The organism is Rhizohabitans arisaemae (assembly GCF_025996515.1).
Taxonomy (GTDB): domain Bacteria; phylum Actinomycetota; class Actinomycetes; order Streptosporangiales; family Streptosporangiaceae; genus Rhizohabitans; species Rhizohabitans arisaemae.
Genome location: NZ_BLRH01000034.1, coordinates 337,353 through 560,920 on the forward strand (window position 1 = coordinate 337,353; position 223,568 = coordinate 560,920).

At 70.8% G+C, this 223,568-nt stretch carries 220 protein-coding genes, 1 tRNA gene and 8 pseudogenes (2 of these 229 cut by a window edge); 96 read left to right on the forward strand and 133 right to left on the reverse strand.

What is annotated here, in order from left to right:
• A protein-coding gene (locus RUR_RS16960) for an FAD-dependent oxidoreductase (RefSeq protein ID WP_283136037.1) crosses the window boundary here: on the reverse strand, window positions 1-1,049 show its 5' portion. 196 nt of this gene lie to the left of the window's left edge; the window shows 1,049 of its 1,245 coding nt (coding positions 1-1,049); the start codon lies at window positions 1,047-1,049; the stop codon falls past the left edge of the window.
• 101 nt (window positions 1,050-1,150) lie between these two features.
• On the opposite strand from RUR_RS16960, the gene RUR_RS16965 reads away from it, so the two are divergent.
• Together RUR_RS16965 and RUR_RS16970 are read left to right on the forward strand one after the other, a co-directional pair.
• Window positions 1,151-2,149, forward strand: a complete 999-nt coding sequence (locus RUR_RS16965) for a helix-turn-helix transcriptional regulator (protein WP_283136038.1) — start codon at window positions 1,151-1,153, stop codon at window positions 2,147-2,149.
• 300 nt (window positions 2,150-2,449) lie between these two features.
• Window positions 2,450-3,178 carry a GbsR/MarR family transcriptional regulator gene (locus RUR_RS16970; protein WP_283136039.1) on the forward strand — a complete coding sequence of 243 codons (729 nt, stop codon included), beginning with the start codon at window positions 2,450-2,452 and terminating at the stop codon, window positions 3,176-3,178.
• Between the two features lie 539 nt (window positions 3,179-3,717).
• Here RUR_RS16970 and RUR_RS16975 read toward each other — a convergent pair.
• Genes RUR_RS16975 through RUR_RS16985 form a run of 3 tightly spaced genes read right to left on the reverse strand, consistent with a single transcriptional unit; the run spans window position 3,718 to window position 4,835 of the window.
• On the reverse strand, window positions 3,718-4,041 hold the full coding sequence (locus RUR_RS16975; RefSeq protein ID WP_283136040.1) for a tyrosine-type recombinase/integrase: 324 nt from the start codon (window positions 4,039-4,041) through the stop codon (window positions 3,718-3,720).
• A gap of 60 nt (window positions 4,042-4,101) precedes the next feature.
• The gene (locus RUR_RS16980; RefSeq protein WP_283136041.1) at window positions 4,102-4,236 is read right to left on the reverse strand and encodes a hypothetical protein; all 135 of its coding nucleotides are present in this window, start codon (window positions 4,234-4,236) and stop codon (window positions 4,102-4,104) included.
• A gap of 20 nt (window positions 4,237-4,256) precedes the next feature.
• Window positions 4,257-4,835 carry a TetR/AcrR family transcriptional regulator gene (locus RUR_RS16985; protein WP_283136042.1) on the reverse strand — a complete coding sequence of 193 codons (579 nt, stop codon included), beginning with the start codon at window positions 4,833-4,835 and terminating at the stop codon, window positions 4,257-4,259.
• An 81-nt stretch (window positions 4,836-4,916) separates the two neighbouring features.
• Here RUR_RS16985 and RUR_RS16990 point away from each other — a divergent pair, with 81 nt between their 5' ends.
• Together RUR_RS16990 and RUR_RS16995 are read left to right on the forward strand one after the other, a co-directional pair.
• Window positions 4,917-5,906, forward strand: coding sequence for a hypothetical protein (locus tag RUR_RS16990; RefSeq protein WP_283136043.1), 990 nt, complete (start codon window positions 4,917-4,919; stop codon window positions 5,904-5,906).
• A gap of 112 nt (window positions 5,907-6,018) precedes the next feature.
• A complete protein-coding gene (locus RUR_RS16995; RefSeq protein ID WP_283136044.1) occupies window positions 6,019-6,183 on the forward strand; it encodes a hypothetical protein in 165 nt (54 codons plus the stop codon).
• Window positions 6,184-6,233: 50 nt separating this feature from the next.
• Here RUR_RS16995 and RUR_RS17000 read toward each other — a convergent pair whose 3' ends face one another.
• From RUR_RS17000 to RUR_RS17025, 6 genes and pseudogenes are all read right to left on the reverse strand, one after another.
• The gene (locus RUR_RS17000) at window positions 6,234-6,536 is read right to left on the reverse strand and encodes a Tn3 family transposase (RefSeq protein WP_283136045.1); all 303 of its coding nucleotides are present in this window, start codon (window positions 6,534-6,536) and stop codon (window positions 6,234-6,236) included.
• Window positions 6,537-6,717: 181 nt separating this feature from the next.
• Window positions 6,718-6,789 (reverse strand): annotated as a pseudogene (locus tag RUR_RS17005) (hypothetical protein); the annotation flags it as partial.
• A 118-nt stretch (window positions 6,790-6,907) separates the two neighbouring features.
• A pseudogene (locus RUR_RS17010) lies at window positions 6,908-7,066 on the reverse strand (hypothetical protein); the annotation flags it as partial.
• A gap of 21 nt (window positions 7,067-7,087) precedes the next feature.
• A pseudogene (locus tag RUR_RS17015) lies at window positions 7,088-7,320 on the reverse strand (transposase); the annotation flags it as partial.
• A 65-nt stretch (window positions 7,321-7,385) separates the two neighbouring features.
• Window positions 7,386-7,514, reverse strand: a complete 129-nt coding sequence (locus tag RUR_RS17020) for a hypothetical protein (protein ID WP_283136046.1) — start codon at window positions 7,512-7,514, stop codon at window positions 7,386-7,388.
• A gap of 243 nt (window positions 7,515-7,757) precedes the next feature.
• The gene (locus RUR_RS17025; protein ID WP_283136047.1) at window positions 7,758-8,765 is read right to left on the reverse strand and encodes a helix-turn-helix transcriptional regulator; all 1,008 of its coding nucleotides are present in this window, start codon (window positions 8,763-8,765) and stop codon (window positions 7,758-7,760) included.
• Between the two features lie 62 nt (window positions 8,766-8,827).
• On the opposite strand from RUR_RS17025, the gene RUR_RS17030 reads away from it, so the two are divergent.
• Complete coding sequence (locus RUR_RS17030; protein WP_283136048.1) at window positions 8,828-9,976, forward strand: epoxide hydrolase family protein; 1,149 nt, start codon at window positions 8,828-8,830, stop codon at window positions 9,974-9,976.
• Window positions 9,977-10,116: 140 nt separating this feature from the next.
• Window positions 10,117-11,529: a glutamate decarboxylase gene (gene gad / locus RUR_RS17035; RefSeq protein WP_283136049.1), complete on the forward strand. Its 1,413-nt coding sequence runs from the start codon at window positions 10,117-10,119 to the stop codon at window positions 11,527-11,529.
• Between the two features lie 9 nt (window positions 11,530-11,538).
• Here the strand turns inward: gad and RUR_RS17040 are convergent, their stop codons facing one another.
• Window positions 11,539-12,267 carry a TetR/AcrR family transcriptional regulator gene (locus tag RUR_RS17040; RefSeq protein WP_283136050.1) on the reverse strand — a complete coding sequence of 243 codons (729 nt, stop codon included), beginning with the start codon at window positions 12,265-12,267 and terminating at the stop codon, window positions 11,539-11,541.
• A 52-nt stretch (window positions 12,268-12,319) separates the two neighbouring features.
• Here RUR_RS17040 and RUR_RS17045 point away from each other — a divergent pair, with 52 nt between their 5' ends.
• Window positions 12,320-12,565, forward strand: coding sequence for a hypothetical protein (locus RUR_RS17045; protein ID WP_283136051.1), 246 nt, complete (start codon window positions 12,320-12,322; stop codon window positions 12,563-12,565).
• Window positions 12,566-12,773: 208 nt separating this feature from the next.
• Window positions 12,774-13,292, forward strand: coding sequence for a hypothetical protein (locus RUR_RS17050; RefSeq protein WP_283136052.1), 519 nt, complete (start codon window positions 12,774-12,776; stop codon window positions 13,290-13,292).
• Window positions 13,293-13,360: 68 nt separating this feature from the next.
• On the opposite strand, the gene RUR_RS17055 is transcribed toward RUR_RS17050, so the two are convergent.
• Window positions 13,361-14,563, reverse strand: a complete 1,203-nt coding sequence (locus RUR_RS17055) for a DUF6004 family protein (protein WP_283136053.1) — start codon at window positions 14,561-14,563, stop codon at window positions 13,361-13,363.
• A gap of 590 nt (window positions 14,564-15,153) precedes the next feature.
• On the opposite strand from RUR_RS17055, the gene RUR_RS17060 reads away from it, so the two are divergent.
• Window positions 15,154-15,342 (forward strand): hypothetical protein, encoded by a 189-nt coding sequence (locus RUR_RS17060; protein ID WP_283136054.1) that lies wholly within the window; start codon window positions 15,154-15,156, stop codon window positions 15,340-15,342.
• Between the two features lie 9 nt (window positions 15,343-15,351).
• On the forward strand, window positions 15,352-15,693 hold the full coding sequence (locus tag RUR_RS17065; RefSeq protein ID WP_283136055.1) for a VOC family protein: 342 nt from the start codon (window positions 15,352-15,354) through the stop codon (window positions 15,691-15,693).
• A gap of 251 nt (window positions 15,694-15,944) precedes the next feature.
• Here RUR_RS17065 and RUR_RS17070 read toward each other — a convergent pair whose 3' ends face one another.
• Window positions 15,945-16,898, reverse strand: a complete 954-nt coding sequence (locus tag RUR_RS17070) for an AraC family transcriptional regulator (RefSeq protein ID WP_283136056.1) — start codon at window positions 16,896-16,898, stop codon at window positions 15,945-15,947.
• 77 nt (window positions 16,899-16,975) lie between these two features.
• Here RUR_RS17070 and RUR_RS17075 point away from each other — a divergent pair, with 77 nt between their 5' ends.
• The gene (locus RUR_RS17075; protein ID WP_283136057.1) at window positions 16,976-17,860 is read left to right on the forward strand and encodes an NAD-dependent epimerase/dehydratase family protein; all 885 of its coding nucleotides are present in this window, start codon (window positions 16,976-16,978) and stop codon (window positions 17,858-17,860) included.
• A gap of 137 nt (window positions 17,861-17,997) precedes the next feature.
• Here RUR_RS17075 and RUR_RS17080 read toward each other — a convergent pair whose 3' ends face one another.
• The 4 genes from RUR_RS17080 to RUR_RS17095 all read right to left on the reverse strand — a co-directional run bounded on the left by RUR_RS17080 (window position 17,998) and on the right by RUR_RS17095 (window position 21,105).
• Window positions 17,998-18,525, reverse strand: a complete 528-nt coding sequence (locus RUR_RS17080; RefSeq protein WP_283136058.1) for a P-loop NTPase family protein — start codon at window positions 18,523-18,525, stop codon at window positions 17,998-18,000.
• A gap of 373 nt (window positions 18,526-18,898) precedes the next feature.
• On the reverse strand, window positions 18,899-19,540 hold the full coding sequence (locus RUR_RS17085; protein ID WP_283136059.1) for an FMN-dependent NADH-azoreductase: 642 nt from the start codon (window positions 19,538-19,540) through the stop codon (window positions 18,899-18,901).
• Between the two features lie 37 nt (window positions 19,541-19,577).
• Window positions 19,578-20,489, reverse strand: coding sequence for a helix-turn-helix domain-containing protein (locus tag RUR_RS17090; protein ID WP_283136060.1), 912 nt, complete (start codon window positions 20,487-20,489; stop codon window positions 19,578-19,580).
• A 265-nt stretch (window positions 20,490-20,754) separates the two neighbouring features.
• Window positions 20,755-21,105: a winged helix-turn-helix transcriptional regulator gene (locus tag RUR_RS17095; protein WP_283136061.1), complete on the reverse strand. Its 351-nt coding sequence runs from the start codon at window positions 21,103-21,105 to the stop codon at window positions 20,755-20,757.
• 100 nt (window positions 21,106-21,205) lie between these two features.
• Between RUR_RS17095 and RUR_RS17100 the strand changes: the two are divergent.
• Both RUR_RS17100 and RUR_RS17105 read left to right on the forward strand, forming a co-directional pair.
• Window positions 21,206-21,592 (forward strand): annotated as a pseudogene (locus RUR_RS17100) (NAD(P)-binding domain-containing protein); the annotation flags it as partial.
• Window positions 21,593-21,711: 119 nt separating this feature from the next.
• Complete coding sequence (locus tag RUR_RS17105; protein ID WP_283137076.1) at window positions 21,712-22,041, forward strand: imine reductase family protein; 330 nt, start codon at window positions 21,712-21,714, stop codon at window positions 22,039-22,041.
• A gap of 3 nt (window positions 22,042-22,044) precedes the next feature.
• On the opposite strand, the gene RUR_RS17110 is transcribed toward RUR_RS17105, so the two are convergent.
• Window positions 22,045-22,413, reverse strand: a complete 369-nt coding sequence (locus RUR_RS17110; RefSeq protein ID WP_283136062.1) for a winged helix-turn-helix transcriptional regulator — start codon at window positions 22,411-22,413, stop codon at window positions 22,045-22,047.
• 88 nt (window positions 22,414-22,501) lie between these two features.
• Here RUR_RS17110 and RUR_RS17115 point away from each other — a divergent pair, with 88 nt between their 5' ends.
• Window positions 22,502-23,137, forward strand: coding sequence for an NAD(P)-dependent oxidoreductase (locus tag RUR_RS17115; protein ID WP_283136063.1), 636 nt, complete (start codon window positions 22,502-22,504; stop codon window positions 23,135-23,137).
• Window positions 23,137-23,562 carry a nitroreductase family deazaflavin-dependent oxidoreductase gene (locus RUR_RS17120; RefSeq protein WP_283136064.1) on the forward strand — a complete coding sequence of 142 codons (426 nt, stop codon included), beginning with the start codon at window positions 23,137-23,139 and terminating at the stop codon, window positions 23,560-23,562. The genes RUR_RS17115 and RUR_RS17120 overlap by 1 nt, the downstream gene beginning before the upstream one ends.
• Window positions 23,563-23,599: 37 nt before the next feature.
• Here RUR_RS17120 and RUR_RS17125 read toward each other — a convergent pair whose 3' ends face one another.
• A complete protein-coding gene (locus tag RUR_RS17125) occupies window positions 23,600-24,532 on the reverse strand; it encodes an aminoglycoside phosphotransferase family protein (protein ID WP_428847012.1) in 933 nt (310 codons plus the stop codon).
• Between the two features lie 35 nt (window positions 24,533-24,567).
• Complete coding sequence (locus RUR_RS17130) at window positions 24,568-24,936, reverse strand: MmcQ/YjbR family DNA-binding protein (protein ID WP_283136066.1); 369 nt, start codon at window positions 24,934-24,936, stop codon at window positions 24,568-24,570.
• A gap of 289 nt (window positions 24,937-25,225) precedes the next feature.
• Here RUR_RS17130 and RUR_RS17135 point away from each other — a divergent pair, with 289 nt between their 5' ends.
• Window positions 25,226-25,915 carry a hypothetical protein gene (locus tag RUR_RS17135; protein ID WP_283136067.1) on the forward strand — a complete coding sequence of 230 codons (690 nt, stop codon included), beginning with the start codon at window positions 25,226-25,228 and terminating at the stop codon, window positions 25,913-25,915.
• A gap of 156 nt (window positions 25,916-26,071) precedes the next feature.
• Here the strand turns inward: RUR_RS17135 and RUR_RS17140 are convergent, their stop codons facing one another.
• The 11 genes from RUR_RS17140 to RUR_RS17190 form a co-directional block, all read right to left on the reverse strand.
• Window positions 26,072-26,926 (reverse strand): LLM class flavin-dependent oxidoreductase, encoded by an 855-nt coding sequence (locus tag RUR_RS17140; protein ID WP_283136068.1) that lies wholly within the window; start codon window positions 26,924-26,926, stop codon window positions 26,072-26,074.
• 187 nt (window positions 26,927-27,113) lie between these two features.
• Window positions 27,114-28,142 (reverse strand): tyrosine-type recombinase/integrase, encoded by a 1,029-nt coding sequence (locus RUR_RS17145; RefSeq protein ID WP_283136069.1) that lies wholly within the window; start codon window positions 28,140-28,142, stop codon window positions 27,114-27,116.
• Window positions 28,143-28,326: 184 nt separating this feature from the next.
• Window positions 28,327-28,701 carry a VOC family protein gene (locus tag RUR_RS17150; RefSeq protein ID WP_283136070.1) on the reverse strand — a complete coding sequence of 125 codons (375 nt, stop codon included), beginning with the start codon at window positions 28,699-28,701 and terminating at the stop codon, window positions 28,327-28,329.
• Window positions 28,702-28,845: 144 nt separating this feature from the next.
• Window positions 28,846-32,535 carry an RICIN domain-containing protein gene (locus RUR_RS17155; RefSeq protein WP_283136071.1) on the reverse strand — a complete coding sequence of 1,230 codons (3,690 nt, stop codon included), beginning with the start codon at window positions 32,533-32,535 and terminating at the stop codon, window positions 28,846-28,848.
• A gap of 353 nt (window positions 32,536-32,888) precedes the next feature.
• A complete protein-coding gene (locus tag RUR_RS17160; protein WP_283136072.1) occupies window positions 32,889-33,593 on the reverse strand; it encodes an alpha/beta hydrolase in 705 nt (234 codons plus the stop codon).
• 115 nt (window positions 33,594-33,708) lie between these two features.
• Complete coding sequence (locus RUR_RS17165) at window positions 33,709-36,516, reverse strand: helix-turn-helix transcriptional regulator (RefSeq protein ID WP_283136073.1); 2,808 nt, start codon at window positions 36,514-36,516, stop codon at window positions 33,709-33,711.
• Between the two features lie 195 nt (window positions 36,517-36,711).
• Window positions 36,712-37,509 carry a 2-keto-4-pentenoate hydratase gene (locus RUR_RS17170; protein WP_283136074.1) on the reverse strand — a complete coding sequence of 266 codons (798 nt, stop codon included), beginning with the start codon at window positions 37,507-37,509 and terminating at the stop codon, window positions 36,712-36,714.
• Window positions 37,510-37,512: 3 nt separating this feature from the next.
• Window positions 37,513-38,517 carry a 4-hydroxy-2-oxovalerate aldolase gene (gene dmpG / locus RUR_RS17175; RefSeq protein ID WP_283136075.1) on the reverse strand — a complete coding sequence of 335 codons (1,005 nt, stop codon included), beginning with the start codon at window positions 38,515-38,517 and terminating at the stop codon, window positions 37,513-37,515.
• On the reverse strand, window positions 38,514-39,389 hold the full coding sequence (locus RUR_RS17180; RefSeq protein ID WP_283136076.1) for an acetaldehyde dehydrogenase (acetylating): 876 nt from the start codon (window positions 39,387-39,389) through the stop codon (window positions 38,514-38,516). Before RUR_RS17180 ends, dmpG begins: the two co-directional genes overlap by 4 nt.
• Before the next feature lie 76 nt (window positions 39,390-39,465).
• Window positions 39,466-39,942: a RidA family protein gene (locus tag RUR_RS17185; RefSeq protein WP_283136077.1), complete on the reverse strand. Its 477-nt coding sequence runs from the start codon at window positions 39,940-39,942 to the stop codon at window positions 39,466-39,468.
• Window positions 39,943-39,971: 29 nt separating this feature from the next.
• The gene (locus RUR_RS17190) at window positions 39,972-40,694 is read right to left on the reverse strand and encodes an aspartate/glutamate racemase family protein (RefSeq protein ID WP_283136078.1); all 723 of its coding nucleotides are present in this window, start codon (window positions 40,692-40,694) and stop codon (window positions 39,972-39,974) included.
• A 110-nt stretch (window positions 40,695-40,804) separates the two neighbouring features.
• Between RUR_RS17190 and RUR_RS17195 the strand changes: the two genes are divergently transcribed.
• Window positions 40,805-41,737: a LysR family transcriptional regulator gene (locus RUR_RS17195; RefSeq protein WP_283136079.1), complete on the forward strand. Its 933-nt coding sequence runs from the start codon at window positions 40,805-40,807 to the stop codon at window positions 41,735-41,737.
• A 119-nt stretch (window positions 41,738-41,856) separates the two neighbouring features.
• On the opposite strand, the gene RUR_RS17200 is transcribed toward RUR_RS17195, so the two are convergent.
• From RUR_RS17200 to RUR_RS17210, 3 genes are read right to left on the reverse strand one after another with little or no spacing between them, the layout of a single operon-like run.
• The gene (locus RUR_RS17200) at window positions 41,857-43,635 is read right to left on the reverse strand and encodes an ABC transporter permease (protein ID WP_283136080.1); all 1,779 of its coding nucleotides are present in this window, start codon (window positions 43,633-43,635) and stop codon (window positions 41,857-41,859) included.
• Window positions 43,636-43,640: 5 nt separating this feature from the next.
• Window positions 43,641-44,381, reverse strand: a complete 741-nt coding sequence (locus RUR_RS17205; RefSeq protein WP_283136081.1) for an ABC transporter ATP-binding protein — start codon at window positions 44,379-44,381, stop codon at window positions 43,641-43,643.
• The gene (locus tag RUR_RS17210; protein WP_283136082.1) at window positions 44,378-44,911 is read right to left on the reverse strand and encodes a PadR family transcriptional regulator; all 534 of its coding nucleotides are present in this window, start codon (window positions 44,909-44,911) and stop codon (window positions 44,378-44,380) included. Before RUR_RS17210 ends, RUR_RS17205 begins: the two co-directional genes overlap by 4 nt.
• Window positions 44,912-45,175: 264 nt before the next feature.
• Here RUR_RS17210 and soxR point away from each other — a divergent pair, with 264 nt between their 5' ends.
• Window positions 45,176-45,688: a redox-sensitive transcriptional activator SoxR gene (gene soxR / locus RUR_RS17215; RefSeq protein WP_283136083.1), complete on the forward strand. Its 513-nt coding sequence runs from the start codon at window positions 45,176-45,178 to the stop codon at window positions 45,686-45,688.
• A gap of 404 nt (window positions 45,689-46,092) precedes the next feature.
• On the opposite strand, the gene RUR_RS17220 is transcribed toward soxR, so the two are convergent.
• Genes RUR_RS17220 through RUR_RS17230 form a run of 3 tightly spaced genes read right to left on the reverse strand, consistent with a single transcriptional unit; the run spans window position 46,093 to window position 47,100 of the window.
• Window positions 46,093-46,419, reverse strand: coding sequence for a DUF1048 domain-containing protein (locus tag RUR_RS17220; RefSeq protein ID WP_283136084.1), 327 nt, complete (start codon window positions 46,417-46,419; stop codon window positions 46,093-46,095).
• A 1-nt stretch (window position 46,420) separates the two neighbouring features.
• Complete coding sequence (locus RUR_RS17225) at window positions 46,421-46,777, reverse strand: DUF1048 domain-containing protein (protein WP_283136085.1); 357 nt, start codon at window positions 46,775-46,777, stop codon at window positions 46,421-46,423.
• Window positions 46,774-47,100, reverse strand: coding sequence for a PadR family transcriptional regulator (locus RUR_RS17230; protein ID WP_283136086.1), 327 nt, complete (start codon window positions 47,098-47,100; stop codon window positions 46,774-46,776). The genes RUR_RS17225 and RUR_RS17230 overlap by 4 nt, the downstream gene beginning before the upstream one ends.
• Before the next feature lie 344 nt (window positions 47,101-47,444).
• Between RUR_RS17230 and RUR_RS17235 the strand changes: the two genes are divergently transcribed.
• From RUR_RS17235 to RUR_RS17265, 7 genes are all read left to right on the forward strand, one after another.
• Window positions 47,445-48,065: a TetR/AcrR family transcriptional regulator gene (locus RUR_RS17235; RefSeq protein ID WP_283136087.1), complete on the forward strand. Its 621-nt coding sequence runs from the start codon at window positions 47,445-47,447 to the stop codon at window positions 48,063-48,065.
• Entirely contained in the window at window positions 48,062-48,766 is a 705-nt protein-coding gene (locus RUR_RS17240) for a GAP family protein (RefSeq protein ID WP_283136088.1), read from the forward strand. The genes RUR_RS17235 and RUR_RS17240 overlap by 4 nt, the downstream gene beginning before the upstream one ends.
• Window positions 48,767-49,045: 279 nt before the next feature.
• Window positions 49,046-49,567, forward strand: a complete 522-nt coding sequence (locus RUR_RS17245) for a PH domain-containing protein (protein ID WP_283136089.1) — start codon at window positions 49,046-49,048, stop codon at window positions 49,565-49,567.
• A complete protein-coding gene (locus RUR_RS17250; protein ID WP_283136090.1) occupies window positions 49,564-51,072 on the forward strand; it encodes a PH domain-containing protein in 1,509 nt (502 codons plus the stop codon). Before RUR_RS17245 ends, RUR_RS17250 begins: the two co-directional genes overlap by 4 nt.
• Before the next feature lie 315 nt (window positions 51,073-51,387).
• On the forward strand, window positions 51,388-52,617 hold the full coding sequence (locus RUR_RS17255) for an APC family permease (protein ID WP_283136091.1): 1,230 nt from the start codon (window positions 51,388-51,390) through the stop codon (window positions 52,615-52,617).
• A gap of 179 nt (window positions 52,618-52,796) precedes the next feature.
• Window positions 52,797-53,588, forward strand: coding sequence for an NmrA family NAD(P)-binding protein (locus tag RUR_RS17260; protein WP_283136092.1), 792 nt, complete (start codon window positions 52,797-52,799; stop codon window positions 53,586-53,588).
• A gap of 57 nt (window positions 53,589-53,645) precedes the next feature.
• Complete coding sequence (locus RUR_RS17265) at window positions 53,646-54,086, forward strand: ribosomal protein L7/L12 (RefSeq protein WP_283136093.1); 441 nt, start codon at window positions 53,646-53,648, stop codon at window positions 54,084-54,086.
• A gap of 370 nt (window positions 54,087-54,456) precedes the next feature.
• Here RUR_RS17265 and RUR_RS17270 read toward each other — a convergent pair whose 3' ends face one another.
• Window positions 54,457-55,029: an MMPL family transporter gene (locus tag RUR_RS17270; RefSeq protein WP_283136094.1), complete on the reverse strand. Its 573-nt coding sequence runs from the start codon at window positions 55,027-55,029 to the stop codon at window positions 54,457-54,459.
• A 39-nt stretch (window positions 55,030-55,068) separates the two neighbouring features.
• Here RUR_RS17270 and RUR_RS17275 point away from each other — a divergent pair, with 39 nt between their 5' ends.
• A complete protein-coding gene (locus RUR_RS17275; protein ID WP_283136095.1) occupies window positions 55,069-55,479 on the forward strand; it encodes a VOC family protein in 411 nt (136 codons plus the stop codon).
• 419 nt (window positions 55,480-55,898) lie between these two features.
• Window positions 55,899-57,104 carry a hypothetical protein gene (locus tag RUR_RS17280; protein ID WP_283136096.1) on the forward strand — a complete coding sequence of 402 codons (1,206 nt, stop codon included), beginning with the start codon at window positions 55,899-55,901 and terminating at the stop codon, window positions 57,102-57,104.
• 157 nt (window positions 57,105-57,261) lie between these two features.
• On the opposite strand, the gene RUR_RS17285 is transcribed toward RUR_RS17280, so the two are convergent.
• The 6 genes from RUR_RS17285 to RUR_RS17310 form a co-directional block, all read right to left on the reverse strand.
• A complete protein-coding gene (locus RUR_RS17285; protein WP_283136097.1) occupies window positions 57,262-58,926 on the reverse strand; it encodes an FAD-binding oxidoreductase in 1,665 nt (554 codons plus the stop codon).
• Window positions 58,927-59,238: 312 nt separating this feature from the next.
• On the reverse strand, window positions 59,239-59,445 hold the full coding sequence (locus RUR_RS17290) for a hypothetical protein (RefSeq protein WP_283136098.1): 207 nt from the start codon (window positions 59,443-59,445) through the stop codon (window positions 59,239-59,241).
• 245 nt (window positions 59,446-59,690) lie between these two features.
• Window positions 59,691-60,233: a hypothetical protein gene (locus RUR_RS17295; RefSeq protein ID WP_283136099.1), complete on the reverse strand. Its 543-nt coding sequence runs from the start codon at window positions 60,231-60,233 to the stop codon at window positions 59,691-59,693.
• A 339-nt stretch (window positions 60,234-60,572) separates the two neighbouring features.
• A complete protein-coding gene (locus tag RUR_RS17300) occupies window positions 60,573-62,330 on the reverse strand; it encodes a CARDB domain-containing protein (protein ID WP_283136100.1) in 1,758 nt (585 codons plus the stop codon).
• Between the two features lie 322 nt (window positions 62,331-62,652).
• Window positions 62,653-63,189, reverse strand: coding sequence for a hypothetical protein (locus RUR_RS17305; protein WP_283136101.1), 537 nt, complete (start codon window positions 63,187-63,189; stop codon window positions 62,653-62,655).
• A 56-nt stretch (window positions 63,190-63,245) separates the two neighbouring features.
• Window positions 63,246-63,794: a hypothetical protein gene (locus RUR_RS17310; protein WP_283136102.1), complete on the reverse strand. Its 549-nt coding sequence runs from the start codon at window positions 63,792-63,794 to the stop codon at window positions 63,246-63,248.
• 649 nt (window positions 63,795-64,443) lie between these two features.
• Here RUR_RS17310 and RUR_RS17315 point away from each other — a divergent pair.
• A complete protein-coding gene (locus RUR_RS17315; protein ID WP_283136103.1) occupies window positions 64,444-64,677 on the forward strand; it encodes a hypothetical protein in 234 nt (77 codons plus the stop codon).
• A gap of 135 nt (window positions 64,678-64,812) precedes the next feature.
• Here RUR_RS17315 and RUR_RS17320 read toward each other — a convergent pair whose 3' ends face one another.
• The 3 genes from RUR_RS17320 to RUR_RS17330 all read right to left on the reverse strand — a co-directional run bounded on the left by RUR_RS17320 (window position 64,813) and on the right by RUR_RS17330 (window position 67,642).
• Window positions 64,813-65,967, reverse strand: coding sequence for an acyltransferase family protein (locus RUR_RS17320; RefSeq protein WP_283136104.1), 1,155 nt, complete (start codon window positions 65,965-65,967; stop codon window positions 64,813-64,815).
• A complete protein-coding gene (locus RUR_RS17325; RefSeq protein WP_283136105.1) occupies window positions 65,960-66,958 on the reverse strand; it encodes an alpha/beta hydrolase in 999 nt (332 codons plus the stop codon). Before RUR_RS17325 ends, RUR_RS17320 begins: the two co-directional genes overlap by 8 nt.
• A 129-nt stretch (window positions 66,959-67,087) precedes the next feature.
• Window positions 67,088-67,642 carry a PadR family transcriptional regulator gene (locus RUR_RS17330; RefSeq protein WP_283136106.1) on the reverse strand — a complete coding sequence of 185 codons (555 nt, stop codon included), beginning with the start codon at window positions 67,640-67,642 and terminating at the stop codon, window positions 67,088-67,090.
• Window positions 67,643-67,730: 88 nt separating this feature from the next.
• Between RUR_RS17330 and RUR_RS17335 the strand changes: the two genes are divergently transcribed.
• From RUR_RS17335 to RUR_RS17350, 4 genes are all read left to right on the forward strand, one after another.
• Entirely contained in the window at window positions 67,731-69,101 is a 1,371-nt protein-coding gene (locus tag RUR_RS17335) for a carotenoid oxygenase family protein (RefSeq protein ID WP_283136107.1), read from the forward strand.
• 79 nt (window positions 69,102-69,180) lie between these two features.
• Window positions 69,181-70,650, forward strand: coding sequence for an AAA family ATPase (locus RUR_RS17340; protein ID WP_283136108.1), 1,470 nt, complete (start codon window positions 69,181-69,183; stop codon window positions 70,648-70,650).
• Between the two features lie 349 nt (window positions 70,651-70,999).
• Window positions 71,000-71,563, forward strand: coding sequence for a hypothetical protein (locus RUR_RS17345; RefSeq protein ID WP_283136109.1), 564 nt, complete (start codon window positions 71,000-71,002; stop codon window positions 71,561-71,563).
• The gene (locus RUR_RS17350; RefSeq protein ID WP_283136110.1) at window positions 71,560-72,018 is read left to right on the forward strand and encodes a hypothetical protein; all 459 of its coding nucleotides are present in this window, start codon (window positions 71,560-71,562) and stop codon (window positions 72,016-72,018) included. Before RUR_RS17345 ends, RUR_RS17350 begins: the two co-directional genes overlap by 4 nt.
• A 275-nt stretch (window positions 72,019-72,293) precedes the next feature.
• Here RUR_RS17350 and RUR_RS17355 read toward each other — a convergent pair whose 3' ends face one another.
• The 3 genes from RUR_RS17355 to RUR_RS17365 are packed head-to-tail and all read right to left on the reverse strand — an operon-like array spanning window position 72,294 to window position 74,256.
• Window positions 72,294-73,502: an RNA polymerase sigma factor gene (locus tag RUR_RS17355; protein WP_283136111.1), complete on the reverse strand. Its 1,209-nt coding sequence runs from the start codon at window positions 73,500-73,502 to the stop codon at window positions 72,294-72,296.
• Window positions 73,499-73,840: a YciI family protein gene (locus tag RUR_RS17360; RefSeq protein WP_283136112.1), complete on the reverse strand. Its 342-nt coding sequence runs from the start codon at window positions 73,838-73,840 to the stop codon at window positions 73,499-73,501. Before RUR_RS17360 ends, RUR_RS17355 begins: the two co-directional genes overlap by 4 nt.
• A 2-nt stretch (window positions 73,841-73,842) precedes the next feature.
• Complete coding sequence (locus RUR_RS17365; protein ID WP_283136113.1) at window positions 73,843-74,256, reverse strand: VOC family protein; 414 nt, start codon at window positions 74,254-74,256, stop codon at window positions 73,843-73,845.
• A gap of 199 nt (window positions 74,257-74,455) precedes the next feature.
• On the opposite strand from RUR_RS17365, the gene RUR_RS17370 reads away from it, so the two are divergent.
• From RUR_RS17370 to RUR_RS17385, 4 genes are all read left to right on the forward strand, one after another.
• Window positions 74,456-74,764 (forward strand): hypothetical protein, encoded by a 309-nt coding sequence (locus RUR_RS17370; protein WP_283136114.1) that lies wholly within the window; start codon window positions 74,456-74,458, stop codon window positions 74,762-74,764.
• 117 nt (window positions 74,765-74,881) lie between these two features.
• Window positions 74,882-75,247, forward strand: coding sequence for an antibiotic biosynthesis monooxygenase family protein (locus RUR_RS17375; RefSeq protein ID WP_283136115.1), 366 nt, complete (start codon window positions 74,882-74,884; stop codon window positions 75,245-75,247).
• Between the two features lie 17 nt (window positions 75,248-75,264).
• On the forward strand, window positions 75,265-75,903 hold the full coding sequence (locus tag RUR_RS17380) for a DsbA family oxidoreductase (protein ID WP_283136116.1): 639 nt from the start codon (window positions 75,265-75,267) through the stop codon (window positions 75,901-75,903).
• 162 nt (window positions 75,904-76,065) lie between these two features.
• Window positions 76,066-76,863 carry a methyltransferase domain-containing protein gene (locus RUR_RS17385; protein ID WP_283136117.1) on the forward strand — a complete coding sequence of 266 codons (798 nt, stop codon included), beginning with the start codon at window positions 76,066-76,068 and terminating at the stop codon, window positions 76,861-76,863.
• A 305-nt stretch (window positions 76,864-77,168) separates the two neighbouring features.
• Here the strand turns inward: RUR_RS17385 and RUR_RS17390 are convergent, their stop codons facing one another.
• Together RUR_RS17390 and RUR_RS17395 are read right to left on the reverse strand one after the other, a co-directional pair.
• The gene (locus RUR_RS17390) at window positions 77,169-77,330 is read right to left on the reverse strand and encodes a SelB domain-containing protein (RefSeq protein WP_283136118.1); all 162 of its coding nucleotides are present in this window, start codon (window positions 77,328-77,330) and stop codon (window positions 77,169-77,171) included.
• Window positions 77,318-77,842, reverse strand: a complete 525-nt coding sequence (locus RUR_RS17395) for a GTP-binding protein (RefSeq protein ID WP_283137042.1) — start codon at window positions 77,840-77,842, stop codon at window positions 77,318-77,320. The genes RUR_RS17390 and RUR_RS17395 overlap by 13 nt, the downstream gene beginning before the upstream one ends.
• 410 nt (window positions 77,843-78,252) lie before the next feature.
• Here RUR_RS17395 and RUR_RS17400 point away from each other — a divergent pair, with 410 nt between their 5' ends.
• Window positions 78,253-79,401, forward strand: coding sequence for a methyltransferase domain-containing protein (locus RUR_RS17400; RefSeq protein ID WP_283136119.1), 1,149 nt, complete (start codon window positions 78,253-78,255; stop codon window positions 79,399-79,401).
• Between the two features lie 118 nt (window positions 79,402-79,519).
• Here the strand turns inward: RUR_RS17400 and RUR_RS17405 are convergent, their stop codons facing one another.
• From RUR_RS17405 to RUR_RS17415, 3 genes are all read right to left on the reverse strand, one after another.
• Entirely contained in the window at window positions 79,520-80,224 is a 705-nt protein-coding gene (locus RUR_RS17405) for a hypothetical protein (protein WP_283136120.1), read from the reverse strand.
• Between the two features lie 287 nt (window positions 80,225-80,511).
• Complete coding sequence (locus tag RUR_RS17410; protein ID WP_283136121.1) at window positions 80,512-81,648, reverse strand: Fic family protein; 1,137 nt, start codon at window positions 81,646-81,648, stop codon at window positions 80,512-80,514.
• A 571-nt stretch (window positions 81,649-82,219) separates the two neighbouring features.
• Window positions 82,220-82,894: a hypothetical protein gene (locus RUR_RS17415; RefSeq protein WP_283136122.1), complete on the reverse strand. Its 675-nt coding sequence runs from the start codon at window positions 82,892-82,894 to the stop codon at window positions 82,220-82,222.
• A 43-nt stretch (window positions 82,895-82,937) separates the two neighbouring features.
• On the opposite strand from RUR_RS17415, the gene RUR_RS17420 reads away from it, so the two are divergent.
• Window positions 82,938-83,690, forward strand: coding sequence for a MerR family transcriptional regulator (locus RUR_RS17420; protein WP_283136123.1), 753 nt, complete (start codon window positions 82,938-82,940; stop codon window positions 83,688-83,690).
• 116 nt (window positions 83,691-83,806) lie between these two features.
• Here the strand turns inward: RUR_RS17420 and RUR_RS17425 are convergent, their stop codons facing one another.
• The gene (locus RUR_RS17425; RefSeq protein ID WP_283136124.1) at window positions 83,807-84,763 is read right to left on the reverse strand and encodes an aminoglycoside phosphotransferase family protein; all 957 of its coding nucleotides are present in this window, start codon (window positions 84,761-84,763) and stop codon (window positions 83,807-83,809) included.
• A 424-nt stretch (window positions 84,764-85,187) separates the two neighbouring features.
• On the opposite strand from RUR_RS17425, the gene RUR_RS17430 reads away from it, so the two are divergent.
• Window positions 85,188-85,844, forward strand: a complete 657-nt coding sequence (locus RUR_RS17430) for a class I SAM-dependent methyltransferase (protein WP_283136125.1) — start codon at window positions 85,188-85,190, stop codon at window positions 85,842-85,844.
• Here the strand turns inward: RUR_RS17430 and RUR_RS17435 are convergent.
• The 3 genes from RUR_RS17435 to RUR_RS17445 all read right to left on the reverse strand — a co-directional run bounded on the left by RUR_RS17435 (window position 85,823) and on the right by RUR_RS17445 (window position 88,093).
• Window positions 85,823-86,272 (reverse strand): GNAT family N-acetyltransferase, encoded by a 450-nt coding sequence (locus RUR_RS17435; RefSeq protein WP_283136126.1) that lies wholly within the window; start codon window positions 86,270-86,272, stop codon window positions 85,823-85,825. The genes RUR_RS17430 and RUR_RS17435 overlap by 22 nt on opposite strands.
• 319 nt (window positions 86,273-86,591) lie before the next feature.
• Window positions 86,592-87,548, reverse strand: coding sequence for a hypothetical protein (locus RUR_RS17440; protein ID WP_283136127.1), 957 nt, complete (start codon window positions 87,546-87,548; stop codon window positions 86,592-86,594).
• Window positions 87,545-88,093 (reverse strand): RNA polymerase sigma factor, encoded by a 549-nt coding sequence (locus RUR_RS17445; protein ID WP_283136128.1) that lies wholly within the window; start codon window positions 88,091-88,093, stop codon window positions 87,545-87,547. Before RUR_RS17445 ends, RUR_RS17440 begins: the two co-directional genes overlap by 4 nt.
• Before the next feature lie 363 nt (window positions 88,094-88,456).
• On the opposite strand from RUR_RS17445, the gene RUR_RS17450 reads away from it, so the two are divergent.
• Window positions 88,457-88,831, forward strand: coding sequence for a VOC family protein (locus RUR_RS17450; protein WP_283136129.1), 375 nt, complete (start codon window positions 88,457-88,459; stop codon window positions 88,829-88,831).
• Window positions 88,828-89,703 (forward strand): sigma-70 family RNA polymerase sigma factor, encoded by an 876-nt coding sequence (locus RUR_RS17455; protein WP_283136130.1) that lies wholly within the window; start codon window positions 88,828-88,830, stop codon window positions 89,701-89,703. Before RUR_RS17450 ends, RUR_RS17455 begins: the two co-directional genes overlap by 4 nt.
• 155 nt (window positions 89,704-89,858) lie before the next feature.
• Here RUR_RS17455 and RUR_RS17460 read toward each other — a convergent pair whose 3' ends face one another.
• Window positions 89,859-90,155, reverse strand: coding sequence for a DUF4287 domain-containing protein (locus RUR_RS17460; RefSeq protein ID WP_283136131.1), 297 nt, complete (start codon window positions 90,153-90,155; stop codon window positions 89,859-89,861).
• A gap of 357 nt (window positions 90,156-90,512) precedes the next feature.
• Here RUR_RS17460 and RUR_RS17465 point away from each other — a divergent pair, with 357 nt between their 5' ends.
• Window positions 90,513-91,187, forward strand: a complete 675-nt coding sequence (locus RUR_RS17465) for a hypothetical protein (protein WP_283136132.1) — start codon at window positions 90,513-90,515, stop codon at window positions 91,185-91,187.
• A gap of 30 nt (window positions 91,188-91,217) precedes the next feature.
• On the opposite strand, the gene RUR_RS17470 is transcribed toward RUR_RS17465, so the two are convergent.
• Genes RUR_RS17470 through RUR_RS17485 form a run of 4 tightly spaced genes read right to left on the reverse strand, consistent with a single transcriptional unit; the run spans window position 91,218 to window position 94,634 of the window.
• A complete protein-coding gene (locus RUR_RS17470) occupies window positions 91,218-91,745 on the reverse strand; it encodes a hypothetical protein (RefSeq protein WP_283136133.1) in 528 nt (175 codons plus the stop codon).
• Complete coding sequence (locus tag RUR_RS17475) at window positions 91,694-92,476, reverse strand: ABC transporter ATP-binding protein (RefSeq protein WP_283136134.1); 783 nt, start codon at window positions 92,474-92,476, stop codon at window positions 91,694-91,696. Before RUR_RS17475 ends, RUR_RS17470 begins: the two co-directional genes overlap by 52 nt.
• Window positions 92,477-92,502: 26 nt before the next feature.
• Window positions 92,503-93,585, reverse strand: a complete 1,083-nt coding sequence (locus RUR_RS17480) for a FecCD family ABC transporter permease (protein ID WP_283136135.1) — start codon at window positions 93,583-93,585, stop codon at window positions 92,503-92,505.
• A complete protein-coding gene (locus RUR_RS17485) occupies window positions 93,582-94,634 on the reverse strand; it encodes a FecCD family ABC transporter permease (protein WP_283136136.1) in 1,053 nt (350 codons plus the stop codon). The genes RUR_RS17480 and RUR_RS17485 overlap by 4 nt, the downstream gene beginning before the upstream one ends.
• A 150-nt stretch (window positions 94,635-94,784) precedes the next feature.
• Between RUR_RS17485 and RUR_RS17490 the strand changes: the two genes are divergently transcribed.
• From RUR_RS17490 to RUR_RS17500, 3 genes are all read left to right on the forward strand, one after another.
• Window positions 94,785-95,795: an ABC transporter substrate-binding protein gene (locus RUR_RS17490; RefSeq protein ID WP_283136137.1), complete on the forward strand. Its 1,011-nt coding sequence runs from the start codon at window positions 94,785-94,787 to the stop codon at window positions 95,793-95,795.
• A 312-nt stretch (window positions 95,796-96,107) separates the two neighbouring features.
• Window positions 96,108-96,590: a hypothetical protein gene (locus tag RUR_RS17495; RefSeq protein ID WP_283136138.1), complete on the forward strand. Its 483-nt coding sequence runs from the start codon at window positions 96,108-96,110 to the stop codon at window positions 96,588-96,590.
• Window positions 96,591-96,680: 90 nt separating this feature from the next.
• Window positions 96,681-97,355, forward strand: a complete 675-nt coding sequence (locus RUR_RS17500; RefSeq protein ID WP_283136139.1) for a response regulator transcription factor — start codon at window positions 96,681-96,683, stop codon at window positions 97,353-97,355.
• Window positions 97,356-97,577: 222 nt separating this feature from the next.
• Here the strand turns inward: RUR_RS17500 and RUR_RS17505 are convergent, their stop codons facing one another.
• The 7 genes from RUR_RS17505 to RUR_RS17535 form a co-directional block, all read right to left on the reverse strand.
• Entirely contained in the window at window positions 97,578-99,494 is a 1,917-nt protein-coding gene (locus RUR_RS17505) for a sensor histidine kinase (protein WP_283136140.1), read from the reverse strand.
• Between the two features lie 10 nt (window positions 99,495-99,504).
• A complete protein-coding gene (locus RUR_RS17510) occupies window positions 99,505-101,907 on the reverse strand; it encodes an FtsX-like permease family protein (protein WP_283136141.1) in 2,403 nt (800 codons plus the stop codon).
• A complete protein-coding gene (locus RUR_RS17515; protein WP_283136142.1) occupies window positions 101,904-102,650 on the reverse strand; it encodes an ABC transporter ATP-binding protein in 747 nt (248 codons plus the stop codon). The genes RUR_RS17510 and RUR_RS17515 overlap by 4 nt, the downstream gene beginning before the upstream one ends.
• Window positions 102,651-103,257: 607 nt before the next feature.
• Window positions 103,258-103,581: an STAS domain-containing protein gene (locus tag RUR_RS17520; RefSeq protein ID WP_283136143.1), complete on the reverse strand. Its 324-nt coding sequence runs from the start codon at window positions 103,579-103,581 to the stop codon at window positions 103,258-103,260.
• 118 nt (window positions 103,582-103,699) lie between these two features.
• Window positions 103,700-104,215, reverse strand: a complete 516-nt coding sequence (locus RUR_RS17525) for a DUF5994 family protein (protein WP_283136144.1) — start codon at window positions 104,213-104,215, stop codon at window positions 103,700-103,702.
• A 354-nt stretch (window positions 104,216-104,569) separates the two neighbouring features.
• Window positions 104,570-105,256, reverse strand: coding sequence for an ABC transporter ATP-binding protein (locus RUR_RS17530; RefSeq protein ID WP_283136145.1), 687 nt, complete (start codon window positions 105,254-105,256; stop codon window positions 104,570-104,572).
• A gap of 4 nt (window positions 105,257-105,260) precedes the next feature.
• Complete coding sequence (locus RUR_RS17535) at window positions 105,261-106,715, reverse strand: ABC transporter permease (protein ID WP_283136146.1); 1,455 nt, start codon at window positions 106,713-106,715, stop codon at window positions 105,261-105,263.
• 194 nt (window positions 106,716-106,909) lie between these two features.
• On the opposite strand from RUR_RS17535, the gene RUR_RS17540 reads away from it, so the two are divergent.
• Both RUR_RS17540 and RUR_RS17545 read left to right on the forward strand, forming a co-directional pair.
• Window positions 106,910-107,572 carry a response regulator transcription factor gene (locus RUR_RS17540; RefSeq protein ID WP_283136147.1) on the forward strand — a complete coding sequence of 221 codons (663 nt, stop codon included), beginning with the start codon at window positions 106,910-106,912 and terminating at the stop codon, window positions 107,570-107,572.
• Complete coding sequence (locus tag RUR_RS17545) at window positions 107,569-108,762, forward strand: sensor histidine kinase (RefSeq protein ID WP_283136148.1); 1,194 nt, start codon at window positions 107,569-107,571, stop codon at window positions 108,760-108,762. Before RUR_RS17540 ends, RUR_RS17545 begins: the two co-directional genes overlap by 4 nt.
• 265 nt (window positions 108,763-109,027) lie before the next feature.
• On the opposite strand, the gene RUR_RS17550 is transcribed toward RUR_RS17545, so the two are convergent.
• The 3 genes from RUR_RS17550 to RUR_RS17560 form a co-directional block, all read right to left on the reverse strand.
• Window positions 109,028-109,792 (reverse strand): DUF72 domain-containing protein, encoded by a 765-nt coding sequence (locus RUR_RS17550; RefSeq protein ID WP_283136149.1) that lies wholly within the window; start codon window positions 109,790-109,792, stop codon window positions 109,028-109,030.
• Window positions 109,793-110,309: 517 nt separating this feature from the next.
• Window positions 110,310-111,050, reverse strand: coding sequence for a metallophosphoesterase family protein (locus tag RUR_RS17555; protein WP_283136150.1), 741 nt, complete (start codon window positions 111,048-111,050; stop codon window positions 110,310-110,312).
• A 56-nt stretch (window positions 111,051-111,106) separates the two neighbouring features.
• A complete protein-coding gene (locus RUR_RS17560; protein ID WP_283136151.1) occupies window positions 111,107-111,331 on the reverse strand; it encodes a hypothetical protein in 225 nt (74 codons plus the stop codon).
• Window positions 111,332-111,687: 356 nt separating this feature from the next.
• Here RUR_RS17560 and RUR_RS17565 point away from each other — a divergent pair, with 356 nt between their 5' ends.
• Window positions 111,688-112,503: an NAD(P)H-binding protein gene (locus tag RUR_RS17565; protein WP_283136152.1), complete on the forward strand. Its 816-nt coding sequence runs from the start codon at window positions 111,688-111,690 to the stop codon at window positions 112,501-112,503.
• Window positions 112,504-112,978: 475 nt separating this feature from the next.
• Here RUR_RS17565 and RUR_RS17570 read toward each other — a convergent pair whose 3' ends face one another.
• Complete coding sequence (locus RUR_RS17570; RefSeq protein ID WP_283136153.1) at window positions 112,979-114,184, reverse strand: MFS transporter; 1,206 nt, start codon at window positions 114,182-114,184, stop codon at window positions 112,979-112,981.
• 72 nt (window positions 114,185-114,256) lie between these two features.
• Between RUR_RS17570 and RUR_RS17575 the strand changes: the two genes are divergently transcribed.
• Window positions 114,257-115,228, forward strand: a complete 972-nt coding sequence (locus tag RUR_RS17575; RefSeq protein WP_283136154.1) for a GlxA family transcriptional regulator — start codon at window positions 114,257-114,259, stop codon at window positions 115,226-115,228.
• Between the two features lie 301 nt (window positions 115,229-115,529).
• Here RUR_RS17575 and RUR_RS17580 read toward each other — a convergent pair whose 3' ends face one another.
• Complete coding sequence (locus RUR_RS17580; protein WP_283136155.1) at window positions 115,530-116,462, reverse strand: helix-turn-helix transcriptional regulator; 933 nt, start codon at window positions 116,460-116,462, stop codon at window positions 115,530-115,532.
• Between the two features lie 91 nt (window positions 116,463-116,553).
• Here RUR_RS17580 and RUR_RS17585 point away from each other — a divergent pair, with 91 nt between their 5' ends.
• Together RUR_RS17585 and RUR_RS17590 are read left to right on the forward strand one after the other, a co-directional pair.
• Window positions 116,554-116,967 (forward strand): VOC family protein, encoded by a 414-nt coding sequence (locus tag RUR_RS17585; RefSeq protein ID WP_283136156.1) that lies wholly within the window; start codon window positions 116,554-116,556, stop codon window positions 116,965-116,967.
• 5 nt (window positions 116,968-116,972) lie between these two features.
• Window positions 116,973-117,329, forward strand: a complete 357-nt coding sequence (locus tag RUR_RS17590; protein WP_283136157.1) for a YdeI/OmpD-associated family protein — start codon at window positions 116,973-116,975, stop codon at window positions 117,327-117,329.
• A gap of 277 nt (window positions 117,330-117,606) precedes the next feature.
• Here RUR_RS17590 and RUR_RS17595 read toward each other — a convergent pair whose 3' ends face one another.
• Window positions 117,607-118,686, reverse strand: coding sequence for a helix-turn-helix transcriptional regulator (locus RUR_RS17595; protein WP_283136158.1), 1,080 nt, complete (start codon window positions 118,684-118,686; stop codon window positions 117,607-117,609).
• Window positions 118,687-118,860: 174 nt separating this feature from the next.
• Here RUR_RS17595 and RUR_RS17600 point away from each other — a divergent pair, with 174 nt between their 5' ends.
• Window positions 118,861-120,303, forward strand: a complete 1,443-nt coding sequence (locus RUR_RS17600) for an FAD/NAD(P)-binding protein (RefSeq protein WP_283136159.1) — start codon at window positions 118,861-118,863, stop codon at window positions 120,301-120,303.
• Here RUR_RS17600 and RUR_RS17605 read toward each other — a convergent pair whose 3' ends face one another.
• The 9 genes and pseudogenes from RUR_RS17605 to RUR_RS17645 form a co-directional block, all read right to left on the reverse strand.
• Window positions 120,304-121,800 carry an FAD-dependent monooxygenase gene (locus RUR_RS17605; protein WP_283136160.1) on the reverse strand — a complete coding sequence of 499 codons (1,497 nt, stop codon included), beginning with the start codon at window positions 121,798-121,800 and terminating at the stop codon, window positions 120,304-120,306.
• A 534-nt stretch (window positions 121,801-122,334) separates the two neighbouring features.
• Window positions 122,335-122,883: an AAA family ATPase gene (locus RUR_RS17610; protein WP_283136161.1), complete on the reverse strand. Its 549-nt coding sequence runs from the start codon at window positions 122,881-122,883 to the stop codon at window positions 122,335-122,337.
• Between the two features lie 549 nt (window positions 122,884-123,432).
• On the reverse strand, window positions 123,433-124,578 hold the full coding sequence (locus RUR_RS17615) for a methyltransferase domain-containing protein (protein WP_283136162.1): 1,146 nt from the start codon (window positions 124,576-124,578) through the stop codon (window positions 123,433-123,435).
• An 823-nt stretch (window positions 124,579-125,401) separates the two neighbouring features.
• On the reverse strand, window positions 125,402-126,436 hold the full coding sequence (locus RUR_RS17620; protein WP_346349043.1) for an alpha/beta fold hydrolase: 1,035 nt from the start codon (window positions 126,434-126,436) through the stop codon (window positions 125,402-125,404).
• Window positions 126,417-127,031, reverse strand: coding sequence for a TetR/AcrR family transcriptional regulator (locus tag RUR_RS17625; protein WP_283136164.1), 615 nt, complete (start codon window positions 127,029-127,031; stop codon window positions 126,417-126,419). The genes RUR_RS17620 and RUR_RS17625 overlap by 20 nt, the downstream gene beginning before the upstream one ends.
• A 351-nt stretch (window positions 127,032-127,382) precedes the next feature.
• Window positions 127,383-127,687 (reverse strand): annotated as a pseudogene (locus tag RUR_RS17630) (response regulator transcription factor); the annotation flags it as partial.
• Between the two features lie 153 nt (window positions 127,688-127,840).
• Complete coding sequence (locus RUR_RS17635; RefSeq protein WP_283136165.1) at window positions 127,841-128,428, reverse strand: HD domain-containing protein; 588 nt, start codon at window positions 128,426-128,428, stop codon at window positions 127,841-127,843.
• A gap of 27 nt (window positions 128,429-128,455) precedes the next feature.
• The gene (locus tag RUR_RS17640) at window positions 128,456-129,544 is read right to left on the reverse strand and encodes a helix-turn-helix domain-containing protein (RefSeq protein ID WP_283136166.1); all 1,089 of its coding nucleotides are present in this window, start codon (window positions 129,542-129,544) and stop codon (window positions 128,456-128,458) included.
• 145 nt (window positions 129,545-129,689) lie between these two features.
• Window positions 129,690-130,259: an ArsR/SmtB family transcription factor gene (locus RUR_RS17645; protein ID WP_283136167.1), complete on the reverse strand. Its 570-nt coding sequence runs from the start codon at window positions 130,257-130,259 to the stop codon at window positions 129,690-129,692.
• 60 nt (window positions 130,260-130,319) lie between these two features.
• Between RUR_RS17645 and RUR_RS17650 the strand changes: the two genes are divergently transcribed.
• Entirely contained in the window at window positions 130,320-130,889 is a 570-nt protein-coding gene (locus tag RUR_RS17650; protein WP_283136168.1) for a dienelactone hydrolase family protein, read from the forward strand.
• A gap of 498 nt (window positions 130,890-131,387) precedes the next feature.
• Here RUR_RS17650 and RUR_RS17655 read toward each other — a convergent pair whose 3' ends face one another.
• Together RUR_RS17655 and RUR_RS17660 are read right to left on the reverse strand one after the other, a co-directional pair.
• Window positions 131,388-132,728, reverse strand: coding sequence for an FAD-binding oxidoreductase (locus RUR_RS17655; protein WP_283136169.1), 1,341 nt, complete (start codon window positions 132,726-132,728; stop codon window positions 131,388-131,390).
• Between the two features lie 29 nt (window positions 132,729-132,757).
• Entirely contained in the window at window positions 132,758-133,183 is a 426-nt protein-coding gene (locus tag RUR_RS17660) for a carboxymuconolactone decarboxylase family protein (RefSeq protein WP_283136170.1), read from the reverse strand.
• Between the two features lie 287 nt (window positions 133,184-133,470).
• Here RUR_RS17660 and RUR_RS17665 point away from each other — a divergent pair, with 287 nt between their 5' ends.
• Window positions 133,471-134,385, forward strand: a complete 915-nt coding sequence (locus tag RUR_RS17665) for an RNA polymerase sigma-70 factor (RefSeq protein WP_283136171.1) — start codon at window positions 133,471-133,473, stop codon at window positions 134,383-134,385.
• 187 nt (window positions 134,386-134,572) lie between these two features.
• Here RUR_RS17665 and speB read toward each other — a convergent pair whose 3' ends face one another.
• Window positions 134,573-135,589 (reverse strand): agmatinase, encoded by a 1,017-nt coding sequence (gene speB / locus RUR_RS17670; protein WP_283136172.1) that lies wholly within the window; start codon window positions 135,587-135,589, stop codon window positions 134,573-134,575.
• Window positions 135,590-135,695: 106 nt separating this feature from the next.
• Between speB and RUR_RS17675 the strand changes: the two genes are divergently transcribed.
• Together RUR_RS17675 and RUR_RS17680 are read left to right on the forward strand one after the other, a co-directional pair.
• The gene (locus RUR_RS17675) at window positions 135,696-136,469 is read left to right on the forward strand and encodes a TetR/AcrR family transcriptional regulator (RefSeq protein WP_283136173.1); all 774 of its coding nucleotides are present in this window, start codon (window positions 135,696-135,698) and stop codon (window positions 136,467-136,469) included.
• Window positions 136,470-136,641: 172 nt separating this feature from the next.
• Window positions 136,642-137,559 carry a 2-hydroxy-3-oxopropionate reductase gene (locus RUR_RS17680; RefSeq protein ID WP_428847005.1) on the forward strand — a complete coding sequence of 306 codons (918 nt, stop codon included), beginning with the start codon at window positions 136,642-136,644 and terminating at the stop codon, window positions 137,557-137,559.
• 49 nt (window positions 137,560-137,608) lie between these two features.
• Here the strand turns inward: RUR_RS17680 and RUR_RS17685 are convergent, their stop codons facing one another.
• Both RUR_RS17685 and RUR_RS17690 read right to left on the reverse strand, forming a co-directional pair.
• The gene (locus tag RUR_RS17685; protein ID WP_283136175.1) at window positions 137,609-138,019 is read right to left on the reverse strand and encodes a VOC family protein; all 411 of its coding nucleotides are present in this window, start codon (window positions 138,017-138,019) and stop codon (window positions 137,609-137,611) included.
• A gap of 10 nt (window positions 138,020-138,029) precedes the next feature.
• On the reverse strand, window positions 138,030-138,446 hold the full coding sequence (locus RUR_RS17690) for a helix-turn-helix transcriptional regulator (RefSeq protein WP_283136176.1): 417 nt from the start codon (window positions 138,444-138,446) through the stop codon (window positions 138,030-138,032).
• Between the two features lie 96 nt (window positions 138,447-138,542).
• Between RUR_RS17690 and RUR_RS36810 the strand changes: the two genes are divergently transcribed.
• A complete protein-coding gene (locus tag RUR_RS36810; RefSeq protein WP_428847013.1) occupies window positions 138,543-138,710 on the forward strand; it encodes an ATP-dependent Clp protease proteolytic subunit in 168 nt (55 codons plus the stop codon).
• On the opposite strand, the gene RUR_RS17695 is transcribed toward RUR_RS36810, so the two are convergent.
• The 6 genes and pseudogenes from RUR_RS17695 to RUR_RS17720 all read right to left on the reverse strand — a co-directional run.
• Entirely contained in the window at window positions 138,644-139,867 is a 1,224-nt protein-coding gene (locus RUR_RS17695) for an FAD-dependent monooxygenase (protein WP_283136177.1), read from the reverse strand. The two genes, RUR_RS36810 and RUR_RS17695, sit on opposite strands and share 67 nt — an antisense overlap.
• A gap of 283 nt (window positions 139,868-140,150) precedes the next feature.
• Window positions 140,151-140,294, reverse strand: coding sequence for a hypothetical protein (locus RUR_RS17700; RefSeq protein ID WP_283136178.1), 144 nt, complete (start codon window positions 140,292-140,294; stop codon window positions 140,151-140,153).
• Between the two features lie 119 nt (window positions 140,295-140,413).
• Window positions 140,414-141,853: an MFS transporter gene (locus tag RUR_RS17705; protein WP_346349044.1), complete on the reverse strand. Its 1,440-nt coding sequence runs from the start codon at window positions 141,851-141,853 to the stop codon at window positions 140,414-140,416.
• 244 nt (window positions 141,854-142,097) lie between these two features.
• The gene (locus tag RUR_RS17710) at window positions 142,098-142,676 is read right to left on the reverse strand and encodes a TetR/AcrR family transcriptional regulator (protein ID WP_283136180.1); all 579 of its coding nucleotides are present in this window, start codon (window positions 142,674-142,676) and stop codon (window positions 142,098-142,100) included.
• Between the two features lie 43 nt (window positions 142,677-142,719).
• Window positions 142,720-144,165 carry an amidase gene (locus RUR_RS17715; RefSeq protein ID WP_283136181.1) on the reverse strand — a complete coding sequence of 482 codons (1,446 nt, stop codon included), beginning with the start codon at window positions 144,163-144,165 and terminating at the stop codon, window positions 142,720-142,722.
• Between the two features lie 157 nt (window positions 144,166-144,322).
• A pseudogene (locus tag RUR_RS17720) lies at window positions 144,323-144,610 on the reverse strand (MmyB family transcriptional regulator); the annotation flags it as partial.
• A 319-nt stretch (window positions 144,611-144,929) separates the two neighbouring features.
• Here RUR_RS17720 and RUR_RS17725 point away from each other — a divergent pair.
• Complete coding sequence (locus RUR_RS17725; protein WP_283136182.1) at window positions 144,930-145,439, forward strand: hypothetical protein; 510 nt, start codon at window positions 144,930-144,932, stop codon at window positions 145,437-145,439.
• A 185-nt stretch (window positions 145,440-145,624) separates the two neighbouring features.
• Here RUR_RS17725 and RUR_RS17730 read toward each other — a convergent pair whose 3' ends face one another.
• Window positions 145,625-146,989 (reverse strand): serine hydrolase domain-containing protein, encoded by a 1,365-nt coding sequence (locus RUR_RS17730; protein WP_283136183.1) that lies wholly within the window; start codon window positions 146,987-146,989, stop codon window positions 145,625-145,627.
• A 586-nt stretch (window positions 146,990-147,575) separates the two neighbouring features.
• On the opposite strand from RUR_RS17730, the gene RUR_RS17735 reads away from it, so the two are divergent.
• On the forward strand, window positions 147,576-148,154 hold the full coding sequence (locus RUR_RS17735) for an RNA polymerase sigma factor (protein ID WP_283136184.1): 579 nt from the start codon (window positions 147,576-147,578) through the stop codon (window positions 148,152-148,154).
• Window positions 148,151-149,035, forward strand: coding sequence for a hypothetical protein (locus RUR_RS17740; RefSeq protein ID WP_283136185.1), 885 nt, complete (start codon window positions 148,151-148,153; stop codon window positions 149,033-149,035). Before RUR_RS17735 ends, RUR_RS17740 begins: the two co-directional genes overlap by 4 nt.
• Window positions 149,036-149,340: 305 nt before the next feature.
• On the opposite strand, the gene RUR_RS17745 is transcribed toward RUR_RS17740, so the two are convergent.
• The 10 genes from RUR_RS17745 to RUR_RS17790 all read right to left on the reverse strand — a co-directional run bounded on the left by RUR_RS17745 (window position 149,341) and on the right by RUR_RS17790 (window position 164,357).
• The gene (locus RUR_RS17745; protein WP_283136186.1) at window positions 149,341-149,865 is read right to left on the reverse strand and encodes a hypothetical protein; all 525 of its coding nucleotides are present in this window, start codon (window positions 149,863-149,865) and stop codon (window positions 149,341-149,343) included.
• A gap of 580 nt (window positions 149,866-150,445) precedes the next feature.
• On the reverse strand, window positions 150,446-154,375 hold the full coding sequence (locus RUR_RS17750; protein WP_283136187.1) for a non-ribosomal peptide synthetase: 3,930 nt from the start codon (window positions 154,373-154,375) through the stop codon (window positions 150,446-150,448).
• Window positions 154,372-157,371, reverse strand: coding sequence for a type 2 lanthipeptide synthetase LanM (gene lanM, locus RUR_RS17755; RefSeq protein WP_283136188.1), 3,000 nt, complete (start codon window positions 157,369-157,371; stop codon window positions 154,372-154,374). Before lanM ends, RUR_RS17750 begins: the two co-directional genes overlap by 4 nt.
• Window positions 157,368-157,937 (reverse strand): nuclear transport factor 2 family protein, encoded by a 570-nt coding sequence (locus RUR_RS17760; protein ID WP_283136189.1) that lies wholly within the window; start codon window positions 157,935-157,937, stop codon window positions 157,368-157,370. The genes lanM and RUR_RS17760 overlap by 4 nt, the downstream gene beginning before the upstream one ends.
• Window positions 157,924-158,145, reverse strand: coding sequence for a hypothetical protein (locus RUR_RS17765; RefSeq protein ID WP_283136190.1), 222 nt, complete (start codon window positions 158,143-158,145; stop codon window positions 157,924-157,926). Before RUR_RS17765 ends, RUR_RS17760 begins: the two co-directional genes overlap by 14 nt.
• A 54-nt stretch (window positions 158,146-158,199) precedes the next feature.
• The gene (locus RUR_RS17770; RefSeq protein ID WP_283136191.1) at window positions 158,200-159,873 is read right to left on the reverse strand and encodes a carbamoyltransferase C-terminal domain-containing protein; all 1,674 of its coding nucleotides are present in this window, start codon (window positions 159,871-159,873) and stop codon (window positions 158,200-158,202) included.
• A gap of 35 nt (window positions 159,874-159,908) precedes the next feature.
• Complete coding sequence (locus tag RUR_RS17775; RefSeq protein ID WP_283136192.1) at window positions 159,909-160,586, reverse strand: DUF169 domain-containing protein; 678 nt, start codon at window positions 160,584-160,586, stop codon at window positions 159,909-159,911.
• Between the two features lie 26 nt (window positions 160,587-160,612).
• A complete protein-coding gene (locus RUR_RS17780; RefSeq protein WP_283136193.1) occupies window positions 160,613-162,004 on the reverse strand; it encodes a CUAEP/CCAEP-tail radical SAM (seleno)protein in 1,392 nt (463 codons plus the stop codon).
• Between the two features lie 412 nt (window positions 162,005-162,416).
• Window positions 162,417-163,064, reverse strand: coding sequence for a dioxygenase family protein (locus tag RUR_RS17785; protein ID WP_283136194.1), 648 nt, complete (start codon window positions 163,062-163,064; stop codon window positions 162,417-162,419).
• Between the two features lie 270 nt (window positions 163,065-163,334).
• Complete coding sequence (locus RUR_RS17790; protein WP_283136195.1) at window positions 163,335-164,357, reverse strand: cation diffusion facilitator family transporter; 1,023 nt, start codon at window positions 164,355-164,357, stop codon at window positions 163,335-163,337.
• A gap of 48 nt (window positions 164,358-164,405) precedes the next feature.
• Between RUR_RS17790 and RUR_RS17795 the strand changes: the two genes are divergently transcribed.
• From RUR_RS17795 to RUR_RS17810, 4 genes are all read left to right on the forward strand, one after another.
• Window positions 164,406-164,762 (forward strand): ArsR/SmtB family transcription factor, encoded by a 357-nt coding sequence (locus RUR_RS17795; protein ID WP_283136196.1) that lies wholly within the window; start codon window positions 164,406-164,408, stop codon window positions 164,760-164,762.
• Between the two features lie 314 nt (window positions 164,763-165,076).
• Entirely contained in the window at window positions 165,077-165,946 is an 870-nt protein-coding gene (locus tag RUR_RS17800; RefSeq protein ID WP_283136197.1) for a hypothetical protein, read from the forward strand.
• On the forward strand, window positions 165,943-166,515 hold the full coding sequence (locus RUR_RS17805) for an AAA family ATPase (protein WP_283136198.1): 573 nt from the start codon (window positions 165,943-165,945) through the stop codon (window positions 166,513-166,515). Before RUR_RS17800 ends, RUR_RS17805 begins: the two co-directional genes overlap by 4 nt.
• A 17-nt stretch (window positions 166,516-166,532) precedes the next feature.
• Entirely contained in the window at window positions 166,533-167,987 is a 1,455-nt protein-coding gene (locus RUR_RS17810) for an ASCH domain-containing protein (RefSeq protein ID WP_283136199.1), read from the forward strand.
• 334 nt (window positions 167,988-168,321) lie between these two features.
• Here RUR_RS17810 and RUR_RS17815 read toward each other — a convergent pair whose 3' ends face one another.
• The 3 genes from RUR_RS17815 to RUR_RS17825 form a co-directional block, all read right to left on the reverse strand.
• On the reverse strand, window positions 168,322-168,621 hold the full coding sequence (locus RUR_RS17815) for a hypothetical protein (protein ID WP_283136200.1): 300 nt from the start codon (window positions 168,619-168,621) through the stop codon (window positions 168,322-168,324).
• Between the two features lie 262 nt (window positions 168,622-168,883).
• Window positions 168,884-170,005 (reverse strand): retropepsin-like aspartic protease, encoded by a 1,122-nt coding sequence (locus RUR_RS17820; RefSeq protein WP_283136201.1) that lies wholly within the window; start codon window positions 170,003-170,005, stop codon window positions 168,884-168,886.
• Between the two features lie 17 nt (window positions 170,006-170,022).
• Window positions 170,023-170,619: an ArsR/SmtB family transcription factor gene (locus tag RUR_RS17825; protein ID WP_283136202.1), complete on the reverse strand. Its 597-nt coding sequence runs from the start codon at window positions 170,617-170,619 to the stop codon at window positions 170,023-170,025.
• Window positions 170,620-170,721: 102 nt separating this feature from the next.
• Between RUR_RS17825 and RUR_RS17830 the strand changes: the two genes are divergently transcribed.
• A complete protein-coding gene (locus RUR_RS17830; protein ID WP_283136203.1) occupies window positions 170,722-171,399 on the forward strand; it encodes a DUF6461 domain-containing protein in 678 nt (225 codons plus the stop codon).
• Between the two features lie 337 nt (window positions 171,400-171,736).
• On the opposite strand, the gene RUR_RS17835 is transcribed toward RUR_RS17830, so the two are convergent.
• Together RUR_RS17835 and RUR_RS17840 are read right to left on the reverse strand one after the other, a co-directional pair.
• Entirely contained in the window at window positions 171,737-172,318 is a 582-nt protein-coding gene (locus RUR_RS17835) for a dihydrofolate reductase family protein (protein WP_283136204.1), read from the reverse strand.
• A 66-nt stretch (window positions 172,319-172,384) separates the two neighbouring features.
• The gene (locus RUR_RS17840; RefSeq protein ID WP_283136205.1) at window positions 172,385-173,224 is read right to left on the reverse strand and encodes a helix-turn-helix domain-containing protein; all 840 of its coding nucleotides are present in this window, start codon (window positions 173,222-173,224) and stop codon (window positions 172,385-172,387) included.
• Between the two features lie 197 nt (window positions 173,225-173,421).
• On the opposite strand from RUR_RS17840, the gene RUR_RS17845 reads away from it, so the two are divergent.
• Window positions 173,422-174,351 (forward strand): ASCH domain-containing protein, encoded by a 930-nt coding sequence (locus RUR_RS17845; RefSeq protein WP_283136206.1) that lies wholly within the window; start codon window positions 173,422-173,424, stop codon window positions 174,349-174,351.
• A 139-nt stretch (window positions 174,352-174,490) separates the two neighbouring features.
• On the opposite strand, the gene RUR_RS17850 is transcribed toward RUR_RS17845, so the two are convergent.
• Window positions 174,491-174,973 carry a hypothetical protein gene (locus RUR_RS17850; RefSeq protein WP_283136207.1) on the reverse strand — a complete coding sequence of 161 codons (483 nt, stop codon included), beginning with the start codon at window positions 174,971-174,973 and terminating at the stop codon, window positions 174,491-174,493.
• A 180-nt stretch (window positions 174,974-175,153) separates the two neighbouring features.
• Here RUR_RS17850 and RUR_RS17855 point away from each other — a divergent pair, with 180 nt between their 5' ends.
• From RUR_RS17855 to RUR_RS17865, 3 genes are all read left to right on the forward strand, one after another.
• Window positions 175,154-175,432 (forward strand): DUF6087 family protein, encoded by a 279-nt coding sequence (locus tag RUR_RS17855; RefSeq protein WP_283136208.1) that lies wholly within the window; start codon window positions 175,154-175,156, stop codon window positions 175,430-175,432.
• 153 nt (window positions 175,433-175,585) lie between these two features.
• Window positions 175,586-175,759 (forward strand): hypothetical protein, encoded by a 174-nt coding sequence (locus RUR_RS17860; RefSeq protein ID WP_283136209.1) that lies wholly within the window; start codon window positions 175,586-175,588, stop codon window positions 175,757-175,759.
• 211 nt (window positions 175,760-175,970) lie between these two features.
• Window positions 175,971-176,231, forward strand: a complete 261-nt coding sequence (locus RUR_RS17865) for an MFS transporter (RefSeq protein ID WP_283136210.1) — start codon at window positions 175,971-175,973, stop codon at window positions 176,229-176,231.
• A 111-nt stretch (window positions 176,232-176,342) separates the two neighbouring features.
• Here RUR_RS17865 and RUR_RS17870 read toward each other — a convergent pair whose 3' ends face one another.
• On the reverse strand, window positions 176,343-177,179 hold the full coding sequence (locus RUR_RS17870) for a TIGR02452 family protein (protein ID WP_283136211.1): 837 nt from the start codon (window positions 177,177-177,179) through the stop codon (window positions 176,343-176,345).
• A 147-nt stretch (window positions 177,180-177,326) separates the two neighbouring features.
• Between RUR_RS17870 and RUR_RS17875 the strand changes: the two genes are divergently transcribed.
• On the forward strand, window positions 177,327-178,433 hold the full coding sequence (locus RUR_RS17875; RefSeq protein WP_283136212.1) for an RNA-guided endonuclease InsQ/TnpB family protein: 1,107 nt from the start codon (window positions 177,327-177,329) through the stop codon (window positions 178,431-178,433).
• A gap of 737 nt (window positions 178,434-179,170) precedes the next feature.
• Window positions 179,171-180,946, forward strand: a complete 1,776-nt coding sequence (locus RUR_RS17880; protein WP_283136213.1) for a hypothetical protein — start codon at window positions 179,171-179,173, stop codon at window positions 180,944-180,946.
• 246 nt (window positions 180,947-181,192) lie between these two features.
• Here RUR_RS17880 and RUR_RS17885 read toward each other — a convergent pair whose 3' ends face one another.
• The gene (locus RUR_RS17885) at window positions 181,193-182,158 is read right to left on the reverse strand and encodes an AraC family transcriptional regulator (protein ID WP_283136214.1); all 966 of its coding nucleotides are present in this window, start codon (window positions 182,156-182,158) and stop codon (window positions 181,193-181,195) included.
• Between the two features lie 89 nt (window positions 182,159-182,247).
• On the opposite strand from RUR_RS17885, the gene RUR_RS17890 reads away from it, so the two are divergent.
• Window positions 182,248-183,867, forward strand: a complete 1,620-nt coding sequence (locus tag RUR_RS17890; RefSeq protein ID WP_283136215.1) for an alcohol dehydrogenase catalytic domain-containing protein — start codon at window positions 182,248-182,250, stop codon at window positions 183,865-183,867.
• Window positions 183,864-184,421 (forward strand): NADPH-dependent FMN reductase, encoded by a 558-nt coding sequence (locus RUR_RS17895; protein WP_283136216.1) that lies wholly within the window; start codon window positions 183,864-183,866, stop codon window positions 184,419-184,421. The genes RUR_RS17890 and RUR_RS17895 overlap by 4 nt, the downstream gene beginning before the upstream one ends.
• Before the next feature lie 73 nt (window positions 184,422-184,494).
• On the opposite strand, the gene RUR_RS17900 is transcribed toward RUR_RS17895, so the two are convergent.
• Entirely contained in the window at window positions 184,495-184,713 is a 219-nt protein-coding gene (locus tag RUR_RS17900; RefSeq protein WP_283136217.1) for a hypothetical protein, read from the reverse strand.
• A 90-nt stretch (window positions 184,714-184,803) separates the two neighbouring features.
• Here RUR_RS17900 and RUR_RS17905 point away from each other — a divergent pair, with 90 nt between their 5' ends.
• Window positions 184,804-184,953: a hypothetical protein gene (locus RUR_RS17905; protein WP_283136218.1), complete on the forward strand. Its 150-nt coding sequence runs from the start codon at window positions 184,804-184,806 to the stop codon at window positions 184,951-184,953.
• Window positions 184,954-185,117: 164 nt separating this feature from the next.
• Window positions 185,118-185,813 (forward strand): phytanoyl-CoA dioxygenase family protein, encoded by a 696-nt coding sequence (locus RUR_RS17910; protein WP_283136219.1) that lies wholly within the window; start codon window positions 185,118-185,120, stop codon window positions 185,811-185,813.
• Window positions 185,814-186,010: 197 nt separating this feature from the next.
• Here the strand turns inward: RUR_RS17910 and RUR_RS17915 are convergent, their stop codons facing one another.
• Entirely contained in the window at window positions 186,011-186,496 is a 486-nt protein-coding gene (locus RUR_RS17915; RefSeq protein ID WP_283136220.1) for a hypothetical protein, read from the reverse strand.
• A complete protein-coding gene (locus RUR_RS17920; protein WP_283136221.1) occupies window positions 186,493-187,011 on the reverse strand; it encodes an RNA polymerase sigma factor in 519 nt (172 codons plus the stop codon). Before RUR_RS17920 ends, RUR_RS17915 begins: the two co-directional genes overlap by 4 nt.
• Window positions 187,012-187,222: 211 nt before the next feature.
• Here RUR_RS17920 and RUR_RS17925 point away from each other — a divergent pair, with 211 nt between their 5' ends.
• The 6 genes from RUR_RS17925 to RUR_RS17950 are packed head-to-tail and all read left to right on the forward strand — an operon-like array spanning window position 187,223 to window position 193,320.
• Window positions 187,223-188,446, forward strand: a complete 1,224-nt coding sequence (locus RUR_RS17925; RefSeq protein WP_283136222.1) for an ROK family transcriptional regulator — start codon at window positions 187,223-187,225, stop codon at window positions 188,444-188,446.
• Window positions 188,443-189,210 (forward strand): ABC transporter ATP-binding protein, encoded by a 768-nt coding sequence (locus tag RUR_RS17930; RefSeq protein ID WP_283136223.1) that lies wholly within the window; start codon window positions 188,443-188,445, stop codon window positions 189,208-189,210. The genes RUR_RS17925 and RUR_RS17930 overlap by 4 nt, the downstream gene beginning before the upstream one ends.
• Window positions 189,207-190,025, forward strand: coding sequence for an ABC transporter permease (locus RUR_RS17935; RefSeq protein ID WP_283136224.1), 819 nt, complete (start codon window positions 189,207-189,209; stop codon window positions 190,023-190,025). Before RUR_RS17930 ends, RUR_RS17935 begins: the two co-directional genes overlap by 4 nt.
• Window positions 190,022-191,116, forward strand: a complete 1,095-nt coding sequence (locus RUR_RS17940) for an ABC transporter substrate-binding protein (RefSeq protein ID WP_283136225.1) — start codon at window positions 190,022-190,024, stop codon at window positions 191,114-191,116. Before RUR_RS17935 ends, RUR_RS17940 begins: the two co-directional genes overlap by 4 nt.
• Before the next feature lie 9 nt (window positions 191,117-191,125).
• Window positions 191,126-192,403 (forward strand): hypothetical protein, encoded by a 1,278-nt coding sequence (locus RUR_RS17945; protein WP_283136226.1) that lies wholly within the window; start codon window positions 191,126-191,128, stop codon window positions 192,401-192,403.
• Window positions 192,400-193,320 carry an ROK family protein gene (locus tag RUR_RS17950; RefSeq protein WP_283136227.1) on the forward strand — a complete coding sequence of 307 codons (921 nt, stop codon included), beginning with the start codon at window positions 192,400-192,402 and terminating at the stop codon, window positions 193,318-193,320. Before RUR_RS17945 ends, RUR_RS17950 begins: the two co-directional genes overlap by 4 nt.
• A gap of 221 nt (window positions 193,321-193,541) precedes the next feature.
• Here the strand turns inward: RUR_RS17950 and RUR_RS17955 are convergent, their stop codons facing one another.
• Window positions 193,542-194,492 (reverse strand): aminoglycoside phosphotransferase/kinase family protein, encoded by a 951-nt coding sequence (locus RUR_RS17955; RefSeq protein WP_283136228.1) that lies wholly within the window; start codon window positions 194,490-194,492, stop codon window positions 193,542-193,544.
• A gap of 537 nt (window positions 194,493-195,029) precedes the next feature.
• The gene (locus RUR_RS17960) at window positions 195,030-197,768 is read right to left on the reverse strand and encodes a VWD domain-containing protein (RefSeq protein WP_283136229.1); all 2,739 of its coding nucleotides are present in this window, start codon (window positions 197,766-197,768) and stop codon (window positions 195,030-195,032) included.
• 401 nt (window positions 197,769-198,169) lie between these two features.
• On the opposite strand from RUR_RS17960, the gene RUR_RS17965 reads away from it, so the two are divergent.
• On the forward strand, window positions 198,170-198,928 hold the full coding sequence (locus RUR_RS17965) for a hypothetical protein (protein ID WP_283136230.1): 759 nt from the start codon (window positions 198,170-198,172) through the stop codon (window positions 198,926-198,928).
• Between the two features lie 184 nt (window positions 198,929-199,112).
• Window positions 199,113-199,610: a methyltransferase family protein gene (locus RUR_RS17970; RefSeq protein ID WP_283136231.1), complete on the forward strand. Its 498-nt coding sequence runs from the start codon at window positions 199,113-199,115 to the stop codon at window positions 199,608-199,610.
• Between the two features lie 441 nt (window positions 199,611-200,051).
• On the opposite strand, the gene RUR_RS17975 is transcribed toward RUR_RS17970, so the two are convergent.
• Window positions 200,052-200,393, reverse strand: a complete 342-nt coding sequence (locus RUR_RS17975; RefSeq protein ID WP_283136232.1) for a hypothetical protein — start codon at window positions 200,391-200,393, stop codon at window positions 200,052-200,054.
• 452 nt (window positions 200,394-200,845) lie between these two features.
• Between RUR_RS17975 and RUR_RS17980 the strand changes: the two genes are divergently transcribed.
• The gene (locus tag RUR_RS17980) at window positions 200,846-202,609 is read left to right on the forward strand and encodes a hypothetical protein (RefSeq protein WP_283136233.1); all 1,764 of its coding nucleotides are present in this window, start codon (window positions 200,846-200,848) and stop codon (window positions 202,607-202,609) included.
• A 297-nt stretch (window positions 202,610-202,906) separates the two neighbouring features.
• Here the strand turns inward: RUR_RS17980 and RUR_RS17985 are convergent, their stop codons facing one another.
• Together RUR_RS17985 and RUR_RS17990 are read right to left on the reverse strand one after the other, a co-directional pair.
• Complete coding sequence (locus tag RUR_RS17985; RefSeq protein ID WP_283136234.1) at window positions 202,907-203,605, reverse strand: response regulator; 699 nt, start codon at window positions 203,603-203,605, stop codon at window positions 202,907-202,909.
• The gene (locus tag RUR_RS17990) at window positions 203,602-204,852 is read right to left on the reverse strand and encodes a sensor histidine kinase (RefSeq protein ID WP_283136235.1); all 1,251 of its coding nucleotides are present in this window, start codon (window positions 204,850-204,852) and stop codon (window positions 203,602-203,604) included. Before RUR_RS17990 ends, RUR_RS17985 begins: the two co-directional genes overlap by 4 nt.
• A 274-nt stretch (window positions 204,853-205,126) precedes the next feature.
• Between RUR_RS17990 and RUR_RS17995 the strand changes: the two genes are divergently transcribed.
• Together RUR_RS17995 and RUR_RS18000 are read left to right on the forward strand one after the other, a co-directional pair.
• Window positions 205,127-205,528 (forward strand): DUF6223 family protein, encoded by a 402-nt coding sequence (locus RUR_RS17995; protein ID WP_283136236.1) that lies wholly within the window; start codon window positions 205,127-205,129, stop codon window positions 205,526-205,528.
• A 94-nt stretch (window positions 205,529-205,622) separates the two neighbouring features.
• Window positions 205,623-206,039, forward strand: coding sequence for a DUF6223 family protein (locus tag RUR_RS18000; protein ID WP_283136237.1), 417 nt, complete (start codon window positions 205,623-205,625; stop codon window positions 206,037-206,039).
• Window positions 206,040-206,311: 272 nt separating this feature from the next.
• On the opposite strand, the gene RUR_RS18005 is transcribed toward RUR_RS18000, so the two are convergent.
• Window positions 206,312-206,443: a hypothetical protein gene (locus RUR_RS18005; protein WP_283136238.1), complete on the reverse strand. Its 132-nt coding sequence runs from the start codon at window positions 206,441-206,443 to the stop codon at window positions 206,312-206,314.
• A gap of 70 nt (window positions 206,444-206,513) precedes the next feature.
• Window positions 206,514-207,089, reverse strand: a complete 576-nt coding sequence (locus tag RUR_RS18010; protein WP_283136239.1) for a TetR/AcrR family transcriptional regulator — start codon at window positions 207,087-207,089, stop codon at window positions 206,514-206,516.
• 108 nt (window positions 207,090-207,197) lie between these two features.
• On the opposite strand from RUR_RS18010, the gene RUR_RS18015 reads away from it, so the two are divergent.
• From RUR_RS18015 to RUR_RS18025, 3 genes are all read left to right on the forward strand, one after another.
• Window positions 207,198-208,115, forward strand: coding sequence for a zinc-binding dehydrogenase (locus RUR_RS18015; RefSeq protein WP_283136240.1), 918 nt, complete (start codon window positions 207,198-207,200; stop codon window positions 208,113-208,115).
• 89 nt (window positions 208,116-208,204) lie between these two features.
• Window positions 208,205-208,855: a class I SAM-dependent methyltransferase gene (locus RUR_RS18020; RefSeq protein ID WP_283136241.1), complete on the forward strand. Its 651-nt coding sequence runs from the start codon at window positions 208,205-208,207 to the stop codon at window positions 208,853-208,855.
• 201 nt (window positions 208,856-209,056) lie between these two features.
• Window positions 209,057-209,659, forward strand: a complete 603-nt coding sequence (locus RUR_RS18025; protein ID WP_283136242.1) for a TetR/AcrR family transcriptional regulator — start codon at window positions 209,057-209,059, stop codon at window positions 209,657-209,659.
• Between the two features lie 177 nt (window positions 209,660-209,836).
• Here the strand turns inward: RUR_RS18025 and selD are convergent, their stop codons facing one another.
• Complete coding sequence (gene selD, locus RUR_RS18030) at window positions 209,837-210,817, reverse strand: selenide, water dikinase SelD (protein WP_283136243.1); 981 nt, start codon at window positions 210,815-210,817, stop codon at window positions 209,837-209,839.
• The gene (locus RUR_RS18035) at window positions 210,814-211,245 is read right to left on the reverse strand and encodes a rhodanese-like domain-containing protein (RefSeq protein ID WP_283136244.1); all 432 of its coding nucleotides are present in this window, start codon (window positions 211,243-211,245) and stop codon (window positions 210,814-210,816) included. The genes selD and RUR_RS18035 overlap by 4 nt, the downstream gene beginning before the upstream one ends.
• A 46-nt stretch (window positions 211,246-211,291) precedes the next feature.
• Between RUR_RS18035 and selA the strand changes: the two genes are divergently transcribed.
• The 6 genes and pseudogenes from selA to RUR_RS18065 form a co-directional block, all read left to right on the forward strand.
• Complete coding sequence (selA, locus tag RUR_RS18040) at window positions 211,292-212,578, forward strand: L-seryl-tRNA(Sec) selenium transferase (protein ID WP_283136245.1); 1,287 nt, start codon at window positions 211,292-211,294, stop codon at window positions 212,576-212,578.
• On the forward strand, window positions 212,569-214,257 hold the full coding sequence (locus tag RUR_RS18045) for a SelB domain-containing protein (RefSeq protein ID WP_283136246.1): 1,689 nt from the start codon (window positions 212,569-212,571) through the stop codon (window positions 214,255-214,257). The genes selA and RUR_RS18045 overlap by 10 nt, the downstream gene beginning before the upstream one ends.
• A 58-nt stretch (window positions 214,258-214,315) precedes the next feature.
• Window positions 214,316-214,408 (forward strand) — tRNA-Sec (locus tag RUR_RS18050).
• A gap of 394 nt (window positions 214,409-214,802) precedes the next feature.
• The gene (locus RUR_RS18055) at window positions 214,803-215,540 is read left to right on the forward strand and encodes a hypothetical protein (protein ID WP_283136247.1); all 738 of its coding nucleotides are present in this window, start codon (window positions 214,803-214,805) and stop codon (window positions 215,538-215,540) included.
• 7 nt (window positions 215,541-215,547) lie between these two features.
• The gene (locus RUR_RS18060) at window positions 215,548-215,928 is read left to right on the forward strand and encodes a hypothetical protein (RefSeq protein ID WP_283136248.1); all 381 of its coding nucleotides are present in this window, start codon (window positions 215,548-215,550) and stop codon (window positions 215,926-215,928) included.
• A gap of 473 nt (window positions 215,929-216,401) precedes the next feature.
• Window positions 216,402-216,500, forward strand: a pseudogene (locus RUR_RS18065) (transposase); the annotation flags it as partial.
• 413 nt (window positions 216,501-216,913) lie between these two features.
• On the opposite strand, the gene RUR_RS18070 reads toward RUR_RS18065, so the two are convergent.
• From RUR_RS18070 to RUR_RS36720, 4 genes are all read right to left on the reverse strand, one after another.
• Window positions 216,914-218,386: a serine hydrolase domain-containing protein gene (locus RUR_RS18070; protein ID WP_283136249.1), complete on the reverse strand. Its 1,473-nt coding sequence runs from the start codon at window positions 218,384-218,386 to the stop codon at window positions 216,914-216,916.
• A 79-nt stretch (window positions 218,387-218,465) separates the two neighbouring features.
• The gene (locus RUR_RS18075) at window positions 218,466-219,128 is read right to left on the reverse strand and encodes a response regulator (protein WP_283136250.1); all 663 of its coding nucleotides are present in this window, start codon (window positions 219,126-219,128) and stop codon (window positions 218,466-218,468) included.
• Window positions 219,129-219,192: 64 nt separating this feature from the next.
• The gene (locus RUR_RS18080) at window positions 219,193-220,368 is read right to left on the reverse strand and encodes a sensor histidine kinase (RefSeq protein ID WP_283136251.1); all 1,176 of its coding nucleotides are present in this window, start codon (window positions 220,366-220,368) and stop codon (window positions 219,193-219,195) included.
• A 457-nt stretch (window positions 220,369-220,825) separates the two neighbouring features.
• On the reverse strand, window positions 220,826-222,445 hold the full coding sequence (locus RUR_RS36720; RefSeq protein ID WP_346349045.1) for an FAD-dependent oxidoreductase: 1,620 nt from the start codon (window positions 222,443-222,445) through the stop codon (window positions 220,826-220,828).
• A gap of 79 nt (window positions 222,446-222,524) precedes the next feature.
• On the opposite strand from RUR_RS36720, the gene RUR_RS18095 reads away from it, so the two are divergent.
• Window positions 222,525-223,112: a helix-turn-helix domain-containing protein gene (locus tag RUR_RS18095; protein ID WP_283136252.1), complete on the forward strand. Its 588-nt coding sequence runs from the start codon at window positions 222,525-222,527 to the stop codon at window positions 223,110-223,112.
• Window positions 223,113-223,271: 159 nt separating this feature from the next.
• On the opposite strand, the pseudogene RUR_RS18100 reads toward RUR_RS18095, so the two are convergent.
• Window positions 223,272-223,568, reverse strand: a pseudogene (locus RUR_RS18100) (AraC family transcriptional regulator); its annotated part runs 15 nt beyond the window's last position; the annotation flags it as partial.

The following is a 223,568-nucleotide window of genomic DNA, read 5'->3' on the forward strand; positions in this document are numbered from 1 at the left end:
GCGACCTCGCGCAGGTGCTCAAGCAGGTCGGCGGCGTCGCAGATCGCGGCGCCGGCCCCCATCCCGGCGGTCGGCGGGGTGGCGTGGACGGCGTCTCCGAGGGCGGTGACGCGACCGGCGGGCCAGGGCGCGAGGTCCTGCGCCCGTGTCGAGGCGGCGTTGAACCGGTACGCGGCGACGCTGCCCGGATCGGCCTTGGCGATGACCTCGAGCGAGCGTTCGGCCCACCCCTGGCGGCGGAACCTGGCCAGCAGCGCGTCCCGCAGTCCGTCGCCGCGCAGCCCGCGCATCGAGTCGGTTTCGGCGGATTCGGGGAACATCGCGCCCCAGATGTAGGTGGGGCCGCCGGTGATCGCGGCACGCCGGTCGGGGAGATCGAGTACGGCGTTGCCGACGGGGTCGAGGAAGCCGATGTACAGGGATGCGCCCCGAGGGGCGATCGCCATTCCCGATCGTGGTCCGAGCCGCCGCCGTTCCGGCGGGCTCAGGTCCTCGGCCACCGTCCTGCCGGAGAAACCGATGATCCCCGCGGGTTTGCTGGTGGGGCCCCCGGCCAGGTGCCGGGCGACCAGCGAGTGTGTGCCGTCCGCGCCCACCAGCAGATCGCACTGCCGGGAGCTCCCGTCGGCCAGTACGACCTGCGGTGTGCCGTTCTCGGTGCGCCCGATGCCGGTAACGGTCCGGCCCAGACGCAGATCGTCGCCGACCGCGTCGGCCAGCAGCGTCCGCAACGTGATGCGGTCGATGTCCACGCTAGGGCTGCCGGCCAGGCTCGGCCCGTAGCCCAGGAGACGTCCGCGCCGGTCCCAGAGCGCGTCCGGGTCGCGGAACCGCAACGCCGAGGACGAGGCCAGCAGCCGTTCGACGGTCTCCGGCGGGACGAGCCGGCGCAGGGCCGCCTGGGCCCGCCCGTCGAGGGTGATGTGGTAACCCCCGGTTGCGGTGACGTCGGTGTCACGTTCGAAGACCGCCACGTCGAATCCGTGCCGGCGCAGCCCCGCGGCCAGCGCCAAGCCTCCGATCCCGCCCCCGGCGACGATGATGCGCATTCTGTGCACGCCGTCCTTTCGTTGGTTCGACAAGGTTTCGCCGGGGATGGTGCCACCAGTGCCGGACATCGAATGGCCACTATGTGCGCGATGATGGCCGTGTGGCCGACACCTCACGACGCGCGCTGCGGTTGCTGTCGCTGCTCATGACACCCCGATGCTGGTCGCTGGGCGAACTCGCCTCGCGGCTGGAGGTCGGCGAGCGCACCGTCCGCCGTGACATCGAGACCCTGCGCGCGCTGGACTACCCTGTCACCACCGTCCACGGCCCCGGCGGCGGGTACCGGCTGAGCTCCGGGCACACCCTGCCGCCGCTGTCGTTCGACGACGAGCAGGCGCTGGCGGTCGCGGTCGCCCTGCAGACCGCGCCCAGCACCGTCTTCGGGTTCGGCGAGGACGCCGGCCGCGCACTGGAAACCCTCACGCGCGTCATGCCCGCACGGCTCCGGGCGGCCATGGAGTCGCTGCGCCTGACCAGACTGCGGAACTACTGGGAGTTCCCCGCACCGCCCATCGCCGCCGAGACGCTCAAGGCCGCCGGGAGCGCGGTGCGCCACCGGCAGGTCCTCATCGCCGACACGCTCAGGGCCGACGGCACCCGCCCGGTCCCGGGCGACGACGACTTCTCGCCAGCCCGCCGGGTCGAACCCCACCATCTGGTGATCTGGGCCGGACGGTGGTACCTCGTCGGCTACGACCTCGGCGACGGCACCTGGCGGGTGCACCGGCTCGACCGCCTCCGCCTGCACCCGCCCACCGGCGTCCCCGTCCTTCCCCGGGACCTGCCCGGCGGGGACGTCGCGCTTTTCGTGATGACCAGCCACGACCGCGGGGACGTCCTCGACACGTGGGAGTGCACCGGAGGCGCGCGCCTGAACCTCTCGGCGGAGACGGTGGCACGCTGGGCGCCCGGCGGGTCGGTGGTCGAGCATCTCGGCCCCGATCACTGCCGCCTCACGATCGGAGCGTGGTCCTGGGCGGGCGTGGCGGGTATCCTCGCCACCTTCGACGCCGGCCTGGACCAGGTGGCGCCCCGCGAGCTGAGGGAGGCCTGCCTTCGTCTCTCGCGGAGGTGGCGCGCCGTGGCCACGGGCGACTGAAGTGCGTGTCGCGCGGTACCGGCGGCGGGGTCCCGGATCGTCCACTCACCTACCGCGGCAGGTGTTCATGCATCGCTGAACATCTATGTCAGCATATTGCATTCATAGCTTGGTCAACATGCAAGGAGGGATAAGTGTCCAACTGGATAGGCACGATTGATCCTGCATTGCAATTAATGTGACACTGAATACAATGGGCAGTTAAGATCACATTGCAATGGGCTTCGAGTGAATGCATACTGTGCGGCGAGGGTTCGGGCGCCGGGCCCGCGCATGCCGGCGGATGGGAGACGAGTACCGATGCCCGGAGACAGACTCACCGACGAGGACCGCCGGCGTATCGCCGCGGGGCTGACCGAGGGGCTCGGGTTCGCCGAGATCGGCCGGCGTCTCGGGCGGCCCGCCTCGACCGTCATGCGGGAGGTCACCCGCAACGGCGGCCCCGACGGCTACGGGGCGCAGCGGGCGCAGGAGGCCACCGAGCGGCGGGCGCGCCGGCGCAGGCAGGCCAAGTCTCCGGTGCCGCCGGTCGGCGACAGCAGCCACGGGCGCGACCCCCAGGCGGTCCAGGACCTCACGGAATCCTTCGCCACGCTCCTGGAGGAGCAGGGGATGACCCGGATGGCGGCCAGGGTGCTGGCCTGCCTGTACGTCACCGACTCCGGCACCCTGACCGCCGCCGACCTGGTCCAGCGGCTTCGCGTCAGCCCCGCGTCGATCTCGCAGAACGTCGCCTTCCTCGAACAGCAGGGATTGATCACGCGGGAACGGGTTCCCGGCGGGCGCCGCGAACGCTATGTCGTCGACGACGGGCTCTGGGTCCGGTCCACCCTTGCGGCCCTGCACATGAACGACACCCTGGCCGCCGCATCGCGGCGCGCGGCGGAGACCCTCGGGTCCGCGACCCCGGCCGGCGCCCGTTTCGGCGTCGCCGCCGAGTTCCTGCTCCTGGTGAGCGCGGCCCTCGGGCAGGTCATGGAGCAGTGGCAGCAGGGCCAGGCCGATCGGAACGCCGAGCACCAGTCATGATCTCGCGCTGCTCTCGGCAGGGGCTGGAGAACAGTGCGGTATGCCGGCGCTCCCAGGGTTTTAGGGTTTTTCGCGATATGAAGTGAAGCGAGGAAGGTTCGTCTGTCTGCGTACGTCCGAGAACCGAATCGCCCTACTCAAATTGGAGGTTCTCGACGAGAACTACGTCCAGGCGAACGTGAAGGTCTGGGCTGCCACCGACGACAGCGGGTGATCACACCGAACCGCTCGATCGACGTCGCCGGCGGGTGACCCGACCCCAAGATGTCAGTCCTGCTGAAAGCCGTACCCGGCGCATAGCGGCGGCGAAGGAAGCAGGCCAGCGTATGTGCTGAGAAGTCCGCACCACCTTCGAACGAGGGGCGCCGGTAAGCAGCGGGCACAGCACAGCGCTGGACGCGTGGAGACGCTTGCGGATCGGCCTTCGAGGAGGCTGCGTGCAGGAATTAGCGGTAGCGACCTGGGGCTTCTTCGCCTGTTAGTGATCCGTGACGTGATGTCCCGGACCTCCTACAGCTCCAACCAGCCGCCGGTCATGATCAGTGGGTACGGCGGCGGGGTGCGAGCACCTCAGTGACCTTGGCGATGGCTTCGGGGCCGGGTTTGACGTAGCGCATGGCGGTGCGGGGGTTCTTGTGTCGGGTCTTGCCCATGATGAGCTGCAGCGGGACTTCGGCGTCGCCGAGGTGGGTGGCGGCGCTGTGGCGCAGCTGGTGCAGATCGAGGCCGGCGTAGGTATCCAGCAGGACGCGGGCGCGGTCGTAGCCGAGCCGGGCGCGGCCGGTGTGCGGGCAGATGTCGCCATCGGCCGGGCGGCGGGCCGGAACAGGACGCCGTTCGGACAGGAACAACGGACCGTGCATGCGCGTGCTGCCATCCGGGAGCCGGAGCAGACGAGGCAGCAGGTGGGCGGTGCCTGCGTCCTAGTACACCCACTCCTTGGCTCCGCCTTTGGAGCGGATGGGGGCGCGGTGGCCGTCCAGGTCGAGGTCTTCGACATTGAGCGCGAGGATCTCGGTAGGGCCGGACGTGGGACCTGAGCGGTGCGGCTGCGTCATGCCCGATGTACGGCGTGCCGTCAGTGGCTGAGAGTGCTGAGGATGAGATTGGTCAGGGCGGCGACGGCGTCGTCGGTGGTGGCTCGGCCGCGGTTGATTTCGGCGGCGATGGCCTCTGCGGCGCCGAGGGTGCCGAAGCAGCGCAGCCGGAGGGCTTCGGCGGTGAGGCGGGAGTGGGGTCGCAGGGCGGTGGCCATCAGGTTCGTGTAGTGGTCGAGCAGGTCGTGCTGGGTTGCCTCCAGGGCTGGGCTTCCCTTGAGGGCGGCGGAGACGGCGGTGAGTTCCGGCATGTCGGTGGCGCACGTGAAGTATGCCTCGCTCATGACGCGGGCGATCTCGGGCGCGGTGGGATCGGCGTCCTGCAGGGCCTGGGCCAGCCTGGTCCGGTACTGGTCATCCAGGCGCAGGTAGAGGGCGAGCAGCAGGCCGTGGCGGGTGGCGAAGTGGTCGTAGACGATTGGTCGGCTGACCTGGGCGGCTTCGGCGAGGGTAGGCAGGGTGAGGTCGTCGGCGCCCCGGGTGCGCACGATCGAGGTGGCGGCGTCGAGCAGTTGCTCGCGTCTGGCCGCCTTGGACAGGCGGGTCGATGGGCTGGCCATGGTCCTCCCCTTGCGTGTGGGCTCCAGCTTAAGCTACAAAAGGTAGGCTACAAAATGTAGCTTAATGGGAAGGGGTCATACATGGGCAAGTCAGTGCTGATCATGGGTGGGTCGGGACAGGCGGGCAGGGGCACGGCCGTGCTCCTGCGGCGCTGGTATCCGGCGCTGCCGCTAACCATCGCCGCTCGCGATCTCGACCGTGCCCGGCGGGTCGCCGACGAACTGGGCAACGCCACGGCCCTCACCTTCGACCTGCGGCGTGGCGATCTCGGGCTCTCGGAGGGGCACGGCTATGCGGCGGTGGTCGCCGCCGTGCGTGATTCGCACCTCAACGGGTTGCGCTTCGCGCAGGATCGCGGCGTGCCGTACCTGAGCATCTCCAACGGTTTGGTGGACATCGCGCCGGAGGTCGTCGCGGGCGCCCAGCGGGCGGCGGCCGCACCGATCCTGGTGGCCAGCCACTACCTGGCCGGGCTCGTCGTGCTGGCCGCGATGGAGTCGGCCCGGGAGTTCAAGCGGGTCGACACGGCCCGGGTGACGGCGGTGCTGGACGAACACGATGGCGGCGGGCCTGCGGCCAACGCTGATCTAGAGCGGCTGATGGATGTCACCTCGGCGGGACTGGTGCGCCGTGACGGCGAGTTCATCTGGGTGGCCGGCGCCGATGCGCAGGTGGAGGTGCCCAGCGTGGACGGGGTCGTGCTGCCCGGCCAGACGATCGCCACCCTGGACGTGCCGAGTCTCGCGCTCGCGACGGGCGCGCCGAATGTCCGCTTCGATTTCGCGGTCGGGGAATCGGCCAGTAGGCGGCGCGGCGCGGCGCCTTCGACCGAGGTCCGCATCGAGTTGGAGGGAAGTGCGGCGGCGGGCGCGCCGCTCAGCAGGAGCCAATGGCTGGTGCATCCTGAAGGTCAGCGTCCGCTGACCGCGCTCGGTATCGCTCTGGGAGTTGAGCGACTGCTCGGCCTGCGCGGCCAACCGGTGGCGCCGGGCCTGTACACGCCCGAGGCGCTGGTCGACCCGGCCTACGCGGTCGAGCGCATGGCGGAGCTCGGCACGCTGCGGCTCTAGCCGGAGAACGGCAGAACGGGCTGTGGAGTTCGAGTGGTCAGGTTTCGCTCCGGCGAGCTTCCAGGAGGTCGGTGGCGGGAGGTTCACCCGGTAGGTCGGTTTGGGGTGTGCGGTGGAGGCCGTCGAGGGCCACGGCGATGATGCGGCGGCGCGCGCTCCGGGCGTCGGCCAGCAGTTCGTCCTGGTCGTCCTCATCGCCCCCGAAGCGTGCGGCAAGTGCATCGAAGGGTGGTCGACCGCCATGTCGCCATGGTCCGGGCGACTCAGCAGCTCGTGATCCTCACGAGCTGGCGTTGCGGGGGCCGGAGCGATCGAGGAGGGCGTTGATCATCTGTTGGAGCTAGGTGTGCCCGGTGTGACCGAGGGCCCGCCGAGGGCGTCGGAGAGCTTGTTGAAGGGGTCGTCCATCGGTAGGTCCTTCGGCTGATCGGCGAGTTCGTCGACGGTCCACAGACCGTCCTTGCGGACGTGCGCCCCTCGCGACCATCCGTGGTTGACCGCGACCGATCCGCCGCGGCTGACCTCCAGCATTGCTGCGTAGGTGGGATGGGAGGCGTTGCGGGTGAAGCGTCGCAAGATCGCCTCGGTGGACGCGGTACGGGTCCGGATCGCGGTGGCGTACCTGATCATCTGGTCGTCCCGCTGGGCGATGAGTTCTCAGCGGATCGGACGGGTCAGCGCCGGGGTCAGCTGCGGGTAGGCGTCCGGCTCGCCGGCCACCGGCCGGTACTGCTTCACCTTGTTCATCCGCTTGATACGCGGGCAGCAGGTCGAAGTTCAGCAGCCTCGTGATGCCGAACCCGATTTCCGACTGGTCATGCGAGTCCGTGTGGTTGGCCTCGACATCCATCGTGGTGCCGTGCCGCATCGCGCCCTCGATCATCGCGGTGACCTTGGAGGCGGTGCAGTTGATCAGCTGGGAATGGATGGCCGGCGACCCCAGGGGAACGCTCAGTGAACAGATTCTGGCCGTAGGCGCGCACGTGCGTGGAGTCGGAGGCGACCGCGGTCGAGCCCTGGCCCCACAGCTCGGCGCTGCGGCCGGCGAAGGTGGCGTTCGCGATCTGGACGGCGATGGCGCGGGCGGCCTCCGCCGACAGATACCGGCGCCGCACGTAGCGCGGTTTGTTCTCGGTGTGGCCGTGGGCGCCGACCGCCACGGCCTTGATCCCGGTGTTCGGGTTCCACTCGGCCAGGCGCCGCCAGCAGGTCATGCCCGAGCCGTAACCCAGCTCCTGCGGCAGGTGCTCCCAAGCGATGCCGGTATGCAGCACGAACAAGATGCCCTGCAAGGCCAGCCGGTCATCCAGCCGCTTGCGCCCTGGATGGCGGAAACGCCGCTGACGCTGGGGCAACAGCGGCTCATCACCGCCCACAGCTCGTCACTGACCTCCCACGGCTTCGGCTTGGCCACCCGTGCTCCTCTCTCGGCTACAGCGAGAGATCAAAGCACAATAAAGATCATTCTGTTGGGACCCATCAACCGCGGGCGGGGCGGCGGCGCAGGTGGTAGGAGTAGGCCAGGGCGAGCAATATCGGGCCCCACAGCGCCGTTGGGGTGATGGACACCATCGCCAGCGCCTGCCACCAGCCATTCTCGTACGCCATGTTGCGGAGACGCCGACCCAGGAGAGCAGCGCCTATTTGGCCAGGTTGCGGGGCCTACGTTCCTGGGCCATGCCCTTCGAATTTCTTTCTGAGGCCGATCACCGGCGGCCGACCTGGGACCTGGGGGCTTTGTCCGGTCCGGCCTCTCCGGCGGAACGAGGCACCCCGCTCCTGCCACCGACTCGCTCGACCTGATGCTCCATCGGTCGCAGCGGCATCGGACAGGCGACATCAGGGACACGGTCAGTCGGGTGGGGGGACGGCGTGGAGGTAGCGGGTGCCGAGGGTGCGGAGGTGGGTGATGAGGGCGGGGGGTGCGGTGACCCGGAAGTCGAGGCCGAGCATGCCGATGTAGACGGCGACGGTCTCGAGGCTGTCGCCGCCGGTGACCAGGACGCAGGTCCGGTCGTCGAGGGGTTCGACGACGCCCACGGCGGCGTTGATGCGGGCCAGGACCTCGGCGGCGGGGGCGAGGACCGTGATCCGGGCGTGGACCTTCCAGCCGGTCGCGGCGACGTCCCGCAGGACGCAGGCCGTGTAGTCCTCGTCGGGCAGGGGGGTGGACGTGAAAAGGCGACCGGTCGGGCCGAGCAGGGTCACCCAGTCGACGCGGTAGGCGGCCCACGAGGCGTCCTGCGGGTCGCGTCCGACGAGGTACCAGCGGCGCCGCCAGTTGACCAGCCGGTAGGGCTCGACGAGTTTGCGGCCGGTCGGCGCCGAAGGCGTACCGTCCTGCGCGGAGTGCGCGTCGGCGGGAACGAAGTAGTCGAACCGCAGGAGGTGGCGGTCGCGGATCGCCGAGGCGATCGCGGTGAGGCTCGTGGTGTCCACCTCGGGGTCGTCGACGTTGGTGTCGAGGTTCTCCGGCGCCTTGGAGGTGGAGCCGTACAGGGCGGTGACCTGGCGGCGCAGCCGGTGCGGCAGCACCTGCTCCAGCTTGGCCAGGGCCCGCGCGCTGCTGTCGGCGATGCCGCTGACGCCCGTACCCGCCCGCAGGCCGACCGCCACGGCGACGGCCTCCTCGTCGTCCAGCAGCAGCGGCGGCAGCTTCGCGCCGGGACCGAGCCGGTAGGCGCCGGTGGGGCCGCGTCCCGCCTCGACCGGATAGCCGAGTTCGCGCAGCCGCTCGATGTCGTTGCGGATCGTACGGGTGCTCACTCCGAGCCGTTCGGCCAGTTCCCGGCCCGGCCAGTCCGGCCGGGACTGCAGCAGGGACAGAAGCGCGAGCAGCCGGGAGGAAGTTTCCAACATGGTTGGAGTATGGCCCGAATAGCGGAATCAAGTCTTCCTATATGACTCCTACCTTGGGTTTCATGACGAAGACGCAGAACACCGCCGAGATTCGCCCCTTCCGCATTGAGATCTCCGAGGCCGAGATCGACGACCTCCGGCGGCGTCTCGCCCACACCCGGCTGCCCCGCCCGTCGGCGGCGGACGACTGGTCGCTCGGCACCCCGAACGGGTATCTGCGGGAAACCGTCGAGTACTGGCGCGAGTCGTTCGACTGGCGTGCGCAGGAGGCGCGCATGAACGGGTTCCCGCACCACCTCACCGAGATCGACGGCCAGACGATCCACTTCGTCCACGTGCCGTCGGCAGAGAAGGACGCGACGCCGCTTCTGCTGCTGCACACCTACCCGGGCTCGTTCGCCGACTACCTCGACATGATCGCCCCGCTCACCGACCCGGTCGCCCACGGGGGCCGCGCCGAGGAAGCCTTCTCCGTCGTCATCCCCTCGATCCCCGGGTTCGGCTTCAGCACCCCCCTGGAAGGGGCCGGGTGGACCTACGAGAAGGTCGCCCGCACCCTGGACGCCCTGATGCGGCGCCTCGGCTACGACTCCTACGGGGTGCACGGCAGCGACATGGGAGCCATGATCGCTCGGGAGTTCGGGCTGTGGAACCCGGACGGATTCCTCGGGCTGCACGTCCTGCAGCTGTTCTCGTTCCCCTCGGGCGACCCGTCGGAGTTCGAGGGGTTCGGGCCGAAGGAGTACGCGGCGCTGGAGCACATGCGGTGGTTCCAGTCGGTCGGCGGCTACAACACGATGAACGCCTCCCGGCCGCAGACCGTCGCCGCCGCGATCGCCGACTCGCCGGTGGGCCAGCTGGCCTACAGCGAGCTGTTCAACTCCTTCGGCAACGGCACCGGCCTGGTCACCCGCGACCAGATCCTGACCCAGGTCTCGCTCTACTGGTTCACCAACACCCAGGCGACGGCGAGCCGGTACTACTACGAGCAGGCCCGCGCCGAGGCCAAGCCCGCCGTGAACTCCGCCCCGACCGGCGTCGCGGTCTTCGCCTCGGACTTCCAGAGCCTGCGGGTGTTCGCCGAGCGCGACAACAGCAGCATCGTGCACTGGAGCGAGTTCCCCGAGGCCGGTCACTTCGCCGCGATGGAGGCCCCCGGGACCGTCGCGGGCGATCTCCGGGCCTTCTTCGGCGCTCTCCGCTTCTTCTAGGCCGGCGAACCCGACCCGGCACAGGCGGTCGTCCTGTGCCGGGTCCGGCGCTGCCGCCGGACCACCCCGGCAAACCCCGACATCCACCCTATGGTAACAATATGTAGCAACATAGATGCCTATTGTGACCGGAGGTTCCGGTGGGAGAAACGCCGCGTCCGCAGGGGCAGCAGCCCGACGACGTCTACGCCACCGCGGCCATGCGCGCCGCGGCGCCCAGCGCGGGCTTCCCCGAGGTCGGGATGGGGTCCGGCACGGCGTACGCGCTGGTCCGGGACGAGATGCTGCTGGACGGCGTGGCCCGGATGAACCTGGCCACCTTCTGCACGACCTGGGTCACCCCCGAGGCCCGCAGCATCATGGACGAGGCGCTGGTGAAGAACATCGTGGACAAGGACGAATACCCCCAGACCAGCGAGATGGAGGCCCGGTGCGTCCGGATGCTGGCGGAACTGTGGCACGCGCCGTCGCCGGAGACGACCGTCGGCACCTCGACCACCGGCTCCAGCGAGGCCGCGATGCTCTGCGGGCTCGCCGCCAAGTTCCGCTGGCGGGAACGGATGCGGCGGGCCGGCCGGCCGGCGGACCGGCCCAACTTCGTCTGCGGGCCCGTCCAGGTGTGCTGGGAGAAGTTCGCCCGCTACTTCGACGTGGAGATGCGGCGGATCCCGCTGGAGGACGACCGGTATGTGATGACCCCCGGGGAGATCGCCCCGCACTGCGACGAGAACACCATCATGGTGGTGGCGAACTTCGGCCAGACCTACACGGGCCTGTACGAGGACGTCGCGACGATGGGGGAGGTCTTGGACCTGCTGGAGCAGGAGCGCGGCCTGGACATCCCCCTGCACGTGGACGCGGCCAGCGGCGGGTTCCTCGCCCCGTTCACCGCGCCGGAGCTGGAGTGGGACTTCCGGGTCGGCCGGGTGAAGTCCGTCAACGCCTCCGGGCACAAGTCCGGGCTCGCCCCCATCGGCGTCGGCTGGGCGATCTGGCGTGAGGCGGCCGACCTGCCCGAGGAGCTGGTCTTCAACGTGAGCTACCTCGGCGGGACGATGCCGACGTTCAACCTGAACTTCTCCCGCCCCGGCGGGCAGGTCATCGCGCAGTACTACGACTTCATCCGCCTGGGCCGGGACGGCTACCGCGGCGTCCAGTCGGCGCTCTACGACGCCGCCGCCCACCTCGCCCAGGGCATCGCCTCCTTCGGCCTCTTCGACGTGATCCACGGCGGCCGACCCGACCAGGGGATCGCGGCCGTCTGCTGGCGGCTGCGCTCCGAGCAGAACTTCAACCTGTACGCGCTCGCCGACCGGCTCCGCACCCGCGGCTGGCTCGTCCCCGCCTACCCGCTCGCCGAGAACCGTCAGGACGTGGTCGTGCAGCGGGCGCTCGTCCGGCACGGGTTCAGCTTCGACACCGCCGAGATGCTCCTGGAGGACATCCAGCGCAGCCTCGAACACCTCACCCACCATCCGGCCGTCCTGACCTTCGAGGAAGCCGGTTCCTTCAGCCACAACGGACACCCGGCCGTCGCACCGCCGCACCGGTGAGAAGGAGGGTCAGCGGGCGAGCCTGGTCTGGAAGCCGTCGAGGAAGCGCTCGAGGCCGTAGGTGAAGTTCTCCTCGCGGACCTGCCCGGGGTCGCGGTCCCAGCGGGCCCGGTATCCCTCCCGCAGCCGGGGATGGTCCTGGACGGCCTGCTCGGCGGCGGGCCGCAGGCCGGCCAGCAGCTCCTGTTCGCTCTGGCCGCTGCGGGCGAGCACGGACAGGTAGGCCGCCTCGCTGACGCCCATCCCGACGACGTAGGCGATGAGGGTGTTCATGGCCTGGTCGGCTTCGTCCAGGGTGAAGCCCGCCGACTGGAACAGGGCGAGCATGCGCTCGGACTGGCGGGTCAGGTTCGGCCCGAGTGAGGCGAGCCCGGCCTGGCCGAGCACGGAGGCGACCCAGGGGTGGCGCAGGACCATCGCGCGCAGGCTGTGCGCGCAGTCCGCGGCCGCCTTGCGCCAGGCGGCCGGGTCTCCGGGGTCGGGCACCCGCATCTCGCCGTAGACCTCGTCCACGACCAGCTCGATCAGCTCGTCCTTGCCGGCGACGTGCCGGTACAGCGAGGTGGCCCCGGCGTTCAGCCGGGTGCCGAGGCTGCGCATGCTGAGGGCTTCCAGACCCTCCTCGTCCAGGAGCCGGACGGCCTCGGCGACGATGCGATCCCGGCTCAGGGCCGGCTGTTCCCGCCGCCGGGGTCGGCGGGCCCAGACCGAGGGGACGGGCTGGTTGTCGGCTGGCATGGCGCCTCCTTTCCCGCCCCAGCCTAGCGCACCTCGCGAACATTGTACGCAGTTGCGTACACTCAATCTTGATGCGAACACTGTATGCATCGAGAGGACGGCGTACGCATCCTCGCCGGTTTTGCCCATATTGGCACTCGAAGAGGCTGAGTGCAGAAATCGGCGCCAGAAACTTGATCTTCGTTTCGGTTTCCCGAAGCTGCGCAAGGCGGCGCGGACGATGGCCTCGGCGATGGAGGTGCTGATGGGCGTTCCGGAAACCACCGAGGAGCGGCTGGTGCCGCTGGTCGAGGTGTGAAAGGCGATCGAGGAGGTCGTGCCGCGGGAGAAGCTGACGGCTGCGGTGGAGGCGGTCGCGGCGGTGGTGCCGGTCAGCGATGAGGACGCGGCCGCCGAATGGCGGGCCGAGCTGGTCAAGCGCTACCGCACCGTGCAGGGTTTCATCGAGCCGCTGCCGGCCACGATCCCCTTCCGGGGCGGTCGAGGCCGGCACGGCGGTGCTGGCGATGGTGCACGCGGTGGCCGCGATGGCCAAGTCCCGCCGCCACTACGGTCCGGCCGACATCGCCGCCCACGACGGGTTGATCACCGGGTCGTGGCGGCCGTTGATCTTCCGCAACACCGATCTGCCCGATGGGCAGATCGATAAGGCCGCGTTCGTGCTGTGCGCGCTCATGCACCTGCATCATGCGCTGCGCCGTCGCGACGTGTTCGCCGAGGGGTCGGAGCGCTGGAGCGATCCGCAGGCCCGGTACATCGGCGCAGATGCAATCCATGACGGCCGCATCATCTACTTCGCCATAAAGTTCACCCGGGACGGCCCCATCAGCAATCACGCCGAGATGTGCATCCTCGCGGCTGTCGGCCAAAAGAACCTGAAGAATGCACTGAACTACATCAAATGCACCTCGCCAAACTGCAGGTACTGCAAGCAGGCCATGGTGACCTACGAGGTGAACAACAACGGCAACGCCGACGACGGCGACGGCGCAGGCGGTCTTCGTTCGGTGCCTGAGCTAGCCTGAGCGTGCCTGATGCCGACAGCCACCGTCGGTAAGGTCCGCCCCGGATGATCTTCCCCCTCGGTGGGATATCAGCCGTCGAGGTATGCGTGCTCGCCGACGACCGAGTCCCGCATGGTGAACCGCGCGCCGGTCAGACGCGCCTTGGCCGTCCCGTCGGCGGCCAAGATCGGCGTGTCCGCGCTGCCCAGGGCCAGTTCGCTGCCGGCGGGCTCAAGGTCCTTGAGCTTGCCGCCGAGGCGTACCGGTTTGGCCGCATACAGGGTGCCGGCCGGGGTGACGATGTCGAACTCGGCGTCGAGGTGCAGGTCGCTGGCGAACCGCACCCGGCTCAGGCTGTCCTCGTTTCCCTCGCCGAGGGAGCCAACGGACGGCCGCGGCCAACTGGCGCGCAGCATCACGCGGCCGCCAAGGGCGTCGCTGTGGCCGACCATGGCCAGGCGTGACATCTGGGCCAGCACGCCGGCCCCGTCATCGTGCTTGCCGGGCTCGAACAGCAAGATCTCCGCGCCCGCCGCCTTGAGGTGGTCTCCGGCCACGTCGATGCGCTCGGTCTTGCCGTTGATCTCGACGTCGACGCTGCCTTCCATCGACACCTGCATGATCATCGAGGGGTCGACGAGCATCGACATGAACGGGGCCGCGCTCGGAGCGAAGAACAGTGTGGGCGTGACGCCGGTCGGCTCGTTGTCGTCGTCGGCCGGGTACCACGCCTCGGGCAGGGTGGTGCCGCGCAGCACGTTCGGCGCGTGGGCGATGTCGAACGGGCCGTCGCCGCGTGGGATGCCGTGGTAGGGCCTGGTGAGCGGCTTCGTGTACGGGGGGACGTCGTCGATGACGGCGTAGGTGTCGATGGCGTTGCGGTGCGTCAATCGCAGGGTGCTGGTCTCCAGGATGCCGAAGCGGCGGATGTGCATCTGCGCAGGGAAGTTCTTGCCCGGCGCGATCTGCCGCACGCGCCCGGTGCTGGGCAGGAGCGGGTTGGTAAGCAGCTGGACACGGTCGTCGAGTTCGTAGCTGAAGCCCTTGATGCCGGTCTCGGGAGCGCTGTTCAGCATCTGCTCGAGCTCGGCGTAGCCTTCGTCGTCCACGCGGGCCTCGAAGCCGGGCATCGGCCAGGTGTTGATCTGGACTAACCCGGAGAGGTTGATCGTCTCGCGGCGGCCCGCGTAGTAGTCGTCGCCGAACACGACGGTGGTGCAGGCGAGGAGGTGGGCCCGGATCGGCTTGGGCTCGAGGTTGAGAGACTCATAAGTCTCGCGGAAAGCACTCATATCGTCACGGTAGCGCCGAGTTGCGAGTGAAGATCAACGCAGGCCGCGGGGTTCGGTCGTGGCCGACGATCATGTGGCGTAGATCCGCAGGACATCAACGCTGAGGCCTGCGACTAGAATGTCCCAAAGATCTTGGCGGTCTAGCCAGACAGGGTCTCGGGATTCAGACTCGGGTCATGGATGGGCCGTCGGAGGGTTCCGGCAGGGCCTGAGGTATGGGTCGTGTGCCGGGATATGATCCCGGCCGGGAGTGTGTTCCCGTTCCTGGCCGACCATCGGGCGGTGTTGACGTCGGGTCCCCTGGCCATATCAGCCCCCGGCCCAGACCACGACTGCGACGACTGAACACCGACCGCGGCCTACCCCCAGCGCTGCGGTCCCGTGACACCTGCGCTCTGATCTGCGCTGCCCCGAGCCGGGCAGCCAGTCATCGTGTACGTGATAATGATCTATTGTCGCGTACACGAGCGATCATGGCGACGTGGCGACCAGGAGAACCCTCAGCCGGGGCCGTGTGCGACTCCGGCATGTTATCCGGTACGACAACATAGCCCGGTTCTCCCCCGCCCCTGGAGATCGACCTCATCCCGGTGTCGGACACGGTGTTCGCCGGGACGGGAGCCGGCCCCTCCTTCAGCGAGGACTACATGCCGGTGGTGTTCTCCACCCTCGCCGACGGCACCGGCTGCTGCTACATCGGCATGCGCGCCGCACCCAAGGTCGCTTGGCGGGCCGGGCGGGTACGGCGGGCGGCCGCGGCTCCAGGCGGGAATCCCTAGGATCGCGGTATGGCTCTCAACTTGTTCGCCGGGATTCCGGTCACCGAGTACGCAGCGGCCCTGGCGTGGTACGAACGGCTGCTCGGCTCCCCGCCGACGTTCATCGCGAGCGACACCGAGGCCGTGTGGGAGCTCGCGGAACACCGGTTCGTGTACATCGAGGAGCGGCCTGAACACGCCGGCCACGCCATGCACACCCTTTTCGTCGACGACCTCGACGCGTATGTGGCGCAGATCGCCGAGCGGGGGCTGGACCCCGCGCGGCGGGAGACCTACGCCAACGGGGTGCGCAAGATCACCTACCGGGATTCGGACGGAAACGAGATCGGGTTCGGCGGCGCTCCCCGCTGACCCGATACGGGCCGTGCGGCCGATCGTGATCGTGCGCCGGACGAAGCCGAAGATCGCCACGTGGGTGGCCGGGCACATACCGCACCCGCCACCGCCCAGGAGGGCGCCTCCGGCGCCCGGACCGTCGCAGGCCGTACCCCGCACGCGGCGCCCGTACCGGTCGCAATCAGTTGGAAACCCGCCAAGGGCCGGGCCGGTTCCTGCGCGCCTCCCGGGATCCCCGAGCCCGTGAACCGCGCGGCGCCACCGCCCTAAAGTCCGGGCGTGTCCTCTCGCCGGTGCCCGGATGCCGTGGCACGGTACACCCCGGGTGGTGTGCCGACCACTCTGCGGAAGGCGGCGCCGAACGCGAACTCGCCGCCGTAACCGACCGCGGAGGCGATCTCGCCCAGCGTGAGCCCGGGGTCCTCGCGCAGCATCTCCTTGGCCAGCTCCATGCGCCACCGGGTCAGATGCGCGAACGGGCTCTCCCCGACGAGTTCGCGGAACCGGTGGGCGAAGGCCGAGCGGCTCATCCCGGCGGCGCGCGCGAGGGTGACCAGGCTCCACGGTCGTTCCGGCGCATCGTAGAGGGCGTCCAGGGCCCGGGCGACGCGGTCGTCGGCCAGCCCGGCCCGCCACGAACCGGCCGGGGAGGGCCGCTCGAGTTCGCCGCGGACGCCGTTCAGCAGCAGCAGTTCGGCCAGCCGGGCGGCGATGAGCGGCGCACCCCGCCGCCCCGCGCGGACCTCCTCGCGCAGGAGCGCCAGGAGGCGGCCGAGCCCGGGTACGGGCTCACCCGCGGCGGGGGCGTGGACCACCGGGGGAAGCGCCCGGAGCAGGAGTGCCCTGCCGGCGCCCGTCACCACCGACTCCGCGCAGAGCACCACGGTCACGGCGCCGTCGCCCCCGTAGCGGCGCCGTACCGACAGCCCGTCCGGCGCCGGGGGCGTCTCGTCCGCGACCGGCGCGCCCGGCCGGTGCCGCAGCGTGTGGGGTGTGCCGTGCGCGAGGATCACCAGGTCGCCGGGCCCGATGCGGCTCTCCCGCCCGTCGAGCCCCAGCCACATCTCGCCGTCGAGGACGTGGTGCAGCACGACGGTGTCGCGCGGGCCGATCCGGAAACCCCAGGGCGCGCCGAGTTCGATCCGCCCGAACGCGCTCGTGGTGATCCGCACCCGGCGCAGCAGCGCACTGAGCACATCAGGCCTCGGACGATCACGCATGGCACCTGGACTTTCCCGCATACCCCTCGGGCGCGCCGCTTTCTAGGGTGGGTCATCCCCTCACCAAGGAGACGACGTTGGACATTCTTATCACCGGTGCGAGCGGGTTCATCGGCTCGGCGCTGACCCGCGTCCTGGTCGCCCGCGGGCACCGCGTCCGCGGCCTGGCCAGGAGCGACACGGCCGAAGCCAAGGTCCGCAGCGCAGGCGCGGAGCCCGTCCGGGGGAGCCTGACCGACGTGGCGGTGCTCGCGCGCGAGGCAGCCGCCGGCGACGGCGTGGTGCACACCGCGGCCACCGAGGGCGAGGACCGCCCCGCAGTCGACGCGGCGGCCGTCACCTCGATGCTCGCCGCGATGACCTCGGGGGTCTTCGTGACCACCACCGGGGCGCCGCGGGCCCGGTCGTCCCGGACGCCGGTCGTCGAGGACGACACCGCGGAGACGACCGGGCCGCTTGCCTGGCTGGCCGAGGCGGAGTCCCGGGTGCTCGGCGCCACGGGCGTCCGGGGGGTCGTGGTGCGGCCTCCGATGGTGTACGGCGACGGGGCGGGCCCGGTCGCCGGACTGGTCCGGCGCGCCCGCCTGGACGGGGTGGCCCGCTACGTCGGCTCCGGGGAGAACCGCTGGTCCACGGTGCACGTCGGCGATCTCGCCCTCGCCTACGCGGTGCTGCTGGAATCCGAGGCGACCGGGGTGTTCCACGTGGCGGAGACGGCGCCGGTCCCGATGGCCCGGCTCTTCGCCGCCATCGGGGACGCCGCCGGCGTGCCCGCATGCTCCTGGAGCCTGGCCGAAGCCCTGGAAACGCACGGTCCCCTCGCCGGATTCCTGGCGATGGACGCCGCCTTGGACGCCGGCCGGCTGCGGCGGCTCGGCTGGGCCCCCAGGTTCGGGCAGACGCTGCACGGGATCTGCGGCGCACTCCGCAACCCCGCGCAACACTACGCCGCCGCCCCCTGACCTGACCTCCGCCCGGGTGCCGCCCGAGGCCGGAGTGCGGGTTGGGTGCTCATAGTCTCGGCCGAGATTCCGACGAGCCCGGTTAGGTGGCGTCCGGTGACGGCCGCCGGGTTCGCACCGGCGAAATTCGACGTGTGTCACTGATCGGTGATCGTCTTGAGCCAGTCCGCGGCCGAGCGCGGGGTGCTGAAGCGGAACACCCGCAAAGGGGCGAAACGTGGGCCGTAGGCGCGCTGCCGGATGTCCGCTCGGCGGGTCGCGTGCTGCGACCACGCCCACCACGCGGGGTGATCTCGACGGAACCAGTCCGCCAGTGTTTCGCGATTCCCGCCGAAGATCGACTCGCGCAGAACAGTCCGTCGCAAGGATCGGCGCAGAATCCGGGGCATGACGATCCGCCGGGGGTAGTCCAGCCAGACCACGGTGTCGGCACGCTCCCACAGCAGATCGCGGACCGACGGGTAGCCGAACGAGTCGAAGATCCACGCCGGCGAGGTGGTGATCTCGGCGACCTGAGCGGCGAAGTCATCGTTGACGGCCCAGCCCGGGCCGGTGAAGTACAAGGCGTCCATCTCGTGGTACGGCACGGCGAAACGAGCGCTCAGCGCCCGTGCCAGGGTGGACTTGCCGGCCCCGCTGATGCCGACCACGAGGATGCGTTGCACCCGTACAGGCTAGGCCCCTAAAACGACGCCAAGACAGACGACGGCCACACGGTGCCGAGGCTCCGAGTCCCCGGGGACGCAACCGTTTTCAGCCGGGACCACGAGCACCCCGGGGTGGTACGGGCGGCGCCGGGCCCGCCGCCGCAGGCCGTACCGGCGCCGGACATCCCGCACCACGCCGGCCTCCGCCCTTGTCCCGCTCGCCCCAGACGACGGCTCGGGGAGATCGGACACGGGGAATTGCGACGGGGCGGGGGAGCTGCGGGGCTGCGTCCCCGGGTCCGATCCCCCGCAGGCCGTACCCGTACGAGGCACCGGGTGCCCTCCTTTTCCGGTAGGAAGACCCCGTACGAGCCCGCAACGGGCTCCGCCGTCAGACGGCCAGGGCGAGTCCGCGGACGTCCTGGTCCACCTGCTTGCGCGAGGTCTCGGCCAGGTCCTTGAACGGGGCGAGCCCCGGGACCGCATAGGCGAGGGTCATCTCGGCGCGCACCACCTCAAGGCGCCGGTCCAGGCCGATCTGGCTGAACACCGCCCGCAGGTAGGGAAGCTGGTGGTCGAACTCCGCCCGGGGCGCGCCGGGGGAGTAGGAACCGCCGCACGCGGCCACCACGACGACCCGCTTGCCGACCAGCAGGCCGCTGCCGTCGACCGGATCGACCATGTGCTCCTTGACCACCACCCGGTCCACCCATGCCTTCAGCGCGGACGGAATCGTGAAGTTGTACATCGGCACCCCCAGGAGCAGGGTGTCGGCGGCCCGCAACTCCTCGATGAGCGGCTCGGAAACCGCCCAGCCCGCACGCTGCTCACTCGACCGCTCCGTCTCGGGCGTCAGGCTCGCCTCCACGGTGGCCTCGTCGAGGTGGGGGACGGGCAAGGCCCCCAGATCACGGTAGACGTAGTCCCCCAGGGGGTTGGCCCGGCGCCAGTACCGGACGAACGCCGCGGTGACCTCACGGGTCACCGACTCCGTCCGGCGCATGCTGGAATCGATGTGCAACAGTCCAGGCATGATCGTGTGCTCCTTGTCGTGATGGTGCATGGTGTGTTCAGCCGTGGGCATGGACGGCGTCGAGCGTCCACCGGAAGGAGGGAACGGCCGGGGGAGAAGGCGCATGGCCGTTCAGCACGGCCACCAGCTCCCAGTAGCGCTCCACGCGCGCGTCGGCGACGATCTCCATCCAGTCCAGGAGTTCGCCCCGGACCTCGGCCGGCATGCCGAGGAAGACGATCCGGTCGAGGACCGCCTTGCCCTCGGCCGAATCCGGGGCGATCCGCCCGGCCAGCGCCGCCCCGGCCTGTTCGACGATCAGAGATCGCAGGTCGTAGCCGTACCGCATCGGCACCGGCGAGCCCCCGGCCAGCGCGATCCCCCGGAGCCGCTGCCGGAAACCCTCGTCCGCCACCACCTCGGCCAGCTCGATCCAGGCGTCGACCTGGTCCGGCGACGGATCCTCCGGCAGCTCTCCGGGCAACTCCAGCATCCACGCGGCGATCACCCGTGCGTCCTCGTCCAGCTCGATCCCCGCGAACGTCGTCTCGACGAAGTCGTCGATGACCTTCTGCCGCTCCCGGGCGCACTGCTGGGCCACCTTGTGCATCACAACCGTCTCCTCGGTCGTGCCGCCGCGCTTGGCGATGCCGCGAAGGACGGCGCGGCGGAGCTTCAGCGCCCGGATCTCCGCGTCGAGCGCACGGGCGTGCGTCTCCGCCACCTCGGCCACGGTGACCTGCCGCTCCAGGATCTCCCGCACGGATTCCAGCCCGATACCCAGATCGCGCAGCGTCCGGATGAGATCGAACCGGGCCACCGCCGAGGCGTCGTAGAGCCGGTACCCGCCCTGCGAGCGTTCCGCGGGGGACACCAGCCCGTTGTCGGACCAGAAGCGGATGGTGTGCGCCGACAGGCCGGTACGCCGGGCGACCTCGCCGACGGTGTAAAGCTCTGCGTCCTCACTCACAAGCAGGAGCATGCACCTTCGAGTTACTCGAAGCTCAACCCGAAACCGAAACCGGTGTCCCGGCCAGGGGAACCAGGGTGTGCGGTACCGGTGTCCCCGGTGGGCCTGCGGACCGGACGCCGGTCTCGATTCCTGAAGCCCGGCCCCGTGAGTCCGGAGTACCCACTTTTTTGTGGGTACTTGGCAGCGGGCGGCGACGGGGCGAAGCTGATTGCGGCGGCCGGTCCGGGCCGCCGGATTCCGAAAAGACGGAGGTGGCGTTGCGTCAGGAAGCCGATTGGGCCTCGGCGAGCCTGTCCAGGCGGCGGTGGCCCCAGTCGGAGAGGGGCGCCAGCGCCTCGGAGAGATCACGGCCGAACGCGGTGAGGGAGTACTCGGTCTTCAACGGCAGGACGTCGTGCACCTCCCGGTGCACCAGACCGTCCGTCTCCATCTCTCGCAGTGCCTGAGTCAGCACCTTCTCGCTGAGGCCCGGCAGTAGCCGGAGTAGCTCGCCCGGGCGATGAGGACCGGACTCCAGCGCCCAGAGCAGGGCGGTCTTCCACTTACCGTCGATCACCGCGATCGCGGCGGTCACTCCGCAGACATTCGGATCCTGGGCACGGCCACGCGTCATCGTCATCCCATTCACTACCATTTATCAGCATTCATGGGGGCAATAGATTATGTCCACACACTCCAACCAGTCTGCCGTCACCGTACTCGGCCTGGGGCCGATGGGCCGCGCCCTGGCCGCCACCTTCCTGAACGCGGGGCTGCGAACCACCGTCTGGAACCGGACGCCGGGCCGGGACCGGGAGCTGGTCGAGCGGGGGGCGGTCGGCGCGGCCTCGGCCGAAGAGGCGGTCGCCGCGAGCGGCCTGATCGTGGTCTGCGTGGTGAACTACGACGCGGCGGAAGCCGTCCTTCGGCGCGATGCGGTCACCGAGGCCCTCAAGGGGCGCACGGTCGTGAACCTGACCGCCGACACCCCGGACCGGGCCCGGGACACCGCCGCATGGGCGGCCCGGCACGGCATCCGATACCTGGACGGCGCGATCATGACCCCGACCACGACCATCGGCACGCCGGCCGCGGTGTTCATCCACAGCGGCCCCGAGGAGCTCTACCGGGAGCATCGGCCGGTGCTGGACACATTGGGCGGCACCCACACCCACCTCGGCGAGGACATCGGCCGGGCGGCGGCCACGACGTCGCGCTGCTCGACATCTTCTGGACCGCGATGGCGGGCTACGCGCACGCCCTGGCGGTGGCGCGGGCGGAGGGCATCACCGCGCGGGAGCTGGCACCGTTCGCCAAGGGTATCGGCGCGATCCTCCCACCGATCTTCGAAGGGACCGCGGAGGAGGTGGACGAAGGCACCTTCTCCGGTGAGGGGAACCCGGTCACCTCGGCGCTGTCGTCCATCAGCCATGTCGTCGAGACCTCCGAGGCCCACGGCATCGACGCCGGCGTGATGCGCGAGGTCGAGCGCCTGGCCCGCCGGGTCGTCGACCTGGGCCATGGCACAGACGGGTTCAGCCGAATCACCGAAGTCCTGGGCCGCCGCTGAGGGTCAGCCGGTGGGGGAGGCGGCTTCCCGGGCGTCCAGGAGTTCCTCCCAGTGCTCCTCCATCCAGGCGCAGGCGAAGTTCATCGGTTCCAGGAGGCTGCGGCCAAGGGGGGTCAGCGCGTACTCGACGTGCCGGGCAGGTCCGGGGCAGACCGTGCGGACGACGAATCCGTCCCGCTCCAGGGTTCGCAGGGACGCAGTCAGCACCTTGGCGGTGATGCCCCGGAGCGGAATCCGGAGTTCGGAGAACCGCCGGGGGCCCTCCTCAAGGCAACGGATGATCATCGCGGCCCATTTGTCACCCACGCGGATCGGCGACAGGCCGGACGGACAGACCGGGTCGAACATCTCCGGGTCCAGTGGCTTGGTCACCCTCTCACCGTACGCGGTATCCGGGAGGTAACCAGGGTTCCGGCTACCGTACCGGGCAATCAGCCGCTCTTCTGGATGTGAGGGACACATGGGCAAGATTGCGATTTTCGGTGCGGGTGGCCGGGCCGGCCGGGCAGCCGTCGAGGAGGCCCGTCGCCGCGGGCACCAGGTCACCGCGATCGTGCGGGACCCGGACGGGCACCGGGACCTGCAGACCGCGGGGGCCGACCCGGTGGCGGGCGACGTCACCGACGCCGGTGTCGTGGCCCGCCTCGCGACCGGCCACGACGCCGCGGTCGCGGCGGTCTACGACCCGCAGGCCGACCCCGGCGCCTTCTACCCGGCCACCTCCCGCGCCCTCCTGGACGGACTCGCCCAGGCGGGGGTGCACCGTCTGCTCGTCGTCGGGCTGGCGTCGATCCTGAAAACCGAATCCGGGGAACCCCTGATGGACACCCCCGGCTACCCGCAGGAGTATCGGACCTTCTACCTGGGGCACGCCGCCGGCGCGGCGGTGCTGGAGAACGCGGACACCCCGGTCGACTGGCTGGTGATCAGTCCCGCCGGTGACTTCGACCACCAGGGGGTACGCACCGGCCGGTACGCCGTGGCCCTCGGCGACGCCGCCGCCCGGATCTCCTACGCGGATCTGGCGGTCGCCCTGCTCGACGAGATCGACTCCCCGCGGCACCACCGGATCCATCTCGGCGTCAAGGACTCCTGATGGCCGAAGAGGTCTCCGACAGCCCGAGCGCCTGGGTGGCCCGGCACATCCGCCGCTTCATCGAGACGAACGGCCACCCCAGGCCCGGTGTGAACGACCTGCTGCTGACAACCCGAGGCCGCAAGACCGGCCGGCTCCGGCGCACCGCCCTGGTCTACGTGCGCGACGGCGACTCCTACGTCCTGGCCGCCTCCGACGCGGGGTCGGACCGGCACCCTTCCTGGTACCTGAACCTGCTGGACGATCCCGAGGTCGTCCTGGAGGTCGGCGGCGAGCGGTTCCCCGCCGTCGCACGCACCGCCACCCCCGAGGAGAAACCCAGACTGTGGCGGTCGATCGCCGCCGCGATGCCCTCCTACCAGGACTACCAGGACGCCACCGCCAGAGAGATCCCCGTTGTGGTCGTCGATCGCAGGGCGCCCTGACCTCGGATCGTCTACGGAGCTTATCGGCGGTGCGCGGTCAGGACAGGACCGCCTGGGCGATGGCGACCTGGACGGGCTGGAGCCCGACCTCGCCGTCTTCGACGTCCCACAGCGAGTTCTGCAGGACCCGGCCGAGCGTCCAGCCGACCGCGCGGTCGCGGTCCAGGCCGAGGGTCTCGACGAGCAGGTCGAAGCGGCGGAGCACGGCACGCCGTACGTCGCCGGTCGCCACGACCTCCTCCCACCGGTTGTCCAGGGCGGGAATCAGGTCGAACCCGGGGTCGCCGGAGAGGGGCTGCGGGTCGATGGCGAGCCAGGGTTCCCGCCCGGAGCCGGGGAGCGAGGCGAGGATGTTGTCGTAGTGCAGGTCCCAGTGGAGCAGCCGGTCGCCGCTCTCCCCGACCAGTTCGGACACGGCGGCGGCACAGGTGCGCAGCAGCTCGCGGTCGGCCGGGTCGGCCAGGGTCCGTACGGCCTGCGGCACCTGGTCGATCATGGCGACGGCGACGTCGGCCAGGCGGCGCACCCCCGCGGGAGCGGGGAGCGCGGTCAGCCGGGCCAGCAGTCCGGCGAGGATCGTCATCGCCTCGCCGTCGTCGGGCACCGTGGACAGCGGCCGGGCCGCGTCGAGGCGTTCCAGCAGCAGCGCCCCCGCCTCGGGATCCTCCTCCAGCAGGAGCACCGAGCCGTCGCCGTCCCAGGTGCGCAGCCCGGTCGCCTCGTCGGCGCTGTCCTCGTTGACCGTCCGGAGTTTGAGCACCGCCGGGACGCCGTCGTCGCGGACCACCGGCAAAACCAGGGCGGCCATGCCGTGGGCGGCCGGCCCGTCGACCCGCAGCCGCCAGTGGTCCAGGAAGTCGGCGGCCAGGCCGGGCAGGGCGGCCAGCCACTTCCGGCCGATCTCGCCCTGGTGCTTGACCAGATAGTCGGCGAGCGCCTCCGGTACCTCGATTACCGTGCGCAGGGGTATCGAACCTCCCTCTTCGTCCCGAAGGAGGCTATCCGTCACGGTTTCGCGGGTCCATCGATTAACGCGGTCAAGCGCTTGGGCGCCACCGTCCGGTAGGCGTCGACGACCAACTCCCCGATCTCGTCCCAGTCGACGGGATGCACGTCCAGCCGCACCCCGAGCCATCCGCGATGGCCCACATACGGCGGCACGAAGAACCGCTCCGGGTCCGCCTCCACCAGGGTCCGCGCCTCCCCGGGCGGGGCGGCGCACCAGAACCCGAACCGGTCGTCGTGATGGTGGTCGGAGAAGGTCACGAACGTCTTCTTGTCGCGGATGAACCAGGTCGGTTCCCCGTGACTGAGCCGCTCATTGGTCTCGGGCAGCGCGAGACAGATCTCCCGCAACCTCGTCAGCGCATCCACCACCGTACCTCCGGTCTTCTTTGACGGGCGGTACGGGCTGCGCCGCCCGATGTGATCCGCGCCGCGCGGATTCCCGCCGGATCGCCCGGGCGATCAGCCGAAATCATTCGCCCCACCCTAGCGACAAATCGCCCGTCAAGCCTCACCATGGACGGCACAGGAGGGGTCGCCCGCCCGCACTTCCCCGGCCGTAGACGTGGTGTCGCCCACGCGCACACGACGTCCCTGCCACGGCTGCGCCTGATCAGTACGGACATGTACCTCGGCTCTTTCCCCAGGAGACAGCGAGATGCGCGGACTCTGGACACTGACCAAGCTGGCGGCACTGCTGATCATCATCATCGTGGTGGCGACGAATACTCAGGTGTCCTGCACCACGAGTGTCGGGAACATTCCGGCAGGCCCGGCCGCCTGGCCGGAGCCCACCGCCTCACAGACTCCGGCACCGCCGGGCTACCGTGTCATCGGCTCGGCCGAACACGGAATCTGGATCACCGTGCCCGAGCGTTGGACGACGGTGAGCATGACCGACGGCGACCCCAAGAAGGCCATGGACAGCGCCGGGGTTCCCCACTCATATCGCGCCACCGTCGAGTCCGTCCTCCAGGCTTCGCCAGTGGGGCAATCCTTGGCCTCATTCGACATCACCCCTGAATCGTCGTCCGACAGGTTCCTCAGCACGGTGGTCGGGTTCTGTGTGCCGGTCGACGGTCGTCCCGGCGCCGGGCAACTCACGGAGTTCATCAAGGAGGCAACCAAGAACGAATCGATACAGCTGGGCACCATCGCAGTGCAGTCCGGCGCGGCGGTCCAGGGAACGATCGGCGTGTCCTACACCTTCGCGATCGGGGACCATAGTGGCAGCGGGGTGGTGATCGCCGTTCCTGCGAGTGGGAGGATGTGTCTCGTGTCGGCGATCGGTGGAACCAAACATGGGCCGGAGCTCTCCGGCATCGCCCACTCCGCCTGGGCGGTTTGATCCGCCTCCCGGTGAATGCCGGGGGCATGCTCGTCCCCTGCCGGTTGCCTCGGCTTGACGGGACCCTCAGGTCACCGTGCATGGCTGCGATATGGCCGTGTACTCAGGGAGCCATCAAACTCGCGCTGTGGGGACCAGGCTCGATCGTTTCCTGTATCAGCGGCCGATCGCCTCGGCCAGCAGGTCGACCTGGGCGGGATCGGGGTCGTTCCCCATGAAGATCAGCTCATCGCAGCCGATCCGGGCGAACCCCTCGATCGACGCCCTGATCTGTTCCGCAGTGGTGTGCGCGATGGAGACGCCGTACTCGGCGTACTCCTCCCCGGCGAAGGAGTAGTACGGCCCGATGGCCCGCGACACCGCCGCCTCGGCACCGGGCCCGAGCGCGTACATCACCGACGCGACCAGCCGGGGGGAACCCGGCCGACCGGCCTCGGCCCACGCCTGCCGGACGCTTGGGGCGAAACCCTGGAAGTCCTCGACGGTCGCGTCCCCGGCGATCCACCCTCCGCCGTGGGCGACGATACGGCGCAGCGTCGCGGCGGAGAAACCGCCGAACAGCAGGGGAGGCCCGCCCGGGGTGGCCGGGGGCGGGCCGACCGGATCGCCGTGCGACACCGCGGCCAGCCGCTCCAGCAGCAGGTCGAACCGCTTGCCCCGGACGCCGTAGTCCACCTCACCGGCGGTGAAGTCGTCCTCCCTGACCCCCGGGGCGAGGCCGAGCTGAAGCCGGCCCGGCCCGGCGAGCTGGTCCAGCGTGGTGACGGATTTGGCGAACAGCGCGTGGTTGGCGCGCAGCGGCGCCACGAGCACGCTGGTGAGGAGCCGGATCCGGGAGGTGGCGCCCGCCGCGGCCGCCAGCGTGATCAGCGGTTCCGGCGACGTCCACACCAGGCGGTCGCTGACGCTCAGGGTGGAGAACCCCCGCGCCTCCGCGCGGCGCGCCCACTCCACCAGGATCCTGCCCTCGGTCCAGGGAGCGTGGCCGGGTAACCCGATACCGATGTCCATTGCCGGATGTTCCTCTCGTGCGAACCGTGCGATGAGGCCGACCGCGGCGCCCACGGTCTCGCCGCGATCGGCCCTGGTCAGACATCCTGCAACCTCCACCGCACTGGAGATCAAGCGCGGCCCGGACACCGCTGTCCCGGTCCCCAGTGCACGACCGGCCGATGCCGGTACGGGCCGCGCCCGCGCCTCAGCGGTCACGCAGCAGGGGGTGGGCGCGCATCGCCACCTCAAGCTCGCCCGGCAGCTCGTCGCGGTAGCGGCCCAGCGTCGACAGATCGCTGTGACCCAGCACCCGCCGTACCGCGTCCATGTCGACCGCGTCCGCCAGCAGATGCGTGGCGGTGGTGTGCCGCAGCCCGTGCGGGGTGACGCTCCGCCTGCGCTCCGGCTCGACCTCCCGCCGGACCCGGTCGATCACCGCCTGCACATCGCCCCGGGCCAGCCGCCGCCCACGCCAGGACAGCAGCAGCGCCTTCTCGGCCGGCCCGGCCGCGGGCGGGCGCCGCCCCTCGGCCAGATAGGCGTCCAGCACCGCGGCGACGTCCTGGGGGAGCGGCACGTCCCTGGTCCGGCCGCCCTTGCCGAAGATCCGCCAGTAGCGGACCCCGTCCCCGGTGTAGAAGTCCTCCACGTTGGCCCGCACCAGCTCCGAGACCCGCGGGCCCACCGTGGTCAGCAGCAGCACGATCAGCGCGTCCCGCAGCCCCGTCCGCTGATCCCGCCGCCGTGGGCCGCCCGACTCGGCGCCGACGGCGATCGAGGACGCCGCCCCGATCAGCCCGGTGGCCTGCTCCCGGGTGAGGGCACGCCGCTCGGCGCGGAGCCCGCCGCGCTCCCGGGCGGTCACCGTCACCACCGTCATCGGATCGACCTGCACCCACCCGGCGCGCAGCGCGTGCTTGAACATCGCCGACACCGAACGGCGGAATCGCGCCTGCGACGTCGGGCTCTGCGTTCTCGGCTCGCCGGCCCCGTCCCGTCGCCTGCCGTCCGGTTTCCGGCCGAACGCCAGCAGCGCCGCGTCCACGTCCGGGCCGTCGAGGTCGTCCAGGACCCGCTCGGGGCCGGCGATCAGCGCGAACGTCAGCACGTCCCGGCTGTAGACCTCGGCGGTGGCCGGGGAGAGCGCGCCCGTGGTCGTCTTGGCGCGGACGAGTTCGAGATAGCGGTCGGCGGCCTCCTGGACGGTGATCCGGTTGAGTTGCACGGGTCGCATCCACCGAACGGTAGCGGCCCCCACCGACGTTTCTCACCGCCCCTCGGCAACCTTGACCCGATCCCGCCCATCCCCCCGGTGCCGGCCGGGCGCAGACCACCGACGGTTGCCGCACCGCCCGGCCTTCACCGAGGACGCGATACGGCCTGCGGCGCGTGCACCGTGGCGCGCGGGGAGGCTCCCTTCACGCGCGGACCAGGCAGAAGGGGTGGCCCGCCGGGTCGGCGTAGACCCCCCAGCCTCGCCCGGTGTCGGGTTCGAGCGGGACGGCGCCGAGCTCCAGCACCTGCTCGTGGGCCCGCCCGAGGTCGGGGACGCCGAAGTCCAGGTGGAACTGCTGCGGGTGGCCGGGGTCGGGCCAGCGCGGCGGCCGGTGGTCGGCCACCCGCTGGAAGGCGAGGACGACCCCGGAGTCCAGGTGCAGGGTCGACCACTCCTCGTCCACCGACCACTGACCGTCGGGCTTGTCGACGACGCCGCCGAGGATCGCCTGGTAGAACCGGGCGAGCCCGCCGGGGTCGGGGCAGTCCAGGACGACACACTGAAGGTTGGCGATCACGCGTGCTCCTCTCGTCGCCCCCATCTTCCCCCGCCGCCGCCCCCGGCGACCCCGGTCCCGGTACGGGCTGCGCCGCGGCGGCCGTACCGGGACCGGGGTCGTCGTGCCCGGCAGGGCCCGGACCGCGCGGTCCGGACCTGAGGGTCACTGGGTGACGGGCAGCCAGCGCCAGATGTCCGTGGCGTGGCCCGCGGCGATGGTCAGCTGGTTGTCCACACCGTGCTCGGTGAGGAACATGCGCTCGTTGACCAGCCTGGACTGGAACGAGTGGTTGCTCACGGCTATCCCGTCGGGCACGGCGCGCTCGCACCACAGGTAGCCGTCGTTGTTGGGGCGGAACGAGTTCAGCGTGACCCTGTTGCCGTTCAGCGGCTCCAGGCTTGCCCCCGTCGAGTTGAGGTACCTGCCGCCGTAGATCAGGTAGTTGCAGCTGTCACCCCCGGTCTGCCCCGCGGGGATCCTGGTGAACAGCTCGTTGGGCGCGTCGTGGTCGGTGGACAGGATCAGCGGGGTGTTCTCCGCGGTGTGGCCGCCGCTGACCTCGGCCACGAAGCGCAGCGGCGTGGCCGCGACCAGGCCGAGCTCGCCGACGTCCTGCATCTCCTGGGGACTCTGGAAGAACCAGCGCTGCTCGGCGGAGCCGTCGGCGGCGCGGCCGCGCAGGACGCCGCCTTGGGTGACGGCCGTCAGCATCTGGTCGGTGACCATGTTCTCCAGGGTCCAGGTGCCGTCGCCCTGGTAGACCGGCTGCCAGAGCTGGTCGGTCGACTCGCGCCACCACTGCGTCACCTGTGCCCCCGGGGTGCCGCCGTCCTGGCCCATGTAGTCCCCGGTGAGCCGGTTTACCAGGCGGTAGTAGCCGGGGAACTCGGGGTCGGGGTGGAGGTTCCAGGACTGCGACAGGGACTGACTCGAGGAGTACGACACGTCGCTGACGGTGCTGCCGCTCTGCGATGAGCCGGCGACGTGGGTGGTGCCGGCGTTGCGCAGCACGACCGCGTTCGACGGGCCGGGCACGGCCACCGCCGGCGGCGCGGGCGGGTTGTTGTCCGGCAGCCCGCCGATCTCGTAGAGGACGGGCAGGTGGTCGGAGTACATCACACTGTTCACCACGTCCGAGGCGATGACGTGCGGCGCGTTGCCGGCCGGCAGGACGGCGTAGTCCAGGCGCCGCTGCGGATTCATGGTCGGATGGGTCGGCGCCGGCGGGCCCTGGACCGTGAACTGTCCGGGGGCGAGGTTGTTCAGGGCGGTCTGCAGGGCGCCGGGCTCGCGGTTGAAGTCTCCCATGACGACCCAGTCCAGCGCCGCCCCGAAGGGGCCGGCGGCCTGCATCTGGATCCGGATCTGGTTCACCAGCCCCGCCATGTCGTTCCCGTTGCCGGAGAAGCCGTGCACGGTGAAGTAGACGACGCCGCCGATGTTCACCCCGAGCGCGGGCCTGCCGCCCATGGGCGAGGCGACCACGAAGATGTCTGCGGGCGCGACCCGGGTGCGGGTCGCGATGGCCATGTTGACCCGGTTGGGTGGGTTCGTCGGGGAGGTGTCGGTGTGCAGCCAGTACAGGTACCCCTGCGGCCGGCTGGCCGTCCCGCCGTAGTGGTACTCCCGGACCGGGGGGTGCGAGCCGTCCGCCCGGGCGAAGACGTTCTGCGCGATGTCGGTCAGGTGCGTGGCGCCGCCGGGCGGGGAGCCGGCCTCCTGCAGCAGGACGATCTCGGCATGGGTCTGCACGGCCAGCGGGAGCACCCCGTAGGTGTACTTGGACTCGTACTCGCCGCCTATGTTGGCCCATCCGCCGTAGGTACCCGCGCCCTGCATGTTCCAGGTCGCCACCTTGCGGGTGCCGTCCTGGCGGGGCTCGACCTGGCCGGCGTTGCGCAGGAACAGCGACGGCCGGTACCCGTCGACGCGGGTCACCACCCCCTGCCCGCCGTAGTTCAGGGTCTCCCGGCCGCTCCAGTCCGGGATGCCCTGCCCGCCCTGGCTCAGCGCCCGGAACACGCTCGGGTCGGCGTTGTCGGAACCGAACTGGAAGATGGTGCCGGCCTGCACGCCGGGACTGCCGAGCGAGTACGGCTCATAGGCCGTGAACGGCCCGCCCGGCGCGGTCTGCTTGATCAAGGTGTTGTTGTGGAAGACGTTCTGCGGCCCCGAGGAACCGGACCACTTGGCCGCCTTGGGGCCTGCCGCCCACCAGATCGGATACCAGGTCCCCGGCTCGGTGTCGCCGCCTTCCCCGCCGCAGTTGGCGGCGCAGTTGCCCGACCGGTGCGCGTACGGGATCCGCACCGTGTTCTGCTCGAACAGGTTGTAGCGCTCCCAGCCGCCGTGCAGGTTCAGGTCGGAGTCGAGGTCGTTGCGGAAGACCACGTTGCCGCTGGAGGACCACTGGAAGGTGAAGTGCCGCAGGTTCCTGCTGGTGTTGTAGGCGTACAGCGAGTCCCACACCCGGCTGCCCCGCAGGTAGCCGTTGCCGCCCTTGCCCTTGTTCCACGCCCCGTCGAAGGTGTTGCGCTCGATCTGCAGGTTGCGCGCCACCTCGGTGACGATCGGGTGCGAGCCGATCATCGTGAGGTTGAGCCCGCGCGCCCAGCTGTGGGCCGCCCACTTGAACAGGATGCCGTGCATCGCGTACTCCGGCGCCATGTTGCCGTAGTTGTTGACGGCGCTCGCGGGCGTCAGCGAGTAGGTGCCGCCGCCCAGCTTGGGCAGCCCCTCCATGTCCTGGGTCATCGCGAAGTTCTCGAACCCGACGCCCTCGACCACTTTCAGCGGGGTCACCTTGCTGACGTACGGCGTCTCGACGATCATCGGCTGCGAGCCGTCCGAGGTGGAGTCGACGGGCAGGTCGTACTCCAGCGGGCGGTCCAGCGTGACGGTCTTGGCGGCCGCGTCCTTGCGGACGATCCGGAACATCTGCTGGCGCATGTGCAGGTTCTCCATATGGCTCTGGTCGGTGACGCCCTGCTGCGCGTAGAAGTTGCGGCTGTTGGCGGCGCCGACCCAGAGGTAGCCGCCGACGCTGAACTTGTTCATGTCGGCGTTGGAGACCAGTTGCACGACGCTCTGCCCCTGCCGGGCGGAGAACCCCGGATCGCCGGCGCGGGCGGCCAGTTTGATGCCGGACGCCCAGTGCTGGTTGACGCTTCCCTCGAACAGGTCCTTGCGGTTGGCCGGCGCCGCCTGCCACTCGTTCTCGTACCTGGTCGCCACGTCGCGGGTCTGCACCCGGAACAGCGCGCGCCCCGGCCAGATCCACCCGCCCTTGCCGACGTCGTTGCCGCTGCCGAACTCCATGCCGTCCTGGTTCCAGCGGCTGCCGTCCGCGGTCACCGTGTCGTAGCGGGTGTTGACGTCGGGCCGGAACACCAGCTGGGTGCCGCCGGCGCCGGACCCCTGCCCGCGCAGGATCAGAAAGCCGGCGTCGGCGTAGATCTGCCGGGACACGTCGACCCGGCCGGCCGGCAGCGTGATCAGCGACAGCCGGTGGAAGTTGGCCTGCGGCGAGCACTGGCTCTTGATCTGGTCGATGGCGTTCTGCAGCCCCGTGGTGTCGTCCACCCCGTCGTCCGGGACCACCCCGAAGCCGGACGCCAGCTGCTGCGGGGTGATCCGGCAGGAGGCGTTGCCGGTGATCTGGCCGTCACCCGGAAGCCGCTGGCCGCCGAGATACCCCACCCGCGACCAGTTCGGTAGCCCGGCGGGAGGTATGACGCGATTGTCGAGACTGAGATCCGGATCGGAGGAGGAGAAGGCGGGCGCCTGTATCGCGGATGAGACCTGTACCGCGGAGGAGAACAGGATGAGCATGCCGACTAGGGCGGCGGCCAAACGTGGAGAGCGTTTCACACGACCTCTATTCCGCTCATGGGACGATGATGCGAGTGCGCGAGGAGTCGCCCGATCGGCTTCCGGGCCGACTTTCCCCATGGCCCGGCGTCGTCGAGCACGACCGGAACACACCGTCCCCGCAGCGGTGACCGGCTGCAACGAGGCGCGCTCCCCGTCCGCCGGGGATCAGACGCCGACCTTGGTACTCCGGCGAGCCGCCCGGGGACGGATGCACCGCGCGCCGGTGGGGCGGTGCCGGCCCGCCCCTCTCCGCGGCCGTGACCTGCGGTGGGTCGGGACTCGGCACCCGGCCTGCGCCGTTCAGGTGGCAGGCGGGAGCACCGGGCCCGTTGTCACCGGGCGGCGACCGCGGCGGCGGCTTGGACGATGACCGCGGCCACCGCGGCCGGGTCGGACACATAGACGGCGTGGCTGCCGGGGCTCTCGGTCACGGTGGAGCCCGCTCGCCCGGCCATGGCGCGCTGTACGGGCGGGGGGATCATCCGGTCCTCCGTCGCCACCAGGTACCAGCTGGGCTTGATCCGCCAGGCGGGCTCGGCGACCGCTCCGCGCAGCGCGTCCACGCCCCAGGGCACCTGGGAGTCGGCCATGAACGCGGCCTGCTCGGCAGGCAGATCCCCGGCGAACGAGGCGGGGAACCTCTCGCGGTCCAGCAACAGGAATCCGTTCACCGGCGGCAGGATCGGCGGGACCGGCGCCCCCGGCGGCGGGTCGGCGATCAGCGAGTTCACCGACTCGCCCTTGTCGGGTGCGAAGGCCGCGATGTAGACCAGGGCCGCCACATCGTCGTGGGTGCCCGCCTCGGTGACGACCACCCCGCCGTAGGAGTGGCCCACCAGGACCACCGGACCGTCCTGGGCGTCGATGACCTGCCGGGTCGCCGCCACGTCGCCCTCCAGCGACAGGGTCGGGTTCTGCACGACGGCCACGTTGTAGCCGTCCTTCCTCAGCAGGTGGTAGACACCCTGCCAGCCGGACCCGTCCACGAACCCGCCGTGCACCAGGACGACTCTCGGGGTCGCCGAGTCTGTACCCATGCTGTGCTCCCTCGCCGATGAGACGCCGTGGACATCGGCACTCACGCTAGGTCGCCGGGCAAAGGCGCGATTGAGTCATTTGACTCGGATCCCTCGGTAGGCCGGCGCGGCAAGGCTAGGTGTCGAGGCCCGCGAGTCGCCGTTCCTCCGGCGATCCGGTCAGCGCGTCGCGAAGTGCGGCCCGGGAGGCGACGCCGAGCTTGGGAAACAGCTGGTACAGGTGATTGGCGACGGTGCGCGGAGACAGGAAGAGCCGTTCGCCGATCTGCTTGTTGGTCAGCCCGGCGGCCGCGAGCATGGCGATCTCCTGCTGCTGGGGGGTGAGCGAGGCCATCCCCGCGGCCCCGCCCGGCCCGACGGGCAGGCCGGTTGCCCGCAGCTCGGTGCTCGCCCTGGCCGTCCACGGCCGGGCGTCCAGGCTGCGGAAGGTGTCGAGCGCGGCGGCCAGCTGGGTGCGGGCCTGGCCGGTGGCCTTGTCGCGGCGCAGCCGCTCACCGTAGACGAGCTGCAGGCGGGCCCGCTCGAACGGCCAGCGCTCCGCGCCGGCGATGGCGAGCGCGTTCTGAAACAACCGGCTGTACCGCCCGTCGGGGGCGACCATGGCCGCCGTGGCGCCGGCGACCATGGCCAGCCGCGGCGAGATCACGGCCAGCCCCGCCCGGTCCACGGCGGCGGCGTGCGCGGCCGCCTCGGCGTGGCGGCCGGCCCGCACGGCGGCCTCGACCAGGTCCGTGATGCTCCACAGCGCGTGCGGGAGGTGCGAGGCCAGCACACCCGGCGGGCTGATGGCGGCGGACCGCCGGTAGGCGTCCTCGAAATCGCCCCGGCCCAGCGCCACCAGGGCGGTGATCTGCCAGGCGTAGGCCAGGAGCGCGTGGGCTCGTCGCGGGGTCGCCCACCGGGTTATCCGATCGGCCAGCGCCGTCGCGGTGTCCTCCTGCCCGCGCGCCGCGGCCAGCATCGCCTTCAGGTAGACCCCGGGCCAGGCCGTCAGCCGGTAGCCGTGCGTGTCGCACAGCGCCAGGCCCTCGTCGACGACCTGCTCCATCTCCTCCCACTGGCCGGCGAGGAAGGCGTCGTTGCCCAGCAGGAACAGCGCTTCGATCGCCGAGGTGACGGCTCCGCCGTCGCGGCCGTGGCCGACCACGCGCCACAACCCCTCGCGGCACCGTCCCAGCCGGTCGACGTAGGAGGCGGCGACGCCGACGCGGGAGATGCGCTCGGGGATGAGCTCCTGGTTCAGGTCCGCGATGACCGTGTCCAGCCGGTCGAGCACCGGCGGCGCCAGGCGGGCCGGATCGGAGAACGTCTTGCCGAGGATGTCCAGCAGCTCGGGAGGCGCCGGCCTGAGGCGCCCCATCGCCGCGTGGAAGGGTTCCCACAACTCGGCGCGTCCGCCGTAGAAGCACACCATGAGCAGCGTGTACAGGCTCTGGATCAGCGGCTTGCTCCGGACGTCGCCGGGGTCGGCCTGCATCTCCATCGCACCGACCAGCAGGCGGTGGGCGCTGTCCACATCACCGTCTCCGTTGAGCAGGTGGTAGGCGTCGGCGACCGCGGTGAGCAGCGACTCGCCTCGCCGGTCGGTGCGGCGGGCCTGCTCCAGCAGGCGCGGCGCGGCGCGTAGGTCACCGTTGGCGATCGCGCCGATGTAGGCGGCTTCGCTCAGCCGTCCGGCCCGGCCGGGGCCGGCCGGGCTCAACTCGGCCGCGCGTAGGAGCAGCGTGACGGCCCGGACGCCGTCGCCACGGCACAGGTTGGCGTACGCCACGGCCTGCAGCAGTGCGGCGACCTCCTCATCGGGTCCGACGGCCGCTTCGGCCAGGTGCCAGGCCCGCCGTTCCCGTTGGTCGGCGAGGCGCTCGGCGAGGAGCCGGTGCGCCCGGCGGCGCTGCTCACCCGTGGACGACTCCACCACCGCCGAGCCGATCAGCGGATGGCGGAAAAGCAGCCTCCCGCCTTGCTCGAATCGGACCAGCCGCGCCCGTTCCGCGGGGGCCAGCACGTCTCCCGCGTCCGGGACGTCCAGGACTCCGGTCCCGTCCAGGACGGCGAGCAGCAGCAGGTCGTACGTCGCAGCCGGCAGATCTCTGATCCGTGCGGCGAACACCGCCTGCAGGCGCCTGCCGAGCGGCAGAACCGGGGGCAGCGCGCCGCTTGAGAGCCGTTGGAGGTCGCCGAGCGCCACCGGCAACTCCAGCAAGGCCAGCGGGTTTCCCTGAGCATCGGCCAGGAGCCGCTGCCGGGTCCGGGGGGCCAGCGCCGGGAAACGGGCTTTCAGCAGCGCCGCGGCGTCCCGCTCGTCCAGCGGCTGCACCTCGTAGCCGGGCAATCCGCCGTGTTCGAAGAAGCCCTCCTCGCCCGAGCGGGACGCCGCGAGCAGTCCGACTGCACTGCCGGTGAGTCGGCGTGCCACAAAGCCCAGAACGACGGCGCTGGCCCGGTCCAGCCACGCGATGTCGTCGACGACGACCAGGAGCGGACGGGCGGCGGCGGCCTGGCGTAGGAGGACAAGAGCCGCGTTGGCCACCAGGAGCTGCCCTGGCGGCGCTCCTTCACCCAGCCCCAAGGCGACGCTCAGCGCCCGCTCGTGTACCGGGGTCAAGGTCGGCAGGTCCGCAAGCAGCGGGTGCAGGACATGGTGGAGGCCGGCGAAGCTCACCTCGGCCTCGAACTGCGAGCCGGAGGCACGCAACACCCGGTGGCCGGCCGCCAGCCCCCGCGCCGCGGCGACCTCCAGCAGCACAGACTTGCCGACCCCGGCCTCGCCCAGCAGGATGAACGCGCCGCCCTGGACTGCGGCCCGGTCGACGAAGTCGCCGATCCGGGCGATGTCCCGTTCGCGGCCGATCAGCGATTCCGCCGGATCGTTGATCGGCGAACCATGACCGAAGGGTGGTTTCCCTCCCATAATCGAACCCACGGGTTTGACCTTACGCGCGGGCGGCTGTCAGGGCGAGATGCCCTCCTCCGAGCCGGCACTCCATGCGCGGTTGACGCGGTCCGTGCCTGGGCAGCGGCACATGGCCCGGATGAGGCGGCTGGTCGCCTTCGCCGCCCGGCGCATCGACCCTCCGGGCGACGCCGAGAACATCGTGCAAGAGGTGTTCCTGTTCTGTCAGGACGGGTCTTTCTCAGCCAGCACCGCCGTCACCCCTCCGATCCCGGGGAAGTCCGCCGTGATGCTGTCGCCCGGCGCGATCGTGATGGCCCTGGTGATGGAGCCGGACAGCACGACCTGACCTGGCTCCAGCGACACCCCCAGCGCACCGATGGCGTTTGCCAGCCAGGCCAGAGCGTTGAACGGTGTACCGAGGACTGCCGTTCCTGTGCCGGTTTCGGTGACCACGCCGTTCCTGATCAGCGCGCAGTTCGCGGATCGCAGGTCGACGTCTGCCGGATCGATCGGCGTGCTTCCGAGGATCGCCGCCCCAGACGATGCGTTGTCGGCAATCGTGTCGACGATCGAGATCTTCCAGTCCTGAATCCGGGAGTCGACGATTTCAAGTGCCGGCAGCAGGTATTGCACCGACCTGCCGGCGTCGTCGACAGTCACGCCGGGTCCCCGGAGAGGGGCGCCTAGGACGAAGGCGATCTCCGGCTCGATCCGAGGCTGGATGAACCCGCGAGCGGGGATCGGTCGGTGCTCCGGGTGGAACATGCTTGTGGTCAGATGGCCGTAGTCCGGCTCGTGGACGCCCATCTGCCGCTGGATCGCGGCCGAGACGAGGCCGATCTTGTGGCCGCGGACCTGGTCTCCGGCATCGGTCCAGGACCGCACCTGCTCCTGCTGGATCCGGTAGGCGTCGGAGATGGTCGCGCCGGGGTAGGTGGTGCTCAAGGGAGGAATCGGTGTGCCCGACCGGTAGACGTCGAGCAGCGCGGCGGCCGCCTCTCGGACCTCAGAAGGCCTCATCACCTACGCGCTTCCCGCCCTGCTCGAAAGCTCCGCCGCCACATCGATGATCATGTCCTCCTGGCCTCCGATGACCTCGCGTCGGCCCAGCTCCAGGAGGAGCTCGCGCACGGGTACGCCGTACTTGTCCGCGGCGCGCTTCGCCGGATGGAAGAAGGTGGAGTAGAGACCCGCGTAGCCGAGCAGGAGCGCGGTCTCGTCGACGATCTGCGGTTCGGTCATCAACGGCGCGATGAGGTGTTCGGCAACCTCGACAAGTGCGAAGACGTCGACTCCCGGGCGGTGACCGGCACGCTCCAGCGCCGCCGCGAGAGCCTCCGTCTGGGCGTTGCCGGCGCTGGCTCCCAGACCTCGGAGCGACCCGTCGATGTAGGTCGCGCCGTTCTCGACCGCGGCGAGCGCGTTGCCGATGCCCACGCCCAGGTTGTTGTGGGCATGGAACCCGATGTCCGCGTGGACCGCGTCGCGCAGCGCGGCGACACGGGCTCCGGCGGAACCGGGCACGAGCGCCCCGGCGGAGTCGACCACGTAGATCACCTGTGCGCCGTAGGAGTCCAGTTTGGCAGCCTGCTCGGCGAGTGCCGCGGGTTCGAGCTTGTGGCTCATCATCAGGAAGCCCATGACGCGCATGCCGCGGTCGCGGGCATGGCGGATCGGCTGCTCGGCGCAGTCGGCCTCGGTGCAGTGCGTGGCGACACGTACCGTGGTCGCCCCGGCGTCGCGGACGGCGTCCAAGGCTGCGAGCGTCGAGATCCCCGGCACGTACAGCACGGCGATGTCCGCTCTGTCCACTGCGGCGACGGCGGCCTGCACGTACTCGACGTCCGTCGCGGCGGCGAACCCGTACTGGATCGAGGAGGCGCCGATGCCGATGCCGTGGGCGACCTCGATGACCCGGATACCCGCCCGGTCAAGGCCTCCGGCCACCGCGCCGACCTGTTCCGGTGTGAACTGGTGCGAGACACTGCTCATGCCGTCACGCAGGCTCGTGTCCACGAGAGTGATCATCGGGTGGCTCCAAAGGTCTTCTCCGCGATCCGTTCGGCGACGGCGGTTGCGGCGGCGGTGATGATGTCGAGATTGCCCGCGTACGCGGGCAGGAAATCGCCGGCGCCCTCCACCTGCACCATGACGGTGACCAGGTCGCCGTCGACCTCCATGAATCGCAGCCGGTAACCCGGCACGTACCGTTGGACTTTGGCGACGATGTCCCGTACGGCGTGCTCGATTCGGTCGGCGTCGTTCCGGCGAACCCTCGCGTACACGGTGTCGCGCATGACCATGGGCGGATCGGCCGGATTGATCAGTGAGAACGCTTTGGCCTCGTCTACTCCGGCGACGGCGGTCAGGGCCTGTCCGGTCTTCTCGCTGAACTCGCTGAGGTTCCACCGGGTGCCCGGACCTGCGCCGGCGCTCGCGATGGTGGCGACGATCTCGCCGTAGGAGACGTCGGCGACCTGGTCGATCGCGTACAGGAGGGGGATGGTGGCTTGTCCCGCGCAGCTGACCATGTTGAGGTTCGGTGCCTGCAGGTGATCGTCGAGGTTGACTGCGGGTACGACCCAGCGGCCGACCGACGCGGGTGTCAGGTCGATCGCGGTGATCCCCGCGGCCGCGTAGCGTGGCGCGGCCGCGGCGTGCACCTTCGCCGAGGTCGCCTCGAATACCAGCGGGGGTCGGTCCGATCGGCTGAGCAGCCAGTCGACGCCCTCCGCGGACACTTCGACGCCGAGGTCCTTCGCCCGCCGCAGGCCCTCGCTGCCGGGGTCGATTCCGATCATGAAACGCGGATCGATGAGTCCGGATCGGTGTAACTTGTAGAGCAAATCCGTTCCGATGTTGCCTGAACCGACGATCGCCGCCGGGACTTTTACGGGCATGCGTGCGCGCTCCTTGTGACTGAAAGGTGTTGCCGTCCCCGCGGGCCGGCGGCCGGGGGTCCAGGGATTCGCGGGCTCAGCCGCGTGCCGACCGGTGAATCTCGACCAGAAGTTCCAGTTCGACGGGTGAGCTCAGCGGCAGCGCCGACACCCCGACCGCCGAGCGGGCATGCCGTCCGGCGTCGCCGAAGAGCTCACAGAGCAGGTCCGACGCCCCATCGCCGACCTGTGGGAGCCGGGTGAAATCGGCTGTCGACGCGACGAACACCAGGGCCTTGACCACGCGGGCCACCGCCGCCAGATCGCCGATCTCCGCCTTCAGCGCCGCCAGGGCGTTCAGCGCGCACTGGCGCGCGCACTCGTAGGCGAGTTCCACGCCGACCGTGTCACCGAGCCGGCCGGCCGCGATCAGCCGCCCCTCCCGCAGCGGCACCTGGCCCGAGACGTGGACGTGGTCACCGCTGCGTACGGCGGGCACGTAGGTCGCGACCGGGGGGACGACCTCCGGCAACGTCAGCCCAAGCTCCTCGAGGCGCCGTTCGGGATCTGACATCGTCCGCTCCGTTCCGCGGGGTCTCGGGCTCATCGGGGGCCGCCGCGCCAATCAGGCATCGCCCGCTCGCCGACGGCGACGTCGTAGGCCGCGCGGGCCAGCAGACGGGTCGAATCCAACGTCGGCAGGCAGGAGACATCGGGCGTGATCAGCAACGGGATCTCGGTGCAGACGAGCGCGACCGCGTCACAGCCCCGGTCGGCCAGCCGTTCGATGACGCGCAGATACTCCTGGCGTGAGGGATCGCTGATCACTCCGTTCACCAGTTCCTTGAAAATGACCTCGTTGACGAGGTCGCGGTCGTCGGCGTCCGGCAGTTCCGCGGCGATCCCGCGGGCGGCCAGCGCCCGCGGATACAGCGGGCCGTCCATGGTGTACCTGGTGCCCAGCACGCCGACGCGGGTGCGCCCTTCGGCCGCGGCCTGGTCCGCGACGACCTCGGCGATGTGGAGACCCGGCAGTGGGAGGTCCGGGCCCGGCACCTCCAGAGCCATGTGCGCGGTGTTGTCCGGGCAGGCGAAGAAGTCGGCGCCGGCCCGGGCGAGCCGCTGCGCGCTGGTCGCCAGGGTCGCCCGGACGGTCGCGTGATCGCCGCTCTCCCAGGCGGGCATGCTGTACCCGAAGGCGATGTAGTCCAGGGTGACGTCGGGATGCTCGTTGCGACCGGTCCGGCGGAATCCCTCCTCGCAGAAGGCGAGGAAGCAAAGGGCGGCTCCTCCCGTGCTGTGGGCGAGAACTCCAAGGTGTTTCACGACGGCTCCGGCGTTTCAAGAAATCGGGACGCCTTCATTCTTCACCGGAGGACCCCAACTTCCTACGTGGAGGCATCGATCGATATATCATCCATGCCGTGGAGGTATGGATGGATCTGCGGTTGCTGGGGTACATGGTGGCGATCGCCGAAGAGGGGTCCATCAGCGGAGCCGCTCGCCGCCTACGGCTGACCCAGCCGACCCTGAGTCGGCAGCTGCGTGAACTGGAACGACGCTTGGGGGTCGAACTGTTCGCCCGCGCCGGCCGCGGCCTCCTTCCCACCGCGGCCGGCGAGGCGCTGCTCCGGCGGGCCGTGCGCATGCTGGCCGATGCCGAGGCCACTCTGAACGACGTGCGGCTGGCCGCCGAGGGCAAGACCGGTCGGGTGACGGTCGGGTTCGCCGGATCGGGCATCAACGGCGCGCTGGGAGACGCCCTCGGCCGGCTGCGAGCAGAACTCCCCGACGTCGAACTGTCCCTGGTGGAGCTGTTCGACGACGCCGAGATGTCGGCCGGCATCCTGGACGGAAGCCTCGATGTGGCGGTGCAGCGGCTACCGGTTCGCGACGTCCGTCTCGCCACACGAGTCTGGACGCGCGAGCCGTTGACCCTCTTCCTGCCGGCCGGGCACCCACTCGCCACGACCCGTGAGCCGGCACCGGTCTCCGTACTCGGTGAGATCCCCCTGGTGCTGTGGCCACGCGAATCCGCGCCCCACGCGCACGACGAGATCACCTCGTTGTGCCACCACGCCGGGATCGTGCCGCGCGTCGGCGCGCGGGGCCGGACCGTTCAGACGATCCTCGCGCTGGTCGCCGCCGGTTTCGGTGCGGCCGTGATGGCCGACTCCTATCGAGTGCTGCACCGCGAGGGCGTGACGTCTCGACGGCTCGCGGGTACCGCCACCACCTTGCACCTGGTCTGGCGAGACGGGGACATGGGCCCGCTTCTCACACGTTTCATGACCGCCCTGAACGCCGTGAAGGCTCGGCATCGCGCGATGAAAGACGTAAGACGCGCGCAGGACGCACCGGCCCTTTGATCAGGTGGTCCTGGGAGCGAACAGGACGCGGGGTCGACCGAGGTCACCTACAACCCCCAAGACCGCCGTCAACGCGACGAAGATCACCCTAGCGATCGACCGTCAGGCCCCTGGGTCGGTCAGGCCGTTTCGGCGCTGAGGGTCTGCGCCACGGGTCGGCGGGCCGCCAGGCGTGCGGGCAGGGCGGTGAGTGCCGCCGTCGCCAGGAGAGCCGCGAGTGCGGCGCCGAGCAGCCAGGAGGAGGGGGGCTCCGCCGGATTCCCGGTGGAGAAGAGCCAGAGCAGGCCGATGCCCAGCGGGACACCGATGACGGCGCCGGGCAGGCTGGGCAGGAGCTGGGCGGTGGACAGGCCTGCGGTGATCTGCCCGGGGGTGGCGCCGAGCGTACGTGCGACGGCCATGTTCGCCCGGGCCTCCATGGCAGTGGTCCACGTGAGCGTGACGGTGTTCACGACGGCGAGGGTGATCAACAGGATGGTGACGGTGAGCGTCAGCCGGCGGTCGTGCTCGTCGCGCAGGTTGGGCAGGGCGGTGGAGCCATCCAGGCCGTAGCCCCTCTCCGGCTGGGCGTAGAGGGTCAGCAGGGCGACGAGCGCGATCACCGTGGTGGCGGTGGAGCACGCCTGCAGCACGGCGCGGCCCGGCCGGCGGGCGGTCAGCCGCAGCCCGAGCAGCAGCAGCGCGGACAGCGCGGTGAGCCAGGGCCGGTGACGGGGCCGGTGCGCGGTGGAGGTCAGCGCCGTGACGGTCGCCGTACGCATGGCCCGTAGCGTGGGACGCAGCGTGGACAGCACCGCCACCGCCACGGCGAGGACGGTCGCCGTGGCAACGGTGGCGCCGCCGGGCCCGACCGCGTCGCCGATCCGGCTGGCGGTGGGGCTGGCGATGGCGGGCACGGTCAGGCGGGCGATCACCAGCCCCAGCGCGTCGCCGGCCAGCGCCAGCGCCAGGTACTCGGTGAGCAGGACGGTGGCGATCAGGCCCGGGGTGGCGCCGACGGCCTTGAGCAGCCCGGCCCGGCGCGTCTGCTCGACGGCGCGTCCCGCGGCCAGCGCCGCCACTCCGGTGACGGCCAGGAAGCCGAGCAGCCAGCTACCGACGACCAGGATCGGCTCGCTGTTCCCGAGGATGACCGTGTCCTGTTCGGCCGTGAACTGCCAGGTACGGAAGGTCACCCTGAGAGAGGAGTCGCGGTGGGCGTCCAGGAAGGCCTCGGCCGCGGCGGGGTCGCGCAGCTTGAGGTCCAGGGCCGTGGTCACCGGGAGATCGCGGGACGACGCCAGTGTCCGGGCATCGGATCGGGTCATCCAGGCCAGGCCGGTGTAGTCGCCGGGACCACCGTACGGGCCGATCTGCGCCCCCCAGGGGTAGATGGAGGTGGCCGCGGTGACGGCGATCCCGACGACGGGGTATGACCGGCCGGCGATGGTGACGTGGTCGCCGACGCCGACGCCCAGCGCGGTGGCGAAGCCGCGTTCAAGGACCGTGCCGCCGGAGCGTACCCAACGACCCGAGGTGACCAGCGGCCGGTTGACCGTTCCGGGCCTCTCGGCGAAGCCGTGCACCACCACGGGGGACGCGATGGAATCGCGCGTGGTGAGGTCGGCGTAGACGATCCGGTAGGGGCCATGGTGGGCGACCACTTCGGAATCGTCCGCCAGCGAGGCCAGGGCCGAGGTCACGGCGGGGCCCGTGTCGCCGGACAGTGCCACCATGTCCGGCCCGGCGGTGGCCGCGCGGGTCTGCTCGTACAGCGCGTCGCTCACGCCGCGCAGGGACAGGCCCAGGGCCAAGGTGGCGGTGGACACGGTCACCGCGAGCAGGAGCATCGCGGCCTGGACCTTGTGCCGCCGGACGTCGGCCAGCACCAGGCGGACGACGAGCACGATGGAGCCCATGACGTTCAGCCCCCCAGCCCGATCAGCCCGCCGAGCCCGCGCGTGGGGGAGCCGGCCAGCCGCGTGTCGTCGACGAACATCCCGTCGCGCATCGAGACCAGCCGATCCGCGGTGGCCGCCACCCGCTCGTCATGCGTGACGATCACGAGGGTCTGCCCCGCGGAACGCAGGTCCTCGAAGATCCTCAGCACATCGAGCGTGGCCGCGGTGTCGAGGTTGCCGGTCGGCTCGTCGGCCAGGACGACCAGCGGGTCGTTGGCCAGCGCGCGGGCGACGGCGACCCGCTGGCGCTGCCCGCCCGACAGCTGCGAGGGCAGATGCCGGGCACGGTCGGCGAGCCCGACCCGTTCCAGCAGCAGGCTCGCGCGCCGCCTGGCCTGGCGGCGCGAACGCCCGGCGAGCAGCGCGGGCAGCTCCACGTTGTCGGCCGCCGACAACTCCTCCACCAGGTGGAAGGCCTGGAAGATGAACCCCACCGACCGGCGCCGCATGCGCGCAAGAGCTCGCTCGCTCAGCGTGTCGATGCGCCGCCCGGCCACCCACACCTCTCCATCGGTGGGCCGCTCCAGGCCGCCCAGCAGGTGCAGCAGGGTCGATTTCCCGCAGCCGCTGGGCCCCATGACGGCCAGCGTCTGCCCCTGCGGCACCTCCAGGTCGACCTCGTCCACCGCGCGGACCCGGCTCTGCCCCTGACCGTGCGTCTTCACCAGGCCGTAGGCCCGGACCACGGCGCTTGACACGTTCATCCACCCTCGTCTTCGTCGTCGACCTTGGACCAGGCCCGCTCACAGGCATCCAGCCAGCGCAGGTCCGCCTGCAACCGCAGCACGACCCCTTCCAGCAGCAGGCCGGCGCCCGACCTCGCCGGCTCGGCCAGCGCCGCCTGCTGCGCCTCACGCAGGCGGCGCAGCAACTCACGGCGCTGCGCCGCCACCAACTCCACCGGGTCGGCCAGCCGGGCCGCGGCGGCGGCGGCGAGCTTGAGATGGAACTCCGCCAGGTCCGGTTTCGGCCAGCCCACCTCGGCCAGCCAGGCGGTCACCCGTTCCTGCCCGGCCGGCGTGAGCGCGTAGACCTTGCGCTCCGGCCGCTCGGGCAGGCGGTCGGCCCGCTCACAGACGACGAGCCCCGCTCGCTCCAACCGGGCCAGCGTCACATAGATCTGGCCACGGTTCATCGCCTCACCCAGCGGGCCGAGACTGTGCCGCAGCCGAGCGTGCAAGCGGTATCCGTGCGACGGCTCCTTGGCGAGCATCGCCAGCACTGCGTCCTGCATGGCACCCCTAACGGTTGGCCAATAGATAGCGGTTACCCGTGAACGGTGTCAAACGCCACACCTGGCGATCTGCCGGACCGGCTCGCCGCCTGCCGGGGGATGGAGGGAAAGGCCGAGGTGATGGGGCGGGGCGGGGGACCCGCCCGGCGAGGACGGTGAACCCGCGTGGAAGTCCCCACGGTTCTCATGAACGGCGCCGCGCCGCCGCCGTACCCGGCCCGGGGTATAGCTCCAGCTAGATAGAGGTTGGACTAGGCTGCTGCGATGACCAATCTCCCTTGGGAAGCCTCCGAGCTCACCGTCGGCCAGCTCGCCACCCGGAGCGGGGTGGCGGTGACCGCCCTGCGCTTCTACGAGGACAAAGGGCTCATCCACAGCCGCCGGACCGCGGGCAACCAACGGCGCTACCCGCGGGACACCCTGCGCAGGGTGGCCTTCATCCGGGTCTCCCAGCGGGTCGGCATCCCGTTGAAGATGATCCGGGAGGCGCTGGCCCGGCTCCCGGACGAACGGACGCCGACCCGCCGGGACTGGGCCGAGCTGTCGGCCGCCTGGCAGGCCGAACTGGACGACCGCATCGAGCAGCTGAGGCGCCTGCGGGACGACCTCACCGACTGCATCGGCTGCGGGTGCCTGTCGCTGGGACACTGCAAGCTGTCCAACCCCTTCGACCGGCTCGGCGAGGCCGGACCCGGGCCCAGGCGGCTCCTCACCAAGGTCGACGGCGAGTACGGCGAGGTCCAGGTGGGCGGAGCGCCGGCGGCGTCGCCGAGTTGAGCGCCCGGACCTCCGGCGGCCGGAGCGGTCTCGGGGTGGGACCTCCAGGGGGCCGACAGCCCTTCCGCGCGAGGCCGGCGGGGTGTTCCGGGGGGCGTCGACGGGGTTTCAAGCAGTCGCGGGAACCGACCGGGACTGCCTGCACGCCATCGGCTTGTTCTCCAACACCGGCGCCGGACCCACCACCCTCCCCGACGTTCTGATCATCGGTACTGGATCTTGTATCGACTTGGAGGTGGGATTCTCGAGTCCGCCGGGCTCGGAAAGGGTGGCGGACGGACACCGGACCCGACCAAGGACCCTTGAGTACTCCCGTTCGCGGGAAACCCGACCTGGGCGAGGCCCGGCGCGGCAACGACGTCCCGGTGGTCGGGGCGCCCGCCGGTGCCTCGGGCCGACGGGCGCTACTTTTCGGTCGTACCGGGTTTCCCGCTGATGGACTCCTGATAGACGTCCGCGTAGGTGCGCGAGTCCTTGATCAGGTCGTCGCAGAAGGCGGCGACGTCGTCGCCGATGATTTCCAGGACTCCCTTGCCGGCCGCGACGCCCTCCTCGAAGAAGTCGACGATCCCCGGGAGCAGGGGCCCGTCAGGCAAGTCGATCGGCCCGACCTTGAAGAAGTACCTCTGCATCTCCTTGTAGACGATCTGGTAGTCCGGGGGGAGCGCCTTGACCCGCGCCATGTGCGCCCGCCACTGCTTCTTGCCCTCGATGATGTCCTGGATGCCCACGTCAGCCTCCTAGCCGGCCCAATTTCCTTGCGACGTTCCTGTTCAACTGCTCGCGCCACCGGTCGCGATAGGTCCGGCTCCTCTCCCCGCCGGCCAGCGCCGCGCAGAAGCCCGCGATGTCGTCACCCAGCACCTCGTGAACGCTCTGCCCGTCGGCCGCCGTCTCTTCGAGCAGCCCCAGCGCACTGTCGAGAATCGGCATCAGGTTTCGACCTGTGAAGTCCGAGTAGGGAAAGAGACGACCCTTGATCTCTTCCCACGCCGCCCGGTAGTCGGCCGGCAACGCCCCGGCCCGAACTTCGAACGCCTTCCATTCCCTGGTGAGATCGCTGCCTGTCAAGGTCTCCCAGAAGTTCATCTCCCGCCCTCCTTGAGCTGGTCGATCCGTGATCTGACGTACTCCCATTTCGCCCAGAACGTCGCGAGTTCTTCGCGCCCCGCGTCGTTGAGCGCATAGAACTTGCGCGGCGGGCCCAGTCCGGACGGTCGTTTCGTCACCTGGACGAGCCCGTTCCTCTCCAGTCGCAGCAGGATGGTGTAGACCGTCCCCTCGACGACGTCGGCGAAGCCGAGTTCGTGCAGCCGGCGCGTGATGGCGTACCCGTAGGTCTCCTCGCTGCCGATGATTTGAAGCACACAGCCCTCAAGCGTGCCCTTCAGCATCTCCGTCAGGTCGTCCATCGTGGATCCTCTTCCGCCTCCCCCTAGTACTCGGTGGCACCGAGTACTACTACACGGTACCACAGACTAGTGGCCCACGGCACCGCGTGATGTCGGCGCCTCGCCGAGAGGGTCGCCTTCCCGCCTCCGGCCCGTGGTTGTGCCGGTTTGGATACAGGACACCCCGGCCACCGGGCCCCGAATCCGGCCTGCCTGCGCCCGAACCGGAAACCTCGCCGGCGCCTCCACCGACCTCGCGCGGAAGGGTCGAACGAGGGTTTCCCCCCATTGCGACCCACCCCGTCTTCGCGCGGTCGGGTGCACCGGGTTTGACCGCAATAGATTAAGATCTTAATCTTACGGTTGTGCCCCGACGTGCCGACCCGGCCGAGCGACGCCGTCAAGTCGCCGAAGCCCTGCTCAGAGTCGTGGAAGCCGACGGACTCGACGCGGCCAGCCTCCCGGCCGTCGCCCGTGAACTCGGCGCCACCACCGGGCTGGTGCAGAAGTACTTCCGCAGCAAGGACGAACTCCTGCTGTTCGCGGCCGGACACCTCGGCGACCTGGCCCGGACCCGGGTCCACCGCGCCCTCACCGAGGCCGGGGACGTCGGGATCGAGGAGATGCTCCTGCGTGGGATGAGCGTGGTCGCCGGAGCGCACCCGGACACGCGGGACGCCGAGGGCCGGATCTGGCTGGCCTTCGTCGCCCGGGCGGCGTTCCACCCGGGGCTGCGCGAACTCCACCTCGCCGGAGCCCGGGAGATCCGCGACCGATGCCGGAACGCCTTGGCGGAGGCCGTCCGGCGCGGCGAGGCCGACCCCGACCTCGACGTCCAGGCCGCGGCGACCGCGCTGGCCGCCTTCGCCGACGGCCTCGCCCTTCAACGGGCTCTCGAACCCGAACAGTTCACCGCGGCCGTCGTCCGCGGGCTCCTCCGCGGCTGTCTGGACAAGATCTTCGCCGCCAACGGAGGACCGAAGTGAACCCGGGAACGCTCCTGGCCCTGATCGGTCTCGCCCTGCTCGACTCCACCAGCATCGGGACGCTGTTCATCCCGGTGTGGCTGCTGCTTTCACCCGGCCGGATCAACGTCGGCCGAATCCTGGTCTACCTGGGCACCGTCACGGCCTTCTACCTCGGCGCCGGGATACTTCTCACCCTCGGCGCCGGGCCGGTCATCGAAGCCGTGGGCGAGGCCGTGGACGAACGCACCCTGCTGTGGGGTCAGCTGGCCCTCGGCGCCGGACTGTTCGCGCTGAGCTACCGCTTCGACCCCAAACGCCGGCCCGCCGGAGGCCGGATCACCCGCTGGCGCGAGCGCGTGACCTCCGACTCCGGTTCACCGACCCTGCTCATGGGCCTGGCCCTGATCGCGGCGCTGGCCGAGGTCGCCACCATGCTCCCGTACCTGGCGGCCATCGGCCTGATCTCCACCTCGGAGCTGAGCCTGCCCCTCATGATCGCGGTACTGGCCGGATACTGCCTGGTCATGGTGGTCCCCGCGGTGATCCTGCTCGGAGCGCGGCTCGGCGCCGCGGCCCGGGTCGAGCCGCTGCTGGGCAGGATCGACACCTGGATCACCGAAAAGGGCAGCAGCTGGACCGGTTGGGCGCTCGCAATCGTGGGGTTCATGCTCACCGCGAACGCCGCGGTGCTCCTGCGCCTTCCCCCGTTCTCATGGTGACCGCCCATCCGACTTGCCCGCCGCGCGCCCCGGACCGTCCGGCCGCGGCGGGCCGCCACCGTCCGCCGCGGCGGCGTCGCGGCAGCCGATCGACGGGCAAGTCGCGCGGGGCGCCCCATCCCGGGTCCTGGCCGGGGAATCCTGGCCGGGGCGGGGTGCCGACGCGTGATCGTCCCGCTGCGCGGGGAAGAGCTGAGCGCGGATGAACGACGTCCCGGCAATCCGCCGCTTAGGATGATTTATCCACCATCGATCGACACCGATGCCTCGGAGCAGCGCATGGCCCCCACTCCGCCCGACCGCCACAGCGGCGAGGAGCTCGTTCTGCGCCCCCCGCGTCACCGGGCGGAGCGGCGCTCGATCGCCTGGTGGACGGTCCAGGCCGTCGTCACCGTGCTCCCGCCGATCCTCATCCTGGTCCTGCTCGCCGTCCTGATCCCGCCGGCCCGCCCGTGGCTGCTGCTCTCCGCGGCGATCATCGGCGGCCCCGGCCTGATCTACATCGCCGTGATGCCGATCTGGCGGTTCCGGGTGCACCGCTGGGAAACCACCGGGGACGCGGTGTTCACCCGGGCCGGGTGGGTGCGCCAGCTGTGGCGGGTCGCCCCGCTGTCCCGGATCCAGACCGTGGACACCGTACGGGGCCCGATCCAGCAGATGTTCGGGCTCTCCACCGTCGTCGTCACCACCGCCTCCGCCGCCGGCCCGGTCAGAATCGACGGACTCGACCACGAGTTCGCCCGCGGACTGGTGGAGGAACTGACCGTGATCACCCAGGCCGCCTCCGGGGACGCGACGTGACCGAACCCGGGGAGGACTGGCGACGCCTGGATCCACGCGTCATCGGGGCCACCGGCACCTGGTGCGCACTCCTGATCGCCACCGCCGCGGCGATCATGTGGTGGCGGGACGCCCCCTGGTGGCTGCACCTGGCCGTGCCGTTCCCGATCCTCGCCGTCGCGGGCTACGAAGCGCTCCGCTGGATCAAGACCGCCTACCGACTCACCCCCGAGCTCGTCGAGCTCAGGACGGGCGTCCTGGTACGCAGCCACCGATCGATCCCGCGGCCCCGGGTACGCAGCGTCGACGTGAGCGCCAACCCGATCCACCGCCTCTTCGGCATCGCCGTCGTCAAGGTCGGCACCGGCCACCACAGCGGCTCCCCGGCGGGCGCCGCCCTCACCCTGGACGCCCTCGCCGTACCGGACGCCGACGCGATGCGCCGGAGGCTGATCCGCGGCGCCGACGCCGGCGAGCAGGACGTCGTCGCCCGGATCGACTGGCGCTGGCTGCGGTTCGCACCCCTGTCCGCCTGGGTGCTCCTGCTGGCCGGCAGCGCCGTGGGCGGCACCTACGAACTGCTGGACATCCTCGGAGCAGACCCCGACACCGTGCTCATCCCGCAGCTGTTCTCCTGGCTTGGCACCGTGGACCTGCTCCCGGTCCTCACCCTGTTCGCACTGGCCGTGCTGCTGGTCGGGATCGTCGGCGCACTCGGCCTGTACGTCGAGATGTGGTGGGACTTCCGGCTGCTCCGCGAGCCGAACGGCGCCCTGCGCGCCACCCGGGGCCTGTTCGTCACCCGCTCGGTCACCCTGGAGGAGGAACGGCTGCGCGGCGTGGAGATCGCCGAGCCGCTGCTGCTGCGCTGGGGCGGCGGCGCCTACACCTACGCGGTGGCCACCGGCACGGGCACCGTCGAGGAGGAGAACAGCATCTACAACGCGAGCGCCCTGCTCCCGCCCGCGCCCCTCGGCGAAGCCCACCGGGTCGCCGCGGCGGTCCTGCGCGAGGAGGAGGACCCCACCGAGGCCGTCCGCCTCATCCCGCACACCCGCCACGCGCTGACCCGGCGCCTGCGCTGGACCCTCGTCACGGGCGCGGCCCTGGCGGGCCTGCTGATCCTTCTGGGCGTGCTGCTCACCCCGGTGCTCATCACCGTCGGCTGGATCACGGGGGTCGCCGTCTGCGCCGCGGGCATCCCCTTCTCCTTCGACGCCGCCCGCAACCTGGGCCACGGCGTCACCGGCCGCTACCTGGTCACCAGGCACGGCACCCTCAAACGGCGCACCATCGCCCTGCGCCGCGACGGCGTGATCGGCTGGACCGTCACCCAGTGGGCCTGGCACCGCCGCTCCGGCCTGTGCAAGGTCACCGCGACCACCGCGGGCGGGCGCGGCGCCTACCACGTCAAAGACGTGCTGCTCCCCGAAGGCATGCGCTTCGCCGACGAATCCGTCCCCGGCCTCCTCCGGCAGTTCCTGATTCCGGCATCCTCGCAGCGGGAACAAGAGGAAGCGCCATGATCGGCTTTGTACCGCTCCGACACCGAGGCGAGTGTTCACCGCATCGATCGAAGCGGCCCGATGAGCCGATCACTCCCGGCGGACGCTCCGGAGAACCGTCGAGGGCCACCGCCGCCCCGGCCCGCACGATCTCCGCCACGATCCCCTGATCTCACCGACCCGGGTCGACGCCGGGAACGCGGCGGTCCTCGCATCGGCGGGGCCAGGGTTTCGCGGCTCCCCGGCCGGGCGGGACAACCCCCGGCTGACATGATCGACCTGGATCGATGGGGGCGAGGGGGCGATCGGGTGGACTCACCGGCGGAACCGGGGAAGTTGAGACGGCACCTGGGCCTGTTCGACGCCGTGGTGGTCGGGCTCGGGTCGATGCTCGGCGCGGGGGTGTTCGCCGCGCTCGGCCCGGGGGCGCAGGCGGCCGGGGCCGGGCTGATCATCGGGCTCGCGATCGCAGCCGTGGTCGCGTACTGCAACGCGACCTCCTCGGCGCGGCTGGCCGCCCGGTATCCGGCCTCCGGCGGCACCTACGTCTACGGGCGGGAACGCCTTGGCGCGTTCTGGGGTTACCTGGCGGGCTGGGGGTTCGTCGTCGGCAAGACCGCGTCCTGCGCGGCGATGGCGCTCACGGTCGGCTTCTATCTCTGGCCCGAGCGGGCGCACACTGTGGCGGTCGCCGCGACGGTCGCACTGACCGCGGTCAACTACCTCGGCGTCCGCAAGGCAGCCTGGCTGACCCGGGCGATCGTCGCCGTGGTCCTGGCGGTGCTCGCCGCCGTGGCAACCGTCGCCTTCACCGCACCCACGACCGAGGCGGCCCGGTTGCGCATCGGCTCGGACGTCACCGTCGGCGGTGTCCTGCAGGCGGCGGGGCTGCTGTTCTTCGCCTTCGCCGGGTATGCGCGGATCGCCACCCTCGGGGAGGAGGTCCGCGACCCGGCCCGTACCATCCCGCGCGCCGTCGGCCTGGCTCTCGGCATCGTCCTCGCCGTCTACGGCGTGGTCGCCGTCGCCGCCCTGGCGGTGCTTGGCCCCGGCGGGCTGGCGGCCGCCGAGGCGCCACTGTCGCAGACCGTACGGGCCGCAGGCGCGGCCTGGATGGTCCCGGTCGTCGCGGCCGGCGCCGCCGTGGCGGCGCTCGGCTCGCTGCTGGCGCTGATCCTGGGGGTGTCGCGCACCGTCCTGGCGATGGCCCGCGACCGGCGCCTGCCGCACGGACTCGCCGCCGTCCACCCCCGCTTCGGGGTGCCGCACCGCGCCGAGGCGGCCGTCGGCGCGGTGGTCGCGGTGCTGGCGGCCACGGCCGATCTGCGGGGGGCGATCGGGTTCTCCTCGTTCTGCGTGCTCGTCTACTACGCCGTGGCCAACGCCTCGGCGTGGACGCTCACCCGCGCCGAGGGGCGTCCCGCGCGGGCCGTCCCGGTCGCCGGGGTTGCGGGCTGCCTGGTGCTGGCGTTCGCCCTCCCGGCGACCTCGGTGGTCTGGGGGGCGGCGGTCCTGGCCGTGGGCGCGGTCTTCTACGGTCTGCGCACCGGGCCGAACCGGTCCTGATCGGCGCGACGGCCCCGCGAAATCCACGGCGCGGGTGGTCGGCGACTCCACCGAACACCCGACAGGCAACCGCTCCGACCAGTGGCACACCACCCGCTACCCCTCCCCGTAGACGATCGCTTATGTTCTTCAGCGCCCTGCCTATGGGGTGGCCCGCTTTCCGCTGCTGGGATGGGTTCATGACCGACAAGCAGATTCTCGTACTCGGCGGAACCGGAAAGACCGGCCGCCGTATCGTTTCCCGCCTGCGCGACCTGGGCCACCCGGTGCGGGCCGCCTCCCGGAACGGGGAGACGCGTTTCGACTGGGACGACCCCGGCACCTGGCCGGCGGCGCTGGACGGCGTCTCGGCCCTCTACCTGATGGCCCCGCCCCTCAGCGCCGACCCGACCGAGGAGATCGACCGGCTGCTCCGCGGTTTCACCGGCCGCGTGGTCCTGCTGTCGGCGCGGGGAATGGCCTGGCATCCGGCCGAGGACGCGGTGCGGAACCGGGCCCGGGAGTGGACGATCCTGCGGCCCACCTGGTTCGCGCAGAACTTCAGCGAGGACCTGTTCGCCCCGGGCGTCGAGGCGGGGGAGATCGCCCTGCCCACCCGGGAGGGGCGTGAGCCGTTCATCGACGCCGAGGACATCGCCGACGTGGCGGTCGCCGCGCTCACCGCCGACGGGCACGACGGCCAGACCTACGACCTTTCCGGCCCGGAGGCGATCTCGATGCGCACCGCCGTCGAGATGATCGCCGAGGCGACCGGGAAGCCGATCCGCTACCTGCACATCGAACTCGCCGACTTCCGGGAACAGCTCATCGGGCACGGGTTCCCCGGCGAGCTCGCCACGGTGCTCACGGCGACGCTGGAGGACATCGCCGAGGGCCGCAGCGAGTACATCAGCGACGGGGTGAAGCGGGCCCTCGGCCGGGAACCGCGTTCCTTCGCCGACTACGTCGCGGCCACCTGGCCCAGCCGGTAGGCATCGCCCGCTCCTGCGGCACGGTGATTTCCGGCATCGCCGACGTAAGATCGGGATATGCCTAATCTGGGTCCGGTAGAGCTGATCTTGTGGCTCGGCGTGGTGGGCCTCCCCGTAGCGATCGTCTTGGGGGTTGTCATGATCTTCCGGCGGAGGGTCGTCAAGCAGTCCATTCCGGTGGCAGGGTCTCCGCCCGCCGTGCCGGGGGCGGATTTCGAGACGCGCGCGATGGCCCTCATCCAAAACGGGAAGAAGATCCAGGCCATCAAACTGATCCGGGAGGAGACCGGGCTCGGCCTCAAGCAGGCCAAGCACGTGGCCGACCAGATGGAGGCCGGGCGCTACGTCCCGCCTCGCCGGGCCGTGGCCGTGCCCGACCTCGCCACCCGGGTACGCGAGCTCACGGCCGCAGGCCGTACCGAACAGGCGATCCACCTGATCCGCGGCGAGACCGGCATGGGCCAGGACGAGGCCGAACACTTCATCCAGGCCCTGTAGCCGAAACCGAGCGGGGTACGGCCTGCGGCAGCGCAGGCCGTACCGGGCCCGGAACGCACCGGCGGGCTCGGCGGCGTCCGGCGTCTCGGTCGCCTCCCGTGGTCCGAACCGGTCGTGCCGACGGTGCGGCGGGGCCGGGGGCCCACCGGTTCGCCCGGCCCGCCGACCGCATGAACTGCGGGACCGGCAGCCCCCGCACCGGCGTCGCGTCCCCACCGTGCAGCACCCGTTCGTCGGCCGGGCCGAACGACACCGTAGGGAAACGGCAGGCCCAGAAACAGCAGGAACACCGTCACCGCGATCGCCACCGGGCGGCGTATCACCCCGAGCGCCGGCCGCCGCCGGGCCCGCCTCGGCACGTCGAACCGGTTCACCCGATGCCCGAGCAGCGCCGGCAGCGCGGGGAGCACCACCACCGCGATACCGCCGTAGGCGATCGAACCGAAGAAGTACAGGGGGAACGCCGGCAGGGCCGACGGCGACAGCGCCACGGTGAGCGCCGAGAACACCTCCTCCGCCCGGCCGTCCGCACCGCCTCCGGCCCGTCCCGGAAACGGCCCACGACGAACAGGCTGTCGTCGATGGCCGGACCCGGGCCCGGCGCGACGGTGACGTTCATCGCGAACACCGACACCTCGGTCACCTCCGACAGCGGCCGCAGCACCGCCGTGGCGGACATCACCGAGATCAGCTCGACGAACGGCGGGAGCGGCGCCGCGACCGCGCTGCCGAACACCGGCACCAGGGTGACCGGGGCGACGATCAGCTCGGCGCGGAGGAGGTCCTCGCCCGAGGTCTTCTCCACCGCCGGCTGCACCGGGGCCGTCCCGGCCACGCCGACGTCCAGCCGGGCGTCGGCTCTCGGGCACGGGCCCGCGTCCCCGGAAGTCTCGGTCTCCGCATGGGAACATCCGGCGGGAACAAAACGTCGTACAAAGTACATTGTACTTTGTACGAAGATTTCCTACCGAGAGGGATTCTCTTGCGCATCACCGCTTCGGCAGTCTCGCTCAACGTCGACGACGTCCCGGCGTCCAGCGACTTCCTCACCCGCCACTTCGGATTCACCGAGCAGATGTCCGCCGACGGCTTCTCCTCCCTGGCCAGGGAGGACTCGGGCATGAACGTGATCTTCCTGCGCCGAGGCCGGGAGTCCCTCCCCGCCGACCAGCGGGACGACCACGCCCAAGGCCTGATCCTCGCCTTCGTCGTCGACGACCTGGAAGGCGAGCTGGCCCGCCTGGAGGCCGAGGGCGTGGCGATCACCATGCCCCTCACCGAGGAGCCGTGGGGGGAGCGCGCCTTCCAGGTGCGCGACCCGGGCGGGGTCATCGTGCAGCTCGTCGACTGGAACGGCCCGGTCGCCGAGGGCGTGGACCCGGCCGGCGCATGACACCCGGCCGCACCCTGCCGTCCCGGCCGTGACGGCGAGCCGCCGCGTGGCGCGGACACCCCGCCACGCGGTGACGGGCCGACCCGGCGCCGGTCAGCCGGCCTGGAGCGGTTCGACGGCCAAGGCGTGCCGGAGGTGGTCGGCCTGCCGACCCGGCGGGGCACGCATCAACCGATGCCGTGAACCGGCAGCTGGAGCCTGCGCCGCTCCGATCGGACGACCTGCGGGCCAGGCCCGCAGGTCGGGCGGAAGGCCACGGCGCCGCCGGTGCACCTCGGCGACAAGCACCGGCGCCGACGAGTTCGCCCACCGCGCCGGGCCCGAACGGCGACGGCCTCACGCTCCGTGACCTCCGAACCGAATGATCACGTTTTGCGGAAGGCTCGTGAAACACGCGCCTCACGCTCTAGGCTCCCGGCATGCCGTCAAGGTTTCTGGTCATCGCGGTGGTGACGCTCACGCTGGCCACGGGCTGCCGGGCAACCGAGCCGCCCCCGGAAAACCGGGCTTCCACGCCGACCGCGCCCTCCCGCGAGGCGATCGCGTTCCCCGCACCGGTGGAGATATCGCCGGGGCCGAACCGATGGACCCGGGTCCCGAAGGAGTTCGGGGAAGCGGGCGGGATGTGGAGCGTCGCGGCCACGGGGCCGAAGGACGTCTGGGTGGTGGGGACGGAGCACGCGGAGAACCCGGTCGTCTTGCGGTGGAACGGCCGACGGTGGGCCGAGGTCGTCCCCCGGGGGCCGAAATCCCCGCGGGTGGTCTCCGTCTCGCCGCGCGGCGATGTGTGGGTGTTCGGCGAGGACGCGCAGGCGTGGCGCTGGACCGGCCGCGGCTGGACTCACGTGAAGGGCCCGTCCGGGCGTCTGCTGGAAGCCGCGGTCGCGACGGCGCCCGACGAGTTTTGGATAACGGGAGCGCTCCGCGACGCAAGCCCCGACTATCAGGCCTTCCTCATGCGATGGAAGGCCGGGAAGTGGACGGACTACCAGCCGACTCCCGGCGGCAACAAGATCGAGGGGTTCAGCGCTCTGTCGCCGAACGACGTGTGGGCGGTGGGCGATTCCGCGATCATCCACTGGGACGGCACCACCTGGCACTCCCTGATCCCGGGCTACCCGGGGTATCCGGAAATCCGCGGGCATGATGTCAGGCCCGGCAGTCGACAGGTCACCTTCCTGTACGACATCGCGGCTGTGTCCCCCAGGGAGGTGTGGGTGGTGGGGGGCTTGGTGAGTTCGACCACATCCGGCGGTACGGAGTCCGATAACTCCAACTCCGACAGAGGTGAACCCGTCGTGCTGCGCTGGGACGGGCGGCGGTGGACAGTGATGGACGTCCCGCGCAAAGACCACTCCCGTGATGATGTGTACCGCCACGATGCCTTCACCACGATCGCCGCCGACGGGCGCGGCGGTTTCTGGGTCGCCGCGCTCTTCGGCGGTTCGGAGCGGATTCTGCGCTACGACGGGGGCTGGACGGACGAGGGAGCTCCCCCCGGCACCTCGTGGCCGGACGAAGTCGCCGACCTCGCGAAGGTTCCGGGAAGCGAACGGATGATCGCGGTGGGCAGCGAACCCGACTACGAAGAGGACAGCACAGGCTGGATCTGGATGCGCTCCTGACCCGCCGTACACCTGCCTGGCGGGAGGCGACTCACCGGCTTACGGCCGGTCGGGGTGGCCCCGCGCCCGCCCGTGGAGACAGCGGGTCCGCAGCGGGACGGGTACGGCCGCGTCCTCCCGTCCCGGCGGTGGCGGCGACCGGCCGTCCCGGCGCCGGTCAGCCGGCCTCCGGCGGTTCGACGGCCAGGGCGTGCCGGAACACGCCGCGCGGGTCCCACCGGGCCTTCACCCGCTGAAGGCGTGGGTAGTTCTCCTTGTAGTAGAGCCGATGGGCGGACACCCCCGAGGTGTTCCACGCCGGGTCGGCCAGGTCGGCGTCCGGGTAGTTGATGTAGGAGCCGTCGCTGACCTCGCCGGGCACCGGCACGCCGCCGGTGTCGGCGTACACGTCGCGGTAGAAGCCGCGGATCCAGGCGAGGTTGGCCGCGTCGTCCTTCTCCTCACCCCAGACGGTCTGGTAGACCGCCTTCATGACCACGTCCCGCTGGGCGATCGCGGTGGCCGCGGGCGCCACCGCGCCGACCTGGCCGCCGTAGCCGATGAGCGTGAGGCCGGCGTCCGCCCCGCCGGTGGAGTTCGTCAGGTTGCGGTGGACGGCCGCGAGCTGGGCCTGGGTGAACGAGCGACGCAGGTAGGCGGCCTTGATCTTGTACCGCCGGTTGACCACGTCCCCCGCTTCGCCGCTGCCCGGCCAGGTCATCCGGTGCAACCACGGCATCGTCTGCCGGAACTCGGCCCCCGGGCCCAGGTCGAGGCCGGCGGTCACCGCGGCCACGAAGCCGGTCACCATGCCCTCGGCGCCGGGGATGTCCGCGTCGATCTGCGCGACCAGCATGACCGATCCGCCGGCGCGGTGCGACGCCTGGAGGATCCCGTACAGCCCGGCGTACGGCGAGCCGGGCGCGCTGTGGCGCTCGTGCCAGGTCCCGAAGTTGCGCAGCAGCCCGGTCAGCGACCGCTCGGTCAGCTCCTCCCAGGACCAGAAGACCACGTGCTGCAGCATCCGCCGCGGCGACCTGGGCAGCAGCCGGGACGGGTCGGTGCCGGCGGCGCCGGGCGTACGCAGCCAGTAGCGGGTGACCACGCCGAAGTTGCCGCCGCCCCCGCCGGTGTGCGCCCACCACAGGTCGCGGTGCGGGTCGTCCGGCTCGCGGGTGGCGACCACCGCGCGGGCGGTGCCGTGGCGGTCGACCACCACGACCTCCACCCCGTACAGGTGATCCACGACCGAACCGTGGAGCCGGGACAGCGCCCCGTACCCGCCGCCCGCGAAGTGCCCGCCGGCGCCCACTCCCGGGCAGCTGCCCCCGGGGACCGTCACGCCCCAGCCTTTGAACAGCGTCCGGTACACGTGGCCGAGGGTGGCTCCGGGCTGCACGGCGAACGCCCGCCGACCGGCGTCGTAGCCGACCGCGTCCATGGGGGAGAGGTCCAGCAGCACCCGTACCGCCGGATCGGCGGTGAAGTTCTCGAAGCAGTGCCCGCCGCTGCGCACCGCGACCCGCCGACCGGACCGCGCCGCCTCCGACACCGCGCGCACCACCTGATCGGTCGACCCGACCACGCGGATCTCCTCCGGCCGCCCGGCGAACCGGAAGTTGTTGCCACGCAGCAGATTGTCGTAGCGGAAGTCCCCGGGACGTACCGTCACCGGTCCGAACCCCGCCGTCTCCGGCGCCCCCGACGCGGCGTCGGCACGCCACGGGTCGGCCGTCACGGCGATCGCCGCGATCGCCGCGGCACCCACCCCCGAGAGGATCCCGCGACGACTCACCGCCCCTCCGTCCGGCGGGCTCGTCGTCCCGTCGCGCACTTCTGCCATATGTTGTGCTCCTTTCCGACTGGAGGTGGTCAGCCTCCCAATCCGGCGGCACGGCGCACATCAACCGATGTCATGAACGGCGGGTGGAGCCTGCGCCCCACCGAACGGATGATCCGCCCCACCGGACGGATGACCGGCGTACCGAACCCGCGGGTGGGGCCGAAGGCCACGACACCGCCGCCGGTGTCCCCTCGGCGACCAGCACCGGGGTCCCGGCCGCCGTCGAGCACCGCGGCCGGCCAGGCTCTGCCCGTACCCGCCGACGATCAGGGCTACGTGCGCTCGGAGTGGGCGGGGAGGCGGACGACGACCTCAAGGGCGTGCGGCGTGGAGTCCTCCCGATAGCGCGGCGAGCGGCCGGTCACGGCCGAGCAGGGCGATGACGCGGTCGACGGCCGAGGCGTAGGCGCGGCGGGTGTTGGGGTTGGCCGTGCGCGAGGGGGCCGGGAAGGCGTCGGAGAATGCGGCGAGCGCAACGTGTCCGCCGCGCGGCGCGGCGACCTTCGGCGCCGCGCTCATGCCGGCCGCCGCGCGACGTCTGGGGTGACGTACCGGATAGCGTGCCGGGAGTCGCGCGGCGCCCGGCGGGTGGATCGCCTGCTCGCAGGACGGCCGTGATCGCTCATGTACATGAGCCGGCTGCGGCTTGGCTTACAGGCCGGTGATCTGGAGTGCGATGGTGCCGTCCTGGGCGGCAAGGCGTGCCATGGCATCCGGCCCTTCGTGGTGGCGGTGTAGGGGGCTGGGCGGGATCTATGAGGGTGTCAGGAGGTGATCTGCAGGCTGACCTGAGAGCCGAGGCCGGACAGGGTGCCCAAGCCGGCGGTGCACAGCAGGACCTCGGCCGAGGGGGCGGTGTTGACCTGGAGGAAGTTGCTGCCGGTGAACAGGCCGGAGGTGACGGTTCCGGTCAGGGTCAGCACGATGGCCACGCCTGCGCTGACGGCGCTGTAGCTGCCGGTGGCGGTGGAGGACTGTCCGGTGTTCCAGTTGATCGTGAGGGTGAAGGTGCCGTTGGTGAGCAGGTCGGGGCAGCTTCGCGTCTGCGTCGAGACCGTGGTGCGGGTGCCGGAGGTCAGGCCGGGCTGGGTAGTGGAGACGCAGGAGCTGTACTGGTAGGTGGTGGTCACCGTCACCGACTGCGGTGTCGAGCTGAGCGGCGGGTTGTAGGTGACGATATTGCTGCTAGGCAGGGTGCAGGTGACTTCGGGCCCGCTGGCGGAGGCCGCGGTGGGCAGGGTGCCGCTGACGACCAGGGCGAGCAGGAGGGTGGAGAGCAGGGCGAGCGGGCGGCGCAGGCGGTGCATGGACAGCACTCCCTTTCGAATCGACCGGCCCATGGCAGGGCGTGGCGGGCGACGGTCAGGTCGGAGGTGACCGTCGCGATACGGGTGTGGTGGGCTGGAGGTGGGGTGCCGGGCGGTTGGCAATGGCGGGGGTGCCGCCGGTGCCCGGCCCGGGGTTCCCGGGCCGGGCACCGGCGGCGGGGTTAGAACAGGCCCATGATCTGGAAGGCGATGGTGCCGCCGCGGGCGCACCGGAGGCTGAGGGAGGCCATCGTGGCTCCTTCGACATCGTGGGTTCTTTGAGCCGGGCTACCGGTAAGCCCGGGGAGGATGTTGCCCGGGGGCGGGCGCGGGTGTGGGTTAGCAGCTGGTGGTGGTGTCGCCCGCGTCGGCGGCGCAGGTGTCGGTACCGAGGCCGCCGTTGGCGGCGTCGCCGCCGCTGCCGTCTTGGACGTCGATGTCGTCGTTGCCGGGGCCGCCGCTCATGTCGTCGGTGCCGTCGTGGTCCAGCAGGACGTCGTTGCCGTTCTGGCCGTCGAGGGTGTCGTCGCCGGGTCCGCCGTAGATGTGGTCGGCGCCGTTGTCGAACAGGTGGAGCAGGCCGCCGAGCAGGGTTTCGCCGTCGTTGGTGTCGTTGCCCGCTTCGCCGTGGAGGTGGTCGGCGCCGTTGCCGCCGCCCATGGCGTCGTTGCCGCCGCCGCCGTACAGGGTGTCGTCGCCGTTGCCGCCGTCGACGGTGTCGTTGCCGGGACCGGCGTAAACGGTGTCGCCGTTGTTGCCCGCCTCGATGGTGTCGTTGCCGGCCAGCCCGCAAATCACATCGGCGCCGTTGGTGCCGTCCAGGTTGGTGTCGTTGCCGTTGGTGCCGGTGACGGTGCAGCCCAGCCCGTTGGCCACGGTGGTGTTCTCGGCGTCGCTGTCGTTACCCGGGGTGGGGTCGTTCTCGGTGGCGTCTACGGTGACGGTGACGGTGACGGTACCGGTCGCGGCCGGGGACAGGGTGAGGGTGACGGTCGCCGAGGCGGAGGAGGCCAGGCTACCCAGGTTGCAGGAGACCGAGCCGGTGACCGTGCACGAGCCCTGGCTGCCGGTGGCCGAGAGGATGCCGGTCGAGACGCCGGACAGGGTGATCGACGCGGTGGTCCCGGTGGCGGTGGCCGGGCCGTTGTTGGTGACGGTGACGGTGTCGGTGAAGGTGGTGCCGAGGTTGACCGGGTCGGCCGAGTCGGCCACCACCACGCCCAGGTCCACGCCGGCCGCGCCGACCGCCCAGTCGGTGAAGTTCCCGGGAGCGCCGGTGAAGACGTTGGTCTTGCCGGTGCCGTCGGCGTTCATCGTCCACAGGGAACCGCCGCGACTGAAGGCGATCTTGGTGCCGTCCGGGGACCACAGCGGCGCGAAGTAGGAGTTGCCGCTGTCGTTGGAGATGTTGGTCTTGCCGGTGCCGTCGGCGTTCATCACATAGATCTGGTTGACCACGGGGAAGACGGCGTTCTGGTAGGTGATCTTGCTGCCGTCGGGGGCCCAGCTCGGCTTGGCCGCCTGCTGGCCGGAGACGCCGCCGGCCAGCAGGGTGCTGCCGGTGCCGTCGGGGTTGATGCTGTAGACGCCGCTGCCCAGCACGTAGGCGATCTTGGTTCCGTCGGATGACCAGACGGGCGAGTGGGCCGAGGTGCCGGTGCCGATCGCGGCGGCGTTACTGCCGTCGGCGTCCATCACCACCAGGCCGCTGCCGGGCGCAGCATAGACGATCCGGGCGCCGTCACCGGAGAAGCTCATGGTGCCGAAGCCGACCCCGGCCCCGGTGGTCAGCTGGGTGATGCCGGTGCCGTCGGCGTTCATGGAATAGATCTCGCCCCCGCTGCCGGCGTTGCGCCTGAAGATGACGGTCGAGCCGTCGGGGGAGGTGGCGGGAAAGCTGTCGTCGGCGGAGCCGCTGGTGAGCTGGGTGGCGCCGGTGCCGTCGGGGTTGACGGAGTACAGGTCGGCGGGGTCGCCGGGGCCGCTGCCCGAGGCCAGGCTGTAGAAGATCTTGCCATTGGCGCCGGGGAAGGCGGCGTGCGCGGGCGGAACGCCCACGGCCAGGCCGGTCAGGGCAAGCAGCGGCGCGACCGTCATGCGGGTGAGCCACCCGAGCGGCCGTCGGCGGTGATTCACAACCCGGCCGAATTCAGCTCCCTCCCCGGTCTCCGGCGCGGTCGTGGTGCGTGGGAGCCCATCGCGGCGCAGCCCGACGGCCGCGCGGGCTAGGCGATGTGCTCGTGCCAGGAGCGAGAGATGCATGATGCGGGTTCCCTTTCCATGTGCCGGCCTGTCGCCGGCGAAGCCGTCACGACGTACGTGCGAGGGTCATGAGCGCTGGTCAGCGCCCTCTTTGAGATCGCCATCGACAGGGGCGGGCCGGCTTTGGCGGTTGGTTGGGGGGTGGCTGAAGCTCGGCTCACAGGCCGGTGATCTGGAGGACGATGGTGCCGTCCTGGGCGGTGAGGCCTCCGGGGGTCAGGCATTGCAGGGGGTTGACGAGGAGGTAGGCCCAGGTGATGACGGCGGTGGCGCCGGTGAACTGGCCCGCGGTGACGGTGCCGGCGGCGGTGTTCTGCACGATGCCGCCGGTGGCGGTCAGAGTGCTGAGGAGGCCGGTGAGGGTGGAGGTCTGTCCGTTGTTCCAGTGGAGGACGAGTTGGCCGCCGCCGGCGGGGTTGAGCTCGACGTGGTTGCAGGAGGCGCCCGGGACAGGGTAGGAGAAGGGGCCTCCGGTGACGATGCCGGTGATGGTGGGGTCGGTGGAGGTGCAGGACGGGACGGTGTCGGTCTCGGTGACGGTGACGTTCTGCGGGGTGAGGGTCAGGCCGGGACTGAAGGTGACGTGGCTGGTGCCGGTGCAGGTGGTGGAGGAGGCCGCGCGGGCCGGGGTGGGCAGGGCGAGCGCGGCGGCCGCGAGGATGAGGGCCGGCAGGACGGCGGCCAGGCGGGTCATGGTGTCGTGTCCCTTCGTGGTGGTTGCGGGGTTTGCCGGGCGGGCTCCGCGGTGCATCACGTGATGGTCAGGGTGACCAGGGAGGTGACACCGGAGACGGTGCCCAGGCCGGCGGTGCACAGCAGGATGTCGGCCGAGGGCGCGGTGTTGACCTGCGCGACCGAGCTGCCGGCGAACAGGCCGGTGGTGACGGTTCCGGTGGTGGTGAAGACGATGGCGGCGCCGGCGGTGCTCGTGGTGGTGGTGCCGGAGACGGTGGAGGTCTGGCCGGTGTTCCAGGTGATGGTGAAGGTGACGGTTCCGGAGGTGAGCAGGTCCAGGCAGCTGCGGGTCTGGGTGTTGAGGTTGGATCGGGTGCCGGAGGTCACCGCCGGCTGGGTGGCGGAGACGCACGGACTGTAGGTGGCGGAGTTGGCGACGGTGACGGTCTGCGGGGTGAGGGTCAGCGGCGGGGTGAAGGTGGCGATGTTGCCGCTGGGCGGGGTGCAGGTGATCTCCAGCGGGCCCGCCGGCGCCACGGAGGCCGCGGTGCCGGGCGCGGTGAGCATCGCCGCTGCCAGGAGCGCGCTGAGCAGGGCGGCGAGCAGGCGGGTGAGGGGGGTCATGGGAGGGTGCTCCTCTCGGGGCGCCACAGCACATCGTCCCGGGCGCGCCGACGCAGGGTCGGAAAGGAATAGGCAGCCTGGTGGCGGACCTGCCGTGTAGCCGCGCTGCGGTCAAGGCGCGTCCGGCACGGGCGCGGCAGGGGCCGAGGAAGGTCGACGAGTCCTCCTCACATCCACATACATCTACATCTCATCCAGGCCCCGCCCCGGCGGGCGGCCACCCGATGAAGCGGATCCGTGACAGCGCGCGCACGCACCCGGCGCAGCGGACACGCAGACCGGACTATCGGCAAGCAATGAAACAGCGCATGAAAGCACGCCACTCAGCGGCGGCGTGCCCGCGCCGTACGGTACGGCTCAGACGCAAAGCGCCTGCGAGGCGGGGAAACCGGGGTCGGGTTTGCGATGGGCGGTACCTGTCCGCACAATGGTGCGCCCGTCCCCCAGCCCCGGCAAGACACCTGACGCCATCCGCGATTCCGCTGGCCGCATCCGGACATCAGCAACCGGGGCAAACCATCACAACCAGGACCGGCAAGCGCCAAGCCCCGGCCTGCGCCACCCCAAGCAGCGATCCCAAACCAGGCCATCAAGCCCAACCCAAATCACCCCGCGGGTGTGCGACACAGAACCTGCACCATGTGTCACAGTGACCCTCCCCGACCGGCCCGCCCCGGCCACCGGCGCGACGACCACGGCCGGGATCGGGCCGGCGGTCGAATGTTCTTTCGACTCCATCACCGCGGCCACCACCCGCGCCGGCTACGCCGAGACCCCTGCCCGGCTGATCGCCGTCGTCGGCCCGGCGCATCCCGTCGCCCTGACCCCCGACCGCTACGCCGCGATGACGGCGGGCGGGGAGAGCACGGCCGCCGCCACCTGACCGCGCTCGTCGCCTTCACCACCTGGGCCCAGCGCCAGGAACCGCCGGCCACCAGCCCGGCCCGCCGCCTGCAGCGCCGCAAACCTGCCCGCCGTGGCGACCGCTCCATCCCGGTCGCCCGGCTGGAGACGCTCTTCACCGACCCCGCCCACTCCCTGCGCGGACGACTGCTGTGGCGGCTCCGCCACGACACGGCCGCCCGCGCTCGTAGGTGTGGAACGCCGCCCGGCACACCAGCAGCGCCGCCGCGAACACCGGGAGCCAGGCCAGGCGGGCCGCCACCCAGCCCAGATCGCCCGGGACGGTGTGCAGGCCGGGCAGCGCCGAACCGGAGAGCAGGCCGACCGCGGTGACGCCGATCAACGCGGTCTGATGCCAGAGGAAGATCGTCATGGCGGAGAGGTTGACCAGCAGCGTCGCCGCCCAGGCGGCGGGGCGGCGCAGCGCCCGGCGCAGCGGCCCCTGCAGCAGCAGGGCCGCTCCGCACTGGGCCAGCCCGAAGGCCGCGGCCGCCAGGGTCGGCGGGGACTGGTTGGAGATCGGGGCTCCGGGCACACCGACCATGGCGGCCGGATATCCGGCCCAGACCACGAGCACCGCGGCTGCGGCACCGCCCCCGAGCAGCAGCGCCCAGCCGGTCGCCCGCCGGCGCAGCTTACCCCGGGCCCAGGCCGCACCCAGGCAGTACGGGACCAGCCAGCCCGCGGCCACATTGGCCCAGCCGAGCCAGGCGGGCCCCCCGAGTCCGTACCGGATCAGGTCGACCAGGGCGACGACGGCCAGCGGCCAGAGCGGGTGCAGCCGCGCGACCAGCGGGGTAGCCGCGGTGAGCGCGGCGTAGACCAGCAGGAACCACATCGGGGACAGCACCAGCTTGACCAGCTTGTACACGGTGTCCGAATCGGTCCCGGCGGCGAGCATCGCGACCGCCGCCGCACCCCACACCGCCACCACGGGAACGACCGGCCGGAGCAGCCGGTTCATCCGGGCGGCCAGCCACCGGGGGAACGTCTGGCCCCGGTCCCGGGCACGGGCGTGCCCGGCGGCCGCCATCTGCCCGCCCACCAGGAAGAAGATCGCCATCGTCTGCAGCAGCCACGTGACGGGGGCGAGCTCGGGCAGGTGCCGCAGCGGGCTGGTGACGTGCAGCCGCCCGCTGTCGGCGAACAGCGCGGTCACCAGCCAGTGGCCGAGCACCACACCGCCGACGGCCAGGGCGCGCAGCGCGTCGACGGCGCGGTCGCGGCCGGGCGGGGTGGCCGCCTCCATCCGCCGGACCAGGTCATTCACCGCGGCCCGCCTCGGACGGGGCCCGGCCGGAGACGATCCGGGCGATGTTCCGCAGCGACGTCCCGTCGCGCAGGTAGTCACTGTGGCCGCCGTCGCCCGCCGCGAAGACCCGGGCGCCGAACCGCGGGGAGACCGGGTCCGTGCCGAACCCCACGGTGGTGAACGGCAGGCGGAGCCGGGTGTAGGGCACATGGGCGATCCAGTCGCCGCCGCTCCGCCCGGCCCAGACCCTGGCCCGGGTGCGCAGCGCGGCGACGTCGTCGGCACCGGTGCCCGCGCTGCCGTACAGGACGATGTCGCCGACCTCAAGCCCGGGCGCGGCCCGGGCGCAGACCACCGTGCCGTAGGAGTGGCACAGCAGGGAGACGCGGGCCGTGGGCCGGGCCGCGGCGAGATCCCCGATGAAGGCGCGCAGGTCGGGGGCGGCCTCGTCCGCGAGTCCGGCCGTCAGCGCCGCCAGGCTTCCGGTGGCGGGCGTCCGGTAGAGCCAGGCGATCACGGCGGCGGTGTCCCCGAGCTCCCGCCGCAGGCGCAGCGCACCCCCGTGCAGCAGGCCGTACTTGTCCAGGTTGGTGTCGGAGCCGGGGACCAGCACGGCGATCCGCTCGGCACTCGGCAGGTCGCCGTGCACCTCCACGGCGCGGCCCCCGCCACGGCCGTCGAAGTACAGCAACCGCCGCGCCGGGTCGGACAGGGCGCGCAGGGCCCCGGCCCGGCTCCGATGGCCGTGCGCGACGGCCATCCGCTCGGCCGCCTCGACGGCCTGCCGGCCTGCCGCGTACCGCTCGGCCAGCGCCTCGGGGGTCATCGCGGGCAGCCGGAGGAAGGCGACCGGGCCGGGCGCCGCGACGGCGCCGGTGTGGGCCCGGCCCATGACCGGCACGCTCACCGAGGCGAGGACGATCAGGGTGAGCACCGCGCGGCGCAGCCGGCCGCCGGGCCGGGGCGTTCGCGAGGCCGCCGGGGCATGGGGTTTACGGTCGTCGAGCACCCTCCCGACGATGCCGTGGACGACGCCTGTGACACATCAGCCCACAGAGGGCATTCGATACGGCCCGCTAGAGCCGGGGACCTACGCCTGAGGGTTGACGCCTCGCCGGCCCGGGCCGGTCCGGCCCGGTCAGGGGGCGGCCGGGGGCGGGTCCGCCGCCTTTCCCGCGGTGGACAGCTGCTCGATCGCCCAGAGCGCCCACTCGCGCATGGCCTTGTACTGGAGCGCCCCGAACTCGGCGGCGAGCACGCCGAACCACTCGTGGCCGGGCCGGAATTCGGCGTTCTTCACCGAGGCCTCGATGTGGTCGAGTTCGGCCGCGGCCTGGTCGGCGAGCCGGTGCAGCAGGGTGAGCGAGTCGGCGACGGAGAGGGTGGGGATGAGGAACATCCGCAGCACCTCCACGTTGCGGACCTTGCCCCCCGTCTGGGGCGGGTCCATCATCCAGGAGCGCAGCTCGGCCCGTCCCCGCGCGGTCAGGGCGTAGGTCCGGCTGCCGCGGGCGCCCTCGGCCGTCACCTCGATGAGCCCGGCGGCCGCCATCTTGCCCAGCTCGGGGTAGATGTTGGTGTGCCCGGCCTGCCAGGCGTAGCGGCTGAGGTCGCCCTCGAACATCTTGGTGAGCTCGTATCCGGTCCGCGGTTCGAGAGCGAGCAGGCCCAGCAAGGCGTGGGGCAGGGACATGCCCGCACTCTATCGGAGGGGGAGCGACATGTCACTTTTGACATGTCGAGATTGACATGTCAAAGATGACTGGTACATGCTTCCCGGCATGACCACCGACCATGAGCCCCCGCCGCACCTCACCGGGCCGCGGGCCCCCGTACCCGACGAGATCGACGCCGTCGGCCTGCCGGTCCGGGGCTCGCTGCCCCCCGAACTCAACGGCCGCTACTTCCGCAACGGACCCAACCCGCGACCGGGCGAGACCACCCCGCACTGGTTCATCGGCCCCGGGATGATCCACGGGATCCGGCTCCGCGGCGGCCGCGCCGAGTGGTACCGCAACCGCTGGGTGCGCACGGGCACCCTGGAGGGCCGGAGCCCGATCGGCCCGGACGGTGCCCGCGACCTCGCCGTCGGGATCGCCAACACCCACGTGATCCCGCACGCCGGCCGGATCCTGGCCCTGGACGAGGGGAGCTTCCCGCACGCGATCACGCCGGAGCTGGCCACGATCGGCCCGCTGGACTTCGGGGGCCGCCTCACCACGGCCATGACCGCGCACCCCAAGGCCGACCCGGTCACCGGCGAGCTGCACTTCTACGGGCACGGCTTCGCGCCGCCGTACCTCACCTACCACCGGCTCTCCGCCGCCGGAGAGCTCACCGTCAGCGCGGAGATCGCCGTACCCGGCCCGACGATGATCCACGACTTCGCCGTCACCGACCGGCACGCGATCTTCCTGGACCTGCCGATCACGTTCCAGCTCGAACGGTTGTCCACCGGCATGCCGTACGGCTGGGACGACGGCTACGGGGCCCGGATCGGCGTCATGCCGCTGGACCGGCCCGGTGAGGTCCGCTGGTTCGAGGTGGAACCCGCCTACGTGTTCCACGTCGGCAACGCCCACGTCGACGCCGCCGGGCGGGTCGTGTTGGACGCCGCCCGCTACTCCGCCGCCGACGCGGTGGCCATGTGGGACGCGCCCGGCCTGGACGCCGCCGACCCCGGGGCCGGCGCCGCCGCCACCGGCGCGGCCCGCTGGCACCGCTGGACGCTGGACCCGGCGACCGGTGCCGTCGGCGAGACCCCGCTGGACGACCGCAGCGTCGAGTTCCCCACCCTCGACGACACCCGGGTCGGCCGCGAGGCCCGGTACCGCTACGCGGTGACCGACGTCACCGGCAAGGCCGGGATCCTGAAGTTCGACACCGCCCGCGGCACCGTCGCCGAGCACCCGATGCCCGCCGGAACCCTCCCCGGCGAGGCCGTGTTCGTGCCCTCGGCGGACCCGGGCCGGGCCGAGGACGACGGCTGGCTGCTGTCGGTCACCGTCCGCGAGGACGGGGGCCCGTCCGAGCTGCTGGTGCTGGACGCCACCGACGTCGCCGGGCCGCCGGTGGCCGTGGTGACCCTTCCCCGCAGGGTGCCGTTCGGATTCCACGGCTCCTGGATCGACGACGCCGACCTGGAGTCGTAGGGCGACTCCGCCACCGCGCCGCTCGGGATCCAATGATAAGCCGACCTATAATAGGTTGGCTTATCATTGAGGAGGTCGCGTGGACAAGCCCGCGGGGATGTTCGACCGGGACTACGAGTGGGCGGAGCTGTCCAGGTTCACGGAGTACCCCGGGCCGGAGGCGACACTGGGGATCGTGTCGGGCCGGCGCCGCCAGGGGAAGACCTTTCTGCTGGACGCGGTGTGCCGGGCGACCGGGGGGTTCTTCTTCGCCGCGACCGAGGCGACCCAGGCCGAGTCGCTCCACCAGTTCGGCACGGCGATCGCGCGGCACCTGGGGGAGGGTACCCCGCGCCGGTTCGCGGGGTGGGACGAGGCCGTCGAGGTGCTGATGTCGCTGGCGCGCGACCGGCCGACCCCGGTGGTGATCGACGAGTTCCCCTACCTGGCCAAGGCGTCCCCCCAGCTGCCTTCGCTGATCCAGCGGGCCCTTGGCCCGCAGGCGCAGCGGGCGGGCACCCCGGTCCGGCTGCTCCTGTGCGGGTCGGCGCTGTCCTTCATGGGCGGACTGCTCGCCGGTACCGCGCCGCTGCGGGGGAGGGCGAGCCTGGACCTGGTCGTGCCCACTCTGGACTACCGGCTCGCCCGGCGGTTCTGGGAGATCGACGACCTGCGGCTGGCGTTCCTGGTCAACGCGGTCGTCGGCGGCACCCCCGCATACCGGCGCGAGTTCACCTTCGGCGACGCGCCCCGCGACATGACCGATTTCGGGCCGTGGGTGGTGCGCAACGTGCTCAACCCGGGCAGGCCGCTGTTCCGGGAGGCGCGGTTCCTCCTCGCCGAGGAGCCCGAGATCCGGGACACCGCCCTCTACCACGGCGTGCTGTCGTCCATCGCCGACGGCAACCACACGCGGGGCGGCATCGCGGGCTACCTGGGCCGCAAGTCCACCGACCTCGGTCACGCGCTGACCGTGCTGGAGGACGTCGGTATGATCATCCGCGAGCCGGACGCGTTCCACGGGAAGCGGACGGCGTATCGGATCGCCGAGCCGATCCTCGCCTTCTACCACGCGATCATGCGCCCGGAGTGGACGGACCTGGAACGTCCGGGATACGCCGACGAGGTGTGGAGCCGCTCCCAGGCCCGGTTCCGCGACCACGTCCTCGGACCGCACTTCGAGCATCTGGCCCGGACTTGGGCGCGCTGGCACGCGGTGCCGGACACCCTCGGCGGGAGGCGCACCCGGGTCGCCTCGGGCACCCTGTCGGACCCCGCGAACCGGACCACCCACGAGCTCGACGTCGTGGTGTTCGGCCGGGACGGCGACGGGCCGGAGCGGATTCTGGCCATCGGCGAGGCCAAGAGCGGCGACGTGCTCGGCCGGGCGCACCTGGAGCGCCTGGAACGGCTCCGGCGCCTGCTGGCGGGCCGGGACGGGCGGGCGTCCGGCGACGTGCGGCTGCTGCTGTTCAGCGGCACCGGTTTCATGCCCGCGCTCACCGAGGAGGCGTCGCGGCGGGACGACCTTCAGCTCGTCGACCCGGCCCGGCTCTACGAGGGATCCTGAGCCTTTCCGGCCGCCGGATTCGGCCCGTCGGGTCACCGGAATTCGGGCGGGCCGGGAACGGCCGAATTCCGGCGGGACTCGGAGCCGAATTGTGTTTTCGGATGCCCGTCGAAGTCGGCGCCGTGTCGTATCCGGATAATCATTGACAGCCGTCCTTGATTGGTATTAGTTGCTTTTCAGATCACCTCACCGCCTCGCCGAATTCCGGGAAACCATGAAACCCTGACTTAAACGCGTCTGTATTCCGCTGAAACCGGCCCGTCGGCATACCGGGAGACCGCCGAGCGGTCCCGGGAGCCGGCCCACCCATCCCCGACGACGCTCCCATCCGAGACAACGGAGGTCACCCATGGCGTCGCACAGCGGTCCGGCCCCTCGATCCGCAAGCCTCTTCCTCGCCCTCAACGAGCGCCACCACAAGGTCGCGCTCGGCGTCTACCTGGTGATCGTGGTCGCCCACTGGGCCGAGCACCTGGCCCAGGCCGTCCAGATCTACGTCCTGGGCTGGCCCCTGCCCGAGGCCCGGGGCGTCCTGGGGGTGCCCATCCCCTGGCTGGTCACCTCCGAGTGGATGCACTACGGCTACGCCCTGATCATGCTCGTCGGGCTCCTCCTGCTGCGGCCCGGCTTCACCGGCAGGGCGCGGACCTGGTGGAACGTCTCGCTCGGCATCCAGGTATGGCACCACCTCGAGCACCTGATCCTGCTCGTCCAGGCACTGGCCGGAGCCAACCTCCTGGGCCGGCCCGCCCCCACCAGCATCATCCAGCTGATCGTCCCCCGGGTGGAGCTCCACCTCTTCTACAACGCGCTCGTCTTCGCCCCGATGGTGGTCGCGATGCTGCTGCACCGGCGCCCCCGGGAGTCCGAGCGCACCGCCGCCCGCTGCACCTGCGCCGTCGCCACCGGGTGAGACCCGGCCGCCGGTTCGGCGCCTTCGACGCGGTGGTGTCGGCCGCGGGCCTGCTGCTGGTGCTGCTCGCCGTACCGGGCATCGCCCCGGCCCGGGCGGCGGCCTTCGCCGACGGACTGCCCGGAGTCTTCACCGCCCACCGCGTCGAATGCGTGCGGCACCCCGGACACGAGTCGTGCTCCTGGCTGGGGGAGTTCCGCTCCGACGACGGCGCCGTCCGCCGCGCGACGGTCGCCTTCTACGGCAGCGACCGGGACATGTTCACCGAGGGCCGGCAAACCCGCGCCTTCGACACCGGCCGCCGGGGGCACGTCTACGGCCCCGGCGGCTCCCGAGAGTGGATCGCCGTGGCCCTCCTGCTGCTCGCCGGCCTCCTGCTCACCGCCCGCCCGCTGCTGCGCCGGCGGCACCCCGGCCGTGCCCGGGTGTCCGTGGCCGGGACCGGCGACGGGTGAGCGGGATCGCCGCGGCGATGTTTCGGCGGGGAGACGACCCGGCCGGGCCGACCCACGGAGCTCTCCTCCGACGTGAATACGGAAACACCACGGCTTCCCGTTTCGACAGGCGAAGGTTTGGTGAATTTTCCAGCATTTCTCCGGAAATCTGATTAGCAATATCAATTGACTGCCCTGTATTTCCGAAGTCAGAGCATTTTGGTCTTGGAGGGCAGGCGCCGCCACCTGACGGAGTTCCCGGCCGGCCCCTTGAACGGGGCCGTGGACGAGAGGCGTCAGTCCCAGTTCAATCGCCGTTCCAGCAGCGCCTGCTGGGCCGGGTTGGCGGTCAGTGCCAAGGCCAGCCTGTCGCACTCCCGGGCCTGCGTCGCGTGGCCCAGTTCGCGAAGGAGCTCGGCGCGGGTGGCATGGAAGAGCGGGTAGCGCCGGAGCACCGGGCCGAGTTCCGTCAGTTCGTCCAGCGCCGCCTGCGGGCCCATCGCGTAGCGCAGGGCAACAGCCCGATGCAGCCGGGTGATGGGAGAAGGGGCCAGGTGGAGCAGCATGTCGTACAGGATCAGGATCTGGGCCCAGTCGGTGTGCTCGAAGCTGTCGGCCTCGGCGTGACAGGCCGCGATGGCCGCCTGGAGCTGGTACGGGCCCGGCCGGCGGTGGGCGCGGGCCGCACGCATCAGCAGGGCGCTCGCCGCGCTGATCTCCTGGTGGTTCCACAGGCCGCGGTCCTGGTCGGCCAGCAGGATCAGTTGTTCACGCGCGTCGAAGCGGGCGGCGCCGCGCGCCCGGTGCAGCCGGATGAGGGCCAGCAGGCCGATCACCTCCGGCTCGCCGGGCATGAGGCCGGCCAGCAGGCTGGCCAGCCATTCCGCGTCCTCGACCAGGTCGCGGGCATGGGCGCGGTCGGCGGTGCTGGACAGGTAGCCTTCGTTGAACAGCAGGTAGATGACAGCCAAGACCTCCTCCAGCCGATCGGGCAGGTCCTCGGCGGCCGGGATGCGGTACGGGATACCCGCTTCGGTGATCTTCCGTTTGGCGCGGGTCAGGCGTTGTGCCACCGTCGTCTCCGATACCAGGAACGCGGCGGCGATCTGGGCGGTGCTCAGCCCGCACACCACACGCAGCGTCAGCGCGATCCGCGCCGCCCGCGACAGCGCCGGATGGCAGCAGATGAAGATCAGCCGTAGCCGGTCGTCCGGCGGGGACGGCCGGATCCAGCGCAGCTGCTCCAGTTTGGCGCGATGGTTGCCCTCCCGGCGGAGCACATCCAGGCCGCGCCTGCGGGCCACGGTGAACAGCCACGCGTCCGGGCGTTCCGGCACACCCTCCTGCGGCCAGCGGCGGAGGGCGATCTCCACGGCGTCCTGGACCAGGTCCTCGGCGGCGGAGAAATCGCCCAGCAGGGAGACCAGAGACGCGGCCAGGCGGCCCGCGTGTTCACGTACCACGCGGGCCAGGACCTCCTCGCTCACCCGGAGTGGCCGGCTCATCGGGCGGGGCGGATCTCCACGATCGGGCACGCCGGCCAGGACCTGGCCAGTTTCAGCGCCTCGTCCAGATCGGCGACCTCCACTTCGGCGAAGCCGCTGACGACCTCCTTGCCCTCCACGAACGGGCCGTCGATGACGATCGGGGCGCCGGTGCGCGGCAGCCGTACGGTGGTGGCGGTGTGGACGGGGGCCAGGTGCGTGTGATGGGTGATCTTCCCGGCGTTGTCGGCAAACCAGCGGACCACCGCCGCGTAGGCGGCCTCGCGTTCCAGGTCGCCCATCGCCTCCAGCTCTCTGGCGTACTCTTCGGTCTCCACGAACATCAGCACGTACTTCACCCTTATCGCTCCTGGCTCTGGGTGGCCGGCAGGGCGGCGTACAGGTCGACGCCGTTGCCGTCCGGGTCGGCGACCGTGGCGTGGCGCATCCCCCAGAAGGCGTCGAACGGCTCGGCCAGGCCGCGGTATCCGGCCTCGATGAGCTCGGCGTAGGCGGTGTCCACGTCGGCGGGTGCAGGGTACTGGAAGCACAAGAGGGTACGCGGCCCGCCGGTGGGCGCGGACCAGCCCGGCAGGAACGGCGTGCGGAACGGCTCGGTGTTCAGCATCAGGTGCAGGCCGTTCGGGAGGTCGCATCCGGCGTGTTCGGGCGAGTGCGGGTCGAGCTTGAACTCCAGGCCCAACCGGGCGTAGAAGGCCATGCCGGCCGCCATGTCGGAGACGATGATGTCGATGGTGTTCAGCGTCGGTGTCATGCTCTGCTCCGTGGTTTCGGGATGGCCAGGGGCGCCGGATCGGCCACCGGCGCGAAGACCGCGCGTTCATGCGAAGGTTTCGCCGGCCGGAGACCGGCTCTCACCTGAAAGACGATCCGCGAGACGCCGTACACGACATCACGACGAACAGATTTGGGGAGGTGCCCGCACCCTCCTCGGCCGCGTGGGTCAAGGCGCTGTGGCGCAGCGTCCACGGACCGCCTGGCAGCCCGGCGGTCGCCTGATCGCACGGCTCGGCGGCGCGCCGGTGCAGGACACCCGGGCCCCACCGGATTCCGGGTCCAGGTCTCCCGGCGGGCACGCCGGACCGGCGCTGCGGCCAGGCGGTGTCGGTGCGCCAGACGACGACCCTGCGGTGCCCGGCCCGGTCGACCGAACGGCGTGCCCGCCGGTGGTCGCCCGCGCCGAACGCGGACACGTCCTGCTGGACCTGCGCACCGTCTTCCCCGACCAGGACCAGGGCCTGCTCCACGGCCTGACGCCCTGACCACGGCGGCACCCGCACCGGCCGACCAAAGGAGAGCTTGAGCTCCAGCGCAGTGGAGGTTGCACGATGGTCGCACCGAGGGCGCCCGCCCCGACCGAAACGCGAAGGAACCCGCCGATGGACACCGACTCCGGCTTCTACTCGATCATCGACTACACCGTCGACGGACACGGCACCCAGCGTGAGCTCGTCGCGGCGTTCGCCGAAATCCAGGAACGGTGGGTGCGTTTCCACCCGGGATACCGCTCCGCCCGCTTCCACGTGAGCACCGACGGCACCCGCGTGTACAACATCGTGCGCTGGGACAGCGAGACCGCCTACCGCGACTTCGTGGCGACCTCCGACACCGAAGGCCGGATGGCGGCGATCCAAGCCGCGCTGGACGGCCTGTCCGGACAGGCCGAACCCCGAATGAGCGGACCGCCCACCTACACCGTCGTCCGGGAGATCGGCCCGGGACCGCGGCCCACCGACCCCTCGTGACCGGAACCGGAGCAGCCATGAAGATCGAGGTGTTCGCCGACGTGCTCTGCCCCTGGTGCTACATCGGCAAACGACGCCTGGCCGCGGCCCTTGCCGAACTCGGCGGCCCCGACGCGCCCGCGGTCGTCTGGCGCGCCTTCGAACTCGACCCGGGGGCGAGCCGCGTCCCCGGCCCGACCGCGGCCGAGGCGATGGCCGAGTGGTGGGGTGAAAAGGCGCCCGAGCGCGTCGCCCTGATCGGGTCCACCGGCGCCGCGGAGGGCCTGGAGCTCAACCTGCACCTCGCACGGCCGGTGAGCACCTTCGACGCGCACCGGCTGGGACACCTGGCCGGTCGCCGTGGCCGGGCCGACGAGGTGCTGGAACGCCTGCTGCGCGCTTACCACACCGAGGGTCTCAACGTGGCCGACCACGACGTCCTCGCGCGCCTGGGGGAGGAGGCCGGCCTGGACGGCGGGGAGGTCCGCGCGATGCTGTCCGGCGACGCCCACGCCGAGGACGTCGCCGCCGACCGCCGCCGCGCCGCCGAGCTGGGAGTGACCGGGGTCCCCTCCCTGGTGATCGGCGGTGCGCCCCCGGTCTCGGGGGTCCGGCCCGTCGCCGAGCTGCGGCGGCTGCTGGAGTCCGCCGTCATCGGGACGGTTCGGCCGGCCTAGGTGCCGCCGGGCCGTTCCGGACACGGTACGGGCCGCGCCCGTCACGGCCCGTACCATGCGGCAAATCATGGGCGTATCATATATTGATACAAAATTGTCCACGATTCGGACGATCGATATTCTCGCCGTGACCGGCCCACCCCTTCAGGAGGGACACGCCCCATGTCGGTGCCGCACGCCACATACACCCACGGCCACCACGAGTCCGTCGTCCGCTCCCACGCCTGGCGCACGGCCGCCAACTCCGCCGCCTACCTGCTCCCTCACCTGCGTCCCGGCATGACCCTGCTGGACGTCGGATGCGGCCCCGGCACCATCACCGCCGACCTGGCCGCAGCGGTCGCGCCCGGAGCGGTCACCGCCGTCGACAGCGACGGCGGCATCGTCGCCCAGGCGGCCCGATCGGCCGCACCGACCGTCACCTGGCAGGTCGGCGACGTGCACCACCTGCCCTACCCCGACGGGACGTTCGACGTCGTCCACGCCCACCAGGTCCTGCAGCACCTGGCAGACCCGGTGGACGCCCTGACCGCCATGCGCCGCCTCAGCGCCCCGGGCGGCCTGGTCGCCGCCCGCGACGCCGACTACGCCGCCTTCGTCTGGCATCCCCACGTACCCGCGCTGGACGACTGGCTGGCCCTCTACCGCCGTGTGACCAGGGCCAACGGCGGCGAGCCCGACGCCGGGCGGCGCCTTCTGTCCTGGGCGCGCCAGGCCGGGTTCGGCGACGTCACGGCCGGCAGCTCCACCTGGTGCTTCGCCACCCCGGCCGACCGGGCCTGGTGGAGCTCCACCTGGGCCACGCGCATCACCTCCTCCACCCTGGCCGACCAGGCCCTCGCCTACGGCCACGCCACCCGCGCCGACCTCGATCGCATGGCCGACGGCTGGCGCGAGTGGGGCATGGCGGAGGACGCCTGGTTCACCGTCGTCCACGGCGAGATCCTCTGCCGGGCCTGAACCCGCCGGGCGGCGGGGTCGGCCTGCGGGAAGCCCACCCAGGCGACGGGGCTCCGCTCCACCGCCCGCGCCTCACCCCCGGGCCGCGCTGTCCGGCGACGCCCACGCCGAGGACGTCGCCGCCGAGCTGGGAATGACCGGGGTCCCCTCCCTGGTGATCGGCGGCGCGCCCCCGGTCTCGGGGGCCCGGCCCGTCGCCGAGCCACGGCGGATACCTGAGCTCACCGCCACAGCCGCGAACCGGACGGCGCATGCCGCCCGTACGTTCCCGAGGCCGCCCTCCGTTCCCGAGGCCGCCCTCCGGGTCAGCGGGGGCGCATCCGACGGGTCGCGGCGTCGACCCGTACCGTGTGGCCGTGGCCGTCCAGATACTCCAGCAGCGGGATGACCACCCGGCGGGAGGTGCCCAGCACACTGCGGGCCTGGCTCGCGGTGAACGGCTGGGGGAGCAAGGTCAGGACCTCCACCGCCCGCGCCTCCGCCGAAACCGGCAGCACCACCCCATCGGCCAGCCGGAGCAGGGCACCCGCCCGCGCCGCGGCCGCCACCGACGCGGAGGTGAAGCCCAGCTCGGCGAGACGACCTCGGCCCGTGCGGGGGGCAGCGCGGCGACGAGCCTGTCCAGCACACCGAGAAGGTCGTCGACGCCTTCACCGGTGGCGCCGCTGACGGTGACGGCCTCCACCCGCCCCAGGCAGGTCTTGGCGATCTCGGCGGCGGCCTCGCCGAGGGCCGGCCGCGGGTCGGCGCGGTCGCGTCGGGTGACGACCAGGAGCCCGTGGCCGATGCCCAGGGCGTCGACGGCCGCCAGGTGCTCGGCCGACTGCGGCATCCATCCATCGTCGGCGGCGACGACCATCATGACGGCGGGCACCGGGCCGACACCGGCGAGCATGGTGGTGAGGAAGCGCTCGTGACCCGGGACGTCGACGAAGGCGAGTCGTTCACCCGAGGGGAGGGTCCGCCAGGCGAACCCCAGGTCGAAGGTGAGGCCGCGGCGGCGTTCCTCCGCCCACCGGTCTCGGGTTCCATGCCGGTGAGGGTATGGACGAGCGTCGACTTGCCGTGGTCGACGTGGCCCGCGGTCGCGACGACGTGCACGTGCGCCTCCCCTCGTATCCTGCGACCCGGGGGAGGAGCCCGGTACGGCCTGCGCCGTACCCGAGACGGACTATAGCGTTCCGGTATCACCCCGGTACGGCCTGCGGCCCGGGAGCGCATAATCGTCCCCGTGGACGGCATACGGTGCGGGGTCTGCCTGGGCGAAGGCGGCTACCACCAGGAATCCGATTTCAAGCCCGGGAACCGGGTCTGGGTCACATGTGAAGCGTGTAACGGCACTGGGTGGCTGAAACCCCCCAAAACCATAAGGCCCACCCGGGGATCCGCATGACGGCTTGGGAAGGACCGGCCCGGGCACTCGCCGACACGACGACGCCACGCGGCTCCCACTGGCGTGAGCTGGTGGCCACCACACCCCGGCATCTCCTTGTGCCCCACTGGTGGGACGAACCTCACTACACCGCACAGGACGGACCGAGCCATCCCGAGGCATGGCTCCGCGCCGCCTACAGCGACACCAGCCTGGTCACCCGCGCGGGGGCGACGCACGCCGACCGCATCACCCCCGGCACCCACCTCAACCCCTTCAAGGCCCGCCCCACCTCCTCCTCCACGCTTCCCTCCCTCGTCGTCCACCTGCTCCGGCTCGCGGAGCTCTTCGAAGGCGCGGACGTCCTGGACGTGGGGACCGGATCCGGATACAGTGCCGCCCTGCTCTGCCGGCACCTGGGCGACCGCCGCGTCACCAGCCTCGACATCGACCCCTATCTGGTGGACACGGCCGCCGAACGCCTGGACCGTCTCGGCTTGCGTCCGACGCTGCACACCGCCGACGCAGGCGGACCGATCCCCGGAACCTACGACGCGATCGTCGCGATGGTCGCGGTCCGCCCGATCCCACCCACCTGGCCTGCCGCGCTCCGGCCAGGTGGACGGCTGGTCACCACGATCGCCGGCACCGGCCTGCTGGTGACCGCCGTCAAACACCCCGACGGCCGCCTGCGCGGCCGGATCGAACCGCAGGGCGCGGGATTCATGCCCGCCAGAACAGGGGAGGACTACCCGGCGGCCGACCCGACGCGTTTTCTGGCCCTGCGCGACGCGTCCCCCCACGGCGACGTCGTCGAACCCAGCCCCTACCCGATCCCCGACGTGAACGCCGCCACGGAACTCCGGGACCTGCTGGAGGTGACCGCTCCGGGCATCGAACACCGCTACCTCCGCGGACTCCCGGGAGGCCCCGACACCGCGTGGATGTCGCACCACGACGGCTCGTGGGCCCGCGCCACCGCCTACCCCGGGCAACGTCCGCTCGTGCACCAAGGCGGGCCGCGCCGGCTGTGGAGCACCCTGGACTCGCTGCGGGACCGCTGGCTGAGCCACGGGCGCAACCCCCTGAACGGAGCACGCGTCGACATCGATCCGGACGGCGTGATCCACCTCGGCGACGAGCACTGGTCGGCCACACTGACCTGACCACCACAGCGGAGAAGCCGCCAAACCACACGACCTTCCCATCGAACCTGTACGGCCGACACGGCGAACGCCGTCCACACCGCGGCACCCGGAACACCGTGACCGGACGTTCGCCGGCTCAGTGGACTCCCGGACGCCGTACCCTTTCCTCGCCGTTCCCCGGGTGCTCCCGGCCGCGGAGGTACCGAAAGCCCAGCAGGCCGTACCAGGCCATGACGGGCAGCTGAAGGGCGTACCCCAGCTGCTCAACCGCCCCCGGCAGCCCTTCCGTGCCGGTGGTCCAGGGCAGCACGACGGCCGCCAGGCCGCACACCACCGCGAGACCGCCGGCCCGGCGCATCGCCCGCGACATGCGCAGCCCCGCCACGGCGGCGACCGTGGCGGCGACCCACAACAGTCCGGCGAGATTCACCCCCCACTTGGCCGTCAGCAGCACGGCGCGGACCGTGCCCTCGGCGGCCGGATCGCCCGCCAGCTGGGTGACGGCGAGATTGCCGGCGTTGTGAAGGACGCCGGCCAGCCCGGCACAGGCCAGCAGGCCGCCGGCGAGGACCGCCACGTGCGGCCGCGACGCCGGGACCGAGCCGGCGATCAGCAGCCCCGCCGCGGTCATCGCCGACCAGCCCGCCACGTCGAAGGCGAGCTCGCCTAGATGCAGCCCCACCTTGCCGGACACGGCCGCAAGAGCGGCGGCGGGATCTTCCGGGTTCAGGGTCAGCCCCGACGGCACGACAATGGCGACGGCGGCGAGCAACGCCACCAGAGAGATCAGCAACAGTGCGCCGGCCAACCGCGTGCCCGGGGCCGAATCAGTACGGGTCATGTCCGGCGACGCTAGAACCCTGACGCGGGGAGAAGGTCAACACATGCGGAGGATCGGACGGCTGGCGCGGCTGGCCGGAGTGTCGGAACACACCCCGCGGCTTGATCGCCGAGACCATCGACGCGCCCCGGACACACACACCTGGAACAGGTGCTGAGCGAAACGGTCGTGGCCCTCAGCGCGGCGGCGGCCCGGGCCGAGGAGCACCCGGCCACGCCGACACCGATCCTCGCTCCGTCCGATCGATCCGAGCCCGGGAGGTGCTGTGCCTGGAAAGTCGTGCCTTCTCAGCGATCGTAGGGGTCGGTCAGGGCCAGGGGGGTTCGGGCGGCCTCCAGGACGGCTTCGGGGAAGGCGGGCCCAGCTGTGTAAAAGCGGGCGCGGGTATGACCGACCGGGGTGAGCATCCCGGCCGTGCCCAGGTCGCGCAGGTCCCGTTGAGCTTGCTGGCGGCTCAGCCCCTCGGCTCGTTCGTAGCGGGTGCGGCGTACCCGGCCCGACATGGCCACGTCGTGCAGAGCGGTGACGACACGTTCGTCCATGCCCCTTCGTTCCGCGACTTCGCCGAGCAGCGTCCAGACACGGGTGGAGCGGTCGAGCCGGTTCTTCACCGTCTGCGCCTGCTGATGGTAGGCGGTGAGGTTGAAGCGGATCCAGTCGGCCACGTCTTGGTCGGGCTGATACGCGGGACCCCGCCGGGCGAGCACGGCGTAGTACTCCCACGTGTTGCCCGGCCGCCCCAGCCATGCTTCGATGGAGGAGAACTCGGGGGAGAGCACGCCATCCCTGGCGATCACCAAGGTTTGCAGGGAACGCGACATCCGCCCGTTGCCGTCCGCCCAGGGGTGGATCGAGACCAGATGGAGATGGGCCATCGCGGCCCTGATCAGCGTGTGCGAGCCGTCGTCGGTGTTAAGCCAGTCGGCCAGTTCCCGCATCAAGGCGGGGACGGCGCGGGCTTCCGGAGCCGTGTAGGCCGCGATGCTCGGGTCACGCGCGTCGGTGACGTAAACGGGACCTGGGCGCCACTGCCCCGCAGGCTTGCGCGGCACGTGCCGGTGCCCTTGGAGCATCCAGTGCAGGGCGTTGAGCAACCCTGTCTCATACCTGAAGTCCGCCACATCGTGAAGGGTCTGGATGTAGGTCATCGTCCGCTGACAGGCGAGGGTCTCCTCGCGGTTCTCATCGGAGACGTCCACGTCACGCTCGCCCTCAAGCAGATCCTCGACGTCGATCGTGGACACCTTGAAGCCCTCGATCGAGTTCGACGCCGCGACCGCGTCGGCGGTGAGGAACCCGCGCAACCCTTCGGTCCATTTGCTCGGAGTGGACCGTACCTGCTGGCGGAGGTTGAGGCGCGCCGTCTCGATCTCGTCGAGAACTCTCTGATCGGCGTCAGCGAGTGGAGGTGTCGGGAAGAGCATGACGTCATCATGGAATGACGCAATCAATGCGTCATCGCCCCCTGGCTGGTGAGGTATTCGCCGACGTACCCTGCCCCTGGTGCTACATCGGCAAACGGCGCCTGGCCGCGGCCCTTGCCGAACTCGGCGGCCCGAGGCGCCGACGGTCGTCTGGCGCGCCTTCGAACTGGACCCGGGGGCGAGCCGCGTCCCCGGCCCGACCGCGGCCGAGGCGATGGCCGGATGGTGGGGTGACCAGGCACCCGAGCGCATCGCCCTGATCAGGTCCGCCGGCGCCGCCGACGGCCTGGAGCTCAACCCTGCACCTGGCGCGGCCGGTGAGCGCCTTCGACGCACACCGGCTGAGCCACCCGCCCGCCGCGGCCGGGCCGGCGATGTGCTGGAACGCCTGCTGCGCGCCTACCACACCGAGGGTCTCAACGTGGCAGACCACGGCGTCCTGCGGCGCCGGTGGGAGGAAGCTGGACTGGACGACCTTCGTATGGGACGTCCGTACGGGCGACGCGGCGCACGCCGTACCCGCCCCGGTTCACCGGCTCCTGGGAAAGGTCCCGGTCACAGTACCTTTCCCTCACCGTTCGCCGCCGCGGAGGTACCGAAAGCCCAGCAGGCCGTACCAGGCCATGACGGGCAGCTGGAGGGCGTACCCCACTTGCTCCACCGCCCCCGGCAGTCCCTCCGTGCCGGTGGTCCAGGGCAGCACGACGGCCGCCAGACTGCACACCACCGCGACAGCACCGGCCCGGCGCATCGCCCGCGACAGGCGCAGCCCCGCCACGGCGGCGACCGTGGCGGCGGCCCACAACAGGCCGACGAGATTCACCCCCCACTTGCCCGTCAGCAGCAGGGCCTGGACCGTAACCTCGGCACCCGGTGCGGCCGGGTCGCCCGCGAGCTGGGTCACGGCCAGGTTGCCGGCGTCGTGCAGCACACCGGCCAACCCGGTGCACGCCAGCAGGCCGCCGGCGAGGACCGCCACGTGCGGCCGCGACGCCGGGACCGAGCCGGCGGCGACCAGCAGCCCCGCCGCGGTCATCGCCGACCAGCCCGCCACGTCGAAGGCGAGCTTGGCCAGGTGCAGCCCCACCCTGTCGGACACGGCCGCAAGGACGGCGGCGGGATCTTCGGGGTTCAGGGTCAGCCCCGACGGCACGAGAATGGCGACGGCGGCGAGCAACGCCACCAGAGAGATCAGCAACAGTGCGCCGGCCAACCGCATGGCCGGGACGGAATCAGTACGGGTCATGTCCGGCGACGCTAGAACCCTGACGCGGGGAGAAGGTCAACACATGTGGAGGATCGGACGGCTGGCACGGCTCGCCGGGGTCTCGGAACGCACCCTCCGGCACTACGACAGAATCGGGCTGCTGTCACCGGCGGCGGTGGACGGCGTCACCGGATACCGCTGGTACGGCACGGCCGAACTGGTGCGGCTCGACCGTATCCGGGGGCTGCAACACCTCGGCCTGAGCCTGCGGCTGATCGCCGAGACCATCGACGCCCCGGACTCGCACCTGGCACAGGCGCTGGGTGAAACGGTCGCGACCCTGCACCGTGACATCGCGGCTCTCAGCGCGGTGGCGGCCCGGGCCGAGGAGTACCTGACCACGCCGGCACCGATCCTCCCGCAGCAGACCACGGTCCCCGCACGACGACTGCGGGTACGCCACCTGACCGTCGCCCATCCGGCCGAACTGGCCGACCACTGCGCCGCCGACGCGGCTGTCCTGCTCACCTGGCTGCGGGGCCGGCCCTCCGGCGAATTCACCGCGGCCCTGACCACCGCACGGGGAGGCCGGTGGCTGGCCCTGCCGGCCCGTACCGCGGTCCGCGTCGTGGTGCCCCCGGGCACCGGTGTCGTCGACGCCGGCCGGTACCTGTTCGACTGGCTGCACCACCGTGGCCTGACCGTCTGCGGCCCCACCCTGGAGGAGCACCTCGTCGACGACGACGGCGACCGCGCGACCGTCCTGGAGGTACCGGTCCAGGCCGGGCCGACGCCGCCGTCCACCGCGCTCCCACTAAGGGCAATACCGTCATGACCAGCGAAAACTTGCTTCCACGACCATCGCCTGGAGTCCTGTACGGCGGACGCGCCGCAAACCGTGCGCACCGCGGCAGCCGTACACGGCAGGGGAGGAGCGGCAGGCGCGGCCGGTCAGTGCAGTGCCCACCAGCATGCGGCCAGAGAGCCGAGCGTGGGATCGGGCGGTGCGGGCAGCCGCGTCAAGTACCAGTCGAGGCTGCTGTAGCGGTGCAGCAGTGTGTAGGCCAGCAGCCGTCGCTGCAGCGCCTCATCGAGGTCGGTCGGGTCGTAACCGTAGGCGATCATCAAGCGGCGCAGGAGGTTCCCCTCGCCGCAGGAGACGAACAGTCCGACCGCCACGAACTCGTACTCACGCGCGCCCAGCATCGCGGGCTCGAAGTCGAACAGTCCGGACAGTCTCCAACCGCCCGGCCCACGGGTGACACGGAGATGCTCCCGCATGACCTCGGTGTGCAGGAGGACCGGCGGCGACGGCGGAAGCGTGACGCTGTCGAGGAAGTCCGGGATCTGGGCCAGCCAGACCTCGTCAAGTCCGTCCGCGCGGTGATGGGCGACGCACTTCTCCCGTTGGTCCCGGAGGAAACCCTGCCAGTCCGGAGGGCCGAGTGAGCCGACTTCGGGGGAGGGGACGGCGTGCAGCGCCGCCAGCGTCTCCCCGAGGACGTCGGCGAGTCCTTCCCGATCCCTTTCCGGGATCCCCGGCCAGGCGGTGGCCAGGCTCTCGCCCGGCAGGCGCGACATGAGGACGTAGCTCCAGCCCTCGAACTCTCCGGCCCGTTCGACCTCGGGCGTCGGAATGGGGAGCCGCCCCCGGACGACCTGAAGGACGTCGCTTTCCACCTCGAAGTGCTCGCGCCGGTAGACGTCCGGGTAGAGCTTGAGTACATGCCGGTCACCCACGGCGTAGACGGGCAACGAACCGTCACTGAAGCGCTCGACGCCGAGTCCGCGCAATCCGAGCCGTCCGACCAGCTCCACCACTCCGGGGCGAAGGAGCTCTTCATCCTGGTGAACGGCCAGGAACTGCTCTTCGGTCACGGCTGCGGGCAAAAGCGTGTCACGGGACATGGAGCAACGGTAGGCAGACCCATCGGAGCGATCAACGGGATTTCCCTCACGTCCTCCTGCGACGTGGTGGGGTGGCCGAGGACGGATCGGTACTCCAGTGCGACAGGGGTGAGATTCCGGACTTGTCCCACTCCGTGATGGAGTTCGTGCAGCCGGGCACGGTATCGAGCATCTGTGCGAAGCAATCGTCGGAGCCAGGGGAGTGGGTGTCTTGGGCACGGCAACCGTGCTGTGTACGGCCGACGCGGCACGTGCCGTACAGCGCGGGGAAGAGTGCGGCCGATCCCATGCGGCTGGACGGTTCAAGGTCGCCGTCTCGATGGGGGAGCACAGCTATCGCGTCGGGTAGGGCTGGCGCGCGGCAAGCCGTATGAATCCCTGCAAACCATCAAGGCCGGAAGCATGATCCGTTTAGGATGCCCGAGTGTCTGACCCCTATTGGAACCACAACGTGCACTACCAGCCGCTGATCCTGGACCTGATCCCGGATGGGTGCAAGCGGGCGCTGGACGTCGGGTGCGGTGACGGGCTGCTTGTGCGGAAACTGGCCGCGCGGATCCCGGTCGTGACGGGAGCCGACCGGTCCGCGGAGATGATCGGCCTGGCACAGGCGGAGAGCCGGCATCTGCACAACGTCACCTTTGTGGAGGCGGACTATCTCGACGACGCGCACGGACTACTCTCCGAAGGCAGGTACGACCTGGTTATCGCGGTCTCGGTGGTCCATCACGCCGACTTCGGCCGGGCCCTGGAAGGCTTGGCACGGCTGCTCACACCCGGCGGGCGGATGATCGTGGTCGGCCTCGGCAAGAACCGGTCCGCAGTGGACTGGATCGCCGGCGGCGTTGCCCAGGTCGTCTCCCGAATCGTCAGGCGACCCCACGGCGGCAAGCGCGGCCCTCACGGCATGCCCGCCATGGACCCCATCATGAGCTGGGGCCAGACCGCCCGGGAGGCCCGGGCGATCCTCACCGGCTGCCGCTGGCGCCGTCTGCTCCTGCGACGCTACCTGCTGGTCTGGGACAAACCCTGGCACCTGCCATCGGAGAGGTCGCTTCGTCAGGAGGGTTCACGGAGGTAGCGGCGGAACCCGCGAGCCAGCGGCCGGAAGCCGCAGGATTCGTAAAAGGAATGGGCATCCTCGGCACGTGCCGACAGCAGTTGGACTTTGTAGCACCCTGCGGAACGGGCGAGGGTGACCGCGGCCTCCAGCAGCCCGGTCCCGATCCCGCGGCGCCGGTGGGCCGCGCTCACCACCACGTTCTCCACCAGCATGTGCGGGCTCGCCCCCCGGGTGAGGTTCGGCGACACCGTGCAGTCCACGGTGCCCACCAGGGTGCCGTCGGTCTCGGCCACCAGCACGACTCGGCCGTCCTGCCGGGTCATCGCCGTCCACGTCCTCCCGGCTACCTCCGGGGGCAGCGGCGGATCGTCTGGGTGGAGTTCCGCGTAGAGCTCCAGGAGTGACACCAGGTCCGCCTCGACGGCCGGTCGTATCGTGAACGACACAGGACTCCGCCTTCCTCTGCGACAAAGATCAGACCGACCATAACAACCGCGAACCACCCCGATTCAGACAAAGCTCTATACCGGACAGAATCCACCTTCTGTCCGGTATGGCATTTTTGGGGGCTGGGTGGTCTGCCGAAGTCGCCGGAGACCCATCAGGAGCCGACGACGCCGTTCTCCGTGGCGCCGCCCCTCAACCCGGCGCCCGCCCGTACCGCGACGGATCCCGGGCGGGCGTGGAACCGGTGTGACCGATCGGGGTGCCGATGATCAGGCGGCGGATCTCCGAGGTTCCCTTGATCCGGCGGGCATGGGCCGGCTACTCGGTGACGACGGCGTCTCGTGGACCCCCGTAGAGGGGGTTCCTGTCGTAGCGCTTGTCGGTGACGAGCAGTCGGATGACCCCCTTGGCGTTTTCCTCCGCTTCCCAGACGATCCAGTCGTCGCCGACGGGTTCCTCCTGGGTGCGTCCCTTGCCCAAGAAGCCCCCAGGGTGTCCCTGCGGGACGTCCAGGACCATGAAGACGACCTTCTTACCGCGTTTCCTGAGCTCCGGCAGAACCTCGCCGACGGTCTTCTCGTCCACGCGGAACCCCTCGAGGGAGCGACCCTTGACGGTCGCCGGGACGAATTCCTGCTCGATCGCTCTCGGCCTGGGATCGGGAACGGGCTCGCAGGGCGTGATCGGGCCCTCCATCAGATAGGTGCTGGTACTGCTCCCATGCCCGGTCGCGGGGGCGCTGATGGTCCAGACGAAGGTCTGGCCCGGCCTGAACAACGTGGTGTCGATCCGCATCTGCCAGCCCAGCTTTTCGCCGGGAATGTTCTCCGGCACGCTGTACAGGTTCCCGGGGATGTCCTTCACGTATTTCCCGCGCGGCCGGCGGCACTCCTGCCCCCAGGGGACGAAGTCGACGATGGCGGGAACCCCGAGCTCCTGCAATCGATTCCTCAGGCCTACGGCATCACGGAAGTCGCGGATCTGGATGGTCACCTTCCCGTCGGCGGCCTTGGCGACGGCCCAGGAGCTCGACACCTCGTTCTCCAGCAGACTCGGGCCCACCACCGCGCCGGTGGCGAGCACGACCGCGGCCGCCAGTCCCAGGGCCGGCCGCCGGGGGGCGCGTCGGCGGGTCCCCGGGACCGCACCCGGCTTCTCCGCGGTGATCGCGGCCAGCAATGCCCGCGCCTCCGCGCCGGTCGGGTCGCCTCCCGGTCCGCCGGGTTCGACCCTGGCCAGCGGCTTCAGCAGCTCGATCTCGTCGATGTGCTTCATAGCGGCCTCTCCGCCGGCGTCAGCCGGCTCTCTGTCGTGTACCGGATGTCTGCTTGGGCGAGGGCGCGGGAAAGGCGCCTGCGGGCGCGGTGGAGTCTGACGCGTACGGCGTTGCGGGAGAGGCCGAGTACCGTCGCGATCTCCTCGCGATCCAGGCCCTCCCAGGCGACCAGTGTCAGCACCTCGCGGTCATCGTCGGACAGGGTCCGGAAGACCTGGCCGATCGCTTGGAGTTCGACCTTGCTGTCCGGGGAGTCTCCGTACAGGTCGGCCATCGCGGCGTCGAGCCCGACGTGGCGTGCCCGTCTGCGGTTGGCGCCCCGGTGGTGGTTGGCCAGCACCTTGCGCGCCGCGCCGTACAGCCAGAGTGTGGCCTCCTCCCCCTCGGGTAGCTCGTCCACGCGCCGCCAGGCGGCGGTGAAGGTCTCCGCGACCACGTCGGCCGCGTCCTGCGGCGAGTCGCAGCGGCGTGCGGCGTAGGCGGTGATCAGGCCGTAGGCCTGGTGGTAGGCGGCCTCGAATCTGGCCAGCCGTTCATCGTCCACGGGTGGTTCCCACGAAGCTCTCCTTCATCAATTCACTGAACCGACAACCCTCCTTATGTGCGCGGTCGGCCCATCGTTTCCAGCCACGGTGAACAAGTTGTCCCGGCTTGGTGGTTGTGCTCTGCGTGAGGGGTGCGGGCGGACACCTATCACGGTGGCCCTGCTCCATGGCGGGGTGCGTTCCGTTTCGGTCGGCCGAGTCATGTGCTGGGCTTGGACGTGTGCTCCCGTGCCGCACCTCATGTGCGCCCCGGTGACCGCTCCGGCGGATCCGGTCCTGTTACCTTTGCCCGTCGGCACTCGTCATGGGTGCGACGGCCGGAAACGGGCGGTCGTCACACCGACGAGTGAATCGAGAACAGGATGCTGACCACCATCATGTACGTGACGGTCTACGTCACCGATCAGGACCGCGCGCTGGAGTTCTACACCGAGGGACTCGGCCTGGAGAAGCGGATCGACTTCCCGGGGCCCGACGGGCGCTTCCTCACCGTCGGCGTTCCCGGCAGCCCGGTGCAGATCCTCCTGTGGTCGCATGCGGCCGCCGCGGGACGGCCGGGCGCGCCCGGTCCGCTGATCCTCGAGTCCGATGATCTGCGAAAGGATTTCGAGATCCTGCGTCGGCGCGGCGTCGTCTTCGAGGAGTCCGAACCCGTGGACTATCCGTTCGGGGTCCGCGTCGAGGCGGTGGACCCGGACGGCAACCGGGTCTCGCTCCGTCAGCCGCGGAAGCCGTGACCGCCGATCCGTCCGGCCTGGTGGCCGAGGCGTTCGAAGCCCAGCGCGATCGGCTGCGCGCCCTCGCGTACCGCGTGCTGGGCTCGCACGCCGACGCCGAGGACGTGGTCCAGGAAGCCTGGATGCGTCTCGTCCGCCAGGACGGGGCGTCCATCGGCAATCTGGCGGGCTGGCTGACCACTGTGGTCGGCCGGATCAGCCTGGACCTTCTCAGATCCCGTCAAGCCCGCCCGGAAACCGCCTATGGGCACGGGTTCGCGGAGCTCGTGGTGACGCCCGGCGGCGACCCCGCGCCGGACGAGCAGGTGGCGCTGGCCGATTCGGTCGGCTTCGCCCTGCTCGTCGTGCTCGACTCGCTCACCCCGGGCGAGCGCCTGGCGTTCGTCCTGCACGACATGTTCGCGGTCCCGTTCCAGGAGATCGGCCAGATCCTGGGCAAGTCCGCCGACGCCACCAAGATGATCGCCAGCCGCGCCCGCCGCAAGGTCCAAGCCGTGGACCGGCCGGCGTGCCCCGGCCGCGAGCACCGGGAGGTCGTCCGGGCGTTCCGCGCCGCCGCCCTCGGCGGGGACTTCGAAGCGCTGCTGCGGGTTCTGGACCCGGACGTGAAGCTGACCGTCGACACTCCTGGCGGCGTGGTCGTCACCCTGGGCGCGACCAAGGTCGCCGCCGGCGCCCGCATGTTCTCCGGTGAGGCCGCCCGCCACCGGCCCGTGCTGGTCAACGGCGTCCCCGGCCACATGTCCTGGCGTCCCGACGGAACCCCTCTCTCGGTCGTCGCCTTCACGGTCGCCGAAGGCCGGATCACCGGCATCCACATCATCGTCGACCCGGCCAAGCTCGCCTCGATCCGTCTGCCCGACCCGGCCTGAGCCGGTGCCGTCAGGGTGGGGGCGGAATCGGTGGGTTCGGCCCCCGCCCCCACGGTCAGGTTCGATCGGCGGACTCAGCCCGCAGGAGGTCAGGCGGATGATCGCCGGCCTGGCGGCAGGCCGGCGTCGCGTCCTGGCTTGGACCGGGCCGGCTGTCAGTCCGCCTCAGGCCGGTTGTTCTTGCCGTCCAGCCACAGGGTGTCGGACTCGTCGCGATGGGTACCCGAGGTCCCGACATGCTTGGCGTCGATCTTCGGACCTTTCTTGATCACATGCACCAGCGCCATCGCGTGCCCGCGGCCGAGGTCGTAGTCCTGCTTCAGCCACTCGACGATCGCCCCCGCCTTGGTGGAGGGGTCGTCGAAGCCGCGTTCCTTCGCCAAGGCGATGAACTCGCGGGGCGTCAGCCCGGTCTTGTCCTCGATGTTGTCCAAGTAGGCCTGGAACGACATGACTCTCTCCACTCAATTCGGGATATTCCAGTCATAGTCTCCCATTAGTGGTTGGCCCCGGTTTGCGGGCCGGCGGGAGGTTGGCGGACGACGGCCAGGCCATGCGCGGCGTACACCCTTCGCCCGGTTGGGTGACCTGGCGCGCCCACCGTGACGGCAATCACCCCTTCCACCTCTCCCACGGATTGCGCGATAAGACACATTATGTCAAGTAGCTTGAGAAGTGGCGGGCATGCCGTCAACCTTTTCCTACGTATCCCGCACGGATGATTACGTTGCGTTAGGCTGACGTTTGTGGCCGTGCACCACAGTCGGCGCCGCGCAATCAAACAGCCAGACAGGTCTGGGTGAGGTCGCATGCCTGGAGACAGACGTTCGGACGCCGAGGACAGGCGGCACCGCGAATCCGTCCGCTGGGCGAAGGCCGGAGCCTGGGCCGGGATCATCGGTGCCTGCATCGCCGCCGCGGTGTGGGTGGTCGACAAGGTCACGGCCGAGGAGAAGCCGGCCGCCGCGACGTCCACGCCCGTGCCCGGCGCCCCGTCGGCGTCGCCTTCCTCCGGTTCGCACGGGGTCACCGCAACCGCTCCCCCGGCGCCCTCCACACCCACCGCAGAATCCGGCTACGTGGCGAAATATCGTGACAAGCTCCTCTTCTTTCCTGATCCGCTGGCCAACAACCAGGCCGCCGATCTCGACGTCCCCGTCGTCGGCTACGTCGAGAAGATCGACAGCGACGACTACGACGTGCGATGGGAGTACGGCACCGGCCTGACCGGCGGCCACTCGGGCTTCTTCGGCACCACCGACTCCGACGACCCCACCCCGGGACGGTGCGCGGCCGACGCCCGGGAACGCTCCGCGGGGACGATCGAGGCCAAGGACCTCATCCCCGGCAAGAGCCGGTTCTGCGTGGTCACCACCGAGGGCGACGTCGCCTGGATGAAGCTCACCCGCAAACAGGGAGGAGGCTCCGACGCCGATCGGGCGCGTCTCACCTTCACCACCCGCCTCTGGACGGTGAACCCCTAGCACGGCGACGTCGTACGTCCAAGGCTGCGGTCATCCGCTTCCCGATCGAGGTGCTCCGGTCCGAGCCGGAGGTCGCTCCCCCGGCGTGACCCCCGCAGGGACCCGGGGAGTGCACCGTCCCCGGGCAAAGCGCTCCCGGGCCGCCTGACCCAGGCACATCCCGTTGACGAAGGCGAACCGGCCGCCGTCCACGGGCTTGTGGAAGGCGACCTTGACGTCGCACGGCGGGATCGAGCGGCATCCCTTCGCGTGGGCGATGCCCATCTGATCGGCGGCTATCCGGTCGCCGTCGACCCAGACCTCGAAGTTCGCCGCGTAGACGATGTGTGCGGGAAGTCGGAGGAGTCCTCGGGCATCCCCGGAATGGGAGGCCGGTCGGCGACGGTGATGCTCTTCGGCCGGGCACCTGCCGGCGCGGGCGGTGATCCGCCGGGGCTTCCCGGCCGCTCCCCCGCTCCGGTGCGGGCCCCGCCGGACGGCGGCGGCCCGGTGCGCACCGGCCCGGGTCAGGACGCCCTCCCGATGGGGACGACCAGCGGGGCGCCCGACACCGGGCACGGCACCACCTTGGCCTCAAGTCCGAAAACGGCGAGCAGCATCTCCTCGGTGAGGACCTCCCGCGGGGTGCCGGCGGTGACGATCCGGCCGTCGCGCATGGCGACGAGCCGGTCGGCGTAGCGGGCGGCGAGGTTCAGGTCGTGCAGCACCATCACGATGGTGCTGCCTCCCCGGCCGTGCAGCCGCCGCACCAGGTCGAGGACCTCGACCTGGTGCGCCAGGTCGAGGAAGGTGGTGGGCTCGTCCAGCAGAAGCAGGTCGGTGCCCTGGGCGAGGGCCATGGAGATCCAGGCGCGCTGGCGCTGGCCGCCCGAGAGCTCGTCCAGGGGCCGCTCGGCGAGGTCGAGCAGCCCGGTCAGCTGGAGCGCCTCGGCGACGACGCCCTCGTCGTCGGACGACCACTGGCGATACCAGCTCTGGTGCGGGTGCCGGCCCCGGGCGACGAGGTCGGCCACGGTGAGTCCCTCCGGAGCCGTGGGCGTCTGCGGAAGGATGCCCAGGATCTTGGCGACGTCCCGGCCCGCAAGCCGGTCGATGCGCTTGCCGTCGAGCAGGACCCGGCCGCCCGTCGGCTTGAGGAGCCGGCCCAGCGCGCGGAGCAGGGTGGATTTCCCGCACCCGTTGGGGCCGATGATCGTGGTGACGGTACCGGTCTCGATGCCCAGGTCTAGCCCGTCGACGACGGTACGGTCGCCGTATCCGAGGGTGACGTCGACGGCTTGGAGTCTCATGGGCTGTCCTCCGCTTGGGGTCTCACTCAGGCCCGCCGTTCCCGGCGGATACGGATGAGCAGGTAGACGAGGTACGGGGCGCCGATGACGGCGGTGACCACGCCGACGGGGAGTTCGACGGGGCTGAACAGGGTACGGGCCACCAGATCGGCCGCGACGGTCAGCACGGCGCCGGTCAGGGCGGACACGACGAGCGGAGGCTGGGGCGTGCCGGCCACCCGCAGGGCGATCTGTGGGGCGGCGAGGGCGACGAAGGCGATGGGGCCCGCCGACGCGGTGGCGACGGCGGCGAGGAGCACGGCGATGAAGATCAGCACGCTTCGGGCGTGATTCGTGCGCACGCCGAGCCCGGTGACGGTGTCGTCGCCGAAGCGCAGCGCGGCCAGGGAACGGCTGCCGAACAGGGCGGCGGGGACCAGGACCGCGAGGGCGAGCCCGACGGGCAGCACGTGCTCCCAGCCGCGTGCGTGGAGGGAGCCGCTGATCCACACCATCGCCCTGCCGCTGTCGTTGACGTCGCCCACGGTCAGCAGCCAGTACTTGACGTTGCTGAAGACGGCGGCGACGCCGATGCCGACCAGCACCAGCCGATGTCCTTCGAGGCCGCGCCGCCAGGCCAGGGCGTAGACGGCGGCGGCGCCGAGCAGGCCGCCCGCCAGGGCGACGGCGGGGACGCCGAGGAGGGACAGGCCGCCGCTGACCCCGCCGTAGGCGGCGCCGGTCAAGACGATCAGCGCGACCACGGCGACGCTGGCACCCTGGGTGACGCCGAGAACGTCGGTGCTGGCCAGCGGGTTCCGGGCGATGGCCTGGGTGATCGCGCCGGACAGCGCCAGCGCGGCGCCGACCAGGGCTCCGGTGAGGGCTCGGGGCAGGCGGAGTTCCCTGACGACGAAGCTGTTCGGGGTGTCGCCGAAGGTCGCGGCGGCCACGTCCCCGACCGTCAGGGGGATGTCGCCGATGGTCGTGCTCAGGGCCATCAGCGAAAGCAGTGCGGCCGCTCCGGCCAGGGTGAGGACGAGGGCTCGCAGGCGCACGAGCCAGGACACCCCGCGCAGGCGCAGGGCTTTCCCGGCGGTGATCCTGGTCACCGGCGCGGGGGCGTTCACAGGCGCACCTGGTTTCTGCGGCGTACCAGGGCCACGAAGAACGGTGCGCCGATCAGCGCCAGCACCACGCCCACCTCCAGTTCGCCCGGGAGCGCCACCACGCGGCCGATGACGTCGGCGGTCAGCAGCAGGATCGCCCCGAGCAGCCCGGAGTAGGGCACGAGCCATCGGTGGTCCGGGCCCGCCAGCGGCCGGACCATGTGCGGCACCATCAGCCCGACGAACGCCACGGCTCCGCAGGCGGCCACGGAGGCCCCGGTGAGCAGGGTGACGGCGACGATCCCGACGGCGCGGGTGACGGCGACGTTCTGCCCGAGGGAGCAGGCGACGTCTTCGCCGAGGGCGAGGGTGTTGAGGCCGGGGGCGCCTGCCAGGGCGATCAGCAGCCCGGCGGCCGCGAACGGGAGCACCTGCCAGAACACGGTCTCACCGCGCCCGGCGACGGACCCGGCCTGCCAGAAACGGAACACGTCCATCGCCTGTTCGTCGAGGAGCACCACGGCCGAGGTGAAGGCGTACAGGAAGGCGCTGACCGCGGTCCCGGCGAGGGCGAGGGTGACGGGGGTGGACCCGCTTCTGCCGCCGCCCGCGGTGCCGAGGGCGAAAACCCCGGCGCTGGCCAGGAGTGCGCCTGCCAGACCGAACCAGATGTAGGTGTGGAGTCCGGTCATGTCGAACACCAGGATGCTGACGACCATGGCGAACGCCGCTCCCTGGGTGACACCGAGAAGCCCGGGGTCGGCCAGCGGGTTGCGGGTGTGGCCCTGCATCAGTGCTCCGGCCACGCCGAGGGAGATGCCGGCCAGGACGCCGAGCGCGGTGCGCGGCACGCGCAGGGAGCGGACCACGATGTCGCTTTCGCCGCCGGTGGGGGCGGTGAGCGCCAGCCACACGTCGCCGGGCGCGACGGGGTTTGCGCCGACGGCGAGGCTGAGGACCACGGTCAGGGCCAGGATCGCGGTCAACACGCCGAGGGCGAGGGTTCTGCGCCGTCGGATGCGACGGAGCCGTCCCTTTGCCGGGGGGCGCGCGAGCGCCGCTGTACTCACCAGCCGTGCTCCTCTCCGGTTCGCTCGCGGGTCCGCTGCCGGACACGCACGGAAGCCCCATTTCGGTTATGCGGGACCCAGGGGATTATGTCAGGCAAAGTATGGCTAACCTTAGTTAGGTTAGCCTTGCCTTTACTTAGGGAGTGTCCAATGAGACGGTTTCGGGCCCTGGCCACCGGGGCGGCGGCAGCCGTACTTTCCCTGGGACTCGCCGCCTGCGGGTCGAGCACCCCCACACCGGTCGGCTCGCCCGCGGCGGAAGGCGGAGCCCCCGCCGCGGGCGCGGCGTTCCCGCGCACCGTCAAACACGCCATGGGCGAAACGAAGATCCCGGCGCAGCCCAAGCGGGTCGTCGCCCTGGACCAGAGCTTCGTCGACGCGGTGCTCAGCCTGGAGACCGAGCTCATCGGCTTCACCGAGTACCGCTCGATCGCCGGCAAACTGCCCTCGTACCTGGATTCCGTCCAAGGACACGCCGCGCAGGCCGTCACCGTGGGCACCCTGGAGAGCCCCAGCCTGGAGAAGATCATCTCGCTGAAGCCGGACCTGATCGTATCGGCCAAGGTCCGCCACGAGGCGCTCTACGCCAAGCTCTCCCAGATCGCGCCGACCGTGTTCGGCGAAACCACCGGCGCCATCTGGAAGGACAACATCCGCCTCGTAGGCCAGGCCGTCGGCAAGGAGGACCTCGCCGATCAGACGATCGCGAAGTTCGAGCAGCGCGCCGCGGCCATCGGCAAGTCCATCGCCGGGGCGGGCGGCGGGACGATGCCGGCCGTCTCGGTCGTCCGGTTCGTCGACGAGCCCACCGCCCGCCTCTACGTCGAAAACTCCTACTCCGGCATCGTGCTCAAGGACGTCGGCTTCCGCCGGCCCGAAGGCCAGCCCACCACCACCGACACCATCAACGTCGACATCAGCGAGGAACGCATCCTCGACCTCGACGCGGACCACATTTTCATCGCGGTCCGCATCGAGGACGGCACCGACAAGAACGCCACCGGCGACAAGTTCATGGCCAACCCCCTCTGGGGACGCCTCAAGGGCAAGAAGCACGACGTCAGCGACACCACATGGATGAGCGCCGTCGGCCTCCAAGGGGCACACGCGATGCTCGACGACCTGGCGAAGCTGTTCAACGTGGACCCCGCCAAGGCGTAGGCGCATCCCAGGCCCCGGACCCGGCCGCATCTCCGGGGCCTGCTTCGGAAGCCGCGTTCCGCACCGCCGCGCCGGGTCCGGCGACGCCGGTCGGTCAAGGGGTTGAGGGAAAACCCTGAGAAGATCACAGGGATCGCCACGATGTGGCGACGGCCCGTCCCGGCGCATGGTTGAGCCGATGGACCGAGGGTGCGGGCTTCGCCCCGTACCGGATCGCGAGCAATCGGAGAGCACCATGCGTGTGATGAGGAATCCGCTGCTCGGCGCGGCGCCCGCCGCGTCGGCGTCGGCGTTCGGTGGGAGGAGCCTCGGGTGAAGGGATTCCTGACGCTCTTTGCGATCGTTGTCGTCGCGTTTCTGGGGGTCGTCGCCGTACAAAACGGGTTGATCTCCTTGCCGTCGCCCGGCCAGGGGTCGGACGGCTCGGGCCGGGGCGAGCCACCCCCTCAGCCGCCCAGGCGGCCGGAGAAGACTCCGTCGCCCACGACGGAACCCCCTCCCCCGGTGCAAAAACCCAAGACGCCGCAGGGCCCGCCGCGGCTCGGCCACTGCCTCAACCCCTCCCCGACCATCAGCTGCCAGATCGACGGCGCGGGTTTCGAGCCGGAGGAGACGGTCGACCTGTTCTACACGTATCCCTCCTCCGCCGAGGCCCGGTACGAGGTCGTCGCGTCCGACGAAGGTGCCTTCGCCTACGCCGTCCTCCGCGCGGACGTGCCGGGGACGGTTCGGGTACGGGCCGTCGGCCGGTCTTCGGGGCGCACCGCCGAGATCTCGTTCGTCACGAGCGACTGACGGCCGGCTCCGCCCGTACCGGGCCCGGACGATCCCACCGATCGGGACAGAGCGCTGCCACACTGGTGGCCGGAGGAGTCGGGAGGTTTCATGCGCGTCGTGATCTGTGATGATTCGGCGTTGTTCCGCAGGGGGCTCGCCCTGCTGCTGCGGCATCTGGGCGTCGAGGTGGTCGCCGAGATCGCGGACGTGGGCGAGCTGCGGCCCCGGCTCGCCGCCGAGCGGGTCGACGTCGTGATCCTGGACATCCGGATGCCGCCGACCTTCACCGACGAAGGGCTGACCGAGGCCGTCGGGCTCCGGGCGCGGTTCCCGGAGCTGGGGGTGCTGGTCCTGTCGACGTACGCCGAGGCCGCGTACGCGACGCGTCTGCTGGAGGCGAGCCCGCGCGGGGTCGGCTACCTCCTCAAAGACAACGTGGAGAATCCGAGCGCCTTGCGGGACGCGCTGGAGCGGGTCACCTCGGGTGGCGCCGTGGTCGACCCGGAGATCATCGGCATGCTGGTGCGGGCGCGGCACGAGGAGACGCTGGTGAACCGGTTGACCGACCGGGAGCGGGAGGTCCTCGCGCTGATGGCCGAGGGGCGGTCGAACGCGGCGATCGCGCGGCGGCTGTTCGTGGGGGCCAAGACGGTGGAGGCACACATCGCGGCGGTCATGACCAAGCTGGACCTGCGTCCGGAACCGGAGGACAACCGGCGGGTGCTGGCCGTGCTGACCTGGCTGCGGCTCGGCGGCGGGCCACTGGAACGCGTCGGCGGGTGAGCGGGCCTGGGTCGGCCCCGGCGAGCTTGGCAAACGGCGGAAGGGTGCCGCCGACGGTGCGCTCCGGCTCCGGCGCGGTAGGCCCGTGCCGCCGTCTGGGCGCCTCAGGTTGAGCCTCGGCCTGGTTGCGGGAGCGGTCGTGGCAGCCCCGAGGTTGCGGCACACCTTACCCGGCTCCGGGTGCCGCCCCGTCGCCCGCCTTGGCCGTACGGCGTGCGCGGCTCAGCCGGCGGGCCGGGCGGGGATCCGACCGGAGACCGCGGTGCCCTCCCCCGGTGCGGACTCGACGGTGAGCACGCCGCCGACGGCGCCGAGCCGGTCGCGCATGTTCACGAAACCGTGTCCCTGCCCGGCCCCGGGGGTGAAGCCGCGGCCGTCGTCGCGGACCTCGAAGCGGAGCTCCTCCTCTTCGGCGTGGATCCGCACCTGGACGAAGGCGCCGGGACCCGCGTGCTTGGCCGCGTTCTGGACGGCTTCCAGGCAGCAGAAGTAGACGGCGGCCTCGACCTGTTCGGGATAGCGGTACGGCAGGTCGGCGGTGACGCGGTGGCGCAGCGGCAGGCGCCGGGTGGCCGAGCGGAGGGCTTCGCCGAGGCCGTGGGCGCGCAGCAGCGGCGGGTAGATGCCGTGGGCGAGTTCACGGAACGCCGCGTTGGTGGCGCGGACGACGCCGCGCAGCTCCTGAAGGAGTTCGGCCGCCGCGGCCGGGTCGGATTGCACGATCGCGCAGGCCAGGCCGAGTTTGACCGAGAGGGTGACCAGATGCTGCTGGGCTCCGTCGTGCAGGTCGCGTTCGATGGCACGGCGGGAGGCGTCGGCGGCGGTGACGATCCGCAGGCGGGAGGCGCGCAGCTCGGCGTTGCTGCGCCGGAGCTCCTCCAGCGACGCCTGGAGGGCGGAGTCCAGCCGCAGGGTGTGCAGGGCGAGGCCGACCTGGCGGGCGAGTTCGATGAGCACGCGGTTCTCCGCCTCGGTGAACTCGGGCGCCTCCGGGGTCCGCCGGACGACAAGCAGTCCGAGCAGGTCGCCGAGGTGCGCGGCCGGGACGACGCGGACCGGCGCCTGCCGCGGGTGACCGGCGAGCAGGTGGGGCAGCCACACCTCCGCCCAGGCGGCTCCCCCGATCGGGGTGCGCCCGACGACGAGCCGTTCCTTGTCGGTGAGGGTGAGCCGCGCGGCGGGGAGTTCGGGCACGCTGACCGTGCGGCGGAGCATCCCCTCGGTTCCGACCCAGACCTCCGCGCCGGCCGGTCCCAAGGTGGCTTTGAGGGACTCCGTCAGCTGGAGCATCAGTTCGTCGAACGGCACCGCGCGGCTCATCCGGGCGCCGAAGCCGGCCAGGGTCTCCTCGGGGGTCTGGCCGCGCCTGGCCGACAGGGATCGGCCGAGGGACACCAGGCGGACGCGCAGGGGCAGCGCGAGGGCGACCGCGACGAGGGACGCCAGGATTCCGGCGATCAGGACGTCGCGGTCGGCGCCGACAGGCAGGCGGGCGATCCCGGCGATCAGCACCAGGTAGACGGCGACCACCAGCAGGGTGAGGCCCGCGGCGACCACGGCCTCCGCCAGGACCCGTTCCGCCGGCCCGGCCGTCGCGGGGAGCCGGCCGAGGAGCAACCCCGCGGGTGGCAGCGTCAGGGCGCCCAGGATCCACGGGATCGGCTCGCCGGGCAGGTCGAGCACCAAATGGAGCGCGATCAGGACGATGGCCGCGGCCGTGCACGCCACGGCCGCGGCGGCGACCCACTGCAGGGTACGGCGGTCCGCGGCCGAGGCCCCGCGGTGGCGGCGTACCGCCGCGACGAGCGTGACCGCGAGGACACCCGCTCCCGCGGCGACCGCAGCACCTTGTTCGGGGGCCGCGTCGGCGGCGGCGAGCAGGGCCGTCCAGCCGAGCGCGGCGAGACCGGCCGCGGCGGCGGCGAGCCTGCGCCGCCGTGACCTGAGCACCCCGTCGGGAAGGCTCAGCCCGCAGGTCAGCCAGGCCGCCGGGACAAGCGGGAGGCAGGCCGGCCACACGGCCGCCGCGGCCAGGGCCGCGGCGACCAGCCCTCCGGCGCGGGCGAGCCGGGCCTCCCCCACCCGGCCGAGCAGGACGGCGACCAGCGCCCAGACGGCGGTCAGGACCACCGGCGCCACCGTCATCTCCTCACTCCGTCCGCAGGACCTGGCCGAGCGGCAGCCGGGCGGCGGTACGGCCGGGGCGCACGGCGAGCACCACGGCGAGCAGGAGCGTCACCGGCCCGGCCAGGAGCAGGGCACCTTCGGCCAGAGGCGGCAGATAGGCCAGCGGGGTGATCTCGGTGACGATCCGCCACAGGGTACGGCCGAGCGCCGCCCCGATCGGCATCCCGAACGCCAGCCCCGCGATCGCCGGGAGCGCGGCCTGGACGACGACCGTCCAGCGGGACTGGGGCCGGGTCATGCCGAGCGCGCGGAGCAGCGCGACCTCGCGCCGTCTGCGCCGTACGGCCGTGGTCAGGGCGTGGCCGAGCGCCCCGGCCGCCAGCAGGGCGAGGAAGGCCCCGAGTAGGACCGGCAGCCGCTGGATGTCACGGATCTGCGCCACCTCCGGGAGCTCCGCGGGCGCGACGAAGACCAGGCCGCCCTCGATCCCCGGGGGGACGGCGGAATCCTGCAGCCGCCGCCCCACCTCCTCCACGTCCGCGCCCGGGCGCAGGGCGATCTGCGCGCCGCGGTACTTGTAGGGGACGTGGGCCCCGGCGAAGAGCCGGTCGTATCCACTGGGGGTGACCCACGCCCCCTCGACGTACCGGTTGTGCGGCCCGACCGGGACGAAGCCGATCCCGGTGACCGTCGTCGGCACGGGGGTCGGGCCACCGCCGAGCGGGAAGCGGTCGCCGACGGTCACGCCGAGCGCGTCCGCGCTGGACGGCGCCAGGACGATCTCCTGCGGCGCGGACGGCATCCGGCCGCGCAGCAGGACCACGGGCGGCGCCTCACCCACCGGGTCGTGGGTGAAGACGGTGACGGGGACGCCCGCGGACTCGGCCACCGCGATCCGGGCGTGGTTGACGCCGCGCACCGCCGGATCCGCCGCCGTCTTCGCCAGGATCTGCGCGGAAGGCCCGAAGTCCTGGCCGTTGGAGCCGAGATGGATCTCCAGCTGGTGGGTCTGCCCGAACCGGGCCGGGTGCTCGGCCGCGTCGACGACCCCGGCGGAGAAGGTGAACGCGGCGAGCACGCCGACGACACCGGTCACCGCGCCGAGGAGCGCCGGGCGGACCGGGACCGCGGTCCGGCCGCGCCCCGGCTCCAGGGCGAACCGCGCGCCGACGACGACCGGGACGGGCAGTCCCCAGCGGGCCGCCGTCCGGGCGACCGCCGAGCGGCGGCCCTGCCCGTCGTCGCGTTCGGCGAGCGGCGCGAGCGCGGCCGCGGCCGCGGATCCGGCCAGGACCAGGATCGGGGCGAGGAGCCAGCCCACCCCCAGGACCAGCGGGTCCACGTCGAACCCGGGGTCGGGTTCGCGTAGCGCCGCCGCGCCGATGGGCGTCCACACCGAGGCGGCCGCGGCGGCGGCGACACCCAGGGTGCTTCCGGCGAGGGCGGCCAGGAGCGGCCCGGCCGAGGCGCAGGCGACGGTCTGTCCTCTGGTCAGTCCCACGGCTCGCAGCACCCGCAGCTCGGCGGTGGTCGCGGCGATGTAGCGGGCGACCGCCTGGCCGACCAGGACGGACGCGGCGGCCAGGGCGGCGAGCCCGAAGGCGAGCAGGGACGCGGCGCCGAAGGCGGTGGCCTGGCGGACCGGCGCGGTGCTCTTGGCCTCCAGGTCCCACACGTCGATGTCGGAGCGGCCGGAGACGCGGGCCAGTCCGTCGCGGAAGGCGGGGATCGCCGCCTGTCCCCCGTGCAGCCGTACCAGGGCGTTGACGGGGACGTCGTCGCCGAAGTTGGCGCGGTGGCGGGCGAACAGGGCGGGGGTGGGGAGGACGCCGCCGACTTCTCCGGCCCGTTCGGAGAACCAGGGTGAGCGGATGACGCCGACGATGGTGACGGGGACGGCCGGGCCGAGCGGAGGGGTGCCGGAGTCGGGGTTGTAGCCGGTTTTGACTTGGTCGGGGGACATCAGGCGCAGGGTCAGGCGGTCGCCGACGCCTCGGTGGTGGGCGCCGGGGAACCGGGAGCCGACCACGACCTCGTCGTGCCGGGCCGGGTCGGGGAGGCGGCCTTGCAGGACGACGGGGCGTTCGACGGTGTGCAGCAGCTCGCCGTCGACCGGGGGGAAGGTGGCCACGTAGTCGGGGACCTCGTCGACGGCGAATCCGGTCAGGGCGAATCCGGCGAGCGTCTCGACCTGTGGAAGGGCGCGGACCTTCGCCCAGTCGAAGCCGGGCTGGTTGGGCAGGACCGCCACCGTGGCGGGCAGGGTGGTCTGGCCGAGCCGGTCGACGGCGGTGGCGCCGCGGCGGGCGCCGGCGACGGGGGCGAGGACGGCCGCGGTGGCGAGGGCGACGAGCAGGGTGAGCATCGCCAGGGATCGGCGGCGGTGCCGCAGTTCCAGCCGGAGCCAGCTGAGGGCCGTGGTCATCGGGTCTGCTCGGGTTCGATCCGGCCGTCACGCATCCGCACGACGCGGCGGGCGCCGGCGGCGACGTCGGCGGAGTGGGTCACCATGACGATGGTCTGGCCGTCGTGGTGGAGCCTGCGGAAGAGCTCCAGGATCTCGACGCCGCCTTCGCTGTCCAGGGCGCCGGTCGGTTCGTCGGCAAGCAGGAGGGTGGGCCGGTTGACCAGGGCGCGGGCGATCGCGAGGCGCTGCCGCTGGCCGCCGGAGAGCACGGCGGGCACCCGGTGGGTTCGGTCGGCGAGGCCGAGCAGGTCCAGCAGGTCGCGGGCACGGGCTTCGGCGGCGGTTCTGCGCAGGCCGGCCAGGACGCCCGGCATGATCAGGTTGTCGAGGGCTGAGACGCCGTCGAGCAGGTTGAAGAACTGGAAGACGAGGCCGATGTGGCGGCGCCGGAAGCGGGCGAGGTGGTTCTCGTGGCGTCCGTCGACGCGTTCGCCGGCGACTTCGACGCTGCCTTCGTCGGCCGGGTCGAGTCCGGCGACGATGTTGAGGAGTGTGGACTTCCCGGATCCGGAGGGGCCCATGACGGCCAGGAAGTCGCCGCCGGGGACGTCAAGATCGACGCCGCGGAGGGCGCGGACGGGGGCGAGTTCGGCGGTGAACGTTCGTTTGACCCCGCGGAGCCGTACCGCGAGGCCGGGGACCGGGGGTGGCGCCGTGACGGAGTCCGCGGACGGTTGCCGCGCTGGCGTAATGTGATCCACGAGCTGCATTACACATCCGGACCGGCCGGTAGGGGAAGGCGGCGGCCATGCTGTGACCGCGCTCGTCACCCTCCATCGATGCTGGGGGTGTTTGTCCATTTGTGTAGGGGTACGCAGGAACCCACGAGGTCTGCGAGAAGATTCGGCGACTCACCCGTCGCCCGGCCGGCCCGGGCTTTCACGGGCTCCCTGCCGGGGGCGATCGCCAGACCGCTCATGCCGCGGCGGCGGACCGCCTGGCCGCGCTGTACGAGGCCGTCGACCCGATACGGCGCGGCGGCGTCTCCTCGCGCCGGTGATCCTTGTGGTGTGCGCGCCCGGTGGAGTGCACACGGCGCGATCATCACGGGGACGGAGGGCCCGCGGGAACGAGAACGCGTTCACCGTTCCGAAGTCCGGGGAAAGGTGATCAAGCCGGTCTGTTCAGGCTAGTCGAGCAGGTCACGGCCGTCCGGGCCGCACCTTCGCCCAATGGGTCGAGGACAACCTTGCGCTTTTCCGCGTCATGGACAGGTTCTCGCGGAACCTGTGACCCGTGCGTTCCTCCATCGCCGCGTGTTTGCGGGCGCCCTCCGGGCCGGGTTGCGCGGCGCGGATCAGGGTCGGCTCACGCCACCACCGGCAGGCCACGCTCCAGGCCGGTGACGTGCAGCAGCCGGGAAACGAACGGGCGGGGCGCCGTCAGAGCCAAGGTGATGCCCATAGACCGGGCGCGGTGCTGGATGCCGACCAGGACGGCCAAGCCGCCGGCATCGCAGAACGACACCTCCGACAGGTCGATGACGAGCAGGCTCGTGCTGTGGCGCAGGGTGCTCATCAACCGCCGGCGAAGCGCTTCGCTGGTGAAGATGTCAATCTCGCCGGACAGATGGACGGTGGTCGGTCGTGACGGATCGGACATACCAAGAGGGGCGGTGTCGACGACGGTCATGGAAGTCTCCTTCTGGAGAGGCTGAAAGCGTTGGGATGCCTGCCGACCGGAAAGTCGGTACGCCGCTGAAACGCGTGGTGCCGAACCGGCTCGATCCGGTTGGCGGGCGTCACGTGGACTACGTCGGCAGCCTGGTGGAGAGCCGCGTCTCCTGCCCGATGACCGAACCGCCCTCGTTCCCCCGGTGGGCCGAGCCGTCGGCCGTCGCGCGGAGAGCGGGATCGGGCGGCACGGGCACAAGCGCGAAGATCGCGTCGTGGGTCAAGTCCGCCGTGTTCCGGACGGTGAGCTTGAGCGCGGCCTCGGCAGGGCCGACTGCGGTTTCCGGCGGAATGACCAGCAGGGCGACCGGCTCGCCGGAGGTGAAGGACAGGACGATCATCTGAGGACCGGCGTGGCGGAACCATTCGATGCGGACCTGCCGTCCGCGGGCCGGGATCCGGCGCGGGATGCGCCGCCACTCCTCCGGGTGCACGCGGACCAGCAGCGTGGTCCGCTGCAGCCGCTGGTCAACGGCGGCGATGAGATCGGGCAGCTCGGCGGTCGCGTCACGGGAGTAGGGCCACCAGGCCCCGTCCACCACGGCTCGCCGGTCCGGCACCGGGTGGAGACTGAGCCGAAGCGCGGAATCCACCCGAGGCATCCCGGATGACACGGAGCTGAGCGGTGCCCGTTGAGAAAGAAGTGCCGACGTCATGGTCACTCGACCTGCCCGGCCCCTTCGAAGGGGCCGTGATCGTGAATCGCCGGGGGCGACGCCGACCTGAGTGCCAACGCTCGAGAAGACCTCGGTTTCTTCATTCTATCTCATGACTTCAGGAATCTGATGGTTACGGACAGTGGCCATCCGGTCGGCGGCCTCCTGTGGTGTCATGTCGGCGCCCCGTTGGCAGGCGGTGAGCCGGGCCGTTCCGCGACCTCCGCAAGGGAGCGCGGTTTGATGCAGCCGTGGGCGAAGGTGCCGCGGATGGCCCGGCTCAGGCCGCGCCTATTGCGCGTTGAGCTTGCCCCGCTTGAGTTGCAGCACCTCGTCCGAGGCGTCCGCCACCTCACGGGAGTGCGTCACCACCACCACGCACTTGCCCTCGTCGTGCGCCAGCTTCCGGAACACGGCGATGATCCCGGCCGCCGTCTCGTGGTCGAGACTGCCGGTGGGTTCGTCGGCGAAGAGGATGTCGACCTCGCAGGCCAGCGCACGGGCGATGGCGACGCGCTGCTGCTGCCCGCCGGACAGCTGCAGGGTCCGGCGGTTGTGCTCGGCGGCGTCCACCCCGAGCAGGTCGAGGAGCTCGACCGCGCGCTGCCTCTTGTTGCCCCGCCGTACCCCGGTGATCTCCATGGCGGAGGTGATGTTCTGGACCGCCGTCATGTACGTGAGCAGGTTCAGCGATTGGAAGACGGTGGCCACATGACGGTTGCGGTAGCGGCCGAGGCCCAGTTCCGCGACGTCCCGGCCGCGGAAGCGGACGCTGCCCGAGCTCGGTGAGTCCAGGCCGCTGGCCAGGGAGAGCAGCGTGGTCTTGCCGCTGCCGGAGGGGCCGATCACGGCGTACATGCGGCCCGGTTCGAAGGCGTAGCTGACGCCCTTGAGCACGGTGCGTCTGCGGTTACCGCTCTGGTAGGAGCGGGTCACCTCGGTGAGTTCCAGCACCGGAGCAGGCGCGTGGGAAGTCATCGCTTCAGTCGTCCTTCGTCAGGATGTCACGCGGATTGAGGCGCAGCACGCGCGCGCCGGGGATGAGCGTGGCCAGGGCGGCGATGCCGAGTCCGGTGGCGCCGATCGTGGCGATGTCGGCGGTGCCGAGCCGCACGTCGAGCGAGTCGATGGGCTCGACCTTCGGGGCGTCGTCCGCGAGGGACACGGGGCCTCCGGCGCCGACGACGGTGAGGGCGCCAGGGTCGGCGTCGCCGCCTGAGTTCGCGGCGGACTCCTTGGCCGAGGACACCTCGCCGGACAGCAGCCGGCTGCCGACGGCCTGGGACAGGAGCGGGCTGACCGCCGAGGAGAGGCCGACCGCGATCAGCGCGCAGGCGACGACCTCCACCAGGTGCTGGCCGAGCAGCTTGGGTTTCCGCTCGCCGAGCGAGAGCAGGATGCCCAGCTCCTTGCGGCGCTCGCGCAGCCACGAGGCGACGATCAGGGCGAGGATCACGGTGCCGGCGAGGGCGACGAGCCACACGGTGACGGTCGCGAAGTCCGCGGTCTTGGTGATGGGCCCGACGAGCTCCCGATACTGCTTGTCGTTGACCGTCATCGGGAAGATGCCGAGGTCGGCGCCGACGGCCTCCGCGTGCTTCTTCAGCTGGGGCATGTCCGCCGGGTCGGACAGGGTGAAGGTGGCCTGCAGGACGACGCCCCCGCCGGCGCCCGGCTTCGTGCCGCGGAGCAGGGTGGCGCCGTCCGTGGAAACGTACAGCTTGTTCGGCGGGTCCATCATGGCCGGCACGTACCGCCCGGTGTCCACGGTTCCGCTGGAGTAGATGCCGACGACCGTGAACTCGAACTCGTCCTCGTTCTTCCGCTGGCCGGGCGGTGGCTGTTCACCGACCTTCAGCTTGATCCTGTCGCCGACCTTCCAGTGGTTCTGCGTGGCCAGACGCTGCTCGACCACGACCTCGTCGCTCTTGCTCGCCGGGCCGATCCCGTGCCCGGCGACGATCGTCGCATCGCCGTTTCGGAACAAGGGCACCGACTGCTGATCGCGCACCCCGGCGGCCGCGAAGAAGTCGGGGCCGCCGGCCCCGACCGGCGGCGGCACCGGCTGGTACAGCTTCGAGCCGCCGGTCGGCGCGGCGGCCGAGTCCGTCGTGTAGTTGCACTGCTTGACCACCGACGACTCGCAGATCTTGTCGACCAGGCTGCGATGCAGGTCACCGCCCGGACCGATCGCGACGTAGCCGGTGCCGTCGGGCTTGGGGGCCTTCCCCGAGTTGATCAGGGCGTTGAGGTCCAACTGCATGGTGACGACGGCGCCGACGCTCCTCTTGGCGTCGTCGGTCGCCCGGGCCGCGGCGGACCGGATGAGAAGTCCGGAGAGGACCAAGGTGCAGATGGCGAAGAAGAGACCGACCAGCATCAAGGTCTTTCCGAGGTGGCTGGTCAGCCGCCACCACGCCCGTTTGAAGAGATTCACTGCGTATGACAACTCCCTGCCCGGCAAATGTCGTGAAATCGTGGGCCACCGTAGCCAGACACCGGTTTGAGCCGCGTTTGCCACGTGCGCGGGCCGGGCGGGCGCTCATACACGGTTCATATCCCGCACCTGATAGGTGTGGGCGGCCGGGATGTCGAACGCACCCGGAATCTCACCGGGAAGGGTTGCGGGTCGTGCGCGTGCTGGTGGTGGAGGACGAGCAGTACATGGCCCGGGTCTTGGAGATCGGGCTGCGCCGCGAGGCCATCGCCGTCGACGTCGCGCACGACGGGGCGGCCGCTCTGGACAAGCTGGCGGTCCACGACTACGACGCAGTCATCCTCGACCGTGACCTGCCCGGCGTCCACGGCGACGAGGTCTGCCGCCGCATCGTCGCCATGGGTCTGCAGTGCCGCGTGCTCATGCTCACCGCCGCCGGGCGCCTGGGTGACAAGGTCGAAGGGCTCGGCCTCGGCGCCGACGACTACTTGGCGAAGCCCTTCGACTTCCCCGAACTCGTCGCCCGCCTGCGGGCGTTGTACCGGCGCAGCCCCATGGCCCACGCACCCGTCCTCACCTTTGCCGACCTGGCCTTCGACACCCATCGCCGCCGCGTGCTGCGCGCAGGGCGCGAGGTGCGCCTCACGCCGAAGGAACTGGCGGTGCTGGAACTGCTGATGCGGGCCGACGGCGGCGTGCTGAGTGCCGAGTACCTCCTGGACAAGGCGTGGGACGAGTACACGGATCCGTTCACCAACGCGGTGCGTCTCGTCGTGCACACCCTGCGCCGCAAGCTCGGCGAGCCCCGGCTGGTGCACACGGCGATCAGCGCCGGCTACTACCTGGGCACCCCGTGAGACGGCTCCCCTGGCCGGGCCGGAGGCGGCACGGGCGGACCCGGAGCATCCGCGCCCGGCTCTTCCTCGGCGTCGCAGGCGCGCTCGCCGCCTCGGCCGTGCTGATGGTCGCCGTCATCTACGCCGGCATGCGGTTCGTGCCGACGTACGACTTGCAGGACACCCTTGTCATGGAGCCTGTGGTGCCCCCCAGCGGGGGGTGGTTCCCCGAGCCCGACGTACCTCCGGGAGTCGGGCCGGGTACCAAGGCGGACGGGTGGATCCGCAGCAAGGAAGACGTCTGGAACACCTTGCTGTGGCTGTCCGTCGGCGGTCTCCTCCCGGTGCTGGTGATCGGCCTGGCCGTCGGCTGGCGGCTTTCGAAACGTCTTCTGGCGCCCCTCGGCGTCATCAGCCAGGCCGCCGCGAAGGCCGCCGACGGCCAGCTGCAGTACCGCATCAACGCCGAGGGCCCTTCCGACGAACTCAAGCAGCTCGCCGACACGTTCGACGCCATGCTGGCCCGCCTCGAGGAGTCCTTCGCCGCCCATCGGCGCTTCGCGGCCAACGCCTCGCACGAACTGCTCACCCCGCTGGCCACCACCCGCGCCGTCCTGCAGATCGCCGCCGCCGACCCCAGCGGCGAGGAGTTCGCCGAGCTCGCCCCGATGCTCGTCGAGACGAACGAACGCAACATCACCGTCGTCAAGGCCCTCCTCGCCTTGGCGGCGGCCGACCACGCCCCCTTCGACCCCGAACCCGTCGACCTCGCGGCCCTTGCCACGGACGCGGCCGCCGAACGCACCGCGCGGGCGACCACGGTGGGCCTGCGCCTCGACGTCGACGCCGAGCCCGCCTGCACCGTCACCGGCAACGCCACCCTGCTCCGCCAGCTCGTGCTCAACCTCCTCGACAACGCCCTGGCCTACAACCAGCCCGGCGGCTCGGTATACCTCGCGGTCATGCGTGAGGACGGGATCGTCGTCGAGGTGGAGAACACCGGGCCGCACGTCGATGAAATCGTCGCCCAGCGCCTGTTCGAACCCTTCTACCGGCAGCAGTCCCGCGTCACCAGCGACCGTTCCGGCCACGGCCTGGGCCTCACCCTCGTCCGCTCGATCGTGCACGCCCACCACGGCACCGTCACCGCGCACGCCAACCCCGGCGGCGGCCTGACCGTACGCGCCAAGCTGCCGCCGGACCAGAGGTGATGAAACGTCCCGCGGCCGGGAGCTTGTCCTGTGTGCTCTGTGCCGGTGCCGCTCCTCCCGTGAGCGGCCATCCTGAAGATCCGCTGCTGGCGCGTCCTCGGGGATGCCTTCTGCCGGGTCAGGGGGTGTCCGCACAGCCCGTACGGCAGCGGCCTGATCGGTTCTCGTTGCGGGTGGGTGGGATTGTGTTTCTGGTTTTGTGAAAACACCGAGCGACTTTACATTGTCGATCAACATTCTCCGAGTCCGGCCGTTTCGAGGCGACCTACTCAGCGTCGGTACCCGGCTGGAGTCGGGGACGGCTTACGCTCAAGCCCGCCTTCGCGGCCAGATCGGCGAAGGCGGCCGCGTTCCGGACCGCCGCGCCGCCCGCGTCGTTGTTGAAGTAGACGTGGAAGTCGCCTGAGGTGTCGCCGATCCGGTCGACCCAGGAGCGCAGGGCGGCTCGCCCGTAGGAGGGAAACGGCCGGGCCGTGCCTTGGTGCAGGCGCAGATAGCCCCAGTCCGCGGTGCGCCACAGGGGGTTGATCGGACGTCCGGCCTGGTCGGACCAGCACAGCGCGGCCCCGTGGTGGGTGAGAAGCGCGTGGATCTCCTCGGTCCACCAGGAGGAGTGCCGGGGTTCCACCGCGACCCGTACCGACGGGGGGAAGCACGTCAGGCAGGCGTCGAGTCGCTCGGGGGTGACGGTCAACGTCGGCGGAAGCTGCAGCAGGACGGGTCCGAGCCGGTCCCCCAGGCCGCGTGCGGCCTGCAGCATCCGGTGAACCGGCTCCTGGGGGTCTTTGAGCCGCTTGATGTGGGTGAGGAACCGGCTGGCCTTCAGCGCCATCACGAACTCCTCCGGGGTCCGTTCCCGCCAGCTGTCGAAGGTGGCCGGGGAAGGCAGCCGGTAGAAGGCCCCGTCGTTCTCCACGCTGGAGAAGTGCCTCGCGTACTCCTCCAGCCAGAGCCGCTGGGGCACGCCGGAAGGGTAGAGCACACCGCGCCAGTCGCGGTACTCCCATCCGCAGGTTCCCACATGGATCACACCGGGTCCCTACCCGGTCGCCGGCGACGCCATCCCGGAGGGTGCGCGGGGGAACCGCGCCGGCCTCGCCGTGCGTTCCCCTCGTATGGGCCTCAAGAGGTTGGTCGACCGATTGCTGCGCCGCCGGTCGCCGGTCCCCGCCGGGGGATTCGACGACCGGCCCGACACCGGAGGGGTGCGCGAGCCCCGGCATCCTGTGCCCACTCCGCCGTCCGACGTCATCCGCCTACCGGAACCCCGATAGCCCCAGCCGGCCGGGTGCCCCACGGTCCCGGCCACCGCGGGGCCGGCCGCTCGCCGTCTGCGGCCGTACCGCCAGGCGGTGAGCGGCCTCGCCGAGCTCAAAGCCGCGGATCGTCGTGGACACCCCGTCCCGTGCGACGCCTTACTGCGCCGTCGGCCTTTCCCTCGCCTCCGGTTCCCCGCCCGATTCACCCATCGACCTGTGGCCAGGTGGAACCCGGACGGGAGGGGTTGCGGGCCGCCTGAGGGCCGCCCGCGACCCGATACCGGCCGCTCAGCCTTGGGCCATCCTGGTGAACACCCGCAGGGCCTCTGCGTCGGAGTGGTTCGACCGCAGGTACTCGTCGATCCACCCGTGGATGCCGGGGTAGCCGCTCCCCGCGACGAGCCGGGCCGCCGCCTTCTCGACGTCGAAGCGGGTGCGTCGTAGCGTGACGGCGCCGGTGGCGGCGTCGAGCAGGGCCCAGTGCGCGCCGGTGGTGCCGTAGGGCATACCGACAGCGCCGGGGTTGACGACGAGGACGCGGTCGACGAGCCGGAGGAACGGCATGTGGGTGTTGCCCAGGACCACGGTGTCGGCGGTCTCCCCGTCCAGGATCTCCGCCCATCGCTCCAGGGGGCTGTCCACGAGGATGATCTCCTCGTCGCGGCGCGGTGTCCCGTGGATGAACAGGGTGGTGCCGAGTTTGCCCAGGTCGAGGGTCTGCCGTGCGGGGAGTGCGGCGAGCAGGTCGATCTGGTCGTTTCTGATGTGGTTCCCGGCCCATTGGGCCACGTCGATCTTGCTGGTTTTGCCGGCGGCGACCTCGACGAGTTCCCGGTCGGCGTTGCCGTTCACCCAGAGGGCGCGCTTCCCCAGGGAGACGAGCAGGTCGAGGGTCTCCACGGGCATCGGCCCGGTGGCCATGTCCCCGGTGAGCGCGATGAGGTCGGCGGCGGCCACGTCGGGTTCGTCGAGGACCGCTTCCAGTGCGGGCAGGACTCCGTGGATGTCGGAGAGTACGGCTATGCGCATGCCTGCCACTGTGGCGCAGGCGTTCGCCCGGTGGGAGGCGTGTTCGCGCCGGGCGTTCAGGTTTCGCGCCAGCCGTCGTGCTCCTCGGTCAGCGCGTCGACCCGTTCGATGAGGTCAGGGGCGAGCTCCTCGACGACGACGACCCATTGGGCGTCTTCGGCGTCGTCTTCCCCGGCGAGAGCCTCCCGGACGATTCTGGGTTCTTCGCCGAGCCACTCCCCCAGTGTCCCGGCCACCTCCTCGGCTTCCTCACGTTCCGCGAACAGGAGCAGGTGTCTCATACCGCCAAAGGGTAACGGTTTCCGCGCGGGTGGATGTGCTGATCAACAACGCCGGAGCCCCGCAACCCTCGACGGCTCGGGGAACGCGGTCGTCTTGCGCGGAGAACTTCGGCGGGATCGTGAAGCCGTGGCTCGCCGTCTACCGGCGACGAGATCACGCTCGTCGTCCGGACCGGTTCCGGTACCCGGCCGGCCCGTCGATGTGCGTCGGGCCGATTCGACGGGGATCGGTGCACCACTCGTCACGTCACGCCGACCGGCCTTCCTCGCGACAGCCTGCAATAACGGCCATTAAGTGACCTAAATCAAGCCTAGCCTCGACCTCGTCAGCAACACCCCATCTGTTGAGGAGAGTCATGACCGTTCTCGTCACCGGTGCCACCGGCACCGTCGGCCGTCAGGTGGTCGAGCAGCTCGTCCAGGCGGGTCGGCGGGTCCGGGCGCTGACCCGCAACCCGGCCGCGGCCGGTCTGCCGCCCGAGGTGGAGGTGGTGCGGGGCGACCTCACCGACGTGACCACCCTCGCCCCCGCGTTCGCCGGGGTCACCGGCCTGCACACGATCACGTTCGACGGCGACGGCGGACCGCTGCAGAACGGGAAGGAGATCACGGAGCTGGCGGTCAAGGCCGGGGTGGAGCGGGTGACCGTGCTGGGCGGCTGGGACCGGAGCACCCTGGAGGACGCCCTCACCGAGGCCGGGCTGGGCTGGACGCACCTGCGCTGCGTGGAGTTCATGGCCAACGCCCGTGATCTGGCCGACTCCATCCGGACCACCGGCGGCGTCGAGCGGTTCGATCTCGGCCGGCCCAGCGCGATGGTGCACGAGGCCGACATCGCCGCGGTGGCGGTGACCGCGCTCACCCGGAACGGCCACGCAGGGAAGGCCTACACCCTGACCGGCCCGCAGGCGCTGACCCTCGCCGAGCAGGTGGGCACCATCGCCGCCGCGCTCGGCCGGGACATCGAACTCCGGGTGCTCACCGAGGAGCAGGCCAGGGAGGGCATGCGCGCCGCAGGCATGCCCGAAGAGTACGTCGAGTTCGCCGTCGAGCTGGAGAAGAACCCGCCCGAGGAAGGCAAGGCCGTGCTCCCCACCGTCGAGCAGGTCACCGGCCGGCCCGGCCGCACCTTCGCCCAGTGGGTCGGCGAGAACCTCCACCTCTTCCGCTGACCCGCCCCTCCCCCGGTTTCCGGGTGCCGGATCCTGATCGTGTACGGCGTCCGGCGGCCCGGCACCGGACCCCGCGGAAGGGACCGGCCCGCCGGACGCCCGTACCCGGCGATCGTCTGGTACGGCCGCCTCCGGGCCAGGCGCAGCCCGTCCGACACCGAAGAACGAGGGCGGGGTACGGCCTGCGGCGGAAGATCGCCCGGCGCAGCCCGTACCGCGGCCCGGTGTTTCCAGGCCACCAGGACCGCGAAGGCACGTCGGCGGGCCCGGAAGCCACAGCGGACCACGGCGCGCCGGGGGCCGGAGGCGGCGTGGTCCGCTGTTCAGCGTTGAGCCGACGCCGCGTATGCGAAGGAGACGGCGGCGGGCGAGCTCGCCCACGCCCAGACGTCATTCGTGGCAACGCCGACCCATGGCGGCCCGCCCGGCGGTTGCTGGAGATCACCGCGCTCGTCGCCTTGCGGACGATGACCGGCTACGTCGACAAGCCGACCGGGACCGGGATCGACCGGCCTCCGGTCTCCTGAGGTTCCCGGCCCAACCGCCTGACCGGCTTGATCGACAGCAGCGCCGCCACCACGCCGACCGTCACCAGGGCCGACCCCAGCAGGAAGGTGCGCGGTTCGACCAGCGCGGCGACCGGACCGGCCAGCGCCTGCCCGACCGCCATACCCGCGACCGACCCGGCCACCTGGTAGGCGTTGACCCGGTTCATCACGTCCGGCGCGACCTGCGTCTGCACGCTGGTCGACCACATCACCGACCAGAACGCGAGCGCGGATCCCCCGAGCAGGTGCCCGGCCATCAGCAGCGGCAGCGGCAGCCCGAGCGCGACCGTCAGCGGCACCGCGACGTACCCGCTCAGCGCCACCGCCCCGGCCGCCAGCGGCCTGCGCGGCCTGAGCCTGATCGCCACCAGCCCGCCCAGCACGGTGCCGAGGCCGAGCGCCGCCATCACCCAGCCGTAGTCGGCCCCGATGACCTGCGACGACAGCGGCACGTACGGCCCGACCACCAGGACGCCCCAGAACACCCAGACCAGGATGACCGACCACATCCAGCTCCTGGCCTTGAACTCCTCCCAGCCCCTGCGCAGGTCGCTCAGCACGTCGGAGGGCTCCGGCCTGGGTGAGGCGACCCGGACCAGCAGCAGGCACACCCCGCTGACCAGGAACGTCGCGGCGTCCACCGTGTAGACGACGACCGGCCCGGCGACGACGACGAGGACTCCGGCCAGTGCGGGACCCGCCAGGTGGGTGACCGCCTCGGCGATCTTCAGCGTCGCGTTGGCCCGCTGCGGATCTTTGGCGACCAGGGGGACCATGCCGTTGACCCCCGGCTCGAACACCCCGGCGGCCGTGCCCGACAGGAACGCCATCACCAGCAACAGGGCGTACGGCGGAGTGCCGTCCAGGAAGGAGACGGCCACGACCCCCTGGGTGACGAACCTGACCGCATCCGCGCCGATCATCAAGCGACGGGCGCCGATCCGGTCGGCGACGACCCCGCCGAACAACATCACCAGCACAGCCGAGGCGGTCCAGAGCGCGAGCACGTAACCGACACCCGCGATCCCATAGACCTTCCCGATCGCCAGCGCCGAGGCGACGGGCATCATCGCGTCGCCGAGCAGCGAGATCGTGCGGGCCCCGAAGTAGAGGATGAAGTTCCTTGTCCACATGAGCCCCAATTCTGGGTTTCTCCAGATCGGAGCACCGGTGTCCTCAATGACATCATTGGGTACATTTACGCCATGCCCCTGGATTGCCCGGAGACACCCCCGACGCCCCCCAGCCCGCATCGCGTGGTCGCCTTGGTCGCCCCGAACCAGGAGCTCTACCCGGTCACCTCCGCCTCAGCCGTCTTCGGCTACCACGGCCCCGACATCCCCCAGCACTACAGCTTCGGCCTGTGCGCCGAACACCCCGGCTCCCTCCCCTCCACCCTCGGCGTCCCCATCCAGGTGGACAGCGGCCTCGAAGCCCTCGACGACGCCGGCACCGTGGTCATCGCGAGCTGGACCCTCACCCCCTCACCCGCCGTACTCCACGCGGTGTCCAAGGCCCATGCCCGAGGCGCCCGCATCGTCGCCGTCTGTGCAGGAATCTTCATCCCCGCCGCCCTGGGCCTCCTGGACGGCCGCCGCGCCTCCGTCCACTGGGAACTCTCCGGCGAACTCGCCGCCCGACACCCCCGCGTCATCCCCGACGACACCGTCATCTACGTCGATCACGGCGACGTCGCCACCGCCGGAGCCTCGGCCGCCACCCTCGACCTCTGCCTTCACCAGGTCCTCCAGGAGCACGGCGCGGCCCACGCGATGCGCATCGGCCGCCAGCTCGCCGCGGGTCCGCACCGCGAGGGCGGCCAGCGCCAGTACCCGCCCCTCCCCACCACCGGCCCGATGCCGGACTCCCTGGCCCCGCTGCTCGAATGGCTCATCTCGCGCCTGCCCGACCAGGTCACCGTCAAGGACATGGCCGCCTACTCGGGCGTCTCCCCCCGCACTCTCACCCGCCAGTTCGCCGATCAGCTCGGGGTCCCACCCGCCCGCTGGCTGCAGGAACGCCGCCTGGCCGCCACCCGCGCCCTGCTGGAGGAGACCGACCTGCCCGTCGAGACCATCGCCACCCGCGTCGGCCTCTCCTCGGCGGTCAACCTCCGCCGCCGCTTCCACACCGCCCTGCACACCACCCCGGCCGCCTACCGCCGCTCCTTCCGCTGAAGGCCCCGGGCGGCTCCGCCGCAGGAGGACGAACGGTGTCGCCCGGACCGGTCCGCACCGCCAAGTGGGAGTCACCCGACGGCTACGGCGCCGAACTCGCCGCGAACGTCTGGTTCCCCAGGTGTCACAGGGACCATGCCGGGACGGTACGGCCTGCGGCTGCCCTGGCGTCGACGAAGAGCCGGTCGTAGGCCCTTGGGGGTGACCCGGACCCTTCCCCGACGTAACGGTTGGACGGCCCGGCCGGGACGAAGCCGATCCCGGTGACGGTCCCGCCGATCGAAGGACGCCGCGGCGAGGGCTACCGGTCTTGTCGGCCGTACAACGTGGTGAGCTGGGCGGCCAGCTTCGCCAACGCGTCCCGGACCGCCTGCGGGTCCTCCACGATGACCAGGTCACCCCAGCCCGCGAGCTGGCGGGCGATGTCCAGCGCGGTCGGCGCGGTGAGCGTGACACGGACCCGCTCGCCGTGGGAGACCACCTCGCAGTGGCGACCGAAGCGGTCGCGCAGGACGGGCAGGTGGCGGGCGTCGAGGGTCGCGGTGGCGGTGGTCGTCGAACGCCGCGCCTCCATCGCGGTGACGACCTCGTCCCAGGCCGCCGCGAGGTCGAAGTGCGCAGGACGCTCGGCCGGTTCCTCCGTGACCTCGGCGCCCGTGACCCGGTCGACGCGGAAGGTCCGCATTCCATCGGGGGTACCTGCGATCAGGTACCAGGTGTCGTCCTTGTCGACGAGGCCGAACGGCGCGACGACGCGTTCCCGTCCGGAGTAGGTGAGGCGGGCCTTTCGACGCCGGACCACCGCGTCCTCCAGCAGATCGACGAGCACGGGCCGCGCACGGCGGTGTTCGCCCCAGCGGGCCGGGTCGACCACGACCGCGTCCGCCGCCGCCTCGGCCTCCTGCCGGAACGTCGACGGCAGGGCGCGTACGAGCTTGCGCAGCGCCGCCTTGGCCCCCGGTGCGATCGCGGCGGCCGGGCCGAGCAGCAGGAACAGCGCCCTGGCCTCGGAGGCCTTGAGCCCGGACAGGTCGGTGCGGGCGCCGCCGAGCAGTGCCCAGCCGCCGCCGCGCCCGGCCTGCGGGTAGACGGGGATGCCCGCGGCCGACAGGGCCTCCAGGTCACGGCGGGCCGTGGCGACCGAAACCTCCGTCTCGGCGGCGATCTCCGCCGCCGTCACCCGGCCGCGCGACTGCATCAGCAGCAGGACGGCCACCAGACGATCCGCTCTCATGCTTCGACGATGGCAGAAAAAGTGCTCATTCGATGAGCACTTTGCCTGGAAGCATCGATTTCACAAGCCACCGAACGGAAGGCAGAGGGCCATGCTCCGCGGACTCACCACCATCAGCTTCTACGCCCGTGACGTCGTCGCCGCCCGTGACTGGTACGCCGAGTTCCTCGGCGTGCGGGCCTACTTTCAGCGGCCCGAGCAGGGTGACCCGGCCTACGTGGAGTTCCGCGTCGGCGACTACCGGCACGAGCTCGGCGTCATCGACGCGCGGTTCGCTCCGGACGGCTGGAGCGCCGAGGACGGCGGAGCGATCGTCTACTGGGCCGTCGACGATCTGGAGGCGACCTGGGAGCGGCTGCTGGAGCTGGGGGCCACCCCGTTCGAGAAGCCGACCGCGCACGGCCCCGGGTTCGTCACCGCCTCGGTGCGCGACCCGTTCGGCAACATCCTCGGCGTCATGGTCAACCACCACTACACGGACGTCCTCGCGGGCCGGAAGGGCTGACCACGATGACCGACGACGCCCTGCTCATGGAGGACGCCGCCGCCTTTCGGGCATGGCTCGCCGAGCACCACGAGACCGCCCGCGACGTCTGGCTGATGATCGCCAAGAAGAACGGCAACGCGACGACCGTCACCATCGACGAGGCTCTGGACGAGGCGCTGTGCCACGGCTGGATCGACAGCCACCGCAGGGCGTTCGACGGCGACTACTACCTGCAGCGCTACTCGCCGCGCACCCGCAGAAGCCCTTGGTCCGGCATCAACGTCGCGAAGGCCGAGGCGCTGACGGCCGCCGGCCGGATGCGCCCGGCAGGCCGCGCCGCGATCGAGGCCGCCAAGACCGCCGGCCGCCAGCCCGCCTAGCACGCGCTTTGCAGACCGGCGGACGGCCCGGTTGAGACCCGGGGCGGGGGGTCGGCAGCCGACGCCCCGCAAGGCCCCGAACGCCGTATCAGGACGGCCGTCGGCCACGTAGTGGAACAGCGCGGTCCCTCATGCAGGGGCCGGGATCTGTGATCAGACCCCTACGGACCGCCCCGTCCGGCACGCCAACGAATTGGTGCCACCGACTGGCAGGCAGCCGACGTCAGTGCTTCGGCTTGGGCGAGATGTGGGTGCCCGGCGTCCACCGATTGTGCGCCTACAGCCGGTGGGGTTCGGCGAACAGGTGCGCGACGAGCTCACCGCGACTGGAGATCCCCGCCTTGCCGAAGACGGCCTTGAGGTGACCGCGAACGGTGTGGGGCGAGATGAACAGGGCCGTGGCGATCTCGGCGGTGGACAGGCCCCGCGCCACGAGCTGGGCGACCTCGAATTCCCGGGGCGTCAGCCCGTACGCCTGGGCGACGATGACCGCCAGGTCGGCGGGAGGCGCAAGCTCGATGACGAGCGCCGTCGGGCCCGGCCGTCCGCCGGGACCGCTCAGGCATGAGGCGCGGCAGGTCAGCCACCGCTGGTCCAGGGTCCGGATGCGGATCCTGGCGCTGCCCCGGTCGTGGCCTTGGGCGACGGCCCGCGCCTGCAGCGTGGTGCCGATCAGCCAGATGGGCAGCCTCAGCCCGAGCGCCGTGGGCATGGACGGCCCGTCCGGCAGCAGCGCGAGGTAGCGCCGAGCCTCCTCGTTGATCGACGTGGCCTCGCCGTGCTCGTCGAACAGCAGCAGACCGGGGGCCGAGGAGCCGGGCTCGCCGTCCGATCCGGACGGACGGGCGAACCGGCGCAGCCGGTCGGCGAGCGGCCCGGACAGATCGGCGAGCAACGCGATCTCGTGCGTGCCGAACGCCGGCCCTCCCCGCATGCGGAACAGGCTCACCGCGCCCCAGGGCCGGTCGCCGATCCGCAGCACGGCCCGCAGTTCGTCGTCGACGCCCTGGTGGCCGAGCAGGCGGCGGAAGCGGGCGCTGCGCGCGGGCAGGTCGCCGGTGGCCGCCCGCAGACCGGCCACCGGGACGGCTGCGCGGGCGAGGTCACGGAACGGCAGGACGTTCTCCTCCAGGAGTTCGCTCTCCCAGTAGGCGGCGCATCCTTCGCCGGATCCGAGGTTCTCCACCAGCATGGGGGCGGTGACCAGGCCCGTTTCCGGGTCGGTGGCCGTCCACACCGCGGCGTCGAACGGGAGGTGCCGCCGCAGCCCGGCCGAGGCGCGGCTGAAGAGCTCCAGCGCGTCGACGGCCCTCTCGGCAGCCGACAGGATCCCGGCGTGGCGGGGCGGGTAGGTCATCGAGCTCCCTTCAGGCGCGGGGTGGACGCGGGTCAGCCTGCCTGTTCTTCCTGCCTTCGCCAACCCCTCATTTGAGGGGGTCGTTTCCTGCCGAACCCCCCATACGGGGAATGGAGCGCGGTCTTGGCGTCCCCGAGGCTCGGAAGGACCTTTGACGAGCAGGGGAGAAACGTCGTGCGTATCGCGATCATCGGAGCCGGCGCCGCCGCGGTCGGCGTGCTGGACGCGCTGGCCGTCGGCGAGGCGGGGATCGGGGCGGGAGAGATCACCGTGTTCGAGCCGTCCGCGCACCTGTGGCGGGGACGGCCGTACGGGCCGGATCTGGACAGTGTTCTGGTCAACGCCCCGCCCGCCATCATGTCGATCCGCCATCTGGACTTCGGGCACTACGCCTCCTGGCTGGGCCCCGAGCGTGCCGCCGCCCACCTGGACGACCTGCTGGGACAACCGCTGGTGCCGCGCGCACTCTACGGTTCGTACCTGGCCGACACCGCCGAGGCCGCCCTGGCCGCGCTGCGCGAGCGCGGGTGGCGGACCCGGGTCGTCGCCGACCGGATCGTCGCGGCGGCCCCCTCCGACGGCGGCCTCGGGCTGACGCTGCGCACCGAAGGCGGGCACGACCACCCGGCCGACCGGGTGGTGTTGTGCGTGGGCGGGGGGAGTCCGCAGGACCACTACGGCCTGGGCGGCGCCCCAGGGTTCGTGGGTGATCCGTATCCGCTGGCGTACACGCTCGGCCACGTCCCGGCCGCGGCCGACGTCGCGGTGATCGGCAGCGGGCTGACCGCCGTGGACGTGGTGGTGTCGCTCGCCGCGCGCGGCCACGCCGGGCGGATCACGCTGGTGTCGCGGAGAGGCATGCTGCCCCACGTATGGCAGCGTCCCCTCGGCCACCGGCCCGTGCACGTGACCGTCGAGCGGGTGCAGGCGCTGCGCCGCGAGCACGGCGGCGTCACCCTCGACGACCTCGCCGGGCTGCTCCGCGCCGACCTGGCCGAGACGGGCGAGGACTTCGCGCTCTTCACGGCCGAGTTGTCGGCGGCAAGGTCGGAGGAGCCCGTACGGCGGCTGCGGAGGCAACTGGCCGCCGTCGACGACCCGCGGATCGGGCGGCGGGTGCTGCAGGAGACGGCCCACACCGTCGGCCCGTACGCCTGGCGGCTGCTGCCCGAGCCCGACCGCGAACGGCTTCGCCGGCACTTGCGGCTGGCCACCAGCCTGGCTTCGCCGATGGTGCCGGTGAACGCCGCCGCCCTGCTGCGGCTGTTCGAGTCCGGGCAGCTCACCATGGTGGCAGGCGTGCGCAAGATCGAGGCTGTGGAGGGAGGGTTCCTGGCTCGGGGCGCCGGTGGCGACCTGAACGCCGGCGTCGTCGTCAACGCCGTGAACCCGCCGCCCCAGGCGGTGCCCCGCGCGGCCGAGCCGCTGGTCACGTCCCTGCTCGCCGATCGGCTGGCCGCGCTGCACCCGTCGGGCGGGCTGGTCCCCGCCGACCCGTGCCTGCACGTGGTGGGCGACCTGGCCGGCGGCGGTCCGTTCATCACCTCGAGCATCCCCGGTGTCGCCGCGGCGGGCGCCCGTACCGTCGGCGGGCTGCCTGCCACACATACCGGCTGATCAGTGGCGGGCGGGGGCGTGTCGTCTGCCGGTCATGGCCCGAGAGGGTTCACGTCTCCTGGCGGGTGCCTCGCCCAGCCATCGTGTCAGGGCCTTGCCCACCTCCTCCGGAGTGGGGTCCTCGGCCGCCCAAGCGGCGTAGCCGTCGGGCCGGACCAGTAGTGTGGGGCGCAAGCCGGCCGCGGGTGAAGCCACCGCCACCCGCCCCGCCCACGGTGCGGCAACCGCGGCGACCTCTCGGCCCACCAGCACGAACGTGCCCTGACGCAGGGCCTCATACAGTCGGGCCGGTTCCCCGGCCAGGCGGAGGTCCGGCACCCGGCGCCCGGTGAGCGGGTGAGCGCCCCAGGGCGTACGGTAGGCGATCCCGATGCCGGAGATGCCGCGTGCCGCACGCGCCTCCACCACGCCCAGCCGATGCGCGACGGCGCCTGCCACGATCCGCAGCGCGCGCACCAGACGTGTCCGGGCGGTGACGGCCGTGAGGAGGGCGTGACTGACCCGCACCACCGCTCGCCCCACCGGGTGACGCTCCGCGTGGTAGCTGTCCAGCAGCGCGTCGTCGGCCCGGCCTTGCAGAACGGCCGCCAGTTTCCAGCCGAGGTTGGCGGCGTCCTGCATCCCGGTGTTCATGCCCATGCCGCCGGCGGGCGAGTGGATGTGCGCGGCGTCGCCCGCGAGGAACACCCTTCCCTCCCGGTAGCGGGGCACCTGCCGTTCGTCGCTGTGGAAGCGGGAAAGCCAGCGCGGATCATGCATCCCGAGGTCGTCACCGATGGTTCGCCGGGTGGTGTCCCGGACTTCCGCCAAAGTGAGCGGCGCGTCGTCGGGCACCCGCCGTGCCCGGTCCCAGGCGATGACCCGGTACCAGCCATCCCCGAAGGGTGCGAAGAAGGTGAAACCATGTTCGTTTCCGGCGAGGTTGAGAATCCGGTCCGGCTCGCGCTCGAGCAACACATCGGCCAGCATCATGGAGCTGACGACCGGCTTGCCGGGAAACGGCATGCCCAGGCTTCGCCGGACGGCGCTGCCTGCCCCGTCGGCCCCGACCACATAGCGGGCCCGAAGCGTGGCCGTGGCGCCGTCCGGATAGCTCACGTCCACGTCCACGCCGTCCGGGTCCTGTCGTATCGCCGTGGCCTGAACCCCACGCAGCATCGTGACACCCGCTTCCTCAGCACGGCGCACCAGGAGCCGCTCGACCTCCCACTGAGGGGTGATCAGCATGAAAGGGAAGCGGGTGCGGAGCCCGGAGAAGTCAATGTCGACACGACCCAACGGACGTAGCGACCGGACTCGGGTGCCGATACGGAGCAGCTCGTCGGCCAAGCCCCGGGCATCGAGCTGCTCCATGGTTCGTGCGTGGAGGCTGAAGGCGCGGCTCAGGTGGGATTCGCGGTCGCGTCGCTCCACTACCGTGACGTCGACGTCGGACTTGGCGAGATCACCCGCGAGCAGGAGCCCGGTCGGACCGGCCCCGATCACAAGAACGTCCACGGCTGGTCCCCCGTGTTCTCCCGAAGAGCCACCAGACACCATGTCCTTTTTGTCCATATTCCCGATATCGGCCCCGCTTAACGGACCAGCCGGAACGGTTGCCCTCCCATCCCGTCATCGCCCGCGCCGATCCGATCCTCCGACATAGCTTTGTACGGCGTACGCCCCGCCACCGCACCCCGGCCCCGGGCACGCGAATACCGCGTGTGCGGTCCTGGTGCGCCCCGTACCGCCGAGCGGTCAAGTGCTCGCCGCGTCGGCCGCGGTGAGCACGTCGGCGACCAAGGTCCTCCGTATCCTCCGTGCCCGCGGCCAACCGCACCAGGCCCCGCACAAGCCCCGACGCGGCGATCTGCTCCTCGCTGAGCATCTCACGCCACATGGACGCCGGATGCACGGCCAGCGACTCAAACGTCTCGGCGGCGATGTCGTCGGCAAGAAGCCGGGTCTGTCCGAGGAGGGGCCGCCGGGCGTGGTAGGAGCCTGGTCGGCTCCGACGGCTTGGCGGTAGCCGTCCTGCTCAGGTGAGCGAGATCAGATGATTGGTCGGCCATGGCCGGGAAGCGCGGCCATGGCGACTTCCAGCCGCTCGTCGAGTGGACCGGTCAACTCGATCACCGGGACATCGCCCAGCACCTGCAGCGGGTCGTCGTACACCAGATCCAGCAGTGTGTCGTTCATCTCCTGCCGGAGGCGGAGCATCTCCGCGCCAGGCAGCACCTGGTCGGCGTCGTACGTGATCGGCACCATGATCAGCAGATCCAGGCTTGCCAGAACCGACCGCAGGGCAGCGGGGTCGACCTCGGTTTCGATGTCGGCTCCCCGCACGGCGAGGTAGGCGAGGAAGTCCACCGGCGTGCGATCGAAGACAATCCTGGATGCGGGTGAACTCAGCTCGAGCAAGGATCGCGTGAGCTGCGCCCGGTAATCATCCGGCGACGGGGGAAATTCAAACTCGTAGCCTTCCTCCTCAAGCAGAACGTACGGCTCATCGACCGGTGTGTGGCCGGCCAGGCGTGCGCACAGCTCGTCGACGAGAGTCGTCTTCCCGGTCCCATGTGCTCCGGAGACTCCGATTCGCATTCGTGACGCTCCTCATATTCACCCGCTGGACGGCGCACCGGTGCATCGCGCCGACCTGGACGTCCAGTCAATCCCACCATGGACGAACTGCACCCGGGCTGGTTGTAAGGGGGATCACGCCGGTGTGGCCGCCAAGCCCAGGGTCACAGGGGAAGGCGGCAGCGGAGAGTTCGTCTCGGTGTCATTGAGGGGTTGCTGGTGTGGGTGCCTGAGTGGATTCAGCCAACCCAACGCCTTTACAAAGTAAATATCAGGCAGTCGTTGGGAAGGGCGATCTCATCTGGTTGCGGGTTTGGACGCCCCATGGCCTGATGGATTCGGATGGTGTTCCCTCACGTAGTGGGATTCGAGCCGACGAGGCGCGGCCGGCTGAGCCCGGCCCGGCATGACGGCTCCCCTCACGCGACGGACCGGGACACCGATTTGCCCGGATCCCACCACTCCATGGGACGTGACCTCGATTCGAGAAGCAGTGCGTATGAGGAGTCCGTCTCATACATGATCTTGTGCGCTCAGGGGTTCGGCAGCAGGGCGACCGGGCTGTCGAACCTAGAAGATGCGCCCCGTCCATTCGCCGTTGCGCAGGTGCACAACACCCTCCAGGTCGATGCGGGCCTGCGCGCCGGGCAGCGGGGAGCCGCCTTCGGCCGGGCTCCAGGTTTCCCGCAGATCATCGAGGATGTTCCAGAGACGCCGGGGGCCGCCCTGGTGCACCACGGGTAGTTCGTCTCCGCCGGTGCATGCGGCCCACGCCCATGATCCGTCGTCGTGGATCATCCATGCGGTCGCCGGCATCGGTCCGCCGCCGAGGGTGAACCTGTGGTCTACACCGGGGACGGTTACCTCGAAAAGGTCGTGCAGAGCCGGGAAGTCCGTGATCCGGACCAGGGGAAGACGGCCGCGGGTCACCTGCTCGCCCTGAGGGCGCATGTCACGCAGCGCGATGAAACGTTCGTTCCGCCGTGGTGGGTAGTCCACACCGCTGCGGGCCCGCATGAAGCTCGCCCCGTTCTGTTCGATCCGGCCGTAGGCATGGCCGGCCTCGCTTTTGGTCGCGGTGAGCAGTAGGTGGGTCCCCGCGATGACGGTGACCAACCGCCCGCCTGGGCGAAGGGAGGCCAGCCACGTGACCGGGATCGGCCGGACCGACACCATGGACACCACCACGTCGTGGGTTCCCGGAATCGGCCCGGTCGCATCGCACGCCAGAACGCGGGGATGTGAACCAAGGCCGGCGAGTCGTCCGGCGGCGGCTTCGACGAGATAGGCATCGATGTCGACGCTGGTCACCCTGGTGTCGCCCAGCCGCCGGGACAGCAGCGCGGCGGAGTATCCCGAGCCCGTGGCGATGTCCAGTACATCATCGTCGTCGTGGATTTCGGCGAGCTCCAGCATCCGCACGACCAGGCCGGGCATCGTGGCGGACGATGTCGCGACACCGGGGTATGCGATGCCCGGTGTCGCGTGGTCGGCGTGCACGGGTCCGACCCGGGTCACCACGCTGGTGTCGCCGTAGGCGGTTGCCAGCCAGAGGCCGGGGTCGGACGGGCCGTCCACCACGGTGTAGGTGTCACGTGCGAACCAGCGTGGAATGAAGGCGTGACGTGGTGTTTCAGCCACCGGAGCCCACCAGGGCGATTCCGGGGAGACGACTGTGGCCGCCAGCTCCTGGGCGGGCGTTGCCCAGTCGGTCATGAAAGACATCCTTCCACGGCGGTCAGCCTGATGAAGCAAGCTCGGCTCAGAAGAGGCGTTTCACCCATCCGGTGCCGTCGCAGGGCAGGCAGTTTCTGCGTGTTGCGGCCTTGATCTGGGCGTCCTGGCCGTCGAGGTCATCTTCCACCGAGCCCTCACCCAGACAGGATCCGCACTGTTCCTTTCCTTCCATCGGCCACCTCTGAAGGTCGGTGTCAGCTGCCACCACCATGCGACCGCTACGGTGTGCTGTCAATCGCCTACCACGAGTTTGCCCGTTTGTGGAGGCCGTCTTGTGCCGCCCCAGCCGCTCCGGAGTTGCCCAAGTTGTGGCTGGTCAAGCCTGCGGCCACCCCTTGTCGGTTCCCTGCACTGGATGACCTCGTGCACTGATACAGGAAGGTGCCGGTTTAGGGAACAGTCGGCGGCACGCTACCGGCCGCCGGCTGAACCACTCCGGGTCTGATGGAGGCTCGATCCCTTGAGAGGATCGAGCCATGGCACGTCTCTTTCCCTACCCACCCGAGCTCTGCGAACGTGCTGTGCGCATGGTCGCGGAGGTCCGACCACGGCGTCTACGGCGCGCGCAAGGTAGGGCGGCAGCCGAGCCGTGAAAACGTGCACCGCGGCGCGGTGCACCCTGCCCGGCTGGTGCGCAAACTCGGGTTCGAAGGCGTCGGTCGTGGCCGGAAGATCCGCACAGCTGTGCGGGACACCGGACATGAGTAGAGTCTCCACCGATCCCGGAGCGGTTCGGTTACCACCGGAACCTGGGGATGTGCGGCCCCGTACCTGAGGCGATCCTGCGATCGAGGGGTGTGGGCTATTGCCCGATGTGCCGGAGGATCGCGTCGGAGATACGAGGAATCGCCTGCGGTGGGAACTCGTGTCCCATTCCCTCGATGGGCAGAAACTTGCTGTCGGAAATCGCCGCTGCCAGAGCCTCGCCTTGGGCGAAGGGCGCCATCCGATCGTCCGTCCCGTGGATCACCAGGGTCGGGGCGGTGATCGAGCCGATGAGCCCTGAGCGGTCGCGCGAGGCGAAGGCCGCGAGGATGTGGTTCTTCACGGCGTGGGCCGCGTTGGTGGCACTTTCGATCTGTCGCTCGATGATCTCCCGCGTGGCGGCCTCGTCGAACGCCGTCAACCGTCCGGTGATAATGCGAGCCAGCTTGAGCTGCGCCGCAATGTGCTCTTCCCGGGTGCTGGGCGGATCGGCGATCTGCTCGGCGTCCCAGGCGGCCAGCTGCGGATCCCGTTGTGCGCCCCGAAAAGTGTTGGTCGCGGGATCTAGCGGTTGGGCGCTCGACATGATGAGCGTCAGGCTGCGGAGCCGGTCGGCGTGTTCGAGCGCGATCTCCTGGGCGATCATGCCGCCCATCGACGCGCCGACCACGTCCGCCGTGGCGATGCCCAGGCTGTCGAGTAGGCCGATCGCGTCCTGGGCGAGGTCGACCATGGTGTACGGCGTGGCCTCGTAGTCAACCCGGCCGGACAGCCCGGTGTCCCGGTTGTCATAGCGGATGACGTATCGTCCCCCCTCCTGAAGAAGGCGGCAGAGTTCATCGGGCCAGGTGGTGCCTCGGGCGCCGAGGCCCATCACGAGCAACAGCGCGGGATCGGCCGGATCCCCGAATGTCTCGCACCACAGACGGATCCCGTTGGCATCGACTATGCGTTCCATGATGTTCTGCCCCTTCGTTCTGGCTCGGACCGGTTGGGACGACCGGCGCCACGGCGTCCCGCACGAGGACAGGCGCTCACGGACCGTCCGGGTCGCGGCGCTTGTCCACCAGAAAAAGTATAGACGTGTTAACGTTTTGCTTGAACCAGAACGGTCATGGCTCGGCCGGCGCATGCAGTACGGCAAGCATCTGCGCCCGCAGGTGCACGCTCAATGCCCGGGTGTCACTGCTCAGCCGAGCGGCGAGCACCGAGGTCGCCATCCCCATGACGGATGTGACGGCGATTCGCGCCGCGAGGTCGGACAGCTCCGGTCGCACCTCGATCAGCAGCCCGACCCATGCCTCGCTCAGCTGCCGAATTTGGCGTTTGAGCCGCCGCCGGTCCTGCTCCGGCAGCCCCAGCAACTCGGCCTGCATGACCAAAGTCAGATCCGGGTTCTCGACGGAGAACCGGGAGAACCAGTCCACCAGGGCGATCAGCGCTTTCTGCGGCTCCCGGTCCTGATCGACCAGCGCGGCTTGCGTCCCCTCCCGCAGGCGTTCCAGCGACAACTCGATCAGGGCGAGGAGAATGGCCTGTTTGCCCGGGAAGTGCCGGTAGACGGCAGGCCCGGAGACGCCGACCGCGGCTCCTATGTCGTCGATGCCGGTGTCGGCATACCCCTTCTCCACGAAGAGCCGGGCGGCCTGCAGCAGGATGATGCGCTTGCGTACCCCGTGCTTGCGCCCCTGGGAGATGAGCGATTCCAGCTCGTCGTACTCGGCCACTGGCGCGCCTCTCTACAGCAAAATGGTAACTACGGTTAACATATTCGATCGGCTTGCCATCGGATTGGCCGACCTCGGCCTAGTGTCCCGCGCCGGTAGTCCATCGTTGGATCCTGTGTGAGCTCTTCTTCCGGTGAGCCGGTGCGTCGTCGGGGTCCGACGTTGGAGGCCGTTGGTGCTCTCCGATGAGGACCGCGGTGCCGATGTGGTGAATGCGCCGGGCGAACTCGTCGCAGTCGTTGGCGCTGCGGGCGCGGATGGTGTCGGCGTACGCGGGCTCTGAGGTTCCACCGATCGTCGGGGTGGCCGGAGAGCTGAGAGTGGCGCCCGATACACCCATGGGGACGCAGGTCAGAGCCAGCCGTTGTGGCGGGCGAGGCGGGCTGCCTCGATCCGGTTGCGGGTGTGGGTTTTGCCGATCGCCGAGGACAGGTGGTTGCGGACCGTGCTCTCGGACAGGTGGAGCCGCTTGGCGAGGTCGGTGACGGTCGCCCCGTCGAGGGCGGCGGCCAGGGCGGGGTCGACGACCCGCTCCCCCGCCATGGCGCGGCGGGTCCGGCCAGTTCGTCGACGGGGCCGTCCTTGACCAGGAACCCGGCGGCGCCCGCTTCCATGGCCCGGCGCAGGTAGCCGGGACGGGCGAAGGTGGTGAGAAGCGGGAGTGAACGGCGATGACCCAGCCGTCGGATTCCGGAACCTCGATCGGACCGGAAGAAGGTCGGCGTAGTCGTCCGGTAGCTCGGTGGGGGCGGCCCCTCGTCGTTTCCCCAAACTGGATGACTGCGTGCTCTCGGAATTTCTCCGAGAGTCTATTGCTTGTCGGCCGGGGGTTCCTTGGCGCGGTCGACCCAGGCCAGAGTGTTCTGGCTGATGGCCTCGTGGGCAATCTGCTTGGCTGCGGTGGTGGACAGGCTTGCAAGGGAGGTGTCGATCCAGGACTGCACGTTGGCGTGGCCTTGTTCTTGGTACTCGCGGGCCTGCAGGAGGCATTCGAGTTTGTCTGCGTCGCGGGCGCATCGGGCTTCTGCCGTGTCCCCCGCCTCGTACTCGGCGACGGCCTCGGCAATCATCCGCGCGACGGATGGCGGCAGAGCTGCGACCTGATCGGCGGTGACCTTCTCATTGTCGGCGGCGGCGACGTACTTCTTGGTCAGGTGGGGCAGGTCGGTGGTGCGGGTCTCCTGGGAGTCGTGCCACAGCGCCAGGAAGGCCGCCCGCTCATGGTCGGCGTCCTCCATCACGGCGATCACCGAAGCAATGATGCAGACCCGGAACGAGTGGTCGGCGACCGATTCGGGTGCGGGCACCCCGGCAGTCGACCAGCCTGTCCGTCTAAAGCGCTTCAACAAGCCGATCTCGTAGAGGAACCCGGTGATGTCTCGCAGTCGGTCGCTCAACCCGATCGCCCTTTCAAAGTGCGCTTTTCAGTGCCGTGCCTGCATGGCGATGCCGTACCGCAGCGCCTCCAACTCCCGCTCGGCCGACGCTGAGACGAGGTTCTCATCAAGCAGAGCTCCGATCTTGCCATTCAGCTCAGCGGCCAGCGACCAATCGTTGAGCAACTCCGGACGGATCCGGATCAGAGCGTGAAGAGTATGGATGTTGAGCTCGACGAACCCAAGGTCCCCGTTGAGCCGGTCGAGCAGATGGCGCAGCAGTCGGTCGCCGTGCCAGGCCGACAGCGGCGTGGAGCCGATGAAGGCGTCTCCCGTCTGCTGCACAGCGAGGTCTCCGGTCCAAAACGCCCAATAGTTGAGGTTGGCGATCTCCCCTGCATCGTCATCGAGTTGGTCGGCGATGAAGGCCCGCATCGGCTCGGGATCACCGAGCCGCGTAAGCGCGCTAGCGGTCGAGCGGACCAGCGGCCACGCCGGTGACCAGCCCTTACCGGGCCGAACTATACGCCTGTCGGCCCGGTACCGGTCGACCAGCCAGGTACTCGTGTCGGAGCGGCCATCGAACCCGATCAGATAATAGGCCTGGCGGGCCAGCAGCAACCCCGAGGTGCTGTGCCGGTCGGCGCGTTCGGCGGCGGCCCGAATATGAGCCAGGACGTGGGCACGCTCGTCGGCGCCGAGCACCGGCCCGTCCGGGACCGGTCCCCGCTCGCGAGCGGAACTCGGAAGGGGGAGGTCATCAGGGGGCCGACCGCTGATCGTCCAGGCGACCAGCCCGGTAAACGGACGGGTGATCACCCAGGAGCCCAGCAAATGCTCTGCGGGGTCCGCGTGGGCATGCGGGGTGGCCAGGGCCTGGCCGAGGAACAGATCGGCCTGCAGCGCCATGGTGAGCCCGTCCAATAGCACTGGGTCGGCGCCCAGACGGCGAAGCCTGTTGGTCAGGGCGAGGAAGTTCCCGGCGGGAATCGCCAGCAAGGAACGGCGGCCGCTCTCCCATCCTTGGACGGTGGCGACACCGACGCCCAGGTCTTCGGCAAGCCGCTGCTGGGTGAGTCGAAGGGACCGGCGCGCCAGCTTCAGGACATACCCGGAGACGCGACCCTCGCAACTCATACCGCCGGTCTGTGGTGCCTGCGCTCGAAGGGCCATCAGCCACCCTCGGTCGGGTCCGTTTGCTCCTACAGCTTCGCCAGCTCGGACTGACACAGCTGGCGGGCGAGGGTGGACCGGTTGAGCTCGCGCGGGGTGAGCATGGGCGTCATTCCTCCTCGGCCGGCAGGGTCGGATAGTCCGTCATGGGATACAGGCCGACGGCGAATCCGTAGGTCGTCTCACCGGAGCGGGGCATCAGGTCGAACTCCTGCACGAGGTCCTTGATCCGGTGCCAGAACTCGGTGGCCCGATCCGGCGGGATGCGGGCATGCCGGATGAACGCGTACAGCTGGTGGGCCTGATAGGCCGCGGCGGATTCCTTGGCCGCGACCTCGAAGTCGTTGAAGTCCAGCGGCAGCGGGCCGCCGCCCGGAGCCTGGCCGACGCCGACGTAGAACATCCGGGCCGTACGGCCGTAGTAGCGCTCGTCGATCGCCCGTACGCGCCGGGTCCGTACCACGTACAGCAGCCCGGCCTCGGCCAGGACGTTGACGTGGTGGGCGACCGTGCTCTTGGGCCGTTTGACCGCGGTGGCCAGCTCGGTCACGGTCGCGGCCCGCTCGTGCAGGAGGCCGAGGATCGTGGTCCGCAGCGGATCGCCGATGGCCCGGACCTGCTCTGCAGTGGTGAGCACGATCGTGTCGGCGAGCTCGTAGTCGGGAACATTGGTTGACATATCCCGACTAAACTACCATCTTCGATTGTTCGAGATAATTGGTTCATAGGAGGCGGCCGCATGGCGGAGATCTTGCTGTTTCACCACGTTCAGGGGCAGACGACCGGATTCCTCGGCTTCGCCGACGAGCTGCGCCAGGCCGGGCACACCGTGCACACGCCGGACCTCTTCGCCGGGCGTATCTTCGCCGGCCTGGACGACGGCGTGGCCCACGCCGAGAAGATCGGCTTCGACACGCTTCTCGAGCAGGGCGTCCGCACGGCCGACACCTTGCCGACCGAGTTGGTGTACGCTGGCTGGTCGCTCGGTGTCCTAGCGGCCCAGACGCTGGCGCAGACCCGGCCGGGAGCGCGCGGGGCGCTGCTGCTGGAGGCATGCCTGCCCGCCTCGGAGTGGCCGCAGGAGTTGCCCGTGCAGATCCACGGCATGGACGCCGACCCTGTCTTCGCCGGCGAAGGCGACCTTGACGCGGCCCGCGCGCTGGTCGCCTCGGCCAAGCACGGCGAGCTGTACCTCTACCCGGGTGAGCGGCACCTGTTCGCCGACGCGAGCCTGCCCTCCCATGACGCTCACGCGGCCGCGCTGCTCATGCGCCGCGCGCTCGACTTCCTCGGCCGAACCGCACCGTGACCAACAGGCCGCCTGCGGGGCGTGCGCGGGCGGTGGGGAGCGCCCGAGTGACGGCATGTACGACGGCGAGACCAAGTCCGTAGCTGTCGCAGCATCAAGGCCCTCCACTCCCCAAGACGCTGCTGACCTTCACGCACCCGACAGTTTCGGCCCGCTCGACCGACGCTGTGCCCTCACAGGCGGTGCCTTGCCGTTCCGAGTGCCGAACTCGTGGCCCTCTACCGTAATCGAACCGAGACATCAGCCGGACGACGCTCCGTTATCGCAGGTCAGACTCTACTTCGTTGGAAATTTCTTCATTGCTACCGGAACCCCCAGAAGCCGCTTGTCGAGACTTCCCGTTCCGTTGCTTCCCGGCCGGTGCGTTCCTCCTGGTCCGGATGCCGGCGATCTCGTGCCGCTCCCGGGCCTCGCCTGGGGAGGCGGTGCCCGGTGGCGGCCGCTCCTCGTTATCCGAACCGGCGGGCCGCCTTAGACGGCTCTACTTGTCCGCACGGCCTACTGAGGCCGGACGTTGTGGTTGCGGGCGAACAGATTGCCGGGGTCGTACCGGCGCTTGACCGCTGTGAGCCGCTCATAGGTCTCCGGTGGATAGATCGCCGCGACATCCTCCTCGGTGGCGGACGTGAGGAAGTTCGCGTAGGCGCCGTTGACGTGAGACGCGAGTCTCGCCCATATCGCTTCCATAGCGGGACGGGCGGCCTCCACGACCGGCTTCGGGCCCGCGGTGGTGGTCGTGAACATCAGCTCCGCTTGGCGATGCGCGTAGGCGGTGGCGCTGCCGGGGACTCGGGACACCGCGCCGCCGACGCTGCGAACGGCGATGAACGGCGGCCTCTCCGACGCCCCGACCTCGGCGAGGATCCGAAGGACCTCGGGCACCGACTCCCGGTCGACGAATGCGCTTCGGGTGACGAGCAGGATGCCGGGCGGTGGCGTCAATCCGTCCACGAGCGTGTCCGCAACGGGTTTCAGCGCGACATCGTCGTCGATCACCGTGCCGAGCCGGCGGATCGGGTCGATGGCCTGGGCCGCGAGCTCTGGGTCGTCGCCGTCGAAGACCATGTGGATCTCGACCGGCGCCTCGGGTCCGCCGGCGAGGGGGTTGGCGAGGGTCGCGATGGATGTGAGCTCTTCGGGGGCGGTGCGGAGGTGGTCCGCCCAACCCTGGAGCACCCCGGCCGCCTCCGACGCCGGGAAGGCGATCCTGCCGTGGAAGACGTCCGTCGTCGGGTGCGCCGTGAACTCGAAGGCGGTCACGATCCCGAGATTGCCGCCACCACCGCGAAGTGCCCAGAACAGCTCCGGGTTCTCTTCCGCGCTCGCCCGCACGACTTCGCCGTTGGCGGTGACCACCTCTGCGGCGACCATGCTGTCCAGGGCCAGGCCGTACTTCCTGACCTTCCAGCCGATGCCACCGGCCAGCGTCAGCCCGCCGACGCCGACGCTCTTGGTGTCGCCTGAGGAGATCGCCAGGCCATGCGGGGCCAGGGCGGCCGCGACCTGACCCCAGGTGGCGCCGCCGCCGATCCGCACGCGGTGACGGTCTTTGTCGACGATCTCGATGTTCGCGAGCTTGCCGAGGTCGATCACGACCCCGTCGTCGTTGGTGCCGAAGCCCGGAAACCCGTGGCCACCGCCTCGCACGGACAGCGAAAGCCCTGCGCCGGCGGCGAATCCGACACCTGCTTGCACGTCCCCGACGCTCCCCGGCCGCAGGACACAGGCCGGACTGCCCGAAGCCAGCACCGAGCGACGAGCCGATTCGTACTCCGCTTCGCCCGGTTCGATGATGTCGCCGCCGAAGTCGCGGCGAAGGGTTTCAAGCGCTGAGCTCATGACGTTCCTTCCACACAGGAGAATCCTCGTTATGCGAATTGACCGGGCCGGTAGCCGCCGGCGGGCTGCCGGGCGATGACGTTCAGGCGGTTCGCGGCGTTGATGAGGGCGATGAGCGACACGAGGGAGGAGAGCTGCCCCTCGTCGTAGTGCTTGGCGGCGTTCGCCCAGGCCTCATCCGTGACACCACCGGCCGCGTCGGCGATGCGGGTGCCCTGCTCCGCCAGCTCCAGGGCGGCGCGCTCGGCGTCGGTGAACACCGTGGCCTCCCGCCAGGCCGCGACCAAATTGATGCGCACCGGGGTCTCCCCGGCGTGCGCGAGGTCCTTGGTGTGCATGTCGACGCAGAAACCGCAGCCGTTGATCTGACTGGCGCGGATCATGACCAGGTTCTGGGTCGCGGTCGGCAGCGTCGACTCCTTGATGACCCTGCTCGCCGCGGTGAAGTGCTTCATGAACGTGGCCCCGAGCGGGCTGCCGAAGGGGTTCAGGCGTGCTTCGATGACGTCGTCCTCACTCGTGATGGTGTGTACGGGACGAACACGAGATGCCGGCGAGCCGGTCCTTGTGACAGCACGGGGTACGTGATCTGCGCCACACACCGACGGCCGCATCGGGGGTATCCGACGGCACCGCTGCTCACGACGCCGCCTGGGCGTCACATAACTTTGGCGGTGGTGTCACAAAACGGCGGGATCCGGTGTCTGGTGGTGACACAGCCGAAAGCAAAGAGGAGCCATCCATGACCGGCACGTCGCGGACCATGCCCGGGGATCACGGCCGGGGCACGACGGACCCCGCCACCGAGGCGTTCGTCACCCACCGCAACCTGCTGTTCACCGTCGCCTACGAGCTGCTCGGCTCGGCCGCCGACGCCGAGGACGTCCTGCAGGAGACCTGGCTGCGGTGGGCGGGAGTCGACCTCGCCACGGTGCGGGATCGGCGTGCGTACCTGGTCCGGATCACCACCCGGCAGGCGCTGATCCGGCTGCGCACGCTCGGCCGCCGCAGGGAGTCCTACATCGGCCCCTGGCTGCCCGAGCCGCTGCTCACCGCGCCCGACGTGGCCGAGGACGTCGAACTGGCCGACAGCGTCTCGATGGCGATGCTGCTGGTGCTGGAGACCCTCACGCCGACCGAGCGGGCGGTGTTCGTGCTGCGCGAGGTGTTCGACCTAGGGTACGACGAGATCGCCGAAGCCGTCGGCAAGAGCCCGGCCGCGGTGCGCCAGATCGCCCACCGGGCCCGGGCACACGTCGCGGCGCGCCGGCCGCGCGGGGCCGTCTCCCCGGCCGAGTCCCGTGACGCGTTCGAGGCGTTCCGGCGGGCGATCGAAACGGGCGATCTGCAGAGCCTGCTCGACATCCTGGCGCCGGACGTCGTGCTTCTGGGCGACGGCGGCGGAGTCGTCCAGGCCGCGCTGGAGCCCGTCGTGGGGGCCGGCCAGGTGGCCCGCGTGCTGGGCAGGATCGACGCCGCGGCCGTGCTGCAGCCGGCACAGGTCAACGGCTGCCCGGCGCTGATCGTCCGGCTCAACGGCGAGATCAACACCGTGCTGGCGGCGCACATCGACAACGGGCTCATCACCGGGCTCTATGCCGTACGCAATCCCGAGAAGCTGTCGCGTATGGAGCGGGAGACCACTCTGAGCCGCTGAGTCCGGAGCCCTCGGAAACGAACGACACAACCGGCATCCGGCCGCCGACGACGAAACATCCTTCGCTCGATCGGCGGCCTCCCCCGGGATCGGCCCGGTCGTCAAATGTTGGCTGAGGTGGGGCGCGGTGCCGACGCGAGGAGCACCTGCGGCGTGATGCGCGCCGTCCCGGGCGACCGGGTGGGGATCACCGGGTCGCGGTGCCGCGTCCGTCGAGCAGCGGCCGGGCCGGCTGCCAGGTGTCACCGCGGCGGCGGGCCGCGATGCCCGACAGCGCTTCGAGGACGATGCGGTTGCCGAGGTAGGCGGTGATGTCCGCGTGGTCGTAGGGAGGGGAGACCTCGACGACGTCCACACCGACGATGGGGAGTTCGAACGCCAGGCGGCGTACGGTGTCCAGCAGTTGCCGGGAGGTCAGCCCGCCGGGCTCGGGGGTGCCGGTGCCCGGGGCCATGCCGGGGTCCACCACGTCGACGTCGACGGACAGGAACACTCCGTCGCAGTCGTCGAGCGCGATGTCCATGGCCTCGTCCACGCACTCCTGCAGGCCGCGGGTGACGATCTCGCTCATCTCGTACGAGCGCATGCGCTGGTCGGCCATCCAGTCCAGCGTTTCCGGACCCGGCCAGTAGCCGCGCAGGCCCATCTGGAGGAACCGGTCCCCGCGGACGGCGCCGGACTCCAGCAGCCGGCGCATCGGCTGGCCGTGGCCGTGCAGGTGGCCGAACTCGATGTCTCCGGTGTCGGCGTGCGCGTCGAAGTGGATGACCGAGATTCGGCCCATTCCGTGATGCCGGGCGACACCGGTGATGTCCGGCAGCGCGATGGTGTGGTCGCCGCCCAGCACGATCGGTATCGCGCCCGAGGCGGCGATCGTCGCCACGGCCTCCTCGATCGCGGCGATGCTGCCCTCGATGTCACCGGCGAACATCTCCACGTCGCCGGCGTCCACCACGCGCAGATCCCGGAGCGCGTCCACACGCAGCGGCAGAGAGGGGCGTGACCCGTCGTGGGGGAGGTAGTCGGTCGACCGGATCGCCGACGGGCCGAACCGGGTGCCCGGCCGGTGGCTCACGCCTCCGTCGAACGGGGCACCGACGATCACTACTTCGGCACCCTGGTAGCTGGCGGGGTCGTCGAGGGTGCAGCGGTCGATGCCGAGAAATGTGATGTCGGGGCCGAACATCGCTCCGTAGCGGCTCATGGTGGCTCTCCTCGCACAAGGCCCTGATGTTAAAGTCAGGGATAGGTCGGATTGACTTTAAAGTCAGGAGCCAGGTTGGGGCAAGGGGTGTGACAGGATCGAAACCGTGAGCGCAATCAGCACCGATGGGCCGGTTGGGGGCGGGCCCGCGACCGTCGGCGCACGCGGCGGCCGGGAAGGCATCCTCCAAGCCGCCGTCGAACTCATCGCCAGGGACGGCTTCGACGGTGTGCGCATCGCCGACATCGCCGCCCGGGCGGGGGTGTCGACCGCGCTGGTGCACTATCACTTCGCCGTCCGCGACCGGCTGCTGACCGACGCGCTCGCATACTCGCTCAGCCGGGCGGAAGCCCGCCTGGAACGCAGCACCCGGAGCTCCCACCGCGACACCCCGGTCGAGCGCCTCGCCGATCTGATCGATTTCCTGCTGCCGCTCACCCATGACGACATCCTCGAAAGCCGCCTCTGGGCGGAGCTGGAGATTCGCTCCACCGGGTCGAAGGAACTCGCCGCCGCCCTCGCCGAGCTGCGCCGCCGCGTCCAGGCTCCGCTTGTGTCCGCCATCGTGGAAGGTCTGCGCACCGGGGACTTCCGCGACTGCGAGCCCGGCGACGTCGCCATCGCCGCCATGGCGCTCCTCGACGGCCTGACGAGGTGGCTCCTCACCGACCCGGGTGGGCTTACCCTCGAAGGCGCCCGCCGCTTGGGTGCACGCCAGCTCACCCTCGCCGTCGGCTACGGCGGCGAGCTCCCCTTTCAACCCCTTCCCGACCCGGGGACCCCGCCGGACCACACCAAGTCCGACCGGGCCGCTTCCCGCCGCCGGCGCGCGCCACGCGCCCCGGTGCCGCCACCGGGCGACACGCCGACCGACTCGTGACCCACTCCGGCGGCGCAGCCGTGGCGGAACAGCGCCGGCCAGGGGTTCCCGTCTGGCAGGCGCTGTTCGCTCTCGTGCCTTCGGAAGTGCTCCGCCGTCATGTGAGCGCGGTCTTGGGGTGGTGACACGCGCACCCGGGTGCCGACCCGTTTGAGAACCTCGACTTCGCGGCATGGAAGGAACTCGCGTGACCGCCGTCGCCTTCATCGGACTCGGGGTAATGGGCGCGCCCATGGCGCAGAACCTGGTGAAAGCCGGATTCGACGTCATCGGCCACAACCGCTCGCCGGCTCGGACCGACACCCTCGTGGCGAGCGGCGGACGCCGCGCGGATTCCGTCGCCGACGCCGTTCGCGACGCCGACGTGATCGTCACCATGCTCCCCGACAGTCCTGACGTCGAAGCCGTCGTGCTCGGCGAGGGCGGGGCCCTCGAGACCGCCCGGCACGGCGCACTGCTCGTCGACGCGAGCACGGTGCGCCCGGAGACCAGCCGGGCAGTCGCGGCGGCGGCCGAGGCACGCGGGGTTCGCGCCCTGGACGCTCCGGTGAGCGGGGGCGAGGCGGGCGCCGTCGAAGGCACGTTGTCGATCATGGTGGGCGGCGACGAGGAAGTCTACGAGTCCGCGCTCCCCGTACTGCGGGCCATGGGTTCCACCGTCGTGCACGTCGGCCCGGCGGGCGCGGGTCAGACGGTCAAGGCGGCGAACCAGCTCATCGTGGCGGGGACCATTGAACTCGTGTCGGAGGCCCTGGTCTTCCTGGACTCGCACGGGGTGGATCTCGGCGCGGCCGTGAGCGTGCTCGCCGGGGGCCTCGCCGGCAACGCGGTCCTTCAACGCAAAGCGCCCGCGATGCTCGCTCGCGACTTCACCCCCGGCTTCCGGATCGATCTCCACCACAAGGACCTCGGAATCGTGCTGGCCGCCGTGCGCGAGGCGGGAGTCGCACTTCCACTCGGCACGCATGTGGCCGGCCTGGTCGCCTCATTGCGTGCGCAGGGCGGCGGCTCGTTGGATCACTCGGCGCTTCTGCTCCAGGTCGAGTCGCTGTCCGGCCGGGACAACGAGCTGCGGTCGAGGCCTGTCTGAGGAGCCGTACCCACTCCCGACCGGGAGTGCCACGCGTCAGACCGCCTGGTCAGACCTTGAGCACCTCGGAGAACCGGATCGCGTTTCCCGAAGGGTCGCGGAACGCGCAGTCGCGTACGCCGTACGGCTGGTCGATCGGCTCCTGCAGCACCTCGGCGCCCGAGGCCCGTACACGCTCGAAGGTGGCGTCGCAGTCCTCGGTCTTGAAGATGCCTGCGGTCAGCAGGCCCATGGCCATGATGTCCTTCATGGCCCCGGCGGCCGCCGGGGCGTAGAGCTCGTCGGGAACGCTGAGGCCCAGCTCGATGTCAGGCTGGGATTTCGGCCCGACCGTCAGCCAGCGCATCGTCTCCAGCCGGGCGTCGACACGTACCTCAAAGCCGAGCACATCACGGTAGAAGGCCAGCGCCTCCTCGTGATCGTGCACGTTGACAAAGAAATGGGTGAGTTTCAGATCCATGTCCGGAACGCTATCGAGCGGCCGTCGGACGGGCTTCTCGATTCCTGCTTGGCCGGGTCAAGAGCTTGGCAAAGCATGCCGGGACGGCCGCGTCCCCGTGCCGCCGGGCCCGGTAGGCACTCGGGCTCTCCCCCACCAGCTCGGTGAAACGGGAGCTGAACGAACCGAGCGAGGTGAACCCCACCTCCATGCAGACGTCGGTCACCGACAGGTCGCCGCGCCGCAGCAGCGCCTTGGCCCGCTCGATCCGCCGGGTCAGCAGGTATCCGTAGGGGGTCTCCCCGTACACCGCGCGGAACCGCCGGGAGAAGTGCGACGGGGACATCAGGGCGGTACGGGCGAGCGCGGGGACGTCCAGGGGCCGCGCGTACTCCCGGTCCATCCGATCCCTGGCCCGCCGCAGGTGAACGAGGTCCTCACGGGTCATCCGGCCAGCATGACACCCCTCTCCGACAGTTCCGCGCCTACCTGCGCGAGACCGGCATCGGCCTTCGAGATTGGTAAAGATCGTTGATCGAGTGGTCTGAGTTCGTGTTCCTCGCCGCCGAGCACCGGCCGAGCCGGTGGAGCAGATCGCCACCGACTCGGTCGGGACCGCTGGTTCACCGCAGCCGAGGCGGTGGCCTACGGCTTGGCCGACGAGATCACCGGTAGTCCGGCCGACGCCCCGGAGTCCGGCACCCCTGCGTAGTCGGGCAGATCGACGCCGTTGATCGCACGCCCGACCAGTTCGGTGAACCATTCGCCGGCGAAATCGGGGCTCGGCTCGGCGTCCGGCCCCGGGACCTCGAGGCTGTGTACGTGCAACCGGCCGATCTCCTGGTTGGCCTCCACGAACGAGCGCATCCGAGCCTCGTAGCCGGCGAACCCGGCCTCCGGGTCCCACCGGGCGGCGGCCAGCTCTCCGGCCAGCAGGTAGGCGCCGACCAGGGCCAGCCCGGTGCCCGCCCCGGACATCGGCGACGCGCTGAACGCCGCGTCCCCGAGCAGCCCCACCCGTCCGCTCGACCAGCGGTCCATCACCACCTGAGCGACCTGGTCCAGATAGAAGTCCGGGGTGTCGTCCACGTGCGCGAGGATGCGCTGGGTCAACCAGCCGAAACCGTCCATCCGCTCGCGCAGCAGGCGCTTCTGCGCCGCGACGTCGTGGTAATCGACGTCGAAGTCGGCCGCGGGGAAGGAGAACACGGCCATCGCCCGGGTGGCGTCCGGGATGGGCCGCAGGCCGGCGGACCGTCCGGCCTCCTGATAGTCGATCATCCAGCGGTCCACTCCGAACTCGTTGGGCACGCTGTAGAAGGCCAGCACGAGCCCGAGATGGCGGATGAAGTGCCCGCGCGGCCCGAAGACCATCGCTCGCAACTGCGAGTGCAGCCCGTCGGCCCCGATCACCAGGTCAAAGCGCCGCCGGTCGCCGCCGGCGAAGACCACGTCAACCCCGTCCGCGTCCTGGCTGAGCTCGGCGATCCGGTCACCGAAGACGTACTCGACACCGTCCCGGGTGTCGTCGTAGAGCACTCGGGACAGGTCTCCGCGCAGGATCTCGATATCCGCGACGAACCCGTCGCCGCCGTGGTCGTCCGCGCGGTGGGTCTCCAGCACGTTCCCGTCCGCGTCCACGATGGTCGCGCCGGCGGTATCGGTGCGGGCCGCGCGCACCGCCGCGTCCAGCCCCATCCGCCGGATGACCTCTTTGGCCACCCCACGCGCGTCCACCGCCTGCCCACCGGGGCGCAGCTCGGGGGCGCGCTCCACCACGGTCACCTCGGCCCCCCTCCGGCGCAGCCAGTGGGCCAGCGCCGGCCCCGCGATGCTCGCCCCCGCCGCCAACACCCTGATGCCGCTCATATCGCCTCCTGCTCGTCCGATTCGTGTCGATGATGTGAGTTGGCCCAGTCCTCGGTCAGCCTCCATCTCGATAATCGGACTCGGGCGCGGCCAGGAAATCATCGCGGCGCAGTCATCGGATTCAGCGCTGGTGGATCATCGCAGTCCACGGTAGGCGGTCGACGCGATCAGGGCCACGGTGGACTGGATCGCCACGCGATGGCGGGCGCTGAAGCCGCCACCGCCGCACTGCGGCAGTCGATGCCTTCCACTAGCCTGGCCGATCTCGTTGCCGCGCTGCAGGTCATTCGTCCTCGTCGGGTTCGTCCGGGGCGCGCAGCCGGCGATGGGCGCCATCGAAGTCGGGAAGCTGGAACGAGTAGTGTCCGTGGACGCGGATGTGCTTGCGCAGGTACGGCGAAAGACGGGCAACATCGGCGTCCAGCACTGGGTCGCCCTCAGCTCGCAGCGCTATGAGTGCCGGTCGAGATAGGCCGTACTCCACAGCGTGATGCAGTTGAGCACCAACCCACATGCCTTGCCATCGTGGAGCCGTTCGAGCTCAGATCACCGGCTCGTGCCGGTGCAGATGCTTTCGCGTGGAATGAGACGTAGGGCGGTCGCGGCGGCGATCAGGCACATGCCGATGGCGATGGCGATGGCTGCGAGGGTGCCCCTGTCGGGGTCTGTTGCGGCGACCGCTCCGAGTAGTGCGACCCCGATTACGCCGCCTGTCTGCCGGGCCGTGTTCAGGGCACTCGATCCCATGTTCTGGTGCCGGTCGGGGGCGAACGTCATGACGGCGAGCGTCTGGGAGGGTGCGGAGAGCCCCATACCGATGGAGAAGACGCAGAAGCCGGTTGCGATGAGTGGATACGGTGCGGAGGCGACGGTGAGAGGCGCGAGTCCGATGGCCGAGAGGGTCATTCCGGTGGCCAAGCCGGTACGCGGGCCGAACGCGGTGATGAAACGGGCACCGAGAAAGGTCGAGGCGAGGGTGGCGGCCACGGTCAAGGGGAGGAAGGCCAACCCGGTCTGCAAGGCCGAGTAGCCACGTAGCTGCTGGAAGTTGAACGTGTAGACGATCAGCATCCCGTAGAGCGTGAAGTTGTACGTCGCACCGCCGAGCAGGCCGGCGAGCACGGGACGCGCGGCGATGATGGCGGGGGGCAGGAGGACCTGTCGCCCGTCTCGCGCCCAGGAATACTGCGCTGCGACGAACACGACGAGGGCGGCGGTGCCGCCCACGAGAGCCGTGAGCACGGCGGGGTTGAGCCAGCCTGCGACACTCGACTCGACCAGCGCCCACACCGTGGCGGCGAGGCCGACGATCGCGAGGGCCTGCCCGCGGATGTCGAACGACACGCGTTGCAGCGGAACCTCCGCCACGTGTCGGGCGACAAGCCAGCCGGTGGCGGCGGCGACCGGGATGTTGAGCAGGAAGATGCTCCGCCAGCCAAGAGTGTCGACCAGCAGTCCACCGATGAACGGGCCGATCACGAAGCCGATACCGCCTACGCTCACCCAGACCGAGACCGCTCTGGTGCGTTCGGCCGGTACGGTGAAGATGCGGGTGATCAGGGTCAACGGTGCCGGGGCGAGGAGCGCTGCTCCCAGACCTTGGCAGGCGCGGCCAAGGACGAGCAGGCCCGTGTTGGGAGCGACAGCGCAGGCGATCGAGGCAACGGCGAACAACCCCAGTCCGGTCAGGTAGCCGCGTCGGGCACCGATCCGATCTCCGAGCCGGCCTGCGGACAGCAGCAGGGCGGCGAACATGAGCGTGTAGGCGTCGATGGCCCACAGTCCGCCGGCCAGGCTTGCGTGCAGGTCGGCACGTATCACTGGGATCCCGACGTTGATGACGTTCGCTTCCATGATGATCAGAGCGGTGCCGAGACACAGGCCGGTGAGGCCCAGTGTCCGGCTGGTGGCAGAAGCAGGTGGTGGTAGCCGATTTTGGGCAGCGTCAGGTGACACGGTCACTCCGATGGAGGTATGGGAAAACACGCCTTCGTCGGGAGACGACGGCTGTGGCAGGTGCCAGGGTGCTTGGCCGCGTGCCGAAGCCGGCGAAGGTCAATGGGCAGAGAAGGTTCCCGGTGCCTGTGGTGTCGCTACCCGATGGGGCTATGGCCGAGCGAGTGGCGACCGGGGCTCGAGTGCCTACGCCGGCCGGCGTCTTGCGGGCATGGGAAGAGAAGGGCCTTCGAGCTCGTCGAGGGCCCTGGTCGATGGGTGGTGGTGCTTGGGTTCAGTTCGCGCGCGGAGCGCTCGCCCGCAGAAGTGCGAGCACTCCCCTGATGGCGCGGTCGAAGGGCTCCACCGCCTGCGCCGCGCGGGCCAGGGCGTAGCCGCCCTGGATGACGGCGGCGATGGCGGAGGCGGTCTCGTCGATGTCCAGATCGCCGGCGAATTCACCGGCCGCCACACCTTCGGCGATCGTGCGCCGGAGGTGTTCGTGCAGCACCTCGAAGGCCTCCCGGATCGGTGCGCGCAAGGTGTCGTCGGCCATGACCTCCGGATCGGCGGTGAGCCGTCCCACGCTGCACCCACGCAACACATCGCGTTCGCGCCCCAGATATCCCGTGATGCGTTCGAGTGCAGTGCCTTCCACGGCGAACGTTTCGGCGATCTGTTGCTGCATCAGTTCCGCACTGCGCTGCTCGGCCGCCAACACCAGGTCCGGCTTGCCATCGAAGTGGTGGTACATGCTGCCCTGGCCGACGCCGGAGCGCGCCAGGATCGCGGTCGGACTGGTGCCGACGTATCCACGCTCCCACAGCAGTTGCCGCGTACCCTCGATCAAGCGCTCCCGAGCGTTCGGTTTCATGGTGCCTCCCAGCAATGCAGTGCGGTGCCTATCGCGGCCCGTATCAGAGGGCCGGATGCCGCAGGTGCCAGTCCGTCTCACGCTGGTAGGCGTGGCCGAGCTGAATCAGTAGTTGTTCCTCGAACGGCCGGCCGACGAACTGGAACCCCAGCGGCATGTCATCCTCGCCGAAACCGCCCGGCAGGGTGATGGTCGGGGCGCCGGCCATGTTGAACGGGGTGACGAAGCGGAGTAGGTCCGTCAGGGCTTCGGGGTCGGCATAGACCGCCTCCTTCTGCGCAAGCGTGAGGCTCGTGGTCGGCTGCACCGGAGTCAGCAGGACATCCACGTCGCCCAGGGTACGCGCCAGTCCGCCGGTGAACGCGAGCCGCTGATGGTGCGCGTGCATCAGCTCGATCGCGGAGACGGTGTGGCCGTGCGTGATGAGCCCGGCGATCGAGCCGGGTGTGTCGGCCGGGCCGTATTCAGAGGCGCGCGAGGGATAGGTCGCCTGGTGGGCGATCGCGGCCTCCACACCGGCGTACCGGGGCCACATGGCATTGATGGTGCTGGTATCGGGAAGGGTGACCTCGACGATCGTCGCGCCGAGGCGGCGCAGTACGGCGATGACGTCATCGAGCATGCCGATGGTCGCCTGGTCGACACGGGTCTCGTTGTAGGCGCGGTCCACTCCGATGCGTACCGGCCCGATCGGGGCGCCGAGGCCGGCCAGGTAGTCGGGCACCGGTATGGCGGCCGCGGTCGGGTCATGCGGGTCTGCTCCGGCGATCGCTCCCAGGATTGCGGCCGCGTCCTGCGCCGAGCGTGCCATCGGGCCGACGTGGTCGAGGCTCGCGGCGAGCGCGAAGACGCCGTACCTGCTTACCCGTCCCCACGTGGGTTTGATGCCGGTGATGCCGTTGGCCGCGGAGGGGTACCGGATCGACCCGCCGGTGTCGGTGCCCAGGGAACCGAAGGCGAGGCCGGCCGCCACCGCGACGCCGGAACCGCTCGAGGAGGCGCCGGACCAGTACTCCGGGTTCCACGGGTTGCGGGGTGGTGTGACGGACGGGTGGTGCTCGGCGAATGCGGCTTCAGTGAGCTGCAGTTTACCGAGCAGAATGGCTCCGGCTTGCGAAAGACGCTGGACCACTGTCGCATCGTAGGTGGGCACGTGGCCGGAGCGGATCGTGGTGCCGGCCGCGGTGACGATGCCGGCGGTGAAGCAGAGGTCTTTCACAGCGATCGGCACGCCGTGCAGGGGGCCTCGGTACCGGCCTGCTGCCAGCTCGGCCTCGGCGTTCCCGGCTTGAGCAAGGGCGACGTCCGCCGTCACCGTGGCGTAGCTGCGCAGCACCGGATCGACCTGGTCGATCCGTGCCAGCAGTGTCTCGGTCAACTCCACCGGGGTGAGTTCGCGTGCGCGTAGCTTCGCGGCGACTTCCAGCAGGCTTGCATAGTGCACACGGGTCTCGTGTGCGGTGCAGGTGAGGGTCATGAGAGACACCATACATACTAGTATGTATGGTGTCGAGTGCCGGTAGCGCTGGACAGGGAAAGGCCGGAATCAAGGCAGCGTCTCCGGCCGAGGCGGGGGCGCGGCTTGGTTCCTCCGAGAACCGGAGGAGATCGGCCCGTCTGGGGATGGCGGAACCGTTACGGCCGGAGAAGCGGGTGCGGACGGGGTGGTCGGCCCACAGCGACGCGAACTCAGGGCTTTTCACTGTGAGTTCGCCGATGAGGTCGGTGAGGCCGCGGTCGTCGGGGTAGCGGCCGGCCTGGGCGCCGATCAGCCGGGCGTTGGCCGCCGCGATCGTCTCGGCCCGTAGGTAGCCCTGATCGCATCCCTGCCCGGGCTTGGCGTGCACCCCGATTGAGCTCCCCGCCGCGCAGGAGTCCGCCGACCGCCTTCGGCTCGGCGGCGACGGTGATGCGGATGTCCTCACCACCGCCACCCGGGGGCGGCGAAGCCGGCTCGACCGCCGGATGCCGGGGTGGCCGATGAGCGTAGCGGTAGGCGTCGGGAACCGACTTGGAGATCACTGGCATGTCCGCCCGTCCATTGTCGGCGAACGCCGGGACGGCCTCCCTCGCCCCCAGCCGACTTCAAGCCTCCTGCAAGACGCCCCCGTCAGGTTGAGCACCGAGTCCGTGATCATCGCGGGCACACCGCTGCGCGCGAACCGCCCGGGTCGTCCCGAACACGTGGGCGACCATCCCCGCAGACCGAACTCTCACCGAGGGGCCGTCTGCCAGCAAGAGACAAGGAAGCGCATGAACAACATCCTGTCCAAGGTCGGCACCCTGGCCGCCGGGCTGACGCTCGTCGCGGCTCTCGTGCCTCCGGCCCAGGCCGCCCAGCGCCCTGCTGCCGGCGGATTCCTCTACGAGCTCGTGTTCGGCTCGCTTCAGGCCTTCGACTTGGAGGAGAGCGGTGAGGACGAGATCCGCGTGGAGCTCATAGCCCAGAACGGCACGCGTTACTCCGGCTGGCCCACCAACGGCAGCGACGCCGATACCAAGGCCGGAACCTGCTGGGTGTGGGATTTCTCCGCATGTACCGGCAACTACACCAAACGCGTCGCCGGGGCACACAACAACGTCATATTCGTCTCCGCCGGGCAGACGTTCACGATCGAGGTCTGGGAGGACGACCACATCGGAGACGACCTGCTGCTGCGCATCCCGGTGACCGCCACGGGCAGTCATCAGAACATCACCGGCACCACCCCCGCCGGCAAGGGGTTCTCCTACCAGTTCAAGGGGTACCTGCGGGCCACATAGCCGGCTCCGCGTCCCAGCAGCCGTGCCTACGTCACGTGGGGTCAAGTCACACACCGCGGCCGAGCAGCCAGTCCCTCAGCCGACTCCGTCCCCGATGGGTCCGTCAGCCGATTCCGCCTGCTCGGCCCGGCGTTTAGCGCTTCACCGGCGCGTCGAGATCGATCGGACCGCCTCGGCCGAGGAGATCATCCGAGGCAGGTCCGGACGGCCTTGGCCAGGTTCGACGCCCGCGGGTCGTCGGGCCGGAAGTTCCAGAGGTTCGTGACGTAGCCGAAGCCGACACCGGCATCGGGGTCGGCGAAGCCGATCGATCCGCCGGAACCCGGGTGGCCGAACGACCCCGGCCCGACCATCGGCATCGGTGGGCAGGCTCGCCAGAACCCCAGCGACATGTTGAAGGAGCGGTCGGCCGGGACGTTCAGCCCCGGCGGCAGGCCGTGCATCGGCGTCCTGTCGGTCTGGACGACCGTCATTCGCTCGACCGTCGAAGGATCGAGCAGCCGCACCCCGTCGACGTCGCTGACCGTGGCGGCGTACATCCGTGCCACCGATCGCGCGTCCGCGAGCATGTTCGCGGCCGGGAACTCGGCCGCGCGCCAGGCACGCGTGGTGTGATACGTGGACGTGTTGGCGAAGGCGCCGCCGAGCTCGCCGGCGCGGGCTTGGACCGATCCCGGACCCCATACGGCGTTGACCCAGGCGGTGATCGTGTCCGCATCGAGGCCGGTAGTCGCGATCAACCCGGCTATCAGCTCCTCCACGCTGAACGGAGCGGCGTAGTGGAGCTGGGCCACCCGCTTCTCCTGCTTCTCCGGCAGCCCGATCCAGGCGCGTAGTCCGAGTGGGGCGGCCACCTCCTCGGCGAAGAACCTGCCGAGTGACTTGCCGGAGATCCGGCGCACGACCTCCCCGACCAGGAATCCGTACGTGTGACTGTGGTAGACGTGCTCGGTACCCGGCTGCCACAGCGGCCGCTGCGCCTCGAGTGCGCGGATGACCGGGTGCCACGCGCACGCCTGCTCGAACGTCAGCGGTCCGTCGACGATCGGCAGACCCGCCTGGTGTGACAGCAACCAGCGCACCGGGATCCGGTCCTTGCCCGCGGCGCCGAACTCCGGCCAGTATCGGGCCACCGGGGCATCCAGATCCAGCTCACCGCGCTGTACCAGCATATGGGCGCAGATCGCGGTGGCGCCTTTCGTCGTGGATGCGACCTGGACGATGGTGTTCTTGCGCCACGGCCGGTTCGCCTCGCGATCGGCGAGGCCGTCCCACAGGTTGACGACGGGGCGGCCGCCCACGTAGACGCTGACCGCCGCGCCGACTTCGCCGTGGGTTCCCGTGAAGTTCGCGCGGAACGCGTCGGCGACCTTCCCCCAGCCGTGCTCGACACCCCGCTCGTCGGCGTCACCGCCGCCCACGGAGGCGTTGCCGCGGTCGGCCAAGCCGGTGAGCGCGCCGGCGGCCACACCGGCACCCAGCACACCCTTCAACACGGTCCGGCGCCCGACGTGTCCTTCCTCGGACGTCCTGCTTGTCGTGTCTGCCATGCTCCACTCCTTCTAGAGATCTGAAACCTGGGGACCTGAGGTCTCCGGGAGCACCGGCGACCACGAGCGCGGCCGCGAGTGCATCGCTGAACCGTTCATGGCATCCACGATCGCCAACCGCCCTGATATCCGGCCGCCGCGGTGCTGACACGGCCGCTGACACGACACCGCATCGGACCTGATCGCCGTCAGGGCCTCCGCCGACCTGGCACACCCCGCCCGAAGCGGCCTTCGGCATCGGCACCGACGACGGTCGGCGGCGTAGGCCGGGGGCTGCCGCACTCGCTCGCTCGCGTCCGGCGCAGACCTGCGGGCCGAGCGGACCGGGCTCGCGAATCCGAGGGCGGGTGGATCATCGCGACGCCGCCCACGTCGTCGCGATGAGCGACATGTCACTTCGGTGATGCGGTCTTTAGGTGGGGTGGTATGAGGGGTGCACACCCCGAGCGCCTTTACAATGTAGATCATAATTAGACGGCCGGGGCGGCGCACGATGTCACCGGCGAGAGCACGGAGGGGGCCGTGGCCGACGCCTTATCGCAACAGATCGCGACACACCTGTGGACCTGCCGGACATGACCTGGGTATGAACGTCACCGACACCGGGCCGTCGCGCACCCAGCGCTTCGCCCACCTCTACGAGCAGACGTACGCCGCATTGCTGCGGTTCGTCGAGCGTCGCGTCCACCCCTCCCACGCCGAGGACGTGGTCGCCGACGTGTTCCTTGTCGCATGGCGGCGCCTGGACGACGTGCCGCCGGCGGCGGACGAGGCGCGGGCCTGGCTGTTCGGCGTGGCACACCGCGCTCTCCGCAACGGGCTGCGGGCCGACCAGCGGCGGCAGGCGCTCGCCGTCCGCATCGCCGACAGCCATCTGACCGGTGCCGCGGCGACCGGGCTGGACCCCGAGCTGGTGGCACGCCGGCTCGACCTCGTCCAGGCGTGGCAGCGGCTCAGCCCGCGCCACCAGGAGACGCTCGCCTTGGCCGTGTGGGACGGCCTCACCGCCCCACAGGCCGCGCGGGTGCTCGGCATCTCCCCCGTCGCGTTCCGGCTCCGGCTCACCCGAGCCCGGCGTGCCCTGCGCCACCACGCCGACGCGGCCCCCACCACTACCACCCAGCCTGTGGCAACCGCCACCGCGGACTCCCGGAGCATGCGATGAACGACATCCTCGACCGCGCCCTGCGCGACCTCGACCCGGCCGTCACCCCCGCCGACCTGGACACGGGCACCGACCCCAAGGCTCTGGCCCTGCTGGCCCGGGTCGTGGCCACCGACCCGGTGGAGGCGCCCGCACCGACGACCGGCAGCCCTCGCCTGCGCACCGCCAGGCGTCTCACCACTGTCGGCGGAGCGGTGGCCGCCGGCACCGCGGCAGTACTGCTGCTGCCCGGCGTGTTCGGCGGCGGTCCGGCAATGGCGGCGTGGACCCCGACGCCGCACATGGTGAGCGGTGACCGGGCCGCCGACGCCCAGGAGAAGTGCCTCGATAGCGCCAGGGACACCGCCAAGCACACAACCGGGCGTGAGCTCCCCTTCCGGCCCGTGGTGACCGAGGGCCGGGGGCCGTGGACGCTCGTCTACGTCAACGACGACAGCAGCCAGCTGGCCGAGATCACCTGCCTGCTCCACGATGGCGAGCTCATCGGCTCGCAGGGCAGCACGCCGGGGCCCGAAGCGCAACCGCTTCCGCCGGTTCCCGCAGGGTCTGCGCGGGCCGCCCTCGGCGCGGTCATGAGCACGAGTGAGGAGAGTGTGCGCGTGGTGACCGGCAGGGTCGGTGCCGGCGTGGTGGGTCTGGAGCTCTCCACGGAGGCGAAAGGCACCGTGACCGCGACCGTCACCGGCGGTTACTTCGCGACCTGGTGGCCGGACGCGCCGACGACGGAGGAGCGCGAGAACGCCTCACCTCGTGGCGGCGTCAATGGCGTCACGGTAATCCTCCAGGACGGGTCGCGGCACAACGTCTCCCTCGAGGAGCTCACCGGCCGGACGACCGCGCAGCTGAACACACCGGCCACGGGCGGCTCCGCGCGCGGCTGACCTGGCTCCACGGGGGCGGCGCCGGGCCTCACGGTCCGGCGCCGAGCGCCGGCCGACGCGAGAGGCACCGACGCGTGGAAAGTCACCGCGCCGCGCTTCTGGATGTCGGCCGACCACGAGATCGGCGTCCGAGCGGACAGGTGGTCGAAAGTGAAGGGGACGGGCTCCGACCCGGCATGCCGACCGCGGAACCGAGGCCCTCACGCGGACGCCGTACGCAGCCGTGCCCCGGCCTTGACGATTGACCGGATCGAAGCATCGCGTTCAGTTCGTCGCGGCGGGTCGCCTTGATCTCTGGTGCGGGGTTACCGGTCGGCGTGGATATGGTCCTGCTCGTCCGGGAAGCCGATGAGCGACTCGTCGGCCGGATCGAAGACACCGCCGGTGAGCGGGGCGAGCCCGTCAGGCCCGAGGAAGGACACGAGGTGTTCGTTGTCCGGGCCGTCGACTTGGCAGTGGCGAGCGTCGCGGCGGGCCCCGTTCACCAGCAGGCGGACCCCCCACCGATCAGCGGCCCGGCACAGCTGCCGGACGGCCTCCGACAGGTCGTCGCCCTGAGCGACGACAGTCGGCTCTTCGTCGAACGTCAGCTCCTCGTCGTCGATGAACTGGAACGTCACCGTCCACGGCTCGTTCCCACGCACGATCACGAGTGCGCGCTCGGGCTCACCGTGGCGCAGAATGCCGATCTCCACGGGCTCGCCCCGGACGATGTTCCCCCACCGGTAGCCCGGCTCGGGCATCTCGCGGTACTTGGTGCCGCATGCCAGGCACTCCCACCGTTCCCAACGGACCATGCAACCGCCGAGAACGAACAGCCCCTCATCCAAGGCCCTTTCCAGCTTTTCGGTGAAATGCGGGTACCCGTACATGATCGGTACCACCCTGCCTTCGTCACACCGAAGACACAGCGGACGCCGATCTTCCGTGCTCTCCCCGCCCCCGCCCTCGACATGGTGCAAAACTCAGCCCTTTCGCTCCGGTGAATCATCGGTGACCAATCGCCACAGCGATGTAGACGCTGTTGAGGCCCGTTTGGTTCTCCGGTCGGTCCGGCCCTCGGGGATCGGGGCACTGTGCCTGAGCCGATGCCTCAGCGTGCGCCGATACGGCCGAGAGGCCGGGACCTCGGAGGACGCTGGGGCACCGGCTGTTCCGGCGAGCACCGGACCACCGCCTCGGGGACGATCGCGATGCCCGGCCGGACCGCAGCGTGGGTTCCCGCTGGGACGCCGATATGGTCAGGCCATGAAAATGGCCCTTCAAGCCTCGATGCCTTTACAAAGTAAGCCATAGCCGAACGTTGTGCCGGGCGGGGCGGACGGCCTTCCGCCGAGCGCCGACTCCAGGCCGCGCAGCTCGCTGGAGATGTCGAGGCGCTGGATCGGCGCTCATCGGGAGACCGAGGGGTCAGCTCGCAGAGGGGGCCGGGGCCGCCAGATCGCTGTGATCCGGTTGTCCCTCCCCAGGACGGTCCGGGGCGGGCAGAGCGTCGACGAGCCCCCGAATCAGCCGGCCGAGGTCGGGGCGGGCGGCCAGGTGATCGGGTGAACGTGCGAAGCGGTGCACGTGTACGGTGCCGCCGACCAGGGACCTCCATCGGTCCAGGCCCGGTCCGGGCTCCTCGTCGACGAACAGGTGCACGTCGTGCGGGTAGCCGGCGGGTCGCCAGCGGTCGGCGGCCCGCTCGTTGTGGAGGGCCACCTGCGCCCAGCGGCGGAAGTACGAGGGCCGTCCCCCCGTGGCCTCCGCGTTCAGGTCGGCGTCGATCACGTGTCCGGCGCCGAAGGCCTCGTACTGGTGGCGCAGGTCCGCCAGGCGGCGTTCGACGGGAGACTCGGCGCCGGTGCAAGTGGTTGCGGGCCGACAGGAGCCTTCGTCGGAAGGCCAGGTGTTGATCAGTCCGAGGAAGGCCACGTCGGCGCCTTCGGCGTGCAGCCGCCGGGCCATCTCGTAGGCGACCAGGCCGCCCATGCAGTTGCCCGCGAGCAGGTACGGGCCGGAGGCCGTGACCACGCGGACCTCGGCCAGGTAGGCGTCGGCCATCTCCTCGACGGTCTCCAGCGGGGCGCCCCAGCCGTCAAGGCCGCGCGCCCGCAGCCCGTACACGGGGCGGCCGAAGTCCGCCTCCGCCACCAGGCCGCGGAGGAAGGTGACGTCTCCCGAGCCGCCGTGCACCACGAACAGCGGCGGATCCGCACCCGCCGGGACAACCCGGACGAGCGACCCGCGCGGGCGCGGGGTCCAGCGGGGGTCGACCATCGCGGCCAGCTCCTTGATCGTGGGCCGGCCCGTGAAGGAGTCCAGGGGTACGTCGACGCCGAGGTCGTCGGAGACCGCGGCGAGGACGGCGACCATCGCCAGGGAGTCGCCGCCGAGGTCGAAGAAGTCGTCGGACCGCCCGATCTCGACCCGGCCGAGGACCGCCCGGAAGATGTCGAGCAGGGCGTGTTCCACGAATCCGGTCGGACCCGGCAGCGGGTCGCCGGACACGGCGGCCTCGAGGGCCGGCAAGGCGTTCCGGTCCAGCTTGCCGGAGGCGGTGCGGGGCAGCTCGTCCAGCCAGACCACGGATGCGGGGATCAGGTGGCGGGGCAGCCGGGCGGCCAGGTGGGCCGAAAGGTCGGTGCCGGTGTCGACGACGGTGGCCGGGGTGACGTACGCCAGGAGACCGTCGGCCGACCCGGCGGCCTCTCCGTACGGCACCACCGCGGCGTCGCGTACCGCGGGGTGGGAGTGGAGCGCGGTCTCGGTATCGGCCGGTTCCACCCGTACCCCGCGGATCTTCACCTGGCGGTCCAGCCGGCCGAGGAACTCAAGGTCCCCGGCGGGCGTGTGGCGGACCCGGTCCCCGGTCCGGTACATCCGGGCTCCGGGTTGGCCGGAGAACGGGTCGAAGGTGAACACGGCGGCGGTCCGCTCGGGGTCGCCGAGGTATCCGATCCCGACCCCTGCTCCCCCGATGCACAGCTCCCCCGCGACCCCGGGCGGGACCGGACGCTCGCCGTCCAGAACGTAGACGTGAACGTTGTCGATCGGCCGGCCGATCAGCGACGCGCCCGGCGGCCCGCTGCGCGAATGCAGGTGGCCGGTGGCGTAGGTCGTGGTCTCGGACGGGCCGTAGAAGTTGTGGACGCGCTCCACCCGGCTCGCGGCGAAGATCCGGTCCGGCAGGTCGCCGGGGAGGGACTCCCCGGCCAGGTTCACGGTGCGCACCGAATCCGGCAGCGGGCCGGTGCGCAGAAGCGCGTTCATCGTCGACGGGACGGTGCTCACCAGGCTCACCGGGTGAACGCCGGGAAGCCGGCTCAGCTCCAGCGGGGAGCCGGCCAGCACCGCGGTGCCGCCCGCGCACAGCGGGGCGAACAACTCCAGCAGCGCGCAGTCGTAGACCGGGGTGGTCGTGGCCAGCACCCCGGCGAGTTCGGCGCCGGTGAAGCGACGCCGCGACCAGCGGAGGAAGTTGACCGCGTTGCGGTGGGAGATCCCGACCGCCTTGGGGCGTCCGGTGGACCCCGAGGTGGAGATGGCGTACGCCAGGTCGGACGCCAGGCCCGGGGCCAGGGGCCGTCCGTCGTGGTCGTCCGGCCGCAGGTCCACGGTGGGGACGTCGACGACGGTGACCGGTACGGCGGGTGGCCGCGGCCCGATCGAGAGGCGGACCCCGAGACGGCGGATCTCGGCGGTCAGCCGTTCCGCCGGGTGGGCCGGGTCGCATGCCAGGTAGGCGCCGCCCGCTTTGAGGACGGCCAGCAACGCGACGACCGTGGCGACGTCCAGGCGGGACGTCCACACCACGCACAGCTCGCCGGGGGCGATTCCGGCCCGGCGCAGCCGGTGTGCGCCCGCGTTGGCCAGCCGGTCGAGTTCGCGGTACGGCACGACGCGGGAGCCGTCGACCAGCGCCGGGGCGTCCGGTACGGCGTCGGCGCTCTGATGGAACAGCTCGTGCATCCGCGTGTCGCCGCCGGGGACGACCGGTCCGTGGCCGGCCCGGCGAAGCAGTTCCCGGTCTCGGCGGGTGAGCAGCGGGTGGCTGAGGACCTGCCGGTGCGGCGCCTCCGTCACGGCGGTGAGCAGCATGCCGTGGCGCGCCGCGATGTCCTCGATCGTCTCCCGCGCGAAGAGCTCCCGGTCGTACCGGTAGGTCAGCCGGATCGAGTCGCCGCGGCGGCGGGCGCACAGGGCCAGGTCGACCGGAGCCGTGGCGGTGTCGAGCTCGATCAGGTCCGCGGCCAGGCCGGAGTGGGTGAACGCCTGGAGCAGTTCCGGTTCCGGCGGGACGGCCTGGGAGTCCAGCAGGACCTGGAACATCGGGTCCACGCCGGGGACCCGGGGCGGGCGGACCGCCCGGACGACCTGCGCGAACGGGACCGCGGCGTGCGCGAGCGCGGCGTGGACGGTGCGGGACTCGGCCGCGAGCAGGCCGGTGAAGCTCAGCTCGCGGTCGAGCGGCGTCCGCATGACCACCGGATTCACGAAATATCCGATCATGCGGCGCAGGTGGGGACGGGTCCGCCGGGACACCGTCGCCGCGATCAACAGGTCGTGTCCGCCGGTCTCATGGGCCAGCAGCCCGCGCAACGAGGCCAGCAGCAGCGTGAACGCCGACACGCCGTGCTCGGCGCACACGCGATGGGCGTCCCGGAGCAGGCCGCCCGGCAGGTCGGCGACGACCGTGTCCCCGGCGCGGCTGCGCACCGCCGGACGCGGCCCGATCGTGGGCAGCTCGATCACGGGGTCGGCACCGCGCAGCCGGTCGCGCCAGTACGCCGTCTCCCGGTCGGCCCTGGCCGGGTCGCCGGGCCCGGCGACCCGCGCGCAGTACTCCAGGTAGGCGGAGGGAGGGGGCAGGTCCGGCGGCCCGCCGCAGCCGGTCCGGAACGCGTAGGCCGCCCCGAGGTCCCGCAGCGCCAGCCGCAGGGAGTGTCCGTCGGAGGCCAGGTGATGGGCGACCCAGGTCAGCAGGTGGTCTTCGGCGCCGAGCGGCGTGAGCCAGGCCCGTACCGGCGGGCCGTCGTCCAGGTCGAAGGGCCGGCTCGCCTCCGCCGAGGCGGACTCCAGCGCCTCCGCCGGGCCGGCCCGATCACGGATCCGCAGGCGGACCGTCCCCGGCGGCGTGATCCGCTGGACCGGTCGCCCGCCGACCGGCTCGAAGGCGGCGCGCAGCGCCGGATGGTGGGAGACGACGTCGTCGAACGCCCGGCGCAGCGCCGCCGTCTCCAGCGGGCCGCGCAGCCGCACCGCGATCCCGTTGGCGTGGAACGGGCTTCGCGGGGCCAGCCGCTGCAGATAGAACAGGCTCTCCTGGTAGGGGGTGAGCGGGATGTCCTCGGTCATCCCGCGACCTCCGCGAAGGCCGACGGCAGGAAGGGCAGGCCCCGCCGGCAGCCGGTCGCCGCGGCCGACCAGCCCGCCAGGCTTCCGGCGCGGCCGACCATGAGCCCCGGGGCTTCGACCGTCCACCGGCGCAGCGGAAGCGCCTCGCGCCGGGCCCAGGAGCCGAGCCGCGTCCAGTCCGCGAGCTCCGCGGCGAGCCCGGTCCGTTCCACCCCGATCAGATAGGCGCCGAGCGCGCCGTGGCACAGGGAGGGGTTGTTCGGCGTCGGACGGGTCGCCACGGCCGCCTCGACCATCTCGCGGAACGGGTGCCCGGCCAGAAAGCGGTCGACCTCCGGCGCGGGCACGCACCGCCGGACCCGGTCCAGGGCCACCACGATTCCGGGCGCCCCGTGGCTCCAGGCGAACTCGCCGTGGCCGCCCACGGTGGACCGGCGCCGGACGTCGGGGAAGGTCTGCCCGGCCGGGTCGAACAGGTCGAGCTCCCACCCGCAGGCGGCGACCGCGAGTTCGGCGGCCCGCCTGCCGGACGACCCGTCCAGGACCGCCGCCGCCTCGGCCAGCGCCAGGGCGTGACCGGCCTGACCGTGGGACAGGCCGCCGAGAGCCTGATCGGGTGAGGCCGAGACCGCGGGCTGGCGCCAGACGATCCGGTCCCCCGCCGTACGGCCGTACTCGTCCAGCATCCCGATGAGGCGCCGCGACGGCGGCAGGTAGTCCTCATCCCCGAGGATCCGGTGGAGGGACGTCATGACCGCCAGCGCCCCGGCTGTCCCGCCGAGCAGGTCGGTCCCCCAGAAGTGGCGCTGCGGGGCCGGTTCGGCGAGGCCCTGGACGAGGGCGTGGCATCCGGCCCGGCCCAGGCGCCGTCCTTCGTCGCGGGCGCCGAGCATGCACAGGACGGCCACGAGCGGAAGTACGGCGGAGAGCTCGCCGAAGTAGGCTCCGCCCAGCCGCTGCGTCGGAGCCTTCAGCCGGGCCTCGGCGGACTCCGCAAGGCGGCGCGTCAGCGTCTCGACCGTGTCCCGGCCGACGAACCCGGCGCGGTGGCCGAGGGCAAGCCCGTACGCGACGCCGGCGGTCCCGCAGTACAGGTCCCCGCCGATCAGGCCGAACTCGTGGTGGCCGCCGGGCGCGTTGCGGAAGCCGTACCACAGGTCGGGGTCGTCCCCGCTCGCGGCGAGGTAGTCCAGGAGGAAGCCCGCGGACGCCTCGGCCGCGGCCCGGCCCAGGCCGGGCTCCCATTCGGCCGGCCCCTGATCGGCCCCGTCGGCCACGGTGTGCCGGGGGTCCTCGCTCTCGTGGGCGGTCCGCAGGGACAGCATCGACCCGGAGATGATCTGGTGTTCGAAGGTGAGGCGAGCCGGGTCGGACCAGTGCCGCAGGTCGTCGGCGACCGCGTCCCGGCCGGGGATGTGCTCCTGCTCGGAGAGGGCGCCGTGTCCGCCGTAGTAGGGCTCGCGGACGGCCGGGTCACCGCCGCGGGTGGTGAACCGGGGGATGTCCCCGGCCAAACAGGCGTCCACCTCGGCGGTCACCAGCCACGGTTCGACGCGGGACACATCGGTGAGGGCGTCGGTCAGGAACTCCCTGCGCTCGCCCGCGTCGCGCAGGTAGCGGGGGTGCAGGGACGCCTGGGTCGCGTAGTGGTACCCGGCCGTCGGCCTGGCCAGGAAGCGCGCCTCCAGCCGGCTCCCCTCCTCGACGAGGCCGGCCACGAGCGGAGCCGACTCGGCCAGGAGCCCGACGCCGATCCGGAAGCCGTCCAGCAGTTCCTCCAGGTACGCCCAGGGTGCAACCGGGCGGCCGTCCAGGTACACCGTGTTCCGGCTCGGCATCAGGTGGACGCCGTCCCGGACGATTCGCTCCAGAGGTGTGCCGGCGGCGGTGAACTGCTGGAGGGGAAGGCTGCACCACTGCTCGCCGAGCGATCCGAGCCCGCTCAGGTCGACGCCCCTGCGGTCGCCGCCCTTCCAGATCCAGGTGGGCAGCAGCCCGGTGGCCAGCGCGTTCCACTCCATGACCCGGGGAAGGGTCATCCCGCCGCGCGAGGGTGCCCCGGGGCGCTGGCGGTGGTGCAGCGCGGTCTCCAGGTCCACCGGCACCGGGGAGTCGGCGTGACAGATCAGGTTGTCGCAGTGCAGGTCGGTGATGCCGAGGGCGGTGGCGTAGGCGATGAGGAATCCGGCCCTGCCGTAGTACCGCGCGACCTGGCCCGGGTCCGCGCAGGGACGGGCGCCGACGTATTCGGCCCAGCCGTGGCCAGCGCGCACCAGGTAGCCGGGAAGCCGCCAGCCGCGCAGCAGCGGGGATCCGCCGGACAGCTCGGCGAGGCCGGCGGTGAGCAGCTCCTCTAGGTGGAGTGAGCGCGGTTTGAACAGCACCCGTCCCCGGCCGCCGCGGTCGCCGAGCCGGACGATCGTCTCGCCGCCGCAGTGATGGTCGGAGGCGAGCACCTCGATCTCGATCCCGGCCGGGTCGGCGGCCCAGCCGAACCGGGCGGCCACCTCCTCCCGGTCGGCGGTGAGGGCCGCGGCGACCTTGCACGCGTACTCGACGGAGCACCGGACGTGGTCGGCGAGCAGCTCGTCCAGCGCCGGATACACGTCCAGGATCCCGATCAGCGGTCCGGCGTCGCGCTGCAGCGCCGCGCTCAGCTCGGACATGCTGCCCGGCGCGTCCCTCAGGCGCTGTTCCCGGGCGAGCGCGCATTCGAAGAGCAGCGCCTGACGGGCCGACAGGTCGAGCCGGACGGCCAAGGCCTGCAGAAAGGCCCGCTTCAACGCCGGGCCGACTCCGGCGGGGGCGGCCGAGGCCGCCTCCGAGAAACCTTCCAGGGCCACCGCCAGGTGGGGCCACAGGCAGCAGTCGGTGGTGAGCACGGGGGGACAGGAAGGTCCGATACGGACCGCGTCCCGGACCTGTGCCCGAATCGCGGCGCGGACCCGGTCCCGGACGGCCGGGTCCGCGTGCGATGAGGCGTCGACCTCGGTCATCCGCGGCGCTTGCCCACGGGACGGGGCGCCTCGTCCAGCGGGCCGTCAAGGCGCACGGTGCCCGCGGCGGCGGCGCGGGCGACCCGGGGGACGCAGCTCGCCTCGTCGATGGAGATGCCCATTTGCACGGCGCGCCGCGCGTTCAACGCGTCCAGGTACGGAGTGGGCTCCTGGTAGGTGCGCCACTCGATGATTTCCCCGCCTTTGAGGACCAGCCACTCCACGATGTCCCACTGGACCTCCAGCCCGGTCGGCTCGGCCATGTCGCCGGCCGTCACCAGCTGCCCGGTGTTGTGGCCTTCCACCACCGAGCGGAGCACGACGGTCGTGTCGTCGCGGAGCACGTGCTGGACCCGCTTGACGGTGTCCGGGTAGACACCCAGGTAGGCGGCGAAGTAGGCGTGGGCCTTGTCGAACCCGCGCACCGAGGCGCCGGGAAGCACGAACAGGCAGTCGTCGGCGACCGGGATCGCCAGCGACGGTCCCTCCAGGCGTGCGCCCGTCATCCGCCAGAGCACCTCGTAGGCGGTCGCCAGGTCGGCCACACCGCTTTTAGCAGGTCGCATTGCAGCACCGCCCCGAGCACTGCGTGCAGCAGGACGTGCACGGCCTGGTCCCGCTCGACATCTCGCCGAGGAGTTCGTGGATCTCCCACGCCTGGACGGGCGGCGGCACCGGGAATCCGTCCGGCGTCGCGTCGGTCAGCCGACGTGACCGGGCGGCGGCTCGCGCCCCGCTTCGCACGTCTCCCCACATTTCAAGAACCGCGGTCATTTCAACACCTCACAGGTGACAAGATCAGCCGGACACCATGATAACTGTCAGTAGTCAAACAGTGACTATGGGGTGGGTCGGAGGTGTGTCATCTGTCACCCCGGCCGGTGTCTTGGTCACCAGCAGCCCACCGAGCAGGAGGAAGTCCAGATCCATCGCGAGGAAGGCGTCGAGGGCGTCGCGGACGCCGTCCACGATCGGCTCGCCCCTGCGGTTGAACGAGGTGTTGACCAGAACCGGCGGCAGCCCGGCGCGTTCCATGGCGGCCAGGATCGACACGAGCGGCGAAGACTCCCCACCCCGGATCGCCTGCGGCCGGGTGGTGCCGTCGACGTGCCGGACCGCGGGCGCCACCAGGGCACCCTCCCCCGTCGTCGGCACCGCGCCGACCATGTAGCGGTCCAGGTGGGCCCGGGACTCCCACCACGCCGCCGAACGGCTCGCGGGCGCGACGGGCCCGAACGGCCGCCACGGTTCCCGGCCCTTGATCCGGTTGAGCCGGTCGGCGACGGAGGCGGGCCTGGGGACGGCGATGATCGAGCGGCGGCCCAGCGCGCGGGGGCCGATCTCGGCCCGGCCCTCGGCGACGGCGCCGACCTGCCCGGCCGCGAGCCGGTCCGCGACCGCCGCCGGGTCGAGGTCGGCGATCCGGATCGGCGCCCGGGCCGACGTGTCGCCGGGGATCGGGCCGATCGGCGATCCGAGGTCGGGCCGGAGCGGTTCCCCGGGCGGCGGCGGGCAGATCGCCCAAGCCGCGCCGAGGGCGACCCCGGCGTCGTGGGGCACCGGGGGCACGTACACCGGTTCGGGGATCAGGCCGTTGGCCGCGCAGTTGAGCGCGACCCCTCCGGCGACGCACAGCGGGGCCAGGCCCGTCGCCGTACGGGCGAAGGCCGCCAGCTCGGCCATTGCGTGTTCCACCGTCCGCTGCGCGGTCCACGCGACGCGGACCGCGGCGCTGTCTTCGTCCAGCCGGTCCGCCGGGGCCGACGGACCGGGCCGACCGGCCAGCTCCGAGAAGACACCCTTCCAGAAGTCGACGACGTCCTCCTCGACCGCGGGTCCGCCGGGGAAGACCGCGTCGTCGCCCGCGGGTGACAGCAGGATCGGCGTCCGATCGCCGTCGGCACGCCCGTACGCCGCCAGGCCCATGGTCTTGCCCGCCTGCAGGAACCCGAACCCCAGCCATTCGCTCGCCGCCTCGTAGAGAAACCCCAGCGAGTGGCGCGGCGACCACGACCGGATCGGTACGGCGCCGCGGCCCGCCTCGCCGCGGTAGACCGAGATGGAGGCGTCCTCGCCTTGGCCGTCCACCACCAGGACCGCCGCCTCGGGAAGCCCGGACGCCCCGAGGGCGAGCAAGGCGTGGGCGAGGTGGTGCGGGACGAACTCCAGGCGGGCCCGCATCCGGTCGGCGAGCCCGGGCCCGAGCAGCTCGCGCAGCAGATCCTTCCCGGAGGAGGAGTCCCAGGTCCGGCCGAACCTGCGGCGAAGAAATGGAACGTTCCATCCGACGGCGACGACGTCGACGTCCTCCGGACGGACACCCGCCGACTCCAGGCAGAACCGCGCCGCGTGGCGGGGCGGTGCCTGGATCCCGTGCCGGGAGCGGGTGAACCGCTCCTCCTCGGCGAAGGCCGCGACCCGGCCGTCACCGCCGACGAGGCAGGCGGCGGCGTCGTGGTAGGCGACCGGGCGGCCGTTCAGTCCCAGCACCCAGGAGGTCACGCCGCCATGAAACGCGACGGCCCGGGTGCGGTCAACTACGCCGAAGGCGTGTCGTGGGCGGCGGCGTAGGACCGGACCGCGGCGTTCGCCCTGGTCACGGTCTCCAGGCGGGACACCAGACCGGCGAGCTCCGCCGCGGGTACGGCGCACACCGCCTCGTCGTCGCCCATCCCGGTGCGCTGGCGGCTGAGCGCGCAGCCCATGGTGAGCGCGGTCCGGCCCTTTCCGGCCTTGGCCACGACCTGGCACTGCGGTTTGCCGGACAGTTCCACGTCGCCGGCGGCGTCCAGGACGTCCATGGTCTGCCGGGGGTTCAGCCGCAGCAGCACGACGTGGGGGTCGGCGGCCTGCTCCAGCGGCTGGTACACGATGGCCGCCGGCCTCTCGTCCACCGCGGCCACCCCGCCGAAGTCCGCCGGGGTGACCCACCCCGACTCCAGCAGCGCGCCGACGTCGGCGTTTCCGACGATCGACTCCAGGGGCACGAACCCGTGCACGTAGCGCCCCACCGAACAGTTGTGGTCCTCGGCGACCGTGGTGACGGTCGCCGTCACCGCCTCCGTCCAGAAGACGCAGCTGGAGGGCACCGGGTGGGCGCGCGCCGGGGACTTCGCGTCCGAGGCCCGGTCGACGAAGGTGATCGCGATGGGGGGAACGGCCAGCCCGAGTGCGTCGGTGACGGCGGCGGCGAGCTGGCTCCAGTTCTCGGACACGTACCCTCCTGGTGGGGTTCGGTGGGTTAGAGGCGGAAGAATTGCTCCTCGGTCGGTTCGGCGCAGCAGTACCAGGGTTCGGTCAGGTGGGGCGGCGGACTGCGCCGCGGGGGCAGCGGCGGCGGGTCGCCGCCGGCCGGGCAGGCCGCCCGCCAGACGTCGGCGAAGATCTCCCGCCGGGTCCGGCCGACCCGCTGAGCCTCGGTGACCAGGGCGACCAGGTCCCCGTGCAGGCGGTCCAGCCGCGGGTCCGGGTGGCGCCACGGGTGGTAGAGCGCGGTGGCGTCGAAGGCGCCGGCCGGCTCGGCCACGTCCGGGAGTTCCAGGAGCCTGGATCCGGCCGGCAGCAGCAGGCGGATGGTGTACTGCACGGGGGACACACCGTCCACCAGGTTCAGGCGGGCCAGCTCGGACAGGAAGCCGAGGTAGCCGTCGAGCGTGGTCCACGGGGTAAAAGGCACGAAGGTCGGGTTGAACGGAAGGCCTTCGGCGTCGAGCGCTCGCGCCACGTTCTCGACGTCGAGCCGGGTGTGACCCTTGTCGAGCCTGGCCAGGACGGCGTCGTCGAACGCCTCGACGGCACTGGTCACCAGGACGCAGCCGGTCCGGCGCAGGACGGGAAGCAGGTCCCCGCGCCGCCGCAGATGCTCGATCTTGATCGTCACGTCGTAGGAGAGCGCCGGGAACTCCTCGTGCACGCGCCGGACGATCCTCGTCGCGTGCGCCGGGCCGTTGAAGAAGTCGGGGTCGCCGAAGGTGATGTGCTGCGCCCCCGCGTTCACCTGCTGCCGCACGTCGGCCAGCACGACGTCCTCCGGCACGACGCGGAACCGGCCGTTGTAGACCGGGACGACGGGGCAGTGGCGGCACAGGTGACGGCAGCCGCGTGAGGTTTCGGTGTGCCCCACCACGCGGGTCTCCCCCGACGGCAGCACAAGCCGGGCGTACTTCTCCAGCGGGGGAAGCCCCGTGCGGTCGGGGGTGGTGAACGCCTGGCGCTCGGTGGAAACGAGCGGCTGGGTCTGGTGCGCGGGCCGCTCCCCCCGCTCGACCACCTGGCGGTAGAGGCCGAGGAGCCCGGTCTCGAACTCGCCGCCGAGCACGGTGTCGGCGCCGAGGCGGCGCAGGTGCTCGGCGTTCAACGCGGCGTAGAGCCCGAACACGCACACGTGGGCCCGCGGGTTGAGCTCCTTGACCTTGGCCAGCACCGGCCCCGCCAGCTTCGTGGCGGTGTGCATGGGGACGAACACGGCGACCAGGTCGGCCGCGCACACGGGGCCGGGGTCGAAGGCGGACACCGCCAGATCCTGCACGGACACCGTGGCACCGGCGCCGCGCAGCCACGCCGCGGGGGAGGCCAGGCCGAAGGGTTGCCGTCCCAGCTCATACGTCGAGATCAGGACGACCCGCCCTCCCATGAAAACCCCCTTGGCGGAAAGAGGCCAACGCAGATCATGGAGTACCCGTACACACCAGGTGCATTGAAAGTGTACGCACGGTTACCGGGGATGTCGTGGGCGAACGTCCCGGAGGCGCGGCGCATGCCAGAACCGGCATAGATCCGTAACGGAGCCCGGGTCCGCGGGCCACAGGGCGCTCAGGGATCCGCGGGACCACCTCTTGAACCGAATCCGGTACGGCCTGCGCGGCGCACGCCGTACCGGACCTTGAATGTCCTTGGGTCGACGCCCCGGAGACTGCTGGGCGTGAACCCCGAAATTCGGTGATCTTTGTGGGTGGCGGCGAGGCCGGCACGATGGACGCCCGCGCAGGGACAGGCCGGTCCGTTCCCCGCAGGGCCTCATGCCAGGTGCGAAGAGACGACTTCGATCAGGTGCGCGAGGCGGGTCGGGGGCCGTCGACTTCAAGCACGAAGTCGAACGTCGCCTCCTTGGCGGCGCCCACATCACGGACCTTCATCAGGAGTTCCGTGTGGAAAATGTTGTCGGTGTCGTTGCCGGGTTCGCCGGGGAAGTACAGCTGGGTGGTGAGGACCGGCCCGTTCGGGGCCTGCACCTTGACGTGGAGGTGCCGGGTGCGGCCCGGATACAGCCCGGGCACGACCGTGGTGAGCCGGAACGCGCCCCGGGCGTCGGAGAACTGGTGTCCGCGCAGGTCGTAGCCGGCGTTGTCGTAGGCGCCTTCGGCGTCGGCCTGCCAGAAGTCCAGGAGCGCGCCGGAGATCGGCCCGCCCAGGCGCCCCAGCACATATCCGGTGACCGTCAGCGGGACGCCGTCCCCGGGCAGCACGGTCCGGCGCGGTGAGTCGGACTTGAAGTAGGGGCCTTCGGTCTGGGCCGGTGTCGTATCGTCATCGTCGTCGTCGCAGTACGGCGTGGGGGTGAGCAGCGCGCCTGCGCGCGCCACCTCCCGAGCCAGCGCCGGGCCCTGACCCGACAACAGCACGCCCGCCGGGACGGCGATGATTGCCGCCTTGAGTAGGGTCTTCCGCGTTATGCCGGATTTTTCGGCGTCCATGGCCGCTCCCTGATTGCTGTTGAATTGCGAGAGATCGTGCTTGTCGTGAGGAGGGGGACGGAGCCGGAATCCGGCAGGCCGACCGGCGCCTTGATCGGCTTATTCCTACCGCCGACGCGATAAGAACCCGGTAAGGCGGCCGCCATCCAGGGGTTTCGTGCCCCGGGTCGGGGCCGTCAATACAGATGATCTATCGGGATTCTCGTGGCCCGCAGCCGGAGAACGAGCGGTTTCACCGCCAACCGGCCAGACCGGTCCCGCGTAGCCGTGCTAGTGGTGGGTGGCCAGCACGGCGTGATGATCGGTCCCCGCGGGACCGTCCGGGTCGGCGTGGACGGTGGCGGCCGTCAGCCGGGGGAGGTCGTGGATCAGGCGGTGCTCCGCCTCCACCGCGACCGCGTGGGCTTCGACCACGGACAGCCGGTGGTCCACCAGGATCTCGACCTCCGCGCGCAGCGCGTGGCCCACCCAGCGCAGCCGTACCGAACCGACCCGCTTCACCCCGGGCACCCGCGCGAGGATGCGCTCGGCCTCGTCGACGAGCCCGGGGTCGACCGCGTCCATGAGCCGGTGGTAGATCTCCCTGGCGGCGTCGCGCAGCACGAAAAGGATCGCGACCGTGATGAGCAGGCCCACGATCGGGTCGGCGATCGGGAACCCGAGCGCGACACCCCCGGCCCCGGCGAGGACGGCGAGGGAGGTGAAGCCGTCGGTGCGGGCGTGCAGCCCGTCAGCCACCAGCGCCGCCGAGCCGATCTGGCGGCCGACCCTGATCCGGTAGCGGGCCACGAGCTCGTTGCCCAGGAAGCCGATCAACCCGGCGGCGGCCACCCAGCCGAGCGCGTGTACGTCCTGCGGGTTGATCAGCCGCTGGATCGCCTCGTACCCGGCCAGCGCCGCCGAGACCGCGATGAGGACCACGATGACGATCCCGGCCAGGTCCTCGGCCCTGCCGTACCCGTAGGTGAAGCGGCGGGTCGCCACCCGTCGGCCCACGATGAAGGCGATCGCCAGCGGGACCGCGGTGAGCGCGTCGGCGAAGTTGTGCAGGGTGTCGCCGAGCAGCGCGACCGAGCCCGAGAACGACACGATCACCGCCTGGACGAGGGCCGTCACCATGAGGGCGGCGAACGAGACACCCACCACGCGCATGCCCCGGCTGCTGGACTCCAAGGCTGTGTCCGTCTTGTCAAGGCTGTCGTGGCTGTGCGGGGTGAGTACATGGCGCAGCCTGGAGATCAGGCGGCCGACTGCACCCACGCGCTCGCGCCCGTGTCCGTGTCCGTTCGCCATGGTCCACCTCGCTTGCTCACCGGGGGTTCAATGGCATTATATGTATTCATGTACGCACGCGACAACGAATCGGGTGCGACCCCGTTGCAGGAACAACCGACAAGTGCGCAGGTGGAGGCCGCCGTCGAGGCCCTCCGCATGCTCAGCGACGCCACCCGGCTCAGGCTGATGTGGCTGCTCACGCGGGGCGAGTACGACGTGGGCACGCTCGCCCGGGCGATCGGCACCGCCCGCCCGTCGGTCTCCCAGCACCTGGCCAAACTGCGTCTGGCCGGCCTCGTGCAGACCCGCCGCGACGGGCGCCGCGTCCTCTACCGCGCCCGCGACTCCCACGTGCGATCACTCGTCAACGAGGCCCTCTTCCACGCCGACCACGAAGTCTCCGGAATCCCCCGCCACGACTGAAAGCCCATGACAACAATCAGGCGCCGATGTCCGGCATCGCCGCAGGCGGTGCCCGCCTCACGGTCATTCTGCGATCTGGCGTACATCACAGAGCAGGTCGGAGATTGAGCCTCAGGATCTGCCTCCAGCATGCCTATATCGGAAGCGCCCCAAGGTCGACCCCCTGCGTCCGCACGAGGAGAAACAGTATCAGGAAACTGGGCATTTTCTGGGCATGAGACTGGGCATATAGTGGGCACGGCTGCAATACTGATCTCATGCAAGGTGAAAGGGTGGGCAGCGTATCCGTAGACACGTTGCAGGATGAGGTCCGGTTGCTGTTACGTGGCGGTCTCCCGGTGCGGCTGGATCTGTGCGGTCCGGCGCTGCTCGGGCTGCGCGGGGTGAAGGCGCGGTCACTGCGCCCCGAGGACCCGGCGAGCCGGGCACGGGCATTGGACGGCCTGCTACGCGAGCAGCTCGACCGATTCGAGAACGCCGAGCTCGCACAAGCGGCTCGGCTGCTGTTCGGGGCGGAGGCCGCCACGTCTGGGGCGACGCTGACGGTTCGCCGTCAGGCGGCGGCCACCGCCGCCGAGTACGAGGTGCACCACTTCCGCAAGCGGATCGAGCCGAAGGTGGCCGAGCTGGTGGCCTGGCAACTGCGCCGTGACAGCGAGGAGTTCACCACCCGGCACGCTACGGCGCCCGAGCTGCATACCGCCTCGGGCCCGCTCGTGCTTCCCCCTGATGTGTTCGCGTGGGAGTCCGCCGAGCATCAACACGCCCTGGCGGCGTTGTGGGGTGCGGTCTACCTGCTGCGCGCCGAACTGCTAACGGTCGCCCGGCTAGTCAGCATGGACGCCCCCGGGACCGCGACGAGAGCGGCGGCTGCGGTGACGCTGTGGCGGCATGCCCTGGTGTTAGCGGCCGTCGTCCGCTACCGCGCTGCCTATGGGGCCACTCTTTTGCATGCGGCGACTGATCTGGGCCCGCAAGAGATCGCCGCCTATGCCGGATGGACCCCTCCGCTCACCCCCGTCCAGGAGCTGCTCCTAGTTGAACTGGCCGACCCCGCTGAGGGTCTTGCCGACTTCACCGCACGGCTGGATACAACTGCCGGTGGTGCCGAGCTCGCCGTCACCTGGCAGCGGGCACTGTCCGGCCGCGGCAGCGGCCCCGAGATGAAGGTCGCCCCATCATGAGCCTCGATCAGCTCCTTGATCCGAATACGCCGCCACGCCGATACGTCGTAACAGGGGGCCCGTCCGCCGGCAAGGAGGCCGTCCTCGCCGAACTACACGAGCGGGGTATCCCGGCCACCAAGGGTGAACCGGCCCGCGAGATCTACCGCAGGCACCGCGACCGGCTCGGTCGGCATCTGCAGGTCGGCGACCGGCGTGCCTACTCTCGCGATGTGCTGAAGGCGTTCATCGCCGAGTACTGCGACCACACCTTCGGGCTCCGCTTCTACAACCGCGGTATCCCCGATGGGTATGGCTGGGACGCCTTCTTCGGCCTCGGTCCCTACCCCGAATTGGAGGAAGCCTCCCGCGTCTACCGCTACGACGCGGTGTTCATCTTGGACCCGCTGGATGACTTCGACTCCGAAGACGACCTGGTGTGGGCCAAGGAACGCGAGATCCGCCGCGTCCACGAACTGATCATCCAGGGCTACTACGACACCGGCTACCGGCCCGTCTTCGTCCCCGCAGACGAACCGGGACGTCGCGTCGACTTCATTCTTGCCCAGATTCCCGCGCCGACATCCTGACCGAGAAGGGCACGATGATGAACGGCCGTACCGACAGTGTGGAGATCATCAGCCCGAACAACGTGCTGGCCAACGCGATGCTGCGTAGCGTCGACATGGTCCGGCCACGGCTGCAGGCCACCAACCCCGACCGTGTCGCCTTCTGCGTCGGCACCCAGATCAACGGCGCGCCACACCTGGGAACTTCTCTGGTGCAGACGGCAGCCTTCCTCCTTGCGAAGGCCACCAAGCGGACCTTCAACGTCGATGCCGTGGTCCGGTTCGGGGCGCTGGACAATGCGCCGTACGACATCCAGCTCGACCCCGAGACCCACCACTCCTACCAGACAACCTACTTCCACGCCCTTGGCCAGGACGGGGTCGCCGATCTGATCGGCAAGTACTATCGGGCCATATTCGACTCCCTCGCCGACTCCACCGGCGTCGACTACGAGATCGAGACATACTCCACCCAGCAGGCCGACCCGGCCTTCCGTCATGAATTCCTCGCCACCCTCGGACGGCTGGACCAGATCCGCTGGCCGCTGGCCCCCTCCCACGGCCAGGTCCACATCCGGCTGCCATGCCCGGCCTGTGGCTGGGCGGAGAAACGCGCCGAACGCACCCGGCTGCTGCGCATGGGCTCAGGGGGCGCGAACTTCGCCGCAGTATGTACCGACCACGGCGACTACGAGATCTCGATCACCGCCGACACCGACGCCTACCTCGATCTGGCCACCCTCTACCGGAATCTGGTCAAAGAGAGACTGGCAGCCCGCGACCACGTCACATTGTCGGTGATGGTCAAAGGCGGTGACTGGGCCTACGGCTGTCAGCTGGTCGACGAAGCCTTCGCACAGCTCCCGGGACCGCCACCGCCTCCGCGGGTGTTCACCCCGATGGTACTCACCGACACCGGCGCCAAGCTCTCCAAATCCCTCATTCGCGAAGGGAAGGTGGCACCGCCGCCTGGAATCCACCCGTGGATGCTGGACGTCACCGAATGGCCCGGCAACACCGACTCCTATGTCGATGCCATGGTCTGGCTGGTCAGTAGGATGCTCGCCGACCCCAAGCACTTCTACCGCTCCTATACCACCGCCGAACTCGACAGGATCATGACTGCACGCCCCACCATCAAGACGAGCGTGCGCGCCCGCGAGATGAACCTCTACCGTCGCTACTTCGATCTGGTGGCCGACGGCAGCAAGACCATCGAAGTCCGCGTCCAGTACCCCAACCTGCGCAACCTCGCCGCCGGCGACCACATCCGGTTCGTGTGCGGTCGTGACGACGCCCTTACCCGCGTCAAGCGTGTCACCCGCTACCCCTCCTTCGAGGAGATGCTCGACACCGAAGGCCCCGAGAAGGTCAACCCGACCAGCCCCCGCGACCAGCAGCTCGCCAATATCCGCCGCATCTACGGCCCCGAGAAGGAAGCCCTCGGCGTACTGGCGATCGAGATCGAGTTGGTCGACACGCCCGGCACTTGATCGGCCATTCGATCCGCGGACCATCCGGGCGGCCGGTCGCGATAACCAACGGCCTCCAACCCATCGTCGCCATCGCGGCGCGGAGGCTGCGACTACGCACGCCAGGCCGAGCAGGCAACCCCTCGACCGGCTTCGTTCCCGACGGGTTCGTCGACCGGTTGCGCCTGCCCGGCCCGGCGGACACGCATGTGGACCGGCCACGCCGCGCGCGGCGTGGCCGGTTCGTTCCCTGCCTGATGCACGTCCGTGGGGGCCGGGTTGCAGGTCGGCGGCCTCGTGCCCATCAGCTCGCCTACCGGCAAGTCCCGGGCGCGCTTGCGGTGCTCGGCTTCGTCTACTGAACGGGCTCGGTCTGCCCGCCGCCGAACACTTCCTGGACGAGCCTCTGCGTCGCCTGCTGGAACGCCGCTGCCATGGACGATGCGGCGTCGTCCACGTAGTTCAGCGCGGCGGTCAGGGTCGTCCTGCCGTCGGGCGTGCTGTACATCAGCGCCACGTGGCCCGCCATGCCGCCGTTGTGGGTGATGACGGTGCCGCCCTCCGGGCCCGCGTCCCGCACAAACCGCTCGGGCTGGAGCCGGTCCCGTATCACGAAGAGGGGCGAGGACGAGGACGAACGTGGCTCGATGGGCACACTCCTCCTCAGCGCCGCGCCCCCGGGCGGAACGGTGGACGAGTGACTGACGCTTCATCTCGTCGCTCCAGATGACGCCGCGACGGCCGCCGCGTCCTCTACCGCGCCCGAGACTCCCACGTGCGATCACTCGTCAACGAGGCCCTCTTCCACGCCGACCACGAAGTCTCCGGAATCCCCCGCCACGACCAAGAGTAGGAAACATCCCTTGACAGAAAGCCGGCGGGTGCGCCTGCCGTGAGGATGGGCCTGCTCAGGGCCGTCATCCTGGTCTGAAGATGTACTCGTGGCGATCGAAGTCGAGTGTCCAGGCATACTGGGCGAGGAACGCCTGCGAGATCAGGCCGTCCACCCTCACTCCGCCCAGCTCCGACCAGGGCGCCCGTCGGCCCGGTGCGATCGACAGCAGGTGCCCGTCCTGCTCCAGCGGGCCGAGTCGCAGCGGGCGGGCGGCCCTGAGGTGGGTTCCGGAGAGCTCGCCGGGCGCAAAACCCCAGGACCGGTACTGGCTCTTGGTGGCGTAAACGGCGGCCTGGCGAAGTGTGCCGCCGTCCTCCAGCAACTGGACCAGTCCGGAGTCAACGAAGAAGGTCAGGTCGAGCTCGCCGTAGCCGCCGGCGGCGAACATGAAGTGGTCGCCCCACAGATGGAACGGCATCCGCGTGCCGCCGGGCGGGACGGCCGATCCGCGCGGGGCCAGCAGCAGCCGGTCCCCCGGGGTGTCGATGGTGGACAGGAACCGCCGCAGCAGGCAGGTGCCCATGATCACGAGGTCCTGCGGGCCGGCGAGCGTCGGCAGGATGTCCACGGGCACGTTCGTGAGCACCGTCCCGCCCAGGTTCAGCTCGCCGACGAGACCTGCGCGGGCGTGCGTCGAGGTGACGCCGTGGAAGAGACGCCCGTTCGAAACCGACTGGACGCCCACCGCGGCCGCCCGCTCGGAACCCATCACCAGGAACGTGCCGCCGGTGTCGAGGTGGAGAAGCGTGCGGCGGCCGTTGAGTGTGGCCTCGACAGCCGGCAGGTACGGGGCCAACGGCTGGTCGGCGAACGGCAGCTCGACCGGACCGGCCGCCTTCAACGACATCGGGTGATCGCGTTGCAAGGCCAGCTTCGGCGGGATGCGTCGATGTCTGCGGCGCAGGTGCTCACATGCCCGGCCGGGCTGGTCGAGGTGCAGCAAGGCGTCGGCGATCGGCAGGTCCAGCGCACGGCGCGGGCGACGGAGGCGGTCGTATCGGCTCAGCGCCTCCGCCAACCGGCCGCGTACGAGATCGGCCAGGAGCGGCAGTTGCTCGTCTCCGGCTGCGGCGGCGAGCCGTGCGGCCCGGTCGACGTCGCCGGCCTGCCATGCACTCCGGGCGGCGGCCGTTTCCTTGACCATTCCCGGCCACAACGGCCTCATGGCTGCGCCGGTCCGGCCGTGATCGTGCCAGGGTCCCCCGGTCCGAGGTCGGGGGACGTGCCCGCGACCGGATCACCCGGTCTGAGATCGAGAGCGGCGGCCAGTATCGCCAGCAGGGGGATGACGGCCTGCGGATACATCTCGTACGCCCCTCGCCTCCGCTGGGTGATCAGCCCGGCCCGCTGCAGCTCGCGCAGGTGGTGGTACAGGTGCCCGGTGGAGTTCTCCCCGCCGAGTGTCTCCTGCAGCTCGGCGGAGGTACACGTGCCGCCGACGAGCCTGCCGAGGAGTGCCAGCCGGGGCGGGCTGCCCATCGCCTCCAGCACCGCGGCGGTGTGCGTCCAGTCGGCCGCCATGAGGTCGTCAACCTCGTGCTCCCCGGCCCAGGTGTATTCCAGGCCGTTGACGTGGACGGCCCCCTGGTAAGCCACCGTGCCTGCGGCGCCGTTCTCGGTGGCACGCTCGCGGAACTGCTGGGCGAGCTCCAACGCGGACGAGCTGCGGGGCGCGTCGAGGCGCTCGTCGTGAGGCATCTCGGCCTGCCGTTCCAGGCGGGCTATCCGCTGTTCCAGTGCCGCCAGGCGGTCTTCCATACGCTCCTCCGATATTCCGTAACTCCGATATTCCGTAACTCCGTAATATCGTAGCCGATGGGAAGGGTGGGGCAATCCGCGGGAGCGGCATCCGGAGAAGGCGTGAAGACGTGGAGGTGGACGGGCAACGCCGCCCCCTCAGCCGCCCATCCCGAGGTCGGCGAGTGGGCAGAGACCGAGATGGTCCACGCCACCGCGAGAACCCCCGGCACGTCGCCGGAGGATTACGAGTGGGAGGACAGCCGACTCGGGGAGATCTACACGATCGTCTTCGTCCGCGGGCTCAACGAGCACGAGGTGCTACGCCGACTCGGCGCCGCGGACGAGGACATTCGGCTGATCGGAGACGAGGAGCACTCCCAGCCGGAAGGACCGGAGATCATCACCGTGAGGCGCATCGGGGACCGTACGGTCACGATCGAGGACTGCGGCTTCCGCGGCGCGCAACCGGATGTTCTGGGCGCCCTGTCATGCAACGGCGGAGAGGCTGTGGCGGTGCAGCAGGATGACTACGCCCAGCACCATGTCGCCTATGCCGTCGACGGCGAGCTCGTCACCGCCGTCAATCCGAAGTTCCCCCTCGAAAGACATGGCACAGATCCCGATCGGCTCAATCGCCACCTTCGCGAGCTGGGCATCGATCCGGCCGCCGACGACCACATCGACAACCCCGTCCCCGCCGCCCCGGCGATCGCTGGCCGCATCACCGACGTCACGGTCACTCCGCAACACCTTCGCCGCCCCGTCCTGGGTGCAGCCATACTTGGCGCCTACTTCTGAATGGCTGACGGCATCTTCAAGGTCGGCGTGGGTAGGCAGGGTGTAGCGGCGGGTGTCCAGGACCGCGATATCAGAAGCTCTGATGGGAGGGCGTCGTCGGCGCGTTGATCGGGCCCAAAGTCCCGAGGCCACGCTCAGGTCAAGTCCGTTCTGGGGTCGGTCAAGATACGACGGAAACCGGAAACCAGTGATCTTGAGTTCAACTTGCCGCAGGTGAGGTGCTGGGGCGGATCGGCGTCGGCTGCCCGACCAGGGACAGCGATGCGCAAACGCAGCCGGAGGCCCGATCTTGTGTCACCGTTCGCAGTGGACTTCTTCGCGTACCCGCTCAGATCGGTCAACGGCGCACCCGATAGCGCAGGTGAAGCACCCGGTTGCCCTGAATCACCACGTCAGGATCCTCCAACAGGTGCTGCGCGTGGACCGACCCGAAGTAGCGCTTGCCGGACCCGAACACGACGGGTACGACGTCCATGCGCACCTCGTCGATCAGGCCCGCGGCAAGCACCTGGCCACCGACGTCGCCAGCGGCGACCTCGACCATGCGGTCACCCGCAAGCTCCTGCGCCTTGGCCACGGCTGCCTCAACGCCGTCGACGAAGTGAAACGGCGCCTCGGGGTCCCAGCCCTCGGGCATCGGCCGGTGCGACACGACGACCACGTGGTCGATGCCGCCCGGAGGCTTGCCGCCCCAACCGTCCGTCAGGTCGAAGACGTGGCGGCCGACGATCGTGACTCCGATCTGGTCCCAGTACGCCCGGGTGTGGTCGTAGGACGTCTGCGACACCTTCAGCTCGCCGCTCTCGTCCAACGGGACGTCACCGCTGGACAACCAGTCGAACAGCGGTCCGGGCTGGTCATTCTCGTCCGCGACGAAGCCGTCCACCGACACCGAGCTGTACATGACCACCTTGCCCACGGGGCTCTCCTCTGCTTTGGGGTGCCCCCAAATTAGCGTGTCGTGAGCTGTCGCTCTTGTAGGAAATCAATCGGCCGGCAGCGGCCAGCCGTCCAGCGCGTGGCCGGGATGTTCGCGCAGGAACCGCCGCCGGACTTCGACGTACCGGGTCGGCGTGAGCCCGGTGAACGCCCGGAACTCGTGGCCGAAGTGGGCCTGGTCGAAGTAGCCTGCGCTACCGGCGAGGTCGCCCCAGTCGATCGGTCCGGCGGGGTTGATCGCGAACACGGTGGCGGCGAAGCGGTAGGTGCGGGCCAGCCGCTTCGGCGTGACGCCGATGAGCTCCTTGAACCGCTGTGCCAGATGAGTGCTGCTGACACCGGCTGCCACGCTCAGGTCGCCGATCGCCACCGCCCCGCTGGTCGCCGCGATGACGCTGCTCGTATGGCGGACCAGCCCCAGGCCGGCGGTCTCGCACAGCCGTCGCATCAGCTCCTCCTCGAGCAGCGTCAGCATCTCGTGCGGTCCGTCCGCCGTGGCCAGCCGGTCTCGCAGCTCAGCAATGGCGGGCCGCCCCCAAACCTGCTCTACCGTCACCGGCCGGTCACACAGCTCGACCGCGGGCATCGGCAGGAACGGCGTCAGCCCCCACGGCTTGAAGTGCACGCCGACGGACCGGGTCCGGAGTGGGTAGCCGAACTCCAACGCGCGGGTGGGCATGGTGACCACGCAGCCGTCGGCGTACTCGGCCGTCTCGATGTCGGTGCCGGCGCGGATGCGGAACGGCGCCCCGAGGTTGACGATGAGCAACGCCGCCGGCATCGGCGGCAGCGTCAGCCGGGCGTACGGCGGCGCACCCTCCAGGTAGTAAAGGTCGTCGATCAGCCCGTCCAGCGGCGGTCGCGGCACTCTGGACACGTACTCCACGCCCACAGTATCGCCGACGCCCCGCCGGCATCGAGCGCCGGAATGGTCCAGCCGCGCTGCCCGAGCTGCATACCGCCCCGGGCCTACTACGACACCGGCTACCGGCCCGTCTTCGTCCCCGCAGACGAACCGGGACGTCGCGTCGACTTCATTCTTGCCCAGATTCCCGCGCCGACATCCTGACCGAGAAGGGCACGATGATGAAGGGCCGTACCGACAGTGTGGAGATCATCAGCCCGAATAACGTGCCGGCCAACGCGATGCTGCGTAGCGTCGACACAGGGGGCGCGGACTTCGCCGCGGTCTGCACCGACCACGGCGACTACGAGATCTCGATCACCGCCGACACCGACGCCTACCTCGATCTGGCCACCCTCTACCGGAATCTGGTCAAAGAGAGACTGGCAGCCCGCGACCACGTCACATTGTCGGTGATGGTCAAAGGCGGTGACTGGGCCTACGGCTGTCAGCTGGTCGACGAAGCCTTCGCACAGCTCCCGGGACCGCCACCGCCTCCGCGGGTGTTCACCCCGATGGTACTCACCGACACCGGCGCCAAGCTCTCCAAATCCCTCATTCGCGAAGGGAAGGTGGCACCGCCGCCTGGAATCCACCCGTGGATGCTGGACGTCACCGAATGGCCCGGCAACACCGACTCCCATGTCGATGCCATGGTCTGGCTGGTCAGTAGGATGCTCGCCGACCCCAAGCACTTCTACCGCTCCTATACCACCGCCGAACTCGACAGGATCATGACTGCACGCCCCACCATCAAGACGAGCGTGCGCGCCCGCGAGATGAACCTCTACCGTCGCTACTTCGATCTGGTGGCCGACGGCAGCAAGACCATCGAAGTCCGCGTCCAGTACCCCAACCTGCGCAACCTCGCCGCCGGCGACCACATCCGGTTCGTGTGCGGTCGTGACGACGCCCTTACCCGCGTCAAGCGTGTCACCCGCTACCCCTCCTTCGAGGAGATGCTCGACACCGAAGGCCCCGAGAAGGTCAACCCGACCAGCCCCCGCGACCAGCAGCTCGCCAATATCCGCCGCATCTACGGTCCCGAGAAGGAAGCCCTCGGCGTACTGGCAATCGAGATCGAGTTGGTCGACGAGCCCACCATCTGAGCAGCCGGCCGAACTCGGCCGACAGCGGTGACCCAGCGGCCTCCAGCCCATGTCACCGCCCATTCGGATATCGCTCAAACCTGAGATCAGACCAATCGGGCGGCCTGTGGCACCCAGATGGGATGGCCCTGAGATCGGCCTATTGTTTCGATACTCGGCTGAGAATACGGCTCATCTCCCCGCGATATGTCGAACCGAGTTTCGTTACGACGTCCTGATAGGCCCCAGGACCGTCTTTCATTCGACTGAGCCAGTTTTCGGGCAGTAGCACACGGTCACCGACTTCCAAGGGCATCGACCCTCTCCACCGATATGCATACTTTCCGACCTCGACGACTTGATCCCCGTCTACCTCGTAGACCCTGGAGGCCTCGTCAAGGAGCGCCTCCAGCTCCTTAACCCGCTGTTCAAGCCATTCAATCCGCTGTTCTCCGGACCACTTCTCCTTCCCGAGCCGGAGTCCTTCATTGTGCCCGCGACCGTAGGCTTGGGCCAGCTCACGGTCATGTTCGGTGGCATGGACACCGCACGCGACGTCGAATCCGTACAACCGAACGCGACAGGGCTTGCCGGACTTGGTTGGACGGCCACAGGTCCGGATGTCGGAAACCTGATCGCTCATAGCAGCTCCAATGTGTGAATAATCAGATCTGGCCCTCATCGCAGAATTCCGCCCTCCGAAGCCCTACGCAACCGGATTCCAGTGGGACGCCCCTATGGCCCCAATTGGACAGGCCCGTATCAGAGAGCGGAAATTTACGCGTCACCCGGACAATCAGGGTTGGTTCTGAGACCATGCGGCATGGGTAAGCACCGTCGGCCCGGTCGGCCGAACCAGCCTTCTCGCGCGTCTCCCCACGTCGACCCGGAGAACCCGCTCGCGCCGTACAACCAACGACGTCGGCCCGTCCTGGACATCTACCGACGTCATCGGCCCCTGCACGGTGGCGCGAACCATGTCCGCCCCACCGAACCGCGGGTGCTGGAGGAATGGGACGGCTTCGGGTACGTCCCCGTTGGTGTGGCGGGCGACCTCGCCGCCGCGCAGGCCTGGCTGAACGGATTCGGCGCGGGCGCGTGAGTCTGAAACGCTCCTGACCTTGTTCGCCGAAGACCGTAGGGCGGACTCACGGCGTTCACCCGTCACCGATGACCGAATCGGTTTGTCGAGAGAGCCCATATTCCTTGATCCAGTACGATTTCCGTTATGGGAGCCGCCGTACTATCGCTCACAGTGTCGGGTGAGGGTGATCGCGCCGCGTTGCACGCGAGGATCTGGGAAGCCGTCTATGACTTCATCGGTATGTATACCGGTTCGTCGGCGGATTCAGGGGTCCGGGAGTATCTGTCGGAGGCGGTCGAGGACGCCCGGGAGAAGGACCTCTGGGCGCCGACGGTGACCGGCTGACGTGGTCGTTCAGTGACTTCGCCGGTTGCTGCTCGCGATCGGCGGGAGACGGGATCGATCTGGAGCTGACGCCATGGGCGCGGGCAATGGTGGGAGCCGGGCCTGCACGTGATGCATGCGGCCTGCTGGGGCGCTCCGAAGAGGAGCGCCGCCTTGGTGAGCGAGTCCGCCGATACGGCGATGTGTCGAGCGCGCTGGCGGTGTACGGTGGGTGAGCCTGCGGGCGCGGATCATCCCCGACCACATGCAGGGCCGTGTCGTCGCCACCTTCCGCACCGTGTCGACCGGCGCCCTGGCCTTGGGCGCGCTCCTCGGCGGCCTGCTCGCCCGCGCGCTTGGCCTCTCCTGGCCCTACCTCGTCGCGGGCGCACTCCTCATCGTCCTCAGCCCGATCCTGCTCCGCTGGCTCGGCAACGACCGCATCGCCGCCGCGACGTCCACCGGGAACCGTGCTTCCGCCACGACGACCTGACCTGCGCCTTCCCGGTGGTTCCCGACGCGGTACGGGCGAAGCCCGGCGATATCGGCGGCGAGACGGTCTCAGCGTCGCCGACCGGGACGGCGCCCGCTGGAGCAGCGGGCTCTAACCGCCGCCGAAGACGCGGGCGAACGCGGCATGCGTCGGTGTGCCGGGCTGCCGGTCCAGTACGGCGAAGCGGACATGCTCGAACCGGTCACGCGCGGCGAGCTCCTGGGCGAAGGCGTCGGCGACCAACCCCGGGTCGTTCCGGAACACACCGCACCCCCACGCCCCGAGTACCAGCCGTCGATGGCCGTGCGCCTCGGCCACATCGAGCACACGGGCTGCCCTGGTCCGCAGTGCGGACGGTACGGCGCCCGCCGACTGCGGCTGAGTACGTGCGATGGCGCCCGCGTTGGGTGCGGCCGAGGTCAGGAAGGCCGCGCGATACGGCTCTTCGAGCATGCGGCCCTTGTCGTCGCGGAAGACCGGGACGCCGGGCGAGTAGATGACGCGGTCGCTGTAGAGCAGGTCCCCCTGAGCGCGGTGGTAGGCGTAGAACTCCGGGACGGCGACAAGGCAGGCGTACAGCGCCGACGCCCTGGCCAGGCTCTCCTCCTGTGCCTGGGCACCGGTGAGGAACCCGCCGCCGGGGTTCTTCGCCGAGGCGAAGACGAGGCAGGCCACCTCCCCGCCGCCCGCCAGGTCCCGGGCCGCCTGCAGGGTGGATTCGTCGGTGACCTCGATGCGGGGATTCGACGCCACGGGCCCGGCGGGCTCGGTCACCGTGTCGCCGCGTGCGGTGCCGAGAGCCTGTTCGGGCAGGTAGAGCCGGGTGCCCGCCACGGCATCGGCCACGGCGTCGGCGAGATCCACCCGCCGGCCGCCGGGCGTGGTGTAGCCGCCGTCCTGGACAAGGGCGACGGTTTCTCGTGCGATCGCCCGCAACCGGGTGCTCATCGGATACCTCCGAGGAAACCCCCGCCTTCAGGCGGGGGAGGAATCGGAATCCTGCGGAGCAGGCCAGGGGCAGGCGATTCGCCGCCAGGCGGACCGCCGTCTCGAAAACACGCATGATCCTCTGCCGATCCCTGGATAATGCGAAGCGTGGCGCAGACCGTGAAGCGGGCCTACAAGTACCGCTTCCACCCAACCCCCGAGCAGGCCGAAGAGCTCGCCCGGACGTTCGGCTGCGTCCGCCTGGTCTACAACAAAGCCCTGGAAGAACGGACCCGCGCCTACACGCTGGAAGGCCGCCGCGTTTCCTACGTGCAGTCGTCGGCGGCGCTGACCGGGTGGAAGCGCACCGACGACCTGGCGTTCCTGAACGAGGTGTCCTCGGTCCCGCTCCAGCAGGCGCTGCGCCACCTTCAGGCGGCGTTCACCGGCTTCTTCGCCAGGCGCGCCGGGTACCCGGCGTTCAAGTCCCGCAAGAAGTCCCGGGCGTCGGCCGAGTACACCCGGTCGGCGTTCAAGTACCGCGACGGCCGGATCACCCTGGCCAAGACGGACGCCCCGCTGGACATCGTGTGGTCGCGTCCCCTCCCGGCGGGTGCGGAGCCGTCCACGGTGACCGTCTCCCGCGACGCGGCCGGACGGTGGTTCGTGTCCGTCCTGGTCGAGGAGAGGATCGCGCCTCTCCCGCCCGTCGACGCGACGGTGGGCGTGGACGCGGGCATAACCGCCCTGGCCACGCTGTCGACCGGAGAGAAGATCGTCAACCCCCGCTGTGAACAGGCCGACCGGCGCAAACTGGCCAGAGCTCAAAGGGCGCTCGCCCGCAAGCAGAAGGGATCGGCGAACCGGGCCAGGGCGCGGCTCAAGGTCGCCCGGGTGCACGCGCGGATCACCGATCGCAGGCGGGACCAGCTGCACAAGGTCACCACACGGCTTGTCCGCGAGAACCAAGCGATCGCCGTGGAGGACCTGGCCGTCCGCAACATGGTCAGGAACCGGAGCCTGGCCCGCGCCGTCTCCGACGCCTCGTGGCGGGAGCTGCGGTCGATGCTGGAGTACAAGGCGGCCTGGTACGGGCGCACGCTGGTGGCGGTGGACCGCTGGTTCCCCTCCAGCAGGCTGTGCTCGGCGTGCGGGGCGCTGCAGGACGGGATGCCGCTGGGCGTCCGGGAGTGGGAATGCGCCTGCGGCGCGGTCCACGACCGGGATGTCAACGCGGCCCGCAATATCCTCGCCGCCGGGCTGGCGGAGAGCTGAAACGCCTGTGGAGCCGGTGTAAGACCTCAAGGGGAGTCCTCCTCGGCGGGCAACTGGCGGTGAAGCAGGAAACCCCACGGGTGACCGTGGGAATCCCCCTCGTTCACGAGGGGGAGGATGTCAAGGTCCGCATCGTGACATCCAGCCCGCGTCCACCGCGACAGGATTATCGCTTCCCCCGGGAAACGCGGGAGGTTTCCCCGTTGCCACCGGGAGCTCACGCCGTACCGGACTCAGGACCGCGCCGGCCAGGGCTCCGGGAGGCCGCGGCGGTCCTGGGGTTCCGGAGTCCGCGGAGCAGGACAGGGTGCGGGCCCGGACTCCGGCCCTCTGGACTTCGCGCATCTCCCCGGTGCGCAGGCGACACGTCCTTCTCCTTTTCGGTCGGGCAGCCGGGTTCGAATCCCTCCCGGACAGGTGGAGAGCCACTTCACCAATCAGGTGCGGTAAATCCGGTTTCATCGCCGATCTCTGCGGCCCTAGACTCCATACGTCTCCCCGGTGCGCAGGTGACGAGTTCTTCGCCTTCCAAGCGGGTAACGCGGGTTCGAATCCCGCCAGGCTGGGAAACCGCCTGTGGTCTAGCGGCCTAGGACGCCACAACGATCGCGTCGCCGACTCGAACTCGGGGAGACCCCAAACTACATCTTTCCGGTACGCAGCCCGACAACTCCTTTAAGATCATTCGCATCTTCACTCGAATCCGGGCCGCCATCGGCCGATACCGCTTCGGGCGTATGGCCGCCGTCGCCGTCGCGCTCTACCTGGCCGCCGTCGCCGTCACCGCGGTGATCGCCGCCGTGTCCGGGGACCTGTTCGCGCTGTCGCTGGCCGCGACGACCACTCCGTTGGCCGGCTCCGCACATGCAGACGTGCTGGTGCCCCTGCTCACCGGGGTTTGCGGGCTCAACGCGTGGATGCTGTGGCAGGTACTGCGAGGTCCCGCGCTGCCGCGTGCCGACGGGTTGCCGCGTGACGTGGTCTGGCTTCGGCGTCTGCTCTACGTCGGTGTCGCGGGCAACCTGGTCCTCTGGGAACTCGTCGAAGAACTCTCCGACCCCGTGGAGGGGGTCGCGAAACTGGTCGTGTGGGCTGCGACGCTGATCCTGCTGGTGCGGGTCGTCTCCGGGTTCTCCGCCCGGTTCCGGGCGATCGCCCTCGGACTCGCCCTGATCGGCGTGCTGGGCCGGGCTCTGCTGATCCTCTACCACATGTTGCTCCCCGACAACATGTGGTTCCTCAACGGCCCCGCCCTTCAAGTGATCACCCTGCTGGCATACGCAGGCCTAGGCGCGATGACAATGATCCTTGTCGCGCAGCGCCGCGACGGGCGGTGGAGCGGAACCACGATCAGCATCGGGTGGGTCGCCCTCATCGCCCCGTTGGCACTTCGCCTGGTCCTCCCTCACCTCCCGAGCGAGGCGATAACGATCTACGGCTTGGTGATCGCGGCAAGCGCGGTCGACGTGTTCCATACGGTGTGGCTGGCGCGCACCGCGCATGAGCTCGCCGGGTCCGCCGCCGACACCGCCGTGCGTCCCGCCACCCGTCATGCGCCGCGGCTGCTCGTCGCCGCCGCTCTGCTGCTGCCGCTCGCCGTGGTCGGCGCTGAGGAGAGCGCCCGGTTCACCTTCACCGGCGCGGACGAGGGCTGCCGCGAACGGATCAGACCCTACGCCGACACCCGCCCGGAGGACCGGCGCCGAACCTTCCTCTGCCTCGCCAGGAACGACGCCCACACAGGGACGCCGATGTTCCCCGACGACCTGCCGGACCAGCGCATTCTGGCGTACGGCGAACGGTTGTGCGCGGAGCCCCGCGCCGAGGAACGGCAAGTGCTCCACCTGCGGGCGGGCGGGTCGGCGGGCGACCTCGGCCAGGCTCTGGAGTACCTGTGCCCCGCCGTCGTCGCCTGGCAGCGGGCGGACGAGGCCCGTGAGCGGGCCGCGCAGAAGGCCGCGTGGCAGGCCGAGCTGGCCGAGATGAACGCCCGGTGCGCCGACCCCTGGCCGAAGCTGCGGGCCAGGCGGCAGGGCACCGCCGCGTACCTACTCTTCGAAGGGGGCGGCTACGACGTCCTCGACGACAGGGACAGCACCGGGGGCGAGGGCGGCGACGTCTTCAAGGCCATCGACGACGGGTTCATCGACGCAGCCGGCAGCAGTGCCGCCATCACGACCGACGGCGAGAACGAACCGATGTGTCTCACGGTCAAGGCGTTCGACGCCGCCCCGCCGCTCCGGCTCAAGGGCTGGGACCGGGTGGTGGAGGTCGGCATCGCCAGCCGCAGCGGCCGCCTGGTCGTACCGCCCTACCCCGAAGGCGGCGACAAAGGGACGACCGGGCCGCTGCCAAACCTGGCCGTCGACGGCCCCGGACCCTATCGGATGCGCGTCTACGCCCGCTCGTTCGAGTGGAACGAGGACGACCCTGACGCCCCCGTCGAGGAGCACCTGATCGTCGTCTACCCCGGCCGCTCGACGCAGAAGATCATCCACCGCCCGTGGCGGTGACCGGCCGACCGCCCCGCTGACCTGGCGGACGCCCTGCGACAGAAGGAACGGATCGACGAGACCGGTGTCCGGACCAGAGCGACCGGCGTGTTAACGCTGCGGGGACGCCCGGCCGAGCTGATGCGGGCCTGCACACCGCACTCCCCGCGCCGAGCACGAGGCCGCCCACGGCGACCTGTCCTGCCTTCACGATCCGGAGCGCGTCCGCCGGATCCGGGGCGTGGGCAGCGGCTGCGGGTTTCGAGATCAGGGGGCTGGAGCGGTGCCTGCCGCCGTTCGGCCTGCAGGCGGGCAGCCCAGGCGGCGGTATTTGCCGGGGGCCATGCCGTACCCGCGTTTGAAGGCATTGGCGAAGGCGAACTCCGAGCCGTAGCCGATTGCGGCGGCGATCTCGCTCAGCGCGGCGTCGGAGTCGTGCAGCATGCGCGCGGCCGTGCCCAGCCGCCACCAGGTCAGATAGGTCAGCGGCGGCTGCCCGACGAGGTGGGTGAACCGGCGGGAGAACGCCGCGCGGGACAGCCCGGCGCGGCGGCCGAGCGACTCGACCGTCCACGGGTGGGCGGGGTCGCGGTGGATGCCGTCGAGTGCGGCGCCGATGGCCGGGTCGGCCAGCGCGGCGGCCCAGCTGTCAACCTTGCAGTGTTCCATCGAGACGTCGAACCAGGCGCGCAGGATGTACAGCAGCAGCATGTCCAGCAGCGCCGACACCACCATGTCCGCGCCTGGCCGCGGGTCGTCGATCTCCCTGCCGAGCAGCTCGACGGCGGCGCGCAGCTCGGTGTGGTGTCCCAGTCTGGCGGGCAGGTGGATCATCTCGGACAGCCCTCTGAGCAGCGGATGCGCCCGGTTGGAGTCGAGCTGGTAGCCGCCGCAGAGCGTCACGGTGCCGGGTCCGGTGCCCTCCATGGAGGCCGAGGCGAACAGCTTGGCGTGGGCATAGGGGTCGCAGTCGGGCTCCGCGACGGGACTGGTGGGCGAGTCGGCCAGCGCGTAGCCGTGCCCGTGGGGGAAGAACAGCACGTCGCCCGTCCCGACCGGGATCGGCTCGCCCTCCGGCGGGATCGCCCAGCACGAGCCCTGCAGCACCACCTGAAAACCCGCCGAACCAGGCGCCGACGGGAACCGCTGCCCCCAGGGCGCCGACCACTCGATACGCGCCGAGCGCGGCACGCCCCTGCGCATGGAGGCGACCACGTCGCTCAGTACGTCCACGGTATTAGTCTAGTACGGAAGACGATTGCGTATAAATCGCAGATCAAAGCGCATTGGATGTCTCTTCGTAGGCTCCTATGGTTGACGGCATGACAAGAGTCCTGGTCAGCGGGGCAACCGGCACGATCGGCCGCCCTCTGGTGAACCAACTTGACGACGCGGGCGCCGACGTCCGCACGGTGACGAGGCAGCTGACCGACCCGGTCGCGCTGGAAGCGGCTCTCGGCGGTGTCAACGCGGTGTTCCTGCTGTGGCCGTTCGCCTCGGCTGAGGGCGCCCGCGAGGTGCTGGAGCTGATCGGGGCGCGGCGGGTGGTCTACCTGTCCTCGGCCGCCGCCCGCCCGCACGAGGTCGAGATCGAGCGCCTGATCGCCGGGACCGCCCGGGAGTGGACGGTGCTGCGCCCGCACGCGTTCGCGGCCAACACTTTGCGGTGGGTCGAGCAGGTCCGCGCGGGAGTCGTGCGGCAGCCGTACGGCGACGTGGCGTTCGCCCCCATCCACGAACGGGACGTAGCAGCCGTCGCGGTGCGCGCGCTGCTCGACGAAGGACACGACGGCGCGGTCTACACGCTGACCGGACCCCGGCCGCTGCCCCAGCGGGAGCAGGCGCGGGCGATCGGTGCCGCGATCGGCCGGCCGGTGCACTGGGAGGAGGAGCCTTTGGAGGAGGCCAGGCTACGGCTGCTCGGGATGGGGTGGCCCGCACCGGCCGTCGATGGGATGCTGCGCGGCCTGGCCGAGCCCGGTCCGGTCACCGCGACCGTGGAGGAGGTCACCGGAGCGCCCGCGAGCACGTTCGAGACGTGGGCGAGCGAGCACGCCACGGACTTCCTCGGCACCATGCGGGCGGCCCGCATCCACGGGTACGGCGACGCCTCGGTGATCTCACTGGATGAGGTGCCGGTGCCGAAGCCTGGGCCGGGCGAGGTGCTCATCAGAGTGGCCGCGACGTCGTTCAACCCGTCGGAGGTCGGTCTACGGATGGGCCTGCTGCACGACGTGCTCGGCGTCACGCTGCCGCACACGCTCGGCTGGGACGTCGCGGGCACCGTGGTCACCGGGGCGGGTGACCTCGCCCCCGGCGACCGGGTGATCGGGCTCATCGACGGGGCGGCGGCCGAGTACGCGGTCGCGAAGGCGAGCATGCTGGCCAAGGCACCGCGGCGGATCCCGCTTGCGGACGCGGCCGCCGTGCCGGTGGCCGGGCTCACCGCGTGGCAGGCGGTCTTCGAGCATGCCCGCATCGGCCGCGGCAGCAGGGTGCTGATCAACGGCGCCGGCGGCGGCGTCGGGCTGTTCGCCGTGCAGCTGGCCAAGCATGCGGGCGCGCACGTGGTGGCGACCGCCGGCCCGCGCAGCGCCGCTGCCGTGCGGGCGCTGGGCGCCGACGAGGTCGTCGACTACACCACCGCTGCCCTGCCGGGCGGCAACGACGTGCTGATCAACCTGGTTGCCGACGTGCCCGCCTCGGTGACGGGGCTGGCCAAGGAGTTCGTCTCGATCACCTTGCCGATCGAGCATCCACGAGCCGTCCGGTTCGTGGCCCGCAACGACCCGGGCCAGCTGACCGAGCTCGTGTCGCTGATCGACAAGGGCGTGGTGGACGTCGAGACGGACGCCCGCCCGCTGGAGTCCCTGGCAAACCTGCACCGCGAAGCCGAGCGCGGCCTTATCCGCGGAAAAGTCACGCTGAAGGTGGAGAAATGATCAAGATCGGCATCATTGTCGGCAGCACGCGGCCGGGACGTAGCGGCGAGTCCGTCGCCCGATGGGTTCACGAGCATGCGGTCAAGCGTGGCGACGCGCACTACGAGCTGGTCGACCTGAAGGACTACGACCTGCCCCACCTCGACGAACCGCTCGCCGCGGCCACCGGGGTCTACGAGCACCCGCACACCAAGAGGTGGTCCGACACCATCGCCGGCTTCGACGGCTTCGTCTTCGTGACGCCCGAGTACAACCACTCGATCAGCGGCGTGCTCAAGACCGCCATCGACTTTCTGTTCGCCGAGTGGCACGACAAGGCCGCAGGTGTGGTCGGCTACGGCGTCAGCGGCGGTGTGCGGGCGGCCGAGCACCTGCGGCAGGTGCTCGGCCAGATCAAGGTGGCCGACGTCCAGGTGGCCGTGGAACTGCTGCTGCACGCCGACTTCGAGAACTTCACCGCCTTCAAGCCCGGCGCTCACCAGAAGGACATGCTGAGCAAGCTGCTCGACCAGGTCGTCTCCTGGAGCACGGCGCTGCGACCGCTCAGAGTGTGAGGCGCCGCAGCACCTCGGGGTTGGCCGCGGCGTGCCGGTACGGGCCCGCGGCGCACGCCGTACCGGACGGTGATCATGATTCCGGAAGGTCGTCGCGGGTCTGGAGTTCGCGGATTCGGCAGAGGAGCGCGGTGCGGCGGGTGTGGGCCCGGACCAGCGATGCGGCGGATGCCGCGATGAAGGCGATGCCCACGGTGAGGCCGGAGTCACGCCGGAGGGCGATCACGGTCAGGAGGGCGGTGGTCGCGGTGGAGGCGGTCAGGGCGAGCCACGCGGCGATCACCCGGTCCATGGCGTACAAGGGTGGGTCGCCCTCATCGCCCCGTCGGCACTCCGCCTGGTCCTCCCTCACCTCCCGAGCGAGGCGATAACGATCTACGGCTTGGTGATCGCGGCAAGCGCGGTCGACGTGTTCCATACGGTGTGGCTGGCACGCACCGCGCATGAGCTCGCCGGGTCCGCCGCCGACACCGATGTACGTCCCGCCGTCGGCCACCCGATGCGCCGGCCCCTGGCCGAAGCTGAGGGCTAGGGCTCCTGCGGCACGCGGCTGGAGATCAACGTCGTCTGCGTCTTCCGCCGGCATCCGCCCTGCTGTCCGGGTGGGCCTTGACCGGAGAGCAGGGCACCCAGGCCCAAGAAAACGGGATGCTTCGAGAGAGGTGCCGGTCATAGGTTTGGGCGGTGCAATCTTTCATGCGTGACGGATACGTCAAGGTGCCCGCGGTGGTTCCGCGCGAAATCGCGGAGGAGGCGTGTGCGAGGTTGTGGGAGCGGATCGGGCCGCTGCCCGATGATCCTTCGACGTGGACCCAGCCGGTGGTGTGGACGGCGGACCTGACGGGTGAGGGCCCTTTCGGGCAGATCGCCGCCAGCGAGGTCCTCGCTCGGGCGCTGGACGCCGTCGCCGGACCCGGAGGCTGGTCGCCGAAGTTCACGCTCGGCAACATCCCCGTCCGCTTCCCCCACGCCGAAGCATCCAACGACGACGGCTGGCACATCGACGCCGGCGTCCCCCTGCAGGACGGCCGGTGGGCGGTGTCAACCAGGCCTCACACGCTCCTGCTCCTGACCCTGCTGTCCGACGTCGGCCCGGACGACGCACCCACCAGAATCCGGGTCGGATCACATCACGACCTGCCGCGGATTCTCTCCGAGGAACCCATGGACCCGTTCATCGCCGGACCGCTCGTCGACGCCGGCACTTCCGGAAGACCACTGGCCTACGCAACGGGCGAGCCGGGGGACGCCTACATCTGCCACCCCTTCCTCGTCCACGCCGCTCAACGCAACCTGACCGGACGTCCCCGATTCATGGCGCAGACACCGATCTTCCTGGCCGAACCACTGGGTCCGGGTGGGCCTCCTGCCCTGGCAGCGGTGTACTCCTGATCGACCCTCGAGGTGCCCGCAAGCGATTCCGAGACCCACACGCAGACCACCGGAGCCCCTGCCTGACCGGTTGCGCGTCTTCACCCACGCCTGCGGAGCGCAGGCCAAGGTGCCGAACCGGTGTCGGCCCCTTGGTGGTGAGATACGGTACGGCCGACGCGACGTGAGCCGTACCGGCCTTCGGCGGAGTTCGAGGGTCAGTCCTGATCGTCGCGGGTCTGGAGTTCGCGGATTCGGCGGAGGAGCGCGGTGCGGCGGGTGTGGGCCCGGACCAGCGATGCGGCGGATGCCGCGATGAAGGCGATGCCCACGGTGAGGGTGGCGGTGAGGCCGGAGTCACGCCGGAGGGCGATCACGGTCAGGAGGGCGGTGGTCGCGGTGGAGGCGGTCAGGGCGAGCCACGCGGCGATCACCCGGTCCATGGCGTACAGCGGTGCGCCCCGGGTGACCGCCCAGGCGCCGTAGCCGGCCCAGGTCAGGCAGACCACGGTGAACATCCCGAAAGCGAGGTGGAGACGCCCGGGAAGCGGCCCCGGTTCGGTGGCCCAGAGGAGCCCGATGAAGGCCGCGCCGGTCAGGCCGGCCACCAGGGCGACCGCGCCGCGGAGCCGCCGCCAGGGGGACAGCGTGCCGCGGAGCCGCCGAATCAATTCGTCGGCCGACAGGCGGGGGTCGTCGTTCACGGCTGGAATCCTTTCCGCAGAAGGGTGTCGCGGAGCATGCGCCGGGCCCGGTTGAGCCGGGACTTGACGGTCCCGACGGGGATGCCGCAGATCTCGGCGCAGTCGGTGAGCGGCAGGTCCTCCAGGTAGAACAGGACGAGGATCTCCCGTTCGGCGGCCGGTAGCCCGGACAGGCCGGCGATCAGCTCGGCCCGGTCCACGTAGGCGTCGGTCGCGTCTTCGGCGATCGGCTCGTCCGCGGGGGCCGCCGCCTGGCCGTACTCCTGCCGCAGCCGGTTGGTCACCGCGCGCCGGGCGATCGTGAACAGCCAGGGGGTGAACCTGGCGGGGTCTTTGAGCCGGGGCAGTCCCCGGATCACCTCCAGCCAGACTTCCTGGCTCACGTCGTCGGCCCGCCCGATGTCCAGCATGCGTGCCAGGTATCGCCACACCGGCGTGTGCCAGCGGCGGATCAGTTCGGTGAGCGCATCTCGCTCGCCCAGCCGGCACCGGAGCACCAGCAGCTCGTCGGTCACCTTGTCCTCCTGTCATCCGTCACCCGGAACAGTCGGTGGATCCGCCGCCCAGGTTCACGATCCGCGAGGTTCAGCCGGAATGCGGCGGATACGAGGTCCGAATACCGCTTGCAGTAAAAATCCCGCTTGTTCCGTCTTGACACTTGTGTCCGGTTCCATCCATAGTTCGTGCACAGACCGAACTAATGCCCCCCACGAGACAAGGACCACGATGACCAGCGGCAATCCGCTGCAGTCGACGCGCCAGCTGAGCAGTCAGGCCGTCGTCGAGGTGCTGTTACGCGAGGCTCCGCTCTCGCGGGTTCAAATCGCGAAGGTCACCGGCCTGTCCAAGCAGACGGTGAACGAGATCGTCCGCCAGCTCGAAGCCGAGGGCTGGGTGAGCAAGCACGGCATGTCCCAGGGCGAGGTCGGGCGCCGCGCCGCGACGTACTCGATGCAACCCGACGCGGGATACGTCATCGGGGTGGACCTGGGCGCCACCAAGCTCCGGGTCGCGCTGAGCGACCTGGGCGGCTCGACGGTCGCCCAGGGCGAGGTGGCCACCGATCGGCGGGGCGGGACCCACCTGCTGGACCAGATCCACACCACGAGTGTGCGCCTGGCCGGTGAGGTAGGGGTCGGCTGGGGCCGCGTCCTGTCGTCGGCGATCGGCGGCCCGGGGGTGTTCAACGCGGCCACCGGTGCGATGGACCGGGCGCCGAACGTACCGGGGCTGGGCGACATGGACGTGGCCGGGGCGCTACGGGACCGGCTGGGCCACGAGATCACCATCGACAACGACGTCAACATGGCCGTCGCCGGGGAGCGGTGGCGCGGCGTGGCGCAGGACTGTGCGAACTTCGCCTTCATCGCGCTGGGCACCGGGATCGGGATGGGGATCTTCATGGACGGCGCCGTCCGCCGCGGTGCGAACGGGGCCGCCGGCGAGATCGCCTACGCGCCGTTCGCGGACGACCCCTTCGACGTCTCCCTCCACGAGCACGGGCCGCTGGAGGAGGTGCTGTCCAGTCACGGCTTCAGCGCCTCCTACACCGCGCTCACCGACGAGCAGGCCTGCCCGGAGCTGATCTTCGAACGGTACGGCGCGCAGCAGGACGCGGCCCGTCAGGCGGTCGCCGCCTACGCCCGGCACATCGCGATCGTGCTGAGCACGGTCACCGCCTTCCTCGACCCCGAACTGATCGTGGTGGGGGGCGGGATCGGCTCGCGACCCGGGCTGGTCGCCGAAGTGATCCCCCTGTACCGGCGGCTCGCGGCCAGCACCGCCGAGATCAGGACGAGCGCCCTCGGCGCCCAGGCGTCCCTGGTCGGCGCCACCGCGGTCGCCCTCGGCCAGGTCCACAACCGTCTGTTCGCCGCCGCCGTACCCGAGCGGCTGCCTCTTCCGGTACCCGGCCCCGCCCTTGAACCACCCGCCAGGAGCGCTCGATGACCGATGGAACACTGAGTATCTCGGCCCTCACCAAGACCTTCGCCAAGGGGTCGACGACGGTCACCGCGCTGGAGAACGTCAACGTCGAGATCGGCGCAGGCGAGTTCGTCGCGGTCGTCGGCAGCTCCGGCTGCGGCAAGTCGACGCTGCTCAACATTCTGGCCGGGCTGGACCGGCAGACCTCCGGACAGGTCCTGGTGGGCGGGCGGCCCGTCGGCGGGCCGGGTCCGGACCGGGCCATGGTCTTCCAGTCCGACGCCGCCTTCCCCTGGCTCACCGTCACCGAGAACCTGGAGTACGGCCTGAAGGTGCAGGGGCGAAGCGCCGCCGAGCGGAAACGGGTGGTCGGCGAGCTGCTGCCCCTGCTGGGGCTGGAGCAGTTCGCCCACTCCTACCCCCGCGAGCTGTCCGGGGGGATGCGCAAGCGCATCGACATCGGCCGCGCCTACGCGGTCGAGCCGGAGATCCTGCTGATGGACGAGCCGTTCGGCGCGCTGGACGTGGTGACCCGCGAGCACATGCAGGACGAGCTGCTGCGCATCTGGTCGGCCCGCCGCTCCACGGTCGTCTTCATCACCCACGACATCGATGAGGCGATCATGCTTTCGGACCGGATCGTGATGCTCAGCCCGCGTCCCGGCCGGGTCCGCGAGATCGTCGACGTCCCCTTCGACCGCCCGCGCACCCCGGAGCTGCGCGAATCCGCGGATTTCTACCGGCTCCGCACCGACCTGCGCCGGATGATGGGAGAGGCCGTCCGATGAGAATGCGTTTGCTCAGCCTGGGCTCCCTGCTCGTCGTCGCGCTGGTGTGGGCGGGGCTCACCCTGGGCGGGGTCGTGGACAAGCTGTTCCTGCCCGGGCCGCAGGACATCGCGGCCGTGGTGGGCGAGTCCTGGCGGGACCTGCTGTCGGGGCTCGGCTTCACGCTCACCCGGCAGGTGGCCGGCTTCCTCATCGGGTCGCTGCTGGGCATCGGGCTCGGGCTGCTGATGGCGTCCAGCCGTACGGTCAACGCCGTACTGGATCCGCTGGTGGAGCTGATCAGGCCGATCCCGCCGCTCGCGATCATCCCGCTGCTCATTCTCTGGCTGGGGATCGGCGCGGTGCCGCAGGTCCTGCTGGTCGTCTTCGGCTGCTTCGTGATCATGGTGGTGAGCACTGTGGAAGCCGTTCGGAACGTTCCAAGGATCTACCTGAACGCCGCCCGGACCCTGGGCGCGGGCGGCCCCCGCATCTACCGGACCGTCGTCATGCCCGCCATCGTCCCCGCGCTGGTGGGCAGCGTCCGGGTCGCCGCCGCCGCGTCGTTCGGACTGGTCGTGGCGGCCGAGTTCATGGGCGCCCAGGAGGGCATCGGTTACCAGATGATCCTCGCCCAGCGCTACCTGCGCACCGACCAGATCATCGTGTGCATCGCGGTCATCACCGTCACCGCCTGGCTCGTCGACCAGGTGATCCGGCGGCTGGAGCGCCGGCTCACCGGCTGGACCGAACGACACGTCGGCGCGGGCGACGCCCGTCCCCGCACCAAGGCCACCGTGGCGGGCACCGCCGCGGCAATCAAGGAGAACTCATGAAAAGGATCGCCAGCCTGGCGCTCGGCTGTGTGCTCGCGCTCGGCCTGTCCGCCTGCGGGTCGAGCACGCCGGAAGCGGCCCCCAAGGACGGCAAACCGGCGGCGAAGGCCGTGAAATTCGGCATCATGCCGTACTTCGACTACGCCCCGTGGGACCTGGCGCAGGAGCAGGGCTTCTTCGCCGCCGAGGGCATCGAGTACACCCCGACCCTGTTCCCCGTCGAAGGCAACATGGCCCCGGCACTGGTCAACGGCTCCGTCGACGTCGGCGCGTTCTCCGACACCGCGGCGGTCAACCTGGCCGGCCAGTTCCCCAAGCTGCGCATGGTCGGGTTCCAGAACGTGTTCACCGGATTCGCGATCATGACGCGTAAGGGGGCGTTCGCCACCTACGAGGAGAACCTGGCCAAGGAGGGTGACCCCGACAAGGCGGCGATCGCCACGATCAGCCAGCTCAAGGGCAAGACCATCGTCACCACCAGCGGCGCCGCGTTCTCCATGGTGATCGACCAGGCGCTGCAGAAGGCCGGGATGGCCAAGGGCGACCTGAAGATCGCCGACTTCGAGCCCGACACGGGCGTGGCGGCGTTCCAGCGCGGCACCGGCGACGTCTTCCTGGGCGGGCTCCCCCAGCGCCAGCGGCTGACCGAGCTGGGCAACGTGGCGCTCATCTCCGGCGACCAGATCGGTCCCGGCGCCATCGCGCTGAGCGGGCTCGCGGCCAACGCCGACTTCGCCGCCGCCAACCCCGAGGTGCTCGCCGCCCTGCAGCGCGTCTGGTTCAAGACCATGGCCTACATGGACGCCAACGCCGACAAGGCCAACACCTTCATCGCCGAATGGGCCAACAAGAAGAACGGCGCCTCCAACAAGGCCGCCGACGTCGCCGCCTTCTACAAGGACTTCGTGAAGCTGGCCAAGACCCCGGCCGAGGCGCGGGAGATGTTCTACGCCGAGGGCGCGCCCAACAACTGGAAGACCCGCATCGACTACCTGATCTCCTACGGCGAGGCCGACAAATCCCTCAAGCCCGGCTCCGTGCGCGCCGACGAGCTGGTCATCGCGGCGGACGTCATGAACAAGGTCGGGTGACGCACGCCGATGGCAGGCATCCACGTCCACACGCAGGACGTGAACGACGAGGGGCCGCAGGAGATCGCTCGGCGGCTGGCGCGGATGGACGACGTCGAGTACGTCTTCGCCCAGGTCAACACGATCTTCGAACGGAACCCCTCCCCCACGGGGGTGCTGGAGCACAACCCGGTGTCGGACGTGGTCATCGGTGAGGGGCTGCTGTACTCCGGCTTCGACCCGAAGGAGGTCTACCCCGGTCTCCATCAGCGGTGGGAGCCGGACCCGGCCAAGCGGGACCCGCTGGCGACGCTGCGGGACAGCCCCCTCAACGAGTCGTACACGATCGTCCCGTGGGTCAACGTCCTCAACGGGGACTTCCTGGGCGACGTGGAGAACAGCTGCGTGCGGGACTTCACCGGTGAGCGGGTGGGGCACTGGCTGTGCCCGAACGGCCCGCACGTCGTGGAGATGTGGGCGCGGATCATCCGGGCCCTGGTCGCCGAGTACGGCTGGCGCACGGTCATGATCGACCGGATTCGGTTCCCGGACTGGTCGGGCCGGGAGCTGGAGCCGCGCTCCATCCTCAGCTGCTTCTGCCCCGCCTGCCTGCGCGAAATGCCCCAGGCGGGGATCGACGCCGACGAGCTGCGGCGGGACATGCGCACCGTCGCGACGTCGCTCGGCGAGAAGCGGTTCGCCGAGGCGGTCGCCTTCTTCACGGCATCGGCCTCGCTGAGGTCCTGGGTGGCCTTCCGGCAGCACAGCGTCAGCCGCATGGTGGAGAACCTCGCCGCGCGGACCCGCGAACTGTGCCCGGAGGCCGAGCTCTGGCTCGACGTGTGGCCGCCCTCCTACGGGTGGCTGCTCGGCCAGGACCTCACCCGGCTCACCCAGGCCGGCGAAAAGCTCAAGCACTTCCCGTACCACCGGCTCGGCGGCGGAGCCGACGTACAGGGCTTCATCGAGTACTTCGCCGACGACGACGCCGGACAGGAGGCGGCGTTCCGGGCCTTCCTGGACGTCTTCGACCTGCCCTACGACCTCACCTACCGGCGGTTCAAACAGGACGGATTCCCGCTGGAGTTCGTGCGGCGCGAGAACGAGAAGGTACGGCGGCTGGCCCAGGAGGGCACCCGCGTCTACAGCGGCGTCCAGATGTGGAACCTCTCCCCTGCCGAACTCCTGGAGGCGACCAAAGCCGCCTACGCCAGCGCGGCCGACGACGTCATCTACTACTGCTACGGATGGGCGTCGGACGAGCTGTTCGGCGCGAGCAACGGCGCCCGGGACGCGGGGACGGCTTGAGCACTGAGACAGCCGTCGTCGGCATCGACCTGGGTGGCACCAAATGCCACGGCGCCCTGGGCGACGCCGCGGGGAACATCCTGGCCGAAGTCCGGATCGGCACCGTGTCGGCCGGGGCGAGCACGGCGCTGACCGGCGTCTGGGATCTGCTCCGGCGGGAGGCGGAGGACCGGGGCATCCGGATCGGGCACGCCACGGTGGGGATCCCCGCGGTCTTCAACCCGGTCACCGGCCAGGCCACCCAGGGGGTCAACATCGGCTGGGAGGGCTTCGACGTCTCCGGTGTCGTCGGCGCCTTCGACATCCCGGTGCACGTCGACAACGACGCCAACCTGGCGGGGATCGCCGAGGCGGGGCTGGGCCACGCCGTCGGCGTGCCGAACTTCGCCCTGCTCTCCCTGGGCACCGGCTTCGGCGGTGCGCTGTTCGCCGGGGGGTCCCTGGTCCGGGGCAGGCGCGGCGCCGCGGCCGAATTCGGCGACATCCTGGTCGCCGATCCCGAGCACCCGTCGGTCATGGTCCGGGCCGAGGACCGCGTCAGCGGCCTGGCGCTGCGCGACAGCGCCCGCGCCCTGGCCGAATCCGACGCCGAGGCCCACGCCGAACTCGGCCGGGACCCGACCGCCAAGACCGTGATCACGGGTGCCCTCCAGGGCGGCAGGCACGCCGGGCGGCTCGTCGAGGACGCCTTGGACGCCCTGGCCACGACCGTGACCGGCATCTGCGCGACCCTCGACCCCGACCTGATCATCCTGGACGGCGGCCTCGGCCGGGCGCTGGCCCCGTTCGCCCGGCCGCTCACCCTGCGTCTGGCCGAACGGGGCATGAACCCGCCCCCGGTGCGCGTCTCGACCCTGCAACCCAACGCGACCGTCGTCGGCGCCCTGCTCCACTCCGTCCGGGCCCTGCGAACCTGACCCAAGCGCCGGTACGGCGTACGCCGCCCCAGGCCGTACCGGATCCTGGAGCGGCCGCAGGGTCGGTTCGCGCCGGACGAGAGGCGGCCGATGATCGGTGCCCGGCCAACCGTCACCGAGGCCAGGTGCGTCTTCCTCGGGCCGAACCGATCCGGCACCACCGCGAGGGCGCGGAAGGACCGGCTCGGCGTTCAACGCCGCGGGGCTGTGTTCATGTCGGTTCAGTCGGCCACGCCTCCGGCGAACGACGTGGTCCGCCATTGGTCGACGGACGGCTTCAGGTACTCCGTCAACGAGGGCAGCTGCGATGTGAGCGGGAGACAGGCGATGACCCGCAGCATGCCCACGGCGTTCACGAAGCCAAGGACGTCCTCGTTCAACGGCCTCATGCCGTTGCGCCGCGCGCCGCGGTTGTAGGCGGACTCGTAGACGGGTCCGAGAGCGGCCATGTCCCACTCGACGGGACCCAGCGTGACCAGTTCGAAGTCGGCGTAGAGGTCCCCGCCCACCCCGGAGAAGATGTTCGCGGGCGGGGAGTCGCCGTGGACGGGCTGAAGGTCGATCCCGGGGAACCTCCCCTCGAACGCCGGGCGTGACCGCACGAAAGGTTCCAGGACCCGCCACTCGCGGCGTGCGCGGTCCAGATCGTCCGGGCCGATGAGGTCGGGACGTTTTTGCAGCTCAACAAGGCTTTGCGTGACGAACCACGGTTCGGCTGCCGAAAGAAACGTCAGTCGGCCCGGATACGCGCGCATGGCGGCGTGCAGGTCGGCGACGATCTCGCAGTTCGCCACGTAGTCGGGCTCTTTGCCGCGGTCCTCCTCGGCGAACTGCCAGAACGTCATCGAGAACCCGTCGCGTTGAACGGGTTCCCGGGGCAGGAGGGGGCTGGGCGGGATCACGGGGGTTCCCCGGTCGGCGAGCCAGCGTGTCACATCCAGTTCCGCCTGCTGGCGACGCGCCAGGGAATCCAGGCCCGTGCCGTGCGGCAGGACGGTGGGAACCCGGGCCACGACCGGTGCCGGCGCGAGGTGGACGACGACGGAGAAAAGGTCATGGAGCACCCTGGCGTCGGTCACGGGAAGTCCGAGCTCGCGCCCTGCTCCGACAGCCGCGTCGACGGCGGCGGAGGTGCGGCGGGCGATGCCTTGGGATGTCACAAAATCGGTCACAGCTCGATGGTTCCTGTCATGAAATGGGTGGAACAACGGTTTACGCGCCCAGTGCCGGAGCCCTGGCGGATGGGTGTCCACGCTTCAGCGGGAGGGCGACTTGGCGGCTGCGGCTGCCTTGGCCGGTCCGCTACGTCGCGTTGAGGTCGCCGGTCGTGAGCGGCCACGACGACGACCGCATCGGTGATCCGCCGCGCCTCGATGAGCTCGTCGACCGAGGCGATCGGTGCAGGTCGGTTGCGCCCGCTCGCAAGCAGGCCGGGTCCAGATGACCATGGTTTCTTCCTCCGGGCACACGCCGTCCGCGGAAGCGGTGTCAGGGTGTGTGCCGTGAATCGACGAAACGCGCGCCCAAGACGCGTCTGTGCATCGATGCGGGGCCGTACATGCGCTCGCCAGACGAGGCTAGCCCGATCACTCAGAGGAAGAGCAGATGCTGCATACCCCTGAGGATAGCAAGGTCGCCGACCGGTGCCCCAGACCGTACCGGATCCCGGGGTGCCCGCCGACCTGGCCGGGGCGGGCCGAGTGCCGCAATCAGTCGGCGAGGGTCGGGCGGAAGGCGTAGCGGCCGGTTTCGGAGGTGGGCGACCAGACGATCAGCAGGTAGGGCTTGCCGGGTTCGAGGGTGGCCAGGTCGATGTCCCAGCACAGGTTGTACGGGGTGTAGACGTGGGGCGCCGGGACGTCGTCGGCGACCGCCACCTGGAGATCGCATCCGCGGGCCCCGGTCAGGCGGAGCCGACCCGGCCGATCCACCGTGAACGTGTGCAGGTCGACGCGGCCGGGGACCTCCAGGTCGCCGGTGACCGCGGTGCCGATCGTCATCGGCAGACGGCGATCCTTCGCCGTGACCAGCCGGAACCGGTAGGGGCCGGTGTCCCCGGCGGAGCGGGAGACCTTCAGCGTGTAGACCGCGCCCGGCCGCACCCGGTACTGGTAGACGCTGGTTACCGTGAAACCGGGAACACCGGAACCGTCGGGACCCTCCACCTCGGTCCGCAGGGTCGCCAGGCCGGATTTCCCGTTCTCCCCGGTGATGTCGGTCAGCCGCAGTACGGTGGCGTCGCCGGTCTTCAGCCGGAACACGTCGGCCCCGTCCCGCTGCTCGATCGCGCCCTGCGCGACGTCGCCGTCCCGCAGGGTTTCGCCGGATCGCACCGCGGGTCGCCGTGCCGCCTCGGCGAGCCGTTGCGCGGTGACCATGGCGCCGACCGCGAACGCTGGCTGCCCGGTGAGCACGAGGTCCATGGCGCAGTCCCCCTGCGCCTTCGACGAGGTGACGCCGAGCGCGGCGCACGTCCGCCGGGCCTGCTCACTGCGTCCGGCGTCCAGGTGGTCGGCGGTCACCACCTGGTCGGGGAAGCCGCGATCGGTGAAGGTACGGGTGTCGGTACCGGACGGGTAGTGGAGGAGGGAGGTGTCCTGGGTGACGCGCCAGGTGTCGGCCAGGCCGCCGTCGCCGTACAGCTGCCGATGATCGGGGACTTCCGGAAGCTTCGCACCGTTCTTGACGGACAGGTCGTCGGCCGGGTCGTCGTTGAGGTTCCCCAGCAGCCCGGCGAGGCGGCCCTTGTCCCGTTCGGCGGGATAGACGAGGATTCCCAGCGCCGTGTGACCGATGAGGCGTACAACCACCTCGGTGCCGTCCGGCCAGGAGACCGTGTACTGGTCGCCGGTGAAGCCGACCGTCCCGCCGCCCGGTAGCCGGGTGGTCCCGGTGAACGCGGTGTCCCGCCCGTTCAGCCGGCTCTCCAGCCTGCCCTCGTACAGCGAGAGGCTCACCCGGTCCGGCCCGACCCGCATGCCGACGGCGGAGTTCATCGCGGCCAGTCGCGTGTCCGGGACCGCCGACTGCCTGACCTGAACCTCCATGTCCTCGGAGCGGGCGAGCACGAACTCCCCCACCGCCTGGAAGTCGTACGGCCGCAGGTCGAAGGTGGTCAGGTGCGGATCTCCGTCACTGGCCCCCGCATGTCCGGACTGACCCGGTTTGATAGGGGGCTTGGGGCGGTCGTCGGGGCGCTTGGGCGTGCAGGCGTCGCGGACGGCCGCGATATCCGGGTCGTTTCCCGGCGGGATCGCACGGCCACTGTAGGAGCGGCGAGGCGGCAGGCCCTTGAGTCCCCGGTAGTTGTTCTCGGCGCGGACGGCCCGGACCTCCGAGATCGGCGCGCCCGGCTTGGGCGGGTTGCCGAAGGTGCAGGCCGTCTGATCGAGCAGGTCCTTGGCATTGTCGAAGGCGTGCACCAGCTCGTGGTAGAACGCGCTGCACGGCTCGGAGTTCGTCCCCGGCTCGCCGCTGATCGGCCCCCGGTACCGGGGGTTCCACTCCACCACCGTCCTGCCGTCGAAGTGGACGGACTCGGGTCCGTGCTGACCGTGCGCCGGACGGACAACCACCCTGAACGACGATTTATCCAGGAAATCTATGACTCCGGCGGAGTCGGCGGCGATATGGGTCCGGATCTCGTTGAGGCACCCGTTGACGAAGTCGTCGAACCCGAGATTCCGCGGATCGCCCTGGTCGTCGATCTCGATCACGGCACGGGCGGGGGCGGCCCGCGCCAGATGCGCCGCCGCCAGCCCCACCAGCAGGACCACCGTCACCGCGGCCGCCCGGCGGCGCCGGCGCAGCACCAGAAGGGCCGACAGCCCGAAGACCAGCAGCAGAGCCAGCCCGAGCAGGGCCAAGCCCCAGGCGAGGAGGAACCCGCCGACCATGCCGTCCTTCCTCGCGACGGCGAAACGCACCGTCACGGGACCGCTCGACGCGGTGCACGCCCCTGACATTCCGGGCATCCGGTACGTCGCCCGCATGGCATACGCGCCGGGCCGATCCACCGGCCACGTCGCGGTCACCCCGCCGCCGCCGGGCGCCGGGGCGACCGTGGTCAGCGCGGCACCGCCGGGATCCCGTACGGCGATGAGCGGGAAGGACACCCGCGCCCCCGGCGTCACCTGATGCGACCGGGCCCGCAGCACGGCGTCGAAGCCGTCGGTGTAGGTGGCCAGGGCGAACTCCGGATCCACCGGTGTGCCGTCCCGGGTGAGGTCGAGCTGGAGGGGACCGCGGGAGGTGGCGGCCAGCCTGCAGGCCCTGCCGCCGCGATTGGTCACCGACACCGTGAAGGCGACCGGCTCCCCCGCCGTGAACTCCGGCTTCGCCGCGGAGACCGTCATCTCCAGCCCGTCCGGGGTGGCCGCCTGCGCGGGAGCCCCTCCGCCGAGGAGCGCGCCCAAGACCAGTGCCCCCAGCCAAACGCCCCGTTTCACACCCGGCACGCTATTGGCCCGGGTATGCCGTCACCAGTGGCCGCACCGGAACGCCCCGCTTCCTGCCCGGAACATTAACCACCCGGTACCGGCGTCATGCCATCGGTCCAGGAAGCGTCGGGTACGGCGTGCCGCCTCGCGCCGTACCCGACAGCCCGGAGCCACAGCCTGGTCGGCAGGACGACCCTCCGGACTCTCCTCCTGTCAGGCCTATGCCGATTCCTCCATGTATGGGACGCCTGTCTTGCTCGATAAGATCGGTACCGCACCGAGCCACATCCGTCGGGGATCGATCCGCGAATGCGTCGGCCCCACGCGATCAGCCAGGGCCGGAGAGCCTTTCGCCTGAGGTGGCCACTGATTGGCAGCCACCGGCCATGGAAGAGAAAGGCAGGGGGTCCGTGGATGACGGGCAGCTCCATATCACCGCCACCACCGACGTGCTGGCCGACATCGCCGCGGGTTTTCCGCACGGTACCCCCGTTCTCGTCGACGTCGAGGAAGTCGAGCCGGGCCATGTCCCCCGCGACATGCGCGGCTGGGCGGTGGTGGCGCGGCTGGTTCACCTGCCGTTGAACGCGGCAGGCACGCCGGCCGGGCCGGGCGAACCCATCGCCTGGGGCGAGAAGGACGCCGAGGGCAGGCAGCGGCTGCTGTACGCACCGGTCCTGATGCTGCAATCACGCAAGCTCGCCGTCCCCGGCCGGATCGGGCCGGTCGCGCACCCCGCCGACCCGTGCCGACGACGCGCGGACGCCGCCATGTTCATCGGGCACAGGGACGAGGCGGGCCCGTATCTGATGGAACTGGTGCAGGCCGTGGCCGAGCTGCAGCGTGAAGTCGCCACGATCGCCGTCGATGAGCTACGGCGTCTGCATCCCGCCGCCCGTCGGCACCTGGACAGGCTGAGCGACGCATTGGAGCACGCCAGGGCCATCGCCGACGACGCCGCTCGCTTCGACTCGGTCTGCAAACTGCTCGAACTGGGCACCCGCTCGAAGTGGATCTATGAGCTGCTCGACGAGCAGCCTTGCGATCAAGACAACCTGTACCACACGCTGGTCACGCTACCGGACATGGCGTGGTCGGAGCCGACGTGCCAGGTTCACGCCGCCATCGTCCGCGAGAGAGTTCCGGGGTCGCAGTTGGAGCCCCTCTGACCCGCCCGCCTTCACGTGGCGTGAGCCGCTCGGCGGGCCGTAGGCCTGCCCCGCCTGGTCCCATCGACGACATCGGCCCCGGCTTACTCAGCCGGTGCAGGCGTGACGGGCTGCTGATGGTGCCGTGCGGGGAGGGGTACCGTTCCCGGGCGTTGAGCCGTCCGACTCCGTGGAGGTTCCGGGTATGAGAAAAGCGACGGCGGCGGCCGGTTCCTCGATCTTCTTCGCCGCGGCCCCGTGCGTGGTCGCCGGTGTCGTCCCCTGGCTGCTCACCGGCTGGCGCTTCGAACCGGTCTGGCTGCCGTTGCGGATCCTGGGCGGCCTGCTGGCAGCGGCGGGAACGGTGGTGGTGATCCAGTCGTTCGTCCGGTTCGTGGTGGAAGGTCGCGGCACCCCCGCTCCGGTGGCACCCACGCGGTATCTGGTCGTCGGCGGTTTCTATCGCTACGTCCGCAACCCCATGTACGTGGCCGTCGTCGGGACGATCCTCGGCCAGGCCCTGCTGCTCGGGCAGCTCGGCCTGCTCTGGTACGCCGCCGTCTGCTGGGCGGTGACCGCCCTGTTCGTCCACGTCTACGAGGAACCGACGCTGCTGCGCGCCTACGGTGAGGAGTACGAGGCCTACCGCCGCGCGGTGCCCGCCTGGTTCCCCCGCCTCCGCCCCAAAGCCGACCCCAGGTAGGCTCTCGAAGATCCAAACCTATCCGGTACGGCGTGCCCCGCCCGTTCTATGCAGGAACTCCGAGCCCTTGGCGTACGCGATGGCGGAACTCCCGCACGCCGGCCTCCGCCTCCAGCGGGCCGACGCGTGGAGAAAGCCCCTCACGTAGGTAAGGGAACGGATGGCGGAAACGTTCGACGGCCCCACCGACGCGACGGTCGCAGGCAGCCTACTCGCCTGGGCCCGCAGTCAAACGGTCTCACCCAACTGTTCGGCCAGCCGTTCCAGGCCACCTCTGATGAAACGCCCACACTCGTCGTCGCCAAGTGCACCGATCCCGGCCCGCGCCCACTGGAGGACCTGGTACCCGGCGATCGTCGTTTTGATTATGGGATTCACCGGCTATGTCCGGCCGATCGCTCGGTCAAGCGAAGCCTGGGGCGAATCCCGTACGGCCTGCGGCTACTTGCCGACCGGGCGTACCCGCACGCTGAACACCGCCGCGCGGTCGTCGTCGTGCGGCCGGGAGAACGCCGTGACGAAGTCCCGGCCGTCGTGGGTGAGCCCGGCGTAGTCGCCGAGGAAGAAGCCGGGTGGGCCGATCTCGGTGAGCCGGGGGGCCTGGCGCATGTCGAACGAGGCGGGGGTGAGCCGGGTCTCCCGCGAGTACCCCTTCGGAGACAGGCAGCGCTTGACGCACGACACCAGCCAGCGGCCGGTGAGCAGCGAGGCGTCGGGACGGGTTCCAGGCCCCCGTCGTGGTGTCCTGAAGCGGCCGCGGATCACCGTGAGAACAAGTGGCATCAGGGGTTGTAATCGCCTCATTACAGAAGGAAACTGGCCTTTGGTGATACCGCACTCCTCCAAGTCCCATCGGCCCGGATCGTGAAGGAGAGGGCATCAACGCTACCCTCGCCGCCTGACGGCGGGATGTGACGGCGAGCAGTCTCGCGACTCCCGCACACCACCTACGGTCGCTGATCGGCGGCAGCACCATTACAGCCGCCGCGGCCGGCACTCGGGGACCATCACCCGCGCAACCGGCGCTGCCGCATGCCCGCATACGGGCGGCGGCCGGTGGCACGGGCCTGCCGGTCTCGTCCGCGCCTCACCGGGCGGGCTGGGCTCGGATCCCGGCTTCCTGTCCCGGCTTCGCCATGCCACCGAACGGCGGGGCGCTCCCGGCCGGAACGGACACCTTCAGCAAGGGGTATCTCATGCTGCACACCGCCTTACCGGCTACCTCCCGCCCACCCATGAGACGTCGCGGCCGCCTCGCCACGCTGGTTGCGGCGTTCCTTATCGCCGCGGCCGGCGCGCCGGTCACGCTCACGCCGGCACACGCCTCGTTCCCGGGCGTCAACGGCAAGATCTACTACCACAGCAATAACGACATCTACTCCGTCAACCCGGACGGCACCGGCGCCACCCAGCTCACCAGCACCGCCGACTTCGACGTCTGGCCCACCGTCTCACCCGACGGTTCGACGGTCGTCTTCATCCGCGCCAACGCCACCACATTCGCCATAGAGATCTACTCCATGCACGCCGACGGCAGCGGCCTGGTCCAGCTCACCACCGGAGCCGGTGTCGCCGTCGACCGGCCAAGATTCTCCGGCGACGGCAGCCAGATCGTCTTCGCCTCCACCAGCGGGCTGGTGGTCATGGACGCCGACGGCAGCAATCCCACCCCTTTGGGCACCCCCAGCACCGCCACCAACCCCGCCTGGTCGCCGGACGGCACCAAGATCGCCTACAACGCGAGCCTGAACATTCACACCATCAACCCGGACGGCACCGGCCACACCCAGCTGACCAGCTACAGCTCCCCCAACAACGGTTTCAACCCGAACTGGTCCCCCGACAACACCAAGATCGCTTACACCCTCAACAACTTCACCATCGGTTCCGACGTGTACGCGATGAACGCCGACGGCACCGGACAGACCAACCTATCCAACGACAACGTCCAGTCATTCGAACCCTTGTGGGCCCCAGACGGCACCAAAATCGCCTACACCCGCAACGGGGACCTGTGGATGATGAACCCCGATGGCACGGGCCAGGCCTCCGCTCACACCGCCGGCGGCTTCCAGACATACGCCGACTGGACGGTCCCGCATACCGACGCCGACCTGTCGGTGTCGGTGGCCGACTCGGCCGACCCGGTCAACCTTGGCGCCACCTTCACCGACACGGTCACGGTCACCAACAACGGCCCGGCCGGCGCCACCGGCGTCACCGCGACCGTCACCCTGTCCGGCGCGCCGGCCGGAATCCTGTCCGCCACCAGTTCGCAGGGCTCGTGCACCGTCACCACCTCGGCGTCGTGCAACCTGGGCACCCTGGCCGCTTCCTCCGCCGCCACCATCACCCTGACCCTGTCGCCGACCGCGACCGGCACGGTGACCGTCACCGCCACCGCCGCCGCCACCGAACACGACCCCAGCGCGGGCAACGCCGGCGACGCCGAGAACACCACCGTCGACAACGGGCTGGGCTGCACCATCATCGGCACCAACGGCAACGACGGCAACCTGGACGGCACCAACGGCAGCGATGTGATCTGCGGGCTGGCCGGCGACGACATCATCGAGGCCGGCAACCAGAGCGACACCGTCTACGGCGGCCCGGGCGGCGACACCATCCTCGGCGACAACGGCGACGACATCCTGTACGGCGGGGACGACAACGACACCCTGGCCGGCGGCAACGGCGCCGACTACATCTACGGCGAAGCCGGCAACGACGACAGCAAGGGCGAAACCCTGCTGGAGGCCCTGCTCGGCCTGTTCGACAACGGCAACGACCACATCTACGGCGGCCCCGGCAACGACGACCTCGACGGCCAGAACGGCAACGACGTCCTGCTCGACACCTCCGGCACCGACACCATGAGCGGCAACCTCGGCAACGACGACATCAACGTCCAAGACGGCGTCGGCGGCGACACCGCCAACGGCGGCCTCGGCAACGACACCTGTGTCGTCGACGGCGGCGACACCACCAGTAGCTGCTGACCTGGCAGCACCCGCAACCTATCCGCGCCGAGGGCCGGGCCCGCCGAGCATGTGAGCCCGCCCCTCGGCGCCTCGTCCAGGATCGTCCAGTGTTCGACCACTTCGTCGATGTCCATCGGGGCGCGCGTAATGACCGCACAGCATCAACGAACCAGGTCACAAAACAAGATCACCCTGGTTTGGGGCTCATGACGGCCTTCTTGCCGGCATCCCCGGTACGGCGTGCGCCGCCCAGGCCGTACCGGCCGACATGACCGCCTGCGGGCGGATGCCGCGCGAGCGCGGCGTGGCCGTGACCTACATCGCAGGACTGACCAGTCCTGTTCGGTAAGCGATGACGACCAGCTGCGCACGGTCGCGCGCACCCAGTTTCGCCATCGCGTGGCTGACATGGGTGCGCGCGGTGGCCGGACTGAGAAACAACTCGGTACCGATTTCGTGGTTGCTCAGGCCCTGTCCCACCAGGGCCAGCACCTCGCGCTCGCGCTCCGTCAGCACCGCGAGCCGGTCCTCCCCGGCCCGGGCGGCTTTGCGTTGCGCGGCGAACTGGCCGATGAGGCGCCGGGTGATCCGCGGAGCGAGCAGCGCCTCTCCGGCGGCGACAACCCGGATGGCATGCAGGAGCTCGGCCGGCCCGGCGTCTTTGAGCAGAAAGCCGCTGGCCCCGGCCTGCAAGGCGTCGAAGACGTACTCGTCGGTGTCGTAGGTGGTGAGAATGATGACCCGGACCCGCTCCAACCCGTGCGTCTCGGCGATCCGGGCGGTCGCCTGAATCCCGTCCAGCTTGGGCATGCGGATGTCCATGAGGACGACGTCGGGACGGGCGGCGCGTGCCCGCTCGACGGCTTCGGCGCCGTTGGTGGCCTCCCCCACCACGGTGATGTCGTCCTCGAGGTCGAGCAGGAGCTTGAACCCGGATCGCACGAGACCCTCGTCATCGGCGAGCAGCACCTTGATCGGAGCGTCGGTCGACGGTGAGGCGGCCGCCGCGTTCACAGGTGCGACCCGGCCGGCGCGAGGGGCAGCCGTGCCCTGACTTCGAACCCGCCGCCCGGAATCGGCCCGGCGTCGAGTTCTCCGCCCAGCAGGTGACAGCGCTCGCGCATGCCGACGATCCCGCGGCCGGGCTTGGCCGAGCCGCCCGTCCCGCTCGGATGCCGACCCGCCAGGCGCGCATCCGCGGAGTCATGACCTGGGGCGGCACGGCGGCCCTCATCGGTCACGCGGATCTCCAATGCCTCGATCCCGGAGTTCAGCACCACCGTCACCCGAGTCGGGCCGACGTGGCGGACCACGTTGGTGATCGATTCCTGAACGATGCGGTAGGCGGCACTTCCCACCGTGCTGGGCAGCGCCGCCGCGGGCGAGGTCTCCTCCAGCTTGATGTCGAGTCCCGCCTCGCGTGCCTTGGCGGCCAGTTCGTCGATCTGCTCCACCCCGGGGTACGGCACCCGCCCGTCGTCGTCACCGTCGTCACGGAGGACCCCGAGGATGGCCCGCATCTCCCGCAGCGCCCGGGAACTGGTCTGCTCGATGGCCCGCAGCGCCTCGCGTGTCATCTCCGGCCGCTTGTCGAGCACGTGCGCGGTGACACCGGACTGGACGTTGATGATCGCTATGGCGTGTGCGACGGTGTCGTGGACCTCGCGCGCGATCCGGAGCCGTTCGGCGTCGACACGCGCCCGCGCTTCCTCCTCACGGGTTCGTTCCGCCAGCTCGGCACGCTTCTGAGCTTCGGCGGCGATGACCTGCCGGGACCGGACGGACTCGCCGAGGGCCGCGCTCATGACCGACACGCCGATCCGGAAGAACACCCAGCCGATGGCGGCGCGTGGCTCGATGTCGGCCGCGGCGACCAGCCAGCCGACGGCGAGCACCGTGATACCCACGCCCGCTGTCACCAGCGACCGGCGCCCGTCTCCGTAGGCGGCGACGGTGTACAGGGCGACGAAGAGCCCGAGCCAGCCGGGCCCGTCCGGGAAGCCGAGGCCGTAGTACACCATGCTGGCGAGCGCGGCGGTGACGAACACCGGTACCGGCCACCGGCGGCGGACGACAACGACCACACCGCTCACGACCAGCAGGACATATCCCAGGTGTCCGAGGTCGGTGAGCGACCGCTGCACCACCTCGCCGGCATTGCGGACCATCGTGCCCTGAACCTGCATCACGGTGATGAAGAGCGCGAGCAACACGTCCTGTGCCGGCACCGGCAGGCGGGGCGACACCACGCGGTGTTCCATACCGCGATCCTACGGTCGCCGCCTGCGCGAACACTCCGCCCAGACGCGCGACCGCCTACGACGACGAGCGTAGCCGGGCACGAGGTGCCTACGCGCAACTGCGTAGACGCCGCCGTCCTCTGTCGGAGGCCCAGGCCGCTCGACGGCGCGATGATCGATTCCGTGAAACCCCTTCCAGGCGGTCGCGCTCGTCACCGGCACCTCGGCCGGCATAGGCCGAGGTGCCGCGCCGCACACGCTGCGGGCGCCCGTCATTCGACCGAGAGGATCCTCAATGTCCGTCCTGTTGGTGCTTGCCGCAGAGGCGGCTTCACCGGTCTGCACGTCGGCGGCCGAATGCGCGGGCCAGGGTCTCGACAACTACTTCGGGACCCCTGAGCGAATCTGGGCCAGTGTGGCCGCACTGGTGGCGCTGGGCGGCGTGGTCATCGGCTGGCTGGCGCTGCGCTCCGTCCGTCGTACCGGCAACGGCGGCAGGAGGGTGGCCATCGTGGCCCTGGTGGTGGCGCTGACCGGCGGGCTCAACGGCGCGGTGAAACTGGCCGTCGCCGACGGTGGTCTCGGCACCGGCAACGGAGTGTTCGGGGCGGCCTTGGCCCTGGTGCTCGGGCTCGTCGGCGTGGTCCTCGGCGGGCGGGCTCTGGCCCGCTCCCGCCGCACCGAGCCGAGCGGCTGACCGCCGCGAATCGTCACCGGTACCTCGGCCGGCATCGGCGATCCACCGCACCGCACACGCTGCCCAAACCCGTCATTCGACAGAGAGGATCCTTATGTCCGTCCGTCACCTGGCGGCCACCGCCGCAACCGCCCTGCTCGGAACGTTGGGGCTCGCCACCCCAGCGGCCGCGCACGTCTTGGCCCCGCCCGTCGATGCCTACACCTTGACCGCCGGGCGTCTCTGGTCCTTGGTGGCCGCGCTGCTGGGGCTTGCCGGCGTCGTCATCGGCGGGGTGGCTCTGGCCCGCGCCACCGGCCGTTTCGGCACCGGCACCGGGAGAAGGGGTGCCATCGTGGCCCTGGCGACGGGGCTGGTCTGCACGGTCATCGGCGGGCTGGTCGTGGCCGCCGCCGAAGGTGGTCCGAGCACCGGCTACGGAATAGTCGGGGGCTTCGTGGATCTGGGGATCGGGCTGATCGCCGTGGTCCTCGCCGGGCTGGCTCTGGCCCGCTCCCGCCGGACCGCCTGACCCGGCCCGGTACCCGTGTCGTTCTCCAACGGCAGTCTCGTCGAGGTAACCGATCCGCGCACGCGGCGGCGAGGGCGGCGGGCAAGACGTTCCGAGGTCGCCCTTCACCCGCGCACCGTGATGGTCCTCAGATGCGGGTCGGCGGCGATCTCGGCTTCGGTGAAGGCGACGCCGAAGCCGAACCGGTAGACGTCGGCGCTGCCGTTGTGGGCGGGCTCGACACTCGGCAGCCGCCGGCGTCTCCGGGACCGAGGCCGTCGCCCGCCTCGCCTTCAGGGCGTTCGCAGCACCGCGGACCAGACCGCCGCGACTGCGGTCTCCAGGTTCGGGAAAGCCGTTGGCTGCGCCTTGCCACTCTTGCGGGCCGCGCCCGACAGCGGCTTGGTGGACAGCGACAGCGACATCGTCTCCCGGGAGCGCCGAGATGATTTCCGCGGTGGCCGGGGGTCGACGGGATTCCGGTAGGCCTTTCGATCAGTCGCGGTCGAGCAGTGCCATGGCCATCTGCTGGACGGAGCGGGTGAAGCGCCGGGGGTCATCAGGTGAGGTCAGGTGACGGATGAGGTTTCCGTCGAAGACGGCGAGCAAGGCGTGGGCCAGGAAGCCGGCGTCGGGACCGGGCCGCCCTTCGGCGATCAGGCCGCTCAGATGGCCGTGCCAGAAGAGGTAGCTGGGGTCCCGGTACTTGTCCTCGGCGCAGGCCTGCCCGTGCGCCGACAGCAGGGTCGCGTTCCCTTCGGCGATCAGGGCGAGTCCGTCCAGGAAGGCGAGCAGACGCTCCCGGGCGGGCGCCCCGGGACCGAGCGGCGGTGGGCCGTGGACGACGGCTTCGCGCAGCTCCTGCGCCTTCTCCTCCAGGAGCGCCTGCAGCAGCCCGGCCCGGCTGCCGAAACGGCGGAACACGGTGCCTTTCCCCACTCCGGCGAGGGCGGCGACGCGATCCAGCGACACCTGGTCGCCCCCGTGTTCGGTGAGGAGCCGTTCGGCGGCGCGGAGCACGGCACGGCGGTTGCGGACCGCGTCGGCGCGCTCGGTGCGCTGTTCGGTCATGACGAGCCCCCTCCAGCCAAACGGACCATCGGTCCGGATATGTTATCGTGCACTATCCGGACTGCTGGTCCGGTTAATTGGATCCGCTGCGGAGGGAACCCTATGCCCATGCGTGCGCTCGTCGTCGACCCCGACGCCCCCGGATCTCTGCACCGCGGCACGGTCGACGAACCGCGGCCGGCACCCCACGAGCTCCTGCTCGATGTCCGGCACATCTCGCTCAACCGCGGCGAGGTGGCGTTCACCCACCTGTTTCCGGCCGGAACCGTACACGGCCACGACGCCTCCGGGGTGGTCGTCCGCGCCGCGGCGGACGGCACCGGACCGGCCGAGGGCACCAGGGTGGCGGCGTTCGGCGCCGGAGCCTGGGCCCAGCGCATGGCCGTGGACACCGCCGCGGTGGCCGAGGTCCCCGACCGGGTCGACCTCGCCGACGCCGCCGCGCTTCCCCTGGCCGGGGTCACCGCGCTCCGCGCGCTGCGCTCCCGGCCCATCCTGGGCCGGCGCGTCCTGATCACCGGAGCCGCCGGAGGGGTCGGCCGTTTCGCGGTCCGGCTGGCTGCACTGGGCGGTGCCCACGTCATCGCCTCGGTGGGGTCGGCGGCCCGTGCCGCGGGGCTGATCGAGGCGGGCGCGCATGAGGTGGTGGTCGGCCTGGAGGGTGTCGACCGGCCGGTCGACCTCGTCGTCGACAACGTCGGCGGACCTCAGCTGGCCGAGGCCTGGGGACTCCTCGCACCGGGCGGAGACGTGCAGGGTGTCGGCTCCGCATCCGGAGAGCCCGCGGTGTTCGCCCCCAACTCGCTGTTCTCCCCCGGCCGGACCAAGACGATCAGCAGTTTCGGCGACGGCGCCGGGTTCGGGTCGGACCTCGCCGTCCTCCTCGGGTTCGTCGCGGCCGGGAGGCTGTCCCCGCACGTCGGCTGGCGCGGGTCCTGGGACCGCGTCGCCGAGGCCGCGCAGGCGCTGCTGGACCGGCGGATCGCGGGCAAGGCCGTCCTGGACGTCGAGCCGGCGGCCGGCTGACCGCCCACGCCGCGGGTACGTGATGCGGCCACAGGCCGTGCGCCGCCCGCATGATCGTCGCGGTGTACGCCCCCGGCTAGGGTGCCGGGATGACTCTTCTCTCCCGTGTCCACCGTTTCAACGAGCGGCACCCGTGGAGTCACAACGACTTCTACGGCCGTTGGGTCGCCGATCAGGTGGCGGCGCGCGGGGCGCGCCACGTCCTGGACGTCGGCTGCGGCACCGGGAACCTGATCGACCGCCTCCGGCTCCGCGCCGTGTCCGTCACCGGGCTCGAACCGGACCCGGCCACGGCGCTCGTCGCGGCGTCCCGCTTCACCGGTGACGACAGGGTCGTGATCGAGCGGGCGGGCTTCACGGAACGGGACACGGGCCGCCGGTGGGACGCCGTGACCCTGGTGGCCGTGCTCCACCACCTTCCCTTGGCCGACACCTTGGCGGAGTTGCGTGGATGCCTCTCCCCGGGTGGCCGTCTGGTCGTCATCGGCTGCTATCGGGAGGCGGGTCCGGCCGACCTGCTGACCTCGGCGGCGGCCACCGCGGCCAATCCGATCATGGGTCTGCTCAAGCATCCGGCCCGTGCGCGCGCCCTCCCGGTCGAGATGACCGCGCCGACGGCCGCACCACGCGAGACGCTCGGCGAAATCCGCGCCCAAGCGGCGGAGACGCTCCCCGGGGCGAGAGTCCGGCGTCGCCTCTTCTGGCGGTACTCGCTGGTCTACGACGAGCCCGACGCCTGATCACCCTGGACTTCACGGCCGGATCGCGGATGGCGTCGGCGGGGGCCGTTGAGGCCGATGTCGGCGCCCTCGAACCGCAAAAGGCGGGACCCTTCCCGCCCGACGCCGAGTCCCGTACCCACGATCGGGCGACCCATATCTGCATTGAGTGCATCAATGCACTTAATGCATCAATGCCATTGATAGCACTAAAGTGTGCCCATGGGATTGCGGGAGCGTAAGAAACAGCGGACACGGCAGGACATGATCGAGGCTGCGATCGCGCTCTTCGAGGAGAGAGGCTTCGAAGAGGTCACCGTGGCTCAGATCGCCGAGGCGGCGGACGTCTCCACCCGCACGTTCTTCCTGCACTTCGCGGCTAAGGACGACGTGCTTTTCGAGAGCGCCGACGTACGCATCGACCTCGGGCTGCAGGCGATCGCGGAGCGCGATCCGGACGAGCGCTTCCCCGCGGTCCTGAGGCGGGCGATGGACGAGATGATCTCGAACGTCGGCGACGACCTGGTCAGCGGGGCGGCCGCGCTCCGGGTCCGGCTGGCCGCCACCTCACCGACGCTGCGGGCACGCCTGGCACAGCAGTACGCCACCATCCAGAGCGAGATGGCCGACGCCCTGCACAAGGCGTTCCCGGACGAACTCCACCCGGTCGGCGCCGCGACCCTCATGGGCGCCCTGGTCGGCGCCGTGAGCGCCGCGTCCGTCGCCGCGATCCATCGCGGCGACCCACCGGAGGACGTCCGCGAGGCCATGCGCCTGGGAGCCGACCTGGTCCTGCGCGGCGTGGAGGCGAGAGGGTTCAGATGACAGCCGGGGTTGCATGCCGCATACGGGAGACGAACCTCCGCCGGACACCGATGCCGACGAGCACGTGGTGAACATGATGTGGGAAGCGGCCGACTGGTCTTCGCATCCGGTCTGTCGTGGACCTCGTTGTTCGGGTCGATGGGCCCGCCGACCTCGGACACCGTCGTATCCCTCGCGTCACGCCTTGACGATCAGGGTCTTCTCCTTTCGGGGGACGAGCTCGCCGATGACCGGGGCGCCGGGGATCTCACCGGCGACGAGCAGTCCGCCCGAGGTCTGGGCGTCGGCGAGCAGGATCCGGATGTGCTCGTCGGCGCCGGTGAAGTCGGTATGCGGGGCGACCCAGTCGAGGTTGCGGCGCGAACCGCCGGGGACGTACCCGGCGGCCAGGGACGCGCGTGCGCCGTCGAGCACGGGGACGGCCGAGGCGTCGATCACGGCCGTCACGTCCGAGGCGCGGGCGAGCTTGAACAGATGGCCGAGAAGCCCGAACCCGGTGACGTCGGTGGCGCAGCGGACGCCCCGCTCCAGCGCTGCGCGGCTCGCTTCGGCGTTCAGCGCGGTCATGGTCGCGATCGCCTCGGGGAAGACCTCGCCGGTCGCCTTGTGCCGGTTGTTGAGCACACCGAGGCCGATCGGCTTGGTCAGCGACAGCGGTACGCCGGGGGTCCCGGCGTCGTTGCGGAGCAGCCGACCGGGATCGGCGATGCCGGTGACGGCCATGCCGTACTTCGGCTCGGGGTCGTCGACGGTATGGCCGCCGCCGAGGTGGCAGTCGGCCTGGGCCGCGATCTCGGCGCCGCCGCGCAGCACCTCTCGGGCCAGGTCGTAGGGGAGGACGTCGCGCGGCCAGCACAGCAGGTTGACCGCGACCAGCGGGGTGCCGCCCATCGCGTAGACGTCGGAGAGGGCGTTGGCCGCCGCTATCCGTCCCCAGTCGAAGGGGTCGTCGACGACGGGGGTGAAGAAGTCGGCGGTCGACACGACCGTGGTGCCACCCCGGGTGACCACCGCGGCGTCGTCTCCCGTCGCCAGCCCGACGACCAGCTCCGAGCGGGGTTCCGCGGCGACGCCGAGACCGCTGAGCACGTCCTCGAGTTCTCCCGGGGGGATCTTGCAGGCACATCCGCCGCCGTGCGCGTAGCCAGTCAGCCTCATCCCTTGATTCTAAGATCGGTGGCGTGGAGCCGCGGTGGGCTCAGAGTCCTCCGGGAGGTGAAGGACAGCCCCTCCGCCCGCCATCGCTGGAAACCGCCTATCACGTCCGTCGCCCTCACCAGGCCGATCTCCCTCAGAGACAGGGCGGCCAGCACAGACGAACACCCTTCGTCGCAGATGACGATCCATCGGAGGTCCCAGGCGCCGGCCTCGGGGACCCGGGCCGAACAGGACGGGTCGAGCCGCCATTCGAGATGGTTGCGTTCGACGATCATCGCGCCGGGAATCTCGCCGTCCGCCGCACGCTGGTAGGCGGGGCGGGTGTCCACGAGGAGGGCGCCTTGAGCGGTCTCGGCCCAGGCCTCGGTGGGCTCCAGCCGGTCCAGCAGCCGTTCCGCCCGCTCGAAGTGGTGATCGATACCGCCCACCGCACCTCCAAGATCATCCATTGGTTTCATCGCCTATTCTCAAGTTATGGAGGAATCACGCCGCATGATCCCGCGCACCGATGTGGTCCTGGCCGATCCGCGGTTCGCCGAGGCCGTCCGCAGGCTGGGACGCGGCCGGGTGAAGGCGGCCGTCGTCGAGGCGCAGCAACGGGCGCGGGACGGGCTGATCGCGCCGGACGACGTCTGGGACGAGGCTCGGCGGCTGCTGCCCGGTGGGCTGCGGCAGGTGCTGAACGCGACCGGCGTGATCCTGCACACCAACCTCGGCCGGGCCCGGCTGTCGGAGGCCGCGGTCGAGGCCGTCCGTGCGGCTTCGGGTACCACGAACGTCGAGCTCGACCTCGCCACCGGCAAGCGGGCGCGCCGAGGCCGGGACGCCATGGCCGTACTGGCCGCGGCCGTTCCTGCGGCCGAGGCCGTGCACGTGGTCAACAACAACGCGGCGGCGCTCGTGCTGGCCGCCACCGCGCTTGCCGCCGGACGGGAGATCGTGGTCAGCCGGGGAGAGCTGGTCGAGATCGGCGACGGGTTCCGGCTGCCCGACCTGCTGGTGTCGACCGGGGCGCGGCTGCGGGAGGTCGGCACCACCAATCGCACCCATCTCGCCGACTATGCCGCGGCGATCGGCCCCGAGACCGGGTTCGTGTTGAAGATCCATCCCTCGAACTACCTGATCGAGGGGTTCACCGGGCAGCCGTCCGTGGCGGAGCTCGCGGAGCTGTGCTCGTCCCATGGGGTGGCGCTGGTCGGCGACATCGGTTCCGGCCTGCTGCGTCCCGAGCCCGTCCTGCCCGAGGAACCGGATGCGAAGAGCTGGCTCGAAGCGGGCGCCGACCTGGTCACCGCCAGCGGCGACAAACTGCTCGGCGGACCGCAGTGCGGGCTGCTGCTCGGCCGGTCCGAGCTGGTGGAACGGCTGCGGCGTCATCCGTTGGCCCGCGCTCTGCGCGTCGACAAACTGACCCTCGCCGCGCTGGAGGCGACGCTCCGGCACGAGCGGACCCCGACCGGGGAAGCCCTCCACGCGGCCGAGGCCGACCTGCTCGAAAGGGCCGAGCACCTGGCCGCGAAGCTGCGCACCGAAGACGTCGACGCCACAGCCGTGGGCACCCGGGCCGTCGTCGGAGGTGGCGGGGCGCCCGGAGTGCGGCTGCCGAGCGCGGCGGTCAGCCTGCCCGCGCGATTCGGCGAGCCGCTGCAGCAGCGCGCGGTGCTCGGCAGGAACGAGCACGGCCGGTACCTGCTCGACCTGCGTGCCGTCCCCTCGGAAGACGACGGGCTGCTGTTCGAGGCGGTGCTCGCATGCAGGTGATCGCCACGGCGGGCCATGTGGACCATGGCAAGTCCACGCTGCTGCGGGCGCTGACCGGCATGGAACCCGACCGGTGGGTCGAGGAACGCCGGCGCGGCCTCACCATCGACCTCGGCTTCGTGTGGACCGACGAGCTCGCCTTCGTGGACGTGCCGGGGCACGAAAGGTTCGTCACCAACATGCTCGCCGGAGTGGGCGCGACCCCGGCCGTGCTGTTCGCCGTCGCCGCCGACGGGGGCTGGCGGCCGCAGTCGCAGGAGCATCTGGAGATCATCACGGCTCTGGGGGTGCGGCACGGACTGCTCGCCGTGACCCGGTCGGACCTCGCCGACCCCGCGCCCGTGCTCGCCGAGGCGGCGCAGCGGCTCAAGGACGCCGGGCTGGATGTGCCCGCGGTCGCCGTAAGCGCGACCAGCGGGCAGGGAATGGACGCGCTCAAGGCCGAGCTCGCGGCTCTGGCCCGTCGGCTGCCCGCGAGTGACCCGGAGGCCGATGTCAGGTTCTGGATCGACCGGGCGTTCACCGTCCGCGGCCGGGGCACGGTCATCACCGGCACCCTGCAGGCGGGCACGGTCCGCGTCGGTGACAGGCTGGCCACACCGGACGGGCAGACGGTCGACGTCCGGGGCGTACAGAGCCGCGGAGCCGACCAGAAGGCGGTCTCGGGCCCGGCCCGGGTCGCGCTGAACGTCAAGGCGCGTGTTCCGCTGCGGCGCGGTCATGCCCTGCTCACCCCCGGCCGCTGGCTCCCCACCGAGGTCGTGGACGTCCGGGTCGACGGCTCGCTCGTCCGCGAGATGACCTGGCATCTCGGATCGTGCGCCGTCCAGGCCCGGGTAAGGCCGCTCGGCGACACCGCGGTGCGGATCACGCTCGCCGAACCGCTGCCCCTGCGGATCGGCGACCGGGCCCTGCTGCGCGACCCCGGCAGCCGCCGAGCCACCGGAGTGACCGTCCTGGACGTCCGGCCGCCTGAGCTCGGCAGGAGGGGCGCCGCCGCACGCAGAGCCGAGGCGCTCACCGGATACGGCGACGTCCCCGACGGCGCGGCCGAGGTCGCCCGGCGCGGTGTCGTCCGCCGCGACGACCTCCTCGCGATGGGCGCCGCGCCGCCCTTCGCCCCGACGGCAGGCGACTGGCTGCTCGATCCCGCGCACGCGGCCGCCCTGAGCGCCCGCCTCACCGAGGCCGTCGGCCCCCAGGGCCTGCCGCTCGAAACCGCCCGGCGGCTGCTCGGTCTTCCGGACCGGTCACTGGTCGAGGTCGTCGCCGAGGGCGCGGGGCTCCGCCAGGCCAGGGGACGGCTCGTCCCGGCCTCCCGTCAACTCCCTCCGGACCTCGAGAAGGCCCTCGGCAGGCTGCACACCCGGATGGAGCAGGCGCCGTTCGACGCGCCGACGGCCGAGCAGCTGGCCGGGTTGGGCTTCACCCCGGCCTCGCTCGCGACCGCGGAGACGGCAGGGCGCGTCCTGCGCCTTCCCGGCGGGGTGGTGCTGCTGCCGGGAGCCGAGGCGCTCGCCGTGGAGACCCTCGCCTCCCTTCCTCAGCCGTTCACCACCTCGCAGGCCCGCGAGGCGCTCGGCACCAGCAGGCGGGTCGCCATCCCGCTGCTCGAACATCTCGACCGGCTCGGGTCGACGGTGAGGGCCGCGGACCACACCAGGAAGATCGTCGCGTAACCGGTGGCCACATACGGACGGGTGGCACGTATGGTTGGGGCGGGCCCTGCGGGGCCGGGGAGGCGTTAGGGGCCTGGTGACCCCCACGGTCTTCAAAACCGATGTGACCGAGCAGCTCGGTCAGGCGGGTTCGATTCCCGTCCGTCTCCGCTGAGCCAGCCGAACAAGATCCCTTGTTGGGGCGCCCATTGTGCGTTCTCGGCGAGGTGGATGCCGGCGGCGGTGTCGAGGGCGTGGTTGGGTTGGAGGGTGTCCCGGCCGGTGTTCAGGACGGCGTCGTAGTAGGTGTCCGTGGCCGGATCGTAGATCACGAATGCCCATTCGTTGTCGTCGCCGAGGTGTTCGATCCGAGCCAGGGGGATCAGCTCCTCCTTGCCGTCGTGTTCGATGCAGCCGGTCAGGTGGCCGAAGCCGCCGCGCCAGGGGATGGTGACCCGGAGGTGCCGTTCTCACCGTGCCACATAAGGCGGAAAGCCACTGGAAAGCCGGATGAAGCACCGCATGTACCAGCCTGGGCGTCATTACACACATGGGAGGTCTGGTACATGGCAGCACCCAACGAGATCACACGCACGACGGCCGATGGCTCGACCGTCACCGTGGCCCTGCCGGCGGGCGTCGGCGCGGTGACGTGGCACGGCAGCACGACGATCGTCGGCCACGGCATCGACCGGCGGTTCGTCCTGGGCCCTGCGGGAGAGCACCAGGTGCACGCCGCGGACATGCCCGGCGTGCGGACCGTCCGGTACCGCAGGAACGGCTTCGACATCGCGTTGTTCGAGTCCGGCGACCGGTCGCAGAGCTTTCTCACCTGGATCGGGCTGTACCACGAGGCGACGACCTGGTTCAGCGGGCCCGCGCCTCGGCTCACGGTGATCAACCGGCTCATCTCCTCGGTCGACTTCAGCGACTCCCCGTCCGGGGCCGTGCTGAAGGGCAAGCCCCACCTCGACCAGTACGGCACCGACCTGGTGGCCTGGGGCGACTCCGTCTTCATCTCGGCGAGGGACGCCACGAAGAACAAGGACCTGCTGCCCACGTGGCAGGGGTTCAAGCGGGGCAACGAGGAGGTCTGGAAGGAGAAGCTCGACCTGGAGCCCACCGAGGCCGCCGCGGTTGCGGGCACCGCCTACGAGTGGCGGTACATCTTCGCGAACCCGACCACCATTTTCGACATGGCGTTCCGCACCGACCCGGGCCGGATGACGGCCTTCAGCACGGAGTCATCCGACGCCTGGATCCAGGACGTGCTCGCCGAGGTGAACCTCTCGTGGACCGGGTGAGGTCGGCATGAGCCTGCCGATCGCCTTCAGCATTCTGTCGTTCCTGGTCGCCGTCCTCTCCCTCCTGGCGGTCGCCGCGGTCCATTCGCGGCTCAGGCTGCTGGAGCGCACGGCTCTGGCCCCGGGCAGCGACCTGTTCGCCGCCGAGGAGCGGCGGGTGCCGCCGGCGCTGCGTCCCGGAGCCGGCCAGGACGCCGCGCTGATCCTGCAACTGGACGGCATCTGCCCAACCTGCCACGTACTCGCGGAGACCGTGGCGTCGATGGAGATCCCCGGGGTCCGGGCGGTGGCCCTGTTCGCGAACGCCGACGGCGCCGCGGGCTTCGGCGGCGGGCTCGACTCGGCTGGGTCGCCGTCACCGGCGGTCCCGGTACCCCGCTCGCGTTGATCGCCTTCCTCTGGCCGGGCTTCTCGGCGGGGTACGCCAACTCGGGCTCCACTTGAAGCAACAACTCGGCGTTCCTGCTGAGCGCGCCGGTCTGGCGCGGTTTTAGCCCCCTTGCGTGGTTCGGTGTCGGCCTCCAGCTCGGTTCGGGTCTGGTGGTGCTGGTCGCCGGGGTGCTGGGAGGTGTGTTCCAGGGCCTGGTGCCCTCGGTGGTCGGACTCGGCCTGCTCGCGGTCGTCGCCGCGGCGGTGGTGCTGCGTGAGTTCGGCTGGGTGAGGCTGCCCGTGCCGGAGAACGCGCGGCTCGTCCCCGAGCATGTGACGCAGAAGGGACGGGTGTTCGGGCCCGTTCAGTTCGGCTTCGAAATGGGCACGGGTATGCGCACCTATTCGCCGTCGGCGCAGCCGCATCTGATGCTGCTCGCCATCCTGTTCGCGATTCCCTTCTTCGGGGCGCTCGCGGCGGGGTGCGGATGCGTGGTGGCGACCTCCTACCTGCTGGGCGTCTCGACCCGGCGGGTGGACAGGCCGGCCGAGCAGCTCGGGATCAAGCACGTCTCCAAGAGCCAGGTCAGCGCGGCACCCCTCGGCCAGGGCAGCGTCGGCCATGGCTCGGGTCGCCCGGCGGGAGCGGCCTTGCGCCACGGGTGGAAGCCGGAGCAGGAGACCGCCGGCGCTCCGCACAGCCGCTTCACGCGGAAGGCGCCCGCGTGGCCGGCGACGAACTCGAAGTGGCTCACCAGTTCGCAAGGTCGGTCCGGAGCTCGGTTCCGGTCTTGCGACCGGTCCGTTTCTCCGGGCCGCCTTCCGAACCCGGCGTACCCCTCTCCGGGTACCGGGCTCTCCACGACCGCTGCCGTCTATCGGGTCGACCACCGAGGTCATCGGCCCGCGCTGGCAGAACCACTGGGCCGGGAACGACGGACTCTAACCGGCAACGCCTCGTGAATCCTTGGTCCTTGGCGGCTCCGGCCGGGTTCCCGCCCAGGTCAGGTGTCCACCGTGGCCGGCGGTACCGGTGCGGAGGTCGCCTGACCGGCGCGGCGGAAGCACCAGAGGCGACGGCCGAGCGCGACCGCCCCGAGTACGCAGCAGGAGAGGCAGAAGAGCGCCAGCAGCGGCAGCAGCCAGACGGTGACGATCCAGTACTGGACGTTGAACGCCCCCCAGACCAGCGTCGGCAGCACCGCGCCCAGCACCGTCATCAGGGCAAGGGGCACAAGCCGCGGAACCAGCCACGGCCGGCGCGCCGCGCGGCGACGCGTGGCCCAGCGGCGCGCTCGGACGACCGCGGTGACCAGTAGTGCGGTCATCCCCACCGTGAGCCCGAGCAGGACCGCGTTCACGACGGTGTACGGGTTGCTCATCGGCGTCGCCGGTGCCCCGATCCGTTCGGCGAGAAGGTTGGTCGAGAGCAGGCCGGCATCGCCGACGCCGTTGGTGAGGACGAGGGCGGCCGCACCGGTCTTGGGCGAGAAGACCATGTCCCCGGTCCACGTCGCCAGTGTTCCGCCGTGGCCGATCAGCGACGGCGGGGTGTTCGCCGTGACGGGGCGGGACCGCCAGCCGAGGGCGTAGTCGTCGGCCTTGGGCTGGACTGTGTGCAACTCGGCCAGGGAGCCGGCACTCAGCAGTCCCGCCCCGAGGCTTCCCTGGTTGAACCTCAGCCACCGCACCATGTCGTCCAGGGTCGAGATCACCCCGCCGCTGCCGACGCAGATCCCCGGCATCTCCGGTGTCGCGACGGCGACCCCGAGAACGACCGTGTACCCGGACGGCAGGCCCTCGGCACGATCGGAACACCCCAGCGTCGAGCCGGTGCCGGTCATGCCCAGCGGCGTGAACAGTTCGGTGTGGAGGAAGGCGTCGAAGGACTTCCCCGACACCACCTCGACGATCCGCGCCGCGATCGCGTAGTTGGTGTTGTGGTACTCCGAGCGGGTGCCCGGATCGGCGGCCAGGGTCTTGTCGGCCAGTCCGGCCGTGATTTCCTGCGCGCCGCGCGGAGGCGGGAACGCGTACTCGTTGTTCGTGCTGTTCGACAGCCCCGAGGTGTGGCTGAGGATCTGGCGCACGGTGATCTTGGTGAAGCGGGGATCGGCCATCCTGAAGCCGGGCAGGACTTTGACGACCGGGTCGTCCAGGGAGATGCGGCCACGGTCGACCAGTAGCATGATCGCCGTCGCCGTCATCGACTTGCTCATCGAGCCGATCCGGAACGGTGTCCGAGCCGTCACCGCGTTGCCGTCCCCGTCCCGGCCGCGGACGATCGTCTCGACCGACGACCCGTCGATCACGGCCGCCGCGACACCCGGCGTGCCGTAGACGGAGCGGTAGTCGTCGACCAGCCGTTCGCCGGTGGCATGGGCCGGTGCCGTCCAGCCGAGCAGCACGGCGACGAGCACACCGCCGAGGACGATGAGGGAGGACGAGCGGGGAAAGCGGAGACGTAGGAAATGCACGACGTCGAACCTAGGCCGGGCGTCACCGGCCGACATCACCCGAAGGGGTGAGCCGGGGCCACCCGGCAGGGTGGAATCCTCAGTCGGGCAGTTCGCCGCGACCGACAAGCCCGTTCTCGTACGCGTGGATCACCGCGTGCACGCGGTCGCGCAGGTCCAGTTTCTGCAGGACGGCCCGGACGTGTGACTTCACCGTGTTCTCGCTCAGCACCAGTTCCGCGCAGATCTCGCTGTTGGACCTGCCGCGGGCGAGCAGGCCGAAGATCTCGACCTCGCGCGGGGTGAGGCCGTCCAGGGCTCCCGTCCTCCGCATCGGCACCTGCCGTACAAGATCGAGGATCGTCGCGGCCACCCCCGGCGCCAGCGCCGACGTCCCGGAGGCGACGTCACACACGGCCTGGGCCAGGGCGGCGGGCCGGACGTCCTTGGTCAGGTAGCCGCTCGCGCCGGCCCGGATCGCGGCCACGACCAGTTCGTCGTCATCGAAGGTCGTCAGCATGAGCACCCGGGTCGCCGGTGCGATCCTGACGATCTCCGCCGTGGCGGCGACCCCGTCCATGCGCGGCATGCGGATGTCCATCAGCACCACGTCCAGGCGGTGCCGCCGGACGACCTCGATCGCGTCGCCGCCGTTCGCGACGTCGTGGGTGACCTCGATGCGCTCGTCGGCCGACAGCACCGTACGGAGCGAGGCCCGCAACAGCTCCTGATCGTCGACGAGCATGACACGGATCCCGGTCATGGGACCTCCTTCGTCGGCCTCATGACCAAGGTGCTGTGCTTGCCGATTCCCTCACTTCGTTCGGTCATGAGACCTCCTTCGTGGGGAGCCGCGTCCGCAGCACCCACCCCTCGTCCCCGTCGTCGATCGACACGGTGCCGCCGGCGGTGCGCACACGTTCCTCGATCCCCATCAAGCCGGTCCCCGGGCTGCCGGCGTCGCGAAGCGCCCTACCGCCGTCGTCGCGAACCTCCACCACCAGCTCGGCCGGGGTCCAGCGCAGGCGAACGGCCACCTCGACCGGTGGTTCGAGGTGGCGCAGCGCGTTGGTGATGCCCTCCTGCACGGTACGGACCGCCGCGACCTCGGCACTCAGGCTCAGCGGCCGTCGCTCCCCCACCTCCGCGAACGTCACCGTGTGGAGCGGGCTCGCCGCCGAGGCCACAAGGTCGGGAAGGACGTCGAGCGAGATCGGGACCTGCCTGGGCCGGGGATTAGCGCGCGACGCCACGGTGGCCGGGCCCAAGGAGGCCAGCATCGCCCGCAGACCTTGGTGCGCGTCCCGGCCGGCCTCGGCGATGTCACCGAGTTCACGGCGGGTCGCCGGATCCGTCGTCGTCACCGCCGCGGCATCGATCCGCGCGACCATGACGGTGACCGTGTGGGCGATCACGTCGTGCAGGTCGCGGCGGATGCCGGCCCGTTCGTCCGCGACCGCCGCGGCCAGCCGTTCGCTCTCGGCTCGCCGGCCGGCCTCGTGCCTGCGGCGTACCAGCAGGGCCGCGAGCCACACACCGCCGAGCACGAGCATCAGCAGCCCGCCCTCGATCAGGCGGGTCCACTCGGCGTCGTCAGAGGGCAGCCGGGCCCACGCCACCAGCTCGTTGAGGACGACCCCGAGCGCGGCGACGGCCAACGCGGCCACCGAGGACCTGATCGAGACCCGGGTGGTCAGCCGCCACAACGCGAGGGGGAAGCACGCGGCCGAGGGCAACATGGTCAGTGACCAACCCGGGAAGGGCGTCACCACCAGGACGAGCATCGCCAGCGCGCCGATCACGTAACCCGCCCACGGCCGTCGAAGGGCCACCACCGCTCCCCCATGGAGCAGGACGGCGGCACCTGCCACGGCGAAGACCTGCCACAGGTTCGCGCCGAAAAGCCAGGCGCCCGCCAGGATGATCAGCGTCAGGAGGGCCAGGACCACGTGCGCCACCACCGCCGTCTCCGGCCATGTGCTCCGGCGCTGGGAGGCTGTCACGGTCGTCGCCTTCCGGTGGGCTCGTGGTGGGGAGCCGTGCCTGGCTCGACATGCCTCAGGATAGCCAGCAGCGGGCAAGGTCGATCCCGGCGGACCTGCTCGCCACCGGTGGCCTCACCGGCGGGTTCGTCGTCCAGGCTTAGGTCGGCTACTGCCTCGCGGCCCGCTTCGGGGCCACCACCCACACGAGAGGATGGCGAACGGACCGTGCCGATCGATCTGCGCCGTCTCCCCCATCCCCTCGTTCACCGGCCCGGCGGCCCGACCGCCTCCGCTCACGGCGCAGCCCGTATCGCACGCGGATCGGGCCGACGCCCGGGCCGGCGTCGCCCGTACAGTGCCTCGGTCCCCAAAGCCGACGTGACGCCGCCGGCCGGGTACGGCCTGCGACGGCTGACCGTCGGCCGAGGTCTTGCCGCTCGACGCGCTGAGCTTCGAACCACGGGACGACCGTGGCTTACGGGCGTTTGCGGGAGCGGAGGACGGCGTCGTGCAGGGTGGTCTCGTGGCCGTGGGGGCCGAGGACCGATCGGGTTCTGGCCTCGGCGACGGCGACGTCCCACCGGCCGGGGTCGAGGCCGGCCGCGACCTCCTCGGCGGTGAAGCACGTCTCGGGTGCCGGGCCGTGTGCTCCGCCGGCGTGGGGGTCCGACGGGTGGTGGCCGACGACGAGCAGCGTGCCGCCGGGGGCGACCGCCGCGGCCAGGCGGGCGAACAGCGCGGCGCGCGAGGTCGCCGGATGCACGTAGTGCGTGGAGACCAGGTCGAAACGGTTCTCGGGGGGAGTCCACTCGGCCAGATCGGCCTCGACCCAGTCGATCCGGCTCGCGACTTCGGGGCCGAGGGTTTCCGCGTGTTCCCGCGCGTGGCGCAGCGCGGTGCCGGAGATGTCCACCGCGGTCACCCGCCAGCCGCGCGAGGCGAGCCAGACGGCGTCGGCCCCCCTGCCGCAGCCGGCGTCCAACGCCGTACCCGGTGTCAGGTCTGCGGCTTCGGCGACCAGCTGGGTGTTGGGTCCTCCGCCGTGGCCCGCGAGGTGACCGCGGTGCCGTTCTTCCCAGTACTCCTTACCGAACTCCTCCGGCCCGGCGGATCCCTCCCCGTGGTTCGCCGGGTTCCGACGCGCGGCGACCGCAGCACGGGTGTCCTCGGTGACCAGATCGCCGTTGATCTGGGCCGCCGCGTCCGCACCGGCCGCCGCGGCCGCGCCGACCTGGGCCATCGGATTGGTGACGTTGCCCGCGACCCACAGCCCGGGTACCTCGGTACGGCCGCCGGGCTCGGCGGGAAGGTGCGCACCCACCCCGGAGGGGTGGTCGACCGGCCTCAGTCCGAGCCCCGCCAGGAAACCGGCGCGCGCGGTCATCGTCGGCTGGACCGCCAGGGCCGCGCATCCGACGAGCGTGCCGTCGCTCAGCCGCACCCCGGCGAGACGATCGTCGACGATCTCGACGGACGCCACCTCGCCGTCCACCACGCGGACGCCGCGGGCGGCCAGCTGCTCGGCCTCCTCCCCGGCGAGCGGCGGCATCGTGTGGGAGAAGAGGGTGACGTCGTCGGTCAGCTGCCGGAACAGCAGTGCCTGGTGTACGGCCATAGGCCCGCCGGCCAGCACTCCGACGGCCTGGTCGCGCACCTCCCAGCCGTGACAGTACGGACAGTGCAGCACGTCCCGGCCCCATCGATCCCGCAGTCCCGGGATGTCGGGCAGCTCGTCGACCAGCCCGGTGGTCACCAGCAGGCGGCGCGCGCGGACCGTACGGCCGTCGGTGAGCGCCACCGCGAACCCGGCGGCTTCCCCGTCGTCCTCGCGGGTCACGGCGCCGACCTCGCCCGGGACCACCTGGCCGCCGTAGGCGCGTACCTCTTCGCGGCCTCGCTTGAGCAGCCCGGCGGGCGGGATGCCGTCGCGGGCCAGCAGGCCGTGCACCCCAGCCGCGGGGGCGTTGCGCGGGGCGCCCGCGTCGATCACCACCACCGAGCGCCGGGACCGGGCCAGCATCAGGGCACCGCTCAACCCCGCCGCGCCGCCGCCGACCACCACCACGTCATAGCCGTCTTTCAGCTGTTCGGTCACCGTGACCACCTCCACGGCAACCTTGCACAGGAATCGGGCTTATGCGCAAACTCTCTTGCCGATCTGGCAAACTAGTGGCATGGACGACGACATCGACCAAGCGCTTGACGCAGTAGGCCCCCGGCTCCGCGCCCTGCGCCGGCAACGGGAGGTCACGCTGGCCGACCTGTCGGCGGCGACCGGTATCTCGGTGAGCACCCTGTCCCGCCTGGAATCCGGCGGGCGCCGGCCGACCCTGGAACAACTGCTCCCGCTGGCCCGGGCCCACGGTGTCACGCTGGACGAACTCGTCGACGCGCCACCCACCGGAGACCCGCGCATCCACCTGCGCCCCGTCGTCCGGCACGGCATGACCATGCTGCCGCTGACCCGGCGGGCGGGCGGCATCCAGGCGTACAAGCTCGTCCTCCCGGCCGACAGCCACGGGAGGGAACCCACACCGCAGACCCACGAAGGCTACGAATGGCTCTATGTCCTCAACGGGCGGCTCCGGCTCGTCCTCGGGGAACACGACCTGGTGCTCTCCCCCGGCGAGGCTGCCGAGTTCGACACCCGCGTCCCGCACTGGTTCGGTGCCGCCGACCCCGAGCCGGTCGAGTTCCTCAGCCTCTTCGGCAAACAGGGCGAACGCGCCCACCTCCGTGCCCGGCCCACGGCGAAACCGTAGCCGGGCAACCCGATGCGGCAGACTTTGCGCGCCGGCGCGCTCCGGATGCCTCGCGTGCGTTTCGCGACCGATCGGACTTACCGGGCGGCACTCGCAGGCGCGTCGGTACTCGGCGGGTGTCACGCCGACAAGGTGGGTGAAGTGGCGGCGCAGGTTGGCGGCCGTGCCCAGGCCGCTGTGCTCGCCGACCTTCTCGATCGACAGGGAGGTCGTCTCCAGCAGGGTCTGCGTGCGGGCGATTCGCTGGTTGAACAACCGTTTCAGGGGTGTGGTGCCGGTGACGGACTGGAGGTGCCGATGGGAGGTCCGGACGCTCAGGCCGGCGCGCCGGGACAGATCGTCGACGGTAAGGGGGCGATCGAGGTGCTCGACGGCCCATTGGAGTACGGATCCGAGGCTCCCGTCGTCGGTGACCGGGACGGACAGATCGATGAACCGGGCCCGCCCACCGGCGCG

Excerpts from the sequence above, each read along its gene's own strand:
- RUR_RS16970 (WP_283136039.1), top strand. The coding sequence starts at position 2,450 with ATGCCCGGAGACAGACTCACCGACGAGGACCGCCGGCGTATCGCCGCG.
- RUR_RS16975 (WP_283136040.1), bottom strand. The coding sequence starts at position 4,041 with ATGCACGGTCCGTTGTTCCTGTCCGAACGGCGTCCTGTTCCGGCCCGC.
- RUR_RS16980 (WP_283136041.1), bottom strand. The coding sequence starts at position 4,236 with ATGACGCAGCCGCACCGCTCAGGTCCCACGTCCGGCCCTACCGAGATC.
- RUR_RS16985 (WP_283136042.1), bottom strand. The coding sequence starts at position 4,835 with ATGGCCAGCCCATCGACCCGCCTGTCCAAGGCGGCCAGACGCGAGCAA.
- RUR_RS16990 (WP_283136043.1), top strand. The coding sequence starts at position 4,917 with ATGGGCAAGTCAGTGCTGATCATGGGTGGGTCGGGACAGGCGGGCAGG.
- RUR_RS17000 (WP_283136045.1), bottom strand. The coding sequence starts at position 6,536 with ATGATCAGGTACGCCACCGCGATCCGGACCCGTACCGCGTCCACCGAG.
- RUR_RS17020 (WP_283136046.1), bottom strand. The coding sequence starts at position 7,514 with ATGGCGTACGAGAATGGCTGGTGGCAGGCGCTGGCGATGGTGTCCATC.
- RUR_RS17025 (WP_283136047.1), bottom strand. The coding sequence starts at position 8,765 with ATGTTGGAAACTTCCTCCCGGCTGCTCGCGCTTCTGTCCCTGCTGCAG.
- RUR_RS17030 (WP_283136048.1), top strand. The coding sequence starts at position 8,828 with ATGACGAAGACGCAGAACACCGCCGAGATTCGCCCCTTCCGCATTGAG.
- RUR_RS17040 (WP_283136050.1), bottom strand. The coding sequence starts at position 12,267 with ATGCCAGCCGACAACCAGCCCGTCCCCTCGGTCTGGGCCCGCCGACCC.
- RUR_RS17050 (WP_283136052.1), top strand. The coding sequence starts at position 12,774 with ATGGTGCACGCGGTGGCCGCGATGGCCAAGTCCCGCCGCCACTACGGT.
- RUR_RS17055 (WP_283136053.1), bottom strand. The coding sequence starts at position 14,563 with ATGAGTGCTTTCCGCGAGACTTATGAGTCTCTCAACCTCGAGCCCAAG.
- RUR_RS17065 (WP_283136055.1), top strand. The coding sequence starts at position 15,352 with ATGGCTCTCAACTTGTTCGCCGGGATTCCGGTCACCGAGTACGCAGCG.
- RUR_RS17070 (WP_283136056.1), bottom strand. The coding sequence starts at position 16,898 with ATGCGTGATCGTCCGAGGCCTGATGTGCTCAGTGCGCTGCTGCGCCGG.
- RUR_RS17085 (WP_283136059.1), bottom strand. The coding sequence starts at position 19,540 with ATGCCTGGACTGTTGCACATCGATTCCAGCATGCGCCGGACGGAGTCG.
- RUR_RS17095 (WP_283136061.1), bottom strand. The coding sequence starts at position 21,105 with ATGACGCGTGGCCGTGCCCAGGATCCGAATGTCTGCGGAGTGACCGCC.
- RUR_RS17105 (WP_283137076.1), top strand. The coding sequence starts at position 21,712 with ATGGCGGGCTACGCGCACGCCCTGGCGGTGGCGCGGGCGGAGGGCATC.
- RUR_RS17115 (WP_283136063.1), top strand. The coding sequence starts at position 22,502 with ATGGGCAAGATTGCGATTTTCGGTGCGGGTGGCCGGGCCGGCCGGGCA.
- RUR_RS17120 (WP_283136064.1), top strand. The coding sequence starts at position 23,137 with ATGGCCGAAGAGGTCTCCGACAGCCCGAGCGCCTGGGTGGCCCGGCAC.
- RUR_RS17135 (WP_283136067.1), top strand. The coding sequence starts at position 25,226 with ATGCGCGGACTCTGGACACTGACCAAGCTGGCGGCACTGCTGATCATC.
- RUR_RS17140 (WP_283136068.1), bottom strand. The coding sequence starts at position 26,926 with ATGGACATCGGTATCGGGTTACCCGGCCACGCTCCCTGGACCGAGGGC.
- RUR_RS17145 (WP_283136069.1), bottom strand. The coding sequence starts at position 28,142 with ATGCGACCCGTGCAACTCAACCGGATCACCGTCCAGGAGGCCGCCGAC.
- RUR_RS17160 (WP_283136072.1), bottom strand. The coding sequence starts at position 33,593 with ATGGGTACAGACTCGGCGACCCCGAGAGTCGTCCTGGTGCACGGCGGG.
- RUR_RS17170 (WP_283136074.1), bottom strand. The coding sequence starts at position 37,509 with ATGAGGCCTTCTGAGGTCCGAGAGGCGGCCGCCGCGCTGCTCGACGTC.
- dmpG (WP_283136075.1), bottom strand. The coding sequence starts at position 38,517 with ATGATCACTCTCGTGGACACGAGCCTGCGTGACGGCATGAGCAGTGTC.
- RUR_RS17180 (WP_283136076.1), bottom strand. The coding sequence starts at position 39,389 with ATGCCCGTAAAAGTCCCGGCGGCGATCGTCGGTTCAGGCAACATCGGA.
- RUR_RS17185 (WP_283136077.1), bottom strand. The coding sequence starts at position 39,942 with ATGTCAGATCCCGAACGGCGCCTCGAGGAGCTTGGGCTGACGTTGCCG.
- RUR_RS17195 (WP_283136079.1), top strand. The coding sequence starts at position 40,805 with ATGGATCTGCGGTTGCTGGGGTACATGGTGGCGATCGCCGAAGAGGGG.
- RUR_RS17200 (WP_283136080.1), bottom strand. The coding sequence starts at position 43,635 with ATGGGCTCCATCGTGCTCGTCGTCCGCCTGGTGCTGGCCGACGTCCGG.
- RUR_RS17205 (WP_283136081.1), bottom strand. The coding sequence starts at position 44,381 with ATGAACGTGTCAAGCGCCGTGGTCCGGGCCTACGGCCTGGTGAAGACG.
- RUR_RS17210 (WP_283136082.1), bottom strand. The coding sequence starts at position 44,911 with ATGCAGGACGCAGTGCTGGCGATGCTCGCCAAGGAGCCGTCGCACGGA.
- soxR (WP_283136083.1), top strand. The coding sequence starts at position 45,176 with ATGACCAATCTCCCTTGGGAAGCCTCCGAGCTCACCGTCGGCCAGCTC.
- RUR_RS17225 (WP_283136085.1), bottom strand. The coding sequence starts at position 46,777 with ATGAACTTCTGGGAGACCTTGACAGGCAGCGATCTCACCAGGGAATGG.
- RUR_RS17230 (WP_283136086.1), bottom strand. The coding sequence starts at position 47,100 with ATGGACGACCTGACGGAGATGCTGAAGGGCACGCTTGAGGGCTGTGTG.
- RUR_RS17245 (WP_283136089.1), top strand. The coding sequence starts at position 49,046 with ATGGCCCCCACTCCGCCCGACCGCCACAGCGGCGAGGAGCTCGTTCTG.
- RUR_RS17260 (WP_283136092.1), top strand. The coding sequence starts at position 52,797 with ATGACCGACAAGCAGATTCTCGTACTCGGCGGAACCGGAAAGACCGGC.
- RUR_RS17265 (WP_283136093.1), top strand. The coding sequence starts at position 53,646 with ATGCCTAATCTGGGTCCGGTAGAGCTGATCTTGTGGCTCGGCGTGGTG.
- RUR_RS17270 (WP_283136094.1), bottom strand. The coding sequence starts at position 55,029 with ATGTACTTTGTACGACGTTTTGTTCCCGCCGGATGTTCCCATGCGGAG.
- RUR_RS17280 (WP_283136096.1), top strand. The coding sequence starts at position 55,899 with ATGCCGTCAAGGTTTCTGGTCATCGCGGTGGTGACGCTCACGCTGGCC.
- RUR_RS17285 (WP_283136097.1), bottom strand. The coding sequence starts at position 58,926 with ATGGCAGAAGTGCGCGACGGGACGACGAGCCCGCCGGACGGAGGGGCG.
- RUR_RS17290 (WP_283136098.1), bottom strand. The coding sequence starts at position 59,445 with ATGAGCGCGGCGCCGAAGGTCGCCGCGCCGCGCGGCGGACACGTTGCG.
- RUR_RS17295 (WP_283136099.1), bottom strand. The coding sequence starts at position 60,233 with ATGCACCGCCTGCGCCGCCCGCTCGCCCTGCTCTCCACCCTCCTGCTC.
- RUR_RS17300 (WP_283136100.1), bottom strand. The coding sequence starts at position 62,330 with ATGACGGTCGCGCCGCTGCTTGCCCTGACCGGCCTGGCCGTGGGCGTT.
- RUR_RS17305 (WP_283136101.1), bottom strand. The coding sequence starts at position 63,189 with ATGACCCGCCTGGCCGCCGTCCTGCCGGCCCTCATCCTCGCGGCCGCC.
- RUR_RS17310 (WP_283136102.1), bottom strand. The coding sequence starts at position 63,794 with ATGACCCCCCTCACCCGCCTGCTCGCCGCCCTGCTCAGCGCGCTCCTG.
- RUR_RS17330 (WP_283136106.1), bottom strand. The coding sequence starts at position 67,642 with ATGTCCCTGCCCCACGCCTTGCTGGGCCTGCTCGCTCTCGAACCGCGG.
- RUR_RS17335 (WP_283136107.1), top strand. The coding sequence starts at position 67,731 with ATGACCACCGACCATGAGCCCCCGCCGCACCTCACCGGGCCGCGGGCC.
- RUR_RS17345 (WP_283136109.1), top strand. The coding sequence starts at position 71,000 with ATGGCGTCGCACAGCGGTCCGGCCCCTCGATCCGCAAGCCTCTTCCTC.
- RUR_RS17355 (WP_283136111.1), bottom strand. The coding sequence starts at position 73,502 with ATGAGCCGGCCACTCCGGGTGAGCGAGGAGGTCCTGGCCCGCGTGGTA.
- RUR_RS17365 (WP_283136113.1), bottom strand. The coding sequence starts at position 74,256 with ATGACACCGACGCTGAACACCATCGACATCATCGTCTCCGACATGGCG.
- RUR_RS17375 (WP_283136115.1), top strand. The coding sequence starts at position 74,882 with ATGGACACCGACTCCGGCTTCTACTCGATCATCGACTACACCGTCGAC.
- RUR_RS17380 (WP_283136116.1), top strand. The coding sequence starts at position 75,265 with ATGAAGATCGAGGTGTTCGCCGACGTGCTCTGCCCCTGGTGCTACATC.
- RUR_RS17385 (WP_283136117.1), top strand. The coding sequence starts at position 76,066 with ATGTCGGTGCCGCACGCCACATACACCCACGGCCACCACGAGTCCGTC.
- RUR_RS17400 (WP_283136119.1), top strand. The coding sequence starts at position 78,253 with ATGACGGCTTGGGAAGGACCGGCCCGGGCACTCGCCGACACGACGACG.
- RUR_RS17405 (WP_283136120.1), bottom strand. The coding sequence starts at position 80,224 with ATGACCCGTACTGATTCGGCCCCGGGCACGCGGTTGGCCGGCGCACTG.
- RUR_RS17410 (WP_283136121.1), bottom strand. The coding sequence starts at position 81,648 with ATGCTCTTCCCGACACCTCCACTCGCTGACGCCGATCAGAGAGTTCTC.
- RUR_RS17415 (WP_283136122.1), bottom strand. The coding sequence starts at position 82,894 with ATGACCCGTACTGATTCCGTCCCGGCCATGCGGTTGGCCGGCGCACTG.
- RUR_RS17420 (WP_283136123.1), top strand. The coding sequence starts at position 82,938 with ATGTGGAGGATCGGACGGCTGGCACGGCTCGCCGGGGTCTCGGAACGC.
- RUR_RS17425 (WP_283136124.1), bottom strand. The coding sequence starts at position 84,763 with ATGTCCCGTGACACGCTTTTGCCCGCAGCCGTGACCGAAGAGCAGTTC.
- RUR_RS17440 (WP_283136127.1), bottom strand. The coding sequence starts at position 87,548 with ATGAAGCACATCGACGAGATCGAGCTGCTGAAGCCGCTGGCCAGGGTC.
- RUR_RS17450 (WP_283136129.1), top strand. The coding sequence starts at position 88,457 with ATGCTGACCACCATCATGTACGTGACGGTCTACGTCACCGATCAGGAC.
- RUR_RS17460 (WP_283136131.1), bottom strand. The coding sequence starts at position 90,155 with ATGTCGTTCCAGGCCTACTTGGACAACATCGAGGACAAGACCGGGCTG.
- RUR_RS17465 (WP_283136132.1), top strand. The coding sequence starts at position 90,513 with ATGCCTGGAGACAGACGTTCGGACGCCGAGGACAGGCGGCACCGCGAA.
- RUR_RS17475 (WP_283136134.1), bottom strand. The coding sequence starts at position 92,476 with ATGAGACTCCAAGCCGTCGACGTCACCCTCGGATACGGCGACCGTACC.
- RUR_RS17490 (WP_283136137.1), top strand. The coding sequence starts at position 94,785 with ATGAGACGGTTTCGGGCCCTGGCCACCGGGGCGGCGGCAGCCGTACTT.
- RUR_RS17500 (WP_283136139.1), top strand. The coding sequence starts at position 96,681 with ATGCGCGTCGTGATCTGTGATGATTCGGCGTTGTTCCGCAGGGGGCTC.
- RUR_RS17510 (WP_283136141.1), bottom strand. The coding sequence starts at position 101,907 with ATGACCACGGCCCTCAGCTGGCTCCGGCTGGAACTGCGGCACCGCCGC.
- RUR_RS17520 (WP_283136143.1), bottom strand. The coding sequence starts at position 103,581 with ATGACCGTCGTCGACACCGCCCCTCTTGGTATGTCCGATCCGTCACGA.
- RUR_RS17530 (WP_283136145.1), bottom strand. The coding sequence starts at position 105,256 with ATGACTTCCCACGCGCCTGCTCCGGTGCTGGAACTCACCGAGGTGACC.
- RUR_RS17555 (WP_283136150.1), bottom strand. The coding sequence starts at position 111,050 with ATGCGCATAGCCGTACTCTCCGACATCCACGGAGTCCTGCCCGCACTG.
- RUR_RS17560 (WP_283136151.1), bottom strand. The coding sequence starts at position 111,331 with ATGAGACACCTGCTCCTGTTCGCGGAACGTGAGGAAGCCGAGGAGGTG.
- RUR_RS17565 (WP_283136152.1), top strand. The coding sequence starts at position 111,688 with ATGACCGTTCTCGTCACCGGTGCCACCGGCACCGTCGGCCGTCAGGTG.
- RUR_RS17570 (WP_283136153.1), bottom strand. The coding sequence starts at position 114,184 with ATGTGGACAAGGAACTTCATCCTCTACTTCGGGGCCCGCACGATCTCG.
- RUR_RS17575 (WP_283136154.1), top strand. The coding sequence starts at position 114,257 with ATGCCCCTGGATTGCCCGGAGACACCCCCGACGCCCCCCAGCCCGCAT.
- RUR_RS17580 (WP_283136155.1), bottom strand. The coding sequence starts at position 116,462 with ATGAGAGCGGATCGTCTGGTGGCCGTCCTGCTGCTGATGCAGTCGCGC.
- RUR_RS17585 (WP_283136156.1), top strand. The coding sequence starts at position 116,554 with ATGCTCCGCGGACTCACCACCATCAGCTTCTACGCCCGTGACGTCGTC.
- RUR_RS17590 (WP_283136157.1), top strand. The coding sequence starts at position 116,973 with ATGACCGACGACGCCCTGCTCATGGAGGACGCCGCCGCCTTTCGGGCA.
- RUR_RS17595 (WP_283136158.1), bottom strand. The coding sequence starts at position 118,686 with ATGACCTACCCGCCCCGCCACGCCGGGATCCTGTCGGCTGCCGAGAGG.
- RUR_RS17610 (WP_283136161.1), bottom strand. The coding sequence starts at position 122,883 with ATGCGAATCGGAGTCTCCGGAGCACATGGGACCGGGAAGACGACTCTC.
- RUR_RS17615 (WP_283136162.1), bottom strand. The coding sequence starts at position 124,578 with ATGACCGACTGGGCAACGCCCGCCCAGGAGCTGGCGGCCACAGTCGTC.
- RUR_RS17620 (WP_346349043.1), bottom strand. The coding sequence starts at position 126,436 with ATGCGCCGGCCGAGCCATGACCGTTCTGGTTCAAGCAAAACGTTAACA.
- RUR_RS17640 (WP_283136166.1), bottom strand. The coding sequence starts at position 129,544 with ATGAGTTGCGAGGGTCGCGTCTCCGGGTATGTCCTGAAGCTGGCGCGC.
- RUR_RS17645 (WP_283136167.1), bottom strand. The coding sequence starts at position 130,259 with ATGTCAACCAATGTTCCCGACTACGAGCTCGCCGACACGATCGTGCTC.
- RUR_RS17650 (WP_283136168.1), top strand. The coding sequence starts at position 130,320 with ATGGCGGAGATCTTGCTGTTTCACCACGTTCAGGGGCAGACGACCGGA.
- RUR_RS17655 (WP_283136169.1), bottom strand. The coding sequence starts at position 132,728 with ATGAGCTCAGCGCTTGAAACCCTTCGCCGCGACTTCGGCGGCGACATC.
- RUR_RS17660 (WP_283136170.1), bottom strand. The coding sequence starts at position 133,183 with ATGAAGCACTTCACCGCGGCGAGCAGGGTCATCAAGGAGTCGACGCTG.
- RUR_RS17665 (WP_283136171.1), top strand. The coding sequence starts at position 133,471 with ATGACCGGCACGTCGCGGACCATGCCCGGGGATCACGGCCGGGGCACG.
- speB (WP_283136172.1), bottom strand. The coding sequence starts at position 135,589 with ATGAGCCGCTACGGAGCGATGTTCGGCCCCGACATCACATTTCTCGGC.
- RUR_RS17680 (WP_428847005.1), top strand. The coding sequence starts at position 136,642 with ATGGAAGGAACTCGCGTGACCGCCGTCGCCTTCATCGGACTCGGGGTA.
- RUR_RS17685 (WP_283136175.1), bottom strand. The coding sequence starts at position 138,019 with ATGGATCTGAAACTCACCCATTTCTTTGTCAACGTGCACGATCACGAG.
- RUR_RS17690 (WP_283136176.1), bottom strand. The coding sequence starts at position 138,446 with ATGACCCGTGAGGACCTCGTTCACCTGCGGCGGGCCAGGGATCGGATG.
- RUR_RS17695 (WP_283136177.1), bottom strand. The coding sequence starts at position 139,867 with ATGAGCGGCATCAGGGTGTTGGCGGCGGGGGCGAGCATCGCGGGGCCG.
- RUR_RS17710 (WP_283136180.1), bottom strand. The coding sequence starts at position 142,676 with ATGAAACCGAACGCTCGGGAGCGCTTGATCGAGGGTACGCGGCAACTG.
- RUR_RS17715 (WP_283136181.1), bottom strand. The coding sequence starts at position 144,165 with ATGGTGTCTCTCATGACCCTCACCTGCACCGCACACGAGACCCGTGTG.
- RUR_RS17725 (WP_283136182.1), top strand. The coding sequence starts at position 144,930 with ATGAACAACATCCTGTCCAAGGTCGGCACCCTGGCCGCCGGGCTGACG.
- RUR_RS17730 (WP_283136183.1), bottom strand. The coding sequence starts at position 146,989 with ATGGCAGACACGACAAGCAGGACGTCCGAGGAAGGACACGTCGGGCGC.
- RUR_RS17735 (WP_283136184.1), top strand. The coding sequence starts at position 147,576 with ATGAACGTCACCGACACCGGGCCGTCGCGCACCCAGCGCTTCGCCCAC.
- RUR_RS17740 (WP_283136185.1), top strand. The coding sequence starts at position 148,151 with ATGAACGACATCCTCGACCGCGCCCTGCGCGACCTCGACCCGGCCGTC.
- RUR_RS17750 (WP_283136187.1), bottom strand. The coding sequence starts at position 154,375 with ATGACCGAGGACATCCCGCTCACCCCCTACCAGGAGAGCCTGTTCTAT.
- lanM (WP_283136188.1), bottom strand. The coding sequence starts at position 157,371 with ATGACCGAGGTCGACGCCTCATCGCACGCGGACCCGGCCGTCCGGGAC.
- RUR_RS17760 (WP_283136189.1), bottom strand. The coding sequence starts at position 157,937 with ATGCGACCTGCTAAAAGCGGTGTGGCCGACCTGGCGACCGCCTACGAG.
- RUR_RS17765 (WP_283136190.1), bottom strand. The coding sequence starts at position 158,145 with ATGACCGCGGTTCTTGAAATGTGGGGAGACGTGCGAAGCGGGGCGCGA.
- RUR_RS17780 (WP_283136193.1), bottom strand. The coding sequence starts at position 162,004 with ATGGGAGGGCGGGTCGTCCTGATCTCGACGTATGAGCTGGGACGGCAA.
- RUR_RS17785 (WP_283136194.1), bottom strand. The coding sequence starts at position 163,064 with ATGGACGCCGAAAAATCCGGCATAACGCGGAAGACCCTACTCAAGGCG.
- RUR_RS17790 (WP_283136195.1), bottom strand. The coding sequence starts at position 164,357 with ATGGCGAACGGACACGGACACGGGCGCGAGCGCGTGGGTGCAGTCGGC.
- RUR_RS17795 (WP_283136196.1), top strand. The coding sequence starts at position 164,406 with ATGTACGCACGCGACAACGAATCGGGTGCGACCCCGTTGCAGGAACAA.
- RUR_RS17805 (WP_283136198.1), top strand. The coding sequence starts at position 165,943 with ATGAGCCTCGATCAGCTCCTTGATCCGAATACGCCGCCACGCCGATAC.
- RUR_RS17810 (WP_283136199.1), top strand. The coding sequence starts at position 166,533 with ATGAACGGCCGTACCGACAGTGTGGAGATCATCAGCCCGAACAACGTG.
- RUR_RS17820 (WP_283136201.1), bottom strand. The coding sequence starts at position 170,005 with ATGGTCAAGGAAACGGCCGCCGCCCGGAGTGCATGGCAGGCCGGCGAC.
- RUR_RS17825 (WP_283136202.1), bottom strand. The coding sequence starts at position 170,619 with ATGGAAGACCGCCTGGCGGCACTGGAACAGCGGATAGCCCGCCTGGAA.
- RUR_RS17845 (WP_283136206.1), top strand. The coding sequence starts at position 173,422 with ATGATGAAGGGCCGTACCGACAGTGTGGAGATCATCAGCCCGAATAAC.
- RUR_RS17850 (WP_283136207.1), bottom strand. The coding sequence starts at position 174,973 with ATGAGCGATCAGGTTTCCGACATCCGGACCTGTGGCCGTCCAACCAAG.
- RUR_RS17855 (WP_283136208.1), top strand. The coding sequence starts at position 175,154 with ATGGGTAAGCACCGTCGGCCCGGTCGGCCGAACCAGCCTTCTCGCGCG.
- RUR_RS17870 (WP_283136211.1), bottom strand. The coding sequence starts at position 177,179 with ATGAGCACCCGGTTGCGGGCGATCGCACGAGAAACCGTCGCCCTTGTC.
- RUR_RS17880 (WP_283136213.1), top strand. The coding sequence starts at position 179,171 with ATGGCCGCCGTCGCCGTCGCGCTCTACCTGGCCGCCGTCGCCGTCACC.
- RUR_RS17890 (WP_283136215.1), top strand. The coding sequence starts at position 182,248 with ATGACAAGAGTCCTGGTCAGCGGGGCAACCGGCACGATCGGCCGCCCT.
- RUR_RS17895 (WP_283136216.1), top strand. The coding sequence starts at position 183,864 with ATGATCAAGATCGGCATCATTGTCGGCAGCACGCGGCCGGGACGTAGC.
- RUR_RS17900 (WP_283136217.1), bottom strand. The coding sequence starts at position 184,713 with ATGGACCGGGTGATCGCCGCGTGGCTCGCCCTGACCGCCTCCACCGCG.
- RUR_RS17910 (WP_283136219.1), top strand. The coding sequence starts at position 185,118 with ATGCGTGACGGATACGTCAAGGTGCCCGCGGTGGTTCCGCGCGAAATC.
- RUR_RS17925 (WP_283136222.1), top strand. The coding sequence starts at position 187,223 with ATGACCAGCGGCAATCCGCTGCAGTCGACGCGCCAGCTGAGCAGTCAG.
- RUR_RS17930 (WP_283136223.1), top strand. The coding sequence starts at position 188,443 with ATGACCGATGGAACACTGAGTATCTCGGCCCTCACCAAGACCTTCGCC.
- RUR_RS17935 (WP_283136224.1), top strand. The coding sequence starts at position 189,207 with ATGAGAATGCGTTTGCTCAGCCTGGGCTCCCTGCTCGTCGTCGCGCTG.
- RUR_RS17940 (WP_283136225.1), top strand. The coding sequence starts at position 190,022 with ATGAAAAGGATCGCCAGCCTGGCGCTCGGCTGTGTGCTCGCGCTCGGC.
- RUR_RS17945 (WP_283136226.1), top strand. The coding sequence starts at position 191,126 with ATGGCAGGCATCCACGTCCACACGCAGGACGTGAACGACGAGGGGCCG.
- RUR_RS17970 (WP_283136231.1), top strand. The coding sequence starts at position 199,113 with ATGAGAAAAGCGACGGCGGCGGCCGGTTCCTCGATCTTCTTCGCCGCG.
- RUR_RS17975 (WP_283136232.1), bottom strand. The coding sequence starts at position 200,393 with ATGCCACTTGTTCTCACGGTGATCCGCGGCCGCTTCAGGACACCACGA.
- RUR_RS17980 (WP_283136233.1), top strand. The coding sequence starts at position 200,846 with ATGAGACGTCGCGGCCGCCTCGCCACGCTGGTTGCGGCGTTCCTTATC.
- RUR_RS17990 (WP_283136235.1), bottom strand. The coding sequence starts at position 204,852 with ATGGAACACCGCGTGGTGTCGCCCCGCCTGCCGGTGCCGGCACAGGAC.
- RUR_RS17995 (WP_283136236.1), top strand. The coding sequence starts at position 205,127 with ATGTCCGTCCTGTTGGTGCTTGCCGCAGAGGCGGCTTCACCGGTCTGC.
- RUR_RS18000 (WP_283136237.1), top strand. The coding sequence starts at position 205,623 with ATGTCCGTCCGTCACCTGGCGGCCACCGCCGCAACCGCCCTGCTCGGA.
- RUR_RS18005 (WP_283136238.1), bottom strand. The coding sequence starts at position 206,443 with ATGTCGCTGTCGCTGTCCACCAAGCCGCTGTCGGGCGCGGCCCGCAAG.
- RUR_RS18010 (WP_283136239.1), bottom strand. The coding sequence starts at position 207,089 with ATGACCGAACAGCGCACCGAGCGCGCCGACGCGGTCCGCAACCGCCGT.
- RUR_RS18015 (WP_283136240.1), top strand. The coding sequence starts at position 207,198 with ATGCGTGCGCTCGTCGTCGACCCCGACGCCCCCGGATCTCTGCACCGC.
- RUR_RS18020 (WP_283136241.1), top strand. The coding sequence starts at position 208,205 with ATGACTCTTCTCTCCCGTGTCCACCGTTTCAACGAGCGGCACCCGTGG.
- RUR_RS18025 (WP_283136242.1), top strand. The coding sequence starts at position 209,057 with ATGGGATTGCGGGAGCGTAAGAAACAGCGGACACGGCAGGACATGATC.
- selD (WP_283136243.1), bottom strand. The coding sequence starts at position 210,817 with ATGAGGCTGACTGGCTACGCGCACGGCGGCGGATGTGCCTGCAAGATC.
- selA (WP_283136245.1), top strand. The coding sequence starts at position 211,292 with ATGGAGGAATCACGCCGCATGATCCCGCGCACCGATGTGGTCCTGGCC.
- RUR_RS18045 (WP_283136246.1), top strand. The coding sequence starts at position 212,569 with ATGCAGGTGATCGCCACGGCGGGCCATGTGGACCATGGCAAGTCCACG.
- RUR_RS18055 (WP_283136247.1), top strand. The coding sequence starts at position 214,803 with ATGGCAGCACCCAACGAGATCACACGCACGACGGCCGATGGCTCGACC.
- RUR_RS18060 (WP_283136248.1), top strand. The coding sequence starts at position 215,548 with ATGAGCCTGCCGATCGCCTTCAGCATTCTGTCGTTCCTGGTCGCCGTC.
- RUR_RS18075 (WP_283136250.1), bottom strand. The coding sequence starts at position 219,128 with ATGACCGGGATCCGTGTCATGCTCGTCGACGATCAGGAGCTGTTGCGG.
- RUR_RS18095 (WP_283136252.1), top strand. The coding sequence starts at position 222,525 with ATGGACGACGACATCGACCAAGCGCTTGACGCAGTAGGCCCCCGGCTC.